The sequence below is a fragment of the Herbiconiux sp. FW305-C-125 genome, assembly GCF_058783455.1.
The window spans coordinates 222909-443773 of the sequence record NZ_JBYSYO010000001.1 but is presented as its reverse complement, the minus strand read 5'-3'; the positions used below and the strand labels follow the sequence as shown (position 1 = coordinate 443773).

233 protein-coding genes, 5 tRNA genes, 2 pseudogenes and 2 riboswitches (2 of these 242 cut by a window edge) are annotated in these 220865 nt (G+C 68.2%); of the genes and pseudogenes, 108 read left to right on the top strand and 132 right to left on the bottom strand.

Annotated elements, in window-relative coordinates; genetic code table 11:
• The 4 genes from AC3WLB_RS02350 to AC3WLB_RS02335 form a co-directional block, all read left to right on the top strand.
• On the top strand, positions 1–2028 hold the 3' portion of the coding sequence (locus AC3WLB_RS02350; protein WP_492502905.1) for a thioredoxin domain-containing protein. It extends 90 nt beyond the left edge of the window; only the last 2028 of its 2118 coding nucleotides appear in the window; the start codon falls outside the window, past its left edge; the stop codon is at positions 2026–2028.
• A 346-nt stretch (positions 2029–2374) separates the two neighbouring features.
• Positions 2375–3550 (top strand): RtcB family protein, encoded by a 1176-nt coding sequence (locus AC3WLB_RS02345; RefSeq protein ID WP_492502903.1) that lies wholly within the window; start codon positions 2375–2377, stop codon positions 3548–3550.
• A 116-nt stretch (positions 3551–3666) separates the two neighbouring features.
• The gene (locus AC3WLB_RS02340; protein ID WP_492502901.1) at positions 3667–4683 is read left to right on the top strand and encodes an ATP-binding cassette domain-containing protein; all 1017 of its coding nucleotides are present in this window, start codon (positions 3667–3669) and stop codon (positions 4681–4683) included.
• Positions 4680–5495, top strand: a complete 816-nt coding sequence (locus tag AC3WLB_RS02335; protein ID WP_492502899.1) for an ABC transporter permease — start codon at positions 4680–4682, stop codon at positions 5493–5495. Before AC3WLB_RS02340 ends, AC3WLB_RS02335 begins: the two co-directional genes overlap by 4 nt.
• 2 nt (positions 5496–5497) lie before the next feature.
• Here the strand turns inward: AC3WLB_RS02335 and AC3WLB_RS02330 are convergent, their stop codons facing one another.
• The 3 genes from AC3WLB_RS02330 to AC3WLB_RS02320 all read right to left on the bottom strand — a co-directional run bounded on the left by AC3WLB_RS02330 (position 5498) and on the right by AC3WLB_RS02320 (position 11087).
• Positions 5498–8833: an AfsR/SARP family transcriptional regulator gene (locus AC3WLB_RS02330; RefSeq protein WP_492502897.1), complete on the bottom strand. Its 3336-nt coding sequence runs from the start codon at positions 8831–8833 to the stop codon at positions 5498–5500.
• A 378-nt stretch (positions 8834–9211) separates the two neighbouring features.
• A complete protein-coding gene (locus AC3WLB_RS02325) occupies positions 9212–9781 on the bottom strand; it encodes a CoA-binding protein (RefSeq protein ID WP_492502895.1) in 570 nt (189 codons plus the stop codon).
• Between the two features lie 16 nt (positions 9782–9797).
• Positions 9798–11087, bottom strand: a complete 1290-nt coding sequence (locus AC3WLB_RS02320) for an O-acetylhomoserine aminocarboxypropyltransferase/cysteine synthase family protein (protein ID WP_492502893.1) — start codon at positions 11085–11087, stop codon at positions 9798–9800.
• 148 nt (positions 11088–11235) lie between these two features.
• Positions 11236–11298, top strand: a riboswitch (guanidine-III (ykkC-III) riboswitch).
• Between the two features lie 15 nt (positions 11299–11313).
• Here AC3WLB_RS02320 and AC3WLB_RS02315 point away from each other — a divergent pair.
• Complete coding sequence (locus AC3WLB_RS02315) at positions 11314–11628, top strand: DMT family transporter (protein WP_492502891.1); 315 nt, start codon at positions 11314–11316, stop codon at positions 11626–11628.
• A gap of 35 nt (positions 11629–11663) precedes the next feature.
• Here the strand turns inward: AC3WLB_RS02315 and AC3WLB_RS02310 are convergent, their stop codons facing one another.
• Both AC3WLB_RS02310 and AC3WLB_RS02305 read right to left on the bottom strand, forming a co-directional pair.
• Positions 11664–12728 carry a YeiH family protein gene (locus AC3WLB_RS02310; protein WP_492504642.1) on the bottom strand — a complete coding sequence of 355 codons (1065 nt, stop codon included), beginning with the start codon at positions 12726–12728 and terminating at the stop codon, positions 11664–11666.
• The gene (locus tag AC3WLB_RS02305) at positions 12725–14359 is read right to left on the bottom strand and encodes a dolichyl-phosphate-mannose--protein mannosyltransferase (RefSeq protein WP_492502889.1); all 1635 of its coding nucleotides are present in this window, start codon (positions 14357–14359) and stop codon (positions 12725–12727) included. Before AC3WLB_RS02305 ends, AC3WLB_RS02310 begins: the two co-directional genes overlap by 4 nt.
• 70 nt (positions 14360–14429) lie before the next feature.
• Between AC3WLB_RS02305 and rsmI the strand changes: the two genes are divergently transcribed.
• From rsmI to AC3WLB_RS02270, 7 genes are all read left to right on the top strand, one after another.
• Complete coding sequence (rsmI, locus tag AC3WLB_RS02300) at positions 14430–15257, top strand: 16S rRNA (cytidine(1402)-2'-O)-methyltransferase (RefSeq protein ID WP_022898683.1); 828 nt, start codon at positions 14430–14432, stop codon at positions 15255–15257.
• 54 nt (positions 15258–15311) lie between these two features.
• Complete coding sequence (gene metG, locus AC3WLB_RS02295) at positions 15312–16880, top strand: methionine--tRNA ligase (RefSeq protein WP_492502886.1); 1569 nt, start codon at positions 15312–15314, stop codon at positions 16878–16880.
• 38 nt (positions 16881–16918) lie between these two features.
• Complete coding sequence (locus AC3WLB_RS02290) at positions 16919–17803, top strand: TatD family hydrolase (protein ID WP_492504640.1); 885 nt, start codon at positions 16919–16921, stop codon at positions 17801–17803.
• Entirely contained in the window at positions 17800–18672 is an 873-nt protein-coding gene (gene rsmA, locus AC3WLB_RS02285; protein WP_492502884.1) for a 16S rRNA (adenine(1518)-N(6)/adenine(1519)-N(6))-dimethyltransferase RsmA, read from the top strand. Before AC3WLB_RS02290 ends, rsmA begins: the two co-directional genes overlap by 4 nt.
• A gap of 72 nt (positions 18673–18744) precedes the next feature.
• Positions 18745–19533, top strand: coding sequence for an alpha/beta hydrolase (locus AC3WLB_RS02280; protein WP_492502882.1), 789 nt, complete (start codon positions 18745–18747; stop codon positions 19531–19533).
• Between the two features lie 46 nt (positions 19534–19579).
• Entirely contained in the window at positions 19580–20515 is a 936-nt protein-coding gene (locus AC3WLB_RS02275; RefSeq protein WP_022898688.1) for a 4-(cytidine 5'-diphospho)-2-C-methyl-D-erythritol kinase, read from the top strand.
• A 39-nt stretch (positions 20516–20554) separates the two neighbouring features.
• Complete coding sequence (locus AC3WLB_RS02270) at positions 20555–21190, top strand: Pr6Pr family membrane protein (RefSeq protein WP_492502880.1); 636 nt, start codon at positions 20555–20557, stop codon at positions 21188–21190.
• A 20-nt stretch (positions 21191–21210) separates the two neighbouring features.
• Here the strand turns inward: AC3WLB_RS02270 and AC3WLB_RS02265 are convergent, their stop codons facing one another.
• Entirely contained in the window at positions 21211–22092 is an 882-nt protein-coding gene (locus AC3WLB_RS02265; RefSeq protein WP_492502878.1) for a spermidine synthase, read from the bottom strand.
• A 30-nt stretch (positions 22093–22122) separates the two neighbouring features.
• On the opposite strand from AC3WLB_RS02265, the gene AC3WLB_RS02260 reads away from it, so the two are divergent.
• Complete coding sequence (locus tag AC3WLB_RS02260) at positions 22123–23925, top strand: ABC-F family ATP-binding cassette domain-containing protein (RefSeq protein ID WP_492502876.1); 1803 nt, start codon at positions 22123–22125, stop codon at positions 23923–23925.
• A 2-nt stretch (positions 23926–23927) separates the two neighbouring features.
• On the opposite strand, the gene AC3WLB_RS02255 is transcribed toward AC3WLB_RS02260, so the two are convergent.
• The gene (locus tag AC3WLB_RS02255) at positions 23928–24428 is read right to left on the bottom strand and encodes a MarR family winged helix-turn-helix transcriptional regulator (RefSeq protein ID WP_492502874.1); all 501 of its coding nucleotides are present in this window, start codon (positions 24426–24428) and stop codon (positions 23928–23930) included.
• Positions 24429–24507: 79 nt separating this feature from the next.
• On the opposite strand from AC3WLB_RS02255, the gene AC3WLB_RS02250 reads away from it, so the two are divergent.
• The 5 genes from AC3WLB_RS02250 (at position 24508) to ftsY (ending at position 28243) form a co-directional block, all read left to right on the top strand.
• Positions 24508–24579: transfer RNA gene (locus AC3WLB_RS02250), tRNA-Gln, on the top strand.
• A 115-nt stretch (positions 24580–24694) separates the two neighbouring features.
• A complete protein-coding gene (gene glmU, locus AC3WLB_RS02245; RefSeq protein ID WP_492502872.1) occupies positions 24695–26128 on the top strand; it encodes a bifunctional UDP-N-acetylglucosamine diphosphorylase/glucosamine-1-phosphate N-acetyltransferase GlmU in 1434 nt (477 codons plus the stop codon).
• On the top strand, positions 26129–27106 hold the full coding sequence (locus AC3WLB_RS02240; RefSeq protein ID WP_022898694.1) for a ribose-phosphate diphosphokinase: 978 nt from the start codon (positions 26129–26131) through the stop codon (positions 27104–27106).
• A 47-nt stretch (positions 27107–27153) separates the two neighbouring features.
• The gene (locus AC3WLB_RS02235; RefSeq protein ID WP_492504638.1) at positions 27154–27375 is read left to right on the top strand and encodes a mycoredoxin; all 222 of its coding nucleotides are present in this window, start codon (positions 27154–27156) and stop codon (positions 27373–27375) included.
• The gene (ftsY, locus tag AC3WLB_RS02230) at positions 27368–28243 is read left to right on the top strand and encodes a signal recognition particle-docking protein FtsY (RefSeq protein ID WP_492502870.1); all 876 of its coding nucleotides are present in this window, start codon (positions 27368–27370) and stop codon (positions 28241–28243) included. Before AC3WLB_RS02235 ends, ftsY begins: the two co-directional genes overlap by 8 nt.
• A 248-nt stretch (positions 28244–28491) precedes the next feature.
• Here ftsY and AC3WLB_RS02225 read toward each other — a convergent pair whose 3' ends face one another.
• Positions 28492–29328: an alpha/beta fold hydrolase gene (locus AC3WLB_RS02225; RefSeq protein ID WP_492502868.1), complete on the bottom strand. Its 837-nt coding sequence runs from the start codon at positions 29326–29328 to the stop codon at positions 28492–28494.
• Positions 29329–29477: 149 nt separating this feature from the next.
• On the opposite strand from AC3WLB_RS02225, the gene AC3WLB_RS02220 reads away from it, so the two are divergent.
• Entirely contained in the window at positions 29478–29600 is a 123-nt protein-coding gene (locus AC3WLB_RS02220; RefSeq protein ID WP_492502866.1) for a hypothetical protein, read from the top strand.
• Between the two features lie 75 nt (positions 29601–29675).
• Here AC3WLB_RS02220 and araA read toward each other — a convergent pair whose 3' ends face one another.
• The 7 genes from araA to AC3WLB_RS02185 form a co-directional block, all read right to left on the bottom strand.
• Positions 29676–31199: an L-arabinose isomerase gene (gene araA, locus AC3WLB_RS02215; RefSeq protein WP_492502864.1), complete on the bottom strand. Its 1524-nt coding sequence runs from the start codon at positions 31197–31199 to the stop codon at positions 29676–29678.
• Entirely contained in the window at positions 31196–31912 is a 717-nt protein-coding gene (locus tag AC3WLB_RS02210; RefSeq protein ID WP_492502862.1) for an L-ribulose-5-phosphate 4-epimerase, read from the bottom strand. Before AC3WLB_RS02210 ends, araA begins: the two co-directional genes overlap by 4 nt.
• Positions 31909–33618 (bottom strand): xylulokinase, encoded by a 1710-nt coding sequence (locus AC3WLB_RS02205; protein WP_492502860.1) that lies wholly within the window; start codon positions 33616–33618, stop codon positions 31909–31911. The genes AC3WLB_RS02210 and AC3WLB_RS02205 overlap by 4 nt, the downstream gene beginning before the upstream one ends.
• A gap of 86 nt (positions 33619–33704) precedes the next feature.
• Entirely contained in the window at positions 33705–34730 is a 1026-nt protein-coding gene (locus tag AC3WLB_RS02200) for a LacI family DNA-binding transcriptional regulator (protein ID WP_492502858.1), read from the bottom strand.
• A gap of 15 nt (positions 34731–34745) precedes the next feature.
• Entirely contained in the window at positions 34746–35642 is an 897-nt protein-coding gene (locus tag AC3WLB_RS02195) for an LLM class flavin-dependent oxidoreductase (RefSeq protein WP_492502856.1), read from the bottom strand.
• A 17-nt stretch (positions 35643–35659) separates the two neighbouring features.
• Positions 35660–37066 (bottom strand): MFS transporter, encoded by a 1407-nt coding sequence (locus AC3WLB_RS02190; protein ID WP_492502854.1) that lies wholly within the window; start codon positions 37064–37066, stop codon positions 35660–35662.
• Positions 37063–37494, bottom strand: a complete 432-nt coding sequence (locus AC3WLB_RS02185; protein WP_022896014.1) for a MarR family transcriptional regulator — start codon at positions 37492–37494, stop codon at positions 37063–37065. Before AC3WLB_RS02185 ends, AC3WLB_RS02190 begins: the two co-directional genes overlap by 4 nt.
• An 85-nt stretch (positions 37495–37579) precedes the next feature.
• Between AC3WLB_RS02185 and ffh the strand changes: the two genes are divergently transcribed.
• Both ffh and AC3WLB_RS02175 read left to right on the top strand, forming a co-directional pair.
• The gene (gene ffh, locus AC3WLB_RS02180; RefSeq protein ID WP_022896013.1) at positions 37580–39157 is read left to right on the top strand and encodes a signal recognition particle protein; all 1578 of its coding nucleotides are present in this window, start codon (positions 37580–37582) and stop codon (positions 39155–39157) included.
• Positions 39158–39170: 13 nt separating this feature from the next.
• Positions 39171–39977, top strand: coding sequence for an LLM class F420-dependent oxidoreductase (locus AC3WLB_RS02175; protein WP_031281936.1), 807 nt, complete (start codon positions 39171–39173; stop codon positions 39975–39977).
• A gap of 126 nt (positions 39978–40103) precedes the next feature.
• On the opposite strand, the gene AC3WLB_RS02170 is transcribed toward AC3WLB_RS02175, so the two are convergent.
• Positions 40104–41240 carry a glutamate--cysteine ligase gene (locus AC3WLB_RS02170; RefSeq protein WP_492502850.1) on the bottom strand — a complete coding sequence of 379 codons (1137 nt, stop codon included), beginning with the start codon at positions 41238–41240 and terminating at the stop codon, positions 40104–40106.
• A gap of 174 nt (positions 41241–41414) precedes the next feature.
• Here AC3WLB_RS02170 and rpsP point away from each other — a divergent pair, with 174 nt between their 5' ends.
• From rpsP to trmD, 5 genes are all read left to right on the top strand, one after another.
• Positions 41415–41885 carry a 30S ribosomal protein S16 gene (rpsP, locus tag AC3WLB_RS02165; RefSeq protein ID WP_492502848.1) on the top strand — a complete coding sequence of 157 codons (471 nt, stop codon included), beginning with the start codon at positions 41415–41417 and terminating at the stop codon, positions 41883–41885.
• A 2-nt stretch (positions 41886–41887) separates the two neighbouring features.
• Complete coding sequence (locus AC3WLB_RS02160) at positions 41888–42124, top strand: RNA-binding protein (protein ID WP_492502846.1); 237 nt, start codon at positions 41888–41890, stop codon at positions 42122–42124.
• The gene (gene rimM, locus AC3WLB_RS02155) at positions 42117–42707 is read left to right on the top strand and encodes a ribosome maturation factor RimM (RefSeq protein ID WP_492504636.1); all 591 of its coding nucleotides are present in this window, start codon (positions 42117–42119) and stop codon (positions 42705–42707) included. Before AC3WLB_RS02160 ends, rimM begins: the two co-directional genes overlap by 8 nt.
• Positions 42708–42789: 82 nt before the next feature.
• Positions 42790–43719, top strand: coding sequence for a type IV toxin-antitoxin system AbiEi family antitoxin domain-containing protein (locus AC3WLB_RS02150; protein WP_492502844.1), 930 nt, complete (start codon positions 42790–42792; stop codon positions 43717–43719).
• Between the two features lie 44 nt (positions 43720–43763).
• Entirely contained in the window at positions 43764–44513 is a 750-nt protein-coding gene (gene trmD / locus AC3WLB_RS02145) for a tRNA (guanosine(37)-N1)-methyltransferase TrmD (protein WP_022898279.1), read from the top strand.
• Here trmD and map read toward each other — a convergent pair.
• Complete coding sequence (gene map, locus AC3WLB_RS02140; RefSeq protein WP_022898280.1) at positions 44510–45277, bottom strand: type I methionyl aminopeptidase; 768 nt, start codon at positions 45275–45277, stop codon at positions 44510–44512. The two genes, trmD and map, sit on opposite strands and share 4 nt — an antisense overlap.
• A 94-nt stretch (positions 45278–45371) precedes the next feature.
• Here map and AC3WLB_RS02135 point away from each other — a divergent pair, with 94 nt between their 5' ends.
• The 10 genes from AC3WLB_RS02135 to AC3WLB_RS02090 all read left to right on the top strand — a co-directional run bounded on the left by AC3WLB_RS02135 (position 45372) and on the right by AC3WLB_RS02090 (position 54064).
• On the top strand, positions 45372–45869 hold the full coding sequence (locus AC3WLB_RS02135; protein WP_022898281.1) for a hypothetical protein: 498 nt from the start codon (positions 45372–45374) through the stop codon (positions 45867–45869).
• A gap of 185 nt (positions 45870–46054) precedes the next feature.
• Entirely contained in the window at positions 46055–46402 is a 348-nt protein-coding gene (gene rplS / locus AC3WLB_RS02130; protein WP_022898282.1) for a 50S ribosomal protein L19, read from the top strand.
• Positions 46403–46489: 87 nt separating this feature from the next.
• A complete protein-coding gene (gene lepB / locus AC3WLB_RS02125) occupies positions 46490–47290 on the top strand; it encodes a signal peptidase I (protein ID WP_022898283.1) in 801 nt (266 codons plus the stop codon).
• Positions 47290–48132 (top strand): ribonuclease HII, encoded by an 843-nt coding sequence (gene rnhB, locus AC3WLB_RS02120; RefSeq protein WP_492502840.1) that lies wholly within the window; start codon positions 47290–47292, stop codon positions 48130–48132. The genes lepB and rnhB overlap by 1 nt, the downstream gene beginning before the upstream one ends.
• A gap of 12 nt (positions 48133–48144) precedes the next feature.
• Positions 48145–48468, top strand: a complete 324-nt coding sequence (locus AC3WLB_RS02115) for a DUF2469 domain-containing protein (protein ID WP_022898285.1) — start codon at positions 48145–48147, stop codon at positions 48466–48468.
• A gap of 112 nt (positions 48469–48580) precedes the next feature.
• Complete coding sequence (locus tag AC3WLB_RS02110) at positions 48581–48940, top strand: YraN family protein (protein ID WP_492502838.1); 360 nt, start codon at positions 48581–48583, stop codon at positions 48938–48940.
• Positions 48937–50472 carry a YifB family Mg chelatase-like AAA ATPase gene (locus AC3WLB_RS02105; protein ID WP_492504634.1) on the top strand — a complete coding sequence of 512 codons (1536 nt, stop codon included), beginning with the start codon at positions 48937–48939 and terminating at the stop codon, positions 50470–50472. Before AC3WLB_RS02110 ends, AC3WLB_RS02105 begins: the two co-directional genes overlap by 4 nt.
• 101 nt (positions 50473–50573) lie before the next feature.
• The gene (dprA, locus tag AC3WLB_RS02100) at positions 50574–51764 is read left to right on the top strand and encodes a DNA-processing protein DprA (protein WP_492502836.1); all 1191 of its coding nucleotides are present in this window, start codon (positions 50574–50576) and stop codon (positions 51762–51764) included.
• 44 nt (positions 51765–51808) lie between these two features.
• Positions 51809–52699, top strand: a complete 891-nt coding sequence (locus tag AC3WLB_RS02095) for a metallophosphoesterase (protein WP_492502834.1) — start codon at positions 51809–51811, stop codon at positions 52697–52699.
• Positions 52700–53137: 438 nt separating this feature from the next.
• Positions 53138–54064 (top strand): tyrosine-type recombinase/integrase, encoded by a 927-nt coding sequence (locus AC3WLB_RS02090; protein ID WP_492502832.1) that lies wholly within the window; start codon positions 53138–53140, stop codon positions 54062–54064.
• Between the two features lie 183 nt (positions 54065–54247).
• Here the strand turns inward: AC3WLB_RS02090 and AC3WLB_RS02085 are convergent.
• A pseudogene (locus AC3WLB_RS02085) lies at positions 54248–54421 on the bottom strand (M23 family peptidase); the annotation flags it as partial.
• A 31-nt stretch (positions 54422–54452) separates the two neighbouring features.
• Between AC3WLB_RS02085 and AC3WLB_RS02080 the strand changes: the two are divergent.
• From AC3WLB_RS02080 to AC3WLB_RS02015, 14 genes and pseudogenes are all read left to right on the top strand, one after another.
• Entirely contained in the window at positions 54453–54644 is a 192-nt protein-coding gene (locus AC3WLB_RS02080; RefSeq protein ID WP_492502830.1) for a hypothetical protein, read from the top strand.
• 494 nt (positions 54645–55138) lie between these two features.
• On the top strand, positions 55139–56641 hold the full coding sequence (locus AC3WLB_RS02075) for a sugar porter family MFS transporter (RefSeq protein ID WP_492502828.1): 1503 nt from the start codon (positions 55139–55141) through the stop codon (positions 56639–56641).
• Positions 56642–56827: 186 nt separating this feature from the next.
• Positions 56828–57847, top strand: a complete 1020-nt coding sequence (gene rpsB / locus AC3WLB_RS02070; protein ID WP_022898295.1) for a 30S ribosomal protein S2 — start codon at positions 56828–56830, stop codon at positions 57845–57847.
• A 93-nt stretch (positions 57848–57940) separates the two neighbouring features.
• On the top strand, positions 57941–58768 hold the full coding sequence (gene tsf, locus AC3WLB_RS02065; RefSeq protein ID WP_492502825.1) for a translation elongation factor Ts: 828 nt from the start codon (positions 57941–57943) through the stop codon (positions 58766–58768).
• A 91-nt stretch (positions 58769–58859) separates the two neighbouring features.
• On the top strand, positions 58860–59582 hold the full coding sequence (pyrH, locus tag AC3WLB_RS02060) for a UMP kinase (protein ID WP_022898297.1): 723 nt from the start codon (positions 58860–58862) through the stop codon (positions 59580–59582).
• A 36-nt stretch (positions 59583–59618) separates the two neighbouring features.
• The gene (gene frr, locus AC3WLB_RS02055; RefSeq protein ID WP_022898298.1) at positions 59619–60173 is read left to right on the top strand and encodes a ribosome recycling factor; all 555 of its coding nucleotides are present in this window, start codon (positions 59619–59621) and stop codon (positions 60171–60173) included.
• A gap of 15 nt (positions 60174–60188) precedes the next feature.
• Entirely contained in the window at positions 60189–61154 is a 966-nt protein-coding gene (locus AC3WLB_RS02050; RefSeq protein WP_492502822.1) for a phosphatidate cytidylyltransferase, read from the top strand.
• A 4-nt stretch (positions 61155–61158) separates the two neighbouring features.
• Positions 61159–61716 carry a DivIVA domain-containing protein gene (locus AC3WLB_RS02045; RefSeq protein ID WP_492502820.1) on the top strand — a complete coding sequence of 186 codons (558 nt, stop codon included), beginning with the start codon at positions 61159–61161 and terminating at the stop codon, positions 61714–61716.
• 56 nt (positions 61717–61772) lie between these two features.
• A pseudogene (locus tag AC3WLB_RS02040) lies at positions 61773–62966 on the top strand (ABC transporter ATP-binding protein); the annotation flags it as partial.
• Between the two features lie 21 nt (positions 62967–62987).
• The gene (locus tag AC3WLB_RS02035) at positions 62988–63671 is read left to right on the top strand and encodes an aggregation-promoting factor C-terminal-like domain-containing protein (RefSeq protein ID WP_492502818.1); all 684 of its coding nucleotides are present in this window, start codon (positions 62988–62990) and stop codon (positions 63669–63671) included.
• A 5-nt stretch (positions 63672–63676) separates the two neighbouring features.
• Positions 63677–64339: an aggregation-promoting factor C-terminal-like domain-containing protein gene (locus AC3WLB_RS02030; protein ID WP_492502816.1), complete on the top strand. Its 663-nt coding sequence runs from the start codon at positions 63677–63679 to the stop codon at positions 64337–64339.
• 56 nt (positions 64340–64395) lie between these two features.
• Positions 64396–66027, top strand: a complete 1632-nt coding sequence (locus AC3WLB_RS02025; RefSeq protein ID WP_492502814.1) for a Na+/H+ antiporter — start codon at positions 64396–64398, stop codon at positions 66025–66027.
• Positions 66028–66079: 52 nt separating this feature from the next.
• Entirely contained in the window at positions 66080–66376 is a 297-nt protein-coding gene (locus AC3WLB_RS02020) for an Rv1322 family protein (RefSeq protein WP_492502812.1), read from the top strand.
• Positions 66377–66383: 7 nt separating this feature from the next.
• Positions 66384–67103: an alpha/beta hydrolase gene (locus AC3WLB_RS02015; protein WP_492502810.1), complete on the top strand. Its 720-nt coding sequence runs from the start codon at positions 66384–66386 to the stop codon at positions 67101–67103.
• A gap of 3 nt (positions 67104–67106) precedes the next feature.
• On the opposite strand, the gene AC3WLB_RS02010 is transcribed toward AC3WLB_RS02015, so the two are convergent.
• Positions 67107–68162: an AI-2E family transporter gene (locus AC3WLB_RS02010; protein ID WP_022896702.1), complete on the bottom strand. Its 1056-nt coding sequence runs from the start codon at positions 68160–68162 to the stop codon at positions 67107–67109.
• Between the two features lie 181 nt (positions 68163–68343).
• On the opposite strand from AC3WLB_RS02010, the gene AC3WLB_RS02005 reads away from it, so the two are divergent.
• The gene (locus tag AC3WLB_RS02005) at positions 68344–70167 is read left to right on the top strand and encodes a DUF8094 domain-containing protein (protein ID WP_492502808.1); all 1824 of its coding nucleotides are present in this window, start codon (positions 68344–68346) and stop codon (positions 70165–70167) included.
• On the top strand, positions 70164–71132 hold the full coding sequence (locus AC3WLB_RS02000; protein ID WP_492502806.1) for a co-chaperone YbbN: 969 nt from the start codon (positions 70164–70166) through the stop codon (positions 71130–71132). Before AC3WLB_RS02005 ends, AC3WLB_RS02000 begins: the two co-directional genes overlap by 4 nt.
• 433 nt (positions 71133–71565) lie before the next feature.
• Here AC3WLB_RS02000 and glgB read toward each other — a convergent pair whose 3' ends face one another.
• Positions 71566–73782 carry a 1,4-alpha-glucan branching protein GlgB gene (gene glgB / locus AC3WLB_RS01995; RefSeq protein WP_492502804.1) on the bottom strand — a complete coding sequence of 739 codons (2217 nt, stop codon included), beginning with the start codon at positions 73780–73782 and terminating at the stop codon, positions 71566–71568.
• Positions 73782–75839: an alpha-1,4-glucan--maltose-1-phosphate maltosyltransferase gene (locus tag AC3WLB_RS01990; RefSeq protein WP_492502802.1), complete on the bottom strand. Its 2058-nt coding sequence runs from the start codon at positions 75837–75839 to the stop codon at positions 73782–73784. The genes glgB and AC3WLB_RS01990 overlap by 1 nt, the downstream gene beginning before the upstream one ends.
• A 186-nt stretch (positions 75840–76025) precedes the next feature.
• Here AC3WLB_RS01990 and glgP point away from each other — a divergent pair, with 186 nt between their 5' ends.
• Positions 76026–78644, top strand: coding sequence for an alpha-glucan family phosphorylase (gene glgP / locus AC3WLB_RS01985; protein WP_492502800.1), 2619 nt, complete (start codon positions 76026–76028; stop codon positions 78642–78644).
• A gap of 92 nt (positions 78645–78736) precedes the next feature.
• Here the strand turns inward: glgP and AC3WLB_RS01980 are convergent, their stop codons facing one another.
• Entirely contained in the window at positions 78737–79366 is a 630-nt protein-coding gene (locus AC3WLB_RS01980) for a TetR/AcrR family transcriptional regulator (protein ID WP_022896395.1), read from the bottom strand.
• 81 nt (positions 79367–79447) lie between these two features.
• On the opposite strand from AC3WLB_RS01980, the gene AC3WLB_RS01975 reads away from it, so the two are divergent.
• The gene (locus AC3WLB_RS01975) at positions 79448–80893 is read left to right on the top strand and encodes a DHA2 family efflux MFS transporter permease subunit (RefSeq protein WP_492502799.1); all 1446 of its coding nucleotides are present in this window, start codon (positions 79448–79450) and stop codon (positions 80891–80893) included.
• Between the two features lie 66 nt (positions 80894–80959).
• Here the strand turns inward: AC3WLB_RS01975 and AC3WLB_RS01970 are convergent, their stop codons facing one another.
• A complete protein-coding gene (locus AC3WLB_RS01970; RefSeq protein WP_492502797.1) occupies positions 80960–82297 on the bottom strand; it encodes a cysteine desulfurase family protein in 1338 nt (445 codons plus the stop codon).
• A 51-nt stretch (positions 82298–82348) separates the two neighbouring features.
• Here AC3WLB_RS01970 and glgX (AC3WLB_RS01965) point away from each other — a divergent pair, with 51 nt between their 5' ends.
• Positions 82349–84421 (top strand): glycogen debranching protein GlgX, encoded by a 2073-nt coding sequence (glgX, locus tag AC3WLB_RS01965; protein WP_492502795.1) that lies wholly within the window; start codon positions 82349–82351, stop codon positions 84419–84421.
• 24 nt (positions 84422–84445) lie between these two features.
• Here glgX (AC3WLB_RS01965) and AC3WLB_RS01960 read toward each other — a convergent pair whose 3' ends face one another.
• The gene (locus tag AC3WLB_RS01960) at positions 84446–85423 is read right to left on the bottom strand and encodes an endonuclease/exonuclease/phosphatase family protein (RefSeq protein WP_492502793.1); all 978 of its coding nucleotides are present in this window, start codon (positions 85421–85423) and stop codon (positions 84446–84448) included.
• A gap of 97 nt (positions 85424–85520) precedes the next feature.
• On the opposite strand from AC3WLB_RS01960, the gene mnmA reads away from it, so the two are divergent.
• The 7 genes from mnmA (at position 85521) to AC3WLB_RS01925 (ending at position 94334) form a co-directional block, all read left to right on the top strand.
• Positions 85521–86651 carry a tRNA 2-thiouridine(34) synthase MnmA gene (gene mnmA, locus AC3WLB_RS01955; RefSeq protein ID WP_492502791.1) on the top strand — a complete coding sequence of 377 codons (1131 nt, stop codon included), beginning with the start codon at positions 85521–85523 and terminating at the stop codon, positions 86649–86651.
• Positions 86651–89083: an NAD-dependent DNA ligase LigA gene (gene ligA / locus AC3WLB_RS01950; protein ID WP_492502789.1), complete on the top strand. Its 2433-nt coding sequence runs from the start codon at positions 86651–86653 to the stop codon at positions 89081–89083. The genes mnmA and ligA overlap by 1 nt, the downstream gene beginning before the upstream one ends.
• 217 nt (positions 89084–89300) lie before the next feature.
• Complete coding sequence (locus AC3WLB_RS01945; protein WP_492502788.1) at positions 89301–90365, top strand: alpha/beta hydrolase; 1065 nt, start codon at positions 89301–89303, stop codon at positions 90363–90365.
• A 41-nt stretch (positions 90366–90406) separates the two neighbouring features.
• A complete protein-coding gene (gene gatC, locus AC3WLB_RS01940; RefSeq protein WP_022896178.1) occupies positions 90407–90706 on the top strand; it encodes an Asp-tRNA(Asn)/Glu-tRNA(Gln) amidotransferase subunit GatC in 300 nt (99 codons plus the stop codon).
• Positions 90706–92247, top strand: coding sequence for an Asp-tRNA(Asn)/Glu-tRNA(Gln) amidotransferase subunit GatA (gene gatA / locus AC3WLB_RS01935; RefSeq protein WP_492502786.1), 1542 nt, complete (start codon positions 90706–90708; stop codon positions 92245–92247). Before gatC ends, gatA begins: the two co-directional genes overlap by 1 nt.
• Positions 92247–93749: an Asp-tRNA(Asn)/Glu-tRNA(Gln) amidotransferase subunit GatB gene (gene gatB, locus AC3WLB_RS01930; RefSeq protein ID WP_022896180.1), complete on the top strand. Its 1503-nt coding sequence runs from the start codon at positions 92247–92249 to the stop codon at positions 93747–93749. Before gatA ends, gatB begins: the two co-directional genes overlap by 1 nt.
• Positions 93750–93818: 69 nt before the next feature.
• A complete protein-coding gene (locus tag AC3WLB_RS01925; RefSeq protein WP_492502784.1) occupies positions 93819–94334 on the top strand; it encodes a hypothetical protein in 516 nt (171 codons plus the stop codon).
• 30 nt (positions 94335–94364) lie between these two features.
• On the opposite strand, the gene AC3WLB_RS01920 is transcribed toward AC3WLB_RS01925, so the two are convergent.
• A complete protein-coding gene (locus tag AC3WLB_RS01920; protein ID WP_022896182.1) occupies positions 94365–94958 on the bottom strand; it encodes a TIGR03086 family metal-binding protein in 594 nt (197 codons plus the stop codon).
• 110 nt (positions 94959–95068) lie between these two features.
• Here AC3WLB_RS01920 and AC3WLB_RS01915 point away from each other — a divergent pair, with 110 nt between their 5' ends.
• Together AC3WLB_RS01915 and AC3WLB_RS01910 are read left to right on the top strand one after the other, a co-directional pair.
• Positions 95069–95602, top strand: coding sequence for a GNAT family N-acetyltransferase (locus AC3WLB_RS01915; RefSeq protein WP_492502781.1), 534 nt, complete (start codon positions 95069–95071; stop codon positions 95600–95602).
• Between the two features lie 187 nt (positions 95603–95789).
• Positions 95790–96425 (top strand): hypothetical protein, encoded by a 636-nt coding sequence (locus tag AC3WLB_RS01910; RefSeq protein ID WP_492502780.1) that lies wholly within the window; start codon positions 95790–95792, stop codon positions 96423–96425.
• Between the two features lie 74 nt (positions 96426–96499).
• On the opposite strand, the gene AC3WLB_RS01905 is transcribed toward AC3WLB_RS01910, so the two are convergent.
• From AC3WLB_RS01905 to AC3WLB_RS01895, 3 genes are read right to left on the bottom strand one after another with little or no spacing between them, the layout of a single operon-like run.
• Complete coding sequence (locus AC3WLB_RS01905) at positions 96500–97504, bottom strand: aldo/keto reductase family protein (RefSeq protein WP_492502778.1); 1005 nt, start codon at positions 97502–97504, stop codon at positions 96500–96502.
• A gap of 10 nt (positions 97505–97514) precedes the next feature.
• Positions 97515–100031, bottom strand: a complete 2517-nt coding sequence (locus AC3WLB_RS01900) for a bifunctional lysylphosphatidylglycerol flippase/synthetase MprF (RefSeq protein ID WP_492502776.1) — start codon at positions 100029–100031, stop codon at positions 97515–97517.
• 20 nt (positions 100032–100051) lie between these two features.
• Positions 100052–101362 (bottom strand): alpha/beta hydrolase, encoded by a 1311-nt coding sequence (locus tag AC3WLB_RS01895; RefSeq protein ID WP_492502774.1) that lies wholly within the window; start codon positions 101360–101362, stop codon positions 100052–100054.
• A gap of 108 nt (positions 101363–101470) precedes the next feature.
• Here AC3WLB_RS01895 and AC3WLB_RS01890 point away from each other — a divergent pair, with 108 nt between their 5' ends.
• Positions 101471–102739 carry a DNA polymerase IV gene (locus AC3WLB_RS01890; protein ID WP_492502772.1) on the top strand — a complete coding sequence of 423 codons (1269 nt, stop codon included), beginning with the start codon at positions 101471–101473 and terminating at the stop codon, positions 102737–102739.
• Positions 102740–102775: 36 nt separating this feature from the next.
• Here AC3WLB_RS01890 and treZ read toward each other — a convergent pair whose 3' ends face one another.
• From treZ to glgX (AC3WLB_RS01875), 3 genes are read right to left on the bottom strand one after another with little or no spacing between them, the layout of a single operon-like run.
• Positions 102776–104587 (bottom strand): malto-oligosyltrehalose trehalohydrolase, encoded by a 1812-nt coding sequence (gene treZ, locus AC3WLB_RS01885; protein WP_492502770.1) that lies wholly within the window; start codon positions 104585–104587, stop codon positions 102776–102778.
• Complete coding sequence (gene treY, locus AC3WLB_RS01880; RefSeq protein ID WP_492502768.1) at positions 104587–106929, bottom strand: malto-oligosyltrehalose synthase; 2343 nt, start codon at positions 106927–106929, stop codon at positions 104587–104589. Before treY ends, treZ begins: the two co-directional genes overlap by 1 nt.
• A gap of 56 nt (positions 106930–106985) precedes the next feature.
• Positions 106986–109187 (bottom strand): glycogen debranching protein GlgX, encoded by a 2202-nt coding sequence (glgX, locus tag AC3WLB_RS01875; protein WP_492502767.1) that lies wholly within the window; start codon positions 109185–109187, stop codon positions 106986–106988.
• 104 nt (positions 109188–109291) lie between these two features.
• Between glgX (AC3WLB_RS01875) and AC3WLB_RS01870 the strand changes: the two genes are divergently transcribed.
• From AC3WLB_RS01870 to AC3WLB_RS01850, 5 genes are all read left to right on the top strand, one after another.
• On the top strand, positions 109292–109666 hold the full coding sequence (locus AC3WLB_RS01870) for a hypothetical protein (RefSeq protein WP_492502765.1): 375 nt from the start codon (positions 109292–109294) through the stop codon (positions 109664–109666).
• A gap of 29 nt (positions 109667–109695) precedes the next feature.
• A riboswitch (TPP riboswitch) is annotated at positions 109696–109806 on the top strand.
• Between the two features lie 76 nt (positions 109807–109882).
• Positions 109883–110500: an ECF transporter S component gene (locus AC3WLB_RS01865; protein WP_492502763.1), complete on the top strand. Its 618-nt coding sequence runs from the start codon at positions 109883–109885 to the stop codon at positions 110498–110500.
• Between the two features lie 3 nt (positions 110501–110503).
• A complete protein-coding gene (locus tag AC3WLB_RS01860) occupies positions 110504–112159 on the top strand; it encodes an ABC transporter ATP-binding protein (RefSeq protein ID WP_492502761.1) in 1656 nt (551 codons plus the stop codon).
• Positions 112156–112983: an energy-coupling factor transporter transmembrane component T family protein gene (locus tag AC3WLB_RS01855; protein WP_492502759.1), complete on the top strand. Its 828-nt coding sequence runs from the start codon at positions 112156–112158 to the stop codon at positions 112981–112983. The genes AC3WLB_RS01860 and AC3WLB_RS01855 overlap by 4 nt, the downstream gene beginning before the upstream one ends.
• A 7-nt stretch (positions 112984–112990) precedes the next feature.
• Positions 112991–113479, top strand: a complete 489-nt coding sequence (locus AC3WLB_RS01850; RefSeq protein ID WP_492502757.1) for a nucleoside/nucleotide kinase family protein — start codon at positions 112991–112993, stop codon at positions 113477–113479.
• Between the two features lie 10 nt (positions 113480–113489).
• Here the strand turns inward: AC3WLB_RS01850 and AC3WLB_RS01845 are convergent, their stop codons facing one another.
• The 4 genes from AC3WLB_RS01845 to orn all read right to left on the bottom strand — a co-directional run bounded on the left by AC3WLB_RS01845 (position 113490) and on the right by orn (position 116017).
• Positions 113490–114779 (bottom strand): D-alanyl-D-alanine carboxypeptidase family protein, encoded by a 1290-nt coding sequence (locus tag AC3WLB_RS01845; RefSeq protein WP_492502755.1) that lies wholly within the window; start codon positions 114777–114779, stop codon positions 113490–113492.
• 83 nt (positions 114780–114862) lie between these two features.
• Positions 114863–115213 (bottom strand): metallopeptidase family protein, encoded by a 351-nt coding sequence (locus tag AC3WLB_RS01840; protein ID WP_022896289.1) that lies wholly within the window; start codon positions 115211–115213, stop codon positions 114863–114865.
• 59 nt (positions 115214–115272) lie between these two features.
• A tRNA-His gene (locus tag AC3WLB_RS01835) sits at positions 115273–115348 on the bottom strand.
• Positions 115349–115396: 48 nt separating this feature from the next.
• Complete coding sequence (gene orn, locus AC3WLB_RS01830) at positions 115397–116017, bottom strand: oligoribonuclease (protein WP_022896290.1); 621 nt, start codon at positions 116015–116017, stop codon at positions 115397–115399.
• 75 nt (positions 116018–116092) lie between these two features.
• Here orn and AC3WLB_RS01825 point away from each other — a divergent pair, with 75 nt between their 5' ends.
• A complete protein-coding gene (locus AC3WLB_RS01825; RefSeq protein ID WP_022896291.1) occupies positions 116093–116311 on the top strand; it encodes an SCO4848 family membrane protein in 219 nt (72 codons plus the stop codon).
• Between the two features lie 59 nt (positions 116312–116370).
• On the opposite strand, the gene AC3WLB_RS01820 is transcribed toward AC3WLB_RS01825, so the two are convergent.
• The 3 genes from AC3WLB_RS01820 to AC3WLB_RS01810 all read right to left on the bottom strand — a co-directional run bounded on the left by AC3WLB_RS01820 (position 116371) and on the right by AC3WLB_RS01810 (position 117813).
• Positions 116371–116443: transfer RNA gene (locus AC3WLB_RS01820), tRNA-Arg, on the bottom strand.
• Between the two features lie 44 nt (positions 116444–116487).
• Entirely contained in the window at positions 116488–117420 is a 933-nt protein-coding gene (locus AC3WLB_RS01815) for a hypothetical protein (RefSeq protein ID WP_492502751.1), read from the bottom strand.
• 171 nt (positions 117421–117591) lie between these two features.
• Positions 117592–117813, bottom strand: a complete 222-nt coding sequence (locus AC3WLB_RS01810; RefSeq protein WP_492502749.1) for a hypothetical protein — start codon at positions 117811–117813, stop codon at positions 117592–117594.
• 52 nt (positions 117814–117865) lie between these two features.
• Between AC3WLB_RS01810 and msrA the strand changes: the two genes are divergently transcribed.
• The 5 genes from msrA to AC3WLB_RS01785 all read left to right on the top strand — a co-directional run bounded on the left by msrA (position 117866) and on the right by AC3WLB_RS01785 (position 121928).
• Positions 117866–118393, top strand: a complete 528-nt coding sequence (msrA, locus tag AC3WLB_RS01805; protein WP_492502747.1) for a peptide-methionine (S)-S-oxide reductase MsrA — start codon at positions 117866–117868, stop codon at positions 118391–118393.
• A 134-nt stretch (positions 118394–118527) separates the two neighbouring features.
• Positions 118528–119058 carry a single-stranded DNA-binding protein gene (locus tag AC3WLB_RS01800; RefSeq protein WP_492502745.1) on the top strand — a complete coding sequence of 177 codons (531 nt, stop codon included), beginning with the start codon at positions 118528–118530 and terminating at the stop codon, positions 119056–119058.
• A gap of 174 nt (positions 119059–119232) precedes the next feature.
• Positions 119233–119739: a DUF6993 domain-containing protein gene (locus AC3WLB_RS01795; RefSeq protein ID WP_492502743.1), complete on the top strand. Its 507-nt coding sequence runs from the start codon at positions 119233–119235 to the stop codon at positions 119737–119739.
• Positions 119740–119741: 2 nt separating this feature from the next.
• Positions 119742–121424: an energy-dependent translational throttle protein EttA gene (ettA, locus tag AC3WLB_RS01790; RefSeq protein WP_031280942.1), complete on the top strand. Its 1683-nt coding sequence runs from the start codon at positions 119742–119744 to the stop codon at positions 121422–121424.
• A gap of 21 nt (positions 121425–121445) precedes the next feature.
• Positions 121446–121928 (top strand): acyl-CoA thioesterase, encoded by a 483-nt coding sequence (locus AC3WLB_RS01785; protein ID WP_022895026.1) that lies wholly within the window; start codon positions 121446–121448, stop codon positions 121926–121928.
• Between the two features lie 18 nt (positions 121929–121946).
• Here the strand turns inward: AC3WLB_RS01785 and AC3WLB_RS01780 are convergent, their stop codons facing one another.
• On the bottom strand, positions 121947–122831 hold the full coding sequence (locus AC3WLB_RS01780; protein WP_492502740.1) for an acyl-CoA thioesterase: 885 nt from the start codon (positions 122829–122831) through the stop codon (positions 121947–121949).
• Between the two features lie 78 nt (positions 122832–122909).
• On the opposite strand from AC3WLB_RS01780, the gene AC3WLB_RS01775 reads away from it, so the two are divergent.
• Positions 122910–123587 carry a DUF8185 domain-containing protein gene (locus AC3WLB_RS01775; protein ID WP_492502738.1) on the top strand — a complete coding sequence of 226 codons (678 nt, stop codon included), beginning with the start codon at positions 122910–122912 and terminating at the stop codon, positions 123585–123587.
• Here AC3WLB_RS01775 and AC3WLB_RS01770 read toward each other — a convergent pair.
• The 4 genes from AC3WLB_RS01770 to pepN are packed head-to-tail and all read right to left on the bottom strand — an operon-like array spanning position 123577 to position 129309.
• A complete protein-coding gene (locus tag AC3WLB_RS01770; RefSeq protein WP_492502736.1) occupies positions 123577–125241 on the bottom strand; it encodes an FAD-binding dehydrogenase in 1665 nt (554 codons plus the stop codon). The genes AC3WLB_RS01775 and AC3WLB_RS01770 overlap by 11 nt on opposite strands.
• Before the next feature lie 50 nt (positions 125242–125291).
• Complete coding sequence (locus AC3WLB_RS01765) at positions 125292–125696, bottom strand: globin (RefSeq protein WP_492502734.1); 405 nt, start codon at positions 125694–125696, stop codon at positions 125292–125294.
• Between the two features lie 3 nt (positions 125697–125699).
• Positions 125700–126713, bottom strand: a complete 1014-nt coding sequence (locus AC3WLB_RS01760; RefSeq protein WP_022895021.1) for a mechanosensitive ion channel domain-containing protein — start codon at positions 126711–126713, stop codon at positions 125700–125702.
• A 37-nt stretch (positions 126714–126750) separates the two neighbouring features.
• Positions 126751–129309, bottom strand: coding sequence for an aminopeptidase N (pepN, locus tag AC3WLB_RS01755; RefSeq protein ID WP_492502731.1), 2559 nt, complete (start codon positions 129307–129309; stop codon positions 126751–126753).
• Between the two features lie 51 nt (positions 129310–129360).
• On the opposite strand from pepN, the gene AC3WLB_RS01750 reads away from it, so the two are divergent.
• Positions 129361–129972, top strand: coding sequence for a mycothiol-dependent nitroreductase Rv2466c family protein (locus AC3WLB_RS01750; protein WP_031280939.1), 612 nt, complete (start codon positions 129361–129363; stop codon positions 129970–129972).
• 94 nt (positions 129973–130066) lie between these two features.
• On the opposite strand, the gene AC3WLB_RS01745 is transcribed toward AC3WLB_RS01750, so the two are convergent.
• Positions 130067–130687, bottom strand: coding sequence for a DUF4184 family protein (locus tag AC3WLB_RS01745; RefSeq protein WP_492502728.1), 621 nt, complete (start codon positions 130685–130687; stop codon positions 130067–130069).
• A 42-nt stretch (positions 130688–130729) separates the two neighbouring features.
• Here AC3WLB_RS01745 and AC3WLB_RS01740 point away from each other — a divergent pair, with 42 nt between their 5' ends.
• From AC3WLB_RS01740 to AC3WLB_RS01725, 4 genes are all read left to right on the top strand, one after another.
• Positions 130730–131218 (top strand): ribose-5-phosphate isomerase, encoded by a 489-nt coding sequence (locus AC3WLB_RS01740; protein ID WP_492502726.1) that lies wholly within the window; start codon positions 130730–130732, stop codon positions 131216–131218.
• 75 nt (positions 131219–131293) lie between these two features.
• The gene (locus tag AC3WLB_RS01735; RefSeq protein ID WP_492502724.1) at positions 131294–132397 is read left to right on the top strand and encodes an Fpg/Nei family DNA glycosylase; all 1104 of its coding nucleotides are present in this window, start codon (positions 131294–131296) and stop codon (positions 132395–132397) included.
• Between the two features lies 1 nt (position 132398).
• Positions 132399–133049 (top strand): FMN-binding negative transcriptional regulator, encoded by a 651-nt coding sequence (locus AC3WLB_RS01730; RefSeq protein ID WP_492502722.1) that lies wholly within the window; start codon positions 132399–132401, stop codon positions 133047–133049.
• 2 nt (positions 133050–133051) lie between these two features.
• Positions 133052–134545 carry an amidohydrolase gene (locus AC3WLB_RS01725; protein WP_492504632.1) on the top strand — a complete coding sequence of 498 codons (1494 nt, stop codon included), beginning with the start codon at positions 133052–133054 and terminating at the stop codon, positions 134543–134545.
• Between the two features lie 38 nt (positions 134546–134583).
• Here AC3WLB_RS01725 and AC3WLB_RS01720 read toward each other — a convergent pair whose 3' ends face one another.
• The 5 genes from AC3WLB_RS01720 to AC3WLB_RS01700 all read right to left on the bottom strand — a co-directional run bounded on the left by AC3WLB_RS01720 (position 134584) and on the right by AC3WLB_RS01700 (position 137534).
• Positions 134584–135249: a hypothetical protein gene (locus tag AC3WLB_RS01720; protein WP_492502720.1), complete on the bottom strand. Its 666-nt coding sequence runs from the start codon at positions 135247–135249 to the stop codon at positions 134584–134586.
• A 98-nt stretch (positions 135250–135347) separates the two neighbouring features.
• Entirely contained in the window at positions 135348–135833 is a 486-nt protein-coding gene (locus AC3WLB_RS01715) for a Dps family protein (RefSeq protein WP_022895608.1), read from the bottom strand.
• A 73-nt stretch (positions 135834–135906) separates the two neighbouring features.
• Positions 135907–136380 (bottom strand): hypothetical protein, encoded by a 474-nt coding sequence (locus AC3WLB_RS01710; RefSeq protein WP_022895609.1) that lies wholly within the window; start codon positions 136378–136380, stop codon positions 135907–135909.
• A gap of 9 nt (positions 136381–136389) precedes the next feature.
• Positions 136390–137184, bottom strand: coding sequence for a nitroreductase family protein (locus AC3WLB_RS01705; protein WP_022895610.1), 795 nt, complete (start codon positions 137182–137184; stop codon positions 136390–136392).
• Between the two features lie 2 nt (positions 137185–137186).
• Complete coding sequence (locus tag AC3WLB_RS01700) at positions 137187–137534, bottom strand: hypothetical protein (RefSeq protein WP_492502717.1); 348 nt, start codon at positions 137532–137534, stop codon at positions 137187–137189.
• A gap of 118 nt (positions 137535–137652) precedes the next feature.
• Between AC3WLB_RS01700 and AC3WLB_RS01695 the strand changes: the two genes are divergently transcribed.
• Positions 137653–138771, top strand: a complete 1119-nt coding sequence (locus AC3WLB_RS01695) for a DUF4190 domain-containing protein (RefSeq protein WP_492502715.1) — start codon at positions 137653–137655, stop codon at positions 138769–138771.
• Positions 138772–139042: 271 nt separating this feature from the next.
• The gene (locus AC3WLB_RS01690) at positions 139043–139702 is read left to right on the top strand and encodes a hypothetical protein (protein ID WP_492502713.1); all 660 of its coding nucleotides are present in this window, start codon (positions 139043–139045) and stop codon (positions 139700–139702) included.
• Between the two features lie 10 nt (positions 139703–139712).
• Here the strand turns inward: AC3WLB_RS01690 and AC3WLB_RS01685 are convergent, their stop codons facing one another.
• Positions 139713–140483 carry a 3-hydroxybutyrate dehydrogenase gene (locus AC3WLB_RS01685; protein ID WP_492502711.1) on the bottom strand — a complete coding sequence of 257 codons (771 nt, stop codon included), beginning with the start codon at positions 140481–140483 and terminating at the stop codon, positions 139713–139715.
• 99 nt (positions 140484–140582) lie between these two features.
• Between AC3WLB_RS01685 and AC3WLB_RS01680 the strand changes: the two genes are divergently transcribed.
• Together AC3WLB_RS01680 and AC3WLB_RS01675 are read left to right on the top strand one after the other, a co-directional pair.
• The gene (locus tag AC3WLB_RS01680) at positions 140583–141665 is read left to right on the top strand and encodes a LysR family transcriptional regulator (protein WP_492502709.1); all 1083 of its coding nucleotides are present in this window, start codon (positions 140583–140585) and stop codon (positions 141663–141665) included.
• A gap of 275 nt (positions 141666–141940) precedes the next feature.
• Entirely contained in the window at positions 141941–142294 is a 354-nt protein-coding gene (locus AC3WLB_RS01675; RefSeq protein ID WP_492502707.1) for a hypothetical protein, read from the top strand.
• Here the strand turns inward: AC3WLB_RS01675 and AC3WLB_RS01670 are convergent.
• On the bottom strand, positions 142291–142542 hold the full coding sequence (locus AC3WLB_RS01670) for a DUF3263 domain-containing protein (protein WP_492502705.1): 252 nt from the start codon (positions 142540–142542) through the stop codon (positions 142291–142293). The genes AC3WLB_RS01675 and AC3WLB_RS01670 overlap by 4 nt on opposite strands.
• Before the next feature lie 421 nt (positions 142543–142963).
• Here AC3WLB_RS01670 and AC3WLB_RS01665 point away from each other — a divergent pair, with 421 nt between their 5' ends.
• Positions 142964–143113 (top strand): hypothetical protein, encoded by a 150-nt coding sequence (locus AC3WLB_RS01665; protein ID WP_492502703.1) that lies wholly within the window; start codon positions 142964–142966, stop codon positions 143111–143113.
• Positions 143114–143163: 50 nt separating this feature from the next.
• Here AC3WLB_RS01665 and AC3WLB_RS01660 read toward each other — a convergent pair whose 3' ends face one another.
• From AC3WLB_RS01660 to AC3WLB_RS01395, 54 genes are all read right to left on the bottom strand, one after another.
• Complete coding sequence (locus tag AC3WLB_RS01660) at positions 143164–143841, bottom strand: hypothetical protein (protein WP_492502701.1); 678 nt, start codon at positions 143839–143841, stop codon at positions 143164–143166.
• Positions 143841–145487 (bottom strand): hypothetical protein, encoded by a 1647-nt coding sequence (locus AC3WLB_RS01655; RefSeq protein ID WP_492502699.1) that lies wholly within the window; start codon positions 145485–145487, stop codon positions 143841–143843. Before AC3WLB_RS01655 ends, AC3WLB_RS01660 begins: the two co-directional genes overlap by 1 nt.
• Before the next feature lie 68 nt (positions 145488–145555).
• Positions 145556–145807, bottom strand: coding sequence for a hypothetical protein (locus AC3WLB_RS01650; protein ID WP_492502697.1), 252 nt, complete (start codon positions 145805–145807; stop codon positions 145556–145558).
• Entirely contained in the window at positions 145804–146169 is a 366-nt protein-coding gene (locus AC3WLB_RS01645; RefSeq protein WP_492502695.1) for a hypothetical protein, read from the bottom strand. The genes AC3WLB_RS01650 and AC3WLB_RS01645 overlap by 4 nt, the downstream gene beginning before the upstream one ends.
• On the bottom strand, positions 146166–146621 hold the full coding sequence (locus AC3WLB_RS01640; protein ID WP_492502693.1) for a hypothetical protein: 456 nt from the start codon (positions 146619–146621) through the stop codon (positions 146166–146168). The genes AC3WLB_RS01645 and AC3WLB_RS01640 overlap by 4 nt, the downstream gene beginning before the upstream one ends.
• Positions 146622–146652: 31 nt before the next feature.
• Positions 146653–147402: a M15 family metallopeptidase domain-containing protein gene (locus AC3WLB_RS01635; protein ID WP_492502691.1), complete on the bottom strand. Its 750-nt coding sequence runs from the start codon at positions 147400–147402 to the stop codon at positions 146653–146655.
• Positions 147403–147455: 53 nt separating this feature from the next.
• Entirely contained in the window at positions 147456–148634 is a 1179-nt protein-coding gene (locus AC3WLB_RS01630) for a hypothetical protein (RefSeq protein ID WP_492502689.1), read from the bottom strand.
• Positions 148635–148722: 88 nt separating this feature from the next.
• On the bottom strand, positions 148723–149964 hold the full coding sequence (locus AC3WLB_RS01625) for a hypothetical protein (protein WP_492502687.1): 1242 nt from the start codon (positions 149962–149964) through the stop codon (positions 148723–148725).
• A 16-nt stretch (positions 149965–149980) separates the two neighbouring features.
• Entirely contained in the window at positions 149981–152845 is a 2865-nt protein-coding gene (locus AC3WLB_RS01620) for a phage tail tape measure protein (protein ID WP_492502685.1), read from the bottom strand.
• A gap of 246 nt (positions 152846–153091) precedes the next feature.
• A complete protein-coding gene (locus AC3WLB_RS01615) occupies positions 153092–153394 on the bottom strand; it encodes a hypothetical protein (protein ID WP_492502683.1) in 303 nt (100 codons plus the stop codon).
• Between the two features lie 14 nt (positions 153395–153408).
• Positions 153409–153960 carry a hypothetical protein gene (locus AC3WLB_RS01610; RefSeq protein ID WP_492502681.1) on the bottom strand — a complete coding sequence of 184 codons (552 nt, stop codon included), beginning with the start codon at positions 153958–153960 and terminating at the stop codon, positions 153409–153411.
• Between the two features lie 74 nt (positions 153961–154034).
• Positions 154035–154550: a phage tail tube protein gene (locus AC3WLB_RS01605; RefSeq protein ID WP_492502679.1), complete on the bottom strand. Its 516-nt coding sequence runs from the start codon at positions 154548–154550 to the stop codon at positions 154035–154037.
• Positions 154551–154634: 84 nt separating this feature from the next.
• Positions 154635–155057 carry a hypothetical protein gene (locus AC3WLB_RS01600; protein ID WP_492502677.1) on the bottom strand — a complete coding sequence of 141 codons (423 nt, stop codon included), beginning with the start codon at positions 155055–155057 and terminating at the stop codon, positions 154635–154637.
• Positions 155054–155425, bottom strand: coding sequence for a hypothetical protein (locus AC3WLB_RS01595; RefSeq protein ID WP_492502675.1), 372 nt, complete (start codon positions 155423–155425; stop codon positions 155054–155056). The genes AC3WLB_RS01600 and AC3WLB_RS01595 overlap by 4 nt, the downstream gene beginning before the upstream one ends.
• Positions 155425–155841, bottom strand: a complete 417-nt coding sequence (locus tag AC3WLB_RS01590) for a DUF6093 family protein (protein ID WP_492502673.1) — start codon at positions 155839–155841, stop codon at positions 155425–155427. The genes AC3WLB_RS01595 and AC3WLB_RS01590 overlap by 1 nt, the downstream gene beginning before the upstream one ends.
• The gene (locus AC3WLB_RS01585; protein ID WP_492502671.1) at positions 155838–156311 is read right to left on the bottom strand and encodes a hypothetical protein; all 474 of its coding nucleotides are present in this window, start codon (positions 156309–156311) and stop codon (positions 155838–155840) included. The genes AC3WLB_RS01590 and AC3WLB_RS01585 overlap by 4 nt, the downstream gene beginning before the upstream one ends.
• A 16-nt stretch (positions 156312–156327) precedes the next feature.
• The gene (locus tag AC3WLB_RS01580; RefSeq protein WP_492502669.1) at positions 156328–156465 is read right to left on the bottom strand and encodes a DUF7302 family protein; all 138 of its coding nucleotides are present in this window, start codon (positions 156463–156465) and stop codon (positions 156328–156330) included.
• On the bottom strand, positions 156465–157361 hold the full coding sequence (locus AC3WLB_RS01575) for a phage major capsid family protein (RefSeq protein WP_492502667.1): 897 nt from the start codon (positions 157359–157361) through the stop codon (positions 156465–156467). The genes AC3WLB_RS01580 and AC3WLB_RS01575 overlap by 1 nt, the downstream gene beginning before the upstream one ends.
• A 15-nt stretch (positions 157362–157376) precedes the next feature.
• Positions 157377–157850, bottom strand: coding sequence for a hypothetical protein (locus AC3WLB_RS01570; RefSeq protein ID WP_492502665.1), 474 nt, complete (start codon positions 157848–157850; stop codon positions 157377–157379).
• An 85-nt stretch (positions 157851–157935) separates the two neighbouring features.
• Positions 157936–158598 carry a VG15 protein gene (locus AC3WLB_RS01565; protein WP_492502663.1) on the bottom strand — a complete coding sequence of 221 codons (663 nt, stop codon included), beginning with the start codon at positions 158596–158598 and terminating at the stop codon, positions 157936–157938.
• On the bottom strand, positions 158582–159988 hold the full coding sequence (locus AC3WLB_RS01560; RefSeq protein WP_492502661.1) for a phage portal protein: 1407 nt from the start codon (positions 159986–159988) through the stop codon (positions 158582–158584). The genes AC3WLB_RS01565 and AC3WLB_RS01560 overlap by 17 nt, the downstream gene beginning before the upstream one ends.
• Positions 159988–161466: a hypothetical protein gene (locus tag AC3WLB_RS01555; RefSeq protein ID WP_492502659.1), complete on the bottom strand. Its 1479-nt coding sequence runs from the start codon at positions 161464–161466 to the stop codon at positions 159988–159990. Before AC3WLB_RS01555 ends, AC3WLB_RS01560 begins: the two co-directional genes overlap by 1 nt.
• Positions 161423–161725 (bottom strand): hypothetical protein, encoded by a 303-nt coding sequence (locus tag AC3WLB_RS01550; protein WP_492502657.1) that lies wholly within the window; start codon positions 161723–161725, stop codon positions 161423–161425. The genes AC3WLB_RS01555 and AC3WLB_RS01550 overlap by 44 nt, the downstream gene beginning before the upstream one ends.
• A 121-nt stretch (positions 161726–161846) precedes the next feature.
• Positions 161847–162116: an HNH endonuclease gene (locus AC3WLB_RS01545; RefSeq protein WP_492502655.1), complete on the bottom strand. Its 270-nt coding sequence runs from the start codon at positions 162114–162116 to the stop codon at positions 161847–161849.
• Positions 162117–162122: 6 nt separating this feature from the next.
• Complete coding sequence (locus AC3WLB_RS01540; protein ID WP_492502653.1) at positions 162123–162494, bottom strand: hypothetical protein; 372 nt, start codon at positions 162492–162494, stop codon at positions 162123–162125.
• Positions 162491–162742 (bottom strand): hypothetical protein, encoded by a 252-nt coding sequence (locus tag AC3WLB_RS01535; RefSeq protein WP_492502651.1) that lies wholly within the window; start codon positions 162740–162742, stop codon positions 162491–162493. Before AC3WLB_RS01535 ends, AC3WLB_RS01540 begins: the two co-directional genes overlap by 4 nt.
• 384 nt (positions 162743–163126) lie before the next feature.
• Positions 163127–163441: a hypothetical protein gene (locus AC3WLB_RS01530; protein WP_492502649.1), complete on the bottom strand. Its 315-nt coding sequence runs from the start codon at positions 163439–163441 to the stop codon at positions 163127–163129.
• A 352-nt stretch (positions 163442–163793) separates the two neighbouring features.
• Positions 163794–164294, bottom strand: a complete 501-nt coding sequence (locus AC3WLB_RS01525) for an HNH endonuclease (RefSeq protein WP_492502647.1) — start codon at positions 164292–164294, stop codon at positions 163794–163796.
• A gap of 155 nt (positions 164295–164449) precedes the next feature.
• The gene (locus AC3WLB_RS01520) at positions 164450–165286 is read right to left on the bottom strand and encodes a DUF7341 domain-containing protein (protein ID WP_492502645.1); all 837 of its coding nucleotides are present in this window, start codon (positions 165284–165286) and stop codon (positions 164450–164452) included.
• On the bottom strand, positions 165283–165495 hold the full coding sequence (locus tag AC3WLB_RS01515; RefSeq protein WP_492502643.1) for a hypothetical protein: 213 nt from the start codon (positions 165493–165495) through the stop codon (positions 165283–165285). Before AC3WLB_RS01515 ends, AC3WLB_RS01520 begins: the two co-directional genes overlap by 4 nt.
• Positions 165496–165631: 136 nt before the next feature.
• Positions 165632–165802: a hypothetical protein gene (locus tag AC3WLB_RS01510; protein ID WP_492502641.1), complete on the bottom strand. Its 171-nt coding sequence runs from the start codon at positions 165800–165802 to the stop codon at positions 165632–165634.
• A gap of 19 nt (positions 165803–165821) precedes the next feature.
• Positions 165822–166058 carry a hypothetical protein gene (locus AC3WLB_RS01505; RefSeq protein WP_492502639.1) on the bottom strand — a complete coding sequence of 79 codons (237 nt, stop codon included), beginning with the start codon at positions 166056–166058 and terminating at the stop codon, positions 165822–165824.
• Positions 166055–166375 (bottom strand): hypothetical protein, encoded by a 321-nt coding sequence (locus tag AC3WLB_RS01500; RefSeq protein WP_492502637.1) that lies wholly within the window; start codon positions 166373–166375, stop codon positions 166055–166057. Before AC3WLB_RS01500 ends, AC3WLB_RS01505 begins: the two co-directional genes overlap by 4 nt.
• Before the next feature lie 124 nt (positions 166376–166499).
• Complete coding sequence (locus AC3WLB_RS01495) at positions 166500–166784, bottom strand: hypothetical protein (RefSeq protein ID WP_492502635.1); 285 nt, start codon at positions 166782–166784, stop codon at positions 166500–166502.
• Complete coding sequence (locus AC3WLB_RS01490; RefSeq protein WP_492502633.1) at positions 166777–167130, bottom strand: hypothetical protein; 354 nt, start codon at positions 167128–167130, stop codon at positions 166777–166779. Before AC3WLB_RS01490 ends, AC3WLB_RS01495 begins: the two co-directional genes overlap by 8 nt.
• Positions 167127–167738 carry a hypothetical protein gene (locus AC3WLB_RS01485; RefSeq protein WP_492502632.1) on the bottom strand — a complete coding sequence of 204 codons (612 nt, stop codon included), beginning with the start codon at positions 167736–167738 and terminating at the stop codon, positions 167127–167129. The genes AC3WLB_RS01490 and AC3WLB_RS01485 overlap by 4 nt, the downstream gene beginning before the upstream one ends.
• Before the next feature lie 244 nt (positions 167739–167982).
• A complete protein-coding gene (locus tag AC3WLB_RS01480) occupies positions 167983–168261 on the bottom strand; it encodes a hypothetical protein (RefSeq protein WP_492502630.1) in 279 nt (92 codons plus the stop codon).
• 28 nt (positions 168262–168289) lie between these two features.
• The gene (locus tag AC3WLB_RS01475) at positions 168290–168721 is read right to left on the bottom strand and encodes a single-stranded DNA-binding protein (protein ID WP_492502628.1); all 432 of its coding nucleotides are present in this window, start codon (positions 168719–168721) and stop codon (positions 168290–168292) included.
• Positions 168722–169332: 611 nt separating this feature from the next.
• Positions 169333–169557 (bottom strand): hypothetical protein, encoded by a 225-nt coding sequence (locus tag AC3WLB_RS01470; protein ID WP_492502626.1) that lies wholly within the window; start codon positions 169555–169557, stop codon positions 169333–169335.
• Positions 169554–169916, bottom strand: coding sequence for a hypothetical protein (locus tag AC3WLB_RS01465; protein ID WP_492502624.1), 363 nt, complete (start codon positions 169914–169916; stop codon positions 169554–169556). The genes AC3WLB_RS01470 and AC3WLB_RS01465 overlap by 4 nt, the downstream gene beginning before the upstream one ends.
• A 315-nt stretch (positions 169917–170231) precedes the next feature.
• Entirely contained in the window at positions 170232–170519 is a 288-nt protein-coding gene (locus tag AC3WLB_RS01460; protein WP_492502622.1) for a hypothetical protein, read from the bottom strand.
• Positions 170520–170839: 320 nt separating this feature from the next.
• A complete protein-coding gene (locus AC3WLB_RS01455; protein ID WP_492502620.1) occupies positions 170840–171061 on the bottom strand; it encodes a hypothetical protein in 222 nt (73 codons plus the stop codon).
• A 189-nt stretch (positions 171062–171250) separates the two neighbouring features.
• The gene (locus tag AC3WLB_RS01450) at positions 171251–171613 is read right to left on the bottom strand and encodes a hypothetical protein (protein ID WP_492502618.1); all 363 of its coding nucleotides are present in this window, start codon (positions 171611–171613) and stop codon (positions 171251–171253) included.
• Positions 171613–171849 (bottom strand): WhiB family transcriptional regulator, encoded by a 237-nt coding sequence (locus AC3WLB_RS01445; RefSeq protein WP_492502616.1) that lies wholly within the window; start codon positions 171847–171849, stop codon positions 171613–171615. Before AC3WLB_RS01445 ends, AC3WLB_RS01450 begins: the two co-directional genes overlap by 1 nt.
• Positions 171846–172316: a hypothetical protein gene (locus tag AC3WLB_RS01440; protein ID WP_492502614.1), complete on the bottom strand. Its 471-nt coding sequence runs from the start codon at positions 172314–172316 to the stop codon at positions 171846–171848. Before AC3WLB_RS01440 ends, AC3WLB_RS01445 begins: the two co-directional genes overlap by 4 nt.
• A 128-nt stretch (positions 172317–172444) precedes the next feature.
• Positions 172445–173206 (bottom strand): DNA-methyltransferase, encoded by a 762-nt coding sequence (locus AC3WLB_RS01435; RefSeq protein ID WP_492502612.1) that lies wholly within the window; start codon positions 173204–173206, stop codon positions 172445–172447.
• Positions 173203–173376, bottom strand: coding sequence for a hypothetical protein (locus AC3WLB_RS01430; protein ID WP_492502610.1), 174 nt, complete (start codon positions 173374–173376; stop codon positions 173203–173205). Before AC3WLB_RS01430 ends, AC3WLB_RS01435 begins: the two co-directional genes overlap by 4 nt.
• On the bottom strand, positions 173373–173690 hold the full coding sequence (locus AC3WLB_RS01425; protein WP_492502608.1) for a DUF4406 domain-containing protein: 318 nt from the start codon (positions 173688–173690) through the stop codon (positions 173373–173375). Before AC3WLB_RS01425 ends, AC3WLB_RS01430 begins: the two co-directional genes overlap by 4 nt.
• Positions 173687–174058, bottom strand: a complete 372-nt coding sequence (locus AC3WLB_RS01420) for a RusA family crossover junction endodeoxyribonuclease (protein WP_492502606.1) — start codon at positions 174056–174058, stop codon at positions 173687–173689. The genes AC3WLB_RS01425 and AC3WLB_RS01420 overlap by 4 nt, the downstream gene beginning before the upstream one ends.
• Positions 174051–174887, bottom strand: coding sequence for a recombinase RecT (locus tag AC3WLB_RS01415; RefSeq protein ID WP_492502604.1), 837 nt, complete (start codon positions 174885–174887; stop codon positions 174051–174053). The genes AC3WLB_RS01420 and AC3WLB_RS01415 overlap by 8 nt, the downstream gene beginning before the upstream one ends.
• The gene (locus AC3WLB_RS01410; RefSeq protein WP_492502602.1) at positions 174884–175855 is read right to left on the bottom strand and encodes a YqaJ viral recombinase family nuclease; all 972 of its coding nucleotides are present in this window, start codon (positions 175853–175855) and stop codon (positions 174884–174886) included. Before AC3WLB_RS01410 ends, AC3WLB_RS01415 begins: the two co-directional genes overlap by 4 nt.
• Before the next feature lie 117 nt (positions 175856–175972).
• Positions 175973–176245, bottom strand: coding sequence for a hypothetical protein (locus tag AC3WLB_RS01405; RefSeq protein ID WP_492502600.1), 273 nt, complete (start codon positions 176243–176245; stop codon positions 175973–175975).
• 26 nt (positions 176246–176271) lie between these two features.
• Positions 176272–176634, bottom strand: coding sequence for a hypothetical protein (locus AC3WLB_RS01400; protein ID WP_492502598.1), 363 nt, complete (start codon positions 176632–176634; stop codon positions 176272–176274).
• Positions 176635–176662: 28 nt separating this feature from the next.
• Positions 176663–176839, bottom strand: a complete 177-nt coding sequence (locus AC3WLB_RS01395) for a hypothetical protein (RefSeq protein WP_492502596.1) — start codon at positions 176837–176839, stop codon at positions 176663–176665.
• 35 nt (positions 176840–176874) lie between these two features.
• Between AC3WLB_RS01395 and AC3WLB_RS01390 the strand changes: the two genes are divergently transcribed.
• The gene (locus AC3WLB_RS01390; protein WP_492502594.1) at positions 176875–177090 is read left to right on the top strand and encodes a hypothetical protein; all 216 of its coding nucleotides are present in this window, start codon (positions 176875–176877) and stop codon (positions 177088–177090) included.
• A gap of 137 nt (positions 177091–177227) precedes the next feature.
• Here AC3WLB_RS01390 and AC3WLB_RS01385 read toward each other — a convergent pair whose 3' ends face one another.
• The 10 genes from AC3WLB_RS01385 to AC3WLB_RS01340 all read right to left on the bottom strand — a co-directional run bounded on the left by AC3WLB_RS01385 (position 177228) and on the right by AC3WLB_RS01340 (position 181371).
• A complete protein-coding gene (locus AC3WLB_RS01385; RefSeq protein ID WP_492502592.1) occupies positions 177228–177443 on the bottom strand; it encodes a hypothetical protein in 216 nt (71 codons plus the stop codon).
• A gap of 267 nt (positions 177444–177710) precedes the next feature.
• Entirely contained in the window at positions 177711–177995 is a 285-nt protein-coding gene (locus AC3WLB_RS01380; RefSeq protein WP_492502590.1) for a hypothetical protein, read from the bottom strand.
• Positions 177996–178024: 29 nt separating this feature from the next.
• Positions 178025–178225, bottom strand: coding sequence for a hypothetical protein (locus AC3WLB_RS01375; RefSeq protein ID WP_492502588.1), 201 nt, complete (start codon positions 178223–178225; stop codon positions 178025–178027).
• Between the two features lie 237 nt (positions 178226–178462).
• Complete coding sequence (locus AC3WLB_RS01370) at positions 178463–178828, bottom strand: hypothetical protein (RefSeq protein WP_492502586.1); 366 nt, start codon at positions 178826–178828, stop codon at positions 178463–178465.
• A complete protein-coding gene (locus AC3WLB_RS01365; RefSeq protein WP_492502584.1) occupies positions 178828–179025 on the bottom strand; it encodes a hypothetical protein in 198 nt (65 codons plus the stop codon). The genes AC3WLB_RS01370 and AC3WLB_RS01365 overlap by 1 nt, the downstream gene beginning before the upstream one ends.
• Positions 179026–179043: 18 nt before the next feature.
• Positions 179044–179196: a hypothetical protein gene (locus tag AC3WLB_RS01360; RefSeq protein ID WP_492502582.1), complete on the bottom strand. Its 153-nt coding sequence runs from the start codon at positions 179194–179196 to the stop codon at positions 179044–179046.
• Positions 179197–179324: 128 nt separating this feature from the next.
• Positions 179325–179642, bottom strand: coding sequence for a hypothetical protein (locus AC3WLB_RS01355; protein WP_492502580.1), 318 nt, complete (start codon positions 179640–179642; stop codon positions 179325–179327).
• 789 nt (positions 179643–180431) lie between these two features.
• On the bottom strand, positions 180432–180887 hold the full coding sequence (locus AC3WLB_RS01350) for a GIY-YIG nuclease family protein (protein WP_492502577.1): 456 nt from the start codon (positions 180885–180887) through the stop codon (positions 180432–180434).
• Complete coding sequence (locus AC3WLB_RS01345) at positions 180884–181135, bottom strand: hypothetical protein (RefSeq protein WP_492502575.1); 252 nt, start codon at positions 181133–181135, stop codon at positions 180884–180886. Before AC3WLB_RS01345 ends, AC3WLB_RS01350 begins: the two co-directional genes overlap by 4 nt.
• Positions 181132–181371 (bottom strand): hypothetical protein, encoded by a 240-nt coding sequence (locus tag AC3WLB_RS01340; RefSeq protein WP_492502573.1) that lies wholly within the window; start codon positions 181369–181371, stop codon positions 181132–181134. The genes AC3WLB_RS01345 and AC3WLB_RS01340 overlap by 4 nt, the downstream gene beginning before the upstream one ends.
• A gap of 160 nt (positions 181372–181531) precedes the next feature.
• Between AC3WLB_RS01340 and AC3WLB_RS01335 the strand changes: the two genes are divergently transcribed.
• Together AC3WLB_RS01335 and AC3WLB_RS01330 are read left to right on the top strand one after the other, a co-directional pair.
• Complete coding sequence (locus AC3WLB_RS01335) at positions 181532–181990, top strand: helix-turn-helix domain-containing protein (RefSeq protein ID WP_492502571.1); 459 nt, start codon at positions 181532–181534, stop codon at positions 181988–181990.
• Complete coding sequence (locus AC3WLB_RS01330; protein ID WP_492502569.1) at positions 181987–182433, top strand: ImmA/IrrE family metallo-endopeptidase; 447 nt, start codon at positions 181987–181989, stop codon at positions 182431–182433. The genes AC3WLB_RS01335 and AC3WLB_RS01330 overlap by 4 nt, the downstream gene beginning before the upstream one ends.
• On the opposite strand, the gene AC3WLB_RS01325 is transcribed toward AC3WLB_RS01330, so the two are convergent.
• On the bottom strand, positions 182430–183635 hold the full coding sequence (locus AC3WLB_RS01325; RefSeq protein WP_492502567.1) for a tyrosine-type recombinase/integrase: 1206 nt from the start codon (positions 183633–183635) through the stop codon (positions 182430–182432). The genes AC3WLB_RS01330 and AC3WLB_RS01325 overlap by 4 nt on opposite strands.
• A gap of 107 nt (positions 183636–183742) precedes the next feature.
• Positions 183743–183816, bottom strand: a tRNA-Gly gene (locus AC3WLB_RS01320).
• Positions 183817–183920: 104 nt separating this feature from the next.
• On the opposite strand from AC3WLB_RS01320, the gene AC3WLB_RS01315 reads away from it, so the two are divergent.
• From AC3WLB_RS01315 to AC3WLB_RS01275, 9 genes are all read left to right on the top strand, one after another.
• Positions 183921–183995, top strand: a tRNA-Pro gene (locus tag AC3WLB_RS01315).
• A 57-nt stretch (positions 183996–184052) separates the two neighbouring features.
• Positions 184053–185411 (top strand): trigger factor, encoded by a 1359-nt coding sequence (tig, locus tag AC3WLB_RS01310; protein ID WP_492502565.1) that lies wholly within the window; start codon positions 184053–184055, stop codon positions 185409–185411.
• Positions 185412–185570: 159 nt separating this feature from the next.
• A complete protein-coding gene (locus tag AC3WLB_RS01305; protein ID WP_492502563.1) occupies positions 185571–189845 on the top strand; it encodes a fibronectin type III domain-containing protein in 4275 nt (1424 codons plus the stop codon).
• Between the two features lie 92 nt (positions 189846–189937).
• Positions 189938–190522, top strand: a complete 585-nt coding sequence (locus AC3WLB_RS01300; RefSeq protein ID WP_022895616.1) for an ATP-dependent Clp protease proteolytic subunit — start codon at positions 189938–189940, stop codon at positions 190520–190522.
• 40 nt (positions 190523–190562) lie between these two features.
• Positions 190563–191228, top strand: coding sequence for an ATP-dependent Clp protease proteolytic subunit (locus AC3WLB_RS01295; RefSeq protein ID WP_022895617.1), 666 nt, complete (start codon positions 190563–190565; stop codon positions 191226–191228).
• Positions 191229–191238: 10 nt separating this feature from the next.
• Entirely contained in the window at positions 191239–191991 is a 753-nt protein-coding gene (locus tag AC3WLB_RS01290; RefSeq protein WP_492502560.1) for an AAA family ATPase, read from the top strand.
• A gap of 90 nt (positions 191992–192081) precedes the next feature.
• Complete coding sequence (gene clpX, locus AC3WLB_RS01285) at positions 192082–193359, top strand: ATP-dependent Clp protease ATP-binding subunit ClpX (protein WP_022895619.1); 1278 nt, start codon at positions 192082–192084, stop codon at positions 193357–193359.
• Positions 193360–193394: 35 nt separating this feature from the next.
• Complete coding sequence (locus tag AC3WLB_RS01280) at positions 193395–194627, top strand: benzoate/H(+) symporter BenE family transporter (RefSeq protein ID WP_492504630.1); 1233 nt, start codon at positions 193395–193397, stop codon at positions 194625–194627.
• A 5-nt stretch (positions 194628–194632) separates the two neighbouring features.
• Entirely contained in the window at positions 194633–195610 is a 978-nt protein-coding gene (locus AC3WLB_RS01275) for an aldo/keto reductase (protein WP_492502558.1), read from the top strand.
• An 8-nt stretch (positions 195611–195618) separates the two neighbouring features.
• Here the strand turns inward: AC3WLB_RS01275 and AC3WLB_RS01270 are convergent, their stop codons facing one another.
• The 4 genes from AC3WLB_RS01270 to AC3WLB_RS01255 form a co-directional block, all read right to left on the bottom strand.
• Positions 195619–195858 carry a hypothetical protein gene (locus tag AC3WLB_RS01270; RefSeq protein ID WP_022895622.1) on the bottom strand — a complete coding sequence of 80 codons (240 nt, stop codon included), beginning with the start codon at positions 195856–195858 and terminating at the stop codon, positions 195619–195621.
• On the bottom strand, positions 195858–196304 hold the full coding sequence (locus AC3WLB_RS01265) for a GNAT family N-acetyltransferase (protein WP_022895623.1): 447 nt from the start codon (positions 196302–196304) through the stop codon (positions 195858–195860). The genes AC3WLB_RS01270 and AC3WLB_RS01265 overlap by 1 nt, the downstream gene beginning before the upstream one ends.
• 14 nt (positions 196305–196318) lie before the next feature.
• On the bottom strand, positions 196319–198937 hold the full coding sequence (gene valS, locus AC3WLB_RS01260) for a valine--tRNA ligase (protein ID WP_492502555.1): 2619 nt from the start codon (positions 198935–198937) through the stop codon (positions 196319–196321).
• Positions 198938–199068: 131 nt separating this feature from the next.
• Positions 199069–200910: a phosphoenolpyruvate carboxykinase (GTP) gene (locus AC3WLB_RS01255; RefSeq protein WP_492502553.1), complete on the bottom strand. Its 1842-nt coding sequence runs from the start codon at positions 200908–200910 to the stop codon at positions 199069–199071.
• A 130-nt stretch (positions 200911–201040) separates the two neighbouring features.
• Here AC3WLB_RS01255 and AC3WLB_RS01250 point away from each other — a divergent pair, with 130 nt between their 5' ends.
• Positions 201041–202480 (top strand): helix-turn-helix domain-containing protein, encoded by a 1440-nt coding sequence (locus AC3WLB_RS01250; RefSeq protein ID WP_492502551.1) that lies wholly within the window; start codon positions 201041–201043, stop codon positions 202478–202480.
• Positions 202481–202508: 28 nt separating this feature from the next.
• Positions 202509–204236 (top strand): cation:proton antiporter, encoded by a 1728-nt coding sequence (locus AC3WLB_RS01245; protein WP_022895630.1) that lies wholly within the window; start codon positions 202509–202511, stop codon positions 204234–204236.
• Positions 204237–204272: 36 nt separating this feature from the next.
• Here the strand turns inward: AC3WLB_RS01245 and AC3WLB_RS01240 are convergent, their stop codons facing one another.
• The gene (locus AC3WLB_RS01240) at positions 204273–205313 is read right to left on the bottom strand and encodes a phosphatase domain-containing protein (protein ID WP_022895631.1); all 1041 of its coding nucleotides are present in this window, start codon (positions 205311–205313) and stop codon (positions 204273–204275) included.
• 105 nt (positions 205314–205418) lie between these two features.
• Between AC3WLB_RS01240 and AC3WLB_RS01235 the strand changes: the two genes are divergently transcribed.
• On the top strand, positions 205419–206063 hold the full coding sequence (locus AC3WLB_RS01235) for a TetR/AcrR family transcriptional regulator (protein WP_022895632.1): 645 nt from the start codon (positions 205419–205421) through the stop codon (positions 206061–206063).
• A gap of 58 nt (positions 206064–206121) precedes the next feature.
• On the top strand, positions 206122–206448 hold the full coding sequence (locus AC3WLB_RS01230) for an MmcQ/YjbR family DNA-binding protein (RefSeq protein WP_492504628.1): 327 nt from the start codon (positions 206122–206124) through the stop codon (positions 206446–206448).
• 45 nt (positions 206449–206493) lie between these two features.
• Here the strand turns inward: AC3WLB_RS01230 and AC3WLB_RS01225 are convergent, their stop codons facing one another.
• Positions 206494–207789 carry an ATP-binding protein gene (locus AC3WLB_RS01225; RefSeq protein ID WP_492502548.1) on the bottom strand — a complete coding sequence of 432 codons (1296 nt, stop codon included), beginning with the start codon at positions 207787–207789 and terminating at the stop codon, positions 206494–206496.
• Between the two features lie 338 nt (positions 207790–208127).
• On the bottom strand, positions 208128–209642 hold the full coding sequence (locus AC3WLB_RS01220; RefSeq protein WP_492502546.1) for an HNH endonuclease signature motif containing protein: 1515 nt from the start codon (positions 209640–209642) through the stop codon (positions 208128–208130).
• A gap of 281 nt (positions 209643–209923) precedes the next feature.
• Here AC3WLB_RS01220 and AC3WLB_RS01215 point away from each other — a divergent pair, with 281 nt between their 5' ends.
• The 5 genes from AC3WLB_RS01215 to AC3WLB_RS01195 all read left to right on the top strand — a co-directional run bounded on the left by AC3WLB_RS01215 (position 209924) and on the right by AC3WLB_RS01195 (position 215497).
• Complete coding sequence (locus tag AC3WLB_RS01215) at positions 209924–210976, top strand: LacI family DNA-binding transcriptional regulator (RefSeq protein ID WP_492502544.1); 1053 nt, start codon at positions 209924–209926, stop codon at positions 210974–210976.
• Positions 210977–211102: 126 nt separating this feature from the next.
• Positions 211103–212227: a Gfo/Idh/MocA family protein gene (locus tag AC3WLB_RS01210; protein ID WP_492504626.1), complete on the top strand. Its 1125-nt coding sequence runs from the start codon at positions 211103–211105 to the stop codon at positions 212225–212227.
• Complete coding sequence (locus tag AC3WLB_RS01205) at positions 212224–213414, top strand: dihydrodipicolinate synthase family protein (protein ID WP_492502542.1); 1191 nt, start codon at positions 212224–212226, stop codon at positions 213412–213414. The genes AC3WLB_RS01210 and AC3WLB_RS01205 overlap by 4 nt, the downstream gene beginning before the upstream one ends.
• A complete protein-coding gene (locus tag AC3WLB_RS01200; RefSeq protein ID WP_492502540.1) occupies positions 213411–214247 on the top strand; it encodes a sugar phosphate isomerase/epimerase family protein in 837 nt (278 codons plus the stop codon). Before AC3WLB_RS01205 ends, AC3WLB_RS01200 begins: the two co-directional genes overlap by 4 nt.
• 26 nt (positions 214248–214273) lie before the next feature.
• The gene (locus AC3WLB_RS01195) at positions 214274–215497 is read left to right on the top strand and encodes an AI-2E family transporter (protein ID WP_492502538.1); all 1224 of its coding nucleotides are present in this window, start codon (positions 214274–214276) and stop codon (positions 215495–215497) included.
• Here AC3WLB_RS01195 and AC3WLB_RS01190 read toward each other — a convergent pair.
• From AC3WLB_RS01190 to AC3WLB_RS01155, 8 genes are all read right to left on the bottom strand, one after another.
• Positions 215485–216114: a flavodoxin family protein gene (locus AC3WLB_RS01190; RefSeq protein ID WP_492502537.1), complete on the bottom strand. Its 630-nt coding sequence runs from the start codon at positions 216112–216114 to the stop codon at positions 215485–215487. The two genes, AC3WLB_RS01195 and AC3WLB_RS01190, sit on opposite strands and share 13 nt — an antisense overlap.
• 23 nt (positions 216115–216137) lie before the next feature.
• Entirely contained in the window at positions 216138–216479 is a 342-nt protein-coding gene (locus AC3WLB_RS01185; RefSeq protein ID WP_492502536.1) for a PRC-barrel domain-containing protein, read from the bottom strand.
• Positions 216466–216864 (bottom strand): hypothetical protein, encoded by a 399-nt coding sequence (locus AC3WLB_RS01180; RefSeq protein ID WP_492502535.1) that lies wholly within the window; start codon positions 216862–216864, stop codon positions 216466–216468. The genes AC3WLB_RS01185 and AC3WLB_RS01180 overlap by 14 nt, the downstream gene beginning before the upstream one ends.
• Positions 216861–218090 (bottom strand): Nramp family divalent metal transporter, encoded by a 1230-nt coding sequence (locus AC3WLB_RS01175; protein ID WP_022895706.1) that lies wholly within the window; start codon positions 218088–218090, stop codon positions 216861–216863. The genes AC3WLB_RS01180 and AC3WLB_RS01175 overlap by 4 nt, the downstream gene beginning before the upstream one ends.
• A complete protein-coding gene (locus AC3WLB_RS01170; RefSeq protein ID WP_492502534.1) occupies positions 218087–218563 on the bottom strand; it encodes a hypothetical protein in 477 nt (158 codons plus the stop codon). The genes AC3WLB_RS01175 and AC3WLB_RS01170 overlap by 4 nt, the downstream gene beginning before the upstream one ends.
• A gap of 81 nt (positions 218564–218644) precedes the next feature.
• Complete coding sequence (locus tag AC3WLB_RS01165; RefSeq protein ID WP_148287496.1) at positions 218645–219022, bottom strand: hypothetical protein; 378 nt, start codon at positions 219020–219022, stop codon at positions 218645–218647.
• 215 nt (positions 219023–219237) lie between these two features.
• On the bottom strand, positions 219238–220077 hold the full coding sequence (locus tag AC3WLB_RS01160) for a hypothetical protein (RefSeq protein ID WP_492502533.1): 840 nt from the start codon (positions 220075–220077) through the stop codon (positions 219238–219240).
• On the bottom strand, positions 220074–220865 hold the end of the coding sequence (locus tag AC3WLB_RS01155; RefSeq protein WP_492502532.1) for a glycoside hydrolase family 31 protein. Its footprint extends 1482 nt past the window's final position; 792 of the gene's 2274 nt are visible here — the last part of the coding sequence; its start codon lies off the right edge, out of view — the gene reads right to left on this strand; the stop codon is at positions 220074–220076. Before AC3WLB_RS01155 ends, AC3WLB_RS01160 begins: the two co-directional genes overlap by 4 nt.

Here is a 220865-nt window from a genome sequence, read left to right as displayed (position 1 = left end):
TTCGCGGCGGCTCGGTCGCGGGGCGTTCCGGTGCTGGTGTCGATCGGGTACTCCACCTGCCACTGGTGCCACGTCATGGCCCGGGAGTCGTTCAGCGACCCGGCCCTCGCCGAGTACCTCAACGCGCACTTCGTGGCGATCAAGGTCGACCGGGAGGAGCATCCGGAGGTCGACACCGTCTACCTCACCGCGGCCGGCGCGTTCACGCGCGAACTCGGCTGGCCGCTCAACGTCTTCGTCACACCCGAGGGCAAGGCGTTCTACGGGGGAACGTACTCGCCGCCTGCGCCGGTGCAGGGGCATCCGTCGTTCCGTCAGGTGCTCGAGGCGGTGAACGAGGCCTGGACCACCCGCACCAGCGAGGTGCTCGACTCGGCCGATCAGATCGCGACGGCGCTCGCGGCGGGCCAGGAGGCGCTCACCGGGGCGGCGGCGGGCGGCTCCGCCTTCGATCCGCGGGACGTGCCGTTCGAGGCGGCCGTCGATCTGCTCGCCGAGCACGAGGACACGCAGTTCGGCGGGATCGGCGGGGCACCGAAGTTCCCCATGGCGCCGGTGCTGCGCTTTCTGCTCGCCGCCGGCACGCCGACATCGACGGGGCTGGCGACACGGATGCTGTCGGCGATGGCGGCGAGCGAGCTGCGCGATCCGGTGGAGGGCGGGTTCTTCCGCTACGCGACGCGTCGCGACTGGAGCGAACCGCACTACGAGCGGATGCTCTACGACAACGCCCTCCTCCTCGACGCCTACGCGGCGCTCTGGGCGCGTGACCCCGGGCAGCCGTGGGCGCGGGAGGCCGCGGAGGGGATTGCGGGCTTTCTGATCGACGTGCTCCAGCTGCCGTCGGGCGGCTTCGCCTCGGCTCAGGACTCGGAGAGCACGGTCGACGGTGCCCGCGTGGAGGGCGGGTACTACCGGCTCGACGCGGCCGCGCGCGCAACGCAGACCCCGCCGGCCCTCGACGAGAAGGTGCTCTCGGGTTGGAACGGCCTGGCGATCGGCGCCCTCGCCCGCGCCTCGCTCGTGCTCGACCGCCCCGAATGGGCGCTGGCGGCCCAGCACGCCGCCGACTACCTCCTGGCGACGCACGTCGCGCCCGCGCCCAGCGGCTTGCGGCTCGTGCGCGCGTCGCTCGGCGGGCGGGTGTCGCCGGCGGTGGCGACGCTCGAGGACTACGGCATGCTCGCCGAGGGCCTCCTGCGCCTGGCCGCAGCGACCGGCTCGGCACGCTACGCGACAGCGGGCCGGATGCTCGTCGACGCGGTGGTCGTCGACCCGCACTCCGAGGCCGTGGCAACTGGCGGCGCAGGAGAGCACCGCGACGCGGCGGCCACCCTAGCGGGCGGTGCGGCTGACGGTGCGGCTGCCGCGACCGGCAGCGCGAGTGCGGCCAACGCCCTCGGCGGCGGTGTGGCCGCGGCCGGCGGCGCGGGAGAACACCGCGACGCGGCGGCCCCAGAGGGCGGCGGGCTCGTGGCGGCGACCAGCGGCACCGTTTTCCGCGCGCCCGGCGGGGGCGACCCCGTGCTGCGGGGGCAGGGACTCGCCGTCGAGCTCGACCCCTCGGAGGGCGCGTACCCGTCGGGCACGAGTGCCGTCGCGTCCGCGGCGCTGCTGCTGCACGCGCTCAGCGCCGAGACGCGCTACCGCGAGGCCGCCCTGAGCGCCCTGGCCCCGCTCGCGGTCGAGGCGCTCGCGCGCCCGACCTCCTTCGGTGCCACCCTCGAACTTCTCGTGCGCGCCGCCCGCCCCGCCGAGCAGCTCATCCTGATCGAGCCCGACCCCGGCGCCGCTCCCCTCGACGACGAGGAGCGGATGGCGGCTGACGGTCTGCGGGCCGCGGTGCGGATGTGGTCGGGCGCCGATCTCGTGGCGGTCGCCACCGAGTCGGGCGCGCGCATGCTCGCCGAGGCGGGCTTCGAGGTGTTCGCCGAGCGCCGGGCGCGGGACGGGCATCCGCTGGCCTACCTCTGCCACGACTTCGTGTGCCGGCTGCCCGCCGCCACCGCCGCCGAACTGCGGGGCTGACGCGCTGCAGGCCGGACCCGGCGAAAGGTCACGAGACGGTTACGGTCAGCAGTGCGCTCTGGCGCGCATCCGCCGGCCCCCGCTAGCGTGACCAGGCCGCGCACTCCGCGCGATCCCCGGCCTCATACCGCAGACAGCAGGAAGGACAGAGCCCGTGCCCAGCGAGTACCGCAAAAAGCAGCGCGACGCGCGCCTCCTTCAGCACGTCGACGTGGTGCATCCGCTCTAGACCGCCCGGTCTGCCGAGCCCCGCACCCGTCGTGGTCCGGGGCTTTTTCTGCCTCCCGTCTCTCGCCCGCCCGGGCCGGCGGCCCCGGACCCCCTGGGCACACAGAGAGAAAGGATCATGGAAAGAATCACCGAACGCTTGCTCTCCTGGGCGAGCATCCTGGACGACAAGGCGCGGGCGCAGGCCCTCACCACGTCGGCCATGCCGTTCATCCACCCGCACCTGGCCCTGATGCCGGATGCGCACCTCGGCCTCGGCGCGACGGTCGGCTCGGTCATCCCGACGCTCGGCGCGGTCATCCCGGCCGCCGTGGGCGTCGACATCGGCTGCGGCATGATCGCCGTGAAGACGCAGTTCGTGCGCGGCGACCTGCTCGGCAACCCGCGGGGGCTGACCGAACTGCGGGAGCAGATCGAGCGCGCCATCCCGCTCTCGGCGGGCGGCGTGAACAACAAGATCGTCGCCACCGCCGCCCCGAGGGTCGCCGAACTCGAAGCGCTCGCCGAGCAGGCGGGCTTCGACCCGTCGGCGTCGGCGAAGCGCTGGCGCGAGCAGCTCGGCACCCTGGGCTCGGGCAACCACTTCATCGAGGTCTCGGTCGACGAGACCGATGCGGTGTGGCTGTTCCTCCACTCGGGAAGCAGGGGCGTGGGCAACCGCATCGCTGGCCGGCACATCAAGGTCGCCCAGGAGCTGATGGACCGCTACTGGATCGAACTGCCCGACCGCGACCTCGCCTACCTCGTCGAGGGCACGGCGGAGTTCGACCGGTACATCGCCGAACTGCGGTGGGCGCAGCACTACGCGCTGCTGAACCGCGAGGAGATGATGGACCGGGTCGTGCGCCAGGTCACCGAGTGGCTGGGCGTCGCGGTGGAGGAGCAGGAGCGGATCAACTGCCACCACAACTTCACCGAGAAGGAGCGGCACTTCGGCAAGGACGTCTGGCTCTCCCGCAAGGGCGCGATCATCGCCACCGAGGGGGCGCCCGGACTCATCCCCGGCTCGATGGGCACCGCGTCGTACGTGGTCGAGGGGCTCGGCAACGCGCTCGCGCTGAACTCGTCGCCGCACGGCGCCGGCCGGGAGTTCTCGCGCACCGCGGCCCGCAAGACCTTCACGCACGACCAGCTGCGGGAAGCGATGGCGGGCATCGAGTTCCGTGACACGGATGCCTTCATCGACGAGATCCCGCAGGCCTACAAGCCGATCGACCGGGTGATGGCGGATGCGCACGACCTGGTGCGCATCCGGCACACCCTGCGGCAGCTGGTCAACGTCAAAGGCAACTGAGCGCGCTTGCACGCCGCTGTCGTGGTGCACGACCCCCACGACAGCGGCGTGCAAGAGCGCCGACAGCGCCGCCGCGCACACTCGGAGAGAACTTTCCCCCTTCGAAAGGAGTTCGAATGCCTCCCACATCCGACTGGGCCGTCGAAGCCCACGGTCTCGTCAAGGTGTTCGGCGACAACCGGGCGGTCGACGGCGTCGACCTGAGCGTGCGCACCGGAACGGTGTACGGCGTGCTCGGCCCGAACGGCGCCGGCAAGACCACCACCATCCGCATGCTCGCCACCCTGCTGAAGCCCGACGGTGGCGAGGCCACCGTGTTCGGCCACGACATCCGGCGCGAGGCGCAGGTCGTGCGCCAGCTGATCGGCGTGACCGGCCAGTACGCGAGCGTCGACGAGACGCTCTCCGCCACCGAGAACCTCGTGCTGTTCTCCCGACTGAACGGACTCAGCCGAGCGGATGCGCGCCGCAAGTCGGCCGAACTGCTCGAGGAGTTCGGGCTCAGCGAGGCGGCCAAACGCCCGCTCAAGAACTTCTCGGGCGGCATGCGCCGTCGGCTCGACCTGGCCGCGAGCCTCATCTCGCAGCCGCCCCTCATCTTCCTCGACGAACCGACCACAGGCCTCGACCCGCGCACCCGCGCTCAGATGTGGGACACCATCCGTCGCCTGGTCGCGACCGGCTCCACCGTGCTGCTCACCACGCAGTACCTCGACGAGGCCGACCAGCTCGCCGACCGCATCGCGGTGATCGATCGCGGCGTCGTCGTGGCCGAGGGCACGGCCGACGAGCTGAAGAGCTCGGTGGGCTCGTCGTCGCTGCTGCTGAAGCTCGCCGACGCCGCCAACCTCGAGCGCGCCCGGCTCGCCATCCTCGACGTGCTCGGCGTCGAATCGGTGCTGACGCCCGAGGCCGGCCGCATCACGGCGCCGATGAGCGACGCCGACTCGGTCACCGACCTGCTGCTGCGCCTCCGCCAGGAGGGCATCGCGGTCGCGGAACTCTCGGTGCAGCAGCCGACCCTCGACGAGGTGTTCCTCGCCCTCACCGGCCACGCGGCCACCAACGACGACGGCGACGGAGACGCCCCCGCCGCCGGCACACCCGAACGCGAATTGGAGGATGCGCGATGAGCTCGCTCACCATCACCCCCGGGGTCGCCCGCGACCTCAAGAACCACGTCAGCATCGCGCAGACCGTGCAGAACTCGTTCAGCATGGCCTACCGCGGGCTGCTCAAGATCCGCCGCACCCCCGAGCAGCTGATCGACGTGACGCTGCAGCCGATCATCTTCACCCTGATGTTCTCCTACATCTTCGGTGGTGCGATCGCGGGCAGCGTGGCGGACTATCTGCCCACGCTCATCCCGGGCATCCTCGTGCAGACCGTCATCACCACATCCGTCGTCACCGGCGTGCAATTGCGCGAAGACATGGACAAGGGTGTGTTCGACCGCTTCAAGTCGTTGCCGATCGCCCGCATCGCGCCGCTCGCCGGGGCGTTGCTGGCCGACACGGTGCGCTACGCCATCGCCACCACGCTCACCTTCGTGATGGGCTTCGTGCTGGGCTACCGGCCCGAGGGCGGCATCGGCAACGTCGTGCTGGCGGGGCTGCTCGTCATCGTGAGCTCCTGGGCCATCAGCTGGATCTTCGCGTTCTTCGGCGTCATCGCCCGCAGCGCGAGCTCGGTGCAGGGCATCTCGTTCCTCGTGCTGTTCCCGCTGACGTTCCTCTCGAACGCGTTCGTCTCGCCCGACACGATGCCCGCGTTCCTGCAGTGGTTCGTGAACATCAACCCGGTGTCGCACCTCGTGACCGCGGTGCGCGACCTGGCGAACAACGGCATGTGGACGGCGGATGCGTGGATCTCGCTGCTCGGTGCCGCCGTCATCGTCGCCGTCTTCGCGCCGCTCACCGTGCGGGCCTACATGAAGAAGGCCTAGACCTACCGCCACCCCCACGACCACGGCCCGGGCGTGCGCAGCAGTGCTGCGACGCGCTCGGGCCGTTCGGCGTCGGGGAGCGCGGCGACCCGGGCGCGGGCTTCCGTCACCTCGGCGTCGCCGAAGCGGTCCCCGAAGCGGTCGAACAGGGGCGCGAGGTGCAGCGGCGGCGGGTCTTGACGGGCGGCCATGGCCTCGGCGAGCACCAGCAGTTCGAGGGCGACGCGGGGGTCGAGTGCCTCGGCGTCCTCCACCCACACCGCGAGGCCGATGACGGATGCGCCCAGCACCGGCCGATCGACGTACCCGCCGGGGAGCCGCAGACTCGCCAGCGTGCGGCCGCGCAGGCGGCGGGCGAAACGCATCCGTTCGTCGGCGCTCCCGGTGCCGTCGAGCACGAACGCGCTGAGCATCGCGGAGATGACGATGCGGTACCACGGGCTGGCGCGGTTGCGGGGCACGTCGAACGCATCCAGTGCGCGCAGGTACAGCACGCGGGCCTCGCCCGTCTCGCCGCGTGCTCGGAGCACCTCGGCGCGGCCCGCGAACCCGATCGCGGCGATGTCGATGCCCTCGGTCTGTCCGGGCTCGTCGACCAGGCGGTCGAAGAGTTCGCTCGCCTCGTCGAGGGCGCCGACCGCGACGGCGTTCGTGGCGATGGTCCATTCGAGCTGACGGATGTCTTCGATCGCGCCGATCTTCGCCAGCCCCGCGCGGGCCCGGCGCGACCAGCGCAGGGCCTCCTCCGGCTCGGCGCTCTGGCTGTACAGCGCGCCGAGCATCTGGCCGGCCATCGCCGCGCCCCAGGTCTCTTCGAGGCCGTCGGCCAGCCGAACCGCGTCACGGGCGAGCGCGACGGCTTCGTCGCGTCGGCCGAGGTTCTCGGCGGCGACGCTGCCCACGATGGCGCCGAGCATGGCCGTCGGCCGGTCGTCCGACGCGATGGCGCGTTCAATCTCCGCCATCATGCGCGCTTCGTCGCCCGCATTCAGGGCGAGCTCGGCCATGACGGACAGTCGCCGGTCGGTGAGCGGCTGCGCCCGCACCACCGCGCGCAGCCGCGACCGCACGCGCACGGCGAAGCGCAGGTCGACGATGAGCGTGGTCATGGCGATGATGACGAGCGCGCCCGCGAGGGTGTCGACGGGGACGCGTGAGTCGTCGGGCTCGAGCATCCGGATGCTCTCGAACACCGGTTTGCCGAACGCGATCACCTCGGTGTGGGCGCTCCGCAGCGACCAGTAGTAGCCGAGCAGCGCGAACACCGAAGCCACGACGTCCGGACGTGCTGCGTCGATGGCTCGGCGCAAGACGTCGATGAGGTTGTCCTCCTCCAGCGCGATCAGCGTGAACGCCGCGACCTGTTCCCGGCCGTCGGTGCGCGGCCGCTGCTCGCGGGCGAAGTGATCGGCCCACGCGAACAGCGCGTCGCGCACCTCGTCGCGCGTACCGGTGCGATCGAGTTGGAGCTGGCCGAACTCGCGCACGGTCTCGAGCATCCGGTAGCGCAACCCCGAACTCTGGTCGGTCTCGCGCATCATCACGAGCGATTGCGCGACGAGTGCATCGAGCAAGTCAGGCACGTCGTCGCTGCTGCAGCCCAACACGTGGGCGGCGGACTCGGCGCTGAACCCGTCGGCGAACTCGGAGAGGCGGCCGAGGGCGTGCTGTTCGGCAGTGCTGAGCAGGTTCCAGCTCCACTCGATCACCGCGAGCAGCGTGCGGTGGCGCTCGGGGGCGGAGCGGTCGCCGCCCGTAAGGAGCGCGAAGCGGTTGGCGAGGCGGCGCTCGATCTCGTCGATCGACATCGAACGGATGCGCGCCGCCGCCAGCTCGATGGCGAGCGGCAATCCGTCGAGCCGTCGGCAGAGCCGCGCCACGGCGTCGCGCGGGAGCGTGGCGTCCGGTCGGGCGGCCGTGGCGCGGTCGAGGAAGAGCTGCACGGCGGCGTCGTCGCCATCGCCGCCATCGCCGCCAGCGTCGCCGCCGGGGCGAGGCGTGGGGCCGCTGCTTCCCGCCGCGCGCTGTCCGCTCTCGGCGCCGAGCGGCGCGAGGGCGAAGACGCGCTCGCTCGAGATCGCGAGCGGCGTGCGGCTCGTGGTGAGGACGGTGAGTTGAGGGAGCTCGGCGGTCAGGGTCGCGCTCCACTCGGCGGCGGCGCCGATTACGTGCTCGCAGTTGTCGAGCACGAGCAGAGCGGGTGCTTCGCCGAGGCGCGCCAGGATGCGGCCGTGCAGGTCGTCGCGCAGCACCCGGTCGCCGATGCGCTTGCTGGTGGCGACCTCGCGGATGCCGAGCGCCGACGCCAGCGCGAACACCACGTCGTCCTCGCTGCGCACGCTCGCAAGCTCGACCACGGCGACGAGGTCGTAACGGGCGAGGGCACGGCTCGCGACCTCGTGGGCGACGCGGGTCTTGCCGAGACCGCCCGGCCCCAGCACCGTCGTGACGCGGGCGGTGTCGAGCAGCCGCTCGATCTCTTCCAATGCCCTGTCGCGCCCGAGCAGCGCGTTCGGCGCCGCCCGGATGCCGCGCCCCACCCCACGCCGCCCACTCCTCGTGCGGCCGGTGCTGGTGGTGGTGCCCGCGTCGGTGGTGGTGGTCGAGACCGCGTCTTCGGCGGTCGTCGTGCCCTCGGCGTCCGCGGTCACTGCTGCGGGGCCAGGCGAACTACTCGTCGTCACGTCGGCCGCGGACTCGACGTTGCGCGCTGCTGCAACGTCCGCCGCTGCCGTCCGAATCCCGGTCGCCGGCTCAGCTGACGCGGTGCCGGCCGCAGTCGCCCCCGGTGTGAGCGCAAGCGCGGTGCTGCTGCCGCCGCCAGCGATCGTGCTTCGGGCGCCCGTGGCGGAGTGCGCCGGCAGGATCGCCGCCCCCGTCCCACCTTCCCGGGCGAGGAGATCGAGGTTCAGCGACTGGAGTTCTCGAGCGGGACTGGCCCCGAATGCATCCTGAACCCGCTCGCGGAACTCGGCGTAGACGCCGAGCGCGTCGGTGGAGCGCCCGAGAGCGTCGAGGGCGCGCATGAGCAACAGGTGCGCGCTGTCGTCGAACGGGGAGCGCTGGCAGAGCCGCTGGGCGAGCACCTCGGCATCGACCGCGCGGCCGAGCGCCAACGCCGCGAGCGCGAGGCTGGTCTCGAGTCCGTCGAGCGTGCGGCCGGCTCGTTCGGCGAGAGCGGAACCGAGCGGCTCCGGGTCGAGATCGCTGCCGGGTTCGCCGCGCCAGAGTGCGATGGCGGTGCCGGCCAGGGCCAGGGCCTCGTCGGCGTGTCCGCTGTCGAGGTGGGCGCGAACGGCCGCCAGCTGGTGTTCGGCCACGATGAGGTCGACGACCACGGTTGTGCCGAGTCGGTAGCCCGAGGGGGAGCGACTCGATGAGGTCGTCGCCGAACGCGGCACGGATGCGCGACACCTGCGTCTGCAGCGCGGCCCGTATCGCGCGGGGCGGTTCGTCGCGCCAGACGTCGTCGACGAGACGCTCCACCGACAGCGGATGCGGTGCTGCGAGCGCCAGTGCGGCCAGCAACGCCTTCGCGCGATGCCCGGCCGGCTCCAGCAGGGTGCCCTGGCCGGTGGCCACCGCGACCGCACCAAGCACCGCGACGCGCACGGGCGGCAGCGCGGCATCCGGAGTCGACATCACCCGCCAAATCCTAGCCAGTGTTGCTGCTCAGCAACCCGGTGCGCCAACCGCGACGACGCACGAGGCCGGGGTCAGCGAAGCTGCTTGCGCGCCGAGATCTGACCGGTGTCGAAGCCGAGCAGGTGAAGCCCGCCGTGGAAGCGGGCGTGCTCGATCTTGATGCACCGATCCATCACGACGGTGAGGCCCTTCGACTCGCCGTACTCGGCGGCCTCCTGGTTCCAGATGCCGAGCTGCACCCACACCGTGGGCGCGCCCACCGCGATGACCTCGTCGATGACGGCGGGGATGTCGCTCGCGCGCCGGAACACGTCGACGATGTCGGGCACTTCCGGCAACGACGCCAGATCGGGGTAGGCCTTCTGCCCGAGGATCTCGTCGGCGTTCGGGTTCACGAAGTACACCCGGTAGTCGCTCGACTGCTGCAGGTAGGTGCCGACGAAGTAGCTCGAGCGCGCAGGGTTGGGTGACGCGCCGACGATCGCCACCGACTTGGCGTTGCGCAGGATGCGCAGCCGCTCCTTCGCCGACGGGCCGACCCAGGTGCGCTGCGACTTCAACAGCTTCGCCAGCGGCGAGTCGGCGGGGAGCTCGCAGGTGAGGCCGTTGGTGAGCTGGGTGGTGACGAGTTCGGTGGTCATTCTTCCTCCGCGCTGTTCACGCAGCGGTCGCGGTTGCGAGCGCTTGATCGAGATCGTAGATGATGTCGTCAGGGTCTTCGATGCCGACGCTGAGCCGCACGAGGCCCGGTAGCACGCCGCCATCGATGAGTTGCTGCTCGGTGAGCTGAGCGTGCGTGGTCGATGCCGGGTGGATCACCAGCGTCTTCGCGTCGCCGATGTTCGCCAGGTGACTGGCGAGTTCGACCGATTCGATGAAGCGACGCCCGGCATCCCGCCCGCCCTTCACACCGAAGCTGAAGACGGAGCCGGGCCCGAGCGGCAGGTACTTCGCCGCCCGCTCGTGGTGCGGATGCGCGGCCAGACCCGCCCAATTGACGTACTCCACCCGCGGGTCGGCATCGAGCCACTCCGCGACGAGCCGGGCATTGTCGACGTGTGCCTGCATGCGGAAGGGCAGGGTCTCGACGCCCTGGGCCAGCAGGAAGGCGGAGTGGGGGGCCAGCACCGGCCCGATGTCGCGCAGCTGCTCGGCGCGCAGCCGGGTGAGGAACGCGTACTCACCGAAGTTGCCCGACCACTGCAGCCCGCCGTAGCTCGGCACGGGCTCACCGAACGCGGGGAAGCGGTCGCCGTGCCATTCGAACCGACCCGACTCCACCACGACTCCACCGAGGGTCGTGCCGTGCCCGCCGAGGAACTTCGTGGCCGAGTGGATGACGACGTCGGCGCCCCACTCGATGGGCCGGCTGAGGTAGGGCGTGGCGATGGTGGAGTCGATGATGAGGGGGAGCCCGGCAGCGTGCGCTACCTCGGCGAGACCGGCGATGTCGGCGATCTCGCCGGACGGGTTGGCGACCGTCTCGGCGAAGATCAGCTTCGTGCGGTCGGTGACGGCGGCGGCGTAGTCGGCGGGATCGGAGGAGTTCACGAACGTCGTCTCGACGCCGAAGCGGCGGAGCGTGACGTCGAGCTGGGTGATCGACCCGCCGTAGAGGTTCGCGCTCGCAACGATGTGATCGCCCGCCCCGGCGAGGGAGGCGAAGGTGATGAACTGTGCCGAGAGGCCACTGCTGGTGGCGACGGCGCCGAGGCCGCCCTCGAGGCTGGCGATCCGTTCCTCGAACGACGCGACCGTCGGGTTCGCGAGCCGGCTGTAGATGTTGCCGTACTTCTGCAGCGCGAAGCGGGCCGCCGCATCCGCCGTGTCGTCGAAGACGAACGCGCTCGACTGGTAGATGGGCAGGGCGCGGGCACCCGTCACGTTGTCGGGGATGTTGCCCGCGTGGATTGCCCGGGTGCGGAAGCCGTATTCGCGATCTGCCATGAATTCACCGTACTAGCCGGTGACACCGTGTTACGCGGTACCGACGCAGACCGTAACAACTCGCGCGTGCCCTCCGAATGTGGAGGACTGGACGGCGACGGATTCGCGGTGCACAGAACCTGACCAGGGTGCGGTGCCATACTCTCCACCAAGGCCGCCGAGCGGCCTCCGGACGAGGGCGCAGTACCCGGAGAGCGACAAGACTGACCACGAGGAGTGGACTGTCATGGCCTGGGTCGTTCTGATCGCATCCGGAATTCTCGAAGCCGTCTGGGCGACGGCGCTCGGCAAGTCGGCCGGCTTCACGAGACTGTGGCCGAGCCTGATCTTCGCGGGCGGCCTGCTCGCCAGCATGGCCGGGCTCGCGTTCGCGTTGCGGAGTATTCCGGTCGGCACCGGATATGCCGTGTGGGTGGGCATCGGCGCCGCGCTGACCGTGGGCTACGGGATGGCGTTCGGTGGCGAAGCGTTCTCAGTCGTGAAGGTGCTGCTCGTGCTCGGTATCGTCGCGTGCGTCGTGGGACTCAAGCTGCTGCACTGACACCGTGCTGCGCCGCAGGAGGAAATGTCATGAAATCAGCCGAGAATTCTCACGCCGATCAGTGAGAGCACCGCGATGAGGGCCCAGGAGGACAGCCCGACGATGAGCGCGCGCCAGCCGGTGCGGGCGAGCGCGCGGAAGCGGATGTTGGAGCCCAACGCGAACAGCGCCATGGCCAGCAGGATGGTCTGTCCGGTATCGGCTGCGCTGAGGACGGCCGCCGCCCCTGGGTCGGGCAGCAGCGGCACCAGGAAGGTGCGCGCGAGCACGGCGGCGATGAAACCGGCGATGAACAGCGGCACGATCGGGGGACGTTTGGCAGCGGGACGTTCGACGAAGTCGGGGTGGTCGGGGCCGAGCGCGGCATTGCGGGCATCGGCGCGGCGTTCCACCAGACCGACGATCGCGACCATCGGCGCCAGGGTGAGTACCCTCGTCAACTTCACGACCACCGCCGACGCCAGCGCCACCGGCCCCGCGATCTGGGCTGTCGCCACGACCTGACCGACGTCGTGCACGCTGAGCCCGACCCAGACGCCGAAGTCCTCCGCCGACAGACCGAGCGGGATGCGCAACACCGGCAGCACGAAGATCGCGAGGGTTCCGCAGAGGGTCACCAGCGCGATGGGGGTCGCCGTGTCCTCGTCCTTCGACCGTGTGACGGCGCTCATCGCGCCCACCGCGGAAGCGCCGCAGATCGAGAACCCCGCCGCGATGAGGATGGGCTGCGTGCCTGGCAGCCGAAGCAGTCTGCCGAGCAGGAGCGTCGCGCCGAAGGTGATCGTGACGATGAGCACGATCACCACGATCGCCTCCCAGCCGAGGCCGACGATGTCGACGAGACTGAGCTTCAGCCCGAGCAACACGATCCCGATGCGCAGGAGGCGGCGCGCGGCGATTCCGAGGCCGGGCTTCAGAGCGCCGTCGAGGACACGCTGGGCGGCGGGGATCTGTCCGGCGATCATGCCGAGACCGACCGCTGCGGTGAGCATGGGCACAGCGGGAACCATAAGGTGGATGCCGAACGCCAGCAGTGCTGCCGCGCCCGCCACCGCGACTCCGGCCAGCCACGGCACCCTCGTGGGCGGCCGCCCGCTCAGCGCCACGTGGGCAGCCAGTAGTGCATGCTGAGGAACCACGCGGGCACGGGCATCCCGACCCAGACCGGGTAGAAGAAGGCGGAGACCACCACGCACAGGCCGAGGAACACGCCGACGACAGTCAGGTTGCGGGTGCGGAGCCACCTCGGGTCGCCGCGCGAACCCAGCGCCAGCCCGATCACGAAGGTCAGCCCCAGGATCATGTAGGGCTCGAACGCGATCGTGTAGAACTGGAAGATCGTGCGGTTCGTGTAGAGCAACCACGGCAGGTACCCGGCCACCATGCCCATGAGCACGAGGCCGACCTGCCACTCGCGCTTGCGCACCAGTCGGTAGACCAGATAGAACAGCGCCGCCGTGGCACACCACCAGATGATCGGGTTGGCGATCGAGGTGATGTTCTCGTAGCAGGTCTGGCCTCCGCACTGACTCGGGTCGACCGACTGCACGTACATCTGCGTCGGCCGCACCAGGAACAACCAGCTGAACGGGTTCGCCTGGTAAGGGTGGGGCGAGTGCTCATTGACGTGGTAGTTGTACACCGCCGCTTCGAGGTGCCAGAAGTTCTGGATCGACAGGGGCACCCAGGAAAGGGCGCCGGTCCATTCCCCGTTCGAGGACTGCGCCCAGGTGCGGTACATCCCGCCGGAGGTCGCGAACCAGCCGATCCACGTCACGAGGTAGGCCGCGACGGCGGCCGGAACGAGGAGCAGGAAGGTCGCGGGCCCTTGCTTCAGCACTGCCGAGCTGAACCAGAACGCGATGCCGAGCCGCCGCCTGGCGAGTGCGTCGACGACGATGAGATAGACACCGAACGCTGCCAGGAAGTAGAAGGCCGACCACTTCACGCCGGCACCGAACCCGAAGGCCAGTGCGGCCGCGAACAGCCATGGGCGCCACCACAGCACCGGACCCCACGCGGGTACCGCCCGCTCGCCCTCTGGCCCGGCTGGCCCGCTTCGCGCGGCGACCGCGGCGGCGAGGCGGACCGCGTGCCACTCTCGATCCATCAGGACGGCGCCGAAGCCGAGCAGGCAGAACAGCGCGAGGATGCCGTCGAGGATGCCCACGCGGCTCATCACGATGGCGTGCCCGTCGATCGCGAGCAGGAACCCCGCGATCGTGCCCAAGAGGGTCGACCGGAACAGCTTCGTGGCGATGAGCGTCGTCAGGAGCACGAGCAGGATGCCGCAAACGGCCACCGAGATGCGCCAGCCGAACGAGCTGTCGGCGCCGAACACGGCGAGGCCCAGCGCGATGATCCACTTGCCGAGGGGCGGATGCACCGCGAACGACGGGTTGGTGTGGAAGATGTTCGTGTCGCCCGCCGCGAACTGCTGGTCGGGGTTCGCCGGCCAGGACGCCTCGTAGCCGAGGTTCCAGGTCGTCCACGCATCCTTCACGTAGAAGGTCTCGTCGAAGACGATCGCATGCGGATGCGCCAGGTTCACCAGTCGGAGCACCGCTGCGAGCACGGTCACGGCGATGGGGCCGCCCCAGCGCCAGAGGCGCTCGCGGGCCGGGGTGTTGATCGTGCGTGCCCACCAGTCGTCCAGGCGCGAACCGAGCGGTTCTGCCACCGCCGCGGTCGCGGGCGACGGCTCGGGCGGGGTCGTCACCTCTGTGCTCACCGGGCCATGCTAACGGGTGCGTCTGGCTGCCGATCGCGGCGCGGCGCGGGGCCGGTGTCAGACTGATGCCATGCTCATTCTCGCCGCGACGCCCATCGGCAACCTCAAGGATGCGTCGGTGCGATTGATCGAACTGCTCTCGGCGGCGACCGTCGTCGCTGCCGAGGACACCCGTGTCACCGCCAAGCTCCTGCGCGCGCTCGGGATCGAGAACCGGCCTCGGCTCATCCCTCTGCACGACCACAACGAGCGGGAGAAGTCGGCCGCCCTCGTCGAACTCGCGCGCGATGGCGATCTCGTCCTCCTGTCTGATGCCGGGATGCCGACGGTCTCCGATCCCGGCTACCACCTCGTGACCGCGGCCATCGATGCGGGCGTCGACGTCACGGTCGTTCCCGGGCCCTCGGCCGTCGTCACCGCTCTCGCCCTCTCGGGCCTGCCGACCGACCGGTTCACCTTCGAAGGCTTCCTGCCCCGCAAGCGCGGCGAGCGACTGCAGACGTTCCGATCGCTTGAACGGGAGCCGCGCACGATGGTCTTCTTCGAGTCGCCGAACCGCTTGGCGGATGCCCTGACCGATCTCGCGGAGGCACTCGGCGCCGAACGCCGAGTGGTGGTGGTGCGCGAACTCACGAAGCTCTACGAGGAGGCGCGCCGCGGAACGGCGGCGGAACTGGCTGCGTGGGCGGCCGGCGGCGTGAAAGGCGAGATCTGCCTCGTCGTGGCGGGCGCCGTCGTGGCCGTCGCCGATCTGTCGCAGGCCGTCGGGGACGTGCTCGACCTCGTGGCCGACGGGGAGCGGATGAAGGACGCCGCGGCCGCGATCGCCGAGGCCACCGGTCTCAGCCGTCGGGAGCTCTATGAGGGCGCACTCGCGGCTCGCCGCAGCACACCCTGACGGCAGAGCGTCACACAGACATCGGGCGACGCCCCGGCCTTTAGGATGGTCACCATGTCCGACGGCTCCTCGTTCTACATCACCACGCCGATCTTCTACGTGAACGACGTGCCGCACATCGGGCACGCCTACACCGAGGTCGCCGCCGACGTGCTCGCCCGCTGGCACCGGCAGGCCGGCGACGACACCTGGTTCCTCACCGGCACCGACGAGCACGGCCAGAAGATCTTGCGCACGGCCACCGCCAACGGCATGAGCCCCAAGGAGTGGGCCGACAAGCTCGTCGCCGAGTCGTGGCAGCCGTTGCTCAACACGATCGACATCTCGAACGACGACTTCATCCGCACCACCGACGAGCGGCACGAGGTGAACGTGCAGCTCTTCCTGCAGCGCCTGTACGACGCGGGGTACATCTACACCGGCGAGTACGAGGGCTACTACTGCGTGGGCTGCGAGGAGTACAAGCAGCTCTCCGACCTCGAGGACGGCACCGGGCCCTACGAGGGTCAGCTGGTCTGCAAGATCCACTCCAAGCCGGTGGAGCTCCTCAAGGAGCGCAACTACTTCTTCCGCATGAGCGACTTCACCCAGCCGCTCCTCGACCTCTACGAGAAGCGACCGGACTTCGTGCAGCCGGAGAGCGTGCGCAACGAGATCGTGCAGTTCGTCAAACGCGGCCTCACCGATCTCTCCATCTCGCGCCAGACCTTCGACTGGGGCATCAAGGTGCCGTGGGACGAGACGCACGTCGTCTACGTCTGGTTCGATGCGCTGCTGAACTACGCCACCGCGGCCGGCTACGGCTACGACGACGAGAAGTTCGCGCGCCTCTGGCCCGCCACCCACATCGTGGGCAAGGACATCGCGCGCTTCCACGCCGTGATCTGGCCGGCCATGCTGATGGCGGCGGGCCTCGAGGTGCCGAAGCAGGTCTACGGCCACGGCTGGCTGCTCGTCGGCGGCGAGAAGATGTCGAAGTCGAAGCTCACCGGCATCGCGCCGGAGCAGATCACCGACACCTTCGGTTCTGATGCCTTCCGGTACTACTTCATGCGCGCCATCAACTTCGGGCAGGACGGCTCGTTCAGCTGGGAAGACCTGGCCGCGCGTTACCAGGCCGAGCTCGCCAACGGCTTCGGCAACCTCGCCTCGCGGGTGGTGGCGATGGTGACGCGTTACCACGGCGGCACCGTGCCCGACGCGGTCGAGTCGGCGGTGACCGATGCGGACCGCGCCATCCGCGCCACCGAGCGCCGGGTGACGGCCGAGGCCGACCAGGCGATCGAGCGGCTCGCCGTGCACGAGGCCATCGCGCGGGTGTGGGAACTGGTCGACGAACTGAACGGGTACATCACTCTCCAAGAGCCGTGGGTGCTGGCGAAAGACCCGTCACAGGCCGACAGGCTGGCCACCGTGCTGAACACCGCGGTGCACGGGCTCGGTACGCTCACGGTATTGCTCTCGCCGGTCGTTCCGGAGGCCTCCGCGAAATTGTGGAAAGCCCTGACGGGTTCGGGAAATGTGCAGGACCAGAGCATCCGTTCGGCCTGGGAGTGGACGGGCGCCGGGCGGGTCGAACCCCTCGAAGCGCTGTTCCCGCGCATCGAGGTCGACGCGTCGTGACGTGGTCGACCCCGCCGGCCGACGAACCGCCGGCGTACCTGCGCCGCCGCGAGCCGTCCGAACGGGGTGACCAGACCTATCCGCCGCTGCCCGAAGCGCTGGTGGTGCCGGTGTACGACAACCACACGCACCTCGAGGTCGCCGACGGCGACGATCCGATCGACTACCACGAGCACCTCGACCGCGCCTCGGCCATCGGCGTGCGCGGTGTGGTGCAGGTCGGCACCGACCTCGAGACGAGCCGCTGGTCGGCCGAGCAGGCCGCCCGCGAACCGCGGATGCTCGCAGCCGTCGCCCTGCACCCGAACGACGCCCCGTCCTACGCCGAGGGCGGCGGCCTCGACGACGCGCTTGCCGAGATCGCCGAGCTCGCCTCCTGGCCCCGCGTGCGGGCGGTGGGGGAGACCGGGCTCGACTTCTTCCGCACCGACACCGAGGCCGGCCGCGCCGCCCAGTACCGCTCCTTCGAGGCGCACATCGCCATCGCGAAGGAGAACGGCATCGCGCTGCAGATCCACGACCGCGACGCCCACCGCGAGGTCGTCGAGACCCTCCGTCGCGTCGGGGCGCCCGAGCGCACCGTGTTCCACTGCTTCTCCGGCGACGCCGAGTTCGCCGCCCTCTGCGCCGAGAACGGCTGGTACATGTCCTTCGCGGGCAACGTGACCTTCAAGAACGCCGGCTCCCTGCGCGAGGCGCTCGCCGTGGCGCCGCGTTCGCTCATCATGGTCGAGACGGATGCGCCGTACCTCACGCCCACCCCGTTCCGCGGCCGGCCCAACGCGCCCTATCTGATCCCGCACACGCTGCGGGCGATGGCGGCGCACCTCGGCACCGACGTGTCGATGCTCGCCGCGCAGATCTCGTCCACCACCGAGCTGGTCTACGGCCGCTGGGAGGACGACCCGGTGCAGGCCTCGTGACCGGGCCGGGCGGCGGCGACGAGGCAGCCGCATCCGTGTCGCTGCTCGGGCCGGCCGAGATCCGCGACCTGGCGGGGCTCCTCGACCTCACACCCACGAAAAAGCTCGGGCAGAACTTCGTGATCGACGCGAACACGGTGCGCAAGATCGTGCGGGTGGCCGGCGTGCAGCCGGGCGACGTGGTGCTCGAGGTCGGGCCCGGGCTCGGCTCGTTGACCCTGGGCCTGCTCGAGGCCGGCGCTGAGGTCGTGGCGGTCGAGATCGACAAGCGGCTGGCCGCGCAGCTGCCCCTGACGGTGTCGCAGCTGGCGCCGGATGCGGCGCTGACGGTCGTGCGCGACGACGCGTTGCGCGTGCGCTCGCTGCCGGCGTCGCCGTCGCGACTGGTGGCGAACCTGCCGTACAACGTCTCGGTGCCGGTGCTGCTGCATCTGCTCGAGCACTTCCCGTCGATCGAGTCGGGCGTGGTCATGGTGCAGGCCGAGGTGGGTCACCGGCTGGCGGCCGAGCCGGGGTCGAAGGTGTACGGGTCGCCCAGTGTGAAGGCGGCGTGGTACGGCCGATGGCGCACCGCGGGGAACGTCAGCCGCCAGGTGTTCTGGCCGGTGCCGAACGTCGATTCGGTGCTGGTGGGGTTCGAGCGGGTCGGGACCGGGCTCGACTCGGAGGAGTTGCGGATGCGCACCTTCGAGATCGTGGACGCCGCTTTTCAGCAGCGGCGCAAGATGCTGCGGCAGGCCCTCGCCGTGCTGCTCGGAGACTCCGCTCGAGCCTCGGCGGTGCTGGCGGCCGCGGGCGTGGCGCCCACGGCACGGGGCGAGGAGCTGACGGTGAACGACTTCCTGGCGATCGCCCGCGCGAACGCATGATCGTCGGGCGCCCGGCCTTTCACGGGTGTGCGGGGATGGTGGACGAGGGGCGCGCCCTGCGAGGATCAGAGGGTGACGACATCCGCTGCTGAATCCTTCCCCGTGCGACTGACGACGACCCGATGGGGGCGGGCGGATGCTCGGCCGAGGGCCCTCCTGCTGCACGGCCTCACCTCGGCCGGCGGCACCTGGTGGCGGGTGGCGAGCGCCCTCGCGGGAGCAGGGTGGTCGGTCACCGCGCCCGACCTGCGCGGCCACGGCTCGTCGCCGCGCACCACGAGCTACCGGCTCGCCGACTACGCGGCCGACGTGCTGGCGTTCGAACCCGAGACCCCGACGTGGGACCTCGTGGTCGGGCATTCGCTCGGCGGCGCCGTCGCCGTCGTGGCGGCAGACGCCCGCCCTGGCTGGGCCGCCGCCCTCCTGCTCGTCGATCCCGCCCTGACTCAACCGCTCGAACGGCAGAACACGAGGCTCGCCGAGCTGCTCGCCGATCTCGGGCGGCTCGACCCCGCGGAACTGCTGAGCGCCAACCCGAGCTGGCACCCCGAAGACGCGGTGCAGAAGGTGAACGCCATGCGCGTGGTCAGTCCGTTCGTCGTCGAGCGCACGATGCGCGACAACCCCACGTGGCAGCTCCTCGACACGGCGGCTCGCGTCGACGCGCCGATGCGCATCCTCGGCGCCGACCCCGGCCGCAGTCCCTCGTTCACCGCAGCAGAAGCAGAGCGGCTGAGTGCGGCCGCACCGCACCGCTTCTCGTTCGCGGTGGTCGCGGGTGCCGGACACTCGATCCAGCGCGACGACGCCGATCGTGTCGCCGCAGAAGCGCTCGCGATGGGGGTCGCAGCCCGGCCCTGATCGGCCCCTGAACGGGGGAGCCCGACGCGTGGACTAGGTTGGATGCATGATCACCCGGGGCCTGGCGAAGACCGTGCATGTACGGGCCCCCGGCAAGATCAACGTGTTCCTCAAAGTGGGCGCGGTGATGGACGACGGGTACCACGACGTCGCCACCGCCTACCAGGCCGTGTCGCTCTACGAGGACGTCTACGCCTCGCCGGCGAGCGACTTCTCGGTGCGCTTCGGCGGCCACATCGACACCAGCGCGCTGGAGACCGACGGCTCGAACCTCGCCATCCGGGCCGCGCGCCTGCTCGCCCGGAAGACGGGTTTCCGCGGCGGCGTCAGCCTGGCCATCGACAAGAACGTGCCCATCGCGGGCGGCATGGGCGGAGGATCGGCGGATGCCGCGGCAACCCTGCTGGCCTGCGACACACTCTGGGGAACGGACGTCGGGCGCGAAGAGCTGCTCACGCTCGCCTCCGAGCTCGGGGCCGACGTGCCGTTCGCCTTCACCGGCGGCACCGCGATCGGCACCGGCCGCGGCGACCAGCTGAGCCCGGCGCTCGCCAAAGGTCAGTTCCAGTGGATTCTCGTGCTGCCCGATCACGGCGTCAGCACCCCCGAGGTCTACCGCGAACTCGACCGGCACCGGGAGCGGCACGCGCAGGACATCTTCCCGGCGCGTGGCCAGCCCGTGGTCGACGCCGACGTGTTGCAGGCACTCCGCGCCGGCGACCCGCACATGCTCGCCGAGTCGTTGCACAACGACCTGCAGGCGCCGTCGTTGCACCTGAACCCGGGGCTCGCATCCGTGCTCGAGATCGGCGAGGCCAACGGCGCCCTGGCCGGCCTCGTCTCGGGGTCGGGGCCGACGGTCGCGTTCCTCGCCGCCGACATCGACGGTGCCCTCGAGCTGCAGATCGCACTGTCGGCGGCTCGGTACCACGTGGTGCGGGTGACCGGGCCGGTCGCGGGTGCTCGGATCGTCGGCGACTGATCATCCGGCCGCAGCGCGCGCGTCGCTAGAGTGACGACTATGCGCACTGTGTTCGGGATCATCCGCATCGTGGCGGCCGGAGTCATCATCGCCGCGATCGTGGGCCAGTTGGTTTACAGCATCGGCGTCGTTCCCGACGTGGCCTTCTTCCTGGTCAACTTCTTCAGCTACTTCACCATCCTCTCGAACGCGCTGGCCGCGATCGCACTGCTCATCGGCGCGTACTACTCCTTCACCGTGCGTCGCGATCCGTCCTGGTACAACCTGTCGCTGGCCGCCGTGGTGACCTACATGGCGACGACCGGTGTCGTCTACAACCTGCTCCTGCGGAGCATCCAGCTCGAGCAGGGGCGCACGCTGGCGTGGTCGAACGAGGTGCTGCACCTGATCGCGCCGATCTACATCGTGCTGGTGTGGATTCTCACACCGGGCAAGTCGCGGCTCGCCTGGTCGTCGATCTGGGGGATCATCGCGTTCCCGCTGGTGTGGGCGGTCTACACGATGATCCGCGGGCCCATCGTCGGCTGGTACCCCTACCCGTTCCTGAACCCCGCCCAGCCGGGGGGCTACGGGGCCGTCGCCGTGTACGTCGTGGCGATCGCGGGCTTCATCGGTCTGATGGGCTGCGCCGTGATCGCGCTCAGCCGCACGCGCATCCTCGCCCGGGCGAAGTGAGGTAGCAACCACTCGGCCGGTCAGCCGGGCAGCTCCGCGGCGTCCGGGTCGGGGGAGTCGGTCGCGGTCGCGTCGGTGACCACGGCGGCGTCGCCCACCCAGCGCTCGAGCTCCGCGCCGCTCAGCACCGTGGGGCGCGAGCCCGCCGGGTCGTCGGGCTCGTTGTCGTTGTCGTCGAGGAGCTCCGGATGCTCGGCGACGGCGATCGGCGAATCGCTCGCGAACACCACCACGTTGTCGATCGGCGGATGCCCGAACGGCTCCGTGTCGAGCACGACGGCGACGTGCTCGAACAGCGAGGCGAGGCTGGCCGCCTGCCCGCGGGCGTAGGAGAAGCCGCCGCCGTCGAGCAGGTTGACCGCCATGACGCCGCCCCGCGACATCCGCCGGGCGACCGCCGAATAGAACTCCACACTGGACACATGGGCCGAGACGCGTGCTGCGTCCCACAGGTCGACGACGGTGAACGGCACGTCCGCCCACCCGGTCGCGGTGGGGGCGCTCTCGGCGAGCGATCGTGCGTCGCCCCAGAGCATGGTCACGTCGGCGCCGTCGGGCAGCGGGAGCGCCGCCAGCACGGCTTCGCCGAGCGCCCGCTCGTACTCGACCACGAGCTGGGGCGAGCCGGGCCGGGTGGCGGCGAGGTAGCGGGGGAGCGTGAGCGCCCCGGCGCCCAGGTGCACCGTGCGGAGCGGTGCGCCGGCCGGGGCGGCGGCGTCGAGCATCCGGGCGATGTGACGCACGTAGGGGTAGTCGAGAAGCTCGGGATAGGCGAGCGAGACACGTGACTGGGGGATGCCGCCCACGATCAGTTCGTAGCTCTGGCTGCGCCGGTAGTACAAGACCAGCTCGGCCACGTGGTGGCCGAGCTCGAGCGTGAAGGAGCGACGGTCGGCAAGCACCCGCACAGTCTAGGCGGGTAGTGTCGACGGGTGGCTCATCTCCTGGGCGCTGAGGCGCTCCATCTCGAATACCCCACCCGAGTCATCTTCGATTCCGTCACCCTGGGCCTGAACGAAGGCGATCGGGTGGGCATCGTCGGCCGCAACGGCGACGGCAAGTCGACGCTGCTGAAGCTTCTGGCGGGCCGCATCGAGCCCGACGGCGGCCGGGTCACCCGGCGCCGCGGTGTCACGCTCGGCATGCTCGACCAGGCCGACACCGTCGATTCGGCACTCACCGTGGCGGCGGCCGTGGTCGGTGACCTGGACGAGCACGTCTGGGCCGGCGACCCGAAGGTACGCGACGTCATCGCGGGGCTCCTCGGCGACGTCGACTGGAACGCCGTGGTCGGCACGCTCTCCGGCGGTCAGCGCCGCCGCGTCGCCCTGGCGGCGCTGCTGGTCGGCGACTGGGACGTCATCTTCCTCGACGAGCCGACCAACCACCTCGACGTCGAAGGCATCGCCTGGCTGGCCGAGCACCTCAAACGCCGCTGGCCGGCGGGCAGCGGCGGCCTCGCCGTGGTCACCCACGACCGCTGGTTCCTCGACGAGGTCTCCACCGCCACCTGGGAGGTGCACGACCGCATCGTCGAACCCTTCGAGGGCGGCTACGCGGCGTACATCCTGCAGCGCGTCGAACGCGACCGGATGGCCGCCGCCAGTGAGTCGAAACGCCAGAACCTGCTGCGAAAGGAGCTCGCCTGGCTTCGCCGCGGCGCCCCGGCCCGCACCTCGAAGCCCAAGTTCCGCATGGATGCCGCGGCCGAACTCATCGCCGACGAACCGCCGCCCCGCGACGCCGTCTCGCTCACCCAGATGGCCACCGCGCGCCTCGGCAAAGACGTGGTCGACATCCTCGACGCCTCGGTCTCGTTCGACGACCGGGTGGTGCTGCAGGATGTCGAGTGGCGCATCGCCCCGGGCGAGCGCACGGGCATCCTGGGCGTGAACGGCGCCGGCAAGAGCACCCTGCTCGGGCTGGTCACGGGCACCGTGCACCCCACGACCGGTCGGGTCAAGCACGGCAAGACGGTGAAGATCGCGAGCCTCACCCAGCAGCTCGCCGAACTCGAGGAGGTCTGGAACGACCGGGTGAGCGAGGTCATCGGCCGGCAGCGGAGTTCCTACATCGCGGGCGGCAAGGAGCTCACCCCCGGTCAGTTGCTCGAGCGCCTCGGCTTCACCAGCGCACAGCTCTCCACCCCGGTCAAAGACCTGAGCGGTGGCCAGAAGCGACGCCTGCAGCTGCTGCTGATCCTGCTCGACGAGCCGAACGTGCTCATCCTCGACGAGCCGACGAACGACCTCGACACCGACATGCTCGCGGCCCTCGAAGACCTCCTCGACTCGTTCCCCGGCACCTTGCTCGTGGTGTCGCACGACCGCTACCTCATCGAGCGCGTCACCGACCAGCAATACGCTGTGCTCGACCACCGCTTCCGCCACCTCCCGGGCGGTCTCGAGCAATACCTCGCACTCCGCAAGGCCGGTGAGGCGTCGGCCGCCTCCGCATCCGCCCAGCAGAGAGCGACGGATGCGCGCACCGCGGCTGCCGCGAAGCCCGCCCTGAGCGGTGCCGAACTCCGCGCCGCCGAGAAGGAGCGCTCGTCGCTGGAGCGCCGCATCGAGAAGCTCACCGCACAGATCGACGCGCTGCACCACCGCATCGCCGAGCACGACCAGAGCGACTACCAGGGCCTCGGCGCCCTCACGGCCGAGCTCACCGACCTCGAGTCGCAGATCTCCACCCACGAGACCCGCTGGCTCGAGCTCGCCGAGTCCCTCGACTGAGCTCAGGCCATGTCGAGGGAGAGGCGGCGGAGGAGGGCCGCCAGACGCTCCTGGTCGGCCTTCGAGAGGCCGGCGAGCAAGTCGGTCTCGGCGGCCACGAGGTGGGAGATCGCGGCATCCACCCGGTCGCGGCCCTCGTCGGTCATCGAGACCAGCACGCCACGCCCGTCGTTCGGGTGGGTGCGCCGCTCCACGAGACCGCGCCGCACCATGCCGTCGATGCGGTTCGTCATGGTGCCGCTCGAGACATAGGTCTGCTCGAGCAGCGCCTTGGGGCTCAGCTCGTGCGGATGCCCGGCGCGCCGCAGCGCCGCCAGCACGTCGAACTCCCACGGCTCCAGGTCGGCCGTGGCGAAGGACGCCCGGCGGGTGCGCTCGAGCTGCTTCGCCAGCCGGGTGACCCGCGAGAGGATCTTCAGGGGCGAGAAGTCGAGCGTCGGATGCTCGCGCATCCACGCTTCGACGATCTCGTCGACCGAGTCCCGACTGTCCCTGACGCTCATCCCCCCATTATCCTCACCGGCGTGGCAGCGGGAGCGTGCGGGTCTGGCAAACTGGGTTACTGCCGGTTCCACCCGGTGATCCGCCTTGGTGTAATGGCAGCACGACAGCCTTTGGAGCTGTTAGGTCTAGGTTCGAGTCCTGGAGGCGGAGCGCAGAATTCGATCCAGTGGATCGAATTATGCGCTCCGAAAGGCGGCAGCCGTGCGCCAGGAAGATTGTGGATCGTGACTTTCACGGTCGTGATCCATCGAGGGAGATCCGGAACGTGACCGATACGCGACTTGCCATCATCGTCCTCGCAGCTGGCCAGGGCACCCGCATGAAATCCCGCACCCCGAAGCTGCTGCACGAGATCGCGGGGGTGCCGCTGATCGGGCACGTGCTCGCCACCGCGGGGCAGCTGGATGCCGCGTACACGATCACCGTCGTGCGGCATGAGCGCGATCGGGTGCAGGAGGTCGTGCACGACCACTTCCCGTCGTCGGTCATCGTCGACCAGGACGACATCCCCGGCACCGGGCGCGCGGTCGAGCAGGCCGTCGCCGCGCTCCCCGAGGGTTTCGACGGCGACGTGCTCGTCGTGAGCGGCGACGTTCCGCTGCTCGACGCCGCCACACTCACCGAGCTGATCGCCGCGCACCGGGCGAGCCGCGCATCCGCCACCCTGCTCTCGGCCGTGCTCGACGACCCGGCGGGCTACGGTCGCATCGTGCGCACCGACGACGGGATGCTCGACCGCATCGTCGAGCACAAGGACGCGACCGACTCCGAACGGGCCCTCCGCGAGATCAACGCCGGGGTCTACGTGTTCGGGCTCGCGCAGTTGCGTGACCAGCTGGCGCAGGTCACCACCGCCAACGCGCAGGGCGAGAAGTACCTCACCGACGTGATCGGCCTGCTGCGCCGGGCCGGCTCCGACGTGGCTGCCGTGCCGGTGAGCGAGCCCTGGCTCGTGGCCGGGATCAACGACCGGGCGCAGCTGAGTGAGGCCGCTGCGAAGCTCAATGCGCTCATCGTTCGCGGCTGGCAGCTGAACGGTGTGACCGTGGTCGACCCGGCCACGACCTGGATCGACCTGAAGGCGAGCCTCGCCGAAGACGTGACCGTTCTCCCCGGCACCCAGATCAAGGGCGCCACCAGCATCGCGCGCGGTGCCGTCGTCGGCCCCGACACCACCCTCGTCGACTGCGAGATCGGTGAGAACGCGGAGGTGAAGCGCACCGACGCGACGCTCAGCGTGGTGGGGGCGGGCGCATCCGTCGGTCCGTTCGCCTACCTGCGGCCGAACACGGTGCTCGACGCCGACGGCAAGATCGGCACCTTCGTCGAGACGAAGAACTCGCACATCGGCGCCGGCAGCAAGGTGCCGCACCTCTCCTACATCGGCGACACCGAGGTCGGGGTGGGCTCGAACGTGGGCGCAGGGACGATCACCGCGAACTACGACGGCGTGAACAAGCACCGCACCCAGGTGGGGTCGCACGTTCGCACCGGGTCGCACAACGTGTTCGTCGCCCCGGTTAGAATTGGTGACGGCGCCTACACGGGTGCGGGGACGGTCGTCCGTAAAGACGTCCCGTCCGGCGCGCTCGCGATCACGGTGACTCCTCAGAGGAACATGGCCGGCTGGGTCGAAGAGAACCGGCCCGGAACCGATGCGGCAACGGCTGCCGCGGCGGCGAACAAGAGCGGAGAATAGGTGTCCGGAATCAAGGCCAGCGGAGAGAAAAGCCTCGTCGTCGTCTCGGGGCGGGCACATCCGCAGCTGGCCGAGGACATCGCGGCCGAACTCGGCACGAAACTCGTCGACACCGAGGCGCGCACCTTCGCGAACGGTGAGCTGTACATCCGCTACGGCGAGAGCGTGCGCGGCTGCGACGCGTTCGTCATCCAGTCGCACACCGCGCCGATCAACGAGTGGTTGATGGAGCAGCTGATCATGGTGGATGCGCTGAAGCGTGCCTCTGCCAAGCGCATAACGGTGGTCGCCCCGTTCTACCCCTACGCCCGGCAGGACAAGAAGGGCCGCGGCCGCGAGCCGATCTCGGCCCGGCTGGTCGCCGACCTCTTCCTCGCCGCCGGTGCGAACCGCATCATGTCGGTCGACCTGCACGCGGCGCAGATCCAGGGCTTCTTCGACGGCCCGGTCGACCACCTCTTCGCCATGCCGGTGCTGCTCGAGCACATGCGCAAGTCCCTCGACCCGGCAACGCTCACGGTGGTCAGCCCCGACATGGGCCGGGTGCGGGTGGCGGATGTCTGGAGCGACAAGCTCGGCGCCCCGCTCGCCATCATCCACAAGCGCCGCGACCCGCGAGTGCCCAATCAGGTGAGCGTGCACGAGATCGTCGGTGACGTCTCCGGGCGGGTCTGCCTCCTCGTCGACGACCTCATCGACACCGGCCGCACCATCGTCGCCGCGGCCGAGGCGCTGAAGGCGAACGGCGCGATCGGCGTGGTGGTGGCGGCGACGCACGCCGTGTTCTCCGACCCGGCCACCGAGATCCTCCAGTCGCCGTTCATCGACCAGGTAGTCGTGACCGACACCCTGCCGCTGCCGCCCGAGAAGCACTGGGACAGACTGACCATCCTGCCGATCGCCCCGCTGATCGCCCGCGCCATCAACGAGGTCTTCTCCGACGGCTCGGTCACCACGATGTTCGACGGTGACGCGTGAGCGCCGCGACGCTCGAGAGCTACACGCCCGTCGCCGGGTCGATCACCATGTTCTCCACCAGCTGGTGCGGGTACTGCGCCCGGCTGAAGAAGCAGCTCGACGCCGAGGGCATCGGCTACACCGAGGTGAACATCGAAGAGGTCGACGGCACGGCTGCGCTCGTCGAATCGGTGAACGGCGGCAACCAGACCGTGCCCACCGTGGTGTTCCCCGACGGATCGACGGCCACGAACCCGTCTGCACGTGAGGTGGCGGCGCGAGTTGGCTGATCGCACTCCCTGGTCGCTCTCGGGGGCGCTCCGCGGCATGTTCGCGAAGCGCACCATCGACGACGAGACGTGGGAAGACCTCGAAGACGCACTCATCAAGGCCGACTTCGGGCCGGCCGTCACCGAGGAGGTGGTCGACGACCTGCGCGCCAAGGTGCAGCGCTACTCGACCACCGACCCCAAAGACCTGCAGCGGATGCTCCGCGAGACCATCGAGGAGCGGCTCGCGAAGTACGACCCCACCCTCAAGCTCACCGAGCGTCCCGCAGTGGTGCTCGTGGTGGGGGTGAACGGGGTCGGCAAGACGACCACCATCGGCAAGTTCGCGCGCTTTCTCAAGACCTACAACCGCTCGGTCGTGGTCGGCGCCGCCGACACCTTCCGTGCCGCCGCCGTGGAGCAACTGGCCACCTGGGCCGAGCGCGCCGGCGCCGAGGTGGTGCGACCGCAGCACGAGGGGCAGGACCCGGCGTCGGTCGCCTTCCAGACCATCGAACAGGCCAAGAACCGCGGCATCGAGATCGTGCTCATTGACACCGCCGGCCGACTGCAGACCAAGGGTGGCCTGATGGACGAGCTCGGCAAGATCCGTCGCGTCATCGAGAAGCAGGCGCCCGTGGCCGAGGTGCTGCTCGTGCTCGATGCGACCACGGGCCAGAACGGGCTCGCCCAGGCGGATGCGTTCATCCAGCACGCCGGGGTCACCGGGCTGGTCATCACGAAACTCGACGGCTCGGCCAAGGCCGGCTTCGTGCTGGCCGTGCAGGAGAAGACGGGCATCCCGATCAAGCTCGTGGGGCAGGGTGAAGGGATCAACGACCTCACCGGGTTCACGCCGCACGTGTTCGCGCAGAATCTGGTGGGGTAGTTTTCGGGGTTCGCTGCTTCTTCGGGCTCGCCCGGCCTTCGGCTGGGCGGGCCCTTATTGCTCGCGCCGCCGCTTCTGCGGCGCGAGGCGACATGTGAGCGTTCGGTCGCTTCGCGGCCGAGCGCTCACCCTGGGGCGTCGAGCGCGGCCCGCGGCCTGCGCTCGCGTGCCCCACGTCGTGGGCGGGAGTGGCTGAGGCTGCGCGCTAAGTACGGAGTTTGGCGGGCTTGATCGGTAACGACGGAGGGTCAGTCCGTCGATGGGGCGGGGGTCCGTCGTTCTACGTCAGCCAGGAAGGACTGGACTGCTGCCAGGGTTTCGGGGCGGCGGGGGGTGTCGGCGTGGGTGGCGCCGTCGACGGCGACGAGGGTGGCGGTGGGGAGGAGGGCGCGCACGTGCTCGGCGGCCCGGAGACGCTCACGGTCGCGGGTGCCGGCCACGAGCAGCACCGGCATCGTGAGCGCGGCGAGCTGCGCATCCGTCACGCGCTCGTCGTTCTGCGTCGCACGCATGTACGCGGCGAGGGCGACCTCGTCGTTCGCGCTGAACGCGGCGCGGGTCGCGGCGTCGAGCGGGCGGCCGGATGCCAGTTCCCACCCCCCAAGAAAGCCCGCCATGCCGCCCTGCTCCAGTGCCTCGAGCGCACCCGCGAAGAACACGCGATCGAAGGCGTCCCGGCCGGTGCCGGGAGCGCCGGCGACGCTGATCAGGCTGCGCAGGCGCTGCGGATGCTCGGCCGCTACCGAGAACCCGACCCGCGCGCCGAGTGAGTAGCCGAGGTAGTGCACCTGCTCGAGGCCGAGGGTGTCGAGCACGGCCAGCACATCGGCCAGGAACAGGGGCATGCGATAGGCCGCGCCGTCGTGCGGAGTGGCGCTGCGGCCGTGCCCGCGGAGGTCGAGCGTGACGACCGGGCGTTCGGGGGAGAGCGCTCGAAGATAGCCGAACCCGCGCCAGATGGCCTGGGAGAGCGCGGAGCCGTGCACGAGCACGATCGGCGTGGCCCCGGGCGCGGCCGCCGGCCCGGCCGGGGTGACGCGGAAGGCCACCCGTGCACCGTCGAGGGAGTTCGTCGCGTAGTCCACGGTTTCACGCTAGCGCTCGCGCGCGGTCCAGGGGTGCAGGATTGGCTTCTTGATTGGCATTTCGATCTGCGAGAGCGTGAAGCCAATGACCTACTAATACAAGATTGGCCCCCGATAAGGGGGCCAACCGGACGCATGGAGGTGCGCTCATGATCATCCTGCTGGTACTGCTGGCCATCGGCGCCCTCATCGGCATCGTCGCGACCGTCGTCGACCTGCGCCGCGACGGCTACCGCCGCATCCCTGACCGCGCCGAGGGTCACCCGCGCTGACCCCCGACCGCGCCGAGGGTCACCCGCGTTGACCCCCGCCCAGTGGCAGGGGTCAACTCGGGAAACGCTGTGAGCTCAGAGTCCCTGGGCGAGGCGGTAGTACGCCTGGTTCCAGCGCACCTCGTTCTGGAAACCGCGCAGCGTCGTCGACGCGTCGATGGTGAGGAGCTCGGTGCGGGCGATGGCCGCGAAGTCCTCGAACACCTCGACGCCGACCGCGGTCGACATCACGGTGTGGTGGGCCGCTCCGGCGGTGAGCCACGCGGCGGCCGAGACCGCGAACGAGGGCTCGGGTCGCCACACGGCCCGGCCCACGGGCAGGTGCGGGAGGGGAGCGCGCGGCTCGACCACCTCGACCACGTTCGCCACCAGGCGGAACCGGTCGCGCATGTCGCTCATGGCCACGACGACCGCCGGCCCGGGGTCGGCGGTGAAGACGAGCCGCACCGGGTCGTCCTTGCCGCCGATGCCGAGCGGGTGGATCTCGAGCGAGGGCCGCGCGCTGGTGAGCGACGGGCTGACCTCGAGCATGTGGGCGCCGAGGATGGTCTCCGCTCCCTCGACCAGGTCGTAGGTGTAGTCCTCCATCAGTGAGGCACCGCCCGGGAGGCCCGCGCCCATGACGTTGGCGGCCCGCACGAGGATGGCGGTCTTCCAGTCGCCCTCGGCACCGAACCCGTAGCCCTCGGCCATCAGGCGCTGCACGGCGAGTCCGGGCAGCTGCTTGAGCGCACCGAGGTCTTCGAAGCTCGTGGTGAACGCACCGAAGCCGCCCTCCTCGAGGAAGGAGCGCAGGCCGAGCTCGATCGCCGCGCCGTCGCGCAACGACTGGTGCCGGTCGCCGCCGCGGCGGAGCGAGGGCACCACGTCGTAGAGCTCCTCGTACTCGGCGACGAGGGCATCGACCGCCGCGACATCCGCTTCGGCCGTCTCGACCGCGGACGCCAGCTCGTTGACCCCCCAGGTGTTGACCTGCACACCGAAACGCAGCTCAGCCTCGGTCTTGTCGCCCTCGGTCACCGCCACGTACCGCATGTTGTCGCCGAACCGGGCGAGCTTCAGCGTCTTCACGGCCTGCCAACCCGCGGCGGCGCGCGACCAGTCGGCGATCTGCTGCCGCACCAGCGGGTTGGCTGCGTGCCCCACCACGGTCTTGCGCGCCACGCCCAGCCGGGTCTGGATGTACCCGAACTCGCGGTCGCCGTGTGCGGCCTGGTTGAGGTTCATGAAGTCGAAGTCGATCTCGGCGTAGGGCAGCTCGACGTTCGCCTGGGTGTGCAGGTGCAGCAGCGGCTTCTGCAGCGCGTCGAGGCCCGCGATCCACATCTTGGCGGGGCTGAAGGTGTGCATCCAGGCGATCACGCCGATCACGTTGTCGGCGGCGTTCGCCTCGAGGGCGGCGCGCCGGATCGACTCGGAGTCCTTCAGCACCGGCTTCCACACGATCTTCACCGGGATGACGGATGCGTCGTCGAGCGTCGCCACGATCTCCTGCGACTGCGTGGCCACCTGGCGGAGGGTCTCCTCGCCGTAGAGGTTCTGGCTGCCGGTGAAGAACCAGATCTCGTACGGGGCGAGGGAGGTGTCGAGCTTGCTCAATTGAGGGATCCTGTCGGGTCTTGTCCGTAGACGTTCTGATAGCGGTTGAAGAGGGAGTCGACCGCCTCGGGGGCGATCGGCGTGGGCTCGCCGAGCTGGCGCGAGAGGTGCACGGTGCGGGCGACGTCCTCGACCATGACGGCCGCCTTGACGGCGTCGCGGGCGTTCTTGCCGATGGTGAACGGCCCGTGGTTCTTCATCAGCACGGCCCGCGAGCGGTGACCGCGGAGCGTCTCGACGATGCCGCGCCCGATCGAGTCGTCACCGATGATGGCGAACGGACCCACCGGCACCTCGCCGCCGAACTCATCCGCCATCGCGGTGGTGACGCAGGGGATCGCCTCGCCCCGGGCCGCCCACGCCACGGCGTAGGGGGAGTGCGTGTGCACGACCCCGCCCACCTCGGGCATGTTGCGGTAGACGTAGGCGTGCGCAGCGGTGTCGCTCGAGGGCGAGCGCTCGGCGCCCGGCGTGCCCTCGACCACGCTGCCGTCGAGCCGGCAGAGGATCATGTTCTCCGGCGCGAGGTCGTCGTAGTCGACGCCGCTCGGCTTGATCACGAACAGCTCGGCACCCGGCACCCGGCCGGAGACGTTGCCACCGGTCCAGACCACGAGGCCGTAGCGGGTGAGCTGCGCGTGCAGGGCGGCGACGTCGGCGCGCACCTGGTCGATGGCCGCCTGCACGGCGGGTGGGAAATCGGGCTCGGTCACGCGGGGTTTCCTTTCAGGGGCAGGGCTTCGACGGCGGCCCGCTCGGCGGCGAGACCGTCGTGGTAGCGGTCGAGGTAGGCGGCGAAGCCGGCGACGTCGGCCGGGTCGGGGTCGGCGGTCTCGATCGCCGCACCGGCGAAAACTCGGTCACGCAGGAACGCATCCAGACCCGATGCGGGCGAGACGGATGCCCGGGGCGCCCCTTCGGCGCCTGCCTCATCGGCGTCGCCCGACGCCGCCAGCACGTACCGGGTGTAGGCGGCGAGCACCGCGATGCCCCACGCCCCGCCCTCGGAGGCGGTCTCGGCCACCGCGACGGGCGCGGCGAGCGCTCCGGCCAGGAAGCGCTGGGCGACCCCGGCGGTGCGGAACAGGCCGCCGTGGGCGAACATCCGGTCGAGGGCCACGCCTTCGTCGGCGAGCACGCGCATGCCGAGCGCGAGGGTGCCGAACACGCCGTAGATCTGGGCGCGCATGACGTTGGCGAGCGTGAACGAGCTGTCGGGGGTGCGCACGAACATGGGCCGGCCCTCGTCAAGTCCCGCGATGGGCTCGCCGGCCAGGTGGTTGTACGCCAAGAGGCCCCCGGCATCCGCGTCGCCCGTGAGCGCCTCGCGGAAGAGGACGTCGAACACGGCGTCGGAGTCGACCGTGGTGCCGGTGCCGGCCGCGGCCGAGAAGCGCCCGAACAGGCCGACCCAGGCGGCGAGTTCGCTGGCGCCGTTGTTGCAGTGCACCATCGCGACGGGGTCTCCCGACGGGGTGGTCACCACGTCGAGTTCGTGGTGCACCCGCGCGAGCGGCCGCTCGAGCACGACCATGGCGAAGATGCTCGTGCCGGCGCTGACGTTGCCCGTGCGCGGCGCGACCGACTGGGTCGCCACCATGCCGGTGCCGGCGTCGCCCTCGGGTGGGCAGAGCACGACGCCCGGGCGGAGGGTGCCGCTCGGGTCGAGCAGAGCGGCACCGTCGTCGGTGAGTGTGCCGGCCGGCTGGCCCGCCACGAGCACCTGGGGCAGCAGCTCGCGCAGACCGCGCTCGAGCGGGGTGTCGACGACGAGTTCGGCGTAGCGGGCGATGAGGTCGGTGTCGTAGTCGCGCGTCGTGGGGTCGATCGGGAACATGCCCGAGGCGTCGCCGACGCCGAGCACGGTGCGCCCGGTGAGCCGCCAGTGCACGTACCCGGCGAGCGTGGTGATGTGCCGCACCCGGGGAACGTGCGGTTCACGATCGAGCACGGCCTGGTGCAGGTGTGCGATCGACCAGCGGAGCGGGATGTTCACGCCGAACGAGTCGGTGAGCTCGGCGGCCGCGCGCGCGGTGGTGGTGTTGCGCCAGGTGCGGAAGGGAACGAGCAGCTCGCCCGCCTCGTCGAAGGCGAGGTAGCCGTGCATCATCGCCGAGACGCCGATGGCGCCGAAGGTCGAGGGGCGCACGCCGTAGCGGCGCTCGATGTCGGCGAGGAGGTCGGCGTAGGCGGCCTGCAGGCCCGACCACACGCTCTCGAGCGAGTAGGTCCAGATGCGGTCGACGAACTCGTTCTCCCATGCGTGGCTGCCCACGGCGAGCACCTCGGCGGGGTCGTCGCCGACGAGGCAGGCCTTGATGCGGGTCGACCCGAGCTCGATGCCGAGCGAGGTGCGCCCGGCGCGGATGGCGTCGGCGACGCGGTCGCGGTGGGCGGGGTCGGCAGCGGTCTCGCTCATCGCCTGGGGCTCCTTCGACTCGGGATGTGATCGCTCACATTGCGAGTCGAGCATACGCCAGAATCACCGCTCGGGGAAAGAGCCGGTCAGGCCGGCGGCGCGGCCGAGGCGCGCACCACGAGCGTCGGGAGCACCGAGGGCGGCGGCTCGTGCTCGCCGAGCAGCAGGGCGACGCAGCGTCGCCCCGACTCGGCGAAGTCCTGGCGAACGGTCGTCAGGGGTGGCAGGTAGTGCTCGGCCTCCGGGGTGTCGTCGAACCCCACCACGCTGAGTGCGGCCGGCACCGCCACCCCGGCGTCGCTCGCCGCGTGCAGGAGGCCCAGCGCCATCTGGTCGTTCGACGAGAACACCGCCGTCGCCCCGCGCGCGATCAGCTCGCGACCCGCCCGATACCCGGATGCGGCGCTCCAGTCCCCGCTCACGATCAGGTCGTCGGGCAGCGATCGTGACGCGAGCTCGGCCCGGAAGCCCGCCACCCGCGAGGCGGCGTCGACCCAGTCGGACGGGCCGGCGAGGTGCCCGATCCGCCGGTGACCGAGGTCGGCGAGGTGCGCAGTGGCGAGCCGGGCGCCCTCGACCTGGTCGAGGTCGAGTTCGGCGTCGCCCACCGTCGAGAGCGTCTGCAAGGTCACGTAGGGCACGTCGAAGGAGCGGCGGGAGAGGCTCGCCAGCACTTGCGACTGCGGCGCGATGACGACGATGCCCTCGGCGGACAGGTCGACGAGGTGGTTGATGGCCTCGTCGATCGAGGTCTGGTCGAGTCCGTCGGCGCCCGCGATCGTGACGCTGTACCCGCGACCGCGGGCGGCGGCCTCGACGGCGCTGATGGTCGCCGCGGGCCCGTACTCCCCGCTGGAGGTGGAGAGGATGCCGATGATGCGCGACCGGCTCGTGACGAGTGCGCGGGCCGCCAGATTCGGCCGATAGCTCAGCTCGCGCATGGCGTCGAGCACCTTCTGCCGCGTCGCCGGGCGCACGCTCGGATGCCGGTTGAGCACCCGCGAGACGGTCTGGTGCGACACCCCGGCCGCCTTGGCGACGTCGAACACGCTCGCAGCGCGACCCGGCCGTGCGGCGTCGCCGACGGGCGGGGAAGCGGGTTCGGGCGTCATGCGTCGATTATGCCCTCAGCGCGAACGGATGCCCGCGGCCGCCGCCACGAGCACGTCCTCCGACCCGGCGTAGATGCCCTCGGCGCGCGGCCAGTGGCTGATGACGTCGGTGAAGCCCAGTTCGCCGGCGCGACCGACGAGATCCGCGAAAGCGCCGACACTCTCGAGCGAGAATCGGCCGCCCGAGTCGATCGAGAGCACGCGGTCGATCGACATCGGGTCGCGGCCCGCCCGCTCGGCCGCGTCGTCGAGTCGCTGCGTCAACTCCGCGACGGCCCGCCACCACTCGTCTCCGGTCGCGCCTTCCGGGCCCGTGGTGACCCAGCTCTGACCGAGTCGCGCGACCAGGTCCAGCCCCTTCGGCCCGTTCGCGGCGAGCATGAACGGCAGGCGCGGGCTCTGCGCGGGTGCGCCCACCATGCGGGCCTCGTGCGCGGTGTACCACTCGCCGGCCGCGGAGATGCCGCGGGAGGGCGCATCCGGGGCCCCGCTCTCGAAGCGCAGCAGGCGGTCGAGCAGCTCCACGAACTCCACGAAACGCTCGTGTCGTTGCCGTGGGGTGAGTTCGGGCTGGCCGAGCACGAAGGCGTCGAAACCGGTGCCGCCCGAGCCGACGCCGAGGGTGAACCGCCCGCCCGAGATGGCGTCGAGCGTGGCCAGGTCTTTCGCGAAGGGGACCGGGTGCCGGTAGTTCGGCGACGCCACGAAGGTGCCGAGCCGGATGCGCGAGGTCGCGGTCGCCGCCGCGGTGAGCAGCGGGATGGTGGCGCCCCAGGGCTGGTCGGCGAGGGAGCGCCAGGAGAGGTGGTCGTAGGTCCAGGCGTGGTCGAAGCCGAGCTCCTCGGCGAGCATCCACTTGCGGCGGGATTCCGGCCAGGGGTCCTGCGGGAGGATGACGATTCCGTGGCGCATGGCCACAGTCTTGCACCTCACCCGCGCTTGGCGTCGGCCTCGTCGAGGGCGAAGTCCTCCTCGAGCTCTTCTTCGGGTCGCGTCTCGTTCGCCGCTCCCGCCGGTGCCGGCTCAGCCCCGCGTGCGGCCGGCGGCACGGCGCGCACCGATCCCGTGAGCGTCTCGCCGCCGGTGCGGCCGAAGACCAGATGCGGCCGCCGGTCGGCGCCCATACGCACCCGCAGCCGGCGGTGCACGACCAGCCAGACGGTTCCGACGAGGAAGGCGACGACCCCGGCGGCCGCCGCGACCCCGAGCGCCCAGCGCGGGCCGAGCGTGTTCGCGATCGCCCCGACGAGCGGAGCGCCGATCGGGGTACCGCCCATGAAGATGGCCATGTAGAGCGCCATGACGCGGCCGCGCATGGTGGGATCGGTCGTGGTCTGCACCGTGCCGTTGGCCGTGGTCATGAGCACCTGCCCCGCGAATCCGATCAGCACCAGCGCGCCGGCGAAGACCCAGTAACTCGGCGCCAGCGCAGCGGCGAGCGCGCTCACCCCGAAGGCGGCGCTCGCGAGGAACACCAGTTGCACCCGCGGCCGGTCCCGGCTGGCCGAGACGAGCGCGCCCGCCACCGACCCGACCGCCATGATCGAGGTCAGCAGGCCGAACCCCGCCGAACCCTGGCCGAACTCCACGGTGGCCATGGTCGAGGTGAAGATCTGGTAGTTGAACCCGAAGGTGCCGATCACGAACACGATCACGAAGATGATGAGAAGGTCCGGCCGGCCTCGCACGTAACGGAACCCGGCGAGCAGCTGGCCTTTCGCCCGGGGCGCCTGTTTCATCAGCTGCGCGGCGCCGATGCGGATGAACTTCAGCGACACCACGACCGCCGCGAAGGTCACGGCGTTGATCACGAACACCCAGCCGGCGCCGATCGCAGCCACCAGCAACCCGGCGATGGCGGGTCCGATGGTGCGGGCGGCATTGAACGACGCGGAGTTGAGCGCGACCGCGTTCGACACGTTCGCGCCCGAGACCAGCTCGGCCACGAAGGTCTGCCGCACGGGGGCGTCGATCGCCGATGCGATGCCGAGCAGGAGCGCGAAGACGTAGACGATCCAGAGCTGGGCGAGCCCCGTGATGACGATGATGCCGAGAGCGAGACCCAGCACACCCATCGCGATCTGCGTCGCCATGAGCGTGTGCCGCTTGTTCAGGCGATCGGCGATCAGCCCCGAGACCGGCACGAGCAGCAGCTGCGGGCCGAGCTGGAGCGCCACCGTGATGCCGAGGGCGGCGGCGTCATGGTTCGTGAGGTCGGTGAGCACGATCCAGTCCTGGGCCGTGCGCTGCATCCAGGTGCCGACGTTTGAGACCAGGGCGCCGGCGAACCAGATGCGGTAGTTGATGCTCGCGAGCGAGCGGAACATCGCGCTCATTCGTCGATCATCCTGCGCAGGATGTGCGCGGCCCGGTCGAGCACCTCGAGTTCGTCCGGGCTGAGCGCGGCCAGTCGCTGGTCGAGCCAGGCGTCCCGCCGGCGGCGGGTCTCCAGCACGAGCCGATGGCCCGCATCCGTCACCGTCACGAGCACCAGCCGACGGTCGTCGGCGCTGCGGGTGCGCTCGATGTAGCCGGCGAGTTCGAGGGCGTTCAGGGTGCGGTTCATCGACGGCGGCGTCACGTGCTCGGCGGCGCTCAGCGCGACCGGAGTCATCGGCCCCTCGCGCAGCAGCAGGCCCAGCACTCCGGACTGGCCGTCGGTGAGCTCTTCGCCGGCGCGCTCGCGGCGGAGGCGGCGGGCCAGTCGGAGGGTCGCGGCGCGCAGCTCGGCGCTCAGGGTGCGGGCGGGCGTCTCGACGGGCATGTAGTTAGCATACGCTCATTAGCTTGGCTAATGAAATGCGCGATCCGCCCGATGCCCAGGTGAGACCGGTTAAACTGGATGCACGATGGCTACTTTTGGAAACCTCTCGGACCGGCTCGCCGAAACCTTCAAGAACCTCCGCACGAAGGGAAAGCTGAGCCCTGCCGATGTCGACTCGACCGTGCGCGAGATCCGGCGCGCCCTGCTCGACGCCGACGTCGCGCTCGAGGTCGTGAAGGAGTTCACCGGTCACGTGCGCGAGCGGGCGCTGAGCGACGAGGTGAACCGGGCGCTGAACCCGGCGCAGCAGGTGGTGCAGATCGTCAACGAGGAGCTCGTGCAGATCCTCGGCGGCACCCAGCGCCGGCTCGAGTTCGCGAAGCGGCCGCCGACCATCATCATGCTCGCCGGCCTCCAGGGTGCCGGTAAGACCACCCTGGCGGGCAAGCTCGCGAAGTGGCTGGCGAAGGACAACCACACGCCGCTGCTCGTCGCCGCCGACCTTCAGCGGCCGAACGCCGTCAACCAGCTGCAGATCGTCGGCGGCCAGGCCGGCGTTCCGGTCTACGCGCCGGAGCCCGGCAACGGCGTCGGCAACCCGGTGCGGGTGGCGAAGGACTCGATCAAGTACGCCGTCGACAAGCAGTACGACACGGTCATCATCGACACCGCCGGCCGCCTCGGTGTCGACGCCGAGATGATGAAGCAGGCCGCCGACATCCGCAAGGCCACCGATCCCGACGAGGTGCTCTTCGTCATCGACGCCATGATCGGTCAAGACGCCGTGGCCACCGCCCGGGCGTTCCAGGAGGGCGTCGACTTCACCGGCGTCGTGCTCACGAAGCTCGACGGCGACGCGCGCGGTGGTGCGGCGCTCTCCGTCGCATCCGTCACCGGACGGCCCATCATCTTCGCCTCGACCGGCGAGACCCTCGACGACTTCGAGCCGTTCTACCCGGATCGCATGGCTTCGCGCATCCTCGACCTCGGCGACATCCTCTCCCTCATCGAGCAGGCCCAATCGGCCTTCGATGAAGAGGAGGCGCTGAAGGTCGCCGAGAAGTTCGCGACGGACTCGTTCACGCTCGACGACTTCCTGAAGCAGATGCAGCAGCTGCGCAACGTCGGCTCCATCAAGAAGATGATGGGCATGCTGCCCGGTGCCGGCGGGCTGAAGCAGCAGCTCGAGAACTTCGACGAGAAGGAGATCGTGCGGACGGAGGCGATCATCCAGTCGATGACGCCCGCCGAACGTAAGAACCCCAAGCTCCTGAACGGGTCGCGGCGCCTGCGCATCGCCCGCGGTTCGGGCATGACCGTCACCGACGTGAACTCGCTCGTGCAGCGCTTCGAGCAGGCCGCGAAGATGATGAAGACGGTCGCCAAGGGTGGCGTGCCGAACGTTCCCGGCATGGGGCCGATCCCCGGCGCGGGCTTCGGCGGCGGCCGCGGCAAGCAGCAGGCCAAGAAGAAGAGCGGTTCGCGCTCGGGCAACCCCGCGAAGCGCGCCGCCGAGAACGCGGCGCGCGCGGCGGGGGAGAAGCCGGTCGTGGCGGCGGGCAACGGCGGCGGCGCGGGCTTCGGCTTGGGCGCCAAGGCCGCCGACGGCACGCCGAACCCGAGCCCCGAAGAACTTCAGGCACTGCAACGCTTCCTGCGCTGAATATGCTTGCGGTATGACAACTTCTTCGTCTCGTCCGGTGCGCGTCGGCGTGCAGATCGCGCCGCAGCACTCCTCCTACCAGACCATCCGCGACACCCTCGCCGAGCTCGAAGACCTCGGCGTCGACATCGCCTTCAACTGGGACCACTTCTTCCCGCTCTCGGGTGAGCCCGACGGGCTGCACTTCGAGGGCTGGACGATGCTGGCCGCGTGGGCCGAGCAGACCTCGCGCATCCAGTTCGGTCCGCTCGTGACCTGCAACAGCTACCGCAACCCCGACCTGCTCGCCGACATGGCGCGCACCGTCGACCACATCTCGGCCCGCGACGGCGAGCCCGGGCGCCTCGTCTTCGGCATCGGCTCGGGCTGGTTCGAGCGCGACTACGACGAGTACGGCTACGAGTTCGGCACGGCGGGCCAGCGGCTCGACGCGCTCTCGGAGGCGCTGCCGCGCATCGAGAAGCGGTGGGCGGCGCTCAACCCGGCGCCGACGCGCGACATCCCGGTGCTGATCGGTGGCGGCGGGGAGAAGAAGACGCTCCGCATCGTCGCCGAGCACGCCGACATCTGGCACTCCTTCAGCGACACCGACACGCTCGAGCGCAAGCTCGGCGTGCTGCGCGAGTGGTGTTCGACGGTCGGACGCGACTTCGGTGACATCGAGATCTCGGTCGGCACCCGCGGTGCCCGCGGCGACGGCCTGCCCGACATGGACCGCCAGCTCGAACTCGGCGTCACCCTCTTCACCCTCGGCATCACCGGCCCCGACCTCGACCTGCAGGCGGTGCGCGACCTGATCGCGTGGCGCGACAAGTTGTAGCCCTGCGCACTCGTCGATCCGTCAGTTGTGGTTGGTATGACGGCCTCTTACCAGCCGCAACTGACGGGTCGATCGCAGCGACGCCCGTGGAACGAGAACATGTCGCCTGGCGCCGCAGCCCCTCGGCTACCGCGCCAGCCCGTGCCGCAGCTCGTGGGTCAGGGAGGACACCACCGCGCGCAGGCTGCCGCCGTTCTGCTCCGCCACCCGGAGCTGCCGCTGGTAGCTGGCGCCGCCGTCGAGGATGAGGTTCACCTGCTCGAGTTCGGCCACGCAGCCGAGCCGTTCGGCGACCGGCGCGAGACGTTCGAGTTCGCCGCGCACCGCATCCGTCACCAGCTGCTCGTCGCCCGCCGCGTTCAGGATGATCTCGGCGTCCATGCCGTACCGCGCCGCCCGCCACTTGTTCTCGCGCACGTACCAGGGCTGCATGGTGGGCAGCTCCTCGCCGGCGTCGAGCCGGCCCGACATGTCGTCGACGAGGCACTGGATGAGCGCCGCCACCGCCCCGATCTCCTCGGGGCTCGACAGTCCGTCGCAGGCGCGCATCTCCACGGTGCCCCACTGCGGGCTCGGCCGGATGTCCCACCGCACCTCGGTGTGATCGCTGATCACGCCGGTGCGCACGAGGTCGTCGACGTACTCCTCGTAGTTGGCCCACGCGCCGAACTGGTAGGGTAGCCCCGCGGTCGGCAGCTGCTGGAACATCAGCGCACGGTTGCTCGCGTAGCCGGTGTTCACCCCGCCCCAGAACGGACTCGAGGCGCTGAGCGCCTGCAGGTGCGGGTAGTAGTTGAGCAGCGCATTCACGATCGGCAGCGCCTTCTCGCGATCGTCGATTCCCACATGCACGTGGATGCCCCAGATCATCATGTTGCGACCCCACCACTGGGTGCGGTCGATGAGCTTGTGGTACCGCTCCTTGTCGGTGACGGTCTGCTCGAACCACTGGCCGAACGGATGCGACCCCGCACACATCAACTCCACGTCGAGCGGGTCGGTGATGGCGCGCACCTCGGCCAGCTGCGCCTGCAGGTCGGCGACCGCGTCGTCCACCCGGTCGTGCACCTTCGTGACCAGCTCGACGGTGTTGAGCAGGAGCTCGTTCGTGATCTGCGGATGCGGGGTGCCGTCCGGGCCGCGCAGCGACTCGAGCACCTCGCCCGCAACCGACACCAGGTCGCCGGAACTGCGTTCGACGAGGGCCACCTCCCACTCGACCCCCAGGGTGGAGCGTTTCGACTCGGCGAACGTGATCTGCATGGGAGCCCTTCGAGAATTACCGCTTCGGCCGCGTTATCTGTCAGAATAGCCAGTCGAGTCCGTCCTCGCCCGACCCTCTAATCAGGCGACCCGGAATCCCTTAGAGCTTGTACCGAGTGTGCCCCCACGCTCACGGTCGTCAGTTCGCCCACCTTTACATCACACAGGAGAATTGTGGCTGTCAAAATCCGTCTGAAGCGCCTGGGCAAGATCCGTGCGCCCTACTACCGCATCGTCGTCGCCGACTCGCGCACCAAGCGCGATGGTCGTGTCATCGAGGAGATCGGTCTGTACCACCCCACCGAGGAGCCCTCGCTCATCCAGGTCGACTCCGACCGCGCCCAGTACTGGCTCTCGGTCGGCGCCCAGCCCACCGAGCAGGTCGCCGCGCTGCTGAAGCTCACCGGTGACTGGGGCAAGTTCAAGGGCGACAAGGACGCCGTGTCGACCGTTCGCGTCAAGGGCGAGAAGGAAGCCTTCGTCGCCGACGAGAAGAAGAAGCCCGTGCTGAAGCCCAAGGCCGAGCCGAAGGCCGCTGCCGTCGAGGCAGAGGCTGCGGCTGACGCCGAAGCTGCCGCCGAGACCGACTCCGAGGCCAACGAGGCCGCGGTCGAGGCCGCCGAAGACGCAGCGGACAAGGCCTGACCTTGCTCGCTCCTGCTCTCGAGCACCTCGTCAAGGGGATCGTCGACAACCCGGCCGAGGTGCGTGTCGTCACGAAGAGCTCACCGCGCGGCGAGGTCCTCGAGGTGCGTGTGCACCCCGACGACCTCGGCCGCGTGATCGGCCGGTCGGGTCGCACCGCGAAGGCGCTGCGCACTCTGGTCACCGCGCTCGCCGATGGCAAGCGCGTGCGGGTAGACGTGGTGGACACCGATTACTGAGAACAACAGGACCCAGCTCCGGGTGGGTCGACTCCTGAAGGCCCACGGGCTGAAGGGTGCGATCAAGCTGGAGATGTTCACCGACGACCCGGAACGGCGCTTCGTTCCGGGCGCGGTGTTCACCCTCCAGGTGCCGACCTCGTCGCCCTGGCACGGCAAGACCCTCGAGCTCAGCGAGCTGCGCTGGTACAACGGGCATCCTGTGGGCTTCTTTAAGGGAGTGCCGGACCGCACGGCGGCCGAGGGCCTCGTGAAGGCCATCCTCTGGATCGATCTCGACGAATCGGCCGAGGAGCCCGAAGACGACGCCTGGTACGACCACCAGCTGGTGGGGTTGCGCGTCGTGCGCGACGGCGCCCAGGTCGGCACCGTCCGGCTGGTGGAGCATCTGCCGGCGCAGGACCTGCTGATCGTGAAGACGCCGGCAGGCGAGGTGATGGTGCCGTTCGTCAAGGCGATCGTGCCGTCGGTCGACGTCGTGGCGGGCATCGTCACCGTCACGCCCCCGCCCGGCCTCTTCGAGGACCTGCCTGACGACGACGCGCCTCCGCTCGCACCCGCCGCGGAGCCGCCCGCCGAATAACTACGTAAATGAAGAGGACCGACCGCGTATATCGGGTCGGTCCTCTTCATTTCGGTAGTAACTCATCACCACACTGTCGAGCATGAGTCATGTTATCGACGTATTGGCCGCCAACGGCGGTGTCGCCTCCAACGATCAGCTCGCGGCACTCGGCGTGAATGCGGCGACCCTCAACAATGCTGTCGCCCGCGGCGCACTTCTCCGCCTTCGCCGTGGGTGGGTGGCCTTGCCCGACGCGCCGTCCGAGGCGGTGAGAGCGGTGCGAGTCGGAGGGACGCTCTCGTGCCTGTCCGTACTCAAGCGGCAGGGAATCTGGTGTGCCGACGACAGGCGCCTCCACGTGCGCGTCGCGGCGAATGCGCGGAACCTCTCGTCGCCCCACGACCGCCGCATCCCGCTGGGTCGCCCCGAGCGCTTCGGTGTCGTCGTCCACCGCTCGCTCCCGGCCCCGTACCTCGACGAACCCGAGGGGCCGGTCGACCCCTTCGCCTGGGCTCTGCTGCACTCCATCACCTGCCAGTCCAAGCTCGATGCCGTCGTCACGCTCGACTCCGCGCTCAAGCAGGGACGCGTCTCCCGAACCGAGTTGGAGTTCATCGCTGCGGCGTTGCCCGCCAAGTTCCGCGCCTACCTCGACCTCACCGACCCGAACGCCGCCTCCGGCCTCGAGACGAAGGCGCGTCTTGGCCTGCGCCGCTACAACATCGCGTCGCGGAGTCAGGTGGCCATCCGCGGCGTCGGTAGCGTCGACCTGCTCGTCGGCGACCGGCTCGTCGTCGAGACCGACGGGCGCGAGTGGCACACGAAGCCGGAGGCCTACCTTGAAGACCGCCGCCGCGACCTCGCCCTGGCCGAGCTCGGTTACCTCGTACTCCGCCTCAGTTACGCCCAGGTGATGACGGAATGGGAACGCGTCGTCGAGGTGATCCGTGCGATCGTCGCCCGTGGCGAGCACCGCTGGTCGGCGCGGCAGCGCCGCGCCGGCCTCGGGAGTGGAGCCGAGCTCGGCTGATCAGCACCCGGCGTGCCGGTGCACCCCGCCGGTAGGCTGACCTGATGCGCATCGACGTCGTCACGATCTTCCCCGAGTTCTTCGACGTGCTCGACATCTCGCTGCTCGGCAAGGCCCGCCAGAGCGGCCTCCTCGAGGTGACCGCGCACAACCTGCGCGAGTACACCCACGACCGCCATCGCACGGTCGATGACACCCCGTACGGCGGCGGCGCCGGCATGGTGATGAAGCCCGAGCCGTGGGGTGAGGCGCTCGACGAGCTGCTCGGGGAGGCGACGGATGCCGCAACCGCACCCCGCGCATCCGCAGCCCCGCTCGTCATCTTCCCCTCCCCGGCCGGCGAGGTGTTCACCCAGAAGATGGCGCGCGAGCTGGCAGAGCGCGAGCACCTGGTGTTCGGATGCGGGCGGTACGAGGGCATCGATCAGCGCGTCTTCGACCACGCGGCCACCCGCGCCGAGGTGCGCCTGGTCAGCGTCGGCGACTACGTGCTGAACGGCGGCGAGGTCGCGGTGATGGCGATGATCGAGGCGATCGGGCGCCTGATCCCCGGCGTGGTCGGCAACCCGGAGAGTCTCGTCGAGGAATCGCACGAGGACGGGCTGCTCGAGTACCCGAGCTACACGAAGCCCGCCGAGTGGCGCGGGCTCGAGGTACCGCCGGTCCTGCTGAGCGGCAACCACAAGGCCATCGAGGCCTGGCGGCACGAGCAGCAGCTCGAGCGCACGCGTCGCGTGCGACCGGATCTCCTGCCGCCCGGTCGAACGCCGGACGACGCGGCACTCGGCGGCTAGCGCGCCGTCAGAACGAGCGGGCCGTCGTCCGTGATCGCGATGGTGTGCTCCATGTGCGCGCCGTTCGAGCCGTCAGCCGACCGCAGGGTCCAGCCGTCCTTGTCGGTGTAGATCTTGTCGGTCGTCTCGAGGAACCAGGGCTCGATCGCGATGACGAGTCCAGGCCGAAGCGGCAGCCCTCGTCCGGCGCGCCCGTTGTTCGGCACGTGCGGGTCGCCGTGCATGGTGCGGCCGACTCCGTGTCCGCCGAAGTCGGTGTTGATGCCGTAGCCCGCGGCGGTGGCCACGGCGCCGATGGCCGCCGAGATGTCGCCGAGGCGCCCGCCTGGTCGGGCGGCCGCGATGCCCGCCTCGAGTGCCGCCGTCGTCACCTCGATGAGCCGCGTGTCCTCGGGCGAGCGCGGCGTACCGACGATGACCGTGAGCGCCGAATCGGCGACCCAGCCGTCGACGGATGCCGCGAAGTCGAGGCTCACCACGTCGCCCTCGCGCAAGGCGTAGTCGAACGGCAGCCCGTGCAGCACCGCGTCGTTGACGCTGGTGCAGAGCACCTTGCCGAACGGCGATGCGCCGAACGAGGGGTGGTAGTCGATGTAGCAGGATTCAGCCCCGCGCGCCCGGATCATGTCGTGCGCGATCTGGTCGAGCTTCAGCAGGTTGACCCCCGGCGCCACCCGCGCGGCCAGCTCGGTCAGCACCTCGGCGACGAACGCGCCGGCGGGTCGCATCTGGTCGATCTCGGCCGGTGTCTTCAGCTCGATCATGGTGTTCCTCTCCGCGGGCCTGTCTTGGCGCCCCTGAAGACTTTACCGACCGGAGTCTCAGCGAACATCCGGAGTCGCTGCATACTCTGGAGGAGTGCTGATCCGTCGGGCCTTCTTCTACTGGCAGTTCCCTGCCGCGGTGATCCTGCCCGCCTGGATCCTCGTGGGCTGGGGTGTCTTCGCCGCCACGGGCTGGCAGATCCTCGGCGTGATCGTCGGCGTCATGATGCTGACCGTGGCCATGCTCGCCACCGCCGGGCTGATCTTCGCCCGGAAGGATGTGCGGGCAGAGCGTGCAGTGTCATGGCTCGACGTCGGTCTCCTCGTCGTGCTCCAGGGTCTCATCGTCGCCGTCGGGTTCTTCACGCCGGCCACGGCTCTGCTCGGCACGCTGTCGGTCGTTGCGGTCATCGCTCTGTTCTGGTCAGGCGTCATCCAGCTCATCGTCGAGACCCGTCGTCGCGTGCGCTCGGCGCTCGCCGGCTTCGAGGCGCAGGCCACGCGCATCCAGAGCCCGCCGCAGAAGCCCCGGGTCGATGGCGAGTACATCGTCATCGAGACGAGCGACCGGCCACTTCCGCCCCGCATCTGAGCGGATGCGCGGGGCCGGCCCGGGGCATCCGCCCGGTTTTGCGCGGCTCACGCCTTCTGTGGCACAATTGACCCTTGTGCCACGGCCAGGCTCTGCCACAGGGGAGCCAGCAATTCTCGGGCACGTCCTCTACTGACATCAAAGCCGTAGTCGACCTGTGGCGGGTACAGATTGCGAACAACACCATGCACATCCTCGACTCCGTCGATGCAGCATCGCTCAAGAGCGACATCCCCGACTTCCGTGCCGGCGACACCGTCAAGGTGCACGTGAACATCATCGAAGGTACGCGTTCGCGTATCCAGGTCTTCCAGGGCGTCGTCATCGGCCGCTCGGGCGAAGGCGTGCGCGAGACCTTCACGGTCCGCAAGGTCAGCTTCCAGGTGGGCGTGGAGCGCACCTTCCCGGTGCACTCGCCGGTCATCGACCACATCGAGATCGTCACCCGCGGTGACGTCCGTCGCGCGAAGCTGTACTACCTGCGCAACCTCCGCGGTAAGAAGGCGAAGATCAAAGAGAAGCGCGACGCGTAGTCTTCGAATTCGCTGCACGCCGCCGCGCGGGCATCGTTTATCCTGAGCTCCCGGCCACTACAGTTGGTCGGGAGCTCAGGCGGTTAAATGACAGAAACATCCCTCCCTGCACAGGAGGATCACACCGACGATCGGCGTCCGCGCCGCAGCCGGAGCGCCTGGCTGTTCTTCCGTGACCTGCTGATCATCTTCGTCATCGCACTGCTCGCGTCGGTGCTGATCAAGACGTTCCTCGTGCGATCGTTCTACATCCCCTCGGGGTCGATGGAGAACACGCTGCAGATCGATGACCGCATCCTCGTCAATCAGCTCGAACCGAACCTCATGCCGCTCTCGCGGGGCGACGTCGTGGTGTTCAAAGACCCGGGGGGCTGGCTGCCGCCCGTCGCCGAGCCGAAGAAGAACCCGCTCGCCGCTGCCGTCGACTGGGTGCTCGAGGGCGTGGGCCTTGCCGCCGACGACGCGAACGACCACCTGATCAAGCGCGTCATCGGCCTGCCCGGCGATCACGTGGTGTGCTGCAACGCTCTCGGCCAGATGTCGGTGAACGGGGTGCCGCTCGACGAGACCGAGTACCTGAAACTGCCGGACGGCGTGTCCGCCGTCTCCCAGCAACCGTTCGACGTCACGGTGCCCGCCGATTCGCTCTGGGTGATGGGCGACAACCGCTACAACTCGGCCGATTCGCGCTTCAACCAGGACAAACCGGGCAACGGCTTCGTGCCCGAGAAGAACGTCGTGGGCCGTGCGGTGCTGGTGACGTGGCCGGCTGACCACTGGACCTGGCTCGACAACTACGGCGACGTGTTCAGCGGGGTTCCGGATGCGTCACCCGCCGAGGTCGGTGCACCTACGTCCACGAGTTCCGGGCTGGGGCCGGACGAATGATGACGGTGGTCGATCCGACGCTGCGGTTCGAGCGGGAGATCGCGGGGCTCGGGCGGCGCCGGGGCCGCGCGGTGTCGGCCGAGGCCGCGGCTGCGTCCCCGGAGGTTGAAACGCCTCCGCACAGCGGTCTGGTCATCGGCTGCGACGAGGTCGGGCGGGGTGCTCTCGCCGGGCCGGTGGCGGTCGGGCTCTGCGTCATCGACGTACGGGTCACGAAGTCGGTGCCGAAGGGTCTGCGTGACTCGAAGATGCTCGCCGAGGCACGCCGTGAGGCCCTGGCGCCGGTGGCGCGGTCGTGGGGGCTGGCGCACGCCGTCGGCTACGCCTCAGCCGAGGAGATCGACCGGATCGGGATCTCGGCGTGCCTCGGGCTGGCCGGGCGGCGGGCGCTGGAGGCCCTTGCGGTGTCGGGGGTGGAGGTGCCGACGGCGACCATCATCCTCGACGGTCAGTGGGATTGGCTGACGCCGGCGGTGAGCATGCCGCTGACCGTGCGCACGCGCGTCAAGGCCGACCGTGATTGCGCATCCGTCGCCGCCGCATCCGTCATCTCCAAGGTGGCTCGCGATCGGCTGATGATCGAGCACGACAGCACCTTCCCCGCCTACGGCTGGGCGCGCAACAAGGGGTATGCCAGCGAGGAGCACCGCAACGCGATCCTCTCGCACGGGCCGACGGAGCTGCACCGGCACACCTGGCTGAGCAAGATGCTGGCCGCGCCGTCCGGCGAGGGAGCCGTGGCTCTGGACGGTCTCGAAGACCTCGCAGAACTCGCCGAGCCCGCTGGGTCGAGCGCGGCGGGAGCGGTCGCGAGGAGCACGGTCGGTGGCTCGGCGGCCTAGACTGGACGCACGATGGACGAAGACGAATTCGAAGACTACGACCGAGAGGTCGAGTTGGCGCTCTACCGCGAGTACCGCGACGTGGTGTCCCAGTTCAAGTACGTGATCGAGACCGAGCGGCGGTTCTACCTCGCCAACGAGGTCGAACTTGCACGCCGTGACACAGAGCACGATTTCTACTTCGAGCTGACCATGAACGACGTGTGGGTGTGGGACGTCTACCGCTCCGACCGGTTCGTGAAGTCGGTGCGGGTTTTGACCTTCAAAGACGTCAACGTCGAAGAGCTCTCGAGCAAGGACTTCGAGCTCCCGAAGGAGCTCGCGCTCGACGAGTAGTCGCTGCGTGTCTGCTCCTGCACACCCCGGTGGGTGTGTGGAGTAGTCCACAGAATCTCGTTGCGGCCTCCGTACCCGCATCCTCCCCGGGAGCCTTGTCGCGGAGGTTGCGATGAAGGCGAAAGACGAGTTGGGCCGCCGCGGCGAAGAGTTCGCGGCGCAGTGGTTGGCGAAGTCGGGCATGCGTGTGCTGGCGCAGAACTGGCGCTGCCCGGTGGGAGAGATCGACATCGTCGCGCGCGACGGCCCCGAGCTGGTCGTGGTGGAGGTGAAGACGCGGTCGACGGATGCGTTCGGGCATCCATTCGAGGCCATCACCGGCGCGAAGCTCAAACGGCTGCACCTCCTGGGGGCGGCGTGGCTCGCCGCGCATCCCGACGGCCGACATCAGGCCCTCCGGGTCGACGTCGTGGGCATCCTGTGGCCGACTTTCGGTGAGCCGAGCGTCGAGCACCTCACGGGGCTGTGCTGATGGTGGCGCGAACGCTGTCCGTTGCGTTGCTCGGCATGACGGGGGCCGTCGTCGAGGTGGAAGCCCACATCGCGAACGCCATCCCCGGGTTCCAGCTCATCGGACTGCCGGATGCGGCGCTGTCCGATGCGAAAGACCGAGTACGGGCCGCGGCGGCGAACGACGGCTGCCCGTTGCCGACGAAGAAGATCGTCGTCAACCTCTCGCCGGCGTCGCTGCCCAAGCAGGGTTCCACCTACGACCTCGCCATCGCGGTCGCCGTGCTCGCGGCCGAGGGGTGCATCGCGATCGATGCCATCTCGTCGGTGGTGCACCTCGGCGAGCTGAGCCTGGATGGCCGGGTTCGGCCGATGCAAGGACTCCTGCCGGCGATGGTGGCGGCACGGGCGGCCGGGTTCCGGCGCTTCGTGGTGCCGCGCGGGAACGAAGACGAGGCGGCGCTGGTGCCCGATGTCGAGGTGACGACGGTTGCGTCGTTGCGTGACGCGCTGATCCGGCACGGTGCTGAACTCGAGGCCGATGCGGTCGAGCCGCTTCGCCCGATCCCGGCGCCGGCGGAGCGTCCACCGGTGGGTGACCTCGCCGATGTGGTGGGTAACCCGGATGCGGTCGAGGCGCTGGTCGTCGCGGCTGCCGGCGGGCACCACCTCATGATGCTGGGGCCGCCCGGCGCGGGAAAGACCATGCTCGCCGAGCGCCTCCCCGGGCTGTTACCCGACCTTGATGCGGAGCAGGCGCTCGTGGTCACCTCCCTCTCGTCGCTGTCGGGGCGTCCCGTGAACGGATTGGTCACGCGCCCGCCGCTCGAGAGCCCGCATCACACCACGTCGGCTGCGGCACTGGTGGGCGGCGGCTCGAAGGTCATCCGGCCCGGTGCCGCCGCTCGGGCGACGCACGGCATCCTGTTCCTCGACGAGGCGCCGGAGTTCCCCTCCGCCGTGCTCGACGCCCTCCGCCAGCCGCTCGAGTCGGGGTCGATCACCATCCATCGGGCGGCCGCGATCGCTCATTTCCCAGGGCGGTTCCAGCTCGTCCTGGCGGCCAATCCCTGCCCGTGCGGACAGTTCGGCACATCCGACATCGCCTGCACGTGCACGCCGATGCTGCGACGGCGCTATCTGTCGCGCATGTCGGGCCCGCTGCTCGACCGGGTCGACCTGCAGCTCAGAGTGAATCGGGTGACGACCTCGGCAGTGCGGATGATGACGGAGGAGGGCTCCCGAGTGTCGACTCGTCAAGCCAGAACGCGGGTGGAGCAGGCTCGGGCGGTGGCCCGGGAACGGTTGGCGGGAACGGATTGGAAGACGAACGCCGAGGTGCCGGGCTCATGGTTCCGCGCCGGATCGCGACGACTCCCGTCGACCACGACGGCGGCGATCGATCGGGCGCTCGAGCGGGGAACGCTGACGATGCGTGGATACGACCGGGTCCTGCGGGTGGCCTGGACGATCGCCGACCTCGAGGGTGCGACATCGCCGACCGCCGATCATCTGGGGTGGGCACTCTTCCTGCGGAAGTCGGTGGCGGTATGAATGTGCATCAGGTGGATCGCGCACTCGTGCGTGGTCTCGTGGAGACGGTCTCGGGGCGGCGGGCGGTTGCGGCCGCCGATGGTGCTTGCTCTGATGCTTCGGTGACCGCCGAGCTCGACGACGTCGAGGTGGCTCAGGTGTTCGCCGCGGCGGCGTGGTCGACGATGGTCGAGCCGGGGGATGCGGTTGCCGGCATGGTGATCCGCGCGCTGGGCGCCGATCGGGCCTTGTCGATGTTGATCGAGGGCCGGGAGCCGGCGGACTGGTGGGCCGCGGCGAACGACGGCCTCCCCGGTGTCAACGAGGGTGAGTCGGGTTCGGCGCTGGACGAGCTCTCCAGGAAGGACCTCGCCGAAGGGGTTGATCGATGGCGGCCGCGCCTGTCATCTCGAACCGCTCTCGCAGCGCTCCGCTCCGCCGTGCACTACCGGGCGCGCCTCATCCTTCCGAACGACGATGCATGGCCCGAACAATTCGACGTCCTGGGTGACCACGCCCCGCTTGCTCTGTGGGTGCGCGGTGACGTGGGTGCGCTCTCGCATCCAGGCGGGGCAGTGGCGATCGTGGGTTCGCGGGACGCGACGAACTACGGCGAGCATGTGGCGATGGATCTGTCAGCGGGGCTCAGCGACCGAGGAATGGCCGTCGTCTCGGGGGCGGCCTACGGTATCGATGGTGTCGCGCACCGCGCCTGTCTCGCCAGCGGTGGCACGACGATCGCCTTCCTGGCCGGTGGGGTCGACCGTCTCTACCCGGCGGCGCATCACGACCTGCTCCTGCGGATCGCCGCCTCGGGTGCGGTGGTCTCGGAACTCCCGTGCGGATCGTCGCCGACGAAGTGGCGGTTTCTGCAGCGAAACCGCCTCATCGCCGCATCAGCACACGCGACGGTCGTGGTCGAGGCCGGTTGGCGTTCAGGTTCGCTCAACACGGCCGGTCACGCCGCAGCGCTCGGGCGCCCGCTCGGCGCCGTGCCCGGGCCGGTGACGAGCGTCACGTCCGCCGGGTGCCACCGCCTCCTCCGCGAGTACGACGCGGTGTGTGTCACCTCGGCGGCCGATGTGGTGGAGATGGTGTTCGGCACACCCGATGCACGCCAGGTCTCTGGCGCCGCTGCAGCCGATCCTGATGCCGTGCGCGTGCGGGACGCACTGAGCCGGCGCTCGGCGCGCGGCGTCGCCGACCTGGCGCAGCGCACCGGTATGGCACCGCGTGCCGTCGCGGTCACACTCGGGGTGCTCGCGCTGGAGGGAGGCGCCGTCGAGAACGCGAACGGCTGGTTAAGGTTGTGAGCGCCGAGCGGGTTCGCATGGTCACGTCTGCGAGACTGGAGCACATGGCCCAGTACGGCGAGCCCCAGCACACGATCGTGCACATCAGCGACACCCACTTCCTCGCGGGCGAGCAGCCGCTCTACGGAAAGGTGGACACCGACGCCACCGTGAGGCAGGCGATGCGCCAGCTGGAGGCTTCGGGCATCCGGCCGGAGGCTCTGGTGTTCACCGGCGACATCGCCGATCTGGGTGAAGACGACGCGTACCGCCGCATCCGCGGCATCGTCGAGCCGGCTGCCGAGCGCATGGGTGCGCGGGTGCTCTGGGTGATGGGCAATCACGACGATCGGGCTCGGGTGCGGGTGGAGCTCCTCGATGAGCAGCCGCTGACCGAACCGGTCGTCACGAGCATCCGGCTGGGCGGACTGCGCCTCATCGCCCTCGACACGAGCGTGCCGGGATACCACCACGGCGAACTCTCGGCTGAGCAGCTCGAGTGGCTCCGGGGCGAACTGGCGACGCCGGCGCCCGAAGGCACGATCGTGGCGCTGCACCACCCGCCGATTCCCACCACCGTGCCGTTGATGCCGATCCTGGAGTTGCAGCGGCAGCACGAGCTGGCGGATGTGATCCGGGGCACGGATGTGCGTGGCATCCTCGGGGGGCACCTGCACTACTCCACCCACAGCCTGTTCGCCGGCGTGCCGGTGTCGGTGGCGGCGGCGACCTGCTACACGATGGACGTCGCCGCGGTGCGCGGGCGGCTGAGCGGGCTGGGCGGCGGCCAATCGTTCGCGATCGTGCAGGTCTACGACGACCGCATCGTGCACTCGACGGTTCCGATCGGCGACTTCCCCGTGGTCTCGGGCTTCGACAACGCGTTCGTCGACCGCCTCGCGGCCCTCTCACCCGAAGACCGCCTCGAGGCCTTCTCCCGCCACGCCCAGCCCTGAGGCGAAGGCGCCCCGCAGGGAGGCCGCGCAGCGCTGCCCCGATGCGCCCCTGGACGCTCGCGCAGCGGACACGAGGCGGCGGAGCACGCGCGGCCGGATGGCGATGCGCGGGGCCGGTCGGGGACACGCGGCGGCTGGCGGGACACGCCGGGGCCGGGTGGCGATTCGTGGGCCGGTTGGGGGCACGCGCCGGCTTGCGGGACGCGCCGGGGCCGGGTGGTGGTGCGGGGGTCAGCTGGGGAAACGCGGCGGCTGGCGCGATACGCCGGAGCCGGGTGGCCGGCTGGGGCCCGCGGCGGCCCGGCGGGACAGGCGGGGCTGGAGCGGGGACTCGAGCGCGTGGTGGGGACGCGCTGGGCGGGCGAGTCACGCGGTGGGAGGTGGGGACACGCGGAGCGGGCGGCTGGGCTCTGGGCGAGGGCGGGGGATGCTTGGGGGGTGAGGATCAGCGACGCGCGGGCGGAGTACGAGCGGTACCTGCTGCTCGAGCGCGGGTACTCCGAGCACACCGCGCGCTCATATGGCGCCGACCTCGTTGATCTCGAGGCGTTCGCCGCTGCCCGAGGGGTCCAGGATGTCGCCGAGCTCGACCTCGACCTCTACCGCGACTGGCTCTGGGCCGCCGCGCAGCGCGAGCTCGCCAAAGCGACCCTCGCCCGACGCGCGGCCACCGCGAAGACCTTCTCGGCGTGGCTGCGGCGCACGGGACGGATCGAGATCGACGCCGCCGTCCGCTTGCGGGCGCCCCGACCCGACCGCACGCTTCCGCGGGTGCTCTCCGGAGACTCGGTGAGCGTACTGCTCGCCGAACTCCACGACAGTGCCGCCACCGGCGACCCGATCGCGCTCCGCGACCTGGCCGTCATCGAATTGCTGTACGCCTCGGCGCTCCGCGTCTCCGAACTCGTCGGCATCGACATCGACGATCTCGACCTCGATCGCCGCACCGTGCGTGTGACCGGCAAGGGGTCGAAGGAGCGCATCGTGCCATTCGGGAAACCGGCCCACGACGCACTGGTGGCTTACCTGACACGCTCGCGCCCCGCGCTCTTGGAGCGGCGGCGAGCGGGCGGCATCGAACGCGTGCCGGCGGCCGCGTTCCTCGGCGCTCGCGGCGGGAGGCTCGGCACCCGCTCGGTGTACGAACTGGTCGCCGGTCTGCTCGAGTCGGTACCGGGCACCGGACCGGCCGGCCCGCACGCGCTCCGGCACACGGCAGCCACCCACCTCCTCGACGGCGGCGCCGACCTCCGCGCGGTGCAGGAGATGCTCGGCCACGCCAGTCTCGGCACCACCCAGATCTACACGCATGTCACCGTCGAGCGCCTCCGCGCCTCCTACCAGGCAGCCCACCCGCGCGCCTGAGCGCCATCGAGTCTCCCGTTCTGGTCGGGACGCGGGCGGCCATTCCGGCAAGAAATGGAGACTCGATGCCGCGGGGGCAGCCGGGAGCAGCCGCGCGCGGGGGATGGGGGCGAGCAACGAGCGCGGGTTCACGTACTCGCCGCGCAGGCGCACTCCGACGTGCACGCACGCGGTGGTGCAGTGACCTCCCGAACCCACGGTGCCGATGACCTGACCCCGCTGCACGACCGCGCCGACCGGCACCGCCGCCACCACGGGCTCGACGCTCGACCGCAGATCGCCCGGATGCTCGACCGCGACCACCGGGCGACCCGCCACCATCCCCGCGAACGCGACGGCGCCGTCGGCCGGCGCCACCACCGGCGCCCCCGCGGCCGCGGCGAGATCGGTGCCGCGATGGCCGGCGCTGTACTTCGTCGCCGGCGCGACGAACTCCGCCGTCACGAGCGCGGGCGCCGTGACGGGCCACTGCCACGTCGATCGGCCCACGTCTCCCGCAACCGCAGCCGGTGGGCGCGTCCCTGCGACGATCGACGCCGATGCCGTCGCGGTGCTGGGCGCGCTCGCGGGCCCGAGCTGAGGAGCGGACGCAGCTGCCGCAGCCCATGCCGCCGAGGCGCCGGGCGGGCTCGCGGGCTCACCCTGAAGCGCGGACCCAGCTGCCGCAGGCCATGCCGCCGAGGCGCCGGGCGGGCTCGCGGGCTCACCCTGAAGCGCGGACCCAGCAGCCGCTGCCGACGCGGACCCAGCCGCCGCAGCCGACGCCGACGCCGACGCGTAACCGCGTGCACTGGCGAACGGGGCTGCGGAAGCACGTACCGCCCACGGCACCACGACGAGCGCGACCGTCACCGTCAGGGCCAGAACGGCACCGCGGCACAGGAGCCCGAGCACAAGCATGCCCGCGCGCGGCGGGCGGGGAAGAGGGTGACTCATCCCGCAACACTGCCCGTATCCCGCCCCGCCGAACGCGCCGTGACCACGTTGGTGGAGGAACCGTGCCAATATCGGATATGTGGGGGAGTGGACGTGTCAGACCAAGCCCCGTCACCCATCGGCACGAAGGAGTCCGTCATGAGTTCGAACGAGCCTGCAGCCCGCGGCACAGTCGATGACCACGCCAGCTCCCGGCGGCTCCGACGCAAGGTGATCGCCCTGTCGATCGCCGCTGCCCTCGGCGGCTTCCTGTTCGGTTTCGACTCGTCCGTCATCAACGGTGCTGTGAAAGCCATCGAGCAGGACTTCAACCTCGGCGACCTGCCGCTGCTCAGCGGCTTCACCGTCGCATCCGCTCTGCTCGGCTGCGCCATCGGCGCGTACTTCGCCGGGCGCATCGCCGATCGCATCGGCCGCATCCCCGTGATGCTCATCGGCGCCGGGCTCTTCCTCGTCAGCTCCATCGGCTCCGGCTTCGCCTTCGCCGTCTGGGATCTCATCGTCTGGCGCGTCATCGGCGGTCTCGGCATCGGTATCGCGAGCGTCATCGCCCCGGCCTACATCGCCGAGATCGCGCCGAAGGCCGTACGCGGAGCCCTCGCCAGCCTGCAGCAGCTCGCCATCACGCTCGGTATCTTCGCGGCACTGCTCTCCGACACCCTCCTCCAGGGCGCGGCCGGCGGCGCCAACGAACCCCTCTGGTTCGGGGCGGATGCCTGGCGCTGGATGTTCGTGGCGTGCGCAGTGCCCGCCATCGTCTACGGCCTGCTGGCCTGGCGGCTGCCGGAGAGCCCCCGCTACCTCGCCGGCAAGAACCGGCAGGACGACGCCCGCGACGTGCTCGCCAGCGTGATGCCGCAGTCCGAGGTCGATTCCGCGCTCGACGAGATCGAGAAGTCGCTCAAGGAGGACAAGGAGAACGCCCGCACGGCGAGCCTCCGCGGCAAGATGTTCGGCCTGCTCCCGGTGGTCTGGGTCGGCATCCTGCTGTCGATGTTCCAGCAGCTCGTGGGCATCAACGTCATCTTCTACTACTCCCAGAGCCTCTGGGCCTCGGTCGGCTTCGACACCACGAACCAGAGCACGAGCTTCATCATCTCGGTCATCACGAGCGTCATCAACGTGGCCGTGACCTTCGTCGCGATCTTCTTCGTCGACAAGATCGGCCGCCGGCCGCTGCTGCTCACGGGTTCGGCCGGCATGGTGGTCTCGCTCGGCCTCATGGCCCTGTCGTTCTCGCAGGCGGTCGTGGGCGACGGCGGCACCCCGTCGCTGCCAGGGGCCTGGGGCCCGCTGGCCCTCGTGGGGGCGAACCTGTTCGTCATCTTCTTCGGCGCCACCTGGGGCCCGATCGTCTGGGTGCTGCTCGGCGAGATCTTCCCGAACCGCATCCGCGGCAAGGCGCTCGGTGTGGCCGCGGCGGCGCAGTGGCTCACGAACTTCGCCATCACCGAGACCTTCCCGGCGCTGTCGGGCTTCTCGCTGGCCTTCACCTACGGGCTCTACACCTTCTTCGCCCTGGTCAGCTTCTTCTTCGTCTTCTTCGCCGTCCCCGAGACCAAGGGCCGCTCGCTCGAGAGCATGGACAGCCTCAAGGTCGAGCGCAAGCGCGACCGGGCGGCGGTCGCCCAACCTCGGTAACCACCGCCGGATGGTATGATTCTCGGAGCACCCCGCTCGTCGGGGTGACTTCGCGTGCCCTTCAGGCAGCTCATCCGATCGGTCCCGCTCTCGAACGAGAGAACGAACAGCGGGCCGGATGCGTGCCGGGCACCAGGATCCGCGGCCACCGTCGCGGAGAAAACCGAGAACAGAAGGAGTACGGCCATGGCCGTCGTCACCATCCGCCAGCTGCTCGACAGCGGCGTGCACTTCGGGCACCAGACCCGCCGTTGGAACCCGAAGATGAAGCGATTCATCTTCACCGAGCGTTCCGGCATCTACATCATCGACCTGCAGCAGTCGCTCGGCTACATCGACAAGGCCTACGACTTCGTGAAGGAGACCGTCGCGCACGGCGGCACCATCCTCTTCGTGGGCACCAAGAAGCAGGCCCAGGAGTCCATCGCCGAGCAGGCGACCCGCGTCGGCCAGCCCTACGTCAACCAGCGCTGGCTCGGTGGCCTCCTCACCAACTTCTCCACGGTCTCCAAGCGCCTCGCGCGCATGAAGGAGCTCGAGGAGCTGGACTTCGAAGACACCACCAAGAGCGGTTTCACCAAGAAGGAACTGCTCATCAAGAAGCGTGAGCTCGACAAGCTGCACAAGTCGCTCGGCGGCATCCGCAACCTGTCGAAGACCCCGTCGGCGCTCTGGGTGGTCGACACCAAGAAGGAGCACCTGGCGATCGACGAGGCCAAGAAGCTCGGCATCCCGGTCATCGGCATCCTCGACACCAACTGCGACCCCGACGAGGTGCAGTACCCGATTCCGGGTAACGACGACGCCATCCGCTCCGTCGCCCTGCTCACCCGCATCGTCGCCGACGCCGCGGCCGAGGGTCTCATCCAGCGCCACCAGAAGCCCGAAGAGGGCGACGCCCCCGCCGAGCCGCTGGCCGAGTGGGAGCGCGAGCTCCTCCAGGCATCCGAGAACCCGCAGTCCGAGGCCGAGAAGATCGAGGCCGTCGACGGCCTCGTGACCGGTGCCGAGAACGCGGAGGCCGTGGCCGAGGTCATCGCCGCTGAGGTTCCCGTCGAGGAGAACGACCCCGACGCGCAGGCAGAGGCCGACCTCGCCGCCATCACCGACGAGTCCCTCGTGGTCGAGCACCACGTCGTCTCCGACGAGGAGGCCGAGGCGAAGCTCGAGGCCGAGGCCACCGACGCGGAGAAGACCGCCAAGTAGTCGTCGCGCCAGCGACATTCCGCCGTCACTTCGGTGCGGTAGCGTGACCCGCGCCAGCGGGCACCCGAGACAATTCAAGGAGTCATCAACAACATGGCAAACATCAGCCTGGCCGACGTGAAGGCGCTGCGCGAGCAGCTCGGCACCGGCATGGTCGACACCAAGAACGCCCTGGTCGAGGCCGACGGCGACATGGAGAAGGCCGTCGAGATCCTGCGCCTGAAGGGTGCGAAGGGCAACGCGAAGCGTGCCGACCGCTCCACCAGCGAGGGCCTCGTCGCCGCCACCCAGGAGAACGGCGCAGCCACGCTCATCGAGCTGGCCTGCGAGACCGACTTCGTGGCGAAGGGCGAGAAGTTCATCGCCCTGGCCGACAAGGTGCTCGCCGCGAGCGCGGCCGCCGGCGCGTCCACCGTCGAGGAGGCCCTCGCGGCCCCCAGCGACGGCAAGACGGTCGCCGACGTCATCAACGACGAGGCCGCCATCCTCGGCGAGAAGATCGAACTGCGCCGCATCGCGCGGCTCGAGGGCGAGAACTTCGAGATCTACCTCCACAAGACCTCCAAGGACCTGCCCCCGCAGGTCGGCGTGGTCGTGGCCTACACCGGGTCGGATGCGGAGACCGCACGTTCCATCGCTCAGCACATCTCCTTCGCCGACCCGCAGTACCTCAGCCGCGACGACGTCCCGGCCGACGCTGTGGAGAAGGAGCGCGCCATCGTGACCGAGATTTCGAAGAACGAGGGCAAGCCGGAGGCGGCGCTGCCCAAGATCGTCGAGGGTCGTGTGGCCGCGTTCTTCAAGCAGGTCGCCCTGCTCGACCAGGACTACGCGAAGGACAACAAGCTCTCGGTGTCGAAGGTGCTGGCCGACGCCGGCATCCAGGTCACCGGTTTCGCGCGCTTCAAGGTCGGCGCGTAGCGAACACTCTCGGAAACGGGCTCGGGTCGAATGATCCGGGCCCGTTTTCTCTGTAGCCTGAACACGAGAACGACGAAGGGACACACGACGGATGTCAGAGCCGGCCGACAAGCGCAGGGTACTCCTCAAACTCTCCGGTGAAGCATTCGGGGGTGGTTCCCTCGGAGTGAACCCCGACGTGGTGTCCGGCCTGGCCAAGGAGATCGCCGAAGCGGCTCAGGAGGTCGAGGTCGCGATCGTCGTCGGTGGCGGCAACTTCTTCCGCGGGGCCGAGCTCTCCCAGCGGGGCATGGACCGCGGGCGTGCCGACTACATGGGCATGCTCGGCACCGTGATGAACGCGCTCGCGCTGCAGGACTTCCTCGAGCAGGCGGGTGCCGAGACCCGCGTGCAGTCCGCCATCTCGATGACCCAGGTGGCCGAACCGTACATCCCGCGCCGGGCCATCCGGCACCTGGAGAAGGGTCGCGTCGTCATCTTCGGCGCGGGCGCAGGCCTGCCGTACTTCTCCACCGACACCGTCTCGGCCCAGCGGGCGCTCGAGATCCACGCCGACGAGGTGCTCGTGGCCAAGAACGGCGTCGACGGCGTGTACTCGGCCGACCCGAGGGTCGACCCGGATGCCGTCAAACTCGAGCTGCTCACCTACAGCGACGCCCTCGTGCAGGGCCTCAAGGTGGTCGACTCCACCGCGTTCAGCCTCTGCATGGACAACGGGATGCCCATGCACGTGTTCGGCATGGAGCCGGCCGGTAACGTGGCCAAGGCGATCCGGGGCGAGCGCATCGGCACCCTGGTGGCCACGAGCCACTGACTACACTTGAACCACTGATCCACTGAAGGAGCCCCCGTGATCGCCGATGTCCTGGCAGACGCCACCGAACGCATGAACAAGGCCGTCGAGGTCACCAAAGACGACTTCTCCAACGTGCGCACCGGGCGTGCGAACCCCGCCCTGTTCCAGAAGATCCTCGTGCCCTACTACGGCACCCCGACGCCGCTGGCCCAGCTGGCCTCGCTGCAGAACCCCGAGGCGCGCACGCTCATCGTGACGCCTTACGACAAGGGAGCGCTGCGCGACATCGAGCAGGCCATCCGCGACGTGCCGAACCTCGGGGCCAACCCGACCAACGACGGCAACATCATCCGCATAACCCTGCCCGACCTCACCGAGGAGCGCCGCAAGGAGTACGTGAAGATCGTGCGCACCAAGGCCGAGGACGGCAAGGTGTCGATCCGCAACATTCGCCGCAAGGCCAAGGACGACCTGGATGCGCTGAAGAGCGAGGTCGGCGACGACGAGGTGGCACGGGGCGAGAAGGAGCTCGAGGTCATCACCAAGAAGGCGGTCGACACGGTCGACGACGCCTTGAAGCGCAAGGAAGCCGAACTCCTCGAGGTCTGACCTCGACCGGTCGTCATGAGCCTCGAACCCGATTCCGCCGGGACGCCGCCGTCCAAGCGCGCCAGGTCGTTGTCGCGCGCCGACATCCAGGCTCAGGTGCGGGCGCGCAAGGAGCAGTTCGACGAGGCGAACGAGAAGATCACCGAGCGCACCGGCCGCAACCTCCTCTCAGCCATCGCGATCGGCATCGTGCTGGCCGGTGTCATGGTGGTCAGCCTCGTGGTGATCAAAGAGATCTACATGGCGCTCGCGGCCGTGTTGGTGGCGTTCGCCACGCTGGAACTCGCGGCGGCGCTGAAGCACGCCGGGCTGCACGTGCCGCGCATCCCCACCGTGATCGCCGGTGTCGCCCTGGTTCCCGCCTCGTACTACTGGGGCGCAGAGGGCCAGTGGTTGGTCTTCGTCGGCGGAGTGCTCCTGGTGGCACTCTGGCGGGTGCTCGAGGTCGCCTTCCTGCCACCGCGGCCGGGTTTCGGTCAGACCGTGCGGGATGTCGCGGCCGGCACCTTCGTGCAGGTCTACGTCTCGTTCCTCGCCAGCGCGTCGGTGCTGCTGCTGTCGAAAGACGGCGGGCAGTGGTGGGTGCTCTCGTTCATCGCGGTCGTGGTGCTGACGGATGTCGGGGCATACGCCAGCGGACTGAATTTCGGCAAGCATCCGATGGCCCCCACCATCAGCCCGAAGAAGACCTGGGAGGGGCTCGCGGGAGCTGTTGTCGTGTCCCTCATCGGCGGCGTGCTGTTGGCGATCTTCGTGTTGCAGCAGCCGTGGTGGTTCGGGTTGATCTTCGGCGCCGTGATCACGACCACTGCGACCATCGGCGATCTCTGCGAGTCGTTGCTGAAGCGCGACATCGGCATCAAGGACATGAGCAGCTGGTTGCCCGGGCACGGCGGGTTCCTCGACCGGCTCGATTCGATCCTGCCCTCGGCGGCTGCGGCCTACGTGCTCTGGGTCATCGTCGCGAGTTTGGCACAATAGAGCCGTGAGCGTACCCTTCCCCCGCACCCGGAACTCGACCCTCGGCTACGACGTCACCGAGGTCGACGACTTCCTCGCGAAGGCTCGGCAGGCCTACGACGAGCGCAACGCCGTCTCCGGCGCCTACACCCTCACCAGTGACATGGTGCGGCACACCGCCTTCACCATGCAGAAGGGCGGCTACTACGCGCCGGCCGTCGACGCGGCGCTCGAGCGCCTCGAAGACGCCTTCGCCCTGCGCGAGCGCGACCGCGCCTATCAGGCGGCCGGCGACGAGGCCTGGTTCGCCAGTGCGCGCAGCCGGGCGGCCGAGATCCTCGCCCGGCTCGAACGACCCGACGGCCAGAAGTTCCGCCGCGCGGGCGCTCTGCGGGTGGGCTACCACCCCAAAGACGTCGATGCCTTCACCGCCTACCTCACCGAGTACTTCCGCTCCGGCGCCGACGTGACGGTGACGGATGTGCGCACCGTCGTGTTCCGCTCGCGCCGCGGGGGGTACGACGAGGCCCAGGTCGACGCCGTGCTCGACGCCGTGGTCGACGTGATGCTCGCCGTACGCTGAACATTTCGATCGCGTAAAGATTGCCGCTCCTGGCGTCCCCCGCTTGGGTGACGGAGCTCGTGCTGAACCCGGGGTTGATCGTCGCCGACGAGCCCACCACGGCGCTCGACGTGACGGTGCAGGCCGAGATCCTCGACCTGCTGCGGCGTCTCCGCGACGAGTTCGACACCGCCATCGTGCTCATCACGCACAACATGGGTGTGGTGGCCGACCTGGCCGGTCGGGTCGCGGTCATGTACCAGGGGAAGTTGGTGGAGGAAGCGGATGCGCAGACGCTGTTCGCGCATCCGCAAGCCGACTACACGAAGCGGCTGCTCGACGCGGTGCCCCGCATCGGGCAGGGCCGGGCCCGCACCGAGGAGCGCGGGCGTGCACGCGCCGAGCGGGCGGCCACCGGTGAAGTCGACGTGCCCGTGGTGGAGGCGACCAACCTCACCATCGAATACCCGGGCCGGTTCGGCAGGAAGGGCTTCCGGGCGGTGGACGACGTGTCGTTCCGGATCGGTGCCGGCGAGGTGCTCGGTCTCGTGGGCGAGAGCGGGTCGGGCAAGACGACGATCGGCCGGGCCATCGGTGGCCTCACCCGGATCACCGGGGGATCGCTGAAGGTGCTCGGTTTCGAGATGCTCGACTTCGCCGAGCGGCGCTTCAAGCCGTTGCGGGCCGACATCGGTTTCGTCTTCCAGGACCCGGCGGCGAGCTTCAACCCGCTGCTCACGATCGCGGATGCGGTGGCCGAGCCGCTCGTCATCCACGGTCGTGCGGCGAACGCGCGGGAGGCCCGCGGTCGTGTCGACGAGCTGCTCGAGGCCGTGCAGCTGCCGAAGAGCTACGGCGACCGCTTCCCGCACGAGCTGAGCGGCGGTCAGCGCCAGCGCGCGAGCCTCGCTCGCGGCCTGGCGCTGGAGCCGAAGCTGCTGATCGCCGACGAGCCCACCTCGGCGCTCGACGTGTCGGTGCAGGCACGCGTGCTCGAGCTCTTCGCCGAGCTGCAGCTCGAGTTCGGCTTCGCCGCCCTGTTCATCAGCCACGACCTCGCCGTGGTCGACCTGCTCGCCGACCGCATCGCCGTGCTCTACCACGGCCGCCTGGTCGAGGAGGGCACGGGAGCCGAGGTGCTGGGCGATCCGCAGGACCCGTACACCCGCCGCCTCCTCGCCTCCCTGCCCGTGCCCGACCCGGTCGAGCAGGCGGCCCGCCGCACCGTCCTGGCCCGCATCCAGGCCGAAGCTGGGCGGAACTCGGGGTGATGGGCTAAAATCGTTCGAATCGTGGCAAAGCACTCCCTGACCGAAGCGCGCACGCAGACCTCCACCCGGGTTCGTGGCGTCTGTCGGCGAACCACGAATCCCGCGCGGGTGACGCTGCAGGTGCTCGGTCTCGCTGCCGTCACGGCGTGCGCGTTCGTCTCCGTCGTGGCGCCGAACATCGGGTCGACGGCGACCGCGTCGTCGGCGTTCGAGGGTGACTTCGCCACCTCGACCGCGCAGAAGCAGACCCTCGCAGTGAGCGGGGGCACGGCACTGAGCGTGTTCCGCGACACCTACGGCGTCACCGAAGCGCCGCCGCCACCGCCGCCCGTCATCGAGAAGGCCTCCACCGGGTCGAGCGCCGACACCGGCTGCCCCGACCCGAACGCGGCGTCGCCCGACCCGGCCGGCGCGCAGGTCATCGCGGCCGCGCTGGCCGCCGAACGGGGCTGGACCGGAGCACAGTTCGACGCTCTCGTGGCCCTCTGGAGCCGCGAATCCGGCTGGCGCGTGAACGCGCTCAACAGCTCCAGCTGCGCCTACGGCATCCCGCAGGCGCTGCCCGGCTCCAAGATGGGTGACATCGCTCCCGACTGGCAGACCAACCCGGCCACGCAGATCACCTGGGGGCTCAACTACATCCAGGGCCGGTACGGGGATCCCATCTCAGCCCTTGCGCATTCCGACGTGAACCACTGGTATTGATACCGATGTCCTCCACTCGCGCCTCCGCCCACCCCGTCGTCCGCACGGGGCTGCAGGTGATGGCGTTCGGCGTGGCGGCCGCGTTCGTGCTGCTCTTCGCCGTCGACCCGCACTCGGTCGGCGCCAACGCCGCGTCCCAGGACTACGCGCCGACGGTCGTCGCGGCAGCAGGGGGCGAGCAATCGCTCGACGTCGCAGCGGGTGCCGCGCAGTCCGTCACCCGTGACGGGTACACGGTCACCCTGCCGCCGCCGCCCGCGCCGGAACCCGTCGTGGTGCCGGTCTCGGTGAAGGCCTCGCCGTCAGGCGATTCCGGCGCAGCCGGATCCGGCGGCGGCTGCGAAGCCAACGTCGTGCCCACCCCCGGGCCGCCCGCTCCGGGATCGTTGCAGGACATCGCGTACCAGGCCGTGCTCGGCTACGGCTGGGGCGAACAGAACTACTACTACCTGCTGGCCCTGTGGAACCGCGAGTCGAGCTGGAACCCGACGGCGGCGAACCCGTCAGGCGCCTACGGCATCCCGCAGGCGCTCCCCGGCTCGAAGATGGGGCCGGGCTGGGAGTCCGACCCCAACGTGCAGATCAACTGGGGCCTGCAGTACATCGCGAGCGTGTACGGCACGCCGTGCGAGGCGTGGGCCTCCTCCGAGAACCGCGGCTGGTACTGAACCCAGGCGGGCGCAGCCGCACTCGGGTGGCCGCGCGCGTTCAGTAGGCTGATCGCATGAGGCCAGAACTCGTCGCCGTGATCTGCCTGATCATCATCGTCGGCGTCTCCGTGCTCTCGCCGAAACTGCGACTGGCGACCCCGATCGTGCTCGTGGTCATCGGCATCGGCATCTCGCTCATCCCGGGTGTGCCGCCCGTGCACGTGCCGTCGGAGATCATCCTCGCCGGCGTGCTGCCCCCGCTCCTCTACGCCTCGGCGATCAACGTGCCGCTCGTCGACTTCCGCAAGAACTTCGGCGCGATCTCGATGCTCTCGGTGCTCCTCGTGATCGCGAGCGCCGTGGTGATCGGGCTGATCCTCAACGCGATCCTGCCCGACATGAACCTGGCCGCGGCGATCGCCCTCGGCGCGGTCATCAGCCCGACGGATGCGGTCGCCGCCACGTCGATCGGCAAGCGCCTCGGTCTGCCGCCACGCCTCATCGCGGTGCTCGAGGGCGAGAGCCTCGTGAACGACGCCTCGGCGCTGGTGCTGCTGCGCACGGCGGTCGCGGCCGTGGCGGGCACGCTCGCCTTCGCGGGTGTCGGGGGAGTCGTGATCGACTTCGCCTACTCTTCGGTGGTCGCCATCGCGGTGGGCCTCGCGGTGGGTATCGTCACCGTCTTCCTGCGCTCGAAGCTCACCGACTCCGTGCTCACCACGGCGGTGTCGTTCATCATCCCGTTCCTCGCGTACATCCCCGCCGAGGCGATCGGCGCATCCGGGGTTCTCTCCGTGGTTGTGGCGGGCTTGTACACCGGCCACATGGGCGCGAAGTACTTCACCGCGTCGACGCGCATCAGCGAGCGGCTGAATTGGCGCACCATCCAGTTCCTGCTCGAGAACGGCGTGTTCCTTCTGATGGGGCTGGAGCTCAAGGACATCTTCCTTGCCGCCATCAAGCAGAGCGACGAGAACAGCAACCTCAACGCGGTGGGCGCCGTCGTGCTCGGCATCGCCGCCGCGCTGGTGCTGTTGATCATCCGCTTCGCCTTCGTCGGGCCGCTGCTGACCGTTCAACGTGCACGGGAACGCCGACGCGACCCGGCCGGCCCCGGGGCCCTCGAGCCTTCCGGCTGGAAGAGCGGCATCGTGGTGTCCTGGGCCGGGATGCGCGGGGTGGTGACGGTCGCGGCCGCCCAGTCCCTGCCCGAGTCGACGCCGTACCGCAACCAGCTCGTGCTGATCGCGTTCACGGTGTCGATCGTCACCCTGGTGGTGCAGGGCGGCACGTTGCCGTGGATCATCCGGCTCACGAAACTCCGCGGCGTCGACGAGGCCGCCGATCACGCCGAGTTCGCCACGCTGGTCGACGAGCTGCGGGCGGCCGGACAACTCGTGCTGGAGCAGCCCGATCTCTCCCTGCCGAGCGGGGAAGTGGTCGACGAGAGCGTGGTGGAACGGGTGCGGAGCGATGCGGAGCTGCGCAGCGAGTCGGCGTGGGAGCGCGCGCACTCCGAAGACGAGAGGGTCGGTGCGCCGCACCGCCAGTACCGGATTCTGCGCCTGGAGGTGCTGAAGGCGGAGCGGGTGGCCCTGCTGGATGCGCGGGGTCGAGGGGAGTACTCCTCACGCATCCTCGTGCGGGCCCAGCTCATGCTCGACCAGGAGGAATCGCGCCTGCAGCAGACCGACGGGCTGCACTGAGGGCCCGGACCCGCTCGGTCCGGCCGCCCTCATCCGCTCGTAGGATGGAGGCATGCCTCGCAACAACCGTCCGCGCCGCCGCGCCGGCGACGACGAGGAGGACAACGACCTCGGCCGGCTCCTGGCGGGCTGGAAGCGGGTGGAGCACCGTCGCGACGGCGACTGGAACGTGCAGCCCGTGTCGGTCGTGAGCGCCACGAAGGAGTACCTCTGCCCGGGCTGCGGCCTGACGGTGTCGCCGGGCACGGCCCACCTCGTCACCTGGCGGGCCGACGGCGTGCTCGGTGACAGCGCCGATCTCGCCGCACGAAGGCACTGGCACACGCACTGCTGGAAGATCGGAGCGTAGTACCCGGATGAGCGAGATCGAGATCCGCAGCGGCACCGAGCTGCCGGCACGGCGCGAAGAGATCGAGTTGCACACCGACGACGGTCTGACCCTCGTCGGCGAACTCGCGCTGCCGCTCTCCGGGGCGCCGGTCGCGACGCTGGTGACGCTGCATCCGCTGCCGACGCACGGTGGCTTCATGGATTCGCACATCCTCCGCAAGGCGGCCGCGCGCTTGCCGGCCCTGGCCGACCTGGCGGTGCTGCGGTTCAACCTCCGCGGGGTCACCTCGCCGCGCGGCACGAGCGAGGGCGACTTCGATGGCGGCGACGCCGAGCGCTACGACGTGAAGGCGGCGATGGATTTCGTCGCTGAGCGCGGGCTGCCGCATCCGTGGCTCGTGGGCTGGTCATTCGGCACCGAATTGGTGCTGAAGTACGGCGCGCAGTACCCGATCGACGGCGCCATCCTGCTCTCGCCGCCGTTGCACCGCGCGACCGCCGATGAGGTGGCAGCGTGGGAAGGCAACGGCAAACGGCTCGTCGCGCTCGTGCCGGAGCTCGACGACTACCTGCGGCCCGCCGAGGCGCGGGAGCGGTTCGCGAGCGTGCCGAGCATGGAGCTCGTGGCCGTCGAGGGCGGCAAGCACCTCTGGGTGGGGGAGCAGCAGACGCGGCGGGTGCTCGACGAGATCGTGGCGCGGGTCAGCGCGGCCGCGTACCCGCTGCCCACCACCTACGAGGAGTGAGCCTCAGCGTTCGTTCTGGATGGGGATGACGACCTGCTTGATGATGAGCAGGAACGACGCCGCGATCGGGATGGCGATGAGCGCGCCCAGGACGCCGAGCAGGGTGCCTCCGGCCAGAGCCGCGATCACCACGATCGAGCCGGGCACCGAGACCGCCCGGTTCATGATCTTCGGGCTCAAGAGGTACGCCTCCACCTGCATGTAGACGATGTAGTAGATGCCGGCCACGAGCGCGGTGAGCGGGGAGCCGAGCCCGGGGATGAGGCAGACCAGCACGATGATGACCGAGCCGGAGAGCGTTCCGACGAGGGGGATGAGCGAGAGCATGCCGGCCAGGAAAGCCAGCACCGCGGAGAACGGGGCGTTGATGATCGACAAGAAGATGAAGCTGAGCACCCCGTTGATGAGCGCCAGGCTGATCTGCCCCACTACGTAGCGACCAACGGCACCGGTGACCTGCTCGCTGAGGTCGGCGAAGCGTTCGCGCTTGGACGCCGGCACCAGGCGGTAGACCGCCCGCTTCATGCCGTTCAGCGACGCCGTGAAGTAGAGGGTGAGGATTAGCACGATGATCGCGCCGAACACCCCGCTCGCGATGCCGATGCCCACCTGCAGGGCGCCGCCGGCCAGAGCGGTGACGTTACCGGCATCCTGGAAGTACCCGATGACGGCGTTGTACACCTCGTTGACGTCGATGAACCCGCCGAGCTGCTCGGTGGCCGCGTTCCGCCAGTTCTGGTCGAGCACCTGGTTGATGAGGTTCGGCACCACGGTGATCAACTGCGAGGTCTGCTCGACGATGATCGGCACCACCGCGAAGACGAGGCCTGTGAAGACGCCCAGAACAGCCACTAGAACGGTGAGAATCGCCAGCCACCGTGGCCAGTGCTTGCGCTCGAGCCAGGAGATGATCGGATCGAGGCCGAGCGCGATGAAGATGGCCACCCCGATGTAGGTGAGGATGGTCGCCAGAGAGGTCACGGCCCCAATGATCAAGAGGCCGACACCGACACCCAGTGTGGCGACGAGGCCGAGGGTGAACGCGTTCTGGATCTTCACGGCATAGCTCCCTCGAAAGCGTCGTCCGGGTGGGCGTTGCTCAATCCTAAGGGGGCGGGGAGGTCACGATCCGGTATCGCCTCGCCGGGGGAGCGTGTCGTGGTGAATGCCGCCTGGACGTCAGCTGTGGGAGGGTGTCGGCGGGATCGGCTATCTTTTAATGTCCCTATCAGGAGTCTCCGTGCGCTTTATCTTCGCCATCTTCGCCTTCATCATCGCAACCGCGCTGATCGGCGTCGGCGTCGCGCAACGAACCGTGTTCCTCCCGCCGAGCACGATCGCCTCCACCGTCACGCTCGACGGCGACGAGGCGTACGCGATGATCGACTCGTCAGCGCTCACCGCGCACGCCGGCAAACAGACAATCGTGCTCACCGGCAGCGACACCGTGTTCGCCGCCTACGGCCGCACCGCCGACGTCAAGGCCTGGCTCGACGGCTCGGAGTACGCCGAGATCGGCTACGACGCCGACAACGGTGAGCTGAGCTCGACGACGGTCGCCGCGAACCCGGACGCCGCAGACAACGTGGCGAGCGGTTCGGCCAACCCGGCGAACAGCGATCTGTGGCTCGAGCAGTTCACCGCCGATGACGCGATGTACCGCACGGTCAACCTGCCGGCCGGCTACTCGGTGATCGTCGCATCCGACGGCACCCAGCCGGCCCCCACACAGATCCGGCTCTCCTGGCCCATCGCGAACGCCACGCCCTGGGTCGGCCCGCTCATCGTGGCAGGCGTGGCTTTCCTCCTCGCCGGATTGGTCTTGCTCGTGCTCGGTCTGCTGCACATGCGCCGCTCACAGCGGCCCCGGCGGAAGCCTCCGGCGCTGCCCAAGGGCAAACGTTTCTCGGCTTCCCGCACGAACGGCATCGAGTCCGGCATGAAGCGCGGGCGCCGCTCGATCGCCCCGCGCATCGCCGTGCCGGTCGCGCTGGTGTCGCTACTCGCACTGAGCGGATGCTCGTCGGACTACTGGCCCCAGGCGGCCACGTCGCCCACCGACGCCTCGACGGCTGCCGCCACGCCCGCGCCCGGAGCGACGGCCGCCGCCACCGCGACACCCGACCCGGACGCCCCGGCAGCGGTCGACGACGATGACGACACCCCCATCCCCGCCGTCACCGAGGCGCAGCTCGAGGAGATCGTGGGCCAGATCTCCTCGGTCACGGCCGAGGCCGACGCGGCCAGCAACAAGGACCAGTTGGCCGAGCGCTTCACGGGGCCCGCCCTCGAACTGCGTTCCGCGACCTACGCGATCCGCGCTGGGTACCCCGAGTACCCCGCCCCGCAGGCCATCCCGTCCGGGCCGCTGCAGGTCGTGCTGCCCCAGGCCACCGACTCGTGGCCGAAGTCGGTCTTCACCATCGTGCAGGGCCAGGACACCTCGGTGCCGCCCGTCGCCCTGATGCTGGTGCAGGAGACGCCGCGGTCGAACTACAAGGTGTACTACGAGATCACCCTCGAGCCCGACACGAGCCTCCCGCCGGTGGCCGCCGCGAGCGTCGGCACCACGCGCCTGCCGCTCGACACGAAGCTGCTGACCATGACACCCGATCAGCTCAAGACGGCTTACGCCGACATCCTCAGCGTGGGCGACGCGAGTCAGTACAACGACAAGATCGATGCGACCGGCGACACCCTCCGCACACAGGTCGGTGCCGACTACAAGAACGCCAAGAAGAGCGGTATCGGTTCGTCGGCCACGATCGACTTCGGGCAGGTGGCCGGCACCGGGCAGAGCATCGCCCTCGCCACGAGCGACTCGGGCGCGCTGGTCGCCGTCGACCTGCGTGAATCCGAGACGGCCAAGCCGATCGAGTCCGGAGCGACCGTGAGTGCCGAGGGTGCCGTCAAGGCGCTGTCGGGCATCACCGAGACGGCCAAGGGCGTCGAGGCCACCTACGGCTACCAGCTGCTGTTCTACATCCCTCCATTCGGAGACCCCGGTAAGGCTGAGCTCCTCGGATTCTCGCAGGGGCTCGTTCAAGCGAAGGAGTTGCCGTGAGCATGCCCCCGCCTTCCGCAGCCAATCTGCGCGGCGCAGTCGACCTGTCATCGCTCGTGAACCGGCCCGCCCCGGGAACGCCCGGTGCCGGCGGCGGTGTCGCCGGCGGCGTGCCGGGCGCAGCGGCGGGCGTGGTGCCCTCGCTCGTGCTCGAGGGCACCGACGCGAACTTCACCCAGTTCATCGAGCTCTCGAACCAGGTTCCCGTCATCGTCGACCTCAAGGCCGACTGGGCCGACCAGAGCAAGGAACTGAGCGCCGTTCTCGCCCGGGTGGTGACGAGCTACGCCGGTCGCCTGGTGCTCGTCGCCGTAGAGGTCGAAGCGAACCCCCAGCTCGCGCAGGCGTTCCAAGCCCAGTCGGTGCCCACGGTCGCCGCGCTCGTCGGTGGCCGGCCGGTCTCGCTCTTCCAGGGCAGCTACCCCGAGCAGGAGGTGCGGGCCGTCATCGACCAGGTGCTGCAGCTGGCCGCCCAGAACGGTGTCACCGGAACGGTGACGGTCGAGGGCGCCGACCCGAACGCCGAGCCCGCGGAACCCGTCGAGGAGCCCCTGCCGCCGCACCACGCCGAAGCCTACGAGGCCATCGCGCAGGGCGACTACGCCACCGCCATCAAGGAGTACCAGACCGCGATCGCGCAGAACCCGCGCGACGCCCTCGCGGTCGCCGGTCTCGCCCAGGTCAGCCTGCTCGCCCGCCTCCAGGACAAGTCGCTCGACGACATCCGGGCAGCGGCCGCCGCGAACCCCGACGACCTGGATGCCCAACTCCTCGTCGCCGACCTCGACGTCTCCGGCGGCCACGTCGACGACGCCTTCGACCGCCTGCTCACCCTCTTCCCGAAACAGGACCAGGCAGGCAAGAACGCCGTGCGTACGCGCCTACTCGAGCTCTTCGAGGTGGTGGGTACCGATGACCCGAGGGTTGTGGCTGCGCGCCGGCGGCTCACGGGGTTGTTGTACTGATTAGTTGCCGGGCGGCCCGGGCTTCGCTCGGGCAGCCCGGGTCGCGCCGGTCCCTGACCGGCGCGACGCGACATGTGAGGGCGCGGTCGAGGGGCGCGGCCTGCGGTCGCACCCCTCGGCCACACCCTCACCTTGGGTCGTCGAGTACGGCCCGCAGCATTGCATCGCGCCAGAGCTTCTTCCCGAAAAACTGTCGGGAGCTATTCGTCCCCGCGTAGCTCGTGTTCGCAACGGCACACGATGCTCGTCCCGCCAGTACCTCGTGGGTGCAATGGCACAAGTTGCACGTCCCGCCAGTACTTCGTTGGGGCAACCTTTTCCCGAGCGAAGCGAAGGGCGGCGGGTTTCGTGCTCCCGCCGCCTTTGAGCTCCGCTCAACCCCTAGGCGGGAGTGCGAAACCCGCCGCCCTTCGCGCCCCGCCCCAAGTAGCCCCTACCGTGCAGGCCGCAAGTACAGAGCAGCCAGCGGCGGCAACGTCAACTCCACCGAGGCGGGCCGCCCCGACCACGGCACGTACTCCGCCTCGACCGCCCCGTAGTTGCCGACGCCCGACCCCCCGTACTCCACCGCGTCGGTGTTGACGAGTTCATCCCAGCGTCCGCCGAACGGCAGGCCCACCCGGTACGGCCCCACGGGCTGCCCCGAGAAGTTCATCAAGATCGCGATCGGGTTGCCCTCCGAATCCCAGCGCAGGAACGACACGAGGTTCTGCGACGACGAGCCGCCGTCGATCCACTCGAAGCCCGCCGGTTCGTTGTCGAGCGCCCACAGCGCCGGGTTCTCCCGGTACACCCGGTTCAGCTGCCCGACGAGCGACAGCAGCTGCTGGTGCACGGGCTGGTCGAGAATCCACCAGTCGAGTCCGCGCTCCTCGCTCCACTCGGACGGCTGCCCGAACTCCTGCCCCATGAAGAGCAGCTGTTTGCCGGGGTGCGCCCACATGAAGCCGAGGTAAGCGCGCAGGTTCGCGAGCTTCTGCCAGTGGTCGCCCGGCATCTTCTGCAGCAGCGAGCCCTTGCCGTGCACGACCTCGTCGTGCGAGATCGGCAGCATGAAGTTCTCGCTGAAGGCGTAGAGGAACGAGAAGGTGATCTCGCCGTGGTGGTACGAACGGTACATCGGGTCTTTCTCGATGTAGTCGAGGGTGTCGTGCATCCACCCCATGTTCCATTTCATGCCGAACCCGAGCCCGCCGCGATCGGTGGGGTGGGTGACGCCCGGCCACGAGGTCGATTCCTCGGCGATCATCACGATGCCCGGGTTGGTCTTGTAGGCCGTGGCCGTGACCTCCTGCAGCAGGCTGATCGCCTCGAGGTTCTCGCGCCCGCCGTACATGTTGGGCAGCCACTCGCCGTCTTTGCGGGAGTAGTCGAGGTAGAGCATCGACGCCACTGCGTCCACGCGCAGCCCGTCGATGTGGAACTCCTCGAGCCAGTAGAGCGCGTTCGCCACCAGGAAGTTGCGCACCTTCGAGTTGCCGAAGTCGAACACGAGCGTGCCCCAGTCGGGCTGTTCGCCGCGGCGGGGGTCCGGATGCTCGTACAGCGCCTCCCCGTCGAACCGCGCCAGCGCCCACTCGTCTTTCGGGAAGTGGCCCGGCACCCAGTCCATCAGCACGCCGATGCCCGCCTGGTGCAGCCGGTCGATCAGGTACCGAAGGTCGTCGGGGTGCCCGAACCGCGAGGTGGGGGCGTAGTACGAGGTGACCTGGTAGCCCCAGGACCCGCCGAACGGATGCTCCGCGAGCGGCATGAACTCCACGTGCGTGAACCCGGTGTGCTGCAGGTAGGGGATGAGCTCGTCGGCGACCGACCGGTAGTCGAGGCCGAGCTTCCAGGAGCCGAGGTGCATCTCGTAGACGCTCATCGGGTGGGTGTGCGGGTTCGTGGCGGCGCGCTCGCGCATCCATTCGCCGTCGGACCACTCGTAGGAGGAGGTGCCGATCACCGAAGCGGTGAGCGGGGGAATCTCGGTGTAGCGGGCCATGGGGTCGGCGCGGCGCACCCACTGGTCGTTCTGGGTGAGGATCTCGAACTTGTAGTTGCCGCCGGTGGTCAGCTCGGGGATGAACAGCTCCCACACGCCGGTGCCGCCGAGGCTGCGCATGGCGTGGGTCACGCCGTTCCACGAGTTGAAGTCGCCGATGACGCGCACCGCCTTGGCGTGCGGGGCCCAGACCGCGAACGCGGTGCCGGCCGAGGGCGCATCCGTGCCCCATTTCTCTTCGACCCGGGCGCCCAGCACCTGCCAGAGCTTCTCGTGCCGGCCCTCGCCGATGAGGTGCAGGTCGAGTTCGCCGAGGGTGGGGGAGAAGCGGTAGGGGTCGTCGGCGGTCCACACCGCGTCGTCGTCGTAGCGCGCCTCGATGACGTAGTCGGTGAGCCCGGTGATGGTGACGCCCTGCCAGATGCCACCGTAGAGGTGGGTGAGCTGGGCGCGCGCACCGTTCGCGAGCACCGCGCTCACCTCGCGGGCGAGCGGGCGGAGCGTGCGGATGACCGTGACCGGGTCCGAGACGCCGGCCGCGTTCACGAGGTGCTGGCCGAGCACCTCGTGCGGGTTGTAGTACGAGCCGCTCGCCACGCGCTGCAGCACCTCCTCCGAGAACTCCGGGAGTGCCAGGGCGAGGGTGCCGTCGGGTGTGGCCATCAGTGTGCGCCGCCTTCGTGCTGCAGGCCGGAGCCCGGGGTGAGGTGGAGGATGTGCGCGGGCTGGGTGAACGCATCCAGCCGCACGTAATTGTGGGTCGACCACTGCCACACGTTGCCGGAGAGCAGATCGGTGACCTCGAAGCTCGAGTCGGCCGCGAGACCGAGGAGCGAGAGGTCGAGGTGCACGGTGGTCTCGCGCACCGAGTGCGGGTCGACGTTCACCACCACGATGATGGTGTCGGAGACCCCGGTGGGCGTGAACTCGCCGTCGAGATGCTTGGAGTAGACCACGATCGAGTCGTCGTCGCTGGCGTGGAAGCGGAGGTTGCGGAGCTGACCGAGCGCGGGGTGCGCGCGGCGGATCTCGTTCAGGCGCGTGATCTCCGGCGCGATCGAGCGGCCCGCCTCCTCGGCCGCGGCGAAGTCGCGGGCCTTGTACTCGTACTTCTCGTTGTCGATGTTCTCCTCGGCGCCCGGGCGCGCGACGTTCTCGATCAGCTCGTAGCCCGAGTACACCCCCCAGGTCGGGGCGCCGGTGGCGGCGAGCACCGCCCGGATGCGGTACGCCGGCATGCCCCCGAACTGGAGGAACTCGGTGAGGATGTCGGGGGTGTTCACGAAGAGATTGGGGCGGAAGAAGGCATCCGTCTCTTCGGCGAGGCTCGTGAAGAACTCTTCGATCTCGGCCTTCGTGTTGCGCCAGGTGAAGTAGGTGTACGACTGCTGGAACCCGACCTTCGCGAGCCCCTGCATCGGCGCGGGCCGGGTGAACGCCTCGGCGAGGAAGACGACCTCCGGATGCGCGGCGTTCACCTCGTGGATGAGCCACTCCCAGAATTCGAGCGGCTTGGTGTGCGGGTTGTCGACGCGGAAGATCTTGACGCCGAGCCCGATCCAGTACTCGAGGATGCGCAGCGCCTCGGCGCGGATGCCCGCTGAGTCGTTGTCGAAGTTGATCGGGTAGATGTCCTGGTACTTCTTCGGCGGGTTCTCGGCGTAGGCGATGGTGCCATCGGGAAGGGTGGTGAACCACTCGGGGTGCTCTTTCACCCACGGATGATCGGGGCTGGCCTGCAGGGCGAAGTCGAGCGCGACCTCGAGGCCGACCTTCTTTGCCGCCTTGAGGAACGCCACGAAATCGGCCTCGGTGCCGAGGTCGGGGTGGATGGCGTCGTGGCCGCCGGCCGCGCCGCCGATCGCCCAGGGCGAACCCGGGTCGCCGGGCTGCGGGTCGAGCGTGTTGTTGCGGCCCTTGCGGAACGCCTCGCCGATGGGGTGGATGGGCGGCAGGTAGAGCACGTCGAAGCCCATGCCCGCGACGGCCGGGAGACGCTTGGCGGCCGTGCGGAAGGTGCCGCTCTTCCAGCGACCGCCCGCGAGTTGCTTGGCGCCGACGGAGCGGGGGAAGAACTCGTACCAGGCGCCCGAGCCTGCACGGGTGCGCTCGACCCGGAGCGGCAGCCAGTCGGAGTGGGTGACGAGGCTCTGGGCGGGCCGTTGGTGCAGTGCCGCGGCGACGGCCGGACCGTAGGCGAGGCCGAGCCGCTCGGCGGGCGGGCCCGCCGTCTGCGCGAGTTCGGCCGCGACCCGGGCGAACAGCTCGCGGTCGGCGGCGGGGCGCTCGGCCTCGCCGGCGAGGCGGGCGAACAGCTGTGCGCCGATGGCGAACATCAGCTCGACGTCGATGCCGGCGTTGATCTTGATGGTGGCGTTGTGCTCCCAGGTGGCGAAGTCGTCCGAGTACCCGCGGATGCGGAAGCGCCAGTCGCCCTCGCTCGTCACCTGGGCGAGCCCGCGCCATTCGTCGTCCCAGTCGTGGGTGCGGGCGAGTGGCCGATCGATCAGGGTGCCGTCGGGTGCCTCGAGTTCGAGGTGCGCGCCGACCGCGTCGTGCCCCTCGCGGAACACCAGAGCGCCGAACGGGATGACCTCGCCGACGTAGCCCTTGGCGGGCCATCGGCCGCCCTCCACCTGGGGGAAGATCTCGAGGATCGGAATGCGTCCTACCGCGGGCTGGAAGGGTGCCGCCGCCTGGTCGTTCTGAGTCGCTGCCACAGTCCGACCCTACCGACTCTGCCTTGCCGCGCAACGGTCTGCGCGCCCTCGGCGTCACCGGCATCCGCGCGTATCGCATCCGTTCATACCCCCGTAACCGGGACTGCCATAGGCTAGCGGGGCCGTCGTCTGCACCCGGCGGTGATTGTTCGACCGGCGCACCGCGCCGATGAAGGAGACACACGCGTGAAGGCGATCCGCAGGTTCACCGTCCGATCCGTTCTGCCCGAGTCGCTCCAGGCGCTCGGAGAGCTCGCCGCCAACCTGCGCTGGGCGTGGCACGAGCCCACGCGGCAGATCTTCGCCCACATCTCACCCGACGACTGGCGCTCGACCCTCGGCGACCCGGTGGCACTGCTCGGCGCCGTCTCGCCGAAGCGCCTCGAGCAGCTCGCGGCCGACCCGGGCTTCGTGGCCTGGGCGAACAGCCTGCGCGACGACCTCAACGCCTACCTCAGCGAGCCGCGCTGGTACCAGGGGCTCGACGGCGCACGGCCCGCCTCGATCGGCTACTTCTCGCCCGAGTTCGGCATCGCCGCCGCGTTGCCGCAGTACTCGGGAGGCCTCGGCATCCTGGCCGGCGATCACCTCAAGGCGGCCTCCGACCTCGGCGTGCCGATCATCGGCGTCGGCCTGTTCTACCGCTCGGGTTACTTCACCCAGGCCATCTCGCGCGACGGCTGGCAGGAGGAGAGCTACCCGGTGCTCGACCCCGACGGCCTGCCGCTGTCGGTGCTGCGGCTGGCCGACGGCACGCCGGCGCAGATCGTGCTCGCGCTGCCCGGCGACCGCGCGCTGTACGCCCGCATCTGGCAGGCCCAGGTGGGCCGGGTGCGCCTGCTCATGCTCGACACCGACATCCCCGACAACGACGACGACCTGCGCAGCGTCACCGATCGGCTCTACGGCGGCGGAGGAGAGCACCGCCTGCTGCAGGAGCTGCTGCTCGGCATCGGCGGCGTCCGTGCCCTCGAAGTGCTCGCCGAACTCACCGATTCGCCGATGCCGGAGGTGTTCCACACCAACGAGGGCCACGCCGGGTTCCTCGGCCTGGAGCGCATCTCGAACCTCATCGGCGAGGGCCTCTCGTTCGACGAGGCGCTGCAGGTGGTGCGGGCCGGCACCGTGTTCACGACGCACACTCCGGTGCCTGCGGGCATCGACCGCTTCGAGCGCTCGCTCGTCGAGCGCTACTTCTCCACCGACATGCTCCCCGGGCTCGACGTCGACGCCGTGCTGGCGCTCGGCGCCGAGGACTACGACGGCGGGTCACCCGACGTGTTCAACATGGCCGTGATGGGCTTGCGGCTCGGCCAGCGGGCCAACGGTGTCTCAGAACTGCACGGCGCCGTCAGCCGGGGCATGTTCGCCGGGCTGTGGCCGGGCTTCGACCGAGCGGACGTGCCGATCACCTCGGTGACGAATGGCGTGCACGCCCCCACCTGGACCGATCCGCTGCTGCAGGAGTTGGCCCGCACGAAACTCGGTACGGGCGACACGACGGCCGCCGATTGGCGCTCCGACGCGGTGACCGACGCCGATCTCTGGGCCGTGCGCGGCGACATGCGCCGGCAGCTGGTGCAGGATGCACGACGCCGGGTCACCGAGGCGTGGCGCGACCAGAACCCCGACTCCATTCCGCCGGCCTGGTTCCAGACCCTGCTCGACCCGTCGGTGCTCACCATCGGCTTCGCTCGGCGCGTGCCGACCTACAAGCGGCTCACCCTGATGCTGCACGACCCCGCGCGGCTGAAGTCGATCCTGCTGAACCCCGAGCGGCCGATCCAGCTCGTGGTGGCCGGCAAGTCGCATCCGGCCGACGAGGAGGGCAAGCGGCTCATCCAGAAGTTCGTGCAGTTCGCGGCCGACCCCGAGGTGCGGCACCGCATCGTGTTCCTCCCGAACTACGACATCGGCATGGCCCAGGTGCTCTACCCGGGCACCGACGTGTGGCTGAACAACCCGCTGCGGCCGCTCGAGGCCTGCGGCACCTCGGGCATGAAGGCGGCGCTGAACGGCGGGCTCAACCTCTCCATCCTCGACGGGTGGTGGAACGAGTACTTCGACGGCGAGAACGGCTGGGCCATTCCCACCGCCGACTCCGCCGGCGACGCCGAGGAGCGCGACTCGTTGGAAGCCGAGGCGCTCTACGACCTGATGGAGAACCAGGTCGCGCCGCGGTTCTACGACCGCGACGCCGACGGCATCCCGCAGCACTGGCTGCAGTCGATCCGCCACACCCTGGCGACGCTCTCGCCCGAGCTCTCGGCCGAGCGCATGGTGCGCGAGTACGTGCAGCGGCTGTACATCCCGGCCGCTGCCGCGGAGCGCGTGATGGTGGGCGACGACCACGAGGCGGCGCGCGAGCTCGCGGCGTGGAAGGAGCGGGTGCGGGCCGACTGGCCGGGCGTCTCCGTCGTGCACGTGGAGTCGGGCGGGCTCGACGACACACCGCAGGTGGGCGACACGCTGCATGTTCGCGCGCACGTGCAGCTCGGCGGTCTGTCGCCGCAGGACGTCGCGGTGGAGGTCGTGTACGGGCACGCCTTGCACGGTGACGAGCTCACCGACGCGGCGACCGTGGCGCTCACGACGCCGCACGCGGGCGCTGCCGCCGTATCGGGCGCCGACGGGGCCGCAGGCGCTGCGGCCGCCGCTCCCGCTTCCGACGGTGCGCCGCTCGTCTACTCGGGAACGGTGGAGCTCTCGCGGGCCGGCTCGTTCGGGTACACCGTGCGGGTGGTGCCGAAGCACGCGAACCTCGCCTCGCCGGCCGAGATGGGGCTCATCGCCGTCGCGCACTGAGGGGTGCTGACGGGTGCTGACGAGTTTCTCCCGAAATGAGGCGGACCGACCCCGTATAGGGCGTCGGTCCTCCTCATTTCGGTACTTATTCGTCACGCCGAACGCGGGGGAGTGCCGGGCGGCAGCGGCGGGTGCCCCTGGCGGATGAGGTCGAGCTTCTCGGGGAAGATCGCACCGAGTAGTTCCCGCACCGCGGGGTCGGTGGCGTAGTCGTCGAACAGCCGCACGCCGAGCACCACGTTCGCGAGCATGCCGCCCGCCAGGAACTCGGATGCCTCATAGGCCGACATCCCCGCCTCCTCCCGGAGCAACCGGTACACGTCCATGAAGCCGCAGCGCGCCTGCTCGCCGATCACGGGGTCGGCGCCGAGCACGAAGGCGTGCATCAGGTTGAGCAGGATGCTGCGGTCGGCGGTGAGGGTGAAGTACGCGTTGCCGAGCCTGCGCCCCACCGGCACGGCGGGGTCGCCGGCGATCGCGGCGCGGAACGCCGTCATGATGCGGTCGAGCGCCCGGTGCAGCACCTCGAGGAAGAGTTGCTCCTTCGTGCCGAACATGCGCACGACGTAGGGCTGGCTGACCCCGGCGGCGCGCGCCACCATGTCGGTGGTCGCGCCCGCATACCCGGCGTTGCCGAAGACCGTGCTGGCGGCGTCGAGCACGAGTGCGCGCCGTTCGTCGGCGGGCATCCGGGACTTCTTCGCGCCATCGCTCTCGGTCATGCTTGACATGGTATCAGTCGATTACTTATAGTCGCTCTTGTAATCATCCGATTACCAACTTGCTTCGAAGGAGTCCTTCCCATGGCCCTCGCCGAAACCCTGGCTGAGCCGGATGCGCCCGCCGCGCCCTCCCGCCGGTTCCGCCGCATCCCCGTCTGGCTGGCCGTCCTGGCGGCCTCCGTTCCCATGTTCATGGCGACGCTCGACAACCTCGTCGTCACGAGCGCGCTGCCCGTGCTCGGCCGCGAGCTGCAGGCCTCGATCGAGCAGCTGCAGTGGTTCGTCAACGCCTACACCCTGAGCTTCGCGACCTTCATGCTGCTCGCGGTCGCCCTCGGCGACCGGCTCGGGCGCCGGCGCGTGTTCCTCGCGGGCATCATCGTGTTCACCGTCGCGTCAGCCCTCTGCGCAGTGAGCACCGAACCGTGGATGCTCATCGGCGCCCGCGCCCTGCAAGGCGTCGGCGGCGCGGCCCTGATGCCGCTCTCGCTCACCCTCCTCGTCGGTTCGGTGAGCGAGCGGATGCGCCCCCTCGCCATCGGCATCTGGGGCGGCATCTCGGGCCTCGGTGTGGCACTCGGACCGCTGATCGGCGGTGCGGTGATCGAGGGGTGGAACTGGGACGCGATCTTCTGGCTGAACGTGCCCGTGGGCATCCTGAGCGTTCCGCTGGTGCTCGTCGCGCTGCCGAACTCGTTCGGTGCACGACTTCGAGCCGACCTGCTCGGCGTCGCACTCGTGGGTCTCGGCGTGCTCGGTGTCGTCTACGGCATCGTGCGGGGCAACGACGCCGGCTGGGGCAGCGCCGAGGTGCTGGGCACGCTCATCGGCGGCGCCGCGCTGCTCGTGGCGTTCGTGGCGTGGGAGCGCCGGGTGCCGAATCCGCTGCTGCCGCTGCGCCTGTTCCGCGACCGCAGCTTCTCGGTGGCGAACGTGGTGGGTCTGGTGTTCAGCTTCGGCATCTTCGGGTCGGTGTTCATCCTCATCCAGTTCCTGCAGATCGTGCAGGGGGCGTCGCCGCTCGAGGCGGGCGTGCAGACCATGCCGTGGACCCTGGCGCCCATGATCGTCGCGCCCCTGGCCGGACTCATCGCGCCGCGGGTGGGCACGCGACTGCTGATCGTGGTGGGCCTGCTCTTCCAAGCGGCAGGCGTCGGACTCCTGGCGTTCACGATGGCGGCGGATGTGACGTACGGGCAACTCGTGCCGGCCTTCGTGCTCGCCGGGGTCGGCATGGGGCTCGTGTTCGCCCCGTCGTCGACCGCCGTGCTCGCGAACATGACGCCGCAGGACAACGCGAAGGCGTCGGGCACCAACTCGACGCTGCGGGAGATCGGCGTGGCGCTCGGCATCGCGGTGCTGACCGCGGTCTTCACCGCGAACGGGGGCACCTTCACGCCCGACGGCTACGTGGGCGCGGCCATCCCCGCGATCTGGGTCGGCGCCGCCGCGCTCCTCCTCGCCGCCCTCGTGGCGCTCCTCCTCCCCGCGGGCCGCGCAACCGCACCCCACCCCGCGCGCGGATGACCCCGCTGGGTCGCACAAACGTGCGACCCCGCACCCCGGGAGCACCACTCTGCGCGACCGCGCGCCTCAGCGCGAGGCGGGCACGCGGGCCGCGAAGCCGGCCTTGCGGGCCTGCGCGTACGCGGCGGGGAGCGCCGCCACGAGGGCGTCCACCTCGGCCGCGGTGGTGCCGTGGCCGAGGGTGAAGCGGAGGGCGCCGCGGGCCTCGTCGTCGGGCACGCCCATGGCGGTGAGCACGTGGGACACCTCGGGGACGCCGGCCTGGCACGCCGAGCCGGTCGAGACCGAGAAGCCCTGCATGTCGAGCAGGAACAGCAATGAGTCGCCCTCGCACCCGGGGAAGGTGAAGTGGGCGTTGCCGGGCAGGCGCCCCGCCGGCGCGGGGTCGCCGCGGAGCACGGCGTCGGGCACCGCCGCCCGAACGCCGGCGATCAGCCGGTCGCGCAGCGCCGCGAGCTCGGCCACGAACTCGTCGCCGACGGTGTCGTCGCCCGCCCCGCCCGTGCCCGCGCCCTGCGACGAGGCGGTGGGGTCGGGAGTGGGGTGCGGTGCCTGCGCCGTCGCGGTGGTGCTCGAGTCACCCGGCGGCGCGGTGGAGGCGGGGTCGGGAGTGGGGTGCGGCACCCGCGCGGCCGCGGCGGCGAAGCCGACGGCGCCCGCGACGTCCTGGGTGCCGGAGCGCACCCGCTGCTGGTTGCCGCCGTGGATGAGTGGCTCCACCGCACTCCGCCGCGCGAGCAGCAGCGCACCGATGCCCACCGGGCCGCCGATCTTGTGCGCCGAGACGCTCAGCGCATCCGCCCCGATCGTGTCGAAGTCGATGGGCAGGTACCCGTAGGCGGCGACGGCGTCGACGTGCACGGGCACACCGGCGGCGCGAGCCACCGCGACGAGCGTCGCCACATCGTTCACCGTGCCCACCTCGTTGTTCGCCCAGATGAGCGACACCAGGGCGACGGATGCGCCGTGCACGTCGAGCGCGGATGCCAGCACCGCGGGTGCCAGCCGCCCCACCGCATCCACCGGCAGCACCACCGCCTCCGCGCCCTCGTGCCGCACGAGCCACTCCACCGCATCGACCGTCGCGTGGTGCTCCCCACCCGGCACGAGCACGACCGGCCGTGACGGCGACGACGCGGCGCCCGCATCCTGCCGCGCCCAGTACAGGCCCTTCACACCCAGGTTGATCGACTCGGTGCCGCCCGAGGTGAAGATCACCTCGACGGGCTCGGCGCCGAGCGACGCTGCGACGATCTCGCGGGACTCCTCGAGCATCCGCTTCGCCTGCTGCCCCTGCGTGTGGATGGAGGAGGGGTTGCCCACCACGCCGAGCGCCGCCACGTAGGCGTCGCGGGCCGCCGGCAGCATGGGCGTGGTGGCGGCGTGGTCGAGGTAGACGGGCATGGTCCTTCAACGATTTCGGTGGAGTGATCGGTCACAACTACTGTAAGTCTCATGACTGCGGCCGATCCGTTCGCTCGGATGGGCGTTCGTCAGACTTCTCACGGGGGCGAGATCCGCGTGTGGTCGGCGAACGCCACGAGCATCGACCTCTGCCTGTACGACGACAAAGATCCGAACTGGATCGTCAAGACCGTTCCGCTCACGCCCGACCCGGCCACGAACGTGTGGACCGGCCGCACCCGCAGCCTCACGCCCGGCCGCCGTTACACGCTGCGGGCCGACGGCCCGGTGGGCCCGGATGCCCCCATGAACGCCTTCGACCCCGAGCTGCCCCTGCTCGATCCCTATGCCCGCGGTCTCGTGCGCTCCGGTCGCGAGCAGTGGCGGAGCGTGGTGATCGACGGCGAGTTCAACTGGAACGGCGTCACGAAGCCGAACACGCCCCTCGACCACACCGTGATCTACGAGGCGCACGTGAAGGGGCTCTCGAAGCTCAACAACCGCATCCCCGAGCACCTCCGGGGCACCTATGCCGGGCTCGCGCACGAGACGAGCATCGGCTACCTCAAGAGTCTCGGCGTCACCGCCGTCGAGCTGCTGCCGGTGCACGCCTTCGTCTCCGAGCAGCGGCTGCAGAAGCAGGGGCTCACGAACTACTGGGGGTACAACACCCTCGGCTTCTTCGCGCCGCACAACCTCTACGCCTCGCGCGCTGCCCAGGCCGAGGGCCCCGAGGCGGTGCTGCGCGAGTTCAAGGGCATGGTGAAACTGCTGCACGAGGCGGGGCTCGAGGTCATCCTCGACGTGGTCTACAACCACACCGCCGAGGAGGGGCGAGGCGGCCCGACGACGAGCTTCCGCGGGCTCGACAATGCGAGCTACTACCGGCAGACCACCCGCGGCGACTACATCGACGTGACCGGATGCGGCAACTCCGTCGACACCGCCACCCCGGCGGTCTCGCGACTCATCCTCGATTCGCTGAAGTACTGGGCGAACGACGTGCAGATCGACGGCTTCCGGTTCGACCTGGCCGCCACCCTCGGCCGCAACGAGGACAACTACTACGACCCCGCGCATCCGCTCATCACCGGCATCGTGAACGACCCCGAGCTCGCCGGGGTCAAGATGATCGCCGAGCCCTGGGACGTGGGCATGGGCGGGTGGCAGACCGGCAACTTCCCGCCCGGATGGTCGGAGTGGAACGACCGCTTCCGCGACCGGATGCGCAAGTTCTGGTTGCGCGACATCAAGTCGATCCGCGAGAACGGCTCGCCGGGCGACGGGGTGGGGATGCTCGCCACCCGCATCGCCGGATCGTCGAACACCTTCTCGCAGCAGCGCGGCCCGCTCGCCTCGATCAACTTCGTGACCGCCCACGACGGATTCACCCTCGCCGATCTCACCGCCTACAACGTGAAGCACAACGTGGGCAACGGCGAGGCCAACCGCGACGGCACCGACAACAACATGTCGTACAACCACGGCATCGAGGGGCCGACTTCGTCGCGCACCATCGAGCAGGCCCGGCGGCGGGCGATGCGCAACCTCATGGGCACGCTGCTGCTCTCGGCGGGGGTGCCGATGATCACGGCCGGTGACGAGTTCGGGCGCTCGCAGAAGGGCAACAACAACGCCTATTGCCACGACTCCGAGCTGACCTGGCTCTCGTGGGACCGGCGCACCTGGCAGAAGGACCTCTGGCGCACCACACAGCACCTGCTGCGGATGCGGCGCGAGAACCCGGCGCTGCGTCCGGTTCGCTACGGAGTGTTCGGCGAACGCACGCCGAGCGCGAGCCAGATGGACTGGTACGACGCCGCGGGCGAGTCGATGTCGGTGCCCGACTGGAACTCGCCCGAGAACCGCACGCTGATCTACGTGGCGGCGTCGACGCCCGAGCACGAGGAGTTCAACCGCATCCTCACCGTCATCCACGGGGTGGAGGCGCCGGAGCGGGTGACGCTGCCCGTGCACGACGGGGTGACGGCGTACGAGCTGCTCTGGGACTCGGCGCAGGACGTGCCGGCGACGCATCACCACGACGAGGTGCTGCCCCGGTTCGTGCCGGGCCAGGTCGTCGACGTTGCGGCCACCTCCATGCAGCTCTACCGCGCGGTGTAGGGGCTCTTCGTACGACGGCCCAGCTCAGAGGTTGAGGGTGGTGAGGACGGCGAGGTGGTCGGAGCCGCCCGCGCTGAGCGTGGTGTTCGAGACGACCTCCATGCCGCGCTGCAGCACGTGATCGGGCCGGGTGACGGGCATCGAGGCGGGCCAGGTGAAGCCGAAGCCGCCGTCGCTCTGGTTCGCTTCGCTGAGCTGCGAGGTGAGCCCGGCGATGTTGCGGTCGGCGGAGCCGGCGTTGAAGTCGCCCACCATGAGGATGCGCTCGTTCTCGTCACGCGGGATGTAGTCGGCGAGGTTCGCGAGCATCGTGTCGCGGTCGGCGTGCTCGCCCGGCCGCGCCGATGCCGCGTGGATCACGTAGATGCTCACCAGCCCGGTCGGCGTCTGCAGATCGGCGGCGACAGCGCGCTGCCAGCCGAGCCCGAGGTCGAGCGCCTGCGCGTTCTCGATGGGGTAGACGCTCCACACCCCGACCGTGCCGATGCCGTAGGAGTAGGGGTAGCTCTCGCTGAGCACGCCCTCGACCTGCTCTCGCGCATCCGCATCCATCTCCTGGAGGGCGATGACCTGGGCTCCGGATGCGGCGAGCACCCTCGCCGAGTCGGCCGCCGTTCCCGAGTCGGCTTCGACGTTCTGGCTCGCCACGGTGAGGGTGTCGGCGGAGGCGGCGGGCGCGCTCCAGGAGAGCGGGACGATGGCGGGTACGAACATCGCCGACCAGACCAGAGCGGGCACGAGCGCGGCGATCACCGCGCCCTTCGCTCGGCTCACGAAGGCGAGCAGCAGCAGCACGGGGATGGCCAGCCCGAACCAGGGCAGGGCCGATTCGACGACGAGACTGAGGCCGAACAGCTCGGGCACGAGCACGTGCAGACCGAGTCCGGCAGCCAGTCCCAGCGCGAGCACGCACACCAGCAGGGCGAGGCCCGTCCGGGGTCTCGACCGCCGGCGCGGCGAGGGCTCTCGGGTCTCGCGCGGTGCCTCGAGCAGTGCTGACATCGCACTCATTCTGCACCGATTCGCTGAGCATTCACCTCATCCACAGAGCGGTTGGCGGCCCGCTGCGGTGTCGGAGGTCCACCGTATGCTTGTGGGCATGAAGGTTCTGGCAGCAATGAGCGGCGGGGTCGACTCCGCGGTCGCCGCCGCGCGAGCGGTCGACGCCGGCCACGAGGTGGTCGGCGTGCATCTCGCGCTCAGCCGCATGCCCGGCACTCTCCGCACGGGCAGCCGCGGCTGCTGCACCATCGAAGACTCGATGGATGCGCAGCGGGCCGCCAACAAGATCGGCATCCCCTATTACGTGTGGGATTTCTCGGAGCGCTTCAAGGCCGACGTGGTCGACGACTTCATCGCCGAATACAGCGCCGGCCGCACGCCGAACCCGTGCATGCGCTGCAACGAGCGCATCAAGTTCGCGGCGCTGCTCGAGAAGGCGCTCGACCTCGGGTTCGATGCGGTGTGCACGGGGCACTATGCCACGGTGACGACGGATGCGTCGGGCAATCGTGAGCTCCACCGCGCGGCCGCCTGGGCCAAAGACCAGTCCTACGTGCTCGGCGTGCTGACGGCCGACCAGTTGGCGCACAGCATGTTCCCGCTCGGGGCGACCCCGTCGAAGGCCGAGGTGCGGGCCGAAGCCGCTGCCCGCGGCTTCTCCGTGGCGTCGAAGCCCGACAGCCACGACATCTGCTTCATCCCCGACGGCAATACGAGCGGCTGGCTGGCCGAGAAGGTCGGCACGGCGACCGGGTCGATCGTCGACCGCACCGGCGAGGTCGTCGGCGCGCACGAGGGCGCGCACGCCTTCACGGTGGGGCAGCGCCGGGGCCTCAAGCTCGGCATGCCGGCAGCAGACGGCAAGCCACGCTTCGTGCTCGAGGTGCGGCCGAAAGAGAACACGGTCGTCGTGGGCCCGAAGGAGGCGCTCGACATCGCCGAGATCGCGGGGTCGCGGTTCACGTGGGCCGGGCGAGCGCCGGCCGACCCCTCTGACGACTTCGAGTGCCAGGTGCAGATCCGGGCGCACGCCGACCCGGTCGACGCCGTGGCACGGGTGCGGGCCGATGCGGCGGGTACGCCTGAACTCGTCATCACGCCGGTGACCCCGTTGAACGGTGTGGCACCGGGGCAGACCGCGGTGGTGTACGTGGGCACACGCGTGCTCGGGCAGTGCACCATCGACCGCACGGTGAGTGCTGACAATCCTGTGCCGGTGGGCGCGTGATGGCCCGCACGAACGAGGCGCGGCCGGCCGAGGCTCGAACCGCTGACGAGGGGGCGCTGCCCGAAGAGACGCCCGTCGACCTCGAGGCAGCCAAGGTCGAGGCCGAGCGGCTGACCACGCGCATCCTGGAACTGCGCGACGAGTACTACGAGCGCAACGCGTCGACCGTCTCCGACAACGAGTACGACCTCATGGTGCGCCGGCTCGACGAGCTGGAGCGCGCGCATCCGGAGCTGCGTTCGCAGGACAGCCCCACCCAGACGGTGGGCGGTCGCGCGGTCACCACCATGTTCACGCCCGTCACGCACGCCGAGCGCATGCTGAGCCTCGACAACGTGTTCAGCGAAGAAGAGCTCGACGAGTGGGCCGCGAAGGTGGAACGCGACGCGGGGCGGGCGACCGTGCGGTACCTCAGTGAACTCAAGATCGACGGGCTGGCCATCAACCTCCGGTATGAGAACGGTGTGCTGGTCACGGCGGCGACGCGCGGCGACGGTGTGGTGGGCGAAGACGTCACCGAGAACGTGCTGCAGATCCGCTCGATTCCGGCGCGGCTGGCCGGGTCGGGGCATCCACCCCTGGTCGAGGTGCGCGGCGAGATCTTCTTTCCGGTGGCGGCGTTCGACGAGTTGAACGCCGGGCAGGAGGCTGCGGGGGAGCGCGTGTTCGCCAACCCGCGCAACGCGGCCGCCGGCTCGCTGCGGCAGAAGTCCGAGGGCAAGAACGAGAAGCAACTGGCGCTGGTGCACGCCCGGCTCAGCCGGCTGCAGATGCTCGTGCACGGCATCGGTGCCTGGCCGAACCCGCCGGTGGCGGCGCAGAGCGAGGTGTACGAGCTGCTGAAGGGGTGGGGTCTGCCCACCTCCACCCACTACCGGGTGTTCGACACGATCGACGAGGTGGCGGAGTTCATCCGCTACTACGGCGTGCACCGGGCGGCGGTGGAGCACCAGATCGACGGCATCGTGGTGAAGGTCGACGACCTGGCGCTGCACGAAGAGCTGGGTGCGACGAGCCGCGCTCCCCGGTGGGCCACCGCCTACAAGTACCCGCCCGAAGAGGTGAACACGAAGCTGCTCGACATCGTGGTGAGCGTCGGGCGCACCGGTCGGGCTACGCCGTTCGCGGTGATGGAGAAGGTGGAAGTCGCCGGGTCGGAGGTGCGGCAGGCGACCCTGCACAACCAAGACGTGGTGAAGGCCAAGGGTGTGCTGATCGGCGACACCGTGGTGCTGCGCAAGGCCGGCGACGTCATTCCCGAGGTGCTCGGGCCCGTGGTGGAGCTGCGCGACGGCACCGAGCGCGAGTTCGTGATGCCGGAGTTCTGCCCGGAGTGCGGTACGAAGCTCGCCCCCGCCAAGGAGGGCGACATCGATCTGCGGTGCCCCAATGCACGCAGCTGCCCGGCGCAGGTGCGCGGGCGGGTGGAGCACGTCGGTTCCCGCGGGGCGCTCGACATCGAGGTGCTCGGCGAGGTCAGCGCGTCGGCGTTGACGCAGCCGCTCGAGCCGGCGGAGCCGCCCCTCGTCACGGAGGCCGGCCTGTTCTCGCTGACGATGCGCGACCTGTTCCCCATCCGGGTGATCGTGCGCGACTCCGAGACCGGCATGCCGAAGCTCGACAAAGACGGCTCGTCGCCGAAGGTGGTGGCGCCGTTCCGGCGACAGCGCAAGAAGTCCGATCCGCCGTTCGATCCGGCCGCGCCGCCCGAGGAGTTCGATGGCGACGCCGACTACATCGCGTCGTCCAACGCCATCAAACTGCTCGACGAGATCGAGAAGGCGAAGACCAAGCCGCTGTGGCGCATCCTGGTGTCGCTCAGCATCCGGCACGTGGGGCCGGTGGCGGCTCGGGCGCTGGCCGACTACTTCGGGTCGCTCGACGCGATTCGCGCCGCGACGCGCGAGGAGCTGGCGGCGGTCGACGGGGTGGGCGGCATCATCGCCGACGCCCTGATCGACTGGTTCGCGGTCGACTGGCACCTCGAGATCATCGACCGATGGGCGTCGGCTGGTGTGCAGTTCGCCACACCCGGGCATCCGGGTCCCGGGGCCGCGGGCGGCTCGGGGGGAGTGCTGGAAGGGATCACGGTCGTCGCGACCGGGTCGCTCGAGGGCTTCACCCGGGAGGGCGCGCTGGAGGCGATCATCCAGGCGGGCGGCAAGGCGGCGTCGAGCGTGAGCAAGAAGACCGACTTCGTCGCGGCGGGTCCGGGCGCCGGTTCCAAGCTCGGCAAGGCCGAGGCGCTCGGCCTCCGCATCATCGATGCCGCGGAGTTCGCCCTGCTGGTGACCCAGGGCCCGGCCGCCCTCGGCCCCGCCCCCGGCTCCGACGAGACGCCTCCCGACGCCGGCGACGACGCGGCGAAGCGCGACGATGACCCTGCCGGCAGCAGCGACAGCGCAGCCGGCGACGGCGATCGCGCGGAATGAACCGACGCGTGACCCCGCCACACGGTCGGCCGCGGAGCCACCATTGCCATCGCGCGCCGGCTACAGCCGCGGGCGGTCGTGAGTCGCCCACGGCCGCGGGTGGTCGTGGCGCGATGACTCACGAGCCCGGAAGGCCGGCTGTCGCGGTCGGACCCGTGGCGGCGCCCGATGCCGTGCTGGGGACCGATGATCGGGGCGATCGATGGTGAGGCGCGGCATGGGCGTCGCGGTCGCCATCGCCCTCGCGATCGGTGCGGTCGCGGCCTTCGTCGGTGCGATCATCGCCGTACTGCGGGCGACGCCGTGGCCTTCGGCTCTGGTCATCCGGCGCGTGTTCGAGAAGGGTGCGCGTGAGACCCTCGCCGAGATGGCGCCGCACGTGCCCGACGCCGACTTCGTCGTGCATCGCGACGTCCCCTACGGGGGTGCCGGCTTCGCGCCCACGCTCGACGTCTTCTCGGTCGCCGCGGAGACACCCGGCACGCGCACCGACCCGCGGCCCGCGGTGGTGTGGGTGCACGGCGGTGCCTGGATCTCCGGCAGCAAGATCGACGTCGAGCCGTACCTCGAGCTGCTTGCCGCCGAGGGGTACGTCGGCGTCGGCCTCGACTACACCATCGCCCCCGAGGCCGTGTACCCCGTCGCGATCACCCAGCTGAACCGCGCGCTCGGCTACGTGGTCGAGCACGCCGCCGAGTACGGCATCGATCCCGACCGCATCGTGCTCGCCGGCGACTCGGCCGGCGCACAACTCGCCAGTCAGCTGGCGGTCATCACCACGAACCCCGACTACGCGCGGCGGGTCGGCGTCGTGCCGGCGCTGCGGCCCGAGCAGCTGGTCGGCCTCGTGCTGCACTGTGGTCTTTACGACCTCCGCGCGATGGCGGGTGCCACCGGCATCATCGGGTGGGGCTTCAAGACCGCGCTGTGGGCCTACGCCGGGCACAAGAACTGGTCCGAGTCGCGGGCCGGCGCCGAGATGTCGACCATCGACGTCGTCACCGCCGCTCTCCCGCCCGTCTTCATCTCGGGCGGCAACGGCGACGGGCTCACGCACATCCAGTCGGTGCCGATGGCCGAACGGATGCGCGCCGCCGGCGCCGACGTCACCACCCTGTTCTGGCCGCCCGATCATGAGCCCGCCCTCCCGCACGAGTACCAGTTCCATCTCGACCTGCCCGAGGCCCGGCGCGCCTTCGCCGAGAGCACGGGCTTCCTCGCCCGCGTCACCGGGGAGCCCGCCTCGACCCTCGCCACACTCCCGCAGGGCCGCACCGAATAGAATCGACCCACACCCCTTCGCGAATCGAAACACGGAGCACCATGTCCGAAATCACCCAGGAGCAGGTCGCGCATCTCGCGAACCTCGCCCGGATCGCCCTGACACCCCAGGAGATCGAAAGCCTGACGAGCGAGCTCGGCTCGATCGTCGACAACGTCGCGAAGGTCTCCGAGGTGGCCACCCCCGAGGTGCCCGCCACCAGTCACCCGATCCCGCTGCAGAACGTCTACCGCGACGACGTGCCGGGCGAGACGCTCACCCCGGAGCAGGCGCTGGCCGGAGCCCCGGACCACGACGGCTCGCGCTTCCGCGTCACCGCGATTCTCGGAGAGGAGCAGTGATGAGCCACCACCACGACCTCATCCGTCTGTCGGCCGCCGCCCTCGCCGAGAAGCTCGGCGCCGGCGAGGTCAGCTCGGTCGAGGCCACCCAGGCGCACCTCGACCGCATTGCCGCTGTCGACGGCGACGTGCACGCCTTCCTCCACACGGCGTCGGAGGCGAGCCTCACCACCGCGGCCGCGATCGACGCCCGCCGAGCGGCCGGCGAGCAGCTGCATCCGCTGGCCGGCGTGCCGATCGCCATCAAAGACGTCATCGTGACGAACGACATGCCCACCACCAGCGGATCGAAGATCCTCGAGGGCTGGCTCCCGCCCTACGACGCCACCGTGATGGTGAAGCTCCGCGCCGCCGGGCTCGTGCCGATCGGCAAGACCAACATGGACGAGTTCGCGATGGGCTCCTCCACCGAACACTCCGCCTACGGCCCCACCCACAACCCCTGGGACCTCGAGCGCATCCCGGGTGGTTCGGGTGGTGGCAGCGCCGCAGCGGTCGCCGCGTTCGAGGCCCCACTCGCTCTCGGCTCCGACACGGGCGGTTCCATCCGTCAGCCGGCGCACATCACGGGCACCGTGGGCGTCAAGCCCACCTACGGCGGCGTCAGCCGCTACGGCGCCATCGCCCTGGCGTCGAGCCTCGACCAGATCGGGCCGGTCAGCCGCACGGTGCTCGACTCGGCGCTGCTGCACGACGTGATCGGCGGTCACGACCCGCACGACTCCACCTCCCTGACGGATGCGTGGCCCAGCATGGCCGAGGCCGTGCGTCGCGCCGACGTGAAAGGTCTCCGCATCGGCGTCATCAAGGAGCTCGACGGCGAGGGCTTCCAGGCCGGGGTGCTCGAGCGTTTCCGCGAGGCGCTCGACCTGCTCGCCGCCGCCGGTGCCGAGATCGTCGACGTGAGCCTGCCGAGCGTGGAGTACGCCATCGCGGCGTACTACCTGATCATGCCGGCCGAGGCCTCCAGCAATCTCGCGAAGTTCGACTCGGTGCGGTTCGGCCTGCGGGTGAACCCGCCCGGCGGCGGCACCGTCGAAGACGTGATGTCGGCCACCCGTGAAGCCGGCTTCGGCGCCGAGGCGAAGCGCCGCATCATCCTCGGCACCTACGCGCTCTCCGCCGGCTACTACGACGCCTACTACGGCAGCGCGCAGAAGGTGCGCACCCTCATCCAGCGTGACTTCGCCGCCGCGTTCGAGCAGGCCGACGTGCTCGTCTCGCCCACGGCGCCCACCACGGCGTTCAAGCTCGGCGAGAAGACCGGCGACCCGCTCTCGATGTACCTCAACGACATCGCCACCATCCCCGCCAATCTCGCCGGCATCCCGGGCATCTCGCTGCCCGTCGGCCTGGCGAAGGAGGACGGCCTGCCGGTGGGCATCCAGTTCCTCGCCCCGGCCCGCGAAGACGCCCGTCTCTACGGCGTCGGCGCCGCCCTCGAAGCCCTGCTCGAAGAGCGCTGGGGCCACACCCTGATCAGCCTCGCCCCCGACCTCGCCCCGGGCGAGATGTCGGCGGCCCAGGAAGGAGCCGTCTGATGGCCAAGGCGCAACTGATGGACTTCGACAAGGCGCTCGAGCTCTTCGAGCCGGTGCTCGGCTTCGAGGTGCACGTCGAGCTCAACACTCGCACCAAGATGTTCTCGACCGCTCCGAACTTCTTCGGCGGCGAACCCAACACCAACATCACGCCGGTCGACTTGGGGCTTCCGGGCTCCCTCCCGGTGGTGAACGGGCAGGCCGTGCGCTACAGCATCAGCCTCGGGCTGGCGCTCGGCTGCTCCATCGCGCCGTCGAGCCGCTTCGCGCGCAAGAACTACTTCTACCCCGACCTGGCGAAGAACTACCAGATCTCGCAGTACGACGAGCCGATCGCCTTCGAGGGCTCGGTCGACGTCGAACTCGCCGACGGCCGCACCTTCACAGTGCCGATCGAACGCGCGCACATGGAGGAGGACGCGGGCAAGCTGACGCACGTCGGCGGCGCGACCGGTCGCATCCAGGGCGCCGAGTACTCCCTCGTCGACTACAACCGTGCGGGAGTGCCGCTCGTCGAGATCGTCACGAAGCCGATCTACGGTGCGGGGGCGGATGCGCCGGAGCTCGCGAAGGCCTACGTCGCGACCATCCGCGACATCGTGGTGGCACTCGGCATCTCGGATGCGCGGATGGAGCGCGGCAACCTCCGCTGCGACGCCAACGTGTCCCTGCGCCCGCACGGCCAGGAGAAGCTCGGCACGCGCACCGAGACGAAGAACGTGAACTCGCTGCGTTCGGTGGAGCGGGCGGTGCGCTACGAGATCCAGCGCCAGGCGCAGATCCTCGCCGACGGCGGCACCATCATCCAGGAGACGCGGCACTGGCACGAAGACACCGGCACCACCTCGGCCGGCCGGCCGAAGTCCGACGCCGACGACTACCGCTACTTCCCCGAGCCCGACCTGCTGCCGGTGGTGCCCTCGGCCGAGCTGATCGAGGAGCTGCGTGCCGCGCTCCCCGAGCCGCCCGCCGCGCGGCGTCGTCGGCTCAAGCAGGAGTGGGGCTTCACCGACCTCGAGTTCCAGGACGTGCAGAACGCCGGGCTCCTCGTGGAGGTCGCGTCGACCGTCGAGGCCGGGGCGTCGCCGCAGGCCGCGCGCAAGTGGTGGTCGGGCGAGATCTCGCGCATCGCCAACGCCCGTGAGGTCGAGGCGTCGTCGCTGGTGGCGCCGGCGGATGTCGCGGCCCTCGTCGCTCTCATCGACAGTGGTGCCCTGAACGACCGCCTGGCCCGCCAGGTGCTCGAGGGCGTCATCGACGGCGAGGGTTCGCCGCAGGAGGTCGTGGATGCGCGGGGCCTCGCCGTGGTCTCCGACGACGGTGCCCTCATCGCCGCCATCGACGAGGCGCTCGCCGCTCAGCCCGACGTACTCGCCAAGATCAAGGACGGCAAGGTGCAGGCCGCCGGCGCCGTGATCGGTGCAGTGATGAAGGCGATGAAGGGTCAGGCCGACGCCGCGCGCGTGCGCGAACTGGTGCTGGAGCGCGCGAGCGCCGAGTAGAGCTGCCGGCGGTGCGGACGCGCCGCCGGCCCCCGAACGGGTGTCGGTGGTCGCTCGTAGAGTGACGGTATGGATGTTCTCGTAGCCCAGGTCATCGTCACGACGATCAGCGTCACCGGCGGTGCGCTCCTGGCCCTCCTGATCGACCGCGCGAAGGGCCGTCGCGTCGAGCTGGTGGCCGAGATCAACGCGTTGCGGCTGCTCACCATCGAGATCGCCTCCCGTCGTGCGTTCTCGCCTGAGCAGAGCGCAGGCGCCCTCACCATCGATCGCGCCGACCCCGACTCCGACCTCAACCGGGTCATGCGCTCGGTGGTGCTGCTGCGCAAGGAGGTGCGCACGGCGCGCCGCGCATTGCGGGGGCAGTCGGCGGCGTGGAATCCCCTCAACGACATGGTGGCGGCCTGCAACATCTTCATCGAGAACGTCGACGAGCGCCCGGCATCGATCGTCGTCGAACTCGAGATCCTCCGCAGCGATCTCGATGCACTGCTCGTCGAACTCTGCGCGGTGCACCCGAAAGAACTCGTCTACCGGCCCGCGGGCTCCACCGCCTACCGCCGCCCCTCCGAACTGCGCAGCTGAGCCCGCGTGCTGTGACGGGTGGCAGCCGTCTCAGACCGCGACGCGGTCGTCCCGGCCGGTCAGCGCGAGCAGTCGCGACTGCAGCGGCGCATCCTCCGGCACCGGCACGCTCGGCGCGTACAGCCCGCTCGCCTCGAGGGTGTCACGCTGGGGTTCGAACACCGTCCACACCGCCTCGATCAACTCCGTGTCGAGGCGTTCGTCGGCGCCGATGGCACGGGCGAGATCCCAGGTGTGGATGGTGACGTCGGAGACCTGCTCCTTCAGGTAGTCGATCACGGCGACCGTGTCGTACGACAGGTTCACCTCCGCGTCGGGCTCGGCGTCGTGCCACGCGGTCGTCGCCGCCAGCGAGTACAGCCGCCACTCCTGCAGCAGGTCCCCGCCGAGCGGCCGCAGCCGGCCCTTGGCCTGGCGCGTCGTGAGCCCGGAGAGCAGCCACGGCACCCACTGCTGCTCCTCGATCACGTGGCTGACCAGCTGAGCCACGTTCCACTCCGTGTCGGGCGTCGGCGCCGACCAGTCGGTCACGGCCGCGACCCGCGCGGCGAACTCGCGGTGGGCGCGCTCCTGCAGGCGCAGCCAAGCGCTCGCCTCGGGCTTCGGGGTGGGTGCAGCAGTCATGCGGGGCTCCTTCGATCTCTATTGTCAATGACCGCGCCCGGATGCGCATTCCGGCCGTGCGTGCGCCGGGCTCCGGATACGCGGCCAGCGAACACCGATAGGGTCGCCCTGTGCACAATCGACCCGCTCTCATCACCCGGCCCCTCACCGAGGCCGATGTGGAACGCCTCCTCGAGCTCAACCATGCCGCCGTGCCGGCGGTGAACGACATCGGTGCCGACGAACTCCGCACGCTGCTCGGTCAGTCCCGTGTCGCCGTCGGCGTGACGGATGCGCACGCCGATCCCGCGCATCCGGAGGCCCTGCTCGGATTCGTGCTCGCCCTCCCGCCGGGTGTCGACTACGCGAGCGAGAACTACCGTTGGTTCAGCCAGCGGGGCGACCGCTTCCTCTACGTCGACCGCATCGTGGTGGCCGACGGGCGACGCGGTGCCGGCATCGGGCAGCTGCTCTACGACGCCGTCTTCGACGCCGCGGCGGCCGACGGTGCCACCGAGGTGGATTGCGAGGTCAACGTCGAACCGCCGAACCCGGGTTCGCTGGTGTTCCACGGCCGGCTCGGCTTCGTCGAGGTGGGCCGTCAGGCCACCAAGGGCGGCTCGGTCGTGGTGGCCCTGCTTGCTCGCCCGGCCGCAATCGGCTGATTGCCAGGAAGGACGAGCCAGGGCCGATCCGCCCCGTGATTCCGCGGATCGCGTCGCCCGATTCTTTTCCGGAAACGCTCGATCACCCCCGAACAGGGCACGCCACCCAATCCACCCCGGCGTCCCGCCCCGGACCCCTTGCGCACCGGATGAACCCGGTGAGATCGACAAGACAAGGAGTTCGACCATGAAGAAGACCACCACTCGTGCCGGAATCGTCGGAGCAGCGGGCCTCGGTGCCGCCGCCCTCGTCATCGGGGGCATCGCCGCCCCGGCACTCGCGGCTGACGTCGACGACTCGGGCAACTCGAGTGAGTCGAGCTACAGCGGTTCGCTCGACTCGGCCCTGCAGAACACTCTCGACTTCCTGAACGGCGACTCGTCGGTGGGCAACGGCGTGCTGCTCTCGCCGAGCACCTCGGCCGACGGCACCTCGATCGGCGGCGGCGGACTGCTGAACGCGCCGCTCGTGGAGGGCCCGCTGGTCAGCGACTCGCTGAACGGTGACGCGCTCTCGGGCAACGACATCGGCTCGGGCAACGACGTGCCCGTCGGTTCGGGCAACGACGTCTCCGCCCCGGTCGGCTCCGGCAACGACGTCTCAGCACCGGTCGATGCCCCCGTCGGTTCGGGCAACGACACCTCCGTCGACGCCCCGGTCGGCTCGGGTAACGACACCTCTGTCGACACCGGCGACGCGGATGTCTCGGGTGGCGACACGACGACCGACATCGGCACCGAGGTCGGCGACGTCGTCGATGACGTCACGAGCGGCATCTCCGACGGCATCGGCGTCGACCTCGGCGGCATCCTGGGCGACTGACCTTCTCCGGAACGCCGAAATCCGCCCTGGGGCATCAGCTCCCAGGGCGGATTTCTGCGGTGTGGGTGCCCGTCTCAGGTGAGGCGGTGCGCCGGCGAGGTCGTCTTGGCGGGGTCGCGTTCGGCGAGGTCACCGATGATCTCGTCGATGCGCGCCAGCACCTCGGGCGAGAGCGTGACGCCCGACGCCTTGACGTTGGAGGAGACCTGCTCCGGCCGCGACGCGCCGATGAGCGCCGACGCCACGTTGTCGTTCGCGAGCACCCACGCGATGGCGAGCTGCGCGAGCGTCAGGTCGAGTTCGGCGGCGACCGGTGCGAGCTGCTGCACGCGCTCGAGCACCTCGTCGCGCATCCAGGTCTTCACCATGTCGGCGCCGCCCTTCTCGTCGGTCGCCCGGCTGCCCGAGGGCGCCGGCTGGCCAGGCAGGTACTTGCCGGTCAGCACCCCCTGGGCGACCGGCGACCACACGATCTGCGAGATACCGAGCTCGCGCGAGGTGGGCACGACCTCCTCCTCGATCACCCGCCACAGCATGGAGTACTGCGGCTGGTTCGAGATGAGCTGGAAGCCGAGCTCCTTCGAGAGCGCGTGGGCCGCGCGCAACTGCGACGCGTTCCATTCGCTCACGCCGATGTAGAGCGCCTTGCCCTGCCGCACGATGTCGGCGAAGGCCTGCATCGTCTCTTCGAGCGGGGTCTCGTAGTCGTAGCGGTGCGCCTGGTAGAGGTCGACGTAGTCGGTCTTGAGGCGCCGCAGCGACGCGTTGATCGACTCGCTGATGTGCTTGCGGGAGAGGCCGGTGTCGTTGGGCCCGAGGGGGCCGGTGGGGAAGTAGACCTTCGTGAAGATCTCGAGCGACTCGCGCCGCTGCCCGGCCAGGGCATCGCCGAGCACGGTCTCGGCGGCCGTGTTGGCGTACGCATCCGCCGTGTCGAACGTCGTGATGCCCGCATCGAGGGCGGCCTGCACGCACTGCGCGGCCGTGTCGTTCTCGACCTGCGACCCGTGGGTCAGCCAGTTGCCGTAGGTGATCTCCGAGATCTTGAGTCCGCTGTTACCGAGGTATCGATACTTCATACCCCACAACTTACTCCCGACCGGAGAGCGCCCGAACGGCCTGTCGTGCCGAAAGCGTCGGCAGGTAGGCACGCCCCAGTGCCAGGCCGATCGCGGGCAGGGTGAGCGGGTCGCTGTAGCAGAGGTAGAGCTGCTGGAACGAGGGCTGGAACTTCATCTTGAACCGCAGCAGCGACCGGAACCCGTACACCGGCTCGAGCGTGCGGCTGAGGAAGGGCAGGATGCCCGTGGCCTGCTCCTCGCGCCCGGACCCCGCCACGGCGAGCGGTGCGCCGGAGAGGCTGACGAACGACACACCTTCGTCGCGTGCCCGGAGGATCGTCTGCGCGATCAAGAACTCCATCAAACCGTTCATGCTGTCGGGCCGCCGCCGCATGAAGTCGAGGGTCCAGCCCACCACACGTCCGTCGCTGTAGGTCGGCAGCCAGCTCGTCACCCCCTGCACCCGGTTCGATTCGTCGAGCGCCACCATGAGCCGCACCTCGGGTGCGAGCAGCTCGTCCACCCCACCGAGGGTGAACCCCATCTCCGGCAGGTCCTTCTCCGCCACCCACAACTCCGAGATCTCTTGGATCTGCGCCGTCACGAACGGCCCGAACTCCCCGTACGACCGCCATTCGGCGCGCACGCCCTCCTTCGCCGCGCGGTTGATCGAGGTGCGGATGTCCTGCATCTTCTTGCCCTCGAGCGACCACTCGGCCGGGTGCACGATCGTCTCCTCGGCCACCCGCAACGACGACCAGCCGGCCTCGCCCAGGGCGTCGCGCACCGCATCCGTCACCGAGTAGAACGCCGGGGTCCACCCGCGGTCGGTGCAGTAGGTCGCGAACGCGAAGGCGGTCGACGGATGCGCGGGCTCGGGCCCCAGCGGGTCCCCGGTGGTGATGGCCACGTTGTTCACCACGCGGTAGGCCACCGCGCCGCCGTCGGGCGCGAACCAGTAGTGGTTGCCGGTCCAGGTCGTCATCCAGGAGAGCGTGCCGCCCGATCCGGCCCGCAGGAGCTCCCGCACCCGCGCCTCGTCGGTGACCGCGCCGGGCGGATGCACGTGCCGCATGCTGAGGAACGCCAGCACGATGAGCGCCCCCCAGAACACGGGCCCCACCCACTGCGAGGCGATGACCGCCACCGGCCCCACCGGGAAGATGTCCTTCGGCTCGAACGACAGGAAGCTCACCGGCACGAAGCGCTCCGGCAAATCGAGCAGCAGGTCGCCGAGCTCGGCCGTCGGGCTGAACTGGCCGCGGGCCGGGTAGACGATCGCGAGGTACAGCAGCGACAGACCCACGAACAGCACCGCGACGAGCCCGAAGAACCGCAGCGTCGACCAGGCGCCGACCTCGGCGGGGAAGAGGCGGAGCGACGCCACGAGAACGATCGCGATCACGAGCGGCACCAGCGCCGACACCGTCTCGAACGGCCGGAAGTCATCGGCGGCCGCGGTCTGGAACGCCGTGTACTCCGAACTCGACAGGAGCGGCAGGAACCCGTAGTAGACGGCGGCGAGGAAGGTCAGCGCGACATTGATCCAGACCGCGAGCCAGAGTGCCACCCGCCGCCCGCGCTGGATGCCCCACGCCGCCACGAGCAGGGCGACCAGGGGCAGCAGGGTGAGCAGCACGGCACCCGGGCCGTCGAGGCGAGACAGCGCGAGGGCGTTCACGCAGTGGCGGGTGTAATCGCCCGTCTGGCAGTGCGCCGCGATGGCGGCGTAGTCGCGCAGCGGGTCGCGGAAGAGCAGCCCGAGCGGGTTGAGCACCCCGGTGCTGGTGGGCGCCGCGATGGTCACCAGCGGTCCGAGCGCGGTCACGGCGACGACCGCGGCGAGCAGGGTGCGCGTCTCGCGGCGGGTGGCCCGGGGGCGGCGCACCACGAGACGCGTGCGGGCGAGCACCAGGCCGAGCAGCAGTCCGACGACCGCCGCGAACAACCGGTACAGGTCGGAGGGGTGCCCCGAGTACAGCACGAAGACGAGGATGACGGCGAACCCGACGATCCGCACCCGCCGCTTCAGCAGTGGCCCGGCGAACGCGCTCGCGGCCATCACCACACCGACCACGGCGATGATCGGGTCGACGGTGCGGTGGGTGCGCGTGATCTCGGCCGAGTAGAGGTCGAGCACCACGCCGAGCTCCTCGGCGACGAGTCCGAGCACGATGCCGAGCACGGTCACCGTCACGAACGCGACGACGGTGCGCCAGTGCCCCATCCGGCGCTCGGCCCAGCCGAGCCCGATCACGATGGCGACCGCCACGAACACCAGCACCACCGGGTTCCAGACGAAGAACACCGAGGTGATGGTCGAGACCCAGTCGTGGTTCACGAACACGGTGTCGAACCCGGTCGATACGAATGCATCGATCCCGCCGCGCGCCCGGCCGGGGCGCATCGTCAACCGCACGATGCTCGCGGCGAGCACGAGCCCGAGCACCACCCAGGTGACCGGTATCGAGCGCGCCCGGCCCGCCGCCTCGCGCAGGAGGCGACCGCGCGCATCCGCTGTGCCAGGGGTGGGGGAGAGTGTCATTGCCGCACCTGCTCAGCGTCTCACCGGTTGAGGCCCCAGTGATCGGCGATGAGGCCGAGTCCCTGTGCGAAGACGTACGACCAGGTGGTGGCGTCGTGGCCGCTGCCCGGCGCCTCGACGTAGGTGGCCGTCATTCCGGCGGCCTGCGCGTCGTTGTAGAGGGTCTGGATGCCCGGCAGGTAAGCGCTGTCGTCGCTGCCCACTCCGAACACGGCGAACATGTCGCTGTAGGGGGCGTGCGCGGCCATGATCGCGGCGGGGTAGGCCGCGGCGTACTTCGCGGCATCGCCCCCGAAGCCCTTGTCGATGGTGGTCTGCGCGTCGCCGATCTTCGGGAACTCCTCACCGGAGGCGTCGAGGATGGCGCCGAAGAGTTCCGGATGCGCGGCGCCCAGCTGGATCGAGCAGGTGCCCCCTTGCGAGTACCCGCCGATGCCCCAGTAGTGCGGGTTCGGGAGCACGGGGAGGTTGGCCGTGATCCAGGCCGGCACGTCGACCGTGAGGTAGGTGGCGGAGTTGCCGATCGGCGAGTCGACGCACATCGGGTTGACGGTGGGGGCGCTGAGCTGGTCGGGCGACACCACGATCGGCGCGAGACCCTGGTGGGCAGCGGCGTAGGCATCGAGGCTCTGGCGGAGCTTCGCGGTGTTGAGGGGCGCATCCGGGCTTCCGGGCTGGCCCGAGAGCATGATGAGCACGGGGAGCTTCGGCGGGTTCGCGGTGAGGGCGGCCGGCGGGAGGTAGACCACGGCGTTCCGGGCGGGGAACTTCGAGACCGTGGCGGGGATGGCGACCTCGCCCACGGCGCCCTGGGCGGGCAGGTCGGCGGGCGCGGTCCACGTCGCGATGCTGGGCTGCGTGGCCGGGTCGGGCTTCGCGATGGTGGGCAGCACGTCGCCCGCGTAGGCGCTGAGGCCGAGCGCGCTGCGGAGGGTGGGGTACTGGCCGAAGTCGATGTTGATGGTCATGGCGGTGGTGCCGGCGAACAGGATGATCGCGAGCACCGCGGCGATGCGGCGCCGCCAGGTGCCGCGCCAGAACGAGGCGATCGCCACACCGAAGCCGGCGAAGCCGATGGCGATCCAGGTGCGCACGGTGAGGGTCAGTTCGGCGCCGAACAGGTCGAGGGTGTCGTTGAGCAGCCAGGTGAGCCCGACACCGACCGCCGCGCCGACGACCGCCGCGAGCAGGGCGGCGACGAACCAGTAGGAGCGCCGCCAGCGTGGGCCGGGGCGCACGACCAGGAGAAGGAGAGCGGCGAGGGCTGCGACCGCGTACACCGCGATGACGAAGGGCCCCGAGAGGAGCCCGACGTCGAGGAGTGCTGTCACAGATGGTTCCTGTCGGCTCGGCGCGCGCGGCCGGCGATGGCCGGGCGTCGATCAGTATTTTCCTACGGACTGGGCGATCTCTGGGAGAACGCCGTTTAGGCTCGGGGTATGGATGCGGAACTGTCGGCTCCCGGGGGCGATCCCGGTCGCGTCGCCGAGCCCAGTCCGCCCATCCTGCACGTCGACATGGACGCGTTCTTCGCCTCGGTGGAGTTGCTGTCGCATCCGGAACTCCGCGGCAAACCGGTCATCGTGGGCGGCCGTTCGGCACGCGCGGTCGTCACCAGCGCGACCTACGAGGCGCGGGCGTTCGGCGTGCACTCGGCGATGCCGGTGGGCGCGGCGCTGCGGCTGTGCCCGAAGGCGATCGTGCTCGAGCCGCACATGCAGCTCTACCGCGACGCGTCCCGCACGGTGATGGCGCTGTTCCGCGAGGTGACGCCGCTGGTCGAGCCGCTGAGCATCGACGAGGCCTTCCTCGACGTGGCGGGGGCGCGGCGGTTGCTCGGGGAATCCGACGTCATCGCCGCCCGGCTGCGGGAGCGGGTGCTGGCCGAGACCGGGCTGACCTGCTCGGTCGGGGTGGCGCCGACCAAGTTCATGGCGAAGCTCGCCTCGGGCCGGGCCAAACCCGACGGCATGCTCGTCATCCGGCCGTCGGAGGTGCTCGCGTACCTGCATCCGCTGCCGGTGCGAGCGCTCTGGGGGGTGGGCGGGAAGACCGCCGAGCAGCTCGAGCGACTGGGTTTGCGCACCGTCGGCGACATCGCCGACACACCGCAGGATGCCCTGGTGCGCGCTCTGGGCGAGGCCACCGGCACCCGGCTGCACGAGCTCTCCCGGGGCATCGACCCGCGGTCGGTGGAGACCGTGAGTCAGGAGAAGAGCATCGGGCACGAGCGCACCTTCGACGTCGACGAGCGTTCACCGGAGGTGCTGCGGCGGGAACTGCTGCACCAGTCGAACCGTGTCGCGGCCCGGCTGCGGGCGGGTGGCCTCGTCGGTCGCACCGTCGCGCTGAAGCTGCGCTTCGCCGACTTCACCACGATCTCGCGCTCCCGCACCCTCGACGAGCCCACCGATCTGGGCAAACGCATCTTCGACGAGGTCTCGGCCATCTACGAGGCCGTCGGTGCGCGCGGCGAACCGATCCGGCTGATCGGCGTGCGGGTGGAGCAGCTCGCCGAGGCGGGTGCGACCCTGCACCAGCCCGCGCTCTGGGCCGACGAGACCGCCCCCTCGGAAGGCTGGCGCGATGCCGAGCGCACCATCGACCGCGTCACCGCGCGCTTCGGCACCGACATCGTGCGCCCCGCCTCGCTCGTCAACGCCCCGCGCTCGGGCGAGACCGCCGACCGCAACGGCACCCGCCGCTGACGCGTCCCGCGCCCGCGCGGGCGCCCGCGGTGCGTGTCAGGGGCGGGCGACCGCCGCGGAGTGCGGGGGGAGGGCCGTGAGCGCCGCGGGCAGGGGGAGCCCGCGCAGGGCCTCGTGGCTCGCGAAGACGGGGGTGCCGAAGCCGGGCGCGATCGCGGCGAGGTCGACCGGCGCGTCCGAGAAGTTGACCGCGACGACGAGCGGCGGGCGCTCGAGCACCAACCAGCGCGCCGCCTCGTCGAAGCGCACGTGAACGTCGGCCAGCCGGAGCTCCTCGCCGGGCGGCAACGTCGCCCGGATCGCCCCCAACGCACGGTAGACCTCGAGCACCGCCCGGTGCTCCGGATGCTCGGAATCGTCGATCTCACTCCAGTCGAGCTTCGAGCGCTCGAAGGTCTCGGGGTCTTGCGGGTCGGGCACCACCGACTCGTCCCAGCCCATCTTCGCGAACTCGGCGATGCGCCCCTCGGCGGTCGCGGTGCCGAGCTCAGGCTCCGGGTGCGAGGTGAAGAACTGCCACGGCGTCGACGCCGCCCACTCCTCGCCCATGAAGAGCATCGGGGTGAACGGGCCGAGCAACGTCAGCGTGGCCGCGATCGCGAGATCGTCCGGCGACAACGTCGCGGTCAGGCGGTCGCCGATCGCGCGGTTGCCGATCTGGTCGTGGTTCTGCGATGCCACCACCAGGCGCCAGGGCGCGGTGCGGGCACGATCGAGTTCGACCCCGTGCATCCGCCCGCGGAAGCTCGACCAGGTGCCGTCGTGGAAGAACCCGCGCTCGAGCACCTTCGCCAGCGCCCCCACCGAGTCGAAGTCGGCGTAGTACCCGCTCGTCTCGCCCGTGAGGTTGACGTGCACGGCGTGGTGGAAGTCATCGCTCCACTGCCCGTCGAGCCCGTACCCCTCGTCGCGCTCGAGGAACATGACCGGGTCGTTCAGGTCGGACTCGGCGATGAGCGCGCGCCGGATGCCGGTGGCCCCCGACAGCTCCGCCGCCGCGGCGCCGAGCTCGGCGAGCAGGTGCACCGGCCCGCCGTCGACCAGCGCGTGCACCGCGTCCAGTCGCAGCCCGTCGACATGGTAATCGCCGAGCCACATCAGCGCGTTGTCGATGATGAAGCGCCGCACCTCTGACGAGCCCTCGTGGTCGAGGTTCACCGAGGTGCCCCAGGTGTTGCTCGAGGCGTCGTTGAGGTACGGGCCGAACAGCGGCAGGTAGTTGCCGCTTGGGCCGAGGTGGTTGTACACGACGTCCTGGATGACGGCGAGCCCGGCCGCGTGGCAGGCGTCGACGAAGCGGCGGTACGCCTCCGGGCCGCCGTAGCCCTCGTGCACCGTGAACCACGCGACCCCGTCGTAACCCCAGTTGTGGGTGCCGTTGAAGCCGTTCACCGGGAGCAGCTCGACGTGGGTGACGCCGATCGAGCGCAGGTGCTCGAGCCGCCCGGCCGCGGCGTCGAGGGTGCCCTCGGGGGTGAAGGTGCCGAGGTGCAGCTCGTAGATCTCGGCGTGGTCGATGGGGGAGCCGCGCCAGGCGGCGTCGGCCCAGACGTGCTCGGTCGGGTCGTCGGTGCGCGAGAGCCCGTGCACCCCGTGCGGCTGCCGGCGCGAGCGCGGGTCGGGGTAGGGGCCTGCGCCATCGAGCAGGTAGCCGTAGTCGACGCCGGCCCGCCAAGCAGGGGCGTCGGCCCCGGGCCGCCACCAGCCATCGTCTCCGCGGGTCATCGGATGCGCGGTCCGCGGCCCCCCGCCCGTGCCGTCGGCGGCGCCGGGGCTGTCGTCACCCCCGACGATCAGCTCCACCCGCTCGGCGCGCGGCGCCCAGACGTCGAAATCGCGGTCGCCCATCACTCGTCGATCCTCTCCAGAAGCGCTACGGGGTAGCGTTCGAGCAACGCGGCGAGGCGTACCTCGCGCCCGTCGAACACCCGGCCGGTCAGCGCATCCACGTAACCGCTGACGGTTTCGGGCAGCTCGAGCGTCGTGTCGTCCCAGCCGCCGCGCCGATCCAGCCCGAGGGGGAGGCGGGTGGCGACGGTGACGGCGCCGCCACGGTCGAAGGCGAGCACGTGCTCGGCGGCCGTGCCCCGCGCCTCGAGGCCGCGGTACCCGGTGAACAGCTCGGGCCGATCGCGCCGGACGCGCAGGGCCGCGTGCACCACGAGTTGCTTCGCGGCGCCGGTCTCGTCGACCTGCGGCGGTTCGCCGGCCTCCAGGAGCCCGAGCAGCTCGGAGCGCTCGTCGAAGTCGACGGGCCGGCGGTTGTCGGGGTCGACCAGCGAGAGATCCCACAGTTCGCTGCCCTGGTAGACATCGGGAACTCCGGTGGTGGTGAGCTGCACGAGCTTGGCCGAGAGCGAGTTGCTCCAGCCCGCGGCCCGGATGAGGGCGAGCTGGCCTTCCAGCACCCCGCGCGGGATCGGGTCGGTGTAGACGGCGTCGATGGCCTCGATCATCCGCTCTTCGAACTCGGGATTCGGGTCGAGCCAGTTCGTCGACACCCCCGCCTCGCGCACCGCCTTCAGCGCGTAGGCCTGCGCGCGCTCGCGGGAGAGCGGCCACCCTCCGACGAGCGCCTGCCAGAGCAGGTTCTCGAACGAGGCGTCGCCGAGCGGCAGCAGCCCCTGCAGCTTGCTGAGCGTGCCCGCCCAGCCCGCGGGGATCTCGGCGAGCACCGAGATGCGCGCCCGCACGTCTTCGGAGCGCTTGGTGTCGTGCGTGGAGAGCGTGGTCATCGAGTTCGGCACGGTGTCGAGCCGGCGCTTCTGCGCGGCGTGGAACTCGGCCGGCGAGAGGCTCCACAGATCGGGGTCGGCGCCCACCTCGGTGAGGCTCGTGAGCCGGGTGAAGCGGTAGAACGCCGTGTCTTCGACGCCCTTGGCCATCACCATGCCCGAGGTCTGCTGAAAGCGGATGCTCGGCGCCGTGCCCGTGCGCCCCAGCACCTCCGCGGTCTCCACCAGCACCGCATCGAGGTCGGGCCGGTTGTCGCGGGCGAGCGCGAGCGCGTGGTCGAGGTGCTCGCGCCCGGCGGGCAGGTAGGAGCGATACACCGGGAAGCACGCCAGGAGCTCGGCCAGTGCATCCGCCACCAGCGCGCTCTCGGTGGGCGTCGGGAGGCCGCCGGTGCGGTCGATGTCGCGTGCGAGCCGCAGCACCTCGGCGCGGAGGATGCCGTCGGCGATGCCCCGCTTGGTGCCGTGGATCATGGTGTGCCAGGCGTGCTCGCCGTCACCCGCCGGCACCAGGGCCAGCTCGGTGAGCGGCACCTCGCCGGCCGGGTCGACGAACACGCGGTCGATGCCGGCCAGCGCGTCGTACCCCGTGGTGCCGGCCGCTGGCCAGTCGGGTTCGAGCGGCTCGTCGCCCTCGAGGATCTTCTCGATCAGGATGTAGGCGCCGCCCGTGAGCTCCGACAACCGCTCGATGTAGCCGCCGGGGTCGGCGAGGCCGTCGGGGTGGTCGACGCGCAGGCCGTCGACGAGTCCCTCCCGGAACCATCGGCCGATCTCGGCGTGCGACTCGTCGAACACCCACGGCTCCTCGACCCGGATGGCGGCGAGCGACGACACGGCGAAGAACCGGCGGTAGTTGAGGTCGGTGCTCTCGCGGCGCCAGCTCATCAGCTCGTAGTGCTGACGGTCGTGCACGGTGCGGGCGTCGGCGCCGTCGTCGGCGGTGCCGGGCGCGACGGGGAAACGGTGGTCGTAGTAGGCCAGCACGGCCGCGCCGTCGGCCCCCCGCTCGACGCGCAGCGCATCGAGCTCGTCGTCACCCTCGCCGAGCACGGGGAGCCGCAGGCGCCCCTCGCCCGCCGCCCAGTCGATGTCGAAGGCCTCGGCGTAGCGCGAACCCTGCCCGGAGGTCAGGACATCCCACCACCAGGGGTTCTGCGCCGGCGTGGCGACTCCGACATGGTTGGGCACGATGTCGACGAGCACACCGAGGCCCGCCTCGTGCGCCGCCTCGGACAGGGCCCGCAGGCCCTCCGCACCGCCGCGGGACTCATCGACCCGCGAGTGGTCGGTGACGTCGTAACCGTGCTGCGACCCCTCCTCGGCCTGGAGCACGGGGGAGAGGTAGACCCAGTCCACGCCGAGGCGCGCCAGGTACGGGATCTGGCGCGCCGCGTCCCAGAGGGTGAAGTCGGCGGTGAGCTGGAAGCGGTACGTGGAGCGGGGGATGCGCATCCGGAGTCCTTGTCTGAGGGAGGAACTACGAGGTCGATGGGCCGGGCGGCCGTCGCTCAGGAGAGCAGCGGCGTCGCCGGGCCCACCGTGCTCACCGCGTCGGCCTGAGCGGTGAGCGAGGCGGCCACGGAGTGGTCGGGCTCGACCTCGGGCTCCTGGTGGGCGCGCAGCACCACCATCGACCGTGCCTCCACCGTGAACGGCGTTCCCGCCGCCGTGGGAGGCGCATCGGCGGCCTCACCGGCGGTGTCGATCACGACGTCCCACTCCTCGGAGTACTCGGCACTCGGCACGGTGAAGACCTGCGGTTCGTCGTGCGCGTTGAAATAGAGCAGGAAGTTCACGTCGGTGAGCCGCTGCCCGCGCGCGTCGCGGGCCCGGATGCCCTGGCCGTTCAAGAACACGCCGACCGAGCGGGAGAGATTCGAGTCCCAGTCTTCGGGCTGCATCTCCCGCGCATCCGACCCCAGCCAGACGATGTCGGGCAGCGGTTCGCCTTCGCCGCGCCTGACCGGCCGGCCGTCGAAGAAGCGACTGCGGCGGAAGGTGGGGTGGTCTTTGCGCAATCGGGTGACCGCGGCCGTGAACTCGATCAGCGGCAGGTCTTCGGTATCCCAGTGCACCCAGGTGAGCTCGGAGTCTTGAGCGTAGGTGTTGTTGTTGCCCTGCTGGGTGCGGCCGAGCTCGTCACCGTGCAGCAGCATCGGCACGCCCTGGCTGAGGAGGAGCGTCGCGATGAAGTTGCGTTGCTGGCGGGCGCGCAACGCGAGCACCTTCGGGTCGTCGGTGGGGCCTTCGGCGCCGCAGTTCCACGAGCGGTTGTGCGATTCGCCGTCGTTGTTGTCTTCGCCGTTGGCGTCGTTGTGCTTCTCGTTGTACGACACGAGGTCGCGCAGGGTGAAACCGTCGTGGGCGGTGACGAAGTTGATCGACGCCACCGGGCGGCGGCCGGAGTGCTCGTAGAGGTCGGCCGAGCCGGTGAAGCGGCTTGCGAACTCACCGAGGGTCGAGGGCTCGCCGCGCCAGAAGTCGCGCACCGTGTCGCGGTACTTGCCGTTCCACTCCGTCCACTGCGGCGGGAAGTTGCCCACCTGGTAGCCGCCGGGCCCGACATCCCACGGCTCGGCGATGAGCTTCACCTGCGAGACCACCGGGTCTTGCTGCACGAGCTCGAAGAAGCTCGACAGGCGGTCGACCTCGTAGAACTCGCGCGCGAGGGTGGCGGCGAGGTCGAACCGGAAGCCGTCGACGTGCATCTCGGTGACCCAGTAGCGCAGCGAGTCCATGATGAGCTGCAGCGAGTGCGGCTGCCGCACGTTCAGCGAGTTGCCGGTGCCGGTGTAGTCCATGTAGTAACGGAGATCGTCTTCCACCAGCCGGTAGTAGGCGGCGTTGTCGATGCCCCGGAAGCTGAGCGTGGGGCCGAGGTGATTGCCCTCAGCGGTGTGGTTGTACACCACGTCGAGGATGACCTCGATGCCGGCCGCGTGCAGCGACTTCACCATGCCCTTGAACTCCTGCACCTGCTGACCGAGGTCGCCGGTGGACGAGTAGGAGTTGTGCGGCGCGAAGAACCCGATGGTGTTGTAACCCCAGTAGTTGCTGAGCCCCTTGTCGAGCAGCACACTGTCGTTCACGAACTGGTGCACGGGCATCAGTTCGATCGCGGTGATGCCGAGCTTCGTGAGGTGACTGATGACGGCCGGATGCGCGACACCGGCATAGCTGCCCCTCAGCTCCTCCGGAACATCCGGATGCAGCTCGGTGAGCCCCTTCACATGGGCCTCGTAGATCACGCTCTCGTTGTACGGCACGCGCAGCTTGCGGTCACCGGACCAGTCGAAGAAGGGGTTGATGACGACGCCGTAGGTCATGTGGCCGGCCGAGTCGTCGTCGTTCCGCGAATCCGGATCGCCGAAGTTGTAGGAGAACAGCGACTGGTCCCAGTCGATCTCACCGCTCGTGGCTTTGGCGTAGGGGTCGAGCAGGAGCTTGTTGGGGTTGGCCCGGCAGCCCTTCTCGGGGTCGTATTCGCCGTGCACCCGGTAGCCGTAGCGCTGGCCCGGCTGCACCTGCGGGAGGTAGGCGTGCCAGACGTAGGCGTCGACCTCCGTCAGCTCGATGCGGGTCTCCGTGCCGTCGGGGTCGAAGAGGCAGAGCTCGACTCGCTCCGCGGCCTCACTGAAGAGGGCGAAGTTGGTGCCGCTCCCGTCGTAGGTCGCGCCGAGGGGGTAGGCCGATCCGGGCCATGATTGCATGTGATCTCCTGTCGGGTCGGAGCCCACGCTACCCGGATCCGCCGACACTTCAACGGCCACTCCGGCCCCTACCCGCCGGGGCTCGAACCGGGTAGCGTGTGAACATGCCGAATCTCGTTGAGACCCTCACCGACGCCACCCGCAGCATCGGAGTCGGAGCCGCCTACGGAAACCCGGTCGAGATCGACGGAGCCACCATCGTTCCCGTCGCGCTCGTCTGGTCGGGCTTCGGCGGCGGGAACGGAACGGCCTCCTCCCCTGGGGCCTCGGTCGCGTCCTCGGACAAGCTCGGCGCGGGCGACGCCAACGGCGAGGGCTTCGGCGGTGGCGGGGTCGCCATCCCGATCGGCGCCTACGTGACGACGGCCGGCGAGGCCAAGTTCCAGCCCAACCTCATCTCGCTCCTCGCGGTCTCCATCCCGCTCATCATCACCGCGGGCTGGTCCCTCGCCCGCGTGATCCGGGCCCTCAAGAAGTAGCCCGCGCCGCCTGCGCGGGGCGGCGTATACTCGAGGCACACGGGAGTCCGGTGAGCCGGGCTGAGAGGAAGGTTCTCAACCTTCGACCGTCGAACCTGATCTGGATCATGCCAGCGCAGGGAGGCATCTCTGGGAATGGCGTAGTGACCGTCCGCGACGCGGACAGCAGCTACGCCCCCGCCCGTGCCCCTTCCACGGAACGAAAGGGCACGAACAGTGCACACCACCACCGCAACCTCCACCGCTCCGCGTCGCGTCCTGCGCTGGCGCGTCGTCGACATCGTCGTCGCCAGTGTCATCGGCGTCGCCTCCGGACTCATCTTCTGGGTCTGGAACCTCACCTACACCCCGGTCAGTGCCCCCCTCGAAGCACTGCTCCCCGGTGCGCAGTCGCTCGTCTACGGATTCTGGCTGTTCGCCGGAGTGCTCGGTGGTCTCATCATCCGCAAGCCCGGAGCCGCCGTCTTCACCGAACTGGTCGCCGCGGTCGTCTCCGCCCTGGTGGGAACCCAGTGGGGCGTGCTCACCCTCGTCTCCGGCATCGTGCAGGGGCTCGGCGCCGAGATCGTGTTCGCCGCGTTCCTCTATGCGAACTACCGCGCCTACGTCGCGGTGCTCGCGGGGGCGGGCGCGGGCATCGCGATGGGCATCAACGACAGCATCCTCTGGTACGCCGGCAACGGCCTCGACTTCAAGACGATCTACGTCGTCTGCGGTGCCATCGGCGGCGCGGTCGTCGCGGGCCTGCTCTCCTGGCTGGTGGCGCGTGCGCTGGCGCGCACGGGAGCGCTCAACCGGTTCGCCGCCGGGCGCGAGGTCACGGCGAGGGCGTAGCGGATGCCCCACCCATCCACCCCGGCCGAGGCACCCGCCGCGCGTGCCGAGCCCGAGCCCGCCGGCCTCCGTGCCACGGGCTGGGGCTGGCGGCACGCCGGGCGCGCGGACTGGGCGGTGCGCGGACTCGACCTCGTGATCGAGCCGGGCGAGCGTGTGCTGCTGCTCGGCGCATCCGGTGCCGGCAAATCGACGCTGTTGCAGGCCTTCGCGGGTGTGCTCGGCGGCGCCGACGAGGGGGAGGAGGAGGGCGCGCTCGAGCTCGCCGGCACCGACCCGCGGCACGCGCGCGGCTCGGCCGGTCTGGTGCTGCAAGATCCGGACTCCCAGATCGTGCTCGCGCGAGTGGGCGATGACGTGGCGTTCGGCTGCGAGAACCTCGGCGTTCCGCGCCCGGAGATCTGGCCGCGTGTCGAGGCTGCGCTCGCGGCCGTCGGCCTCGACCTTCCGCTCGACCGCTCCACGGCGGAGCTGTCGGGCGGGCAGAAGCAGCGCGTGGCGCTCGCCGGTGTCGTGGCGATGCGCCCAGGGGTGCTGCTGCTCGACGAACCGACGGCCAACCTCGACCCGGTGGGGGTCGTGGAGGTGCGGGATGCGGTGGCCGAGCTGGTGCGGCGCTCCTCGGCCACCTTCATGGTGATCGAGCATCGCGTCGACATCTGGCTCGACGTCGTCGACCGGGTGGTGGTGCTCGAAGCGGGCGGTGGGGTGCTGGCCGACGGAACGCCCGCCGAGGTGCTCGGAGCCCAGGGCGAAGCGCTCGCACGCGCCGGTGTCTGGGTGCCCGGCCACGACCCGCTCGCGTCGTGGCCTGATGCCGTGCGCCCGACGGGCCGCCCCGGCGAAGCCATCACAGTGCCAGTGCCAGTGCCAGTGCCGGTGCCGGTGCCAGTGGCAGGGCCGGAGCCGGAGCCGGACGCCCGGCGCGGGGTGCTCCTGCGCGCTCGGGGGCTCGATGTCGCCCGGGTCGCGGGAGCGGTGGTCGCTCGCGGTATCGACGTCGACGTGCGCGCGGGCAGGTTCACCGCAGTGACCGGGCCCAACGGCGCGGGCAAGACCACCCTCGCCCTCACGCTCGCGGGTCTGCTCGCACCAGCGGGCGGCGTGCTCGTGGCTTCGCCCGAGCTGGCAGCCGGGACACATGCCCGCCGGGGAATTCGTCGCGGCCGGGCATCCGAGGGCCGGCCGGGTGCGTCGTCGCCATCGACCTGGCGCTCGAGCGATCTGTTGTCGCGCATCGGCACCGTCTTCCAGGACCCGGAGCACCAGTTCGTCTCCGGCACCGTTCGCGCCGAGCTCGAGGTCGGTCTGCGAGCCTTGAAGCTCGACTCCGCCGAGGTCGAGGCGCGCGTCGCCGACGTGGCGGGTCGGCTGCGGCTCACCGGGCTGCTGACCGCCAACCCGTACACCCTGTCGGGCGGCGAGAAGCGTCGCCTCTCGGTGGCGTCGGCGCTGGTGGCCCGCCCTCGGGTGCTCGTGCTCGACGAGCCCACCTTCGGCCAGGACTCCCGCACGTGGGCCGAGCTCGTGCGGCTGCTGGCCGAGCTGCTCGATCGCGGCACCGCCATCGTGGCGGTCACGCACGACCGCGCCTTCGTGGAGGCGCTCGGCGGCGACGAACTCGTCATCGGCGCGGTCGGGCGCGGGGTGCCCCGATGAGCGCCGTCGCGTCCGCCGGCAGCGGCGCGGGGGCGGCCGAGGCCACCGCTCCGACCGGCGCCCGCCGTGTCAGTGCGATCGGCACGATCAACCCCGTCGCGAAGCTCGCCGCATCGCTCGTGCTGAGCGCCATCCTCCTGGTCACGATCGACTGGGTCTCGGCGGCCGTGGCGCTCGCGCTCGAGAGCGTGCTCCTGGTGTGGGCGGGGCTCGGCCCCCGCGCGTTCTTCCGCCGCACGGCTGCGATCTGGATCGCGGCTCCGCTCGCGGGTCTGACGACCCTCCTGTACGGCGTGACGAGCGGACAGGTGTACTGGCAGTTCTGGCTGATGGAGATCAGTGACGGGTCGATCTCGCTGGCCGTCGCCACGGTGCTCCGCATCCTCGCCATCGGCCTGCCCGCGGTCGTTCTGTTCGCCACCATCGACCCCACCGATCTCGCCGACGGGCTCGCGCAGGTCTGGCACCTGCCGAGCCGCTTCGTGCTCGGCGCCCTGGCCGGGATGCGCCTGATCGGCCTCTTCCTCCAGGACTGGCGTCAGCTCGAACTCGCCCGGCGTGCTCGTGGCCTCGGCGACTCCGGCCGCATCCGGCGCTTCGCCGGCCAGGCGTTCGCCCTGCTCGTGCTCTCCATCCGCCGGGGCAGCAAGCTGGCCACGGCGATGGAGGCCCGCGGATTCGGCGGTGCCACCGTGCGAACGTGGGCGCGACCCTCGACCTTCGGCCGACGCGAGTGGCTGCTCATGCTGGCCGGTGGGGCGATCGGGACGGTGGCGCTGACGGTGTCGATCGCGACCGGTTCGTTCAACCTGATCGTGGGATGAGGGAGCGATGACGGTCATCCTCATCGACGGACCCAGTGGGTCGGGCAAGACCGCCCTCGCCCTCCGGATGCGCGACGACTGGGCGGGCGCCGACGTCCCGACCGTGGTGCACCTCGACGACGTCTACCCGGGCTGGGACGGCCTCGCGGCGGGAAGCGCGCACCTCACCCAGCACCTCCTCGAGCCGCTGCGCGCGGGTTCGCCGGCGCGCTGGCAACGCTATGACTGGGCGGCCGGTCGCTCCGCCGAGTGGCACGACGTCGATCCCGCGCGTCCGCTCATCGTGGAGGGCTGCGGCGCGCTGTCCCGGCGCAACGCCGAACTCGCCGACCTCGCCATCTGGGTCGAAACCGACGACGCCACGCGCAAGGCGCGTGCGCTGGCTCGCGACGGCGAGCTGTACCGCCGCGAGTGGGACCGCTGGGAGACGCAGTGGCAGGAGTTCGTGACGCGCGAGCAGCCGCGTGAACTCGCAACCATGGTGGTGCCCACCTGAGCCTGTCGGGTCAGCCCGTCGTGCGCGATTCGATGAACGCCGAGATGACGGGCACCGGGTTGGTCAACCGCCAGAGCGGCCCCGGGTCGCCGATGCGCCGGTCGAGCTCGAGCAGCACGGTCACGTCGCCGTCGGGTGTCGTCACCGTGACGCTGCCGACCTGCTCGCCGAGCGAGCCGGTGGCGAGGGGTTTCGCGTCGACGCGGTACTGCAGGGGCGACGCGCCCCAGAGCATCCGTGATTCCGTCGCCATCGCCACGCCCTGCGCGGTGTCGCCCCACGGCGTGGTGTAGGTCACGAACGGCTGGCCCTCGGTCACCACGGGAGTCTGCGTGATGGTTCCCGCGGCCGAGGCCGCGAGGGCTTCGAGGTCGGCGTCGAGGGTGTCCCAATCGGGCTCGCGGATGAACGCGCCGTACAACGTGGCCTCGGCGTCGGCCTGGGCGCCCGTGCCGCCGCTGCCGCCCGCGACCGGGACGGTGAGCGCGAAGAGGTAGCAGACGCCCGCCTGATCGGTGTAGCTGCGCGAGACACCGGTGTACCCGAGGTCGGCGCGGTAGGCGGCGAGGTTGTCGACCCGGCGGTTGCCGGGGAGCACGACGTCGTCGGCGTCGGACGACATGATCTCGGCGATCGACGCCTCCGAGTAGGCGAGGGCACTGATGCGGGCGAGGTCGGATGCGGTGCCCAGGTCGTTCTCGTCGAGCCCGGTGGCGTCGACCAGCGTGATGCCGGTGAGGTCGCGAGCGGCCAGCCAGGCGTCCGCCGCCTCGAGGTAGTCGTCGATCGAGCCGTAGGCCCAGCGGGCGAGGGTGTCGGCGTGGTTGTTGCTCGACCCGAGGAGCATCGCCTGCATCATCTCGCGCTGGGTCCAGTTCTCGCCCTGCGCGACCGGCACGGTGCGTGCGCTCTCGGCGACGTACTGGGTGTAGCCGTCGGCATCGGCTTTGGTGACCGCGATGGTGGGCCCCTGCGCGCCGGCGGCGAGGGGCTTGGCGTCGAGCACCACGAGCGCGGTGATGATCTTCGCGACACCGCCCATCGGCACGGCTTCGGTGAGACCGCCGGACGCGAAGACGGGCGAGGCGACGTCGGCCACGATCGCGCTGGCCCCGGTGGTGGGCATGGTCGGCGCGGTGGCGGCACCCGACTCGGCGGGGGAGTCGGCGACGGATGCGCTCGCCGGCGGCAGCGGACCGACCAGTGTCGCCGGGCCGTACAGTCCGAGCCCGAGGATGACGACGACTCCGACCACCACGACGAGTGCTCGGAGCGCCTTACGTCCCGCCGAATTCGCCATGCGTCCAGGCTACGGGGCGCACCATCGCCTCCGGGGTATCGACTCGGTTGCGGATGCCTGGGTAAATGCTGCAGACGGGCGTCTCAGGCCCAGCCGAGTTCGTGCAATTTCTCGTCGTCGATGCCGTAGTAGTGCGCGATCTCGTGAACGAGGGTGATGTGCACCTGGTCGCGTAACTCGTCGAGGTCGTCGCAGATCGCGAGCAGAGGCTCGCGGAAGACGGTGATGCGGTCGGGCATCTCGCCGAAGCCGTACTGCCCGCGCTCGGTGAGAGCGACTCCGTCGTAGAGGCCGAGGAGGTCGAGCGAGCCGTCCTCCGGGCGATCCTCGACGACGAACACCACGTTGTCGAGGCCGTCCATCATGTCGTCAGGCAACTCGTCGAGTTCGTCGGCGACCAGCTGCTCGAAGGCGTCGGCATCGAGCTCGACCATGGGCATCCTGTCGTGACGGAGAGACGACGATGGCCCGGGACGAACCCGGGCCATCGAGTTGGGGTGAATAACGGGACTCGAACCCGCGACATCCGGCACCACAAGCCAGCGCTCTACCAACTGAGCTATATCCACCATGACCGCCGTGCAATCGAGATTGCCTGGCGACGAGAAAATATTCTATTACATCCTCGCGTCGAATTCGCGCACAACGTCGGCCGAGATGGTCTTGAGGTCGGCCGAGGTGGGCCCGGGCTCGGCGATGAACACGGCTTTGCGGTAGTACTCGAGCTCGCGGATCGACTCCAGGATGTCGGCCAGCGCGCGGTGCCCGCCGGCCTTCTCGGGGGCATTGAAGTACACCCGCGGGAACCAGCGGCGGGAGAGTTCCTTGATCGACGACACGTCGATGCTGCGGTAGTGCAGATGCCCGTCGACGCGAGGCATGAACTTCGCGAGGAACGAGCGGTCGGTGCCGATCGTGTTGCCCGCGAGCGGCGCCGACTGCGGTGCGGGTGCGAAGCGCAGGATGTACTCCAGCACCTGGTACTCGGCGTCGGCGAGGCTCACACCGTTCGGGATCTCCTCGGCGAGACCGCTGGTCTCATGCATCTTCGTGACGAAGTCGCTCATGTTCGCCAGGGCGGAGTCGTCGGGTTTGATCACGATGCTGAAGCCGGGGTCGACCAGTGCGAGGTCGAAATCCGTGACGACGACCGCCACCTCGACCAGCTCGTCGACCTCGAGGTCCAGTCCTGTCATCTCGCAGTCGATCCAGACGAGACGATCCGAGGAAGCACTCATGCCCCGAGTCTAGGGCGTGCCGATGACACCGAGGGCCGCGCGGGTGCGGGATGCCGAGCTCGTAGACTTGCGGCGATGATCATCACACTCGCCGTCCTGCTCTTCGTCAACGCCGCCTGGAACGCCATCGTGTGGCCCCAGTTCTTCAAGCGGGTCAACCGCGACGAACGTTCCCGTGACGCGGCGGGTAAGCCCACGCCGTTCCTCATCGTGCACGCCGTGCTCATCGGCATCTCGCTGCTCATCGCCGTGATCTCGGCTGTGGTGGCCGTGGTGGCGCTCGTCACGATGTGACCAGTGCGAGCTGAGCGGCGCAGGCTGAACTGCGCGGCGTGAGCGGCGTGCCCCGAGTGTGCCCCTGGCTGGATTCGAACCAGCGACAAACGGATTAGAAGGCCGGTGCTCTATCCACTGAGCTACAGGGGCGACCCGAAAAGCGTACTACGCCGGGTTCAGGTGCTCTGGCGCGTCTAGTCGTTCGTGGCGCGAGGAGGGAACGCGTGCACGGGCGGCGGAACGTCGCCGGCAGCCCGAGCCTCACCCGGGTCGACCGTGTACTCGAGGTCGCCCAGCGAGGATGCCGAGCTCGACCCCTGGCCGCTCGGCGCTGGGTTGCCTGCCGTCTGATGCCCCGCCGCAACACCCCGCGTTCCCGTGCCCGACGCGACCTGCTGCACCGTGGGCCGGGGCTCGTGGGTGGGCGGCAGCGGGGCGGCCGGCGCGATGACGGCGGTGGAGACCCCTGCGCCGTAGGAGGCCGCGCCCGAGCCGTAGCCGGCGGGCTGTGCGACGGGCGACGGGGAGGCTTCGGGGCTGACGCCGGAAGCGGTGGTCGACGCCGGAGCCGCGCTCGGAGTCGGGGTTGCGGCCGCGCCGCCGAGTGCCTCGGTGCCGGCGTACTGGGCGTGGTGCTGCTGCGCCACCCAGGCGTCCTGCTGAGCCACCAATTCACGCTGCGCCGACGCGTCTTCGGCCGCCCAGCGCTCGAGGTCGCTCTGGAACACACGCTTCGCGCGACCTGGGCGCTGCTGCCATTCGATCAGCCGATCGCGGAACTCGACGACCGCGGGCTCGATCTGATAGCCGAAGGTGGCCGACTCGCGCTTCATCTCGGCCAGAGCGTGTGCGGCCCAGTTCGCCGCGACGTCCGCCCCCTTGATCGGCAGCAGACGCACCTGGATGTCGGCCTGGCCGGTGGCCCGATCGGAGAGGATCTGCTCCTGAGGGGTCAGCGAGTTCCACACCGAGGCCTGCTCGGCGGCGTCGATGAGCGACGCGATGGCTGAGATCTTGAGCTCGCGATCGTGCTTGGCGAGCAGCTGCTTGACGGCGCCGCGGGCGATCCACGCGGCCAGGAGACCGGCCACGATGATCGCGAGCGCCGGCAGGACCACGTCGGACACGACGAACCCTCCCGCGGGCGAGGTCAGCCACCGGACGAATGCATTCCACCATTCCATGTGCGGCACACTACCTCGCGCCATTCGGATGCCGGTGCCGACGAGCCGGTGTCGTGCGAACTCCCACGATCAGAGCCCCGACCGTCGGAGGACCTGACGTCAGCACCGTTCCAGTCAGCGCAGACATTCGGCAGCTTCCTCCCGACCACCGAACTCGCCGATAGGAAACAGCCGCAACGGCGGATGAAGTCGAGTCGCCCGGTAGCGCAGCCGCCCCTCGTTCTCCACCTCCTCGACGTAGCCGAGGACGATGCCGGAGGCGGCGGTCACCCGCCAGTACCCGTCGCGTACGCGACGGAGCTCCGGGCGGTTCACGAGAGGGGTCGAGGTGCTCATGCTCCGACGGTAGACCGAGCCACCGACATCGGGCCGACCGTAGAATCGGGGCATGGAAACCTTCGTTCTCGCAGGAGGCTGCTTCTGGTGCCTCGACGCCGTCTACCGCACCCTGGACGGTGTGCACGACGTCGTCTCGGGCTACACCGGCGGCAGCGTTCCGAATCCCAGCTACGAGCTGGTCTGCACCGGCACCACGGGCCACGCCGAAGCCGTCGAGGTGAGCTTCGACCCTGCGGTCATCCCGCCCGACATCATCCTGGACGTCTTCTTCACCCTGCACGACCCGCGGCAGCTCAACCGGCAGGGCAACGACGTCGGCACCCAGTACCGCTCGGCCATGTTCTACCAGGGTGAGGAGCAGAAGGCCCTGTTCGAGGCGGCGCTCGTGCGCGCCGGTGAGCTCTGGGACGGCGGGATCGTCACCACCCTCGAGCCCCTCGGCGAGTTCTACCGTGCCGAGGAGTACCACCAGGACTTCTTCGCGAAGAACCCCGGCCAGGGCTACTGCATGGCCGTCGCCGTGCCGAAGGTCACCAAGGTGCGCAAGGCCTACGCGAGCTACATCAAGGCGGCCTGACCTCTCCTCCACGGTTTCGAACGGCCGGGTACTTGTCCACAGATCGGGCGCCCGGCCGTTCTGCCGCTCGGCTCGTGCCGAGAATCGGTGAGTCAGAACGAATCCTGACCTCGATTCAACGCAAGGAGCAGAACATGCCCGACCACTTGACCCTCACCGGAGTCGTCGCCACCGAGCCGCGACACATCACCACCAACTCGGGGCTCGACATCACGAGCTTCCGTTTGGCGTCGAGCCAACGGCGCTACGACCGCCAGCAGAGCCGCTGGGTGGATGCCGACACGAACTGGTACACGGTGAGCACGTTCCGGCATCTCGCACTCAACGTCGTCGGCTCGGTGCAGCGAGGCCAGCACCTCGTCGTCACCGGGCGCGTGCGCGTGCGTGCGTGGGAGAACGGCGAGAAGTCGGGCACCACCGTCGAACTCGAGGCCGAAGCCGTCGGTCATGACCTGAGCTGGGGCACGGCCGTCTACACGAAGTCCGTGCTGGCGGGGTCCGGCGCCCCGGGAGAGTCGGCGGATGCTCCTGGCACCAGCGCGCCGTCTGCCGATCCGGGCGGGCCGACGGCGGCGTCGCAATCCGTGTGGGCCCCGCCCCTGGGCGGCGACGAGCACCCCGCAGCGGACTCCGATACCGCCGATGGTGTGCTGGTGCCTTTCTGACCGGTGGCGCATCACCCGGTGACCCACGGCACGGAGAGTGGGTGGTATCTCACAGCCGCGCAGCGCCCGGAGCGCATAAACTCGTGGACGGCCTTGGGAGGTGGACGGCCTTCGGGTCGTCGCGGGGTGCACGAACGAGTCGCAGGGCTCACGAACGAGAGGACGCCGCGAGCGATGCTGCGAGGGACGCATGGCAATCGAGGGCGCTGGGCGCTGGCAGCGGCGGGTGCGCCGCTCGTGCTGGCCGCGCTGCTGACCGGCTGCACGGCCGAGCCCGCCGACCCGGGCGTCTCGTCCGCTCCCGCCACCGCGGGTGGGGATTCCTCAGCGGCGGCGACGTCCGCACCGGTCACCGAGCAACTCGACCCCGCCGGGTCGGCCGCTGACAACAAGGCGTTCTTCGACCAGGTCAATCAGGCGCTCATCGCGGCGAACCCGGCGGCCGGAGGTCAGGACTTCACGAGCAACCTGCGCAGCAACGGCTTCGACATCGCGGCCATGCAGGTCACGCCCGACGTGACGACGGTGGGGGTGGCTGCCGACTCCATCCAGTTCTCGGTGCACTGGGGTGACGACTGCCTGATCGGGCAGTACGGGCAGGGCCAGTACGAGAGCATGGTGGCGCCCGCTCTCGGCACCGGGGCGTGCCTGGTGGGCCAGACCCGCGCCATAGACTGGTGACCATGGCCGAATACATTTACTCGATGGTGCGCGCCCGCAAAGCGGTGGGCGACAAGCTGATCCTCGACGACGTCACCATGGCGTTCCTCCCCGGGGCGAAGATCGGTGTGGTGGGCCCGAACGGCGCGGGCAAGTCGACCATCCTCAAGATCATGGCGGGGCTCGACACCCCGTCCAACGGCGAGGCGAAGCTCACCCCCGGCTTCACCGTGGGCATCCTGATGCAGGAGCCGGAGCTCGACGAGTCGAAGACCGTTCTCGAGAACGTGCAGGAGGGCGTCGGCCCCATCAAGGGCAAGATCGACCGCTTCAACGAGATCAGCGCCGAGATGGCCGAGCCCGACGCCGACTTCGACACGCTGCTGGCCGAGATGGGAAGCCTGCAGGAGGAGATCGACGCGGCCGACGCGTGGGATCTCGATTCGCAGCTGGAGCAGGCGATGGATGCGCTGCGCACGCCTCCGGGCGACGCGACGGTCGCCAATCTCTCCGGTGGTGAGAAGCGCCGGGTGGCCCTCTGCAAGCTGCTGCTGCAGAAGCCCGACCTGCTGCTGCTCGACGAGCCCACCAACCACCTCGACGCCGAGAGCGTGCTCTGGCTCGAGCAGCACCTCTCGAAGTACCCCGGCGCCGTGCTTGCCGTCACCCACGACCGGTACTTCCTCGACCACGTGGCCGAGTGGATCGCGGAGGTCGACCGCGGTCGCCTCTACCCCTACGAGGGCAACTACTCCACGTACCTCGAGAAGAAGCGCGAGCGCCTCGAGGTTCAGGGCAAGAAGGACGCGAAGCTGGCCAAGCGCCTCTCTGAGGAGCTCGACTGGGTGCGCAGCAACGCCAAGGGCCGTCAGGCCAAGTCGAAGGCGCGCCTCGCCCGCTACGAGGAGATGGTGAACGAAGCCGAGCGCACCAGAAAGCTCGACTTCGAGGAGATCGTGATCCCGGTGGGCCCGCGCCTGGGCTCGCAGGTCATCGACGCGAAGAAGCTGCACAAGGCCTTCGGCGAGCGCGTGCTCATCGACGACCTGTCGTTCACCCTGCCCCGCAACGGCATCGTGGGCGTCATCGGCCCGAACGGTGTGGGCAAGACCACGCTGTTCAAGACCATCGTCGGGCTCGAGCCGCTCGACGGCGGCGATCTCAAGATCGGCGAGACGGTCGACATCTCCTACGTCGACCAGTCCCGTGGGGGCATCGACCCCAAGAAGACGCTGTGGGAGGTCGTGTCCGACGGGCAGGACTACATCCAGGTCGGCAAGACCGAGATCCCGTCCCGCGCCTACGTGTCGACCTTCGGCTTCAAGGGTCCCGACCAGCAGAAGCCGGCCGGCGTGCTCTCCGGCGGTGAGCGCAACCGGCTGAATCTCGCGCTCACCCTGAAGCAGGGCGGCAACCTGCTGCTCCTCGACGAGCCCACCAACGACCTCGACGTCGAGACGCTTGGCAGCCTCGAGAACGCGCTGCTCGAGTTCCCGGGCTGTGCCGTGGTCATCACCCACGACCGGTGGTTCCTCGACCGCATCGCCACGCACATCCTGGCCTACGAGGGCACGGAGGACGACCCGGCGAACTGGTACTGGTTCGAGGGCAACTTCGAGGCCTACGAGGAGAACAAGATCGAGCGCCTGGGGCCCGACGCCGCGAAGCCGCATCGCTCCGCGTACCGGAAGCTCACCCGCGACTGAGACGGGAGACCGCCGAACCGCATGCGACTGCACGTACCGATCCAGCTGCGCTGGAGCGACCTCGACGCCTACGGGCACGTGAACAACGCCTCCATGCTCAAGATCCTCGAAGAGGCGCGCGTCTTCGCCTTCTGGGTCGACGGCGATCTCGCCGACCCCACCCAGGCGGAGTGGACGACCGCGGTCATCGACGCTAGCCCCACCACGCGCACGAAGAGTGTCATCTCGCGGCAGGAGATCGAGTACGTACGGTCGATGCCGTACATCCGTCAGCCCATCGACGTCGAACTCTGGATCGGGCACCTCGGCGGCGCGAGCCTCGACGTCTACTACGAGATCAAGAGCCCGCTCGCCGCGCCGCCCCAGATCACCTACGTGAAAGCGTCGACCACGCTCGTGCTGGTCGATGCCGACACCGAGCGGCCGCGCCGCATCCTGCCGCACGAGCGGGAGGCGTGGGAACCCTACCTCGACGAACCGCTGACCTTCCGCCGCCGCAGCTGAACCGGCGACAGCCGCCGACTACCGCTGGCCCGCGCCGCCGCCTGAGACGCGCAGCATGCCCTCCTGCGCCACCGAGGCGATGAGCCGCCCGCCGCGGTCGTAGATGCTGCCGAGCGCGAGCCCTCGGCCACCGCCCGAGCTCGGGGAACTCTGCGTGTAGAGCAGCCACTCGTCGGCGCGGGCGAAACGGTGCCACCACATCGCGTGGTCGAGGCTCGCCATCTTGAGGTCGGGCCGGCCCCACGGGATGCCGTGCCGTCGCATCACCGGCTCGAGGATGGCGTAGTCGCTGGCGTACGCGAGCGCCGCCCGGTGCAGGTTCGGGTCGTCGGGCAGCCGCCCGAGCGCCCGCAGCCAGACCGCTTGATGCGCCACGTGCTCGCCCTCGACGCTCAGGTAGATCGGCGACGGCATGTGCCGGATGTCGAACGCCCGCTCCCGGGCCCAGGTGCGGGCGATGGGGTGGTCGATCGCCGAGAGCACCTCGGCCGCGCTCGGCAGCTCCTCGGGCTCGGGCAGATCCGTGGGCATGCCTACCTGGTGCTCCAGCCCCTCGTCCTCGGTCTGGAACGAGAAGATCGCCGAGAGGATCGGGACACCGTTCTGGTAGGCCTGCGTGCGCCGGGTCGAGAACGAGCGGCCGTCGTGGATGCGGTCGACCGCGAAGGTGATCGGCAGTGCCGCGTCCCCCGGTCGCAGGAAGTACCCGTGCAGCGAGTGCACCGCCCGGTCCGGCTCGACGGTGCGCACGGCCGCGATCACCGACTGCGCGAGCACCTGACCGCCGAAGACGCGCCCGTTGGGCATCCACTGCGAGGGCCCGGTGAAGATGTCCTCCGAGGTTCGGGCGCCGGTGTCGGCCAGATCGAGGGTGGTGAGGAAGCCGGAGAGGGCGTCGGACATGGTTCCTCCGGGGAGTCGACGACGCGGCGTCGTGACAGGAGCCGTTATCGCCGCTGTGAAGTAGTTTAGACAGCACAGATGGTCACGCTCTTCACCCTCATCGACGCCGCGTCGCTCGGCGACCTCAAGGTGTACCTCGGGCGCGCCGCCCGGGTCGAGAACGGATCGGTGCGGCTCATCGGAAGTCTCGGTGTGCTCGCCGCCTACACCGCCGCTCTGACCCCCAAAGGGTTGCTCGACCGCACCCCCACCGTGCTGGGCCTCCGAACGTTCGCACTCGGGTCTCCGGATGCGTTCGACGTGGTCGTGCCCATCCGCCCGCTGCTCGATCGGCTCGCGCAGCTCTCGCTCGTGAGCAACTCCGAATCCGGCCCGATCGACGTGCCGCTCCCGCCGGTGGAGACCGGAGTCGCCTGGGCCGGCGTGAGCCCGCCGCGCGGGGGCTGGGAGCCGGTGGGAACGCTGCCGTCGACGCTCCTCGAGGCGGTCGCCCGCACCGGCATCGCCGAGGTCGCCGCGGCCGTGCCTGACGGCACCGGCGAGCAGCTCGTGCACCGGGTGCGCTCCGAGGTGTGGGGTCGCGACCTGGCCGACGACGTGCTGCCCGAACTCCGGCCCCGCATCCCGGCCGGCGCCGCCTTCTGCGCGGTGAGCCTCGGCTTCGTGCGACGGGACGACGAAGACGTGCGGGTCTTCCGGGCGGGTCAATGGCTGCGCCTCACGCTCCGCCGCGGGCACGTCCTGGTCAGGGCGTAAGGCTCCGCGCGCTGGTCACGCGTGCCGCCGACCGACCGGCCACGCGCCCCGAGAACAGGCAGCCACCCAAGAACGTGCCTTCCAGCGCGCGGTAGCCGTGCATCCCGCCGCCGCCGAACCCGCTCGCCTCGCCCGCCGCGTAGAGCCCCGGCACCGGCGCCCCGGCCGGGTCGAGCACGCGCCCTTCGAGGTCGGTCGAGATGCCGCCGAGGCTCTTCCGGGTGAGGATGTGCAGCTTCACCGCGATCAGCGGCCCCGCCGCCGGGTCGAGCAGCCGGTGCGGCTTCGCCACCCGGATCAGCTTGTCGCCGAGATACCGCCGCGCGCCGCGCAGCGCGGTGACCTGCGCATCCTTCGTGAAAGTGTTGGCGATCTCGCGGTCGCGGGCGTACACCTCGCGGGTCACCTGTGCGGGGTCGAGTGCGGGTGCGGGCTCGAGGTCGACCATGCCGCGCACGAGCTCGGGCAGCGTCGGCGCCACCACGAAGTCGGCTCCGCGCGCCTTGAACGCCTCTACCGGCCCGGGCGCGCCGGGACGGATGCGCTGCGCCAGCAACCGCAGGTCCTTCCCGGTGAGATCGGGGTTCTGTTCACTGCCCGAGAGCGCGAACTCCTTCTCGATGATCGCCTGCGTCAGCACGAACCAGCTGTAGTCGTACCCGGTGCCGAGGATGTGCTCGAGCGTGCCGAGCGTGTCGAAGCCGGGGAACAGCGGCACCGGCAGCCGCGCCCCGGTCGCGTCGAGCCAGAGCGAGGACGGCCCGGGCAGGATGCGGATGCCGTGCAGCGGCCACACCGGGTCGTAGTTCGTGATGCCCTCGGTGTAGTGCCACATCCGGTCGGTGTTCACCAGGCGCGCACCGGCCTGCTCGGTGATGCCGAGCATCCGGCCGTCGACGTGCGCGGGCACTCCGGAGAGCATGGTCGCCGGGGGAGTGCCGAGCCGCGAGGGCCAGGAGGCGCGCACCAGGTCGTGGTTGCCGCCGATGCCGCCGCTGGCCACGATCACCGCGTCGGCCGAGAGCTCGAAGTCGCCCACCACCTCGCGCGAACTGGGCTCGCCGCGACCCACCGCGCTCGGGGCGAGCACGCTGCCGCGCACGCCGGTGACCGCTCCCGACGCCGTGGCCAGCTCGTCGACCCGATGCCGGTGCAGGACGGATGCGCGCCCCGCCGAGATCCCCTCCTCGAACCGTGCGACGAACGGCGCGAGCACTCCCGGCCCGGTGCCCCAGGTGATGTGGAAGCGCGGCACCGAGTTGCCGGGGCCGTTCGCGGTGTACCCGCCGCGCTCGGCCCAGCCGACCACCGGGAAGAAGCGCACGCCCCGCTCGTGCAGCCAGGCCCGCTTCTCGCCGGCGGCGAAGTCGAGGTAGGCCTCGGCCCACTGCCGGGGCCAGTGGTCCTCGGGCCGGTCGAAGCCGGCGGTGCCGAACCAGTCCTGCCGGGCGAGCTCGAGGGAGTCGCGCACGCGCATCCGTCGCTGCTCCGGGCTGTCGACCAGGAAGATGCCGCCGAACGACCACCAGGCCTGCCCGCCGAAGGAGCTCGCGGGTTCCTGCTCCACGATGGTCACGGTCTTGCCCGCGTCGAGCACCTCGCACGCCGCCACCAGGCCGGCGAGCCCGGCTCCCACCACGATCACGTCCGGCATGCGACCCCCTCGTCGTTCAGAACCGCGGCGCATCCGGCCGCGGCGCCACCTCACTCGTCGAAAGTATTCACCATCGCATGCGCGGCGCGCTCGAGGTAGCCCCAGAGCAGTTCTCTGTCGAGCGGCGACAAGCCGAGCGAGTCGACGGCCACCCGCATGTGCGAGAGCCAACGATCGCGGGCGTCGGGGTTCACCTTGAACGGGTTGTGGCGCATCCGCAGCCGCGGGTGCCCGCGCTGCTCGCTGTAGGTGCCGGGCCCGCCCCAGTACTGCTCGAGGAACATGGTGAGCCGGTCGATCGCCCCCTGCCAGTCGTCGGCCGGGTACATGGGTTTCAGCACCGGATCGGTCTCGACGCCCTCGTAGAACTTGGTCACCAGCGCCACGAAGGTCTCGTGGCCGCCGATCTGCTCGTAGAAGGGGTTCTCGGGCACTTTCGGGGAGATCTCGATCACGATCTAATTCTCTCCCTTGCCCTTGCCGCGGGGCGACCGCCGGGGCGACGGCGGCGGTTCCTGCGTGCTGATCGGCTTCGTGCGGGGCGGCCGGGCGCCCTTCACGCTCGTCGCACCCTCGAAGCCCGACAGCACGACGGTGTTGAGCGAGGGCAGTGTGACGTCGAGCTCGTCGAGCGCGTGCTTCAGCCGCACGCGCAGGTCACGCGCCACGTCGTCCTTCGCCGAGGTGCGGGTCTTCACCACCAGACGGATGACCATCGCCTCGGCCGAGATGGACTCCAGCCCCCAGATCTCGGGCTTCTCGATGATGCGCGAGCGCCACTTCGGCTCGTTGGACATGGCGACCGCGGTTTCGAGGATCTTGTCCTGCACCAGTTCGAGGTCGGAGTCGTAGGGGATGGCGAGGTCGATGATCACCCGCGCCCAGCCCTGCGACATGTTGCCGACCCGCAGGATCTCGCCGTTGCGCACGAACCAGAGCGTGCCGTTGACGTCCCGCACCTGCGTGACCCGGATGCCCACCGCCTCCACGACGCCCGTCGCCGGGCCGAGGTCGACCACGTCGCCCACACCGAGCTGGTCTTCGAACACCATGAACATGCCGTTCAGCACGTCTTTCACGATGTTCTGCGCGCCGAAGCCGAGGCCGGCGCCGAGAGCCGCGGTGAGCAGCGCCAGCGAGCCGAGAACGGTCGGGTCGATCGTGTTCACGATCAGCACGACGCCGACCACCACGATCGTCACGTTGATGACGTTCGTCAGCACCGTGCCGAGCGTGCGGGTGCGCTGCACGATCCGCACCGCCGCGAGCGGCGAGGCGTTCAGGGCCTGGGTGTCGGTGACGTTCTGCTTCTTCTTGACCCCGTTGACCACCTGGTCGACCAGCCGCCGCACCGTGAACAGCAGGATGCCCCGCAGCACGAGCGCGCCGACGATGATGGCCAGGATGCCGAGGGGCACCCGGTAGTCGTGGAGGAACGAACCGAAGTTCGCCCACATCGTGTTCCAATCCATATGGGCTCCACCCTACGGGCGCACCCTTGGCAGACCCTTAGCGCGCGCCCGCGTCGCGCGCCTGCGCCGCCAGTGCACGGTCGACCCCGGCCAGGTTCTCGATGACGAGCCGACGCAGAGCCGGAATGCCCGCGTTGGCCGGGTCGTCGAGCCACGCCTGGGTCGCATCCCGCAGCTCCTGGTTCGCGAGCGCCGAGGGGTACAGCCCGTTGATCACCGAGGCGGCGATGGCGTAGCTCCGCGTCTCCCAGAGGGTCTGCAGGGCGGCGAAGTAGCGAGGCACCAGCGGGGCGAACAACGCCGGGTCGGTGCCGCGCTGGAAACCGAGGCCCGTGGCGCGCACGATGGCGTTGGGCGCGGCGTCGCTGTCGACGAGGGACGCGAACGCGGCCGCCTTGCCCTCCGGCGTCGGGATGGCGGCGGTCGCGTGGGCTGCCGACTGCTGGCCCGACGCGGTGTTGTCGGCCGCGAGCGTCGCGTCGATCTCGGTCTGGCCGGCTTTGCCGCCCGCGACGAGCGCGATCAGCAGCTCCCAGGTGAGGTCGGTGTCGATGTCGAGACCGTCCAGCACCACGGTGCCGTCGTGCAGGTGGGCAACGTTCTCGAGCTGCTCCTCGGTGCTCGCCAGCGCGGCGAAGAACTTCACGAACTGGAACTGGGCGTCCGAACCGGGTGCCGCGTCGAGCGCGAGCTTCCACAGCGCGTCGGCGGCGGTGCGGATGGTCTCGGCCCGCGCATCCGGAGCCACGTACTGCGTGGCGGTGAGCACGAGCTGGCCGAGCACCGTGCGGATGGTCGTCGACTCGGTCTCGGTCGCGATGTTGCCGAGCACGAGGCGCACGAAGTCGCGCCCGCTCGTCTCGGCGTCGCGCGTGGAGTCCCACGCCGAGCCCCAGACGAGCGACCGGGCCAGCGGGCTCGCGATCGATGCCAGGCTCTGGATGGCGGTGTCGAGCGAGTAGCCGTCGAGCCGGATCTTGGCGTAGGCCAGGTCGTCGTCGTTCAGCAGCACGAGCGCCGGACGGTCGCGGCCGACCAGCTGCGGCACCTCGGTCTCGGCGCCGTCGACATCGAGCTCCACCCGGTAGGTGCGCACGAGCGCGTCGCCCTCGAGCTCGTAGACGCCGATGGCGAGCCGGTGCGGGCGGATGGTCGGCCACTCGAGCGGGGCCTCCTGCAGCACCGTGAACGAGGTGATCACGTCGTCCTCGTTGTACTCGATGCGCGGGCGCAGCGTGTTCACACCGGCGGTCTCGAGCCAGAGCTGCGACCACTCGGCGAGATCGCGCCCGCTCGTGGTCTCGAGCTCGGTGAGCAGGTCGTTCAGCACCGTGTTGCCGAACTGGTGCTTGTTCACGTAGGCGGCGACGCCCTTCATGAACTCGTCCTGGCCCACCCAGGCGACGAGCTGCTTCAGCACCGAGGCGCCCTTGGCGTAGGTGATGCCGTCGAAGTTCACCTGCACGTCTTCGAGGTCGTTGATGGTGGCGACGATCGGATGCGTCGACGGCAGCTGGTCCTGCCGGTACGCCCAGCTCTTCTCCATCGCCGCGAAGGTGGTCCAGGCCTCTTTCCACTCGGTGGCCTCGGCCGTGGCGAGGGTCGACATGTACTCGGCGAACGACTCGTTCAGCCACAGGTCGTTCCACCAGCGCATGGTCACGAGGTCGCCGAACCACATGTGGGCGAGCTCGTGCAGGATGGTGACGACCCGGCGTTCGCGCACCGCGTCCGTCACCTTCGAGCGGAACACGTAGGTCTCGGTGAACGTCACCGCGCCCGCGTTCTCCATGGCGCCGGCGTTGAACTCGGGCACGAAGAGCTGGTCGTACTTCGCGAAGGGGTAGGGGAAGTCGTACTTCTCCTCGTAGAAGGCGAAGCCCTCGCGGGTCTTCTCGAAGATGTACTCCGCGTCCATGTACTGCGCGAGGGAGGCGCGGCTGAACACGCCGAGCGGGATGGCGCGGCCGTCGGCGCTCGTCAGCTCGCTGCGCTCGACGATGTAGGGGCCGGCGACGAGCGCCGTGATGTAGGAGGAGATGCGGGGGGTCGGCTCGAACGACCAGGTGGCCGACTGGCCCTCGACCGCGGTGACCGGCTCGGGGGTGGGGGAGTTGGAGACGACCTCCCAGTAGTCGGGGGCGGTGACCGTGAAGGTGAAGGTGGCCTTGAGGTCGGGCTGCTCGAACACCGCGAACATGCGGCGGGAGTCCGGCACCTCGAACTGGCTGTAGAGGTACACCTCGTCGTCGACGGGGTCGACGAAGCGGTGCAGGCCCTCACCCGTGTTGGTGTACATCATGTCGGCGTCGACCACGAGCGTGTTCTCGGCCTTCAACGCCGGGAGCTGGATGCGCACGCCGTCGCTCACCGCGGCCGGATCGAGCGACTCGCCGTTCAGGGTCACCGCGTGCACCGTACGGGTGATGGCGTCGATGAAGGTCGACGACCCCTCGGTGGCGGTGAACTCGACGGTGGTGGTGCTGCGGAACGTCTCGGGACCGGTTGTGAGGTCGAGTACGACGTCGTAGCTCTTCGTGTCGATGAGCGCTGCACGCTCCTGGGCTTCGGCGCGGGTGAGGTTTTCTCCTGGCACGGGTTGCTCTCCTTTTCGATTGCCCGATCAGCCTAATGCGATGATGAAGTGGTGACCTCAGACAAGACAGCTGTTGACTTCTGGTTCGACCCCTCCTGCCCCTGGGCATGGATGACCTCCCGCTGGGTCGACGAGGTGGCGGAGCACCGCGACCTCGACGTGACCTGGCACATCATGAGCCTCGCCGTGCTCAACGAGGACAACGACGACATCCCCGATTCGTACCGCGCGTTCTTCCCGCGGGCGCTCCGCTACACGCGGCTCGTGACCGCGGCGGCCGAGTTGCACGGGCAGGAGGTCGTGAAGCCGTTGTACGACGCGCTCGGCACGCGCATCCACCCCGGCGGCTCGCTCGATCCCGATGAGGTCATCCCGGCGGCGCTCGCCGAAGTGGGTCTGCCGGCGTCGCTCGCGGCGTACTCCGAGTCCGACGAGTACGATCAGCAGATGCGCGCCTCGCACTTCGACGGCATCGAGCGGGTGGGGCAGGATGTCGGCACCCCCGTGATCGCGGTGAACGGCACGGCATTCTTCGGGCCGGTGATCAGCCCGGCGCCCAAGGGCGAGATGGCGCTGACGCTGTGGGACGGCGTGGTGGCCGCCGCGTCTTACGACGGCTTCTTCGAACTGAAGCGCTCCCGCACCCGCGACCCGCAGTTCTAGCTGCCGGGCGGCGCCGGTCCCTGCCCGGCGCCGCGCGACATGTGAGGCCGCGGTCGAGGGGCACGGCCTGCGGTCGCACCCCTCGGCCACACCCTCACCTTGGGTCGTCAACGAGCGGCCCGCTGCTTGCGATCTCGTGATCCCACTTCGGGCGGAAGCTCGTCCGCGCGATCGGGGGGCGGCGGTTGAGCCACCAGGCGACCCACGCGGCGAGGGCGACGAGGCCGGCCAGCGAGCTCAGGTAGTGGAGCCACACGGCGATCGGGATGCCGCCGAGGCGGCGGTCGAGCGCAGGCACGAGCGCCGTTCCCCAGCGGCCGGCGTGGGTGAACCCGTCCCACACGATGTGGGTCGCCACGCCGATCGCCAACGCGGCGACCAGCAGGGCGACGTCGCGACCGGACCGGCCGAGGGAGCGCCAGCCGTCGGCGGCGCCGCCGGACCAGTCGGCGGGCATCCGTTCGCGGAGAACGCGGGGCAGCACGCCCGGCAGGACCGGCCGCACCACCACCCGCCACAGTGCGAACGCGACGAAGGCGAGCAGCAGGCCCGTCACGGGAAACCACGGCAGCTCGTGGGTGGACTCGTAATCGAAGCCGACCGGCAGGAACAGCGGCAGGTCGGGCGCCATCGCGCCGGCGGCCACCGCCCCGGCGGGCACTGCAGTGCGGGCGAAGGGCACCGCCACGATCGCGTGGCTGAGGGTGAACGGCACCCCGGCAGCCTAATCAGTCGCTCGGCCAATACACTCGATTCCATGCGCATCCACATCGGCACCGATCACGCCGGGCTCGACTTCAGCAAGCAGATCCAGGCGCACCTCGCCGCCGCCGGCCACGAGGTCATCGACCACGGGCCGGAGAGCTACGACCCGGTCGACGACTACCCGTCGTTCTGCATCAACGCCGCCCACGGCGTGGTCGAAGACCAGCGCGCCGGCGTCGAGGCGCTCGGCGTGGTGTTCGGCGGATCGGGCAACGGCGAGCAGATCGCCGCGAACAAGGTGCAGGGCGTGCGCGCCGCGCTGGCCTGGAACGAGGCCACCGCCAAGCTCGCCCGCCAGCACAACGACGCCAACGTCGTGGCCATCGGCGCCCGCCAGCACACGGTGGAGGAGGCGCTCGCGCTGATCGACTTCTTCGTGAACGAGCCGTTCTCGCTCGAGGAGCGGCACGTGCGCCGCATCGCCCAGCTTGCGGAGTACGAGACCACGGGCGACATCGCCGGGCACCACATCGAGGCGTAGCGTCGGTTGTGGCGGCGCAGGCGACCGCCGCGCCGCCGACGCCGGCCACCGCCACCGAAACCGAGGGAGCACCGGATGCCCGAGGGTCATTCCGTCCACCGCATCGCGCGCCAGTTCGCGCGCAACTTCGTGGGGCATCGCGTCGCCGCCAGCTCGCCGCAGGGCCGCTTCGCCGACGGCGCCGCCCTGCTCGACGGCCGCACCATGACGGCGTCGCGAGCGGTCGGCAAGCAGATGTTCCTCGAGTTCGATGGGCTCCTCTGGCTGCGGGTGCACCTCGGCATCTACGGCGCCTGGGACTTCGCGGGCGAGATCACGACCGACGCCACCATCCGCTCAGCGGGCGGGCGCATGGGACAGACCAACCAGCGCGGCACGGTCCTGGGCGATCAGCCCGAGGGCACGATCGACGAGATCGCCCTCGGCGAAGCAGCGGAAGCAGCGGAGGCCGCGGAAGCAGCGGAAGCGGCGGAGGTCGCGGATGCGAGCCGTCCCGTTCCCGAGGGCCCTGACGACGCCGACGGCGAAGACTCCGTGCGCTCGATTGGTGCGCCGCGCCGCGCGCGCCTGCGCATGTCCGAGCAGGAGAAGGCCGGCGAGGAATACGGCGACTTCCCGCCCGAGCCGGTCGGTGCCGTTCGGGTGCGGCTGCTCACCGAGACCGCCGTGGCCGACCTGCGCGGCCCGACCGCGTGCGAGGTGCTCGACCCGGCGCAGGTCGATGCGGTGATCGCGAAGCTCGGCCCCGATCCGCTGCTCGACGACTCGCCCGAGGCCGAGGAACGCTTTGTCGCGGCGGTCACCAAGAAGTCGACCCCCATCGCGCTGCTGCTCATGGACCAGAGCGTCGTCAGCGGAATCGGCAACGTGTACCGCGCCGAGATGCTCTTCCGCGCCCGGCTCGAACCGCACACGCCTGGCAAGCTCGTGCCCACCGACACCGTGCGGGCGCTCTGGCGCGACTGGGCCTACCTGCTCGACCTCGGTGTGCGCACCGGCCAGATGCTCACCATGGACGGGCTCGACGATGCCGATTACGCGAAGGCCATGGCCAGTCGCGCCGACCGGCACTGGGTGTACAAGCGCGAGGGGCTGCCCTGCCGGGTGTGCGGAACGAACATCCTCATGGAGGAGATCGGCGGCCGCAAGCTCTACTGGTGCCCGAAAGACCAGGTGTGAGGTGCGGCACAATCCCGTCTTCGAACTGACCGACCCCGACGAGATCCGTCGGCTCATCCGTGAGAACCCGTGGGCGACCATCGTCTCCGCCACCTCGGGCGGCATTGTCGCCTCGCACTACCCGGTGCTGGTCGACGACTCGAGCGACGAGCTCGCCATCGTCAGCCACGTCGGGCGGCCGGATGAGCGACTGCACGAATGGGGCGAGCACGAGGTGCTGGTCATCATCCAGGGTCCGCACGGCTACATCTCGCCCGGCTGGTACGACCCGTCGCCGGCGGTGCCCACCTGGAACTTCGTGACCGCCCACCTGTACGGCGTGCCCGAGATCCTGCCCGCCGAGGAGAACCTGCGCGTGCTCGAGCGACTCGTCGACCACTTCGAAGAGCGGATGCCCGAACCGCGACGGATGCGCGGAACCGCCGAGAACTCCGCCTACGCCGACCGCATCAGCGCCGGCACGGTCGGCTTCCGGCTGCCCGTGACCCGGTTCACCGCCAAGGTGAAGATGAGCCAGAACCGCGACGAGGACACGCAGCGGCGGATCGTGGCTGAGCTCGAGGGCACGGGCCCCTACTCCAGCGAAGAACTCGCGGCCGAGATGCGGCGGGCGAATCCGGCGACGTTCGGCGGGGCGGGTCAGGGCGCGTGAGCGTGCCACCGCTGCTCCTGGCCGGCGGTCGGCTGCCCGGCGGTGCAGCGCCGGTCGACGTGCTGATCGTCGACGGACTCGTCGCCGAGATCACGCCGGCCTCGGGTTCGTCGACGGGTCGTGCCGGGCGCGATCGACAGCTCGAACGCATCGACCTCGACGGGCGCTTCATCGTTCCGGGGCTGTGGGACAACCATGTGCACTTCAGCCAGTGGGCCGCCGTCTCCCGCCGGCTCGACGTGTCGGCGGCGCGCTCGGCGGCGGAGGCCGTGGCGCTGGTCGGGGCGGCGATCGGCCCCGGCTCCGCGGGCGGCGAGGTGCTCGTGGGATTCGGGTTCCGCGACGGATTGTGGCCCGACGAGCCGACCGCCGCGGCTCTCGACGCCGTGGCGGGAAGCCGGCCGGTCGTGCTCGTCTCGGGTGACTTGCACTGCTGCTGGCTGAACTCGGCGGCGCTCGCGCACTTCGGGCGGGACGGGCATCCGACCGGCGTGCTGCGGGAAGAGGATGCGTTCGCGGTGCATCGGGCGCTCGATGACGTGCCCGCCGAGACGATCGACGCGTGGGCGCTCGATGCGGCGCGGGCGGCGGCCGCGCGCGGAGTGGTGGGGATCGTCGACCTCGAGATGGCGTGGAACCGCTCCGTCTGGGAGCGACGGGCGGCAGCCGGGCACGACCTCCTGCGCGTCGAGTTCGGGGTGTATCCGCAGCACCTCGAGCGCGCGATCGCGGAGGGGCTGCGCACCGGCGACGAGGTCGATGAAGCGGGACTCCTGCGGGTCGGGCCGTTCAAGGTCATCACCGACGGGTCGCTCAACACACGCACCGCCTACTGCTTCGACGAGTATCCGGGGCTCGAGGGCCACGCCGATTCGCGGGGTCTGCTCACGGTGCCGCCGGACGAGCTGCGTGCGCTGCTCGAACGTGCCACCGCCTCGGGCCTCGTGCCGGCCGTGCACGCCATCGGCGATCACGCGAACCGGCTCGTGCTCGACGCGTTCGAGACCATCGGATGCGCGGGCTCGCTCGAGCACGCCCAACTCCTCGCCCTCACCGACGTTCCGCGCTTCGCGGCGCTGGGCGTGGTGGCGAGCGTGCAGCCCGAGCACGCGATGGACGACCGTGACGTCGCCGACCGGTACTGGGCTGGGCGCACGGACCGCTCGTTCGCACTCCGGAGCCTGCTCGAGGCGGGGGCGCAGCTCGCCTTGGGGTCCGACGCCCCGGTCGCGCCGCTCGATCCATGGATCACGATGGCCGCCGCGGTCACACGCTCCCGCGACGGTCGCCCGCCGTGGCATCCTGAGCAGCGCATCCCCGCGACCGCGGCCTTGACGGCGTCGACCCGCGGCGCTGCGGTGAGCATCCAGGTCGGTGCCGCAGCCGATCTGGCGGTCACCGAGGCCGAGCCGCTGGTCACAGACGCGGCAACCCTCCGAGCGATGCCGGTAGCGCTGACCCTCCTCGCCGGTCGCCCGACGCACCGCGCACTCTGAGCCCCGTGCCGTCGTCGGAGACTCGCGTCAGCTGAGCTTCAGCGCGCCCGGGCGTGTTCACGGAAGCGGGCGATGCGCTCCCAGGTGCCGGGGGAGGCGAGGTCGAGCGTCTCGGTGAACACGATCGCTGGGTGTGTGCCGAGGTACTCGCGCCGAAACGGCATGTCGTCCGAAGCAAGGTCGGCCGACGCGGCACCGAGGAGGTAGACGCGCTCGACGTTCGAGGTGGTGCGCCCCGACTCGGAGCGCTCGTGACACGTGCAGAGCCCGACCTCCCACTCCCCTCGGGCATCCGCGCCGCGCAGGTGCAGGGGAACCGCGATGATCTCGCCGTCTGCCGGCGTTGGCCGCGGCGTCGGCCCGGCGGGCAGGGGCACGTCGACGTCGAGGGTGAGGCGGTTCGCCGCCGCGAAGCGCGCGAGGCGGCACCGGAGGCGCCAGCGCCGCGCCGTCGACCGTCGCGCGAGCACCCAGGCGAGCACGAACAACGCCGTCAGGCCGGCCGCCAGCCATGGCACCAGCGAGAGCTCCCAATCGGACAGGTAGAACGACAGGAACACGATGAGGGCGACGGTGCCCAGGAACCCGCCGACCCGACCCCAGAACTTCGCCCGTTGCGACGCATCCGTCGCGAGCCGATAGCGTCGCACCTCGGCCCGGCTCAGCGGCGCGGTGAGGGGGTCGAGTCGTAGGGCATCCGTCATCCGCTCAGCTTAGCCGAGCAATGCTCAGAAAAGAAGCGGCGAAAACGACCGAGCGGGCGCGACCCCGAAGGGTGCGCCCGCTCGATGGGGTGCGGAGACTACGCGGCGATGTGCGCGAACAGGAACCAGCGGTCTTTGTCGAGCCCGCGGGCGATCTCGATCGCGACGTCCTGGCTGGTCTGGTCGATGGCGTCGAGCTCCTTCACGGCCTTGTTGACCACGGCGAGCGCGACGTCGATCTGCGCGATGACCGACGAGATCATCTCGTCCGACTTCACGAAGCCGGCCGGCATGAGCGCGGCGCCGGTCTTCTCGGCGACCGTCTGGATGCGCGCGTCGATCGGCAGGCCCAGGGCCACCACGCGCTCGGCGGCGAGGTCGGCGTAGTCCTGCGCGTGGTCGACCACCTGGTCGAGGAGCTCATGCACGCCGATGAAGTTCGCGCCGCGCACGTGCCAGTGCGCCTGCTTGCCGTTCACGGCGAGCGCCTGGAGTTCGATGACCACGGGGCCGAGGAACTGCGCGGCGGCGGCCGCGACATCCGGCGTGGTTGTGCTGGTGGGGGTGCTGATGACGTCGCTCATGGGGTGTCCTTCCGATTCCCTGTGCTTCAACGGTACTCAGCCGGAAATCTTCCGCAAGCAAGCTGAGGCTGGGCTAAATACCTGCTGAGGCGGGGAATGGGCGCCGGAAGTAGGCGTTCGAGTTGGGCAGGTACATCGCCACGATGGCCACGATCGCCACCAGTGCGTGCGCGATGGCGACCGCTCCGTTGCTCTGGAACTCCACGAACACGCCGAGCAGCCCCAGCACGCCGAGGATGGTCAGCGTGTTGCGCGCCCACACCCGGCCGCGCAGCATGAACACGGCCGCCACGATGCGGAACACCGCCACCGCGACGATGAGGATGCCCACCACGACCACCACGGCCACGGTCGCGGCCGCCGCGTCGTCGTCGAGCCCGACCACCGCCGCGACCAGGGCAGCGCCGGCGATCGCCCCGATGCCCCCGATGATCGAGAGGATCGCCTCGGCCAGCCACAGCCCGAACGAGAGCTTGACCTCCCAAGGCGACGCGACGAGGGCGGTTTCGCCCGTGAATTCGGGGCCGGAGAGTTCGCTGTCGGTCATGCGACGACCCTATCGGTCATCCCACTCCGTGACGGGAGTCGCGCAGGTGTTGCGGAAGACGTATTGCGACGGCAGCTTGCGCTCGTGGCTCGACCAGTCGATCGCGGGCCGCTCGGCCGACTCCGGTAGGTAGCCGAGCCGGTACACGGCCATCAGCTCCAGGTCGTCGGGCACGCCCAGCAGCTGCTCGATGAGGGCCCACTTGCCCGGCACCTCCATCGGGAACGAGACGAACTGGATGCCCATCCCGAGCTCCACGGTCGTCAACCACACGTTCTCCATGGCGGCGCCCATGCTGAACACGGAATAGAACGACGACAGCTCGCCGGGCCGGTACTCAGCGCGGTCGAGCATCACGCCGATGAGGAGCGGCGACCCGGCGACGAGCTTGCGGTTCTCCTCACCGAGCGTCTGCGGCACGTGGAAGGTGTTCATCATCTTCTGGCCGCGCGGGGTGAACACCTGCTTCGTGAACGGGCGGAGCGGCGCGGGCAGCTTGTCGAAGAGCATCCCGCTGCGCTTCTCGGCCATCTCGGCGGCGCTGAAGCGGAAGTACGGCTTGTAGCGCTCGAAGAAGGTGCCGTTCGACATCGCCTCGGTCATGCTCTCGCCGCTGATGCGGGCGATCTGCTCGATCGTGGCCCGTTCGTCGACGAGCACGAACCGCCACGGCTGGCTGTTCAACTGCGAGGGCGCACGCCCGGCCACCTCCATCAGCAGGCGCTGGTGCTCCTCGCTCACCGGGTCGGGACGGAACGGACCGTTGGTGGTCTTGCGCCGACGGACGACATCGAGAAAGTCCATGGTTACCTCCGGGTGGTGGCGAGGATGAGGCTGGTCACGAAGAACGGGGCGGCGCTGAGCGCGAGCGCCACATGGCCGCCGGTGCGGGCGCTCACGCGGGGGATCGCGGCCAGCGGCGCGGCGGCCGGAAGCAGCGCCAGGGCGGCGCGGTCGTCGCCGGCGTCACGCCCGCGATTCCAGGCGAGCGAGCTCGCGGCGGCCGCGGCGAGCACGCAGGTGCTGATGTAGACGGCGTGGTGCACCCACCGGATGCGCCGAGTATCGACGAGACGGGTCGCCACCGCGGTGCCCAGCGCGCAGTTGGCGAGGTAGCTCGCGCTCGCCGCGACGAAGAGCGGGCGAGGGGTCATGGCGTCAGGATACGCGCATCCGTCGTTCCTCGACTGTGACGGATGCGCGGGGCTGAGTTCGGGAAATCACCCCCGGATGCGGGTGCAATCGGACGGCGCCAGTGCCACACTGGGAAAGGTGACGAATCTTCCACCCGACTCCGGACAGAACGACAACCCCGAGGGCGAGAAGGAGGCGGCGGTTCCCCCCGTTCCGCCGCGGCCCGAACAGCCCGAGGTGCCTCCCGTGGCGCCGCCGCCGGCCGCTCCGCCGACGCCGCCGGCCGCCCCGGCCGCGCCACCTGCTCCTCCCGCTGCGCCGTCGGCACCGCCCGTGCCGCCCGCACCGAGTGGCGCACCCGGCGGTGCGTACCCGCCGGTCCCGCCGGCGCCGCCCGCGTACCAGCCTGAGGCCTACGCGCAGGTGCCGCCGGGCCAGGTGCCCCCGGGCCAGGTCCCGCCCGGCCAGTACGGCCAGGCGCCGCAGTACGGCGCGCCCCCGCCCGCGGCCCCGCCGAGCAGGGTGAACGGTCTGGCGATCGCCTCGATCATCGTGGGCGGGGTCGCCTTCATCGGCGCCTTCATCCCGTTCCTCAACTACGCGGTCTGGTTCGTCGCGCTGGTGGGTCTCGTGCTCGGCATCATCGCGCTCGTGCGCAAGGGCAAGAGCAAGGGGCTGGCGATCGGTGGCACGATCCTGTCGGGGGTGGCGCTCATCCTCTCGATCGTGCTGGCCATCGTGTACACCTTCGGCTTCATCGCCGCGGTGAACGACGCCGTCGACGAGGGGCTGTCGAGCATCACGCCCGTGCCCATGGACCCGCTGCCCTCCGACGACCCGTTCGCGACCGACGAGCCCGACGACGGCACGGGCGACGTGATCGCCGCACAGTTCGGCCAGGTGGTGACCTACGACGACGGCATGCAGATCTCGGTCTCCGCGCCTTCGCCCTTCACTCCGTCGGGCACCGCGGTCGGCGCCGATCAGGCCACGAACCTCGCGTTCACGGTCACGATCTTCAACGGCACCTCGGCCGACTACCAGCCGTTCTCGTTCTCCACGGTCACCTCCGGTGGGGTGGATGCGAGCCTCATCATCGATCCGGACAACGGCATCCAGGGTCTGCCGCCGGTCGACACGATCGCGGCCGGCCAGACCGTCACCTACACCGAGGCCTACTCGGTGGCGGATGCGAACGACATCACCTACGACGTCGCGCCCGGCTTCGAGTACACCCCGGCCAGCTTCACCAACTAGCCCTGCGGTACTGACCCTTTCGTCCCGTCCGCCCCGAACTGGGGGCGGGCGGGACGAATCCGTCTGCCGACGGCAACGGACCTGAAACCTCCTCGAAACACCGGACCGGCATCATCGACCTGCACCACCGGTCGCTGAGACCGCCGCACCGCCTGCACTGCCAGCACCGAACGCACCGCCCGCACCTCTGCATCTCATGCACTGCCTGCACCGCCCGTTCCGTCCGCACTGCCGTCATCGTCCGGTTCCACAGCACCCGAGGAGCTTCCGCATGCCCGATTTCCGCGCGCCGTCCGCCACTTCGTCCACCTCCGCCGCCGCCACCGTCCCCGCCGTCGAGCGGGCGGTGTCACGCCGAACCGTCGTCACCGCGGCCGCGTGGACGCTGCCCGTCGTCGCCGTGGCCGTCGCGACACCGCTCGCCGCCGCATCCGACCTCACGGCCACCCTCGATCTCGTGCCCGCGTTCGGGCAGCCGTCGAACCCCACCAACGTCAAGGCCGTACCGCTGAGCGTGAAGGTCTTCGACCAGAACGGGGTCGATGACTGGACGGGGAGCTTCGATCTCGAGGTGTTCTTCACGCCCGACGACTCCGTCATCTACGTGGTCACCGGCGTCAGCAACCCGCAGCCGTCGGCGGCGAGCCTCGCGGCCGGCTGGGCGTTCACGGGCTGGGGGACTCCGGGGCCGAACGGCGTCTACAGCGCCAAGTACCAGTTCAGCGGCACCATCCTGAACGGCAACGCAGCTCAGCTGGTGGTGGACACGAACGCGAACCCCGTGGAGTTCTTCACCTTCGAGCGCGTCGGTTCACCCGCGGCGCCGTTCTCGACCATCCGCACGGTCACCATCTCGAACGTGGCGGGTGTGCCCAACACCGACCAGACCGCGAACAACTCGACCCCGCAGGCCATCACCTACTCCTGGTGAGAGGTGCCCTTCACCGCGCCGACCAGCCGCCGTCCATCGCGTAGCTCGCCCCCGTGACCATGGCGGCATCGTCGGTCGCGAGCCACGCCACCAGTGAGCCGACCTCGGCCGGTTCGACGAGCCGCTTGATGGCGCTTTCCGTGAGCAACACCTGGCTGAGCACCTCCGACTCGGCGATGCCGTGCAGCGTGGCCTGGTCGGCGATCTGGCGCTCGACCAGCGGGGTGCGCACGTATCCGGGATTGACGCAGTTGCTCGTCACACCGTGCGGGCCGCCCTCGAGCGCCGTCACTTTCGAGAAGCCCTCCAGGCCGTGCTTGGCGGCAACGTAGGCGCTCTTGTAAGCCGAGGCGCGAAGGCCGTGCACCGATGACACGTTGATCACCCGTCCGAATCCGCGGGTATACATGTGTGGCAGGGCGGCGCGCACGAGCAGGAACGGCACCTCGAGCATCAGTGCGATGATGCGGCGGAAGTCGGCCGGGTCGAAGTCCTGGATGGGGCTGATGCTCTGCACCCCGGCGTTGTTCACCAGGATGTCGATGGGGGAGAGGATGTCTGCCAGCCGGCGATCCTCCAGTGCAGCCGGCTCCAGGAGGTCCACGGCCCAGGCGGTGCCGCCGACATCGGCCGCCACGGCCGCAGCCGCATCGCCGTCTCGGTCGGCCACCACCACCTGTGCCCCGCGCTGCGCGAGCGCCCGCACCGTTGCGGCGCCGATCCCGCTCGCCCCGCCCGTGACGAGAGCGCGCCGGCCCGCCAACGGGAGACTCACGCTCATGGTCGGCTCCTTCTCCATGGGCTGCTCCTTCTCGGTCCTCGTCGACCGGCGGTGACATCGTCGACAGGACGAGTATTCGTGCAGATCTCTGAGGGGACAATGGCCAGTTGGTCGCAGCGGGTGTGCATAATTGCAGATGTGCAGCCCGGAACGCCGACGACCGCCCCTGGTCCGCCCGATCCGCAGGATCTGCTCGTGCTCCTCTCCGTGGCGCGCACGGGACGGTTCACGGCCGCGGCCGCGACGTTGGGCGTGAACCACACCACCATCTCCCGACGGATCGCGACATTGGAGCGCCGTCTCGGTGGGCGCTTGCTCACGCGGGCCGGCGGTGGTTGGCAGGTCACCCCCTTGGGTCGACAGGCCGTGCACGCCGCCGAGGCCATCGAGTCGGCGATGACGATGCTGGCGGCCGATCCCGCCGACCCGGCCGAACCGCCTCGGCTGAGCGGTGTGGTCCGCATGTCGGCGACGGACGGCTTCAGTGCATTTGTGGCGGCACCGGCGGTGGCCCGGTTGCAGCGGCGCCATCCGGATCTGCGGGTGGAGATCGTGACCGTGACGCGCCGGGCACTGCAGCACCGCTTCGGCCTCGACATCGAGGTCGTCGTGGGGCGCCCCCAGGTCAACCGGGCCGAGACCTTCGAGCTCGGCGAGTACACGCTCGGCATGTATGCCTCGCGCGATTACCTCGAACGCAACGGGACGCCTGCTACGGCGGAGGAGTTGTGCGAGCATCCGCTCGTCTACTTCATCGACTCGATGCTCGAGGTCGATGATCTCGATGCGCCGCGCAGGCTCGTTCCGGCCATGCGCGATTCGCTGACGTCGACGAACGTCTTCGTGCACGTCGAGGCGACGAGGGCGGGTGCGGGGGTCGGCTTCCTTCCCTGTTTCGTGGCCGACCGGCACCCCGATCTGGTGCGCCTGCTCCCCGACGAGTTCGTCGAGAAACTCTCCTACTGGATGGTGGTGCGCCCCGACGCGCTGGCCCTACCGGCGGTCGCCGCCGTCGCGCAGACCCTCCGCGACCACACCAAGTCGATGTCCCGAGAACTTCTCGGCGTCACCCCGGAACCGGCGGCGTCCCCGAGTGACCGAGGAAGTGGCCCAGACAGAGCCCCCGAGGGGCGGGGCGCGCGACGCCGCAGAAGCGGCGGTGTCCCGGAGCCACGTGAGTAGTGGCCTCGACATCCACCCCGAGCCGCGGGGCGCGCTGCGCCGCAGAAGCGGCGGCGCAGCGAACAGCACAGAGGGGATGACGGGAATCGAACCCGCCGTCAGTTCCCCTCGCCGTGGCTAAGTTGTCAGTGTTTATGCGGGTAGACGAGGTTTCGCCTAGTCACCAGAATAGGGCTTCCTGCCCCTGAATTGTAGGCGTGCCTACATTGCCTACACAGTTCGCCCAGCGCGATTCCTGGCGCTATGCTCGGTCCAGGATTTCTGAGGGGGAGTCGATGCATATCATCCGCCGCGTGCCGCTATGGGGGTGGGGGATTGCGCTGCTATTGGTTATCACGGTGGCTGCAGCCATCACAATTCCGGCTGTCTTGCAGCACAATCGCGAGCAAGGTTTCTTGAACGCTCTCGATAGGGACGGATCAACCAGCGTGGGGAAGTTGCCCGACGAGCAGTTGCTGGTTTCGATGCGTGTGAACTGCGACAAGATTGCGGACGGTTGGACGATAGAGCAGGAGGTTGCGGCGGCTCAGACAAATTGGGCAGCCGTGCAGGGCTCATCGCGGGTTACTGAGGCGGAGTACATGGCGAACGTGCGTGCGTTGTTCACCGCCGCAGAGGCTTTCTGCTAGGCGTCTCGAGGCATAGTGCGTGCGGCGGTTTCGCGGTGTCTCTGTTCCATGCGTGCCCTGATCCGGTACACGAGCTGCGGGTTGTACGGCAGCGCGTCGGGGTCGCGGACGATCGCGTTGAGTCTCTGTTGGTATCGGACGGCGGTGAGTCCGAGTTGTCGCCGCGACCGCATTTCTTTCTCCCACCTTCCGGTTGCCCAGTTGGTTTCTTCGAAGTCGAGGATGTGTTTGTCGTCTGGTGTGAGCATGACGGTATTGTGCCGCCGGCCACCGACATGGGAGTTTTGCCGGAGTTTTGCTTGACCCTTCACTGCCGCGTAAAGGGCAACAAAGTTCCGTTGTCGGTGCCTGCTCGTACCCTGTTCTCATGTCGCGCCCGTACGAGAAACCGTCATGGCATCCGGTCCAGACCCTTCGAGCCACGGAATGGGCGATGCCGAAGCCTGGGACGCGTGAACGGTTCGCGGTGATCTCCCACCTGCTCGGCGACGACGGGTGGGCGTATTGGGCGGTCACGGTAACCGGTGAGAGGTTGGGGCCGTTCCCGACATTGGAGGACGCTGCAGCGCGCGTCTACCGGTCAGCGCTTCACAAGAGCGTGCGGCCCGAGTTGAATGAGACACCGCCCTCACACGATTGACTGTCGGTGGGTGGTGGGAGGATCGGGGTATGAGGATCACGTCCACGATTCGTAACGTCGAAACCCGCGAACTCGACACTGTTGAAGTTGAGGCGGGCGACTACGACACCGGGTACACGGAATTGCGTGGCATGGTGCCAGCGGGGTGGCAGATGCTCAACGTGGGGGTCGAGCGGTAAACGAGAAAAGAGCCCCTGACCTCCCGAGGGAAGCCAGGGGCTCGAGGTCTTTACACCCAGCGTTCGACCGTGACGGACCGGACCGTTGCGCTGCGGGCAGAACTCGTGGTGCTGTTGTTCGCCAGACGGAACGACGGTGCCACGGTACCGATATCCATCAACGATCCAACAGACGGCCACACGTCGATTACGGTGTCGTCCATCATCAGGTACACGTCCTTATCCACGCAGTCGAGCAGCAGGGACACGTCGTACTTCCTGGCGTTCTGGAAGTACGGGAACCCTGACTGGATCAGCTTCGTGGTGCTCGCCGCCGTGACAGCGATCAGTGTCGGTTCCGCGGTGGAGTCGGTGCGGAACTTACCGAACCGCACTCCTCGGGTTGGTGTGGCGGCGTCGGTGAGACAGACCTGAAGTATTCCCATGGTGGTTCCTGCAGAACTTGCGTCGAACCGGATACGGAACCTGACTGCACGGTATTTCGTGAGATCCAACGTGGGACCGGTGAGGATAGCCGACCTCGAGATAGCTGCGGCGGTGGACATGAACAACCCTGGTACGGCTGTGGTGGGGACCTGGATTGTGTAGGTGGCACCCTCACCGATGGTGGATGCGGTGGTGGGGTACGTGGTCAGCCACGACGGGAGTGTGCCGTCGCTGCCGTCCCAGTAGTGGCGTGCTGTCGGTTCCCCGAGGAGGGGGCGGCTGTTCTGGTCGAAGTCGATCATCAGTAGATCTCTCCAATCCCGAACGCGCCCTGGTGGCCCCCGGAGCGGTACATGAAGAAGCACCGGCCCTGGAAGGTGAACACGTTCCCGAGGGCGTCGAAGTTCGCGTCCGAGTCCTCCCATGCTGCGTCCGCGCCGGTGTCGAGCTCGGTTGGCGGTTCGGCCAGCGCGTTCATCGACGTGGATAGGACACCCGTGACAAGGGTCTGGTCGTTGACGAGCCCCCCGGATTGGCGCGGCCCGACACGGAACAGGGCAGTGGGCCGGCCGCGGAACGCGAACAGGTCCATGTGGGAGGCCGCCCACCCGATGTCAGCCGTGGCCGGCCCGTTGGTCGCTGATGCGGCTGCGGAGTCCGTGGTGGGCGTTCCGGTGATCGCGATGCTCTTGCCGGGCATGAGCCGGATCATCTCTTTGCCGTTGCTCATCGTCCGCACGTCCCGCTGGAACGTGACATCGTTCGTGGGCCGGCGTCGCCACATCGTCCGCTGGCCACGGATAGTTCCCCCGAAGAGGGAGTAGGCGTACTCGCGGCCGCTGATCACCCATCGGCGCAGGTAGCCGGTGTGGCCGTCCCCTGGGTCGGTGGGGAGCACGTCGGCGGCGATGCCGCCCACTGTCCAGTTGACGAGGTCGGTGGAGTATCCCCACTTCGTCACCTGTGACCCGACCGCGGCCGGCACGACCGGGGACTCGGCCGCGTTGCGGATCGAGTAGGTGGAGACGAACTTGCCGAGGCGTTCGTCCCACCACACCCACGGAGTCTCGTGCTGGATGCCGCCCGTGTCGTCCCGGAACACGAGACCCCGGTCGGTGAACGGCCCGAACGGACTGGGGGCGGTCGCCGCGAACATGCCCGACTGGTTGTGGAGGGTCGAGTGGTCGGTGGAGTAGAACAGCCACCACCGCTTGTTCGGGTCCGCGTGGGCCGCGAACTCGACCATGTTGGCGTGGGTGATCGACCCGGCCACCGTGACCTGCGAGAAGTCGAACACCGGGGAGCCGTCAAGCTCGGGAGCACGCCGGAATCGCGGACGCGACGACTCGTTCTGCGGCGACGGCGACGCCATCACCGCCACCTCGGCGAGCGTGGTGACAGACGCGTATCGGGCTCCGAGCTCGGCGGTCGTGGCAGAGGATTCGTCGGCTACCCTTGAGGCGATCTGAGCATCTGCGATGGTGCCGACGCTCTCGGCGGCGTCTTTGGCTGCTAGGGCTTCGTCGCGGAATCCTTCCGCTTCGTCACGCCACCCCTTAGCCTGCTCGGCCCAAGTCGGTCCGTACTCGGGGTTCGTGACGGCATCCACGGCCGTCACCCCGTCTGGGTATGCGATTCCCGTGGGGGCGGCGTCCGGGATTTGGAACAGCACCGCAGCGCCCCCGCCAACGACCTGGTTGCGCTTGTCGAGGAATGTGACCCGCATCTGCCAGGTCACTTTCTCCCCGTTGGAGTCGGTGTCTTCCAGGCCCTCGATCACGAACTCCGCGTCAGAGGTCTGGTAGGTGACCACGACAGGCCAGTTCACGGCACCATCGGCGCGTTGGAACTGGTACGCGGGCGCGATACCGATCGTTGCCGACCCGCGCGACTGGGTGGGCACACTGTTGCCGATGAGAAGCGGCACAGTCAGGTTATGGGCGCTCACAGTGCCGCCTTTCAATCAGGGCAAACAAAAAGCCCCATGACGGGGCAGAGGGTAGAGCGGGAGTGGGGTCAGGCGGAGTGCTTGCCCGTAGGCACATTGGGGCTCGTGACCGTCAGCTGGAAGATTCCGAAGAGGCCGGCGACGATGATCGCGGCAGGCCCGGTCACGTCTGAATAGTTGATCGCCTCAATGGCACCGTCCACGAGGGTCGCGATGGACAGGATGAGGGTTGCGCCGGCCAGAACGTTACCGGCGATCTTCCGAACCAGCGGGTTCTGGACGATCACGTTCGGGGTGTAAGTGGGGTTGGGGTTACTCATTCTGTGCTCCTTAGTTTCTGTCTGATCCACTGCGGTGGGATGGTGTCTTCGATCTCGGCGATGTCTGCCGGGTCGAGGTTTGGGCCGGTCGACTCGCCCGTCCACTGGGCTGCGATCGCCCTGAGGATGCGGGTGAATGCTGAGGTGCGTCGCACGTCACGGTTCTCGAACTCGTCGAGGCGGGTGTAGACGCGATCCAGTTCGGCCTTCACTCGGGCGTCAATCCGTGCGTCAAGAGCGGTCTTCGCGTCCGCCTTGGTCTTACCTTTCGTGCCCGCAAGCAACGCCAAACCGCCGAACACGGAACCCGCGAGACCGAGGACGGCAACGATGATTCCTGCTATCCACTGCTCCGGGCTCATGCGGTGGCCTCTTCCGCGTTGCGTTCCTTCCACTCCTCGCCGAGGAGATTGAGGCGAAACAGGGCAAGTGGGAGCCCCCAGGCCAGCATCGCAACCACGAACAGGTTCGTGAACGGCTTCTCCGACAGAAGCAGAATCGTTGCGATGTAGCTGACGACCATGCCCAGAAGCAGCACTTTCCCGACCATCTCCACGGGCCACAAATGTGGGAACGCAACCCCGGCCAAACAAACGGCGGCGACGACCATCATGGTGATGCCGAGCAGATCGATGATTGTCGGCGGGAACAGCCTGTTGAGGATGTTCGAACCTTGATCGAACGCGAAGTATCCGGCGATGATCGCGATCACGTCGTAGAGCGGAAGCCACACCCGTTTCAGGTTGCGGTACTTCCACTCGTCTAACGGGATCGCGCCCTCAGCCCAGATTGTCGCGGCGAACAATCGACGCATGAGATACCCCTCTCGAGGGTCGAGGAGGGGTTTAGTCCTTCGGCTGGATGTCGGCCTTGATCTTCGCGAGATCGGGGGCGACAGCGGCAGGCAGGGACGACTTGATGTCTTCCACGTCATCACTCACGTCATCCAGGACAGCGCCGAGCTTCGCGAACCCGGCAGTGACCATCGACCGCAGACCGGCGCTGGGGTTCTCGTTGCCGGTCAGGGCCCACTTGTTCACCCCGACCCAGCCGCGCAGCTCATCCAACTTCTGTTCGATGCGGTACAGGCGCACAACCGTGTCGACCACTCCAGCGTTCGTTGCCGCCGCAAAAGACCGGTCAGCGTCTGTGTACATGTCGTCCTCCTCAATAGGGGTGATGGTGTCCGCGCTGAAGCCGGACAGGTCAACTTGGGGGTCGCCGCGCACGGCGTAATGCCACGACTCCTGCGGCAGCATGGTGCGGATCAGCCCGACCATCGCTGCGAGCTCGGTGCGCAACCCGATGTCGTCGGCGTCCCAATCGACCGCCCCAACATCCCAGTCGCCATGATTCGAGTAACCCGGTGCTGCCGCGTTTCCGGGGTATCCGCGGTCGGTCCAGTACTGCTTCCAGTACACCTGCGCGTCGTAGTCGCGGTAGATCTCGTTCGGGGTGATGTAGCCGCCAGGGTTGCGGCGCATGTACTCCCGTTCCACCCACGCCACACGGCGTGCCATGTCCGGGGACGCCTTACAGCCGCGGTAGACGACGAGCGCAGAGTCGGGTGCTCGACCATTCGGATACAACGCCATGACGGCCTCCTTAAACGACGAAAGCCCCGACTAGCGGGGCTCGAGAGAATAGGTCAGGAGGTGCGGGGTTTCGCGCCAACCTCCACCGTTGTGTCACCGGTCTCCCAGTCCACAAAATTCGTGAGATCCAACCAAGTCGTCTCCCACGACGAATCAGCCTTCGTGAACCCGCGGAAATACACGCCCATCCCGCGACGGATCGGCCACGTCTGACCCACACACCGGATGATCTCCGGGTAAATGACCTGCCCCCGGTACAGGACTTGGTTGTTCTCGTCGTAGATGCCACGCAACCGGTCGAACACGTACACGTTGTCACCAACACGCACATCCGCACCAATGTCGTACGACACCGACGAAACCGTCAACTCCTGATGCGGGTAACGGAACTTACCGAAATCCTTCGCCGCCGCAGCATCCGCCGCGGTCTGCGCGTCAGTCGGTGACGTGCCATCCGGGAGGTTGCCGAACTCCTCTGTCAGCAAGTCCATGTCGATCGCGGAACCGTCAGGGCCACGGTACGGAACGTTCAGTTCAGTGACGCCACCATCCCCGAACCCGACAACAGGGGCCTCCTCCGTGCCCAAATAGTGCACGGCGCGGCGCACCCAATCCTCAAGATCCCGTTCAACCTCAAGATCCCCGACAATGCCGGTGATGTTGTAATCACGGCCACCGTCACCCTTACGGCGAACAACCACCGCAGTCGGGTCCATCTGGAACAAATCAGCGGGCAGACCGGCGTCGAACGAGAAGTCAGGGTTCACCCGCCACTCCGCGCCGAAGTACTCGCACACCTCATCAAGAGGCAGCCGCAACCCCGTCCGGTGGTACCACTTCAGAAACCCGCCAGCGATCGACGACACCGTACCAGCGGTCAACGCGTCAGGTCGGATAGCGTCAATCCACCCCTCAAACGTGCCGTCAACCTCGTCCCCGAAACGGCCCGGATACGAGGGCCCCTTACCGTCCTCATCACCAATCCACACCGCCAACCCGGCACCGGACATCTCAAACTCAGACGGCTGCTTCCGGTACACACCCGCATACCGCGCAAGTGACAGAATCCCATCACCCAACCCAAGATCAACCGGTGTCGCCGTGATCACCACATGCCCGAACCCGACCCCGGGTCGGCGCACATCCAACAGGTCAAGAACATGCCGGGGAGTGTCGTCGTGCAGCGTCAGGCCCCACGCCCCAACACCCATCAGCCGTTCCGTGACCGTCACTCAGACTCACCCCACTCTTCAATGGATGGAGCATCCGGTGCGAGCTCGACCGACCACTTGCCGACGCCCAGAATCTTCTCCGTGATGCTCACTGCGCCACCACCGACTGCTTCTCAGATGCCGCCCAAAACCACTCATCCACGCTCCGCGCAGAATCATCCGTGCGCGCACCATACGTAACGCCATCCGTCATGCCGAAACAGAACTGCCAATCCGGGACCGGAATCGACACAGGGCCGAAATTCGGGGGACTACTCGTCGGCACGTTCGACGCAACAAACTTCGTCACACCACTGACCGTCTTATCCCACCCCGCCGGGTCAACATCCCCAGGAGACGAGAAATTAGACAACGAAACCATCGTCCCCAAACCACCAGCCTGCGAGTACACCGTCTGCACGTACCGTGCCCCACGCCGCAACGTCAGATCCACCGTGAACGGCACCCACCCGAAACTCGACAGCAACCGAACCGTCACAGCCTCCGGCGAATTCCGCGACACCGTGATCGTGTGCGGGGCAGGCAACGTCGACGTAGGCAACAGTTTCTTGAACGTGATCGACTCCCACACCGACCACTCCGAACCCAGCCACATTCGGAACTGCAACGCGAACCCGGCCTCAAAGAACGGGCGAACCTCCAAAAGCCCATTCCCCAACACCCACGAACCCACCACATTCTGGGGTTGACGGCCAACAACAACCCGCAACGGGTCACCCATCCGCAACGTCGCCGCCGCATCATAAAAACGGGCCGGGTCAATGTAATACGCGATCATCGACGAATCCGAACGCGCCTCACACGCCACCACATCACCCGACTCACCAGGACGCGTGAACAGTTCCGCCACACCATTCCGCTGCGGCAACCCAGTCACCCGGTACACCTCAAGCGCAGACTCAGCAGACGCCGGCAACCCAAACCCATTCGACCGCGAACCCCAACCCGTCGTGTCCGACCGCATCAAACCAAGCTGCGTCAACTCCACCAACGGGGCAGCGAAACCCTGCACACGCACCAGATCAACAGACCAATCCAACACACCATACGGGGCACCTTTGGGTGACGAATCCACGCTGAGACCCGTCACCCGGTAGAAGCCGTTGATCTCTGGCTGTTCCGACCAGACGACGGGAACGAAGTCCTCGTCCGCCTGCTCCACATAGCCGAGCATCTGCTCCCGAACAACCAACGCCTCAGCTACCGCGTCAGAGCCGTCACCCCACTTCGTGTGCCCAGAAACGCGAACCCCGGAACCGCCAGATGACCAGCCGTGAACCTCACCAGTCGTATTCTCGAGACCCACCCGACCGAGTTGAAATGTGCCCACCGTCGACTCCTACCTTCTACCGAAGCGCGCGAGTATTGGCGCGCTGACCATCAGCAATGAGTTGGCTGCTGTTGCCGATCGTGCTGCGAACAATCCCCTCGAAGGTCTGACCGCCAATATCGACAACCACGCGGGCACCAGCCAGCGAAACTGTCGGGCTCACATTCACTCGACTCGACACGGCTCCACCGTTGGCGTAACCCATGCCGCTGTGCAGCCCCGCTCGGAACGAATAAACGCCTGCCTGGCCGCCGAGAGCAGCCACGTCAGCAGCAGTAAGAACATGCTCACCGTTCGAAAGCAGCCGCGGCACACGGTCGTCTCGAGGCCCACCAGGACCGTAAACAGCACCGCCAGTAGCCTGACCCTGAACACGGAAAATCTGATCCGTCTCCACCGTCACGCCAATAGACGTGCGCCGGATCTCCGGAACCGAGTTCAACAGGTCAAGCACCCGCTGAATGTCCTGGTTCGCCTGCGCTGTCTCCGCAATCATCGTGAACTGCTTCTCAGTCGGAATTGCATAGATCTTGTCAGCCAAGATCTGCGCCTGATCAGCCGTGGCACCCAGCTGCATGGCGCGATCGATCACAGCCTGACGACCAGCCTCGAGCGTCGACCGATAGTTGGCCGTGTTACCGTCCAGGTTGAACTGTGCGAGAGCGGCAGCTTGCGAATCAGATGCCATACCGCGCAGCATCTCCGCATTTGCGGACCCTGAAGCGGTGGCCTCATCCAAACCGAACGAGTAACCCTCGACACCCTCAGCAGCCTTCGCAATGTAGGCATCCACATCTGCGATGGCCTGCTGATAGGCGGCGTTCGTAGAAACGGCGTCTTGACCCACCTTGTTCGACTCGTTCACCGTGTCGATAAGGTCAAGAATTTGCTGGTTCAGATCCTGCGCTGTCTTCGCTGCGTCGCTGTAGGACTGTGCCGCGAATGAGCTCGTCTTCGCGGTTGACCCGAATGCCACCGACAGCAGGTTCTGCTGCTTCTCAAGATCAGACCCAGAGGTGAGACTGATGCCTTCCTCGCCGGCCGCCAACTGCAGCGCATCCTTGTAATCGGTCATCGTGTTGATGAGCGTCACAGCCTGAAGATCCGTTAGACCGTATGCGTCACGCAACTGCCGCATCGCCGCTTGCGCAGCAGGTAGGTCCGTCTTAGCCAGATCGCCAAGGCTCGTGCCCAGGCTTCGGATCGAGTTCAACGCCCCGTACTCGTTAGCGCTGATGCTCAAGTTGTTGATCACGTTGTCCTGGCCGGCCTTGACCTTATCCAGCAGATTCGGAAGATCCGACAGGGCATCCTTGTAATCACCAAACACCGTCGCCGTAACCGCGTCGGACTTAGCTGCAGTTGCGAGCAAATCAGACGCGGTTTTCGCGGTCAGTAAGGCGTTAGTCAGTTCCTCCGCAGAGCTCTGCCCCGCCTTGATGAACTGAGTCAGTAGCGAAATACCAACCCCTGCTGCGGCGGTGGCAACACCCCACGGGCCGGTGAGGAAACTTGCTGTCGCCGACAGGGCTCGCCCTGCTCGGGATGTTGCTTGCGTCAACCGTGCAGCAGCACCCGCCACAGCCGGAATATCAGAACCGGAAAGGGTCTGCAGAGCTGAAGCGAACTCTGCCACCTTGGGGACCCCAATGAGGAAAGCGCCACCAGCGAGAGCAGCGGCAGCTGCCACCGCAGTCAAAGCCAACGCACCCTGCTGGATCAGTGGGGGTGCGGAACCAAATGCGTCCACCAGGCCAGTAGCGGTCTGCACCAAGAGCCGGAGAGCATCGTTCGCGCCCGAACCCGTCTTGATCAAAACGCTGTCAAACGCCCCACCAAGCTTTTCGATGTCCCCGTTGAGGTTGTCGAGCTTGATTCGCGCAGTCTCCGCTGCATACCCGCTGTCGTCGACCTTGGCGGTCCACTCGTTGATACCCTTCGCCCCGTTGGCGTACAGGACGTTAGCCGCGCGCACGGCATCATTACCAAAGATCGTTGCCAACGCTGCGTTGCGCTGCTCATCAGTCAGCCCACCGAGCTTGCCCTGCAACTGGTCGGCGATACCAGCGAAGGAAAGCATGTTCCCGGAAGAGTCATAGACGCTGATGCCGTACTGATCCATCACGTCACGCGCTTTTGTGGACGGATTCTGGAGAGCCAAGATGGCTGTCTTCAGCGAAGTTCCGGCATCCGATCCCAGGAGACCAGCAGCCGCGAACGCAGAAAGAGCGCCAGTAGTCTCCTCGATCGAGAAGCCGGCCTGCGAGGCGACGAGGCCGCCCTGGTTCAACGCCTGCGACAGGTCCTCAACCGAACCTTGAGCCTTACCAGCGCCCGCCGCGAGCAGGTCAGCGATGTGCGGCACCTGCTCGCCACTCAAAGAGAACTGAGTCATCGCAGTAGCAGCGATCTGAGCAGCGTCCGCCACCTCAAGACCGCCAGCCGACGCCAGATCGAGCGCCCCAGCCAGGCCGCCCTTGAGGATGTCTGCAGTAGAAACGCCAGCCTTGGCCAGCTCCTCGATCGCGTTCGCCGCTTCCTTCGCAGTGAACACCGTGGAAGCGCCGGCCTCGATCGCCGCGTCCCGCAGCAATGCCATGTTCGCCGTGGACTCGTGAGTAGCTGCCTGCACAGCCGACATGGCCTCGTCGAACTCCGCGTACTTAGCCACGGCCAGGCCGACCGCGGCGGCAGCAATGGCCCCAAAAGCCACCATGCCAACGCCGACCTGAGTCATCGCAGCGTTCTGCCGCTGAAACTTCTGCTCCGCGTCAGCCGCGGCATCCGCGGTTCCCTGCGTCGCCTTCTTAGCCGCGTTGAAGTTGGCGATGTAGCTCGAGACCTGTGCGGTGAGCGAGACTGCCACGGTACGGTTGGTCACAAGAACCTCCCGTCCGGGGCGTGTGGAGTTGTATGCTCAGGGCATGCCAAATAGGGGGACCTCGGCACCGGTGTGGCAGACGATTCTTCTCATCGGAGCTATCCAGCTCGTTGTGGGAATCGTCTTGATGCTCGTCGGCGCGCTAACGCAAGCCGGGACACTTCTAAGTGGCGGAGGCGATGTTGTAATCACAGGAGCGCTCACAGCCGTGGTCGGCGTGGTTCTCTCGTGGGTGCGGGCTCGCGCCTAGTACTCAACCTTCTCGACCGGGATGAAGATGCCGTTCGGGTTCCATGTATCGCCGTGCTCTCGACGCATTTCGTCCATCCGGTCGAGCTTGGCTTTCAAAGCCCAGTTCGTCTGATGGGGCTTTGCCACGTACCTATACGGAACGGAATACTCGGTGGGACTCGCCCCCGGATTCGTCGCCTCAGATAGCAGCATTCCTGTCTGCGGGTCGATGTCGTCCTCGTAAGCGCGAACAGCGATCAGCATGTCGATGTCGTCTTCAGAGAACTCAGCCCACATTTGCGACGGCGGCACACCCATCGAAAGGGCAAGTTTCAGTTCTGCGCGGAAGCGGGGGCTCCCGCCGATCCTTTTTTTAGTTCCTGCACACGAGCAGCCGGCCCCCACTCGTTCAGCTCCCAGATCGCATCCGAAAGCAGGGTAACTTCAGCGCCCGAAAGTGTCTCCCACACGTCATCCCACTGCTCAGCAGTGAGCGGCGTCTCAACATCATCCTCGAGCAGGTACCCCGACCGGACGGCAGCCATCTTGCAGGCACCGTGGAAGTTGTACCCGTACTGGGCATCCAGGGGAGCATCCAGCCGGAGAGGGTTTCGGGCCGTCAGCTCAACCCAATCCTTGCCAGGCATCCGGTAAAACCGGAACGTGGTGAGAGAGTGACGCTCTGACTCAAGCAGCCGCTCGAGCTCGGCACGTGCCTCCGCAGCCGGGTCTGCCGCGAGACGCGCATCCTTTGACGCCTCAAGAATCTGCTGCTCAAGCTCAGCGCGACGATCAGCCACATCCGCGTCGAAAGCCACCTGCACATCATTGAACTTCCGCGACGCACCCTTAGCGCGCGCCAACTTCTCCTCAAACGAGGACATGAAAACCTCCACCGACCACCGAACGAAAAGAGACCTGCCGGGCAACCCGGTGGAAAGCCACCCGGCAGGAGTTGTTACGCCGCGAGAGCGACGGGAGCGCCCACGACGTTGCCGATCGCAACTTCCTGAAGGATCGTGAACTTGCCGGTCCCATCGATCGGACCGGGGTTCTGCGCACCAAGAGTCACCTTGATGACACGCACCTTCTGAGAAGCCGCAGCAAGAGTCGAGTTCGGAATACTGCGACGCTCCACGAAGTACCCGCTAAGCCCCTCCTGGAGGACCACCGCGGCAGAACCCGAATCCGTCGAGTCAACATACTTCAGGGTCAGAGTCGTAGCCTTTCGACCAAGAGACTCAAGAGACTGCTTCAGGGTCAGGCGGTCATCCGGGTTCTTCTCCTGCGTGCCCGCAAGTGTCCAACCATCCGAAGTGAACGAGTAGGTCAGCCGGAACGAACCAGCAGCACCAATCTCCGTCGCAGCCTTCGGAGCAGACGTATCCGCAATGGTCGGAACCCACCAGATAGTGAGGTTGCCCGACTGATCAACAGCGGGCGGGGGAACAAGCGACTCGGCCACATCAGCCATGAGTGTTCACCTTTCGAATTCATCCACCGAACGATGCCCATCGGGCACCCCACACGGTTGTGTGAGGTTGAAATTGGAGACCCGTCAGATTGGGTCAGAGTTGAAGCCGTAATCGGCATCCACATAGAACAGCGAAGGCGTCGCGTTGCGATCCTCAGCCACCTCATCGGAGGAGATGTACTTGATAGGCGTGCACTGCCGCCCAGCCACCACAGGCACCTTCGCCATGAGCGCCGCGTTGCCCGCCGCGAACATCAGCCGGCACGAGTTCGCATCAATACCCACGTACCGAACCGTGAATTCCCACTCCGCCCTAGAGGTTGCGTACTGCAGCGAAGTCAACCGATCATCATCAAGCGCCGCCGGCCCACCGAAATACAACACCGCATAGTTAGCGCGCACCAACCCACCGGTGGAGTTCACCTTCACGGTGTCCTCAATTTTCCCCGCCAACGGGGCATCAGCGGCCAGCAGTGACTTCACCGCGTTCGCGTGCTCGACGATCACAGTTGGCCCTCCGTTGCCTTCAACAGACCTTCAACGAAGTCTTTCTCCACCGCTCGAGCAACCCGAGCCGATGTGCCCTGCGGGGCGTCGATGAGACCGAGAGAACCTTGCCCGCCGAGCACCGGACCAACCTCAGCGCCGATCACACCATCCGTACCGAGTTCCATGTCATACGACACTTTGCGCGGGTACAGGCGGGCGTGGCGTCGGTTCAGCCGGGCCGCGTCCTCGCGCCACAGATCCTTCGCCGTTCGCGCACTTACCTCGACGGCTTTACGCACGTTAGGAACTATCTCGACCGTTGCCTTGCCAAGGTCGGCCACCAGCTTTTTCAGGTCGGTGAAGTCGAAATCGATGTCATCAGCCATCAGGAGATCCGTTCCACCGGGAACCGGGAAGCTGTCATCTGCGACCCGATCGTCAAGGCCATCACCCGCAACCGGGAACCCTCCAACGACTGATCACCCGTGGCAGCCTCAACCGGCCCATACACGATCAAGTCGCCCTCGCGGACACCAGCAGCAGCGTTGACCGGCACGGAAAGGATCAACTGCTGCGACACGAAATTCTGCGCCGCCGCGTTGCCATCCGTTACCGCTGAAGAGTTCGATGACAGGCGGCATTTGCCGGAGTAGTGCTCATCCCCAACGGTGCGTGTCACATCCAAAGTCACCGGGTCGGTTTCCACAACCTCTACCCCGATCGTGCACTGGTCGAACATTCGCGACTCAGCCTGAGCACGCAACTCCGGCAGGTTCGAGGCAATATCCCACCCGAGATTCACAGATCCTCGCCACCCTCGAAGATCGGCACCCCCGCGATATCCACACCACAAGAGCAGTAGTTCGCACCCAGTATCAGCGAACACCACGGAAGATGAACCGAGCCCAGCCCGAGCATGTCGATCGCGAACGCGCCCGTAGGAGCAGTGAGCCCGAGGAGAGACCACCACTCATCAAGAATCGTTACCCGACCCTTACCCGACCGGTACGTGCGTGACGACGACGAATCATCCACCGAAATCGTGACCTGGGTGGCATCGTCAGGACGCTTCACCTGCGCCACAACCGCCTGCCGCACAACATAGTCACGCGTCAACTCGGACGGCTCATCAGCCCCAAGTTGCTCAACCCGCAGGTCGATCAGCATTTCTGCTTCATCAATCCACAACTGCCACTGCTGAGCAGTGATAGTCCCGGATTCGGGGGCGGCCACACCAAGCGCAACCGCGATGTTATCCGGCGTCACAGCCATGACCGCCCCCTACCCGTTATTCGGACTTCTTGGCCCGCGTGGTGCGGGGCTTCTTCTCGCCATCAGCCGGTTCCCACTCGGAACCGAGACGATCGACCTTCTCGTCCGCCACCTCGACGACAGCGCCGGAGTTGACGTTCACCAGGCGAGCCATCAGGCAGCGTCGATCACTTTTGCAAAGGCGTTAAGGTCGGCGATGCCCCACCCGTAAACAACCTCCGCGCGGAACGCAACCTGGTTCTTGCGCTTCAGGTCACCGCCACCATCCGGGTCACCGTAACGGATGACCTCGAGTCCGATGGACTTCTGCACACCCCACCGGATCGCGCCGAAGTCACCCACGAACGCCAGCGCGGTCGTCGCAACAGCGGCAACACCCACAGCGTCGACCGTGTTCGACACGGATGCGCGGTGACCGTCGAGCTCGCTGGTTGCGACGCCGAGACGGAAGTTGGGGTACAGCTTCTGCTCCGAGTTCGTCCCGCGCAGCGCCGAGAACTTCGACGCGTACAGCGGCGAAAGAGCGATGTCACGCGGCACATACCCGTCAGCGAGAACAAGCGCGTCAGCCGCGTCGAGGCTCACGTACGGCTTGTCAGCAGACGCGTACTCGACCGAGTTCGTGGTGTCGCACAGGCCACCGTTCATCGCGGTGACCTTCGCTCCACCGGTCGGGTTGATCTCGTGGAACACACCGAAGTCGAGCGCACGCGAGAGTGCCGGCTGGATGAGGTTGAGGATTTCATCGACGACCTCGAGACGGCGGTCCTGGTCAGCCCACAGAACCTCTTCGTTGAAACGGAGAGTCTTGTGGAACTTGAAGGGCTTGATCGTCTTCGTGGTCGGGGTGATTGTCGAAGCGCCCTTGTCGCCGCCCTCAGCGACGTACTCGGCCTCTCCGATGTCAAACGTCCACGACTCGCCCTCACCGAACGTCATGGGGGTCTGAGCGGAAAGCTCGGCGACAGCGGACCCGTTCTGGATCTTGCCGAGCCAAGGATCGATTTTCTGCTTCGGGATCGTGAGCGACCCGGTGGCGAATGATGCCATTGTGTTGCCTTTCGGTTAGTCGGCCGCTCCGAACAGGCTGTCGACGAATTCGCGCATGTCCTGGTCAGAGTTGCCGTTAGTTGTCCTGGTAGCGCCCTCTTTGCGGGCGGTGTTGCCGTTCTTCTTCCGGTCGGCTTCCCGTTCAGCAAGCCGCGTGGCCTGCGTCTCGAGCGTCACCTCGTCAGTACCGGTCAGAAACAGGTCTCGGTCCTCGGCGTTGATGCCATAGCGAGCAGCGATATCGGATCGCAGCGCCCGAGCGTCTGCAGCCGCGAGCTTCGACTGAAGGTCAGCTAGCTGCTGCTCCACCGTCTTCGCGCCTTCAGCTTTCGACTTCAGGTCGTCGTAGTCAGCGAACTTCTCGGTCGCTTTCCGCTTCTCCTCAGCCCGTGCTTTCGCGACGAGCCGGTCGATGTCGGCCTGTGTGAACTTCTGGTCACCGCCATCCGGGTTAGTCGGATCGGTGGTGGGGTCAGTTGGTTCGGTCATTTCCGGTACTCATCCGTTTCTGTTCCGTCGAACATCAGACCGGCCTTGAACGCGGCCGTAGCGTCACCCCACGTCGTGGGAAGTTTCAATAGAACGAATTCAGGTAGTCGCGGAGGTCAGCGCGCTGCTTAGCCGTCCGACTACGCCTCGACGCCATGTACTGCAACGGGGAGGCTTCCGGGCCGAAGTCGTTCTCGCCAAACACTGGTTGCGCCGTGCAATGACAGTTAGGGTGCGCCGCGAACCGCGCCGTGGACTCCTTGTACACAGCGCCACGGTCAGCGAGCATCCGACAGAACTTGCACCCGCCACTCGTTATGCGACGCCACCCAACCGCGGACGGGTCAGCACGCCTGTTCGTGGTGATCGTGTCCCGGAAAGGCTTCGCGGTCTCCAACTGCACGATCTCCGCAAGCCTGGCCGCTGCGTCACCGTCGTTGCCGTCGAACAACGGCTCAGACGCCCACGCAATACCGCGGCGAATTTTCACCGTCCGGTCGTTCACAACAAACTTGGTCGTGAACACCTGCTTCGCGCCGGCATCCGCGCGCTGCTCTTCGTAGAAGTCCACCGCCAACGCTGCAGACCCGTCAGCGAAGTACCCGATCAGATCAGGCACCGCATCTAGAAGAGCGAGGCGGCGAGCCTCCGGAGCGCCGTTGGTGCCGTTGAGGATGTCCACAGCGGCAGCAACAGCATCACCCGTGACTAGTTGAAGAGCGGCCCGAGTTTCACGCGGAGATGGCATTCTGTGATGCCTCCCGTGCCCGACCCACGACAGCCTCAACCACAGCCCGACCAGTCGCCTTACGGCGCTCCTGCTGAGCCAGATCGATCTCCTGCTGGGTGAGACCCAGACGCTTCAAACCAACCGTCGTCTCAGCAAGCCACGGCACCGCACCAACGATCTTCGAACCCGCGTCAGCAGCCGCGGAACGGGACAGGTACAGTGGTGACCGCCACTCCGTATCGATCGACGCCCACAACTTCGGGATCTCCGACAACCCGTTCTGCATCGCCAAAGCCCGAGTCACCGTCCGACGAATCGAAATCGACCAGTCATCCATAGCGCCCTCAGCCTCAGCCACGAGATTGTCGCGGCCCGCAATGTACGAACCTTCGCTCGTAGGGTTGGCGAGATCAGTGAGAGCAAAGTCCGCATCAGGGAGATCGAATTCGCGAGCCTCAAGCTTCGCAAGCGCGTTCAGATCAGCCAGGTGAGGTTCCGGTGAGGAAGCAGCGAACTGCTTCACATCAGCGCGCGGGTTCACCTGCTCATCATCATCAGGGATACCGAACACGCGCCCAAGAACTACCTGAAAAGCAGGCTTGTACGACCCGTCCGGGTTCTTGAACATCGCGTCCGACGCGCCCAGGATTACCAACTGGGGGATCGAGTAAATGTCCATGTGGCCCTCGAGACGCACCAGAGCCCGTAAGGCTGAATCCTGGTGAGACATCGCCGCCCGCGTGATCCGCGACCGCCCCAACCGCTTCGACGTGCGCGGCCGATAAACCATCGGCTCCGCCGGCACATGCCACGGATGCTCGTTGCGGTCGACCTCCCACACGTTCCCGGATTTCTCCGCCGTGATCGTCACACCATCGAGGTACAAGTTGAACCCCGAAATGCGGTTATCGCGCCACTCCGTGACTGACAGAAGGTTATCCAGGCGACGCTTTCGGTTGTTCCACTCACCCGTAGCAGACAGCGCGTCACGGGCGTGCACCAGAGCTCGCGGCTCATCATCAACACCTTGCGTGGCGATCAGAAACGAAACCCCATGCAGCGCCGAATCCACCTCTGCCTGGGCAATCTCAGACAGAAGAAAGTTGGAGTCCTGCAACTCTCGCATCCCCAGGGAACCGATGTCCCCATCAGCCCATATCATCTGCTCGAGATTGCATCGGCGCGTCAGACCATCAACACCCTTAGCCGCCCACCCCAAAGCAAGGGCCAGAGTGCGATACTGCGGCGGGATCACATTCCCGACCATCTTCACCGCACGCTTACCGTCGTAGTAGTTCGACCGCACACGGTTGCGGCGGGCACGTTCCGCGAGCTGTTGCACCAGCAAATTCAGGGTGACAGTCTCATCCTCATCCAGCCCAGGAACGGCAAGCTTCTCAGCAACCACTAGAGAATCACCGCCGTCCTAGAGCTAGTACGCGACTGAGGCCGCTTCACGTTGTTGTTCTGCGCCCCCCAAAGGGCAAGCGACTCAGCGACAATCGGCTTGATGTTCGATGTCGGGTCTTTCCGGTTCCACGCCCACGAGCCCGCCAGCGGACGCTTCGTGGCAACGGATAGCGCCACATTCACCTGTGGCTGATCGGTGTGGAACACGGTACCGTCATGGATACCGTCGTAAACAGCCGAACAGGCGAGAGCCATGTCTTTGCCCTCAGCCGCAGCGAGCGTGACCTCGATCTTCGTTCCACGCAGAAAATGGCGACCATGCTTCTCAACCGTCAAACCGGCCATCTCATCAACGACTACCGCATGCAACCGGTTCTTCTCCGCCCGAGCAACCACCCACGGAATGGCCCAATCGACGCCGTTGCGTTCCTCGTCCAACTCCATGTGCCACTTGCCATCCGCGCGCTGCCCGGCCAAAGCAACTGCAGCACCCTTCCTATCCGGCGGGACCTCAATGGAGAGCGTCAACCGCTGAACAGCCATGGACGCAGGATCAGCCTGCTTACCCCATGTCACCTCATCGATGACCCGACTCGACGCCAGAGGGTCCCAAATGCCGCGACCCTCACGGTTCCAAGAGTCGTCATCCTCAAGGTTCTCCCGCAGCCGCTCCATCGCTTCCGGAGGAGTGCGCTTCGGGAACGAAGGATTCATCAACGGCCACTGAGACACATCGTTCGGGTCCGACTTCGGATCAGCACCAATCTCAAGCCAGATCGCCTTCGGCGCTTTCCCCTCGAGGGCCTTCGCCCGGCGGCCCTCGAAAGCCTCCGAAGGGTCAGAGGGGCGCGGCGGCGTGCCCATGAAGAACAGCAGAGCACCATGCTCATGGCGGGACTGGTTCGTCGCCGCAATCATGTCCTCGAGCGCTTTAGTGTCGAGGATTTGCGACTCATCGAACACTTCCGCGTCGATCTCATCGAAACCGCGCCCGAAGCCCTGCGAACGGGCACCGAACATGATCATCGACCCGTTGACGAACTCGACCTGACCCTCACCATGCGAGGTTCGAACCGCCCGCACATGAGGAGCGATCTTCTTACGCCGAGCCATCCCCCGAGCAGTCGTCAGCGTCTTGTTAGTCGTCCGAAGGTGATGCGAAGTCCACACAACCTGAAACCCAGGAAACAAGATGCACAGAATGAACAGCAGAGCCAATACGAAGTACGTCTTCCCGACCTGACGTGGAATCGAAAGCCCGATCCCGCCGACCGTCGCAACATACTTGCCGGTCTCGTCATACCCCAAGCACACCGAACCAAGCTGCGCCTGCCACCAATCGAACAGCAGACCAACCTCACGGCCCTTAGCCTCCACGCGAGGCCAAACCGTCTTCTTGATCGTCTTCGGGAAGACGAAAGCCCGCGCAAACTCAGACAGCCGAGGCGTCGAACTCGCCATCTGAGACTTCGGCATGCTCGTCAGCCTCCTGCGCCTCACGTGCGTCAATGGATTCGATCTCCCGAACCGTCTCCATCAACCGCTTCGTCAACGCCGCCAAATCCCGAGCAGCCGTATTCGGATTCTCAACCGCAGTCGCAATCCGATCCCGAGTCGCCACCAACAGCTCACGCGTAGTACCCGACTGCGCCGCCTCCACAACCGTCTTCACATGAGCCGGCTCAGCAACCTCATCACGACCCACAGCCCTCAACTGCGGCTTCTGAGTAGACACGATCAATCACCACCCTTGTGGAAAAAACGTGGGGGGATATATCGCCTAGCCCCGGAGGTACGGCTGGGTTGGCCTTGGGGGGTGGTCCCCCTGGGGTGAGTTTCCCTCAGGTGAGGGTGTCTCAGGTGAGTGAGTGGCTGCGTCTGATGATGGGTGCCACGATGCGTGCTCTCTTCTTTGAGTTGCACTGGTTGTGGGCAGCAGCCTTGTTGTCTAGTGTATCGGTTCCGCCCTTGTGGAGGGGGATGATGTGGTCAACGACGAAGCATTGCGGGTCGGGCCATTTGAGTGTGTAGTCGATGTTGTTGCCGCAGATGTGGCAGCAGGCTCGGGTGGCTCGGATGCGTGCTCTGTCTCTGTCTCGCTGGCTGGTGTTGCGGCCGGTGCTCATGCCTGACTACCAGGCTGCGGTTGCGGTGATGACAGCCCATGCCACGTACGCGAAGCACACAGCAGCGGTGGTCAGAGCCAGGACCACGCTGAGCTTGCCTTTGTGTTCGGGGCCTCGGCGGATGACTAGGCGTGTCGCGATTCGGGGGTCGGCGTCTGTGCCGACAATCACTGCGTTGTGTGTGCCTTCTTGGTAGACGACCTCGCGCAGGACGATGACGCCGAGCCCGCGGAAGACGATGGGGTCGCTGACGAGCTTCCACATGCCATCCCATGACTCGGGCTGGTAGCCGAGGGAGGCGATGAGGTCGAATGTTTCGGCGTCAACGTCGCTGGTTGCGATGATGCGTTCGCGTTGTTGAGCGAAGGTTTCAGTCATGCTCGCTCCCTGAGTATGGCAGCTGCTCGCACGGAATCGGAGCCGAACCGTTTAGCGAGAAGACGGTAGGTGTCTTCGACGGTGTCGCCATTGCTCGCTTTGATGTCGGCGATGAACTGGTCGAAGGTAACGTCGTCGGGCGTGATCTTACAGATGTACCCGAATGATGTGGTCGCGTCCGAGCCGATGAGACCAGCCTCGGCAAGTAGGACTTTCGCGTGCAGCCGCTCGGCGTTGGAGATCTTCATGATTCCTCCGTCTGCCAGGGCCACAGCGCAGCGCCTTGCCCGTCCCAGCCGATCGGTTCCATCTCGATGATGGGTTCGTGGCTGATGGATGCGCAGTCAGGGCCGGCGCATTCGTGGGGTGCCATCGTCGACCCTTCGTTGGTTCCTGCTGGGAGCGCGCATGGGCACATACATCCAGCAGGAAGACTTGGTTGTCGCACGAGGAACGGGGGCCTTTGGTTTGCCGCTGATGCCATTGTGTGGCACCACTTGAATCGGTATCTCTGCCCCCGCTCTCGGCGGGGCGGCAGCTTTGCTTGGTCTTCACCTGGCGGGCCACTGCATGAAACCGCTCAGCCTGTCTAATCCGTACCGGGCCAGTACAGGCAAATGGTCCCCGGTAAGTTATTCGTCGCGCCCGTAAGCCTTGTCACGGGCCTTTCGTAGCGCGGCGATGGTCGCGTTGATGTCTCGGCGTGTCATCACGTCTGACCAGATCATGCGTTTGTCGCTGGAGTACCCGATGTTCGGGTCGGGAGTGGCGATCTGTTCAATGTCTCCGACGCTGAGCTCGAGGCTGACTTGCACCCATCCGGCTTCTGCGTTCCATCCGACGTGCAGGTTCCGCCCGTGGGCGGTGATCTCGGATGTGCTGCCGCTGGTAAGCGACTGCGATGTGACGATGCGGTCTGGGTTGTGTGTTACTTGTTCTCGGGGCATCACGCCCACCTCCATCACGGAGAAACGGCTTCACGCCGTCAACCCAGCCTTGTTGCCGGGAAGATCAGGAGGCGACCGGGACAATTTGGAAGGGGTCGCGCCCAACACGGCTAGCGCGCTTGTCTCGGTTCTTATCTGCCGTTGATGGCCTCACCCCGGCCTAGCCCTTGGGGCACGCACACACCATACGGAGACTATTCAGCCGGGAGGTTTCGGTACCGCGTTGGCAGTCCGAAGTGATCACGTTCTCGGCATCGCGGTTCAGATTCGGTCGACCGCCGTGCCGGGATTCTCTCACCGAGCTGGGTAGGACCAGTGTTGAAGTGTTGTGATGCGGAACGTGAAGTGTTGGTTAGGCCGCGTTCGCCTTGCGGCGCTGATACAGATTGGCGGCATAGTCCTTGCGACAGGTTTTGCAGATTCGTATCTGCCTAGATCCCCGAGTCTCAAGTCGCGTGTTCTCTGGAGTGAATTCGTGACCACGTTTGCAGTGCGTCTTGTGCCCAAGTATTCCCCGTTCGACGTTCTCGATGTGAGTCACGGGCTCGAGGTGGTCTGGGTTCACGCATGCATGGTTCCGGCAGAGATGGTCTAGCGATAGGGACTCATCGAGCTTGTGGCCCGCGTCCTTGTAGGCCACGCGGTGTGCTTGCTGCCAGTTACCGAAGATGCGGAAGCGCCCGTAGACAGGATTGGCTCGCTGGCTCTCCCAGTTCCAACAGCTACCCTCAGCAGTGGCTAACGGGTCAGCGGCGTGTCTGACATCGTGCGAAAAGTCGACGTGCTGCCAGAAACGCTCAAGGTCGAACTCATCCATGTACCAGCCGCAGTTATCCGGGATACGATTGGGCATATCAACTCCTTACCGAGTTGGTCACGCCCGGGCTGTTAGTAGCAGCGCCGGGACTTTCTTTACCTAGAAACACGAAAAGGCCCCCTACCGAAGCTGGGGGCCTTTCGAAGTGCGGGCATGGAAAACCCATGCGAGGTCAATTAAATCACGAATCGTCAGCTTTCCGCCACTTCATGTTGCGGCGTGTTGAGTGCGATCTCCTGCTGCCCCACCTCCCAACTGAGTAGTCGCACTTGGTGTCCTCCGCGCCATACCTGCTCGCATGCTCTGCAGAGTCCGGTGGCGTTCTCGAGGGTTTGGTTTCCTTCGTCGCGGAACTCCAGGATCAGGGCGGGCATCTGGTCGCCGTTCTTCGGATCGAATGCTCGCTGCGCGCCACACACAGGGCATTCGGCTAGGTGCCGGTTCCTGACCTTGCGTCGCATGCCGCCGTCCGGGTTCTTCTCCAACTGCCAGACTGGTTCGCCCGCGTCGTTGAACTCCGGTTCCCCGTCGTCGTCGATTGCTTGTTCGTACTCGTTGACGGTCAGCTCAAGCGTTTTGGGCGGGTTGAACTTGGTTTCGATGGCGTACACCCAACCGTTGAGGGTGCTGAGGTAGGAGCGTTCCACAGAGTCGGCCACGGTACCGCGTTGGACCTCTACCTTGAAGCGGATGAACCATTGCCGCAGGTTCGTTTCCGGGTCGAGGTGCACAGGTTGGCGGGTGAACGTGACGAACCATTCGGCGATCTGCTCTTCGATGGCGTTGTACATTTCGAGGGCATGCGCGTCGAGGGGTAGACGGGTTCGTGGGTCGGATGAGCCGGCGTGTGCGCCGATACCGCCGATGATGGAGTCTCTGAGCTGCTTGAGTAGCCCGTCTCTCTTGAGTCTGACGATGGCGGTGGCGTCGGAGTCGTCATCCTGCAACCAGTGAGCGTCCCGGTACTCGGTGGTGAGCTTGTCGACGGCGGCGAGGATGTCGGCGAGGATGTTGCGTTCTTCGGTCATGCTTCCAATCCCTTATCGATGGCCTTGAAGATGAGAGCCCCAGTAGCTACGCATGCGAATGCTTCGACCGGAACAACGACTATCAGTAGCAGGGTCCACCAGCTCAGGTAGATGAAGCCGCCGATGATGGTTATGAGCGTCAAACCACCCAGGCCAAGCAGAAGGAGGAACAGCAGTACGTAGAGCGTGAACCAGAGCAGTTTTTTCATGCTGCCTCCTTGTGGCACATGCATTCGTTGTTGCCGCAGAAGTACGGGGTCTTACACCGGGCGCAGCAGCGGGTAACAGAAACGCCCCTGTCCGAAACGGAAGGGGCGTAAGGGTGGATACCGCGAGGAAGGTTCGTCATTCGGGCGCTTCTTCATCAGCCATACCGTCGTACCAGTAGGTTTTCGCGTCCCCGCCGGGAGCGGTAGTGACAATCTTGGGTGGGCTCACGTACCCGTCATGCGTGACTATCAGTTCAAGCTGCTCGCCGTTTGAGGTTTTGTAGATGAGTCGGTTCGTTTTGTCCATGGTCGTATTTTGCGCCATTTCAGTCTTGTGTCCTTTCTTCGTTACGGGTATCAGCGGGGTCAGGGCGCGAGAGCGCTTCGCGGACGCTCATCCCGAGTGGCACCCTGGCAACAGACATGCTGTTCGATAGCGCATACCGCAGACACTCCAGTCCGCCAGCGAACACGGCGATGTCGGAGAAGTCCCAATAGTGCGCGACCCACACAGCTTCGCGATTCGGGTTGAAGTCGTCGAGCGCTTTCTGGTTCTCGGTCATGTGTTGTCTCCTGGGGTCTCAGAGGCGGCGAATGCGATGCGAGCTGCGAGCCAACGTGACCGCAGGATCATCGCCGCTATCTCGTCAGCATCGTTGATGTTGAGGCCTCGATGCTTCGCGGCCCACAGGACATGTACGAGCGCGGTTCCGTCGTGTTCCCACGGCTTGAATGGCGGGAGCGTCCCGTATTGTTCCGTGTCGTTGTCGAGTCGCGATTCTGTCTGGCTCAGTTCATCCCAGGTCACGAACACCCGCAACACGGTCCCGGTGCTGGTCGTTTTCGTTTTCGACGCCCACAAACGCTCAATCGGGGTCACAGGTGCACCGTCCCGCACTCGTCGCACCGCCAGATGACCGGCCACCGCCCAAGGTCACGGATCGGACCTTCAACGCCGGTCGAGGTGTCGTGGTCGCAGTGGAGGATGACAGCGGTGGAGGGCATCACTTCACCTGCCCTCGGAGGGTGGATGCCCGGTTCCTCAGCCAATACCGCAGATCCCCGACCGACATCGGCCTGTGGAAAAGTCCCGAGTCGCTGTAGACCGTGGTCGGCATATCGGTGGCTGCCTGGTCGATCGCCTCGGCCGCGACTCGGGCGTCACGCCGAGCCAGCCAGTCAGAAGCGAGCACCCGGTCAGCGGCGGCACGCGGCCACGGGTACGCGTTGAGTTCGAGCGCGTTCGGGTCGATCAGGTGAGCCAGTTCATCGCGTTCTGTGTCACTCATCATCCTGTGCCGCCTTACCCCGAGCTTCTAGCAGGTTGATCCAGCGCTGCTCGCCCGCGAGAGCTGCCCTAACCTCCTCTACAGCGACGTGGGTGATGTGAGACGGAAGCCAGTCGAGCAGCGCGTTGAGGGCCTTGGTGTAGCCCCATCCTTCGACAACCTTCACCACCTCATCATCCGGGTAGAAGGTCACTCCGTTCTGCCAGCCGCCCCTCGTGCGCTCAGCCAGCGGGTATTCAGTCAGATCACCGCGTTGAACGGTCAGTCGTGCGATCACGGGCTCATTCCTTTCGTCTCGGCTCGGCGACATGGCGTCGAACATCATCCCTGCGTACTCTGCGCTCACTGTTCGGCTCCTGCACGGTGCGGGTTGTCGGCCTCAGTGAGCCATGCGCGACCGTCGAGGTCGCCGGTGAGTTCTGCGTACGCCCACCATGCCCCTTCGTCCCACACGGCGGCGTCGTGTTCCCGCAGAACCGAAGCAGGGGCAGCAGACAGGGTGGCACGTGCGCGTTCACGCTGCCCCGACATGAAGCCGAACACACCCATGCCGCGCTCAGCAGTCTCACCCTGCAACGCCTCCTTGGCGTTCGCGATCACCGTATCTCGTGCCGCCGTCTCGGCTTCGGTTGCGCGTAGACGCTCGATCAGCCACGGGATGTCAGACCTTGCCGCAGCTATGAACTCAGCATCGGCCTGACTGACGTTGACGTAACCCTCGGTGTGCATACCGTTCGCCCAGAGGACTGTTTCGGCAGCGGGCCCACCGAGGGAACATTCGCCATCCTCAATGTCGCCGGTCCAGCCCCACGGCCCTTCGGTTGCGGCTTTCTCGCGTGCTTCGATCTCAGCCACACGCACAGACGGGTCAGGGGTGGGGTGGTTGTCCAGCCAAGTGGCGAACTCTGGGTACTGTTTACGCCAGTTCTCATGGCCTTCGTTCTCGGCGGTCATGAAGACACCCCCTCAGGTGCGTGGATGTCGCAGAAGCGGAATCCGCCTGGCGTGGTCGTCATCACGGACGGCTGCGCGCAGTCAAGGGCGTCGCAGACGGACCGCACTCGCGCCTCGGGCTCACCCCGGAGCAGGTAGACGTGCAGGGCGTGGCGAACGATGTCCGTCTGCGAGATGCGCCGATCAAATGCTTCTTGGCGCAACCGCTCCGCGTCAGCGTCATCGATCCTCAGTGTCATTGCTTTCATGCTGCTTCTCCTCTCGTGTGGTTGACAGCGGCAATCAGTTGGTGTTCGAACTCGTTGAGAGCGTCCGCGAACACCTCGTCGTTTTCGTCGTCCGATGCGTCCCGTTGAATTGGCGGAACGTATCCTGGCGCGAGGTCATCGAGAAGATCGGCAAGGAACTCGCCCACCCGTTCGCGGAACACCGCCGCCATTCTTGTGACCATCCGCTCAACCGCGGCTTCATGCGTCGGTTCCACTTCTGGTATGCCCGATGACTCCCGGTAGTAGTCGCTCATGTTTTCTTCTCTCCTCCCCAAGGGGCGCTCAGAACGGCGCGTCTCCGGCCGCCCAGTCATCGACAGCAGGGGCAGCAGGACGGGCAGGAGCACCAGAAGTGGTGCGGGTCACGGTTGCGGTCGCGTACCTCAGCGACGGACCGATGTCGTCGACCTCGAGCTCGATAGTGGTGCGCTTCTCGCCCTCTTTCGTCTCGTAGGAGCGCTGCTTCAGTTTCCCGGTCACGATCACCCGCGACCCCTTCACCAGCGACCCGGCAACATGCTCCGCGACCTCACGCCACACCGACGCCCGCAGGAACAGTGCGTCGCCGTCCTTATACTCGTTCGTCGTCTTGTCGAACTTGCGGTCCTGCACGGCAATCGTGAAGTTCGCCACCGCGAGACCGTTCTGCGTCCATCGGAGCTCGGGGTCAGAGGTCAGATTTCCGACGACTGTGACGATCGTTTCGCCGCTCATGCTGCGTCCCTTCGTGCGCTCTCGCGCTCTTTCTCGCAAGCGATGCACTTGCGAAGGATGGTGTTGCGCCGCGATTGCAGGCGCGTGTTCTCTGGTGTGTACTCGTGCCCGTGGGGGCAATGGGTCTTTCGCGCGTTCGAGTTGTGAGAGTTGTTGACGTTCTCGCTGTTCGTTGTGCGCCGATGATGCCGTGGGTTGCAGCAGATCCGGTGCTCGCACGGCCCAGGAGGGCACCCGGTGTCGTTGTGGCATGTGTGGTCGACATGTTGCGTCGGATCGGCTAGTTCGATGACGCCAGCGAGTGAAGCGGCGAACCGATGCGCTGAAACCGTGTGGGGGTATCCAGAGGTTCTAGACGGGTGGAAGATGCCGTAACCGGTCACCTTGTTCACGGCCGCGGTCCAGGGCCAACAGGCGTCATTTCCGCCAGACCTATCGACTTTTCCCCAGAATGTTTCGATCTGGGAGACCGGAGATATGGGCGTTCGGGTACCATTCATGGCAGCCCTCCAATCAGTCAAGTGATTCGGATGGTTAGGCCCGGGCGAGTGCTTCCAACACTCGGTTTCGGGCCGTTTCCATTCTATCAAAAAGCCCGGTTTATCTGGGCTTTAACCCGCTCTCCTTTTGGTCTCATTGAACAGGGTGACGGCTTCTATCAGCTCGTCGTGTTTGAGTCGGGCGAGTGTGCGTTGCGCGGCCCGGTATGCGTATGCGGCTTCGATGGACCGGAAGTTGTATCCGGCTGTGTGCAGGTCGGCGAGGGTGCGGTTTTCCCAGGCGGTGTGCTGGTCCAGGACGGACTCAAGACGAGCCGCCTTCTGACGGGCGTTCACTCGTTGACCTCGTTCCATGTCTTCCCGCAGATGACGCAGCAGTCCTCGAACTCGTGATCGTGGTCACCGATGGACGCATGCGACGCACGCTCCGCTTGCAAGGTCGCGAACGTCTCAATGTGCCGAGCTTGCGCTTGATCTCGCTGAGCCTCGAGAGTCTTCACATACGCCTGAACCTCGGCCCGTGTCTCGCGCCAGCGGAGCCATTCGAGGTCCGACATGCGGATAGCTTGGAAGAATGCCTCCCGGTTGTCTGGTGACATGGCGTTCCATCGCGCCGCGAACTCTTCCGCGTTTGATGACTCCAGTGTTGGGGTAGGTAGATCGCCTGCCCCGTCGAGTTGCGTTGTGTCGTTCACGCGTCTACCTCCCGCATGCAACAGCCGGTGATGTGCTCGCCGCCACAGAAGCACCGGAGTCGCGGGCCCACATACTCGGCCTCGGGGTCAGCATCGTTCTGTTCGTCATCGCGGAAATCGACCATCAGTTCACCTCCGTGTACGGGTTAGTGGTGCTCACCTGCGGGTAGCCGTTAGCGATTGCACGTAGTCGGTCGTCAATGCGCGCCTGGTATCCCTCCCGCCACGCGATCGCCCGCTCTCGCCTTATCGCCGCAGGAACAACCTGCGAGACGATCTCCCACAAGCGCTGCTCTTTCTCTGACATCTGCGCCATCACCGCACCGCCCTGTAAGGGTTGCTGCGTGGCTCGGGTTCGTCGCCCTCGTGGAACCGGGCGGCGGTTTCGTAGCCGTCATCCCACGCATCCGCGAGGTCGCGTCGCTGTGCTTCCTGCCATGCGTCTCGCGCGGATTCTGCTTTGATCAGATCGGCCTGAGCTCGTGTCTTCTCGGCGCTGAACTTGTCAGTCGCCCGGCTGGCCCAGGACCGGGACCATGACGTTGCGGCGATGCCTGCGGCTATCACCAGGATGGTAAACACGATTGCGGTGTTGTCGTCCATCAGTTGATGACTCCCTTGTTGACTTTGCTGAAGCATTTGTCGAGGGCCTGGGTTTGCCACACTTGGCCCGGCCCGAGCACGAACCGAAGCGGGACTTTCTTGGCTTCCATCACTGCCTGTCTGCGCCGCTTCACCCATCGCGGCTCACGCATGATGAAACCCGTTCGTCCCGCCGCACATGCACCAGGTGACGGTCATGCCGGGTTGCGATGTGTCCGGGTAGTGGTGGCCGATGTAGTGGGCGGGTCGCCCGCACTCACAGAGCTCGCTATCGCACGGCCATGGTCCGTCCCAATGCAATGAATCGTGGTAGCCCGCACTCATAGCGTCTCCTTGGCCTTGCGTCGCCGGTTGTAATCGAAAGCGGCTTCCCGGCCCGCCATGCGGCCTGCGTCGAGTAGCCACTTGTTGGCCAGCCACTGCATAAGCGCGGCCTCCATCTGCAATCGGTGCTCCGCGCGGGGCAGTGATTCGATCTCGCGGAGGTGAGCGGCGATGGCTGGGTCGTCACACGCAAATGTCACTTCGAACCGGACGCTCATTGGTGGTCCGTTCGGGGCGACGAATTGGGGTTATCCACAGGGTTCGCCGCATGCAGAACTGAACGATTTATCCCTGAGTCTTGGAAGCGTTCGTCAGTTGCGTACGTTCGTTCGTGGGTAGTGTTCGTTCGTGCCATCGGGCAGCTATATGGGTACCTATGTAGGTCTGCCATGTAGCAGAGGGGCTGATCAGTCATCTCCCCACCTCTTCTCAGCACCCTTCTTTCCCGCGGCAGCCTTGGCCTCAGCGATCACCTGCTGTGTTGCGCCGACGATTTGGCGGGTCCCAAAATTCTTGATTCGCCACCCTTCCGGGTCCGTTTCCCACAGCTCGGATTGCACCAAAATGGCGGCGTCGGCGGGTGTTCCGTGCACCCATTTGAGTGTTGTGCGCTTGATTAGGCCGTCAGTTACGTGCCCAACTGAGTGTCCGAGCGCGCACATGTACACGAATCCGGCCTGTTTTCCCTTCGCCCCGTACGTTTCTACGAGGGCGGTTATCTTGTCGTGAACGGCGAAGCTGGTGTCCGCTCTGAACCATGTGAGTTCCATCAGCCCTTCTTTCTGAGTCGCGCGAGTTGCCGCCCGTAGAGCCCGCCCCAGATGCCCCACGTTTCGCCGTTGGTGAGTGCGTAGTTGAGGCATTCACGGCGAACGGGGCAGGATTGGCAGATGCGGACGGCGCGGGCTCTGGGTTCTGTTTGGCCGGGGAACCAGATGTCGCCGCCGATGTTCGCGCAGGCGGCGTCTGTCATCCACGGAAGTTGTTCGATCGGGTTATAGGTCACAGGACTTCGATTCCGATGACTGAGCGCATCTCGAGCGCTCTTTCAGGTGCGAGGAAGATGCGCCCGAAACCGATGTTGGATAGTTGGTACCAGTTGCCGTCTGGGTAGGACGCGGGAATGTCTCCGGGGTCGATGTCCCGGTTACGTGGTATCGACCATCCGTTGCGCACGCAGAAGTTGTGGAAGCTGCCGTTGGCGGGCTCTAGCGCGTTGTGGACAGCGCACATTGTGATGAGGTGGGTTGGGGTGTCGAACTTTGCGGACCCGCCCATACCCCTGCCGATGCGATGCTGAATGGTCAGCCCGCCTGCGCAGGGGAACAGTTTCGTCCATGAGCTGTTCGCGGCAACGCACCGGTAGTCGTCTCGCAGGTAGATGCCTTCTCGGTTCTTCTCGACTTGGCTGCGGGATCTCTTGCCCAACGTTTGTCGTTTGGGTGTTTTCTCGTATTTGGGCCTGATTGTCATGGCGTCCTTCGGGTATGAAAAAGGTCGGCCCGACAGGAGTGGTCTGGGCCGTCCGAGAGAACTAGGGCTGCGTTACGTGCGCGCCTTTGTGTCGCGTTCGAGAACTTGGGTCACAACCCTGCGAGGAATCACGCGATCGCCCCGAAGTCGAAGGCCTGCTGTGAGAGCCGTCCGATCGCGAGATCACAAAATCGCGCTTCCAGCTCGATCCCGACTGACCGAATGTTGCGGTCCGATGCAGCGCGTAAGGTTGTGCCTGAGCCTGCGAACGGGTCAAGCACCGACCGCGCGCCAGTCGCCTCAATTGCTCTGCCAGGCAGGGACAGCGGGAATGGGGCCGGGTGTTGCCCGGTCATCTCGTGGTCGATGCCTAGATCCCAAACATCACCCATCCCGGATGCGGAATGGGAGACAAGTTTGAAGTCGGGTTTGGCGAACAGGTAGATGTACTCGCCGCGAGTGCAGAACGCCCGCAAATTCACGTCGATTCCAGTGCCGCGATTCCAGATGATCCTCTGGCGCAGGGGGATGCCGAAGTCATTGTCTAGCGGGTCGCGCAGCACGCCATGTTCCACGCGGGGGCGGTGGTTGTAGAAGACGGCCATCTTTGCGATTCGCCAGCACTCGGCAAGCGCGTCTCGCTGCCAAACGTTGTAGTCCTGCTGATCCATGGCGTCGTCGTGCGCGCCGTACCCATCCCGAAAACGGCCTCCCTTGTTGCTCGCACCGGGCTTGTACATTCCGCGCCCGTTGCCCCCAGGTACAAGCCCCATGTTGTAGGGCGGGGAGGTCACGATGATGTCAATTGATTGATCGGGGATGGTCCGCATCACATCAAGGCAGTCGCCGTGGTACAGGGTCACGAGGTCGTCTTCGTAGTACGGCTTCATGCCGTTTCCTTTCGGAGCGTGTAGTGGCGGGCGTCTAACACCCGGTTGAGTTCTTCCCCATCGACCCGGACCACCCACATGGTGTCGGTGTGGCCGATGCGAACACCGGTTACGGGTTGGGCTTTCCGGTCCGGGTTGCGCCGTGTCGGCGTCAGGGTAATGACGGTCATGCGGTCACCCTCTCTTCTAGCCAGTTATCGAGAGGCCGCACCTTGAGGCCGAGGGTCGCGCCGACATTCACCTCAAGGCGGGCACCACCGGATGCCTCCCAACCGGGAAGCAGCGCGATCGCATCGCATCTGATCAGTTGGGCAAGTCCCGCGCGAAGCCAGCCGTGGTAGTCGCCGGGTGTCGGGTTGATGTTGGTCGATGGGTCTTCCACCTCGAAGCCTGCATCTCGCAGGCAGTTGGCCGCCCATTGGAACGTTGGGTAGTTGAAGTCGGGCAGCCCTGTCATCGGACCGGCTACATAGATGGTCGTCATGGTGCCTCCGTGTAGTAGGCGCGAATCTCGGTTCTGGCGCGTTCTCCGGCCCCGTGGTGCCGCCAGGCATGCAACTCTGTGATCTGGGCGTCATCGGCGTACAGGACACCGTTGAGGGCGTCCTGGGCGGTTTTCACGAGGTTGTCGAGGTCCGCGCGTCGGGCACCCTTGCGGTAGAAGTCGAACTCCAACCGGATGTCGTCGCTCACTGGTTCCCAGAGGGGGCAGGCGAGGTCGAACGCTTCGATGACTGCGTGTTCTGCAGCGACCGTGTTCTTAGACGTGAACGCTCTACCTTTCCCGAACCGGGGGCGTTCCTTGGGTTTCGGTTCACCCCACACGGTGAACGCGGCGATGAGGTCAGTCACGCTCGTCTCCTGCCGGGATGTCGAGGGTGGGGAAACCGGGGTCGCCATCGCCTTCGGGTGACTGGTCGACGACTGCGAGTTCTCCGTCATCACGGGTGACCTGCAGTTCGTCCAACCCCTTGATGTGCTGGACTTTCTGTTCGTCGGCGTTGAGCGCAGTGCCGAGGTCGGTGGACTTCGGGAGGTACTTAGCCAAGGCGCGGACGGCGGACTTCTTCGCCATCTCGTCGCCGTGGTCACGCCACGGAGTGGACTGCCAGTACGACGGCCGGCGTTTCTCGACCTGCTCTTTGGTCAGGTACGCCCACGTGGTGCCGCCGCCTCGCATAACAGCGGTTGCGAGGACACCGACCATGGGGCGGGTCTCGTCGAAGTCGCGGGGACGCCACTCGTGGAAGATCCCGCGGGTTGCGTCCGAACCGTAGGTGAAGTCGTCGCCTTCGCGGACTATCGCGGACTGAATGTTCACCACGGAACCGGATCTGAGGGCGAGTTTCACGAACCCTTGGAACCCGATGATGGGGAGGCAGATTTGTTTGCCGTGGTCTTTGCGGGGGGTGAGGTAGAACTCGCCCATCCCGGCCCCGATTTCGAGTCGGAGCTGTGCGGCCAACATGACACCGCCGAGGAGGGTTTTCGGGTCTGCTTGCTGTAGGTCGGGTGACTTGGTGATCTCGGAGAGGATCGCCCGAATGAACGCGTCCGAGTTCATCGCCCCAGCCAGTTGCCGTTCGATCGCGGGTTTCTGCGCCTCGATCAAATCGCGGACTGTCGGGTTCTTCTGCTGCTGTACCGCTTTGGTAGCGGTGGCTTGCGCGAGTGCGCTCATCCTTCGACTTCCTTGACTGTTTTGCGCACGAAGACGCGGGTTGGTTCTGCCTGCCGGGTGTACTCGGCGGCAAGGTCGGGGTGGTCTTTCTTGAACGCGGTGGTGTCGAATCGTCTCGATCCGGCGCGCGGGTTCCAGGTGAACAGTTCGCGTCCCCCGTAGGTGAGGCTGGTGGCGTCCTGCATGGCCTTCTGGAGCGTCAAACGGATCTGGTCGAGTTGCTGGTCAAGTTCGACCCGTTCTGCCTGCATAAGCCCATACGCGCCCCACGCCTCATAGAGGCGTTCGTCGCCTTCGATGGATGCGCCGGCCGCACCGGGCCACAACTCGGCTGCCTCAGCACTGGTGACGGGCTCTGGTGCGACTTGCGCGAGCACGTGGTTCTCCCAGAACGCTTTCGTCTTCGGGATCAGATGCTCTTGGATGAACTCTTCGTCCCGTTCGACTCGGAACAGTTCAGGACTGTTACCGCCATGTAGAACGGCAAGCCATCCGTATGGAGCATCGAGCACCGCGAGTTGAGCCTGCACCTGGGCCTCGTAGTAGAGAGGTACGCCCTGCGCCCACGCCTCTTTCGAGTACGCGCTGCTGGTCTTCAGTTCGACAGGGATGGTGGGGTTGGTGTCAGGCCAGTTCCACGCCCACCGGTCTGGCGACGCAGTAAGCCATGGCCACTCGATCGAGCGCGCGGAGAGGGGCCAGTCGCGGTAGTCCGGAAGCATCCCAACCTCGGGATGCTTTGCTTCGACCCATCCGGCAATGACCGGCTCGAGAGCGTGCCCGAAGTAAGCGAGGTCTTCGGGGATCTCGTGCGGGACACCCATCTTGCTCTTCCACACCTCAAGCGGGGTCTGCCATGGTGACAAGCCGAGAATCGCGGCTACTTCACTTGCCCCGATGCCAGAGCGTCTTGCATCGTGCCACTCGGGGCTGTCTTGCTCGAATTCGGGCAGAACTTCGTACGACATATTCGGCTCCAAAGCTTGCGAAGAGAAGAAGAAAGGCCACCGACCCGAATTGGGGGACGATGGCCGTGAGGACCGCTACAAGACCAGTCAAGGCCAACAGCAGGGAAGGTAAGGGGGTCATGGGGTCGGGCCCTTGTTGTCGCGATTCAGTGCAGGCTCGGCTTGCGCTTTCGCCCGGGCCTCGGCGCGCTGCTTGTCATACTCCTGGATGAGTTCCCAGGCGTAGTCGAGGCTCGCGTCGGCATGCCAGCCGAGTTCGCCAGCGATCGTCGAGAGTGCGCTTATCCGGCGCTCCGCGTCGACAGCCAACTCCATCTGGCGCTTGATGTCCGCTGGATTCCAAGGGCGCACGGGGAGGCTGCTCAGTGCGCCGGACAGCCAGCTGCACATCTTCGCCCTGCTCGGTCGAGTTCCCATCACTGACCGCCGTTCTCGTGGTTCAGGGTCGGCGCGATGTAGCCGCGGGCCCCGCACACCGGGCAGTCGGTGAACTCGTAGCGCGGCTGCCCCGGCTCGCGCTCTCCGACGCGCTCAACCCGGAAGTACCCGCGCCCATCGCAGGCCGTGCATTCGGCGTTGCCCGGCTTGTGGCGCGGGCAGAATGTCTGCTCGCCCACGACCGTCCACGACTCGTCGTACTCACCGCGCTCTTCAGCGAGTGCTTCGCGCACCGACTCAATCGGCCAGTGCGTGCCGCTCTCGTTCTCGTCGTTGGGCAGGGTGGCCTTGCAGCCGACACCATCGCATTCGGCGCGATAGAACGTCTCGTTGGTGATCATCACTGGCCGTCCTTTCGAAGATTCAGGTTCATTTCTCAATTCCCCATTCCGGGTCTTCGTTCCAGTCCCACTCGACCTGGTGTGTGGTTCGGCAGTCGGGGCAAAACCACCAGGACTCTTCGGTTTCGTAGTCGTCTTTCACGTCCACGGTTCCGGCGAACCCGCATTCGCAGTCGAAGTCGAGGTGCGATTCGGATTCGGACACGTAAGCACCCGACGACCTCACGAGAACTCACCTCGATGGAAACTGAAGCCATCCGCGTCGAGCCAATCTCGATCCATGAGACCAATGCCTATGTTGTCGAGAAGCCACTGGTGCTGCCGACTCCGGTTGGCCGGAGTCTGTGCTTCAACGTCAGCGATGAACTCCTCGGTCTGAATATCTCGCTGGTACTCGTCGCGGATAGTAACGGCGTGGCGGTTGCTTATCAGGAAGTTCTTCCACGCCGACCATGAGTTGAAAACTGCGCCCTGGAAGCTAGTCAGCGACTTGCAGATGTGAAGTGTCAGAGTCAACGCAGGCTGGTCGATGCCCCACGGAGAGTCACGGGAGGGTTCGCTGATGCGCCATTGCGCGTAGTAATTAGTTCCCATCACGGCACCTCCGTGAGTACTTCGATTACCCACCCGTCGTTCGCCCAAATGTCGAACGTGGAGAACGGGTGATCGTTCAGGCCGTGCGGAAGGATAGTCATCAATGGTTGCGTGTGATGCGAGTAGCCGACGACTTCACCGACGATGGTTGTGGGTCCGCGAGTGGCTCTGACCGTTTGGCCGAGCTCGAACACAGGGGCTGTGATGGCAGTCATTTGGTCCTCCTTGCACAGGTGCAGAACACCGCACCGTTCGTGTGCCACAACTCCGGGCGGTCACACTGAAAAGTGATCCGGTGACGGGTCGGGCGGGTCAGATACGCGATGATGCGGTTCACGGCAAGGACCGCCATTCGCGCATCGAGAAGCCGCTATTTGGGTCGCTCCAGACACACACTCGGAATTGACCGAATCGGGTCTGAACGATAGTCCCAGCGGGGTACAGCCAGGGCGGGCGTCGAGGGTATCGGAAGACAATCGCCATCAGATCCTCCCTGACCTATGGGTGCTGGATCGGACGGTCTTCTCGAACTCATTCAGAAGTTCCGAAACGATCGCGTCAGCCTTCTGCCAAGCGGTGATCGCCGCCCGGATGTCACGCCGCCACAGGCGAAGTTCAGCCGGCGTGAGGCTGCGCCCCCGCTCAAACCACTGGCTGTGCATTGACTCACGAACCGCGTCCATCGCCGCTTGACGAGCCTCGGTCAGGAGGCGGTTACCGTGCTCTTGCAACTCGTCGCGGCTGAGGGCAGGGGACTCATCGATCACCGCTCGCAGCGTCGGTCCATTGCCTCTCATCACACCCTCCCGTCGGAGTAGTCACGCTCAACGAAGTCGTCCATGTCGACGCTGTAGTTGACGGCACCGTGGTCCCAGCGAATGTGCATCCGCCGAACCTCCGGGAAAGCACCCGTCACTGTTGCCGTCATCGATCCGTTCCAGTTCTCGTTCACCGGGGCCGCGGCGACCACACGGTCACCTACTTCGAACTCGGGCATTAGATCCTCCCGTTCACGAGCACATGCCACACCAACACCGGAACACCCCACATCAGGGCCGACACCGGGACAGCGAAACCCAGGCCGCGCATGAACCGCGCACCAGCAGGCAAATCACGGGCCGTCATCAGTAGTCCTCCGTTGCGTAATCGCAGTGACGGCAAACCATCACGTCAACAGACTCAGACGGGCACCACCGCATCGAATGGAAACCCAGAATGCAAAGCAGACGGCGGATCACGGGATCAGCCCCTTGAGAACCCAGACGACCTCGAAGCCATCCGCATCATTCAGCCTGCGAAGACCAGAATCCTCGAGCAGGCCGTGTCTCCGGTACAGGTCACTGCGACGCTTCCGAGGGGTCTCGTACCGAACCTCCGGGAAGCCGCTGCGTTCCTTTTGCTGAAACGAATACGCCTTATCCAGTTCAGAGTCGGTTAGGCCCTCAACGCCAGCGAACTGAAAAAAAGCGAGAACGATCCTTTCCAGCCGCGATAGTTTCTCTGACGACCGGTCGGCAGCCGCATGAGACGTGTCCGGATCGGTTGCGCGGGCTCTCGGCTGGTCACCGGCCAGGTAGATCGAAGGGGTAGAAGTGGACATCAGGACTCCTCAGTGATCAGCTCGAAGCCACAATCGGCCAAGCTCTGATCGGTCACGAGATAAGGCGTTACGCCAAACAGGGAATGCGCCTCCGCGCGGTAGATGCCGCCGAGGGTCTTGAAAGCACCGACATCCGACGCGAAACCGGTCACATGCAACTCGGCGTCACGGCTATTGCGATACAGCCCGTTCTTCATTTGGTTCGATCCCTTCGTCTACTCGGCGTAATTGATCGAGGCGTCAAGGTCTTCGTAGACGCTTCGCACGCGCTCCAGGTCACCGTCTTCGAGTGCCCGCTCAAGCGACTTGCACCAATCGGCCAGCGTCGTGTGGTCAAACCAGACGCCCGTCTCTTCCTGTGTTGCCATTTCGTGCTCCTTACACGGTGGGGAAAGAAGAACCCCGCCACCCTCAGGGGAAAGGGCGACGGGGCGGTATAAGAAAGGGACGAGCCAACCCGAAGGTCAACCCGTCCCCCAAGAACGTGCGGCGGAAGCTACCGGAGCGTTATCCAACAACGATCCTCATCAGCGAGGTCGTAAATCGCATCCAGCACAGCATCGAAATGCTCCACATCCTCGGCATCCTTGATCTCGTCCCAGAGAATCCAGAGTTCGTCATCGTCGGAGTGAGCCACAGCCCGGAACCAGGACGAAGCCTTGAGCGCCGACGCGAACTCATCGCGCTTCTGCACGAATGTCAGGCCGTCATCTAGCTGAGCGAAGAACTTGTACTTCCAGACGTTCTTGCCGCTAGCACGAAGCGCAGCGGCCGTCTCATGGTTACGGACGATCGATTCGATGGTGCGAGGCATGATGCCCTCCTTTCACTAAAAGTGATTATGACCTGAGGAGTGACTGGACGGTATGTGGGGCTGCGTGGCTAACGCAGCTTGTAGTACGGGTGCTTCACCTCGACGGGCTTAGCGTCATGCATCTTGCGTCGGTGCTTCCGCAGTTCCCGTTCGGCTTCTTCTCTGAGCGTCCATTCGCCCAAATCAAGCCACTGCCCATTCGTGCACTGACAATCGAGGCAAGCGGCCCAGAAACCCTGCTCAGTAGGTGCGACCGGCATTGTCTTCTCCGTCCTCCGGTTAGGAGAGGCAGGTGTGGTCGAGCTTCACGAACATGGTGATCAGCTACCACACGTCACAGGCCAACCCGGAAAGAACGAGATCATCACCTGCCTCAGTGCTGCGCCGGGAGTTCGAATCCCGCACCTTCACCCCGCAAGGATCTTGATGAGCCGATAGTGCGCAGCCCCGGCCCCCCGCCCGTCCTAGCCACCTGACAGCGCCTCTACGCCCGATGATGTGACCGTGTAGCAGCGTCCCCTGCGAAAGCAATGAGGTAGGGACGCCCCCGTAATGCGGGAACCAAAACTTGTGTGTCGAGACCACTCAGGTCTCGCTTACTTGCCCATGCTCGACGGGGTTCACCGTCAGCGCTTGCCGTCAGCCATATGGAGCCTGATCTACTGCGACGCGGGGCCTGCTGTGGAGTTGTCAACTTGCTGTCGTGCAGCCCCCGAAACCGGTCAGGTTCAAGGCGCGACGATTAGTGCCCTAGACGCCGACGAAAGCGACTGGGGCTGAGATGCCGGGCTACGGCCTGTACGGAACTTGCTGTTCGATCAGATCCAGGTACCGCTTCTCCGCGAAGAGCAGAGTGTCGAAACTCGCGTCGTTGATACGCCCGTACTTCGACGCCACATGAGGGGCCTCGTCGTGCCTGGTGTGCTTCTCGATGTAGTCGAACAGCACCGGGTCCGCCTCGAACCACTCATGGCCCAAAGCGAGATCAGCGAACTTCGCGTGCATCTTCCGCTCCATCGCGGGACCACCACGCTTCCAACCCAGCAGTTCCATCTGGGTGAAGCGCTGGTTACCCAGGGCGTATAGACGTGAGTACACCTGCGTGGAGAAACCGATCTTGATCTCCCCGGTGCGTTCCGCCTGAGCGAAGTACACCGGCACCTTCGCGCAATAGCGAAGCTGCTTCTGCACACGCTCCAGGCATGACTCCCAGTGGCGGGTGTTGACGACAGGCGCGGTCTTCACGATGCCCTCCGCAACTTCGGCTTAGCCGCCGGCAGGTACGCCCACGGATCGACGGGTTTAGTCATGTGCTCGCGCACAGTGGATGGGAAGAACTTCCAACGGGAGCCGATCTTGAAGCCCGGGATCTGCCAGGGCTCCGGCTCTTGCTCTGCGACGTTCACCGCTTTGCGGTAGACGCTCTCTTTGGATGTCTTGAGAATGCGGGCGATGCCGATGACATCGACCGCCTCCTCTTGTTCGGTGCTCATGCTGCACGGCTCACTGACGGCTCGGTGACGATCTCGAACGCTTCTCCGAGACCAAGGGTGAAGGTCTCGCAGAGCGCTGCCATGAAGGCACCAGACGGGGTACTGCCTGCATCGACGCGTCGGAGGGTTGTCCGATCAACGCCCATCATGCGTGCCTGGTGCTCTTCGCTCGGGATGTTCCGAACCTCACGGAGCCGGGCGAGTAGACCGGGTTTGATCTGGAGCCTGCTGGCCACTTCGCCTCCTTTGGTTCGTGTTGCTTGTCGCAATTCTGCCACGCACTGTCGCAGATGTACAGCACTTGAACGGACAATGACGCATTTCTGCGACGCATCTCCGCGGTATTTGAGGCGAATGCGCTTGACAATGATGCAAAAGTGCTACAAGCTTCAACATGTGAATGAGACTTACGGCACGTACTTGAAGGGCTACCTCCCCGCGCGCAGTATGCGCGAGATGGCGAAGCGGATCAGCAAAGATCCCGGAACCCTGGCACGGGAGCTAAGGGGAGAGGTCAACCCATACACCGTGGCTGACCTGTGCCGCGTCTACGAGAGACCGGTAGTACCAGCCCTCATCGAGGCTGGGATCATCACTGCGGAGGACATCGCAGAGATGTCACTCGATATGGCCCTTCAAAACGCCACCGACGCCCAGCTTGTTCGCGAGACCCTTCGCCGCGTTGAAGCCGGAGCGGCTAGCGAGACCATCACGGAGCCTGTCCCACTGTCTCTCGTGCCCGATGTCGGTGGTCGGGTGCAGAATCCTGACCTATACACAACGGAACTCAATGCGGAACTGATAGCGGCTGCAGAGAAGCAGGAGCCGCCGTCGCAGGAGAAGGACAACCTATGACTATCGCTGATGCCTACGCCGGTACGACCGCCTACATGTTCGGCCGGGATAGCTTTTACGACGGCCCTTGCGCCCGGCGATACGATCCTTACGCTCACGCCGAAGACTTGGGTATCCCGGTCATCTATCGCGAATTGCCGCGTGATGATATCGATGCGTGTTACTCGGAAGAACACCACGCGATCTTCGTTCGGCCGAACCTTCACGGCATCGTGGAGCGCTGTGCCATCGCCCACGAGATCGTTCACTTCGAACATGGCGACGTTGGCGACGATAAGAAGCAGGAAGATCGAGCCGATCGCATTTCCGCTCGGCGTCTCGTCCGTCCTCGTGACGTTTACAACGCTCTCGAGTTCACCAACGACATGGAGCGGGTGGCCCTCGAGATTGAGGTCACCGAGAAGGTGATGACAATCTTCATCCGCGAGTTCGCGAACCGCTAGGCGACGATTTCGCCCAGGGGTGTCAGGCTGGATGGCAGCACGTTCTCCATGACCTCAGCCAGGACCCGCGCTGTCGTATTCTGCATGTCTGGCAGCAGGTGCCCGTACAAGTCGACGGTGGTCGTGATGTTCTCGTGGCCGAGTCGGTGCTGGATGTAGGGGAGCGGGACTCCCTTCGCGATGAGCCACGATGCGTGTGAGTGGCGGAGGTCGTGAACCCGTGGCTTCTTGCCAATCGGTTTGACGCCCTCTGCGGCGCACCTTTCGGGATCATTCGCGGCGGTGATGGCGGGCACCCATGCTGCCTTGTGGAAGCGCTCGGACCACATGCGATTGCCGGACAGTTCGCCCTTGAATATCAGCTCATTGCCGCCCTGACGGTCACCAAGCGCCGCTACAAGCTCCGGCCACAGCGAGATTGTACGGATGCCCTTCTGCGTCTTGGGCGGCCCCAGGACGGGCGTGCTGCTGGCGCTCTTCTGCCATGCCTTCTCGATATGCACCATCGGCGGGTTCGTGGCCGTGTCGATATCGGACCATGTGAGCGCAGTTGCTTCACCCCACCGCATCCCGGTGCCGGCGAGCATGAGCGTCAGCGGCTTGTAGTGGGCCGGGATGAACTTCATGATGATCTCGAACTCGTCCTTGGTCACGAACGTGACACCTGCGCGACGCCCTTTCGTGAGGCTCGTTCCACGTGCCGGGTTCGATTCGATCCTCTTCGCCTCGACAGCCGCCGCGAGGATGGCTGAGAGCAGCCCGTGGTAGTTGCGAATGGTCTTCGCCGCCACCTTGCGGTCCTTGTGACGGGTGGATGGCTGGTCTTCCTGCCAGGTCACCCACGCGGCCACGTCCTGCTTTGTGATGGCGTCGATTGGGTACGGACCCAAGATCGAAAGAAAGGACCGTTCAGCGATCTGCCGGTAGCCGTTGCGGGTACCTGGCGTGACGCCGGAAAGAAGCCCGGTTGTTGGGTCGAGGTACTTCTCGGTGAACTCGGCCAGGGTGGGGGAGACGGACACGTTTCGGGCCGCGCGAGCTCGGAGCGCTGCTTCGCCGCCGATCCGGTCTACGAGGTTTCCGAACTTGAGAGCTGCGGCTTCATCCGCGAACGACTCCTGGGTCATCCGTCCTTTGATGCGGAATTGGACGCGCCAGGTGACGTCTCCGTTTGCTTTGCGACGGGCGGTAACGCTTGCCATTGTGAGCCTCCTACTGTGAAACGTAGGCACAACCACCGACAATGTAGGCCGAAATGTAGGCACGTCATCTGTCGGAGGCTAACTTCCGCGTGATTCCGGGCCTGTTTTGGAGGGGATGACGGGAATCGAACCCGCGTGATCAGTTTGGAAGACTGAGGCTCTACCATTGAGCTACATCCCCATGAGGGGCTCACACCCCAGCACCCGAACATCGTAGTACAGCTTCGGAAGCGCTGTGTGTCGGCCCGTGGGCGTGCAGTAGACTTGCCGAGGCCATTTCGCCGCCGGGGCGTAGCTCAGCTTGGCTAGAGCGCCCGCTTTGGGAGCGGGAGGTCGCAGGTTCGAATCCTGTCGCCCCGACACGACGCCGAACCTCAACTCATCAACAAGCCAGATGGCATCAGGAGAGACCCCAACGTGAAGACCACGGTCGAAAAGCTCAGCCCAACGCGTGTGAAGATCGCGATCTTCGTGACCCCCGACGAGCTGAAGCCCAGCATCGATCACGCTTACAGCCACATCGCCGAGCAGGTGAACATCCCCGGCTTCCGTAAGGGCAAGGTGCCGCCGCCCATCATCAACCAGCGCGTCGGCAAGGAAGCCGTGCTGGAGCACGCCGTCAACGACGGTCTCGACGGCTTCTACCGCGCCGCGGTCACCGAGAACGACCTCCGCCCGCTCGGCCGCCCTCAGGCCGACATCGTCGAGTGGCCGAAGGCCGCCGACTTCTCCGGCGACCTCAAGCTCGCCATCGAGGTGGATGTGCGCCCCGAGATCGAGCTGCCCGACTACGAGGGTTACGAGGTCACCGTCGAGCCGGCCGAGGTCACCGACGCCGATGTCGAGGAGGAGCTCGAGCGCCTCCGCAGCCGCTTCGGCACCCTTGTGACGGTCGACCGCCCGGCCAAGACCGGCGACTTCGCGCAGCTCGACCTCGTCGCCACCGTCGACGACGTCGAGGTCGACACCGCTTCGGGCATCTCGTACGAGATCGGCTCGGGCGAGCTCCTCGAGGGCATCGACGAGGCTCTCGACACCCTCACCGCGGGCGAGACCACCACGTTCGAGGCGCCGCTGCTCGGCGGCGAGTACGCCGGCCGCGACGCGCTCGTCACCGTCACGCTCAACTCGGTCAAGGAGCGCGAGCTGCCGGATGCCGACGACGACTTCGCCCAGATCGCCAGCGAGTTCGACACCCTCGACGAGCTCAAGGCCGACCTGAAGACCCAGGTCGAGAAGCAGAAGGCGTTCGGCCAGGCATCCGAGGCCCGCACCAAGATCGTCGAGTCGCTGCTCGAGAAGGTCGACGTGCCGGTGCCGCCCGCGCTCATCGAAGACGAGGTGCACCGTCACCTCGAGGGCGAGAACCGCCTCGAGGACGAGACGCACCGCGCCGAGGTCACCGAGTCCTCGACCAACACCTTCAAGACCCAGATCCTCCTCGACGCGGTCGTCGACCGTGAGCAGGTGAAGGTCTCGCAGGACGAGCTGACCCAGTACCTCGTGCAGTCCTCCGCACAGTACGGCATGGACCCGAACGAGTTCGTGAAGATCCTCTCCGAGTCGAACCAGATCCCGGCCATGGTCGCCGAGGTCGCCCGCAACAAGGCGCTCGCGATCATCCTGTCGAAGGCGAAGGTCGTCGACACCAACGGCAAGGCCGTCGACATCTCCGAGTTCACCACGCTCGCGGCCGACGACGAGGGCGAGAACCTCCTCGACGCCGAGGCGGCCGACGACCACGCCGACCACGACCACGCGGGGCACTCGCACTAGTCCCCAGCTCGACGAAGGGCCTCTCATCCGGTGACGGATGCGGGGCCCTTCGTGCGTTCGCCCGACGAGCGACCCGGAAACCCCACGAATCTGGGATGGTTCCGGCTCAGGCCCGGCGCGAGGCTGGAGGCCGTGTTCCAGCTGTCCTCACCTCGGTTCGTGCCCACCCTCCGCCGCGCCGTCGCGCGCATCACCGTGACGCTCGGCGTGGCCGCCCTGCTCTCCGCCGTCGTCGTGACGCCCGTGCTCCCGACTGCAGCGGCCGCCGAGTCCGAAGCGTCGGCCACCGACCCGGGCGGCGTCTGCGCGTGCGGCGCCGTCGGCGACTTCGTCGACCCGGATGAGGGCGTGCTCGCCCGCGTGGTCTACACGGCCCCGCGTGAGGGGACGTCGCCGGGCGGCCGCTACGACATCGTGGCCGGTGACACCAGCACCTCGATCTACCGCGGAGCCGATCGAACCCGCCCGCTGCTGACCCTGTCGACGGTGGGCGCCGACTACCGCTGGGGCTTCAGCCCCGACCAGGACCGGTTCGCGGCGTGGTGGATCGACAGCAACCGCCTCTTCGGCTACGCGCTCTACGACCTCAGTGGCGGGAACGGTGCGCGCCAGATCGCGGGAGAGTCGGGCCTCACCGGAGTCTCGAGCGCCAACCTGTCGTTCAGCCACAGCGGCTCCCGCTTCCTCGTGGGCTATTTGCGCAACGCCACTGCGATGACGCTGAAGGCCTTCGACGCCCGCACCGGCAGCGCCCGCTTCACCGAGGACATCGCCATCCAGTTCCCGCCCGGCGACCCAGGCGGCGGGGGCGACCCCGGCGCGTCGTCGCCGGCCGAGAACTTCGAGGTCTCCGTGGTGAAGAACCAGCCGCTCTTCGACGTCACCTGGGACCCACCGCATTACATCGGTGACGGCGCCGTCACCGGATACGTGCTGACGAGCGACCCCGAGGCGCCGGCCGGAGCGCGCATCAGCGAGGTCGGTGAACGGCACCTCCGGCTCAGCGGCTTCACCCCGGGCGTGCGGTACACCTTCGCGTTGCAGCTCGTGAACCCGGCCGGCAAGAGCGCAGCGGTCGAGTCGCCGCGCGTGAAGATCCCGCTGCCGAAACCTCCGAAGGCCGCCGAGTTCGGCGCAGGCGCGGATACGGATGCGGATGCGAGTGCGGACGTCGAGGCGCTCGCCGCCGCGTCGAGCGCCGCCTGGGGGTTCAGCCCCGACGACGACGACCGCTACCTCATGCTCAGCACGGTGGAGAACGGATTCACGCGCGTGCGCGTCATCGATCTCGAGACCGGATCGACGACCCTCGAAGAACGCGTCACCGCCGCGTCGGCGCAGTGGGGCTTCAGCCCGTGCGGCGAGGCGTTCGGCTTCATCCTGTCGCCGCCGACAGGCGCGAAGGACGTGAAGGTGCTGAGCACGGCGACCGGCGCCCAGCTCGGTGCGACCGCGAAGGCCACGGGCCGCACCGTGCGACTCGGCGTGTTCGGCGACGACGAGCAGGGCATCCTCAGCTACCTGCTCATCGTGGGCGACAAGGCCACGGTGATCGCTCGCGTGACCGGCGGCGACTGCGGTGACCCCGATCCGGACCCCGACCCCGGTGAGGAGCCGCCCGCGACTCCGGCGAAGGTGACCGCGCAGGGTGGAGCCGGCCGCGCGGTCGTGACCTGGGAGTACCCGGCGGATGCGCCCGCGGCCGACCGGTTCGAGGTGCAGGTGATCGTCGACGGCGCCCCCACCGACACCGTGACCGTCGACGGCTCCCGGCGGACGGCGCAGATCGGTTCGGGATCGAGCGCCGTCGCGGCCGGGCAGTACTCCTTCGCCGTCACGGCGCATCGTGGAGACGTCGCCGGCGAGCCATCCGCCCCGACCGCAGCGGTTCCGGTCGGCGGAGCGGCGGCGTGCGGACTGGTGACCTGGACGGCCGGGCCCACCTCCGGCACCGCGCGGGGCGTGCCCACCGCGGGCGGGGTCACCGCGTCGCTGCAGTACTCGATCGAGGGCACCGCCGTCACGGTGCGTGACACGAGCACGCGTGCGGGATCGAGCAGGCCGGCGTCGAGCCTGGATGCGGGCGCGCCGGGCTGGGCGTACGAGCATCCGGCGAACTCCACCGAGACCCGCGAGCACGTGGTCTACTACCCGGGCTGGAACGACTACCTGCTGACCGTCGAGGCGCGGGATGCGGCCGGCGCCGTCTCCCTCGCCGCCGTCGTCGTGCACGTGGCGCCGTCGCGCGCCCCCGCGAACGACGCCTTCGCGACCGCCACGCCCCTCACCGGCACGTCCGGCGACCTCGCTGGGGTCAGCACCTGGACCACCTGCGAGACCGGCGAACCGGGAACCGCGGATGGCGCGATCTACACGCAGTGGTTCGAGCTCACCCCGCAGCGCGACTCGCGGCTCGTCATCGACGGCTACCACCCGGCCATCGCGATCTACCAGGGCGACGATCTGGCGTCGCTCACCGACGTCACCCAGCAGCTCGGCACCTGGCCGAACCTCCGGCAGAGCGCCTCGCTCGATGCCGGCACGAGCTACCACGTGCAGATCGCGGCCGAGGCGGCCTCACCCGACTTCTCGCTCCCGTGGCAGCTGTACGAAGCGCCGGCGAACGACGATCGCGCCGAGGCGAGCGTGATCGATCCGTCGGGTGCGTCGGTCTACAGCGTCGACCTCAACGGCGCGGGGGTCGAACCGGGCGAGACGAACAGCTGCGAATCCTGCCGGACCGTCGCATCCGTGTGGTTCACCTGGACGGCCACCACCCACGAGTGGGTGACGGTGCACTCGGCGGACCCGCTGGCGGCGCTGGAGTTCTTCGTCGCCGACCCGGATGCGCCGCTCGGCGTGAGCGCGATCGACGCGACCTGGAAGAAGAAGGAAGGGCACAAGGCCGGGATCGAGCAGCAACCCGGGACCACGTACTACGTGCGGATCGCCAACGACGCGGTCGATCACCTCGCGCACGGACCGGTCGATCCGTTCCCCGTGAGCTGGCACCCGGCGCCGGCCAATGATTACATCACCGCTGCGCAGACGATCGAGGGATCGTCGGGTGCCGTGGCGGGTTCGAACCGGTGGAGCTACCTGGAGTACTTCACCGGGACCGACGCCGAGGTGCGTTCGGGCGTCGTCTGGTACCGCTGGCAGGCGGATCGGACCGGGCCGGTGAGCTTCACCGTCGACACCACCGAGATCGCCCGTCCCGAGGTGTACGTCTTCGACGACGATCCGGCCGACCCGACCCTGCTCGCGCCGTCGGAGGTGCAGACCACCGACGGCGACGCCCGCCCCCGCACCACGTTCGAGGCCGTTGCGGGGACGAGTTACCTGCTCGCCGTCTCCGGGCACTGGACGGGTGGCTACTACGGACCGCTCGAAGGCGACTTCACGCTCCGCTGGGGCGCCGCGACCCTCCCCGGCGCGGCCACGGCGGTGACCGCCCAGGAACTGCCCGGCACCGACCGACTCTCGGTGGAGTGGGAACCCGCCGACGACGGCAATGCCGACATCGTGCGGTACGAGGTGACGGTGACGCCTGACCTGCCCGCGGGCGGGACCGTTCTGGTCGACGACGACCTCCGATCGGCGGTCGTGAACGGGGTGGCGCCCGGTGAGACCTACATCGTGCGCGTGGTCGCGGTCAACGTGCTCGGCGCCGGTCCCGAGGCCGTGTCGGCGCCCGTGACGACCTCGGGTGGTCCGCGCATCCGCACCGGGCTGATGACCGCGACGGCGGGCGAGCCGTTCGAGCAGGCGCTGGAGGTGACGGGTGGCACGATGCCGTACGCGTTCGTGCTCGTGAACGGGCCCGGATGGCTGCGGGTCGACGCCGAATCCGGTGTGCTCTCCGGCACCCCCGACGCGGCGGGTACGCATCCGGCGACGGTGCAGGTCACGGACGGCGACGGCCGCACGGCGGTCGGCGTGGTGACGATCGAGGTGACGGCGCCCGGGCCGGTCGACCCGGGTGAGGACCCGGGCGAAGACCCCGGCGATCCGGTGCAGGGGATCGACGGCGACGCCGTGCCAGGCGGCACGCTCACCGCGTCGCTCGTCGGGTTCGCGCCGGGCAGCACCGTCGACGTCTGGTTGCACTCGACGCCCATCCCTCTCGGTGCCGTGCGCGCCGACCCGGCGGGCGTCGCCCGGGTGACGTTCGTGGTGCCGCCGGAGTTCCGCGGTGAGCACCGGGTGGAGGGCATCGGGATCGGCCCCGACGGCCTGCCCCGGGTCACCTCGGTGTCGTTCACCGTGACTGCAGAAGGCGATGCCGGTTCGGCTGCGGGCCTCCCCTCCCTGCCGGTGACCGGGGCCGCGGGGCTGGTCGGGTGGGTCGCGGGGGGCGTGCTCCTCCTGACCGGCGGCCTGGTGGCGGTGCTCGTCCTGCGCCGCCGGGAGCGGATGCGCGCCGGCGGCTGAGGGCGCCGGGCTCTGCCGACGGCGAACACGTGCCCCGTCGCACGTTCACTCCAGTAGATTCAAACCACTGCAAGTGAATTGGAGCGACACACATGGCCGAAACGGCTCTTCCATCCAGCGTCTTCGACCGTCTGTTGAAGGACCGCATCATCTGGCTCGGGTCTGAGGTTCGCGACGACAACGCGAACGAGATCTGCGCCAAGATCCTTCTGCTCGCGGCTGAGGACCCCAAGCGCGACATCTACCTCTACATCAACTCTCCCGGCGGCTCCATCACGGCGGGCATGGCGATCTACGACACCATGAAGTTCGTGCCGAACGACATCGTGACCGTGGGGATCGGAATGGCCGCGTCGATGGGCCAGTTCCTCCTCACCTCCGGCACCAAGGGCAAGCGGTACATCACGCCGAACGCGCGTGTTCTGCTGCACCAGCCGCACGGTGGGTTCGGTGGCACCGCATCCGACATCCAGACCCAGGCGCAGCTCATCCTGAGCATGAAGCAGCGCCTCGCCGAGATCACCGCCGCCCAGACGGGCAAGACCGTCGAGCAGGTCAACGAAGACGGCGACCGCGACCGCTGGTTCAGCGCGCAGGAGGCGCTGGAGTACGGCTTCGTCGACCACGTTCGCGAGTTCGCGACCGACGTGGCCGGCGGCGGCGGAACCGACGCCTGAGCACCGATCCGAGCTTTCGAGAGAACAGGGAACAGAACCAATGGAGACACCCACCTTCGGTGCGAGTGCATACCGCAACGGCACGATGCCGACGGATCGCTACATCCTGCCGAGCTTCGAGGAGCGCACGGCCTACGGGTTCAAGCGCCAAGACCCGTACGCGAAGCTGTTCGAGGACCGCATCATCTTCCTCGGCGTGCAGATCGACGACGCGTCGGCCGACGACATCATGGCCCAGCTGCTGGTGCTCGAGTCGCAGGATCCGGATCGTGACATCGAGATGTACATCAACTCGCCCGGTGGCTCGTTCACCGCGATGACGGCGATCTACGACACGATGCAGTACGTGCGCCCGCAGATCCAGACCGTGTGCCTCGGCCAGGCGGCCTCCGCCGCGGCCGTGCTGCTCGCGGCCGGCACCCCCGGCAAGCGGCTCGCGCTGCCGAACGCCCGCATCCTCATCCACCAGCCGGCCACCGGCCAGGGCGGCGGCCAGGCGTCCGACATCGAGATCCAGGCCCGCGAGATCCTGCGCATGCGCGAGTGGCTCGAGGGCACCCTCTCGAAGCACTCCAACCGCACCCTCGAGCAGGTCAACAAGGACATCGACCGCGACAAGATCCTCTCGGCCGACGAGGCGCTGGAGTACGGCCTCATCGACCAGGTGCTCTCCTCGCGCAAGAACGTCCCCGCGCTCGTCAGCTGACACCGCGCGGATGCGGGCCGCTCGCGACCCCGACCAGGACTGGTTGACCGACAGCCGGGCCATCCGGAAGATCTCCTTCTTCCCGGATGCCCCGGCTGTCGCCGCATCCTGGCCCCTCACGGTGCCCGCGGTCGCCCAACTGCACGAGGACGGGCTCGAGCTCGCGCCCGGGATCACCTTCCTGGTCGGCGAGAACGGCAGCGGCAAGTCGACGCTGCTCGAGGGCATCGCGATGGCGTTCGGCTTTCCGGCCGAGGGCGGCTCACGCAACGGGGGCGCGTCGACGAGGCGCAGCGAGTCGCCGCTCGGCGAGTGGCTGAAGCTCCAGCGCGGCGTTGTGTCGCCGAAATGGGGGTTCTTCCTCCGCGCCGAGACGATGCACGGGTACTACAGCTACCTCGAGGCGCTGCCCGGCTCGCCCGACGGCGACCTCCATGAGATGAGCCACGGCGAGTCCTTCCTCGCCCTGCTCGAACGCAAGATCGACTCGCCGGGGTTCTTCTGCCTGGACGAGCCGGAAGCCGCGCTCAGCTTCGGGTCGACGCTACGGTTCATCGGAGCGCTGGATGCGCTGGCCAAGGCGGGCGCGCAGGTGATCTGCGCGACGCACTCGCCGGTGCTGGCGGCGCTGCCGGGGGCGACGATCCTCGAGGTGGGTGAGTGGGGCATCCGCGAGACCGAGTGGGACGACCTCGAGCTGGTGCAGCACTGGCGCGGATTCCTGAACGCACCCGGGAGATACCTGCGGCACGTCATCGATTGAGTCACGGCGCGAGCGAATGTGGCGTGGGTGGCGGTGTCTGTCGGGGGGACGGGTTAGGCTCGTCAGAACACAGTGTTGAGGAGGCTGGGCATGGCACGCATAGGAGAGAGCGCCGACTTGCTCAAGTGCTCGTTCTGCGGAAAGAGCCAGAAGCAGGTTCAGCAGCTCATCGCCGGCCCAGGTGTGTACATCTGCGACGAGTGCGTGGAGCTGTGCAACGAGATCATCGAAGAGCGTCTGTCCGAGGCCAGCGAAGAAGCGGCCGGCGAATTCGAACTGCCGAAGCCCAAAGAGATCTACTCCTTCCTCGAGGAGTACGTCATCGGGCAGGACGCCGCGAAGCGCGCCCTCAGCGTCGCGGTCTACAACCACTACAAGCGCACCCGCGCCCGCACGGCCATCGTCTCGGCCGAGCAGCAGGCGCAAGAGGTCGAGATCGCGAAGAGCAACATCCTGCTCATCGGGCCGACCGGATGCGGTAAGACCTATCTCGCGCAGACCCTGGCGAAGCGGCTCAATGTTCCCTTCGCCGTCGCTGACGCGACAGCGTTGACCGAAGCGGGCTACGTCGGCGAAGACGTCGAGAACATCCTGCTGAAGCTCATCCAGGCCGCCGACTACGACGTCAAGCGGGCCGAGACGGGCATCATCTACATCGACGAGGTCGACAAGATCGCCCGGAAGGCCGAGAACCCGTCGATCACGCGCGACGTGTCGGGCGAGGGCGTGCAGCAGGCGCTGCTGAAGATCCTCGAGGGCACGGTGGCGAGCGTTCCGCCGCAGGGCGGGCGCAAGCATCCGCATCAGGAGTTCATCCAGATCGACACCACGAACGTGCTGTTCATCGTGGCGGGCGCCTTCGCCGGCCTCGAAGAGATCATCTCGCAGCGCGCCGGCCGCCGGGGCATCGGCTTCAACTCGCCGCTCTACAGCAAGAAGGCCGAAGCGAGCCTGTTCGGTGAGGTGCTGCCCGAAGACCTGCACAAGTTCGGGCTGATCCCCGAATTCATCGGCCGCCTGCCCGTCGTCACCACCGTCACGCCACTCGACCAGACGGCGCTCATGGCCATCCTGACCGAGCCTCGCAACGCCCTGGTGCGGCAGTACCAGCGCATGTTCGAGCTCGACGGGGTGGAGCTCGACTTCGACCACGACGCGCTCGAGGCCATCGCCGACCTCGCGGTGCTGCGCCAGACCGGCGCCCGGGGCTTGCGCGCCATCATGGAGGAGGTGCTCGGGCCGATCATGTTCGAGGTGCCCTCCACCGATGAAGTGGGGCGCGTCATCGTCACCCGCGAAGCCGTGCTCGAGAACGCGGCGCCCACGATCGTTCCACGCAAGCCACGGCGTGAGGAGAAGTCGGCCTAACCGAGGGCCAGGCTCGTGCGCCGTAGGGCGCGCGGATTCATCAACCCGGTGCTCCGAAACAGGGGGAGGGGCCCCGGCCGGGGGAAGGCACGCTCATCATCCAACCGATATCGGCAGGGATCGTCTCTGCCATCACGGGATTCGCCAGTTCGTTCGTTCTCGTCGTCGCCGGCCTCCACGCCGTCGGTGCGACGGACAGTCAGGCCGCCAGCGGGCTGCTCGCCGTCTGCGTGATCAGCGGGCTGTGCTGCATCCTGCTGGCCTGGTCGTTCCGCATGCCGATCTCGTTCGCGTGGTCGACACCGGGCGCGGCATTGCTCGTGGCCGCGGCGGCGACCACCAACGACTTCCGCGCTGCCGTCGGCGCATTCCTGGTCTGCGGCGCGCTGATCGTGCTGTGCGGGCTCTGGCCCGCGCTCGGCCGGGCGATCACCCGCATCCCGAAGCCGCTCGCGAGCGCGATGCTCGCCGGCATCCTCTTCCCGATCTGTCTCGCGCCCATTCAGGCGTCCGTCGAGATACCGTGGCTGGCGCTGCCCGTGGTGCTGACCTGGCTCATCTGCTTCCGGTTCGCGCCGCGCTGGGCGGTGCCCGCGGCCATGGTGGTCGCGGCGATCGGCATCGGTGTCACCGCCGGCACCGGCTGGCTCTCCGAGGCCAGCCTCGCACCGAGCCTCAGCTTCGTGCTGCCGGCGTTCGATCCGCTGGTGATCGTGAGCCTCGGGCTGCCGCTGTTCATCGTGACGATGGCGGGCCAGAACGTGCCTGGTTTCGCAGTGATGTCGACGTTCGGATACACGGTGCCGCCCCGACCCGCCCTCCTCGCCTCGGGCATCGGCACCATGACGGCCTCGTTCTTCGGCGGTCACGCCATCAACCTGGCCGCGATCACGGCGGCCATCATGGCCGGCCCCGACTCGCACCCCGATCGAAACAAGCGGTGGGTCGCTTCGGTGACGGCCGGCATCCTGTACGTCGTCTTCGGGCTGGCGGCGGGCGTCGCCACCGCCCTCATCTCGGCGGCACCGCCCATCCTCATCACCGCGGTCGCGGGTCTGGCACTGCTGGGCGCATTGGTGGCGGCGGTGTCGAACGCCATCGAGGAGCCGGCCCACCGTATCCCGGCCATCGCCACCTTCTTGGTGACCGCGTCCGGCGTCACCATCGTGAGCATCGGATCGGCGTTCTGGGGTCTGCTCGTCGGCGGTGTCATCATGCTGTGGAGCGCCTTCCCGTGGCGGCGCCGCACACCGATCGAAGGAGCTTGAACACCGTGCAGTACACCCGCCTCGGCCGCTCCGGCCTCGAGATCTCAGCGATCGTGCTCGGCTGCATGAGCTACGGCGACCCCGCCCGCGGATCGCACCCGTGGTCGTTGCCCGAAGACGAGTCCCGCCCGTTCTACCGCGCCGCGCTCGAGGCAGGCATCACCACCTTCGACACCGCCGACAGCTACTCCGCCGGCTCGAGCGAGGAGATCGCGGGCCGCGCGCTCGGCGAGTTCGCGCGCCGCGACGAGATCCAGATCTTCACCAAGGTCTATTTCCCCTTGCACGACGGGCCGAACAGCCGCGGACTCTCGCGGGCGCACATCCTCGATTCGATCGACGGCAGCCTGCGACGGCTCGGCACCGACTACGTCGACCTGTATCAGATCCACCGTTGGGACCCGGACACGCCCATCGAAGAGACGATGGAAGCACTCAACGACGTAGTGCGCCAGGGCAAGGCGCGCTACATCGGCGCGAGCTCGATGTGGGCCTGGCAGTTCGCGAAGGCGCAGCACACCGCCGAGCGGAACGGCTGGACCCGGTTCGTCTCGATGCAGGACCAGTACAACCTGTTGCAGCGCGAGGAGGAGCGGGAGATGCATCCGTTCGCCCTCGATCAGGGTGTGGGCGTGCTGCCGTGGAGTCCGCTCGCGCGCGGGCGGCTCACCCGTCCGTGGGGCACCGAGACGACACGCACCGGCACCGACGAGGTGGCGAAGCGCATGTACGGGCAGGCCGAGGAGGCCGATCACGCCATCGTCGACGCCGTCGGCCGGGTCGCGGATGCGCGGGGCGTCACCCGCGCGCAGGTCGCCCTGGCGTGGGTGCGCCAGCAGGAGGCCGTGTCAGCGCCGATCGTGGGCGCGACGAAGCTGCACCAGCTCGAGGACGCGATCGCGTCGGTCGACCTCGTGCTCGACGCCGAGGAGCTGGGCGCGCTGGAAGCGCCGTACACGCCGCGCCTGCCCGAGGGCTTCTGAGGCGCAGCTCAGGCGCCGGGGGTCACCACCGCAGCGTCCGCATCCGCGTCGTACTCGATGACCGTCTCGTCGTCGAGCTCGACCACGGGTTTGCCCTCGAGCCAGGTCAGCGTCCAGCTCCAGTCGTCGGCCTTCACGCCCTGTTCCGCCAGCTCGCCCTCGACCTCGTAGATCGCGTCGATCACGGCCTGAGGCAGCCGCGAGGGCGGCTCGTCGCCGACCAGCCAGCGGGTTCCCAACTGGATCATCACAGCGCCTTGTCGTACGTGACCCACTGGGTCTTCTCGGCCACGTTCTTGTACAGCGAGCGGGCCGTCTCGTTGTCTTTCGCCGTGATCCAGCGCACGATGCTCGCCCCGCGCGCCCGCCCCACATCCGCCACGCCCTCGATCAGTGCGCTCGCGATGCCCTGCTTGCGCTTCTCCGGCAGCACGTAGAGGTCGTCGAGGTAGATGCCGCGGTTGCCGGCCAGCGGCCGTGCGAACTCGCGGAAGTGTGCGAGCCCCACCACCTCGTCGTGCTCGTCGACGGCCACCAGGCATTCCACCTCGTTGGCGGGATCGATGATCCAGCTCCACACCAGCACGGCCTTCTCGTCGTGCAGCGGGGTCTCGTAGAACTCCCCGTACCCGGTGTACACGGCATGCCACGGGAAGAACTCGTTGCTCCTCACCGGTCTGATCTCGATCGGCATCGTCGCCTCCTGGCTCACTGGGCGCCCTCCGTCTTCTCGTCGGGCGCAAGAACTATATCGCTGACCGCCAGTTCAGCCGCTTCGGCGAACCGCAGTTCGGCGATGCGGCCCACCGCCTGCAGATCGGCGGCGGCGAGCTGCAGCTCGGCGATCTCCTCGGCGGAGCCGGCGATCGTCGCCGAGGCCACCGGGGTCTTCTGCGACGCCTTCGCATCCGTCTTCGCCCGGCGGATGCCCACCAGGGCGGTGCCGGCGAGGCCGAGCAGCGGGGCGTGCGCGGGCAGGCCCGCCGTCACGCCGGCGGGAAGCGCGGCCGCAACCGACGCCGGCCACGCCGCGTTGTGCACCGAACTCTCGTGCGTCCACGACCACACCTCCTCGGTCGCGAACGGCAGATACGGGGCGAACAGGCGCAGCAGCACATCGACGGCGGTCTGCAGCGCGAGCACGGCGGAGGCCTTGGCCGCGGCCTCCGATTCGTCGCGGTAGGCGCGCTCCTTCACGAGTTCGAGGTAGTCGTCGCAGAAGGTCCAGAAGAAGGTCTCGGTGACTTCGAGGGCTCGCGCGTGGTCGTAGTTCTCCAGTGCGGCAGTGGCCTGCCGCACGACCTCGTCGAGGGCGGTCAGCATGCTGAGATCGATGGGTTCCGTCACCGTCGTGTACCCCTCGGGCAGCGTGAACCCGTAGACGAATTTCGCCGCGTTGAGGATCTTGATCGCGAGGCGCCGCCCGATCTTGATCTGCGTGGGGTTCTTCTCGTCGAACGCCGCGTCGGTGCCGAGACGCGACGACGCGGCCCAGTACCGCACCGCATCCGAACCGTGGGCGGCCAGGATGTCGGCGGGCGTCACGACGTTGCCCTTCGACTTCGACATCTTCTTGCGGTCGGGGTCGACGATGAAGCCCGAGAGGGCGGCGTGCGCCCATGGCTTCTCGTCGGTCTCGAGCGCGCTGCGGAGCATCGTGGAGAACAGCCAGGTGCGGATGATGTCCTGGCCCTGCGGCCGCAGGTCGTACGGGAACACCATCTGCCAGAGCTCCTCGTCGCGCATCCAGCCCCCCGCCAGCTGCGGGGTGAGGGAGGAGGTGGCCCAGGTGTCCATCACGTCGACCTCGCCCTGGAAGCCGCCCGGCACACCGCGCTGGGACTCGTCGTAGCCCGGCGCGGCATCCGACGACGGATCGACCGGCAGCAGCTCGGGGGTGGCGAGGATGGGCTCGTCGAACACGGGGTTGCCGTCGGCGTCGAGCGGGTACCAGACCGGCAGCGGCACGCCGAAGAAGCGCTGGCGCGAGATGAGCCAGTCGCCGGTGAGGCCGCCGACCCAGTTCTCGTAGCGCACCCGCATGAAGTCGGGGTGCCAGTCGAGCTCGGTGCCGAGCTCGAGCAGCCGGGCGCGCAACGCCTCGTCGCGTGCGCCGTTCTTCACGTACCACTGGCGGGTCGACACGATCTCGAGCGGGCGGTCGCCCTTCTCGAAGAACTTCACCGGGTGGGTGATGGGCTTCGGGTCGCCGATGAGGTCGCCGGACTCCCGCAGCAACTCCACCACGGCCTGCTTGGCCGAGAACACGGTCTTGCCGGCCAGCTCCGCATAGGCGGCGCGACCCGCATCCGTCGTGATCGCATCCGGGGCGTCGCTCACGATGCGCCCGTCGAAGCCGATGATCGCGCGGTTCGGCAGGTCGAGGTCGCGCCACCAGATGACGTCGGTGAGATCGCCGAAGGTGCAGATCATGGCGATGCCCGAGCCCTTGTCGGCCTGCGCGAGGTGGTGGGCGACCACCGGCACCTCGACGCCGAACACGGGGGTGGTGACGGTGGTGCCGAACAGTGCCTGGTAACGCTCGTCATCCGGATGCGCGACGAGCGCCACACAGGCGGGCAGGAGTTCGGGCCGGGTCGTCTCGATGAAGACGGGCTCGCCATCGGGCTTGTGGAACGCCACCCGGTGGTAGGCGCCCGGCTGCTCCTTGTCTTCGAGCTCGGCCTGCGCCACCGCGGTGCGGAAGGTCACGTCCCAGAGGGTGGGCGCCATCGCCTGGTAGGCCTCGCCGCGCTCCACATTGCGGAGGAACGCCAGCTGCGACGCGCGCTGCGAGTCGGCCGAGATGGTGCGGTAGGTCTGGGTCCAGTCGACCGAGAGACCGAGGTCGCGCCAGAGCGCCTCGAACTGCTTCTCGTCTTCGACGGTGAGGCGCTCGCAGAGCTCGATGAAGTTGCGGCGGGAGATGGGCAGCTGGTCGGCGGCCTTCGAGCTCTTGTTGTCGCCGCCCTCGAACGGCGGGGTGAACTCGGGGTCGTAGGGCAGCGACGGGTCGCAGCGCACACCGTAGAAGTTCTGCACCCGGCGTTCGGTGGGCAGGCCGTTGTCATCCCAGCCGATGGGGTAGAAGACCCGCTGGCCCTGCATGCGGTGGTAACGGGCCACGACATCGGTGTGGGTGTAGCTGAACACGTGGCCGATGTGGAGCGAACCCGACGCGGTGGGCGGCGGGGTGTCGATGGAGTACACCGTCTCGCGCGTGGCGCCCTCGCGGGGGAACAGGTAGGTGCCCCGCTCGCGCCAGGCGGCATCCCACTTCGCTTCGAGGCCCTCGAGGGCGGGCTTGTCGGGCACGTTCGTCGTCACGGGGGCCTCCTGGCTATAGACGGCACCGTGTCAAGTGGAGAGGTGCCTCACTGTGCAGGCCAGTTTACCGAATTCGCTGTTCCGGGGCGCCCGTTGGTGTCCGGAGCCCCGGAACAGAGATCTTTCCGCGGTCAGTGCTTGATGTTGGCCTTCAGCGTCGAGAGCTGACGGCGCAGCTGCGCCGGCACCGTGCCGGCCTCGTCGAGCTCGTCGAAGTAGGCGCCGATCTGGTCCACCTCGCGGTTCCACGCACCGCGGTCGACCGAGAGGATCGACTGCAGCTCCTCGTAGCCGAGGTCGAGGCCGTCGACGTTGAAGTCGCGCACGCGGGGCAGCTTGCCGATGGGGGAGTCGACCACCTCGACCTCGCCCTCGATGCGGCGCACGATCCACTCGAGCACCCGCGAGTTCTCCGAGAACCCAGGCCAGATGAACCGGCCTTCGCTGTCCTTGCGGAACCAGTTGACCGAGAAGATCGGCGGCGCATCCGTTCCCAGCTGCTCGCCCACGTCCAGCCAGTGGCCGAAGTAGTCGGTGATGTTGTAGCCGCAGAACGGCAGCATCGCGAACGGGTCGTGACGGAGGCGACCGACCGCGCCCTCGGCGGCGGCGGTGGTCTCCGACGCCATCGTGGCGCCCATGAACACCCCGTGCGCCCAGTCGCGCGCCTGCGAGACCAGCGGCACTGTGCTCGGGCGTCGTCCGCCGAACATGATGGCGTCGATCACGACACCCTCCGGGGCGTCCCAGTCGCTCGCGATCGTGGGGCACTGGTCGGCGGTGACCGTGAACCGGGAGTTCGGATGCGCGGCGGGAGTCGTCGCATCCGGCGTCCAGTCCGCACCCTGCCAGTCGATGAGGTGCGCCGGCGCCTTCGGGGTGAGGCCCTCCCACCACACGTCGCCGTCGTCACGCAGCGCGACGTTGGTGAAGATGGTGTTGCCCCAGACGGTGTCGACCGCCGTGGGGTTGGTGGTGATGCCGGTGCCCGGTGCCACCCCGAAGAAGCCGCGCTCGGGGTTGATCGCGCGGAGCTTGCCGTCGGCGCCGGGGCGCATCCAGGCGATGTCGTCACCGATCGTCTCGACCTTCCAGCCGGGCACGGAGGGATTCAGCATCGCCAGGTTCGTCTTGCCGCAGGCGCTCGGGAAGGCGGCGGCCACGTGGTAGACCTTGCCCTCGGGGCTCGTGATCTTGATGATCAGCATGTGCTCGGCCAGCCAGCCCTCGTCGCGGGCCATCACGCTCGCGATGCGCAGGGCGAAGCACTTCTTGCCGAGCAGCGCGTTTCCGCCGTAGCCCGAGCCGAACGACCAGATCTCGCGGGTCTCCGGGAAGTGCGAGATGTACTTCGTGGGGTTGTGCGGCCAGGCGACGTCGTCGTGGCGAACGCCCTCGTCGTCGATGAGCGGGGCGCCCACCGAATGCAGCGCCGGCACCCAGGGGGTCTCTTCCTCGATGAGGTCGAGTGCGGCCGCGCCCATGCGGGTCATGAGTTGCATGCTCACCACCACGTAGGGGGAGTCGGTGACCTGCACGCCGAGCTGCGAGATCGGCCCGCCGAGCGGACCCATCGAGAACGGCACCACGTACATGGTGCGACCGCGCATGCTCCCGGCGAAGAGCGTGGTCAGTTCCTCGCGCATCGCGAAGGGGTTGCGCCAGTTGTTCGTGGGGCCGGCGTCGGCCTCGCGCTCGGAGCAGATGAAGGTGCGGTCTTCGACGCGGGCCACATCGGCCGGGTCGCTGCGCGCGAGGAAGCTGTTCGGGCGCCATTCCGGGTTGAGGCGGATGAGAGTGCCCTGGGCGACCATCATCTTGGTCAGATCGTCCCACTCCCGGGTGGAGCCGTCGCACCACACCACGTTGTCGGGTTTGGTGAGCAGTGCGACGTCGCGCACCCATTCGTTCACGGCGGCGTTCTTGCTCGGTCCGTCGACATCGATCATGTTGGTTGTCTCGAGGATGCTCATGGTGGGCCTTTTCTCGTCAATTCCGTGGCGGTTCTTCCACTATCCGACTTATTCGAGGTAGATTCGGCGAGCAGCGCGGAAAAGATCCGGCGATCTTTACAAGAAAACAAGATCTTCACAGGAGAGCACCTTGAGCGACAACGGCGACCTCATCACCCTCGGCCGGCGCATCCGTCACCACCGGAAATTGAAGGGGCTCACGCTCGACCAGCTCGGCGCGCGGGTGGGCGTGGTCGGCAGCCAGCTCTCGCTCATCGAGAACGGGCGGCGCGAGCCCAAGCTCTCGCTGCTGCAGGCGCTCGCGGCCGAGCTGGGGGTGCCGGTTCCCGATCTGCTGAGCGCTGAGGCTCCGGATGCGCGGACCGCCCTCGAGATCGAGCTCGCCAAAGCGCAGCAAGCTCCGCTCTACGCCTCGCTCGGCCTGCCCACGGTGCCCGCCAGCCGGAGTCTGCCGTTGGAGACGCTGGAGGCGCTCGTGGGACTTCACCGCGAACTGCGCCGTCGCGCCACGGAGTCGATCGCGACGCCCGAGGAGGCGCGCCGTGCGAACACCGAGAACCGGCAGGCGATGCGGCAGAAGAACAACTACCTGCCCGACCTCGAGCGCCTGGCCGAGGAGACACTCGCGACCGTGGGCCACACGACCGGTGCGCTCACCCACCGCAGCGTCTCGCTGCTGGCCGAGAAGCTCGGCTTCTCGCTCATCTACGTCGACAACCTGCCGCACTCCGCGCGCTCGGTGACCGATCTCGAGAACGGGCGCATCTACCTGCCGCCGGCGTCCATCCCAGGCGGCCACGGCCTCCGGTCGATGGCACTGCAGGCGATGGCGCACCGCCTGCTCGGCCACCAGCCCCCGAAGAGCTACGCCGAGTTCTTGCAGCAGCGGCTCGAGATCAACTACTTCGCGGCGGCCTGCCTCATGCCGCTGACGCAGTCGGTGGCGTTCCTCTCCGCGGCGAAGCAGCGCAAAGACCTCTCGGTCGAGGACTTCCGTGACGCGTTCGGCGTGACGCATGAGGCGGCGGCCCTCCGCCTGACCAACCTCGCGACCTCGCACCTCGACATGGGCGTGCACTTCTTGCGGGTGGGGGAGGACGGGGCGATCTACAAGGCGTACGAGAACGACGGCCTGCCCCTGCCGGCCGACGTCACCGGCGCGGTCGAGGGCCAGCTGGTCTGCCGCAAGTGGGCGGCGCGCGGCGCGCTCGGGCGCACCAACCGCACCACGGAGTTCTACCAGTACACCGACACGCCCGCCGGTACCTTCTGGTGCGCCACCCAGACCGGCAAGACGGATGCGGGGGAGTTCTCGATCACGTTCGGCGTGCCGTTCGCCGATGCCAAGTGGTTCCGCGGTCGCGACACCCAAGGGCGGGTGCAGTCCACCTGCCCCGACGAATCCTGCTGCCGCAAGCCCGCATCGGAGCTTGCGGAACGCTGGTCGGATGCGGCCTGGCCGAGCGCCAAACTGCACGCGCACATCCTCTCGCCGCTGCCCTCCGGCAAGTTCCCCGGGGTGGACGAGAACGAGGTCTACCAGTTCCTCGAGGCGCACTCGGCGAGTTGAGGGTCGGCCCTCGGCCTACGCTTGAAGCATGGAACTCGGCGCCTACGGAGTGATCGCCGTCGCGGTGATCGTGGGCGTGGCGGCGTTCTCGAAGAAGCTCGGCATCGCCGCGCCCATCATCCTCGTGGTGGTGGGTGTCGGCCTGTCCTACCTGCCGGGGGTTCCCGACATCGAGGTGCCGCACGAGATCATCCTCGACGGCTTGCTTCCGCCCATCCTCTACGCGGCGGCGATCAGTGTGCCGGTGATGGATTTCCGGCGCAATCTCGCGCCCATCGCCAGTCTCTCGGTGGTACTGGTCATCGTCACCGCCTTCGCCACGGGCTTCCTGCTGTTCACGCTGCTGCCGGATCTCGACTTCGCCGCGGCGGTGGCGCTCGGGGCGATCATCAGTCCGCCGGATGCGGTCGCCGCGACCTCGATCGGCCGCCGGCTCGGACTCCCCCCGCGCCTCCTGACGGTGCTCGAAGGCGAGGGGCTCGTCAACGACGCCACCGCCCTCGTGCTGTTGCGCTCAGCGGTCGCTGCGGCGGCCGGCGCCCTCGCCTCGCCCTGGGCAGGGGTGGCCGACTTCCTCTATGCGGTGGTGGTCGCCGTGCTGATCGGCCTCGCGGCGGGGTTCGTCACCGTGTTCGTGCGCTCGAAGCTCAACGACTCCGTGCTCGACACCGCTTTGTCGCTGGCCGTGCCGTTCGTGGCGTTCATGCCCGCGGAGGCGCTCGGCGCATCCGGAGTGCTCGCCGTCGTGGTGGCGGGTCTGTACACCGGGCATGCCAGCCCGACCCGGTTCTCGCCGCAGTCGCGGATCAGCGACCGCATCAACTGGCGCACGATCCAGTTCTTGCTCGAGAACGGGGTGTTCCTGCTCATCGGGCTCGAGATCCGCACCCTGGTCGAAGACGTCGATCCGAGTGTGCTGGGCGTGGGCGAGTCGGTGGCGATCGGTCTCGTCGCCACGCTGGCGCTGATGGTGGTGCGCTACCTCTGGATCGGGCCTCTCGTGTACGGACTGAGACGCCGCGAGGAGCGCAACGAGAAACGCACCTACCGGGCGTTGCTCGCGCTCTACTACTACCGCACGCACCCGGTGAACACGGTCTGGCAGGCGCGCACCCGCAACCGGCTGGAGCGGGACTACGAGCGACGCCGAGCCGACCTGGAGCAGCAGCGCCAGGAGCGCATCGACTGGCGTGGCGGCATCGTGCTCGGCTGGTCGGGAATGCGCGGCGTGGTGACCCTCGCGGCCGCGCAATCGTTGCCGGACAGCACGCCCTACCGGCCGCAACTCATCCTGATCGCCTTCACCGTCGCGGTGGCGAGCATCGTGGTGCAGGGCGGGACGTTGCCGTGGCTCATCCGTCTGCTGAAGGTGGAGGGGGTCGACGCGGCCGAGGACCGGCGCGAACTCGCGGCACTGCTCGAGGACATCAGTGGTGCGGGCCTCGAAGCTCTCGACGACATCGAGTCGGAGGCGGCGGGTGCCCTGCCGATCGATCCCGATGTCATCGAGCGGGCCCGGCAGTCGTCGTTCCTGCGCACGGAGGCGGCCTGGGAGCGCGCCCGCTCGCGCCGCTCGTCGCCCGAGCGGCCGCATCAGCAGTACCGCGACCTCCGGCTGGCGGTCGTGGCGGCCGAGCGGGAGCGGTTGCTCGCCCTCCGGGCGCAGGGCAGTTACTCGTCGCGGGTGCTCAGCGAGGCGCAGGCGCTGCTCGATCTCGAGGAGACGCGGCTCGCACGGCCCGCCACCGGCCACTGAACGCGGTGCGCGGGGCGGATGCTCGCACTTCGCGTTTCAGAGGAGCTTCGAGAGCTGTTCTGACAGGCCCGCGCCATCGGGTGCGAAGACCCAGGGCGTGGTGTTCGCGGCCGGCACCTGGTCGAGCTTCGAGCGCCCACCGGCAAGCACCGCCTCGCTGGCGGAGAGCTGCCGGATGGCGATCGCCCGCACGTGGTCGGGGTGGTCGAGGGCGAACTCGCCGTAGATCTCCTCGTCGTGCTGGCCGTCGTCGCCGATCAGCAGCCAGCGGATGTCGGGGAATTCCACGGCGAGGCGCCTCAGGTTCGTCTCCTTGTGCTCCCGCCCACTGCGGAAGAAACGGTCGTGGGTCGGCCCCCAGTCGGTGAGCAGCATCGGCCCGCGCGGGTAGAGGTTGCGGCCGAGGAAGCGGGTGAGGGTCGGCGCGACGTTCCAGGCTCCGGTGGAGAGGTAGATGACGGGGGCGCCCGGATGCTCGGTCATCAGCCGGTCGAGGAAGACCGCCATGCCCGGGGTGGGGGTTCGCGCGTGCTCGTCGAGCACGAAGGTGTTCCAGAACGCCAGGAGCGGCCGGGGGAGCGTGGTCACCATGACCGTGTCGTCGATGTCGCAGACCACCCCGAAGTCGGTGCCGGGGGTGACGATGTAGATCGGCGCTTCGACCGCATCCGACCCCTCGGTCTGCATGGTGATGGTGTGCCAGCCGGGTTCGAGATCGACGTCGACGGGAGTGTCGACCACACCACCACGGTCGGCGCGCACGGTGCGCACGACGCCCTCGATCTCGATCGTGACGTCGACGTCGCCCACCGGAACGCTCGTGAAACTGCGCCAGCCGCGGACGCGCTCCTCGCGACGCTGCGGTTTGCGGGCACCCCGTGAACTCGGCTTCGGCTGCTTCGTGAGGAGCACCCGCCCGAGCACGCGGATGCGGGTGGTCGACCCGTATCCGGCATACGGAATCACGGTCGGCTGGTGCCCGCGACGCCTGGCCCACCGCTCGCGGACTTCATGGATCGCGTCATCGATACGCGCGGCACGGTGGAGCCGAGGTGCCGCGACTGGGTTCTCTGGCACGCAACCAGTCTGTCATGTCTTCCCGACGGGCCGCCCAGCGTGTATGCGACTGACAGGATCTCGGAACTACACTTGGGTGTCGGGATTCGGGAAGGAATGGGCGGAGTGTCATTCAACGAGCTAGTCAGCGGAGCGCTCACGACAACCGGACAGGTTCGCAACGAGCCCGTTCAGGCTCGGAGCAGTGAGCGCATCGGTGCCCTTCTCGATGCCGCGTCGGCCGTGGTCGCCGAAGTCGGAATCGAACGACTGACCACCGCGATGGTGGCCGAGCGCGCCGGAGCCTCGATCGGCACGGTCTACCGGTACTTCCCCGATCGCATCGCGGTGCTCAGCGCCATGAGTCTGCGCGGGTTCGAACGGTTCCTGCGGCTGGGGGTCGAGAACCTCGAGCGCGTGCAGCCCACGACGCTCGAGGGTGTCTTCGACTGCCTCATCGACGCCTCGGTGCAGTTGCACCGTACGGAGCCCGGGTACACCTCCATCCGGTTGAGCGACCAGATCGCGTTGCCGGAGGTCGATGGCGGCACCACGGCGGCACGCGTTGCCGGCCCGTTGGCCGCCATCCTGGTGTCCGACCTCGGTCTTGACGGCGAGGGTCTGGCGGCCCGTATCGACATCGCACTCACCGTCGCCGACGCGTTGCTCGTGCGCGCGTTCATCGGCGCTCCTGAGGGCGACGAAGCGGCGATCGCAGCCGCGCGGGCGGTCGTGGCGTCGTACCTGGCCGGGTCCGCAGTCGCGGCCTAGCCTTCCGAGGAGTGGCGGTGCGGCGATGACGCGACCGACCGGGCTGACCCGAGAAGATGTGTTGGAACTGTGTGCCGGGTTGCCGGCGACGACGGATGAGCGCCCGTTCGGGCCCGAGACATCCGTGTTCAAAGTGGTCGGCAAGGTGTTCGCGCTGACGAACCTCGATCGGGAACCGTGCACTGTGACGCTCAAGGCAGCGCCGCCGCATGCCGAGGCGCTGGTGCGGGAGCACTCGTGGATCATTCCGGGTTACCACATGAACAAGCGGCACTGGGTGACGGTGACGCTCGGCCCGGAGACCGATGGGCAGTTGGTGTCGGATCTGGTGGTGAACTCCTACGATCTCGTGGTGGCGGGGTTGCCGCGGGCGCAGCGACCGTAGGGGTTCGCTCGGTTCGCTCGGTTCGCTTGGTTCGCTCGGTTCGGCTCAGAGGCGCGCGATGCGGTCGATGTCCTCGAGGAACTCGCTGGCGACCTCGTCGGAGACGGTGCGGCGGGTGGAGCGCACTGCCTCGAGGTAGTCGGCGGTGAAGGGACCGGCGATCTCGGCCGTGGGGGAGTGCAGGGCGCGTTCGAGTGCAGCCTGGGACGCCTTGCGGGCGGCGAATTCGATGTCGGCGGGAGTGAATCCGTCGGTGTGGGCGACCAGGGCGTCGACGTCGACCAGACCGGCGGCCGCGACATCCGTGGGGAGGTAGCCGGACCAGATCGCGCGGCGGGCGCCGGTGTCGGGAAGCCCGATCGGCACCACGTAGTCGAATCGGCCGTGGCGGAGGAACGCGGTGTCGAGCGAGCGGATGAAGTTGGTGGCGCAGATGAGTAGCCGCCCCGACTGCTCGCGGAACTCGGGGATCAGTTTGAGCAGTTCGTTCGTCACACCCTGGAGGGGTGAGGGCGGTTCGCCTTGGCGGTGTGAGGCGATCTCTTCGACCTCGTCGATGAAGACGACGGCGTGTTCGAGTTCGGAGATCTTCTGGAAGGTCTCGCGTAGGGCTCCCGCCAGACCTTTCGGGTCGCCGGCCAGTCGAGAGGGAAAGACCTCGATGAACGACCATTCGAGACGGGAGGCGATGGCTTTGGCGAAGGTGGTCTTGCCGGTGCCGGGCGGGCCGAACAGCATGACGGCGCGGGGCGGCACGACGCCGAACCGTTCGGCGAGGTCGGGCCGTGCGAGAGGTGTGACGAGGCGCAGTTCGAGCAGCTCTTTCTCGTTCTGCATGCCGCCGACCGCCTCCCAGAGGCCGCGGGAGAGGAGGCGGCCGCCGAGTTCGCGCAGAACGACGAGTTCTTCGCGTTGCACGGGCAGCTCCCGTTCGACGTAGCGCAGGTTCTTCTTCAGTTCGAAGCCCTGTGCCTCGAAGTCGTCGAGGCGGGTCTGTGATTCGGGCATCAGGGCCGAGAGCTTGGCGAGGCCGAGCGGGGCCATGTGCCGCTCGAGGGCGGCGAGCATGCGGGCGCCGAGGTCGGAGTCGCGCACGGCGGGCACGGAGCGGTCGGTGGCGAAGAACACGATCCAGCCCTGGGCGTGAGCGGCGCGGCCGACGGCGGCGCCCACCACTCGGTCGCCGATGACGGCTACGACGGCGTGGTCGATCTGGCAGGAGGCGATGACCTCGGAGAGTGCGTAGACGGGTTCGGTGCCGTCGGCCTTGGCCTGCTCCCAGAGGTGCAGGATGCCGTCGAGGTCGTCGGGGTGGAAGTCGCGGATGTGCGGGGTGGTCATCGTTCCTCCTCGGTGAGGTGCGGATGTGGCGGTCGGGCGGGTGCTGGGTGCGGGGGTGCGGCGGATGGGGTGGCCGACAAAGGGGAGTGAGCCGGGTGCGGGAGCGAGCCTGAGTGTGGTGGGCCGCGGTGTGGCTGGTCGACGCTGGGGTGATCAGTGAGGTTAGCAGCGCCGGGATGTCGTCGGGCATGCTCCGGTAAGACGGAGGGCGAAAGTTCGGCCGAACTTCTGTTTTCGGCACGACGAGGCACGTTGGAGCGCGATGGTGCGCCCTAGATGCGGTGACACGCGCGCGGGGTCACTCGCGTCGACGCCAATAGGTGGGTCTTTGGCCGGATCTACCCAGTGGGTGGTGGGTTGGGGGGTTTGGTGGTGTGTTGGCGTCCGTGGGGGCTGGTCCAGGTGAGGTGTCGGGGGTGGTTGGGGTGGGTGGTGATGGTCCAGTTGGTTTGGTGTTTGAGGTGGTGGTGTTTGGTGCAGAGGTGGTGGAGGTTGTTGGGGGTGGTGGTGCCGCCTTTGGCCCAGTCGTGGGTGTGGTCGAGTTCGCAGCGGTTGGCGCGGCGGGTGCAGTGGGGGAAGCGGCAGGTTTCGTCGAGGGTGGCGAGGAGGAGGCGGAGGTCGTTGGGGGCGCTGTAGCGTTCCCGCCCGGTCAGGGCAGGGGCGGGGGTGGGGGGTTCTGCTGGCTCGGGTGTGGTGGGGGTGAGGTTGGTGGGGGTGGGTGGTTTGCGGTGGCGGGTGAGGGTGGGTTCGCCGGTGGTGGGGTGGGTGGTGACGCGGAGGTGGGTGGGTGCGGTTGCGGCGGTGGTTCGGGTGGTGGTGGGGTCGATGGGGCCGTAGCCGTGGAGGAGTCCGGGTGGTGTGTTGGGGTGGTTGGGGTTGCCGGTGATGGTGGTGGCCGGTGCGGTGATGATCACTTGGGCGGTGATGGTGGCGGGGTGGGCGGGGTTTCCTGGGCCGAGGAGCAGGTCGGTGAACGCGTCGGCTCGGCGTTGCAGGTGGGTGCGGTGATCCGTGCTGATGGTGGGATCCGTGCTGATGGTGGTGGGGTCGGTGCTGGTGCTGGTGCTGGTGCTGGTGGTGGTGGTGGGGTCGGGGAGGCCGGGGCGGCCGAGGTGTCCGTAGGGGTTGGTGCGGGAGGTGCGGGCGATTTTGTCGATGAGGTCGTCGATCGCGATGGCGTGGATGGCCGGGAGGTGGGCGGTGAGGGTGGCCATGCCGTCGCAGGTGGGTTCGATGAACACGGTGCGTTTCTCGACCGCTGATTGGGTGCGGGTGGTGATGGATTCGGGGTGCGCGGTTTCGCGGAGGCGGCGGGCGGTGTCGTCGAACCGGTACGGGGTCGTCTCCACCGCCACGGCCAGAAGCTGCTCCTCGAAGGCGGCCTGCGCTTCCACCGGGATGCTACTGGCGTGGTTGATGAGGTGCCGGGCGTGCTGCACCGTGATCTGACCGGCGTCGAGCGCGGCCAGGGTGGTGGGGAATCGGGTGATCAGGGTTTCGGAGTCGTTGATCCGGGTCGTGACGGTGCGCTCGGACTGTTTCGTGGCGGTCGCGATCTCGGTCGCAACCAGCTGCCGTTCACGTGCCCGGGCGTCTGACCTCGACACCGATTCCGGGCGAGCAAGCCCCGCGCGGGCATCCGCGATCTGGGCGGCCTCGGCGAGGCAGCGGGCGATACCGGCTTCGGCGCGGGCGATGATCTCGCGGTAGGCGGTGACGCGTTCGATGACGGAGTCCAGGTGCAAGTCCAGGAGGCCGAGTTCGGACACCGCAGCGCGGGCGTTGGCGGCGGCTTGCGCGTCAGCAGCTGCCTGCTCCTCGCGCGTGTCGGGGGTCTCGAACCGAACCTTCATGAGAATAATTCAAGCATGAGCCTCCGACATTGAGCGGTGCTGCCGCGCGCTACGCGCTTGCCCGAAATGAGACCCGGTCACCACGCGTGGATGGCTGGGTTCGGGTCAGGCCACGCGCATCCGTCTCGACAACGAGACCAAGACCGGATGGCCGGGTGACCGAGCCGTGTTTGCGGGTGTTCCCTGATCCCATCGTCGGCAAGCGCGCAGCGCGCGGCAGCACCGTCAACACACGGCACCCCGCTACTCTGGAAGCGCTTGCCGGCGAGAAGGAGTGACGGATGCGCGAATCAAACCCCGTCACGCTCGCCGAAGTGGCCGCGCACGCCGGGGTCTCGCTGGCCACCGCATCGCGTGCCCTCAATGGCAGCGAACGCACGGTCAAGCCCGAACTGCAGGAACGCGTCGCCGCCAGCGCCCGCGCCCTCGGCTACGTCGTGAACGCACACGCGCAGGCCGTGGCCAAGGGTTCGAGCTCGATGGTGGCGCTGGTGCTGGGCGACGTGGCCGACCCGTACTTCGCCGGCATCGCCGCGGGCGTGATCGCGGCGGCACGCCGCAGAGAGCTCCAGGTGACCATGGCCATCACCGGCGGAGACGCCGCAGTGGAGCGCGAGACCGTCATCGCCCTGCGCTCCCAGCGACCGCGCGCGATCGTGCTGGCGGGCAGCCGGCACGTGGATGCCGCCGTCGAGGCACTGCTCGAACGCGAACTCGCGGAGTTTCGTGGCAGGGGTGGTCGGGTGTCGTTCGTGAGCGGTCCGCCGACTGCGGACGACGCGACCGCGACCGTGACCGTGACCGCGCGCACCGTCGAGGTGCGCAATCGCGAGGGGGCGCACGACCTCGCTGCCGCGCTGGTCGAGCTCGGATACCGCGACTTCGCCGTGCTCGCCGGATCGCCCGAACTCGCGACCCCGGTCGAACGCGTGGCGGGGTTCGTGGCGGGGGCGCAGGCCGCAGGGGTGACGGTGGGAAGCGACGACGTGCACCCAGGGCCGTTCTCCCGCGACGGCGGCTACGAGGCGATGGTCCGGCTGCTCGACTCCGGGCGGCGTCCGGAGTGCGTGTTCGCCGTCACCGACGTGATGGCGGTGGGAGCGATGACCGCCCTCCGCGAGCGCGGACTCCAGCCCGGGCGGGATGTGGCGGTGGCCGGGTTCGACGACATCCCCATGCTGCAGGACGTGCATCCTGAACTCACCACCGTGCGCCTCCCGCTCGCCACCATCGGGGAGCGCGCACTCGAATCGGCCTTGGCGGGCGACGACGCCCAACCGTTGGCTTCGGTGAGCGGAACAGTCGTCCTCCGCGAGAGCACTCCCCGTCGCTGACGATCGTCGCTGGACGGATGCGCGTTTCTGTGCCACAGTTGGAAAGCGCTTTCCGCGGTAAGCGGCCCATCAACGCAGAACGACAGACAAGGAGTCGCCGTGCCGACCACCACCCTCCGCATCATCATGAACGGCGTCACCGGGCGCATGGGCTACCGCCAGCACCTGGTGCGCTCGATCCTCGCGATCCGTGACGAGGGCGGCATCCTGCTGCCGAACGGCGACCGCATCCAGGTGGAGCCCGTGCTGGTGGGCCGCAACGCCGAGAAGCTCGCCGAGCTCGCCGCGAAGCACGGCGTCGCCGAGTACACCACCGACCTCACCGCCGCCCTCGCCGACGAGAGCGCCACCATCTACTTCGACGCGCAGGTGACGAGCGCCCGCAAGGATGCGATCCTGCAGGCCATCGCCGCCGGCAAGCACATCTACACCGAGAAGCCGATCGCCAACTCGGTGGCCGACGGCCTCGAACTCGTGGCCGCAGCCGAGGCCGCCGGTGTCGTGAACGGCGTCGTGCACGACAAGCTCTTCCTGCCCGGCCTCCTGAAGCTGAAGCGCCTGGTGGACTCCGGCTTCTTCGGCCGCATCCTCTCCGTGCGCGGCGAGTTCGGCTACTGGGTGTTCGAGGGTGACTTCCTGCCCGCCCAGCGCCCGAGCTGGAATTACCGCAAAGAAGACGGTGGCGGCATGACCCTCGACATGTACTGCCACTGGAACTACGTGCTCGAGAACCTCTTCGGCCGGGTCGAGGCCGTGTCGAGCAAGGCCGTCACCCACATCCACGAGCGCTGGGACGAGCAGGGCAACCGCTACGAGGCCACCGCCGACGACGCCGCCTACGGCATCTTCGAGCTCGACGGCGACATCATCGCGCAGATCAACTCCAGCTGGGCGGTGCGGGTCGACCGCGGCGAGCTGGTCGAATTCCAGGTCGACGGCACGCTCGGCTCGGCCGTGGCCGGCCTCTTCGGCTGCCGGGTTCAGCCGCGCGTCAACACGCCCAAGCCGGTCTGGAACCCGGACCTGCCCACCGACCAGGACTTCCGTAGCCAGTGGACGCAGATCCCCGACAATGAGGAGTTCAGCAACGGCTTCCGCGCCCAGTGGGAGCAGTTCCTGCAAGACGTGGTCGCCGGCCGCCCGCACGCCTACGACCTCGCCGCGGGAGTGCGCGGCCTGCAGCTGGTGGATGCGGCCATGCAGTCCTCGGCGGAAGGTCGCCGCATCGAGATCGAGCGGGTGGCGCGATGACCCTCACGTCGGCCCGCGGCACCGTCGCCCTCCCCACCGCGGAGGGGTGGCGCGAGATCACGCTGAACGACCCGCGCGAGTGGGCCGAGCATCCGGAGCCCTACTCGTCGCGCGTCGCGTTCGCGGCCGCGCACGTGGTGGCCGACCCACGCGGCAACAACGTGCCGGGCGCCCCGGCCGCCATCGACTGGGATGCGACGCTCGCCTTCCGCCGCGGCCTCTTCCGCTATGGGCTCGGGGTGGCCGAGGCCATGGACACCGCGCAGCGCAACATGGGGCTGGACTGGCCCGCCATCCAGGAGCTCGTCTCCCGAAGCGCCGCGCAGGCGGCCGAACTCGGCGCGCGCATCGCCTCGGGCGCCGGCACCGACCACCTGCCCGACGCCGCCACCGCCGCCCGCCCGGCCACGCTCGCCGAGGTCGAGGCCGCCTACCTCGAACAGGTCGCGTTCGTCGAGGGCACCGGCTCGCAGGTGATCGTGATGGCGTCGCGCCACCTCGCGCGCGCCGCCGCTGGTGCGGACGACTATCTCGCCGTCTACGACCGCATCCTCAGCCAGGTCTCGCGGCCCGTGGTGCTGCACTGGCTCGGCGAGGCCTTCGACCCGCAATTGCGTGGTTACTGGGGCTCGACGGATGTCGGGGCCGCCACCGAGACCTTCCTCACCCTCGTGCGAGCGCACGCCGCGAAGGTCGACGGCGTCAAGGTGTCGCTGCTGGATGCGGGCCACGAGATCGCGCTCCGGCGTGCGCTGCCCGCGGGCGTGCGCCTCTACACGGGCGACGACTTCAACTACCCGGAGCTCATCCGCGGCGACGATCAGGGCCACTCGGATGCCCTGCTCGGCGCGTTCGCGGCCATCGCACCTGCCGCATCCGCCGCGCTCAGCGCTCTCGACGCAGACGACCTCGACCGCTACGACGCCGAGCTGGCCCCCACGCTCGAGCTGTCTCGGCACATCTTCGAGGCGCCGACGTTCTACTACAAGGTCGGCATCGCGTTCACGGCGTGGCTGACCGGTGCGCAGAGCGGGTTCCAGATGGTGGGCGGGTTGCAGTCGGCCCGCAGCCTGCCGCACCTGGCGCGGGTGTTCGAACTACTGAACGACGCGCGGCTCCTGCCTGACCCGGAGCTCGCGGCGCACCGCCTCTCCCTGCTCGCCGAGACCCTCGGAGCCACTCGGTGAGCGGCGCGCGGCAGCGGCTCTCGCTGAACCAGCGCACCACGGCGAACTGGTCGCTCCGCGAAGCCCTCGACGGCACCTTGGCCGCCGGGCTCGAGTCGATCGGGCTCTGGCGGGAACCGGTGGCCGAGGTGGGGCTCGCGACGGCCGCGGAGTGGGTACGGGCATCCGGACTGCGGGTCTCGTCGCTCTGCCGGGGCGGTTTCTTCACCGCGGAGGAACCGGATGCGCGGCGCAGCGCCCACGAGAACAACCTGCGCGCCATCGAGGAGGCCGCTGAGCTCGGCGCCGTCACCCTCGTGCTCGTGCCGGGCGGGCTGCCCGAGGGTTCGACCGACCTCCCCGGCGCCCGAGCGCGGGCCGCCGAGGCGATCGCCGACCTCGCCCCCGTCGCGAAGCAGCACGGAGTGGTGCTCGGCATCGAGCCGATGAACCCCATCTTCGCCGCCGACCGCGGCGTGGTGTCGACGTTGGCGCAGGCGCTCGACATCGCCGAGGCCTTCCCGGCCGACGAGGTGGGCGTCGTGGTCGACACCTTCCACCTCTGGTGGGAGCCGGGCGTGGAGCAGCAGATCGCGCGCGCCGCCGAGCGCATCGTGAGCTACCAGATCGGCGACTGGATCACACCGCTGCCGGCCGACACGTTGCTCTCCCGCGGCATGATGGGCGACGGGCACATCGGCTTCCCGGCGTTCACCCGCGCCGTGGCCGCCGCCGGGTACCAGGGCGACGTCGAGGTCGAGATCTTCAACGCCGACGTCTGGGCGACGCCCGGCGCCGAGGTGCTCGCCACGATGTCCGACCGCTACCGGAGGCTCGTCGAACCCTGGCTGTGAGCCGTGCGCGGTGGAAGGCTGGACGCATGACCACCGAACCCCGGCACCCCCGCCCCTCGTTGCACGCGTTGCTCACCGACCGGCTGGGGGAGGTGGGCATCCGCAGCGCGCAGATCCTGCTGGCGCTCGCGCTCGCGGCGGTGATCGTGTTCGGGCTGGTGCAGTTGAAGCTCGTGGTCATCCCGGTGCTGATCGCGCTCATCCTCGCCGCCGCTCTGGCGCCGGTGATCGGCTGGATGCGCCGCCGCGGCCTCCCGGCGATGGTCGCCACCTGGATCACCCTGGTGGGCGGCATCGTCGTGTTCGGCGGGATCGTCACCCTCATCGTGATCGCCGTGCGCGGGCAGTGGGACGACCTGTCGAGCTCGGCGGCAGACGGCATCGACCGGATCGGCGACTTCCTGAAGTCGGGGTCGCTTCCCATCGACCAATCGCAGCTCGACGACGCGCGCGACGCCGTCACCGGCTTCCTCACCAGCAGCCAGTTCGGCACCGGTGCCCTGGCCGGCGTCTCGGTCGCCGCCGAGGTGATCACCGGCGCGCTGCTGGCCGTGGTGGTGCTGTTCTTCTTCCTGAAGGACGGCGACCGCATCTGGGCGTTCTTCCTCCGCCCGTTCACCGGCCGGCGGCTCGAGCGCGGTCGGCGCATCGGCGCCACGGCGGTGCGGACGCTCGGCGGCTACGTGCGCGGCACGGCGATCATCGCCTTCGTCGACGCCGCCGGCATCGGGATCGGCCTCGCCATCCTGCAGGTGCCGCTGGCGCTGCCGCTCGCGGTGATCGTCTTCATCGGCGCGTTCATCCCGATCGTGGGCGCGACCGTCGCGGGCATCCTTGCCGCACTCGTCGCGCTCGTGGCAAACGGACCGGTGGTCGCGCTGATCGTGGTGGCGATCGTGATCGCGGTGAACCAGCTGGAGGGCAACTTCCTTCAGCCAGTGGTGCAGGCGCGGTCGCTGAAGCTGCACCCGCTCGTCATCCTGGTGGCATTGACCGCCGGTACCATCCTCGGCGGGATCGTCGGCGCTGTGCTGTCGGTGCCGATCGCGGCGGTCGCCTGGGCGATCGTGAAGGCGTGGAACGCACCCGACGAGGCTGCGCCGCCGTTCGCCGAGCCCTCGCACGAGGGCGAAACCGAGCCTCTGCCTGCCGCGAGCGTGCAGGCCGGGCCGGGCGCACCTGCCGCGCCGGTCGCGCCTGCCGTGTCGGGCGCCCCGGAGGCGGAGGGGCCTGGCGCTCAGGCGGGGTAGGGCGCCGACTTGAGCTGGCGGGCGAGGTGGGCCGCGTTCGCGGCCAGGGTCGCCGTGGCGGCGGCGGTCGCCTCCGGCACGGCCGGGAGCTGGTTGTAGTCCACGGTGTGCATGGCCTCGCCGTTCCAGTACGTGCCGCCCTGGGCGGGCACGGTGAAGCCCACGTCGTTGAGGCCCTGGAAGAGATCGGCGGTGATCTTGTGTGCGCCGTCCTCGTTGCCGACGACTCCGACCACGGCGACGCGCCCGAAGAGGATCGGGCGACCCTCCGCATCCGTCTCCGACAGCTCAGCGTCGAGTCGCTCGAGCACGCGTTGCGCCACACTCGACATGTGGCCCATCCAGGTGGGGGAGGTGACCACGAGGATGTCGGCGGCCCGGATGCGGTCGCGGATGCCCGGCCACGCGTCGCCGTCGCCCATGTCGCCCTCCACCCCGGGTTTCACGTCGTGATCGACCACACGGATGCTCGTTCCGCTCACACCGTGCCCGCCCAGCGCGTCGAGAATCTGAGTCGCCATCAGCTCGCTGCTCGACGCGGTGGGCGAGGGGCTGAGCGTGCAGACCAGCGCGAGGGCGGTGAGCGGGGCGGATGCGGCGGTGGCGGTGTCGGTCATGCTTCGAGCATGCTCCGGTCGGCTCAATCCGGCACGGTGAGCGCCGGCGAGCGGCGGCGGAAGCCCTCGCGCAGGTGCACGGTCGAGGGGTCGAGGCGCGCGATGTCGTCCCACTCCACGAGGAAGCTGCCGCGGTGCCGCCACCTCAGGAACTCCGCGATCGGCCACGGGCTCCGGGTGTCGTGCCGCTCGTAGCCGAGGAACGACGATCCGCTGTGCGGACTGACCACGAGCCCCGCCAGCCGCGCCTCGGCGAGCAGCACCGACGGCGCTCCGTCGACCACGAAGCGCGCGTCGATCACCTGACCGAGCTTCTCGCCATCCGGGCCCAGCACGGTGTTGCGCATCAGGTCACTCAGGATCATGACGACCTCCCGGGATGTGGGCGATGATGTGGTCGCGCACCCAGCGCTCCACCCAGGTGACGTCGAGCTCGCCGCCGCGAATGCCGAGGCGTACCACGATGCCGGCGTCGGCGACGTGTCGCCACGCGATGCGATGCAGGCGCGACGCGGGCGGGCGGCCGCCGAAGATCCGGGTGCCGAGCACCGGCCCGCTGAGCAGCGCCGTGATGACGGGAGCCGGCGTTCCGGGCGGAATGGGTTCGCCCCAAGGCACGTCGCTCAGCTCGAGGTCGTCGACCACCGTGACCGGCACCTCGTCGACGTCGAGCACCTGGCGGTCGAGCAGGTTCAGCTCGGCGTCGAGCACCTGCCCGTGGTACTCCGGTGCCGGATCGAGCTCGGTCATGCGCCCGCTCCCGTCACGATCATGAGGGGGATCGCCGCGACGGCGGCCACGACGATGATGACGAGGTAGATCATCCCGAACGCGTTCGTGAGTCTGCCGTTGACGTCACGCCCCATGTACTGCTTGTCGTTCGCCACGATGAGGATGGGGATGTAGGTCAGCGGCAACGCCACCGCTGAGAACACCACCGAATACTCGGTGACGAGGATCGGGTCTACCCCTGTCGCCAGGATGCCGAGCCCGATGAGCAGGCACACAATCATGGCGATGTGGAAGCGCGCGGCCTGCGCGGGCCGACGGAACTTGCCCCACGACCATCCGAAGAACTGGGCCAGGGTGTACCCGCTGGAGAGTGTGGTCTCGAGCGCAGCGCCGAAGGTGGCGGCCACCACGCCCACGAGCACGAACGCGAGCGCGAGCTTGCCTCCCGCCTCGACGACCGGCTGCACGACCTGGGAGAGCGTCGTCACCTCGATTCCCCGTGGCATCAGCACGATCGCGGCGCACGCGGCGATGGAGATCGAGAGGATGCCGCCGAGTGGAAAGCCGATCACGACGTTCAGCCGGGATTGCGAGATGTCCTTGCGCGTCCACTTCTCCTCCACCGCCCCGGAGGAGAAGAAGAACACCTCGTACGGGGTCATCGCCGCACCGAACAGCGCCACCGCGTAGTACCAGTAGGCTCCGCCGGTCTCGCCCGCCGGCACCGAGGGCGCCATCGCCTGACCAGCGAGCTCGGCCCAGTCGGGGTGCAGCAGGAAGACGGCGACGGCGAACACGATGAGCGTGAGACCGAGGAGACCTGTGACGTTCTCCATCACGCTGAACTTCACCCGCCAGATGACGAGCCACACCGCGAACGCGGCCACCGGCACCCAGAGCGTGGGTTCGACGCTCGAGGCCAGCTGAAGGGCGAGTGCCACGCCGCCCACCTCGGCGGTGAGGGTGAGCAGGTTGATCAGGAACGAGGCGGCGAGGTTCGCGAGCCCGGCACGCGGCCCGAGGCGCTCGCGGATGATCTCGAACGTCGCCCGCCCGCTCACCGCCGCCACCCGGCCGGACATCTGGGCGAACAGGCAGATGCCGATCACTCCCACGACCACCACCCAGACGAGCGAGAGCCCGAACCGCGAGCCGACGACCGCGTTGGTGACGAGATCACCGATGTCGACGAACCCGCCGATGGCGGTGAGAATGCCGAGGGCGACCCCGAGCAGCCGCTTCATTGCCGCTCCTCCAACTCGTCGCCGAGCTCGGAAGCGGCGTCGGCGGCGGCTTCGAGGCGGTGCAGCAGGGCGTCGGCGTCGCTCGTCCCACTTGGATCGCTGACCTGCTCGCGTGCGGCCACGATGCTGTCGCTGCACTCGCGGATGGTCGCGGCGGCGGTCTGTCGCACCTCGCGTTCGTCGGCGGTCGACACCTCCAGCTCGGCGACGGATGTCGCGGCGGTCTGCACCTCGTCGAGCATGTCGTCAAGGGTGACCCCGGTCGCGGCATCCGTCGTCCGGTCGCCGAGGTGCTGCTCGAACGCGAGAGCGGCCGACTGGGCGGCCGAGGCGGCGTCACTGACCGATCTCGCCGCGTCGCCCGTGGCGCCGCCCGACATAGTGGCACAGCCGGAGAGAACGCTGCCGGTGAGCGCAGCCAGGACGGCGGTTGCGACCATCCGCTGTGCTGCCGGGGGCCGACGGTACTTCATGCCGGTCAACCTACTCGCGAGGAGCTCGCGCGGCAGCAAGGCCCTCAGCGCATCATCCTCAGTGCATCAGCACCGGACTGATCAGTACCAGACCTTCACCTTGCCGACGGTCGCGTAGACCGCGCTCAGCAGCGCGGTGAACGGCACGAACGCGCGCAGGAAGTACACCACGACGGTGACCTCGTTGAGGTCGGCCCAGAGGAAGAGCAGAATCGCCACCGCACCCGCGATCAGGGTGTTGCGGAAGGGCTTCGACCAGGTGATGTTCAGTGCGGCGAAGCCGACCGAGGCGAGCACGATGCCGGTGTCGACCACGAAGGCGCCCCAGCGCGCGTCGGTGAAGTGCGGTGCGATGATCCACAACGCGATCGCGACAAGCCAGAAGAGCACGAAGACGCCGCCCTTGGCCGGCTTGGGCAGTTCGCGGCGCGGGGCCTCCGGCAATACAACAGTCGTCACGTCGAGCGCTCCTTCGTCGAGATGTCTTCACCCAGAACTCTAGCGGGACTGCGGCCGAGGGCGCGCCCGGCCACGGAGAGAGGACCTAACTGCTCGCCGCCGACGACACGTTCGACCGGGCGCGCCCCTGGCAATCTAGGCAGAATCGCGCCCCTTCTCCGCGGCCGGAAGGTGGAAACATCCGATGAATTTTCCCGCCCAGCAGGATCGCGCGTTCAGATCCAGTCGAGCCGACGGCGTACGGCCGTCACCGCCGCGCCCGGGAACTCCGGCCAGGTGGGCGCCAGGCGCTGCTCCACGATCTCGAGCAGCGACCGCGCAGCACTCTCGGCGTCGGCCGACAGAGCCGCAGCGATGAGCGCGGCTTCGTCGGGGTAGGAGCGCTCGAAGCGCCGGCGCGGATCGAGGCTGTCACGGGCGGCGCCCTCGGCGGGCGGCAGCCGGCGCCGGATCAGGTCGAGCAGCGACTCCTCCGCCTCGGCCCGGATCACCTGCGCACCGCTCAGCAGCTCGCCGCGCCGGAGCCGGCCCACACCGACCAGCAGCTGGGTGAGGAAGACGCCGAGGATCGCGTCGTCGCCGACGCGAGGCCGCGCCTCGGCGGCCGCGATCGTGCGATCGTGCACCTGGCGCATCCAGCCGGCGACGACGCCCTCGCCCTCGCCCGAACCGGCACCCGCGTCCGCGTCCGCGTCCGCGTCGCGTTCGTAGAGCACGGCGTAGTCGTTCGCGGCGAAGGTCAGCAGCTCGTCACGATCGACCACGGCGAACTCGATCACCCGCCCCTCGGCGTCGAACGCCTTGAACCCGTTGTGGTGCTCGCGCGCCGCGCTGACCAGCCGGAAGGCGTTCGGCAACCATGCCAGGTCGCCGCGCAGACGCTCCTGTGCACCCGGCTCGGTCACCACGGCGACATCGTGGTCGGACCACTCGTCGACCCGGGAGCGGTCGCCGGTGGAGCCCATGCCCACGACCCCGATCACCGTGGGGTCGGTGCGGGCCCACGCCACGAGTTCGTCGACGAACCGGTCGAAGCGCTCCCGCTCCGCGGTCATCCGCGGCCCGCCGAGGGGGCGAAGACGTCCGCGAGGGAGTCCCAGGCCGACGCCCGCGCGTAGACGGGCACCTCGCCGATGGGGGTCGGCCGCGACAGCTGCCGGTCACCGTCCACCCGCTCGCCGCTCCACACGTCGACCCACGAGCCCGGCGGCAGCAGCACCTCGTGCTCGGTCTCCCCGGGTGCGAGCACCGGCGAGACCAGGAGGTCGTCGCCGAGATACCACTGCACGGGGCCGCTCCACATCCGCTCGTCCTGCGGGTGCTCGAAGTACAGGGCCCGCATCAGCGGCCGGCCCGAGCGGATGCTCGCGGCCGCCTGCTCCGTCAGGTACGGCACGAGCCGTTCGCGCAGCTGCGCGAACCGGCGGAACACCGGCAGCACGTCCGGCGAACCGGTGCGCTCCGCGATGTTCCACGGTGTGCGGTCGCGGGAGGGGGAGCGGTGGTGGTTGAACTCCGAGTGGTACTGCATGATCGGCACGAACACCGAGGTGCCCGTGGCCCGCAGATACAGCTCGGCATCGGGGATCTCGCCCGAGAACCCGGCGATGTCCCAGCCCCAGTAGAGGATGCCGCAGGCTGCCGCCGAGAGCCCGGCGTTCATCGACCAGCGGTAGGCCTCCCAGGTGGAGTTCTCGTCTCCGGCCCAGAACGCGCCATGCGCTTGCGATCCCGTGAACCCGGCCCGGCTGAAGGTGACGGGCGCCTTGCCGGCCCGTTCGAGCAGGTCGCCGTACGCCTTCGCGTACGCGACCGGGAAGCGGTTGTTCCCCTCGTCGCCACG

What these genes read in the sequence shown, in the direction of transcription:
- AC3WLB_RS02345 (WP_492502903.1), top strand. Translation starts at nt 2,375, where the DNA reads ATGGAAAGAATCACCGAACGCTTGCTCTCCTGGGCGAGCATCCTGGAC.
- AC3WLB_RS02340 (WP_492502901.1), top strand. Translation starts at nt 3,667, where the DNA reads ATGCCTCCCACATCCGACTGGGCCGTCGAAGCCCACGGTCTCGTCAAG.
- AC3WLB_RS02335 (WP_492502899.1), top strand. Translation starts at nt 4,680, where the DNA reads ATGAGCTCGCTCACCATCACCCCCGGGGTCGCCCGCGACCTCAAGAAC.
- AC3WLB_RS02325 (WP_492502895.1), bottom strand. Translation starts at nt 9,781, where the DNA reads ATGACCACCGAACTCGTCACCACCCAGCTCACCAACGGCCTCACCTGC.
- AC3WLB_RS02320 (WP_492502893.1), bottom strand. Translation starts at nt 11,087, where the DNA reads ATGGCAGATCGCGAATACGGCTTCCGCACCCGGGCAATCCACGCGGGC.
- AC3WLB_RS02315 (WP_492502891.1), top strand. Translation starts at nt 11,314, where the DNA reads ATGGCCTGGGTCGTTCTGATCGCATCCGGAATTCTCGAAGCCGTCTGG.
- rsmI (WP_022898683.1), top strand. Translation starts at nt 14,430, where the DNA reads ATGCTCATTCTCGCCGCGACGCCCATCGGCAACCTCAAGGATGCGTCG.
- metG (WP_492502886.1), top strand. Translation starts at nt 15,312, where the DNA reads ATGTCCGACGGCTCCTCGTTCTACATCACCACGCCGATCTTCTACGTG.
- AC3WLB_RS02275 (WP_022898688.1), top strand. Translation starts at nt 19,580, where the DNA reads ATGATCACCCGGGGCCTGGCGAAGACCGTGCATGTACGGGCCCCCGGC.
- AC3WLB_RS02270 (WP_492502880.1), top strand. Translation starts at nt 20,555, where the DNA reads ATGCGCACTGTGTTCGGGATCATCCGCATCGTGGCGGCCGGAGTCATC.
- AC3WLB_RS02255 (WP_492502874.1), bottom strand. Translation starts at nt 24,428, where the DNA reads ATGAGCGTCAGGGACAGTCGGGACTCGGTCGACGAGATCGTCGAAGCG.
- AC3WLB_RS02235 (WP_492504638.1), top strand. Translation starts at nt 27,154, where the DNA reads ATGTTCTCCACCAGCTGGTGCGGGTACTGCGCCCGGCTGAAGAAGCAG.
- AC3WLB_RS02220 (WP_492502866.1), top strand. Translation starts at nt 29,478, where the DNA reads ATGATCATCCTGCTGGTACTGCTGGCCATCGGCGCCCTCATCGGCATC.
- AC3WLB_RS02205 (WP_492502860.1), bottom strand. Translation starts at nt 33,618, where the DNA reads ATGAGCGAGACCGCTGCCGACCCCGCCCACCGCGACCGCGTCGCCGAC.
- AC3WLB_RS02200 (WP_492502858.1), bottom strand. Translation starts at nt 34,730, where the DNA reads ATGACGCCCGAACCCGCTTCCCCGCCCGTCGGCGACGCCGCACGGCCG.
- AC3WLB_RS02195 (WP_492502856.1), bottom strand. Translation starts at nt 35,642, where the DNA reads ATGCGCCACGGAATCGTCATCCTCCCGCAGGACCCCTGGCCGGAATCC.
- AC3WLB_RS02190 (WP_492502854.1), bottom strand. Translation starts at nt 37,066, where the DNA reads ATGAGCGCGATGTTCCGCTCGCTCGCGAGCATCAACTACCGCATCTGG.
- AC3WLB_RS02185 (WP_022896014.1), bottom strand. Translation starts at nt 37,494, where the DNA reads ATGCCCGTCGAGACGCCCGCCCGCACCCTGAGCGCCGAGCTGCGCGCC.
- ffh (WP_022896013.1), top strand. Translation starts at nt 37,580, where the DNA reads ATGGCTACTTTTGGAAACCTCTCGGACCGGCTCGCCGAAACCTTCAAG.
- AC3WLB_RS02175 (WP_031281936.1), top strand. Translation starts at nt 39,171, where the DNA reads ATGACAACTTCTTCGTCTCGTCCGGTGCGCGTCGGCGTGCAGATCGCG.
- AC3WLB_RS02170 (WP_492502850.1), bottom strand. Translation starts at nt 41,240, where the DNA reads ATGCAGATCACGTTCGCCGAGTCGAAACGCTCCACCCTGGGGGTCGAG.
- AC3WLB_RS02150 (WP_492502844.1), top strand. Translation starts at nt 42,790, where the DNA reads ATGAGTCATGTTATCGACGTATTGGCCGCCAACGGCGGTGTCGCCTCC.
- trmD (WP_022898279.1), top strand. Translation starts at nt 43,764, where the DNA reads ATGCGCATCGACGTCGTCACGATCTTCCCCGAGTTCTTCGACGTGCTC.
- map (WP_022898280.1), bottom strand. Translation starts at nt 45,277, where the DNA reads ATGATCGAGCTGAAGACACCGGCCGAGATCGACCAGATGCGACCCGCC.
- rplS (WP_022898282.1), top strand. Translation starts at nt 46,055, where the DNA reads ATGCACATCCTCGACTCCGTCGATGCAGCATCGCTCAAGAGCGACATC.
- lepB (WP_022898283.1), top strand. Translation starts at nt 46,490, where the DNA reads ATGACAGAAACATCCCTCCCTGCACAGGAGGATCACACCGACGATCGG.
- rnhB (WP_492502840.1), top strand. Translation starts at nt 47,290, where the DNA reads ATGACGGTGGTCGATCCGACGCTGCGGTTCGAGCGGGAGATCGCGGGG.
- AC3WLB_RS02115 (WP_022898285.1), top strand. Translation starts at nt 48,145, where the DNA reads ATGGACGAAGACGAATTCGAAGACTACGACCGAGAGGTCGAGTTGGCG.
- AC3WLB_RS02110 (WP_492502838.1), top strand. Translation starts at nt 48,581, where the DNA reads ATGAAGGCGAAAGACGAGTTGGGCCGCCGCGGCGAAGAGTTCGCGGCG.
- AC3WLB_RS02095 (WP_492502834.1), top strand. Translation starts at nt 51,809, where the DNA reads ATGGCCCAGTACGGCGAGCCCCAGCACACGATCGTGCACATCAGCGAC.
- AC3WLB_RS02075 (WP_492502828.1), top strand. Translation starts at nt 55,139, where the DNA reads ATGAGTTCGAACGAGCCTGCAGCCCGCGGCACAGTCGATGACCACGCC.
- rpsB (WP_022898295.1), top strand. Translation starts at nt 56,828, where the DNA reads ATGGCCGTCGTCACCATCCGCCAGCTGCTCGACAGCGGCGTGCACTTC.
- tsf (WP_492502825.1), top strand. Translation starts at nt 57,941, where the DNA reads ATGGCAAACATCAGCCTGGCCGACGTGAAGGCGCTGCGCGAGCAGCTC.
- pyrH (WP_022898297.1), top strand. Translation starts at nt 58,860, where the DNA reads ATGTCAGAGCCGGCCGACAAGCGCAGGGTACTCCTCAAACTCTCCGGT.
- AC3WLB_RS02050 (WP_492502822.1), top strand. Translation starts at nt 60,189, where the DNA reads ATGAGCCTCGAACCCGATTCCGCCGGGACGCCGCCGTCCAAGCGCGCC.
- AC3WLB_RS02030 (WP_492502816.1), top strand. Translation starts at nt 63,677, where the DNA reads ATGTCCTCCACTCGCGCCTCCGCCCACCCCGTCGTCCGCACGGGGCTG.
- AC3WLB_RS02025 (WP_492502814.1), top strand. Translation starts at nt 64,396, where the DNA reads ATGAGGCCAGAACTCGTCGCCGTGATCTGCCTGATCATCATCGTCGGC.
- AC3WLB_RS02020 (WP_492502812.1), top strand. Translation starts at nt 66,080, where the DNA reads ATGCCTCGCAACAACCGTCCGCGCCGCCGCGCCGGCGACGACGAGGAG.
- AC3WLB_RS02015 (WP_492502810.1), top strand. Translation starts at nt 66,384, where the DNA reads ATGAGCGAGATCGAGATCCGCAGCGGCACCGAGCTGCCGGCACGGCGC.
- glgB (WP_492502804.1), bottom strand. Translation starts at nt 73,782, where the DNA reads ATGGCCACACCCGACGGCACCCTCGCCCTGGCACTCCCGGAGTTCTCG.
- AC3WLB_RS01980 (WP_022896395.1), bottom strand. Translation starts at nt 79,366, where the DNA reads ATGACCGAGAGCGATGGCGCGAAGAAGTCCCGGATGCCCGCCGACGAA.
- AC3WLB_RS01975 (WP_492502799.1), top strand. Translation starts at nt 79,448, where the DNA reads ATGGCCCTCGCCGAAACCCTGGCTGAGCCGGATGCGCCCGCCGCGCCC.
- AC3WLB_RS01970 (WP_492502797.1), bottom strand. Translation starts at nt 82,297, where the DNA reads ATGCCCGTCTACCTCGACCACGCCGCCACCACGCCCATGCTGCCGGCG.
- glgX (WP_492502795.1), top strand. Translation starts at nt 82,349, where the DNA reads ATGACTGCGGCCGATCCGTTCGCTCGGATGGGCGTTCGTCAGACTTCT.
- AC3WLB_RS01960 (WP_492502793.1), bottom strand. Translation starts at nt 85,423, where the DNA reads ATGTCAGCACTGCTCGAGGCACCGCGCGAGACCCGAGAGCCCTCGCCG.
- mnmA (WP_492502791.1), top strand. Translation starts at nt 85,521, where the DNA reads ATGAAGGTTCTGGCAGCAATGAGCGGCGGGGTCGACTCCGCGGTCGCC.
- ligA (WP_492502789.1), top strand. Translation starts at nt 86,651, where the DNA reads ATGGCCCGCACGAACGAGGCGCGGCCGGCCGAGGCTCGAACCGCTGAC.
- AC3WLB_RS01945 (WP_492502788.1), top strand. Translation starts at nt 89,301, where the DNA reads ATGGGCGTCGCGGTCGCCATCGCCCTCGCGATCGGTGCGGTCGCGGCC.
- gatC (WP_022896178.1), top strand. Translation starts at nt 90,407, where the DNA reads ATGTCCGAAATCACCCAGGAGCAGGTCGCGCATCTCGCGAACCTCGCC.
- gatA (WP_492502786.1), top strand. Translation starts at nt 90,706, where the DNA reads ATGAGCCACCACCACGACCTCATCCGTCTGTCGGCCGCCGCCCTCGCC.
- gatB (WP_022896180.1), top strand. Translation starts at nt 92,247, where the DNA reads ATGGCCAAGGCGCAACTGATGGACTTCGACAAGGCGCTCGAGCTCTTC.
- AC3WLB_RS01925 (WP_492502784.1), top strand. Translation starts at nt 93,819, where the DNA reads ATGGATGTTCTCGTAGCCCAGGTCATCGTCACGACGATCAGCGTCACC.
- AC3WLB_RS01920 (WP_022896182.1), bottom strand. Translation starts at nt 94,958, where the DNA reads ATGACTGCTGCACCCACCCCGAAGCCCGAGGCGAGCGCTTGGCTGCGC.
- AC3WLB_RS01910 (WP_492502780.1), top strand. Translation starts at nt 95,790, where the DNA reads ATGAAGAAGACCACCACTCGTGCCGGAATCGTCGGAGCAGCGGGCCTC.
- AC3WLB_RS01905 (WP_492502778.1), bottom strand. Translation starts at nt 97,504, where the DNA reads ATGAAGTATCGATACCTCGGTAACAGCGGACTCAAGATCTCGGAGATC.
- AC3WLB_RS01900 (WP_492502776.1), bottom strand. Translation starts at nt 100,031, where the DNA reads ATGACACTCTCCCCCACCCCTGGCACAGCGGATGCGCGCGGTCGCCTC.
- AC3WLB_RS01890 (WP_492502772.1), top strand. Translation starts at nt 101,471, where the DNA reads ATGGATGCGGAACTGTCGGCTCCCGGGGGCGATCCCGGTCGCGTCGCC.
- treZ (WP_492502770.1), bottom strand. Translation starts at nt 104,587, where the DNA reads ATGGGCGACCGCGATTTCGACGTCTGGGCGCCGCGCGCCGAGCGGGTG.
- treY (WP_492502768.1), bottom strand. Translation starts at nt 106,929, where the DNA reads ATGCGCATCCCCCGCTCCACGTACCGCTTCCAGCTCACCGCCGACTTC.
- glgX (WP_492502767.1), bottom strand. Translation starts at nt 109,187, where the DNA reads ATGCAATCATGGCCCGGATCGGCCTACCCCCTCGGCGCGACCTACGAC.
- AC3WLB_RS01870 (WP_492502765.1), top strand. Translation starts at nt 109,292, where the DNA reads ATGCCGAATCTCGTTGAGACCCTCACCGACGCCACCCGCAGCATCGGA.
- AC3WLB_RS01860 (WP_492502761.1), top strand. Translation starts at nt 110,504, where the DNA reads ATGCCCCACCCATCCACCCCGGCCGAGGCACCCGCCGCGCGTGCCGAG.
- AC3WLB_RS01855 (WP_492502759.1), top strand. Translation starts at nt 112,156, where the DNA reads ATGAGCGCCGTCGCGTCCGCCGGCAGCGGCGCGGGGGCGGCCGAGGCC.
- AC3WLB_RS01850 (WP_492502757.1), top strand. Translation starts at nt 112,991, where the DNA reads ATGACGGTCATCCTCATCGACGGACCCAGTGGGTCGGGCAAGACCGCC.
- AC3WLB_RS01845 (WP_492502755.1), bottom strand. Translation starts at nt 114,779, where the DNA reads ATGGCGAATTCGGCGGGACGTAAGGCGCTCCGAGCACTCGTCGTGGTG.
- AC3WLB_RS01840 (WP_022896289.1), bottom strand. Translation starts at nt 115,213, where the DNA reads ATGGTCGAGCTCGATGCCGACGCCTTCGAGCAGCTGGTCGCCGACGAA.
- orn (WP_022896290.1), bottom strand. Translation starts at nt 116,017, where the DNA reads ATGAGTGCTTCCTCGGATCGTCTCGTCTGGATCGACTGCGAGATGACA.
- AC3WLB_RS01825 (WP_022896291.1), top strand. Translation starts at nt 116,093, where the DNA reads ATGATCATCACACTCGCCGTCCTGCTCTTCGTCAACGCCGCCTGGAAC.
- AC3WLB_RS01810 (WP_492502749.1), bottom strand. Translation starts at nt 117,813, where the DNA reads ATGAGCACCTCGACCCCTCTCGTGAACCGCCCGGAGCTCCGTCGCGTA.
- msrA (WP_492502747.1), top strand. Translation starts at nt 117,866, where the DNA reads ATGGAAACCTTCGTTCTCGCAGGAGGCTGCTTCTGGTGCCTCGACGCC.
- AC3WLB_RS01800 (WP_492502745.1), top strand. Translation starts at nt 118,528, where the DNA reads ATGCCCGACCACTTGACCCTCACCGGAGTCGTCGCCACCGAGCCGCGA.
- AC3WLB_RS01795 (WP_492502743.1), top strand. Translation starts at nt 119,233, where the DNA reads ATGCTGCGAGGGACGCATGGCAATCGAGGGCGCTGGGCGCTGGCAGCG.
- ettA (WP_031280942.1), top strand. Translation starts at nt 119,742, where the DNA reads ATGGCCGAATACATTTACTCGATGGTGCGCGCCCGCAAAGCGGTGGGC.
- AC3WLB_RS01785 (WP_022895026.1), top strand. Translation starts at nt 121,446, where the DNA reads ATGCGACTGCACGTACCGATCCAGCTGCGCTGGAGCGACCTCGACGCC.
- AC3WLB_RS01780 (WP_492502740.1), bottom strand. Translation starts at nt 122,831, where the DNA reads ATGTCCGACGCCCTCTCCGGCTTCCTCACCACCCTCGATCTGGCCGAC.
- AC3WLB_RS01775 (WP_492502738.1), top strand. Translation starts at nt 122,910, where the DNA reads ATGGTCACGCTCTTCACCCTCATCGACGCCGCGTCGCTCGGCGACCTC.
- AC3WLB_RS01770 (WP_492502736.1), bottom strand. Translation starts at nt 125,241, where the DNA reads ATGCCGGACGTGATCGTGGTGGGAGCCGGGCTCGCCGGCCTGGTGGCG.
- AC3WLB_RS01760 (WP_022895021.1), bottom strand. Translation starts at nt 126,713, where the DNA reads ATGGATTGGAACACGATGTGGGCGAACTTCGGTTCGTTCCTCCACGAC.
- AC3WLB_RS01740 (WP_492502726.1), top strand. Translation starts at nt 130,730, where the DNA reads ATGCGCATCCACATCGGCACCGATCACGCCGGGCTCGACTTCAGCAAG.
- AC3WLB_RS01735 (WP_492502724.1), top strand. Translation starts at nt 131,294, where the DNA reads ATGCCCGAGGGTCATTCCGTCCACCGCATCGCGCGCCAGTTCGCGCGC.
- AC3WLB_RS01720 (WP_492502720.1), bottom strand. Translation starts at nt 135,249, where the DNA reads ATGACGGATGCCCTACGACTCGACCCCCTCACCGCGCCGCTGAGCCGG.
- AC3WLB_RS01715 (WP_022895608.1), bottom strand. Translation starts at nt 135,833, where the DNA reads ATGAGCGACGTCATCAGCACCCCCACCAGCACAACCACGCCGGATGTC.
- AC3WLB_RS01710 (WP_022895609.1), bottom strand. Translation starts at nt 136,380, where the DNA reads ATGACCGACAGCGAACTCTCCGGCCCCGAATTCACGGGCGAAACCGCC.
- AC3WLB_RS01705 (WP_022895610.1), bottom strand. Translation starts at nt 137,184, where the DNA reads ATGGACTTTCTCGATGTCGTCCGTCGGCGCAAGACCACCAACGGTCCG.
- AC3WLB_RS01700 (WP_492502717.1), bottom strand. Translation starts at nt 137,534, where the DNA reads ATGACCCCTCGCCCGCTCTTCGTCGCGGCGAGCGCGAGCTACCTCGCC.
- AC3WLB_RS01690 (WP_492502713.1), top strand. Translation starts at nt 139,043, where the DNA reads ATGCCCGATTTCCGCGCGCCGTCCGCCACTTCGTCCACCTCCGCCGCC.
- AC3WLB_RS01685 (WP_492502711.1), bottom strand. Translation starts at nt 140,483, where the DNA reads ATGAGCGTGAGTCTCCCGTTGGCGGGCCGGCGCGCTCTCGTCACGGGC.
- AC3WLB_RS01680 (WP_492502709.1), top strand. Translation starts at nt 140,583, where the DNA reads ATGGCCAGTTGGTCGCAGCGGGTGTGCATAATTGCAGATGTGCAGCCC.
- AC3WLB_RS01675 (WP_492502707.1), top strand. Translation starts at nt 141,941, where the DNA reads ATGCATATCATCCGCCGCGTGCCGCTATGGGGGTGGGGGATTGCGCTG.
- AC3WLB_RS01670 (WP_492502705.1), bottom strand. Translation starts at nt 142,542, where the DNA reads ATGCTCACACCAGACGACAAACACATCCTCGACTTCGAAGAAACCAAC.
- AC3WLB_RS01665 (WP_492502703.1), top strand. Translation starts at nt 142,964, where the DNA reads ATGAGGATCACGTCCACGATTCGTAACGTCGAAACCCGCGAACTCGAC.
- AC3WLB_RS01660 (WP_492502701.1), bottom strand. Translation starts at nt 143,841, where the DNA reads ATGATCGACTTCGACCAGAACAGCCGCCCCCTCCTCGGGGAACCGACA.
- AC3WLB_RS01650 (WP_492502697.1), bottom strand. Translation starts at nt 145,807, where the DNA reads ATGAGTAACCCCAACCCCACTTACACCCCGAACGTGATCGTCCAGAAC.
- AC3WLB_RS01645 (WP_492502695.1), bottom strand. Translation starts at nt 146,169, where the DNA reads ATGAGCCCGGAGCAGTGGATAGCAGGAATCATCGTTGCCGTCCTCGGT.
- AC3WLB_RS01640 (WP_492502693.1), bottom strand. Translation starts at nt 146,621, where the DNA reads ATGCGTCGATTGTTCGCCGCGACAATCTGGGCTGAGGGCGCGATCCCG.
- AC3WLB_RS01635 (WP_492502691.1), bottom strand. Translation starts at nt 147,402, where the DNA reads ATGGCGTTGTATCCGAATGGTCGAGCACCCGACTCTGCGCTCGTCGTC.
- AC3WLB_RS01615 (WP_492502683.1), bottom strand. Translation starts at nt 153,394, where the DNA reads ATGGGTGTGCCGCCGTCGCAAATGTGGGCTGAGTTCTCTGAAGACGAC.
- AC3WLB_RS01610 (WP_492502681.1), bottom strand. Translation starts at nt 153,960, where the DNA reads ATGTCCTCGTTTGAGGAGAAGTTGGCGCGCGCTAAGGGTGCGTCGCGG.
- AC3WLB_RS01605 (WP_492502679.1), bottom strand. Translation starts at nt 154,550, where the DNA reads ATGGCTGATGTGGCCGAGTCGCTTGTTCCCCCGCCCGCTGTTGATCAG.
- AC3WLB_RS01595 (WP_492502675.1), bottom strand. Translation starts at nt 155,425, where the DNA reads ATGGCTGATGACATCGATTTCGACTTCACCGACCTGAAAAAGCTGGTG.
- AC3WLB_RS01585 (WP_492502671.1), bottom strand. Translation starts at nt 156,311, where the DNA reads ATGGCTGTGACGCCGGATAACATCGCGGTTGCGCTTGGTGTGGCCGCC.
- AC3WLB_RS01580 (WP_492502669.1), bottom strand. Translation starts at nt 156,465, where the DNA reads ATGGCTCGCCTGGTGAACGTCAACTCCGGCGCTGTCGTCGAGGTGGCG.
- AC3WLB_RS01575 (WP_492502667.1), bottom strand. Translation starts at nt 157,361, where the DNA reads ATGGCATCATTCGCCACCGGGTCGCTCACGATCCCGAAGCAGAAAATC.
- AC3WLB_RS01570 (WP_492502665.1), bottom strand. Translation starts at nt 157,850, where the DNA reads ATGACCGAACCAACTGACCCCACCACCGATCCGACTAACCCGGATGGC.
- AC3WLB_RS01565 (WP_492502663.1), bottom strand. Translation starts at nt 158,598, where the DNA reads ATGCCATCTCCGCGTGAAACTCGGGCCGCTCTTCAACTAGTCACGGGT.
- AC3WLB_RS01555 (WP_492502659.1), bottom strand. Translation starts at nt 161,466, where the DNA reads ATGCCGAAGTCTCAGATGGCGAGTTCGACGCCTCGGCTGTCTGAGTTT.
- AC3WLB_RS01545 (WP_492502655.1), bottom strand. Translation starts at nt 162,116, where the DNA reads ATGAGCACCGGCCGCAACACCAGCCAGCGAGACAGAGACAGAGCACGC.
- AC3WLB_RS01540 (WP_492502653.1), bottom strand. Translation starts at nt 162,494, where the DNA reads ATGACTGAAACCTTCGCTCAACAACGCGAACGCATCATCGCAACCAGC.
- AC3WLB_RS01535 (WP_492502651.1), bottom strand. Translation starts at nt 162,742, where the DNA reads ATGAAGATCTCCAACGCCGAGCGGCTGCACGCGAAAGTCCTACTTGCC.
- AC3WLB_RS01530 (WP_492502649.1), bottom strand. Translation starts at nt 163,441, where the DNA reads ATGCCCCGAGAACAAGTAACACACAACCCAGACCGCATCGTCACATCG.
- AC3WLB_RS01525 (WP_492502647.1), bottom strand. Translation starts at nt 164,294, where the DNA reads ATGCCCAATCGTATCCCGGATAACTGCGGCTGGTACATGGATGAGTTC.
- AC3WLB_RS01520 (WP_492502645.1), bottom strand. Translation starts at nt 165,286, where the DNA reads ATGACCGAAGAACGCAACATCCTCGCCGACATCCTCGCCGCCGTCGAC.
- AC3WLB_RS01515 (WP_492502643.1), bottom strand. Translation starts at nt 165,495, where the DNA reads ATGAAAAAACTGCTCTGGTTCACGCTCTACGTACTGCTGTTCCTCCTT.
- AC3WLB_RS01510 (WP_492502641.1), bottom strand. Translation starts at nt 165,802, where the DNA reads ATGGACAAAACGAACCGACTCATCTACAAAACCTCAAACGGCGAGCAG.
- AC3WLB_RS01505 (WP_492502639.1), bottom strand. Translation starts at nt 166,058, where the DNA reads ATGACCGAGAACCAGAAAGCGCTCGACGACTTCAACCCGAATCGCGAA.
- AC3WLB_RS01495 (WP_492502635.1), bottom strand. Translation starts at nt 166,784, where the DNA reads ATGAGTGACACAGAACGCGATGAACTGGCTCACCTGATCGACCCGAAC.
- AC3WLB_RS01485 (WP_492502632.1), bottom strand. Translation starts at nt 167,738, where the DNA reads ATGACCGCCGAGAACGAAGGCCATGAGAACTGGCGTAAACAGTACCCA.
- AC3WLB_RS01480 (WP_492502630.1), bottom strand. Translation starts at nt 168,261, where the DNA reads ATGAGCGACTACTACCGGGAGTCATCGGGCATACCAGAAGTGGAACCG.
- AC3WLB_RS01475 (WP_492502628.1), bottom strand. Translation starts at nt 168,721, where the DNA reads ATGAGCGGCGAAACGATCGTCACAGTCGTCGGAAATCTGACCTCTGAC.
- AC3WLB_RS01460 (WP_492502622.1), bottom strand. Translation starts at nt 170,519, where the DNA reads ATGGACGACAACACCGCAATCGTGTTTACCATCCTGGTGATAGCCGCA.
- AC3WLB_RS01455 (WP_492502620.1), bottom strand. Translation starts at nt 171,061, where the DNA reads ATGAGCGTCCGGTTCGAAGTGACATTTGCGTGTGACGACCCAGCCATC.
- AC3WLB_RS01450 (WP_492502618.1), bottom strand. Translation starts at nt 171,613, where the DNA reads ATGGAACTCACATGGTTCAGAGCGGACACCAGCTTCGCCGTTCACGAC.
- AC3WLB_RS01440 (WP_492502614.1), bottom strand. Translation starts at nt 172,316, where the DNA reads ATGACAATCAGGCCCAAATACGAGAAAACACCCAAACGACAAACGTTG.
- AC3WLB_RS01435 (WP_492502612.1), bottom strand. Translation starts at nt 173,206, where the DNA reads ATGAAGCCGTACTACGAAGACGACCTCGTGACCCTGTACCACGGCGAC.
- AC3WLB_RS01430 (WP_492502610.1), bottom strand. Translation starts at nt 173,376, where the DNA reads ATGACCGTCATTACCCTGACGCCGACACGGCGCAACCCGGACCGGAAA.
- AC3WLB_RS01425 (WP_492502608.1), bottom strand. Translation starts at nt 173,690, where the DNA reads ATGACGACCATCTATGTAGCCGGTCCGATGACAGGGCTGCCCGACTTC.
- AC3WLB_RS01415 (WP_492502604.1), bottom strand. Translation starts at nt 174,887, where the DNA reads ATGAGCGCACTCGCGCAAGCCACCGCTACCAAAGCGGTACAGCAGCAG.
- AC3WLB_RS01410 (WP_492502602.1), bottom strand. Translation starts at nt 175,855, where the DNA reads ATGTCGTACGAAGTTCTGCCCGAATTCGAGCAAGACAGCCCCGAGTGG.
- AC3WLB_RS01405 (WP_492502600.1), bottom strand. Translation starts at nt 176,245, where the DNA reads ATGTGCAGCTGGCTGTCCGGCGCACTGAGCAGCCTCCCCGTGCGCCCT.
- AC3WLB_RS01400 (WP_492502598.1), bottom strand. Translation starts at nt 176,634, where the DNA reads ATGATCACCAACGAGACGTTCTATCGCGCCGAATGCGATGGTGTCGGC.
- AC3WLB_RS01390 (WP_492502594.1), top strand. Translation starts at nt 176,875, where the DNA reads ATGGAAACTGAAGCCATCCGCGTCGAGCCAATCTCGATCCATGAGACC.
- AC3WLB_RS01385 (WP_492502592.1), bottom strand. Translation starts at nt 177,443, where the DNA reads ATGACTGCCATCACAGCCCCTGTGTTCGAGCTCGGCCAAACGGTCAGA.
- AC3WLB_RS01375 (WP_492502588.1), bottom strand. Translation starts at nt 178,225, where the DNA reads ATGCCCGAGTTCGAAGTAGGTGACCGTGTGGTCGCCGCGGCCCCGGTG.
- AC3WLB_RS01370 (WP_492502586.1), bottom strand. Translation starts at nt 178,828, where the DNA reads ATGTCCACTTCTACCCCTTCGATCTACCTGGCCGGTGACCAGCCGAGA.
- AC3WLB_RS01365 (WP_492502584.1), bottom strand. Translation starts at nt 179,025, where the DNA reads ATGAAGAACGGGCTGTATCGCAATAGCCGTGACGCCGAGTTGCATGTG.
- AC3WLB_RS01360 (WP_492502582.1), bottom strand. Translation starts at nt 179,196, where the DNA reads ATGGCAACACAGGAAGAGACGGGCGTCTGGTTTGACCACACGACGCTG.
- AC3WLB_RS01355 (WP_492502580.1), bottom strand. Translation starts at nt 179,642, where the DNA reads ATGCCTCGCACCATCGAATCGATCGTCCGTAACCATGAGACGGCCGCT.
- AC3WLB_RS01345 (WP_492502575.1), bottom strand. Translation starts at nt 181,135, where the DNA reads ATGAGCACCGAACAAGAGGAGGCGGTCGATGTCATCGGCATCGCCCGC.
- AC3WLB_RS01330 (WP_492502569.1), top strand. Translation starts at nt 181,987, where the DNA reads ATGACTATCGCTGATGCCTACGCCGGTACGACCGCCTACATGTTCGGC.
- AC3WLB_RS01325 (WP_492502567.1), bottom strand. Translation starts at nt 183,635, where the DNA reads ATGGCAAGCGTTACCGCCCGTCGCAAAGCAAACGGAGACGTCACCTGG.
- AC3WLB_RS01300 (WP_022895616.1), top strand. Translation starts at nt 189,938, where the DNA reads ATGGCCGAAACGGCTCTTCCATCCAGCGTCTTCGACCGTCTGTTGAAG.
- AC3WLB_RS01295 (WP_022895617.1), top strand. Translation starts at nt 190,563, where the DNA reads ATGGAGACACCCACCTTCGGTGCGAGTGCATACCGCAACGGCACGATG.
- AC3WLB_RS01290 (WP_492502560.1), top strand. Translation starts at nt 191,239, where the DNA reads ATGCGGGCCGCTCGCGACCCCGACCAGGACTGGTTGACCGACAGCCGG.
- clpX (WP_022895619.1), top strand. Translation starts at nt 192,082, where the DNA reads ATGGCACGCATAGGAGAGAGCGCCGACTTGCTCAAGTGCTCGTTCTGC.
- AC3WLB_RS01270 (WP_022895622.1), bottom strand. Translation starts at nt 195,858, where the DNA reads ATGATCCAGTTGGGAACCCGCTGGCTGGTCGGCGACGAGCCGCCCTCG.
- AC3WLB_RS01265 (WP_022895623.1), bottom strand. Translation starts at nt 196,304, where the DNA reads ATGCCGATCGAGATCAGACCGGTGAGGAGCAACGAGTTCTTCCCGTGG.
- AC3WLB_RS01255 (WP_492502553.1), bottom strand. Translation starts at nt 200,910, where the DNA reads ATGAGCATCCTCGAGACAACCAACATGATCGATGTCGACGGACCGAGC.
- AC3WLB_RS01245 (WP_022895630.1), top strand. Translation starts at nt 202,509, where the DNA reads ATGGAACTCGGCGCCTACGGAGTGATCGCCGTCGCGGTGATCGTGGGC.
- AC3WLB_RS01225 (WP_492502548.1), bottom strand. Translation starts at nt 207,789, where the DNA reads ATGACCACCCCGCACATCCGCGACTTCCACCCCGACGACCTCGACGGC.
- AC3WLB_RS01220 (WP_492502546.1), bottom strand. Translation starts at nt 209,642, where the DNA reads ATGAAGGTTCGGTTCGAGACCCCCGACACGCGCGAGGAGCAGGCAGCT.
- AC3WLB_RS01215 (WP_492502544.1), top strand. Translation starts at nt 209,924, where the DNA reads ATGCGCGAATCAAACCCCGTCACGCTCGCCGAAGTGGCCGCGCACGCC.
- AC3WLB_RS01210 (WP_492504626.1), top strand. Translation starts at nt 211,103, where the DNA reads ATGAACGGCGTCACCGGGCGCATGGGCTACCGCCAGCACCTGGTGCGC.
- AC3WLB_RS01205 (WP_492502542.1), top strand. Translation starts at nt 212,224, where the DNA reads ATGACCCTCACGTCGGCCCGCGGCACCGTCGCCCTCCCCACCGCGGAG.
- AC3WLB_RS01195 (WP_492502538.1), top strand. Translation starts at nt 214,274, where the DNA reads ATGACCACCGAACCCCGGCACCCCCGCCCCTCGTTGCACGCGTTGCTC.
- AC3WLB_RS01190 (WP_492502537.1), bottom strand. Translation starts at nt 216,114, where the DNA reads ATGACCGACACCGCCACCGCCGCATCCGCCCCGCTCACCGCCCTCGCG.
- AC3WLB_RS01185 (WP_492502536.1), bottom strand. Translation starts at nt 216,479, where the DNA reads ATGATCCTGAGTGACCTGATGCGCAACACCGTGCTGGGCCCGGATGGC.
- AC3WLB_RS01180 (WP_492502535.1), bottom strand. Translation starts at nt 216,864, where the DNA reads ATGACCGAGCTCGATCCGGCACCGGAGTACCACGGGCAGGTGCTCGAC.
- AC3WLB_RS01175 (WP_022895706.1), bottom strand. Translation starts at nt 218,090, where the DNA reads ATGAAGCGGCTGCTCGGGGTCGCCCTCGGCATTCTCACCGCCATCGGC.
- AC3WLB_RS01170 (WP_492502534.1), bottom strand. Translation starts at nt 218,563, where the DNA reads ATGAAGTACCGTCGGCCCCCGGCAGCACAGCGGATGGTCGCAACCGCC.
- AC3WLB_RS01160 (WP_492502533.1), bottom strand. Translation starts at nt 220,077, where the DNA reads ATGACCGCGGAGCGGGAGCGCTTCGACCGGTTCGTCGACGAACTCGTG.